213 protein-coding genes, 2 tRNA genes, 1 pseudogene and 2 riboswitches (2 of these 218 only partly in view) are annotated in these 230,686 nt (G+C 45.9%); of the genes and pseudogenes, 59 read left to right on the top strand and 157 right to left on the bottom strand.

Features of this window, described 5'->3' with window-relative positions:
- Positions 1-292 carry the 3' end of an FAD:protein FMN transferase gene (locus H027_RS0101595; protein WP_338064796.1) on the top strand. The gene continues 638 nt to the left of window position 1, outside the view, so only the last 292 of its 930 coding nucleotides appear in the window; the start codon falls outside the window, past its left edge; its stop codon occupies positions 290-292.
- Positions 293-306: 14 nt separating this feature from the next.
- Here H027_RS0101595 and dcuR read toward each other — a convergent pair whose 3' ends face one another.
- The 23 genes from dcuR to H027_RS0101710 form a co-directional block, all read right to left on the bottom strand.
- The gene (dcuR, locus tag H027_RS0101600; RefSeq protein WP_024870784.1) at positions 307-1,044 is read right to left on the bottom strand and encodes a two-component system response regulator DcuR; all 738 of its coding nucleotides are present in this window, start codon (positions 1,042-1,044) and stop codon (positions 307-309) included.
- A 251-nt stretch (positions 1,045-1,295) separates the two neighbouring features.
- The gene (locus H027_RS18215) at positions 1,296-2,180 is read right to left on the bottom strand and encodes a tetratricopeptide repeat protein (RefSeq protein ID WP_024870785.1); all 885 of its coding nucleotides are present in this window, start codon (positions 2,178-2,180) and stop codon (positions 1,296-1,298) included.
- Between the two features lie 2 nt (positions 2,181-2,182).
- Positions 2,183-4,657, bottom strand: a complete 2,475-nt coding sequence (locus tag H027_RS0101610) for a hypothetical protein (RefSeq protein WP_024870786.1) — start codon at positions 4,655-4,657, stop codon at positions 2,183-2,185.
- Positions 4,658-4,846: 189 nt separating this feature from the next.
- Positions 4,847-5,677, bottom strand: coding sequence for a dienelactone hydrolase family protein (locus tag H027_RS0101615; RefSeq protein ID WP_024870787.1), 831 nt, complete (start codon positions 5,675-5,677; stop codon positions 4,847-4,849).
- Positions 5,678-5,783: 106 nt separating this feature from the next.
- Positions 5,784-6,206 carry a molybdenum cofactor biosynthesis protein MoaE gene (locus H027_RS0101620; protein WP_024870788.1) on the bottom strand — a complete coding sequence of 141 codons (423 nt, stop codon included), beginning with the start codon at positions 6,204-6,206 and terminating at the stop codon, positions 5,784-5,786.
- Between the two features lies 1 nt (position 6,207).
- Positions 6,208-6,450 (bottom strand): molybdopterin synthase sulfur carrier subunit, encoded by a 243-nt coding sequence (gene moaD / locus H027_RS0101625; protein WP_024870789.1) that lies wholly within the window; start codon positions 6,448-6,450, stop codon positions 6,208-6,210.
- 78 nt (positions 6,451-6,528) lie between these two features.
- Positions 6,529-7,008: a cyclic pyranopterin monophosphate synthase MoaC gene (gene moaC, locus H027_RS0101630; RefSeq protein WP_024870790.1), complete on the bottom strand. Its 480-nt coding sequence runs from the start codon at positions 7,006-7,008 to the stop codon at positions 6,529-6,531.
- A 9-nt stretch (positions 7,009-7,017) separates the two neighbouring features.
- Complete coding sequence (gene moaB, locus H027_RS0101635) at positions 7,018-7,530, bottom strand: molybdenum cofactor biosynthesis protein B (RefSeq protein ID WP_024870791.1); 513 nt, start codon at positions 7,528-7,530, stop codon at positions 7,018-7,020.
- Positions 7,531-7,541: 11 nt separating this feature from the next.
- Positions 7,542-8,111 (bottom strand): molybdenum cofactor guanylyltransferase, encoded by a 570-nt coding sequence (mobA, locus tag H027_RS17375; protein ID WP_024870792.1) that lies wholly within the window; start codon positions 8,109-8,111, stop codon positions 7,542-7,544.
- Position 8,112: 1 nt separating this feature from the next.
- Positions 8,113-9,090, bottom strand: coding sequence for a GTP 3',8-cyclase MoaA (gene moaA / locus H027_RS0101645; protein ID WP_081741340.1), 978 nt, complete (start codon positions 9,088-9,090; stop codon positions 8,113-8,115).
- Positions 9,078-9,210: riboswitch (molybdenum cofactor riboswitch) on the bottom strand. Its footprint overlaps the gene before it by 13 nt.
- Positions 9,211-9,430: 220 nt before the next feature.
- Complete coding sequence (locus tag H027_RS0101650; protein ID WP_024870794.1) at positions 9,431-10,225, bottom strand: molybdopterin-synthase adenylyltransferase MoeB; 795 nt, start codon at positions 10,223-10,225, stop codon at positions 9,431-9,433.
- A gap of 8 nt (positions 10,226-10,233) precedes the next feature.
- A complete protein-coding gene (moeA, locus tag H027_RS0101655; protein ID WP_024870795.1) occupies positions 10,234-11,454 on the bottom strand; it encodes a molybdopterin molybdotransferase MoeA in 1,221 nt (406 codons plus the stop codon).
- 10 nt (positions 11,455-11,464) lie between these two features.
- Positions 11,465-11,794, bottom strand: a complete 330-nt coding sequence (gene nirD / locus H027_RS0101660; RefSeq protein WP_024870796.1) for a nitrite reductase small subunit NirD — start codon at positions 11,792-11,794, stop codon at positions 11,465-11,467.
- Complete coding sequence (nirB, locus tag H027_RS0101665; protein WP_024870797.1) at positions 11,791-14,310, bottom strand: nitrite reductase large subunit NirB; 2,520 nt, start codon at positions 14,308-14,310, stop codon at positions 11,791-11,793. The genes nirD and nirB overlap by 4 nt, the downstream gene beginning before the upstream one ends.
- 328 nt (positions 14,311-14,638) lie before the next feature.
- Positions 14,639-16,366, bottom strand: a complete 1,728-nt coding sequence (locus H027_RS0101670; protein ID WP_024870798.1) for a bifunctional protein-serine/threonine kinase/phosphatase — start codon at positions 16,364-16,366, stop codon at positions 14,639-14,641.
- Between the two features lie 74 nt (positions 16,367-16,440).
- Positions 16,441-17,910 carry a NarK family nitrate/nitrite MFS transporter gene (locus tag H027_RS0101675; protein ID WP_024870799.1) on the bottom strand — a complete coding sequence of 490 codons (1,470 nt, stop codon included), beginning with the start codon at positions 17,908-17,910 and terminating at the stop codon, positions 16,441-16,443.
- Positions 17,911-17,919: 9 nt separating this feature from the next.
- A complete protein-coding gene (locus tag H027_RS0101680; RefSeq protein WP_024870800.1) occupies positions 17,920-18,750 on the bottom strand; it encodes an ABC transporter ATP-binding protein in 831 nt (276 codons plus the stop codon).
- A gap of 18 nt (positions 18,751-18,768) precedes the next feature.
- The gene (locus H027_RS0101685) at positions 18,769-19,710 is read right to left on the bottom strand and encodes an ABC transporter permease (protein ID WP_024870801.1); all 942 of its coding nucleotides are present in this window, start codon (positions 19,708-19,710) and stop codon (positions 18,769-18,771) included.
- 25 nt (positions 19,711-19,735) lie between these two features.
- A complete protein-coding gene (locus H027_RS0101690; protein ID WP_024870802.1) occupies positions 19,736-21,100 on the bottom strand; it encodes a CmpA/NrtA family ABC transporter substrate-binding protein in 1,365 nt (454 codons plus the stop codon).
- Between the two features lie 219 nt (positions 21,101-21,319).
- Positions 21,320-21,880, bottom strand: coding sequence for an ANTAR domain-containing response regulator (locus tag H027_RS0101695; RefSeq protein WP_024870803.1), 561 nt, complete (start codon positions 21,878-21,880; stop codon positions 21,320-21,322).
- Between the two features lie 21 nt (positions 21,881-21,901).
- Positions 21,902-22,663, bottom strand: a complete 762-nt coding sequence (gene cobA, locus H027_RS0101700; protein WP_024870804.1) for a uroporphyrinogen-III C-methyltransferase — start codon at positions 22,661-22,663, stop codon at positions 21,902-21,904.
- 32 nt (positions 22,664-22,695) lie between these two features.
- The gene (locus tag H027_RS0101705; RefSeq protein ID WP_024870805.1) at positions 22,696-25,314 is read right to left on the bottom strand and encodes a nitrate reductase; all 2,619 of its coding nucleotides are present in this window, start codon (positions 25,312-25,314) and stop codon (positions 22,696-22,698) included.
- A 213-nt stretch (positions 25,315-25,527) separates the two neighbouring features.
- Complete coding sequence (locus tag H027_RS0101710) at positions 25,528-25,941, bottom strand: GFA family protein (RefSeq protein WP_024870806.1); 414 nt, start codon at positions 25,939-25,941, stop codon at positions 25,528-25,530.
- Between the two features lie 81 nt (positions 25,942-26,022).
- Here H027_RS0101710 and H027_RS0101715 point away from each other — a divergent pair, with 81 nt between their 5' ends.
- Together H027_RS0101715 and H027_RS19220 are read left to right on the top strand one after the other, a co-directional pair.
- Positions 26,023-26,613 (top strand): uracil-DNA glycosylase family protein, encoded by a 591-nt coding sequence (locus H027_RS0101715; RefSeq protein WP_038149134.1) that lies wholly within the window; start codon positions 26,023-26,025, stop codon positions 26,611-26,613.
- A gap of 1 nt (position 26,614) precedes the next feature.
- Positions 26,615-26,740, top strand: a complete 126-nt coding sequence (locus H027_RS19220) for a hypothetical protein (protein ID WP_272912506.1) — start codon at positions 26,615-26,617, stop codon at positions 26,738-26,740.
- On the opposite strand, the gene H027_RS0101725 is transcribed toward H027_RS19220, so the two are convergent.
- The gene (locus tag H027_RS0101725) at positions 26,724-27,644 is read right to left on the bottom strand and encodes a cation diffusion facilitator family transporter (RefSeq protein WP_024870808.1); all 921 of its coding nucleotides are present in this window, start codon (positions 27,642-27,644) and stop codon (positions 26,724-26,726) included. The genes H027_RS19220 and H027_RS0101725 overlap by 17 nt on opposite strands.
- Before the next feature lie 241 nt (positions 27,645-27,885).
- Positions 27,886-28,518 (bottom strand): DedA family protein, encoded by a 633-nt coding sequence (locus H027_RS0101730; RefSeq protein ID WP_051448943.1) that lies wholly within the window; start codon positions 28,516-28,518, stop codon positions 27,886-27,888.
- Between the two features lie 114 nt (positions 28,519-28,632).
- Between H027_RS0101730 and H027_RS0101735 the strand changes: the two genes are divergently transcribed.
- From H027_RS0101735 to H027_RS0101745, 3 genes are all read left to right on the top strand, one after another.
- Entirely contained in the window at positions 28,633-29,607 is a 975-nt protein-coding gene (locus H027_RS0101735; RefSeq protein WP_024870810.1) for an NAD(P)-dependent oxidoreductase, read from the top strand.
- A gap of 190 nt (positions 29,608-29,797) precedes the next feature.
- Positions 29,798-32,533: a cation-translocating P-type ATPase gene (locus tag H027_RS0101740; protein ID WP_038149135.1), complete on the top strand. Its 2,736-nt coding sequence runs from the start codon at positions 29,798-29,800 to the stop codon at positions 32,531-32,533.
- The gene (locus H027_RS0101745) at positions 32,530-33,726 is read left to right on the top strand and encodes an MFS transporter (protein WP_024870812.1); all 1,197 of its coding nucleotides are present in this window, start codon (positions 32,530-32,532) and stop codon (positions 33,724-33,726) included. Before H027_RS0101740 ends, H027_RS0101745 begins: the two co-directional genes overlap by 4 nt.
- Positions 33,727-33,761: 35 nt before the next feature.
- On the opposite strand, the gene H027_RS0101750 is transcribed toward H027_RS0101745, so the two are convergent.
- Positions 33,762-34,361 (bottom strand): TetR/AcrR family transcriptional regulator, encoded by a 600-nt coding sequence (locus tag H027_RS0101750; protein WP_024870813.1) that lies wholly within the window; start codon positions 34,359-34,361, stop codon positions 33,762-33,764.
- 212 nt (positions 34,362-34,573) lie between these two features.
- On the opposite strand from H027_RS0101750, the gene H027_RS0101755 reads away from it, so the two are divergent.
- The 3 genes from H027_RS0101755 (at position 34,574) to yegD (ending at position 37,974) form a co-directional block, all read left to right on the top strand.
- Positions 34,574-35,257 carry a type 1 glutamine amidotransferase domain-containing protein gene (locus H027_RS0101755; protein ID WP_024870814.1) on the top strand — a complete coding sequence of 228 codons (684 nt, stop codon included), beginning with the start codon at positions 34,574-34,576 and terminating at the stop codon, positions 35,255-35,257.
- Between the two features lie 271 nt (positions 35,258-35,528).
- Positions 35,529-36,614 (top strand): AbrB family transcriptional regulator, encoded by a 1,086-nt coding sequence (locus tag H027_RS0101760; protein WP_024870815.1) that lies wholly within the window; start codon positions 35,529-35,531, stop codon positions 36,612-36,614.
- Between the two features lie 70 nt (positions 36,615-36,684).
- On the top strand, positions 36,685-37,974 hold the full coding sequence (yegD, locus tag H027_RS0101765) for a molecular chaperone (protein WP_024870816.1): 1,290 nt from the start codon (positions 36,685-36,687) through the stop codon (positions 37,972-37,974).
- 52 nt (positions 37,975-38,026) lie between these two features.
- On the opposite strand, the gene H027_RS0101770 is transcribed toward yegD, so the two are convergent.
- A complete protein-coding gene (locus H027_RS0101770) occupies positions 38,027-38,350 on the bottom strand; it encodes a hypothetical protein (protein WP_024870817.1) in 324 nt (107 codons plus the stop codon).
- Between the two features lie 11 nt (positions 38,351-38,361).
- A complete protein-coding gene (locus tag H027_RS0101775; protein WP_024870818.1) occupies positions 38,362-39,072 on the bottom strand; it encodes an SDR family NAD(P)-dependent oxidoreductase in 711 nt (236 codons plus the stop codon).
- A 419-nt stretch (positions 39,073-39,491) separates the two neighbouring features.
- Between H027_RS0101775 and H027_RS0101780 the strand changes: the two genes are divergently transcribed.
- On the top strand, positions 39,492-39,956 hold the full coding sequence (locus H027_RS0101780; RefSeq protein WP_024870819.1) for an Rrf2 family transcriptional regulator: 465 nt from the start codon (positions 39,492-39,494) through the stop codon (positions 39,954-39,956).
- A 4-nt stretch (positions 39,957-39,960) separates the two neighbouring features.
- Here H027_RS0101780 and H027_RS0101785 read toward each other — a convergent pair whose 3' ends face one another.
- From H027_RS0101785 to H027_RS18220, 5 genes are all read right to left on the bottom strand, one after another.
- On the bottom strand, positions 39,961-40,704 hold the full coding sequence (locus H027_RS0101785) for a ferredoxin--NADP reductase (protein ID WP_024870820.1): 744 nt from the start codon (positions 40,702-40,704) through the stop codon (positions 39,961-39,963).
- A gap of 80 nt (positions 40,705-40,784) precedes the next feature.
- On the bottom strand, positions 40,785-41,930 hold the full coding sequence (norW, locus tag H027_RS0101790; RefSeq protein WP_024870821.1) for an NADH:flavorubredoxin reductase NorW: 1,146 nt from the start codon (positions 41,928-41,930) through the stop codon (positions 40,785-40,787).
- 12 nt (positions 41,931-41,942) lie between these two features.
- On the bottom strand, positions 41,943-43,355 hold the full coding sequence (gene norV, locus H027_RS0101795) for an anaerobic nitric oxide reductase flavorubredoxin (RefSeq protein WP_024870822.1): 1,413 nt from the start codon (positions 43,353-43,355) through the stop codon (positions 41,943-41,945).
- A gap of 261 nt (positions 43,356-43,616) precedes the next feature.
- Entirely contained in the window at positions 43,617-43,880 is a 264-nt protein-coding gene (locus H027_RS0101800; protein WP_024870823.1) for a PAAR domain-containing protein, read from the bottom strand.
- 106 nt (positions 43,881-43,986) lie between these two features.
- A complete protein-coding gene (locus H027_RS18220; RefSeq protein WP_081741342.1) occupies positions 43,987-45,153 on the bottom strand; it encodes a GGDEF domain-containing protein in 1,167 nt (388 codons plus the stop codon).
- Between the two features lie 460 nt (positions 45,154-45,613).
- Between H027_RS18220 and H027_RS0101810 the strand changes: the two genes are divergently transcribed.
- Positions 45,614-46,156 carry a DinB family protein gene (locus H027_RS0101810; RefSeq protein WP_024870825.1) on the top strand — a complete coding sequence of 181 codons (543 nt, stop codon included), beginning with the start codon at positions 45,614-45,616 and terminating at the stop codon, positions 46,154-46,156.
- 43 nt (positions 46,157-46,199) lie between these two features.
- Here the strand turns inward: H027_RS0101810 and H027_RS0101815 are convergent, their stop codons facing one another.
- Positions 46,200-46,601: an H-NS family histone-like protein gene (locus H027_RS0101815; RefSeq protein ID WP_024870826.1), complete on the bottom strand. Its 402-nt coding sequence runs from the start codon at positions 46,599-46,601 to the stop codon at positions 46,200-46,202.
- A gap of 605 nt (positions 46,602-47,206) precedes the next feature.
- On the opposite strand from H027_RS0101815, the gene H027_RS0101820 reads away from it, so the two are divergent.
- Positions 47,207-47,749, top strand: a complete 543-nt coding sequence (locus H027_RS0101820; RefSeq protein WP_024870827.1) for a winged helix-turn-helix transcriptional regulator — start codon at positions 47,207-47,209, stop codon at positions 47,747-47,749.
- Positions 47,746-49,023, top strand: coding sequence for a beta-ketoacyl-ACP synthase II (gene fabF, locus H027_RS0101825; RefSeq protein ID WP_024870828.1), 1,278 nt, complete (start codon positions 47,746-47,748; stop codon positions 49,021-49,023). Before H027_RS0101820 ends, fabF begins: the two co-directional genes overlap by 4 nt.
- A 36-nt stretch (positions 49,024-49,059) precedes the next feature.
- Here the strand turns inward: fabF and H027_RS0101830 are convergent, their stop codons facing one another.
- Positions 49,060-49,965, bottom strand: a complete 906-nt coding sequence (locus H027_RS0101830; RefSeq protein WP_024870829.1) for a LysR family transcriptional regulator — start codon at positions 49,963-49,965, stop codon at positions 49,060-49,062.
- A gap of 167 nt (positions 49,966-50,132) precedes the next feature.
- Between H027_RS0101830 and H027_RS0101835 the strand changes: the two genes are divergently transcribed.
- Positions 50,133-50,891, top strand: a complete 759-nt coding sequence (locus H027_RS0101835; protein WP_024870830.1) for an SDR family NAD(P)-dependent oxidoreductase — start codon at positions 50,133-50,135, stop codon at positions 50,889-50,891.
- Between the two features lie 45 nt (positions 50,892-50,936).
- Here the strand turns inward: H027_RS0101835 and H027_RS0101840 are convergent, their stop codons facing one another.
- Together H027_RS0101840 and norR are read right to left on the bottom strand one after the other, a co-directional pair.
- Positions 50,937-51,314: a VOC family protein gene (locus H027_RS0101840; RefSeq protein WP_024870831.1), complete on the bottom strand. Its 378-nt coding sequence runs from the start codon at positions 51,312-51,314 to the stop codon at positions 50,937-50,939.
- Positions 51,315-51,502: 188 nt separating this feature from the next.
- Positions 51,503-53,038 (bottom strand): nitric oxide reductase transcriptional regulator NorR, encoded by a 1,536-nt coding sequence (gene norR / locus H027_RS0101845; protein ID WP_024870832.1) that lies wholly within the window; start codon positions 53,036-53,038, stop codon positions 51,503-51,505.
- 173 nt (positions 53,039-53,211) lie between these two features.
- On the opposite strand from norR, the gene ytfE reads away from it, so the two are divergent.
- The 5 genes from ytfE (at position 53,212) to H027_RS0101870 (ending at position 58,026) form a co-directional block, all read left to right on the top strand.
- The gene (ytfE, locus tag H027_RS0101850) at positions 53,212-53,877 is read left to right on the top strand and encodes an iron-sulfur cluster repair protein YtfE (protein WP_024870833.1); all 666 of its coding nucleotides are present in this window, start codon (positions 53,212-53,214) and stop codon (positions 53,875-53,877) included.
- Between the two features lie 41 nt (positions 53,878-53,918).
- Entirely contained in the window at positions 53,919-55,109 is a 1,191-nt protein-coding gene (hmpA, locus tag H027_RS0101855; protein WP_202593431.1) for an NO-inducible flavohemoprotein, read from the top strand.
- Between the two features lie 119 nt (positions 55,110-55,228).
- The gene (gene tehA / locus H027_RS0101860) at positions 55,229-56,161 is read left to right on the top strand and encodes a dicarboxylate transporter/tellurite-resistance protein TehA (RefSeq protein WP_024870835.1); all 933 of its coding nucleotides are present in this window, start codon (positions 55,229-55,231) and stop codon (positions 56,159-56,161) included.
- Between the two features lie 93 nt (positions 56,162-56,254).
- Positions 56,255-56,668 (top strand): DUF2703 domain-containing protein, encoded by a 414-nt coding sequence (locus H027_RS0101865; RefSeq protein WP_024870836.1) that lies wholly within the window; start codon positions 56,255-56,257, stop codon positions 56,666-56,668.
- An 89-nt stretch (positions 56,669-56,757) separates the two neighbouring features.
- The gene (locus tag H027_RS0101870; RefSeq protein WP_024870837.1) at positions 56,758-58,026 is read left to right on the top strand and encodes an NAD(P)/FAD-dependent oxidoreductase; all 1,269 of its coding nucleotides are present in this window, start codon (positions 56,758-56,760) and stop codon (positions 58,024-58,026) included.
- 34 nt (positions 58,027-58,060) lie between these two features.
- Here the strand turns inward: H027_RS0101870 and H027_RS0101875 are convergent, their stop codons facing one another.
- Both H027_RS0101875 and H027_RS0101880 read right to left on the bottom strand, forming a co-directional pair.
- The gene (locus H027_RS0101875; RefSeq protein ID WP_152536745.1) at positions 58,061-58,804 is read right to left on the bottom strand and encodes an ABC transporter permease; all 744 of its coding nucleotides are present in this window, start codon (positions 58,802-58,804) and stop codon (positions 58,061-58,063) included.
- A gap of 32 nt (positions 58,805-58,836) precedes the next feature.
- Entirely contained in the window at positions 58,837-59,670 is an 834-nt protein-coding gene (locus H027_RS0101880; protein WP_024870839.1) for an ATP-binding cassette domain-containing protein, read from the bottom strand.
- Positions 59,671-60,030: 360 nt separating this feature from the next.
- On the opposite strand from H027_RS0101880, the gene H027_RS0101885 reads away from it, so the two are divergent.
- The 8 genes from H027_RS0101885 to H027_RS0101920 all read left to right on the top strand — a co-directional run bounded on the left by H027_RS0101885 (position 60,031) and on the right by H027_RS0101920 (position 66,870).
- Positions 60,031-61,248, top strand: coding sequence for a methyl-accepting chemotaxis protein (locus H027_RS0101885; RefSeq protein ID WP_024870840.1), 1,218 nt, complete (start codon positions 60,031-60,033; stop codon positions 61,246-61,248).
- Between the two features lie 77 nt (positions 61,249-61,325).
- The gene (locus H027_RS0101890) at positions 61,326-62,519 is read left to right on the top strand and encodes a class I SAM-dependent methyltransferase (RefSeq protein ID WP_024870841.1); all 1,194 of its coding nucleotides are present in this window, start codon (positions 61,326-61,328) and stop codon (positions 62,517-62,519) included.
- Positions 62,520-62,584: 65 nt separating this feature from the next.
- Positions 62,585-63,616 carry a nicotinate-nucleotide--dimethylbenzimidazole phosphoribosyltransferase gene (cobT, locus tag H027_RS0101895; protein ID WP_051448945.1) on the top strand — a complete coding sequence of 344 codons (1,032 nt, stop codon included), beginning with the start codon at positions 62,585-62,587 and terminating at the stop codon, positions 63,614-63,616.
- Positions 63,616-64,416 (top strand): adenosylcobinamide-GDP ribazoletransferase, encoded by an 801-nt coding sequence (locus tag H027_RS0101900; protein ID WP_024870843.1) that lies wholly within the window; start codon positions 63,616-63,618, stop codon positions 64,414-64,416. Before cobT ends, H027_RS0101900 begins: the two co-directional genes overlap by 1 nt.
- Positions 64,398-64,919: a bifunctional adenosylcobinamide kinase/adenosylcobinamide-phosphate guanylyltransferase gene (gene cobU / locus H027_RS0101905; RefSeq protein ID WP_024870844.1), complete on the top strand. Its 522-nt coding sequence runs from the start codon at positions 64,398-64,400 to the stop codon at positions 64,917-64,919. The genes H027_RS0101900 and cobU overlap by 19 nt, the downstream gene beginning before the upstream one ends.
- The gene (gene cobC, locus H027_RS0101910) at positions 64,919-65,548 is read left to right on the top strand and encodes an alpha-ribazole phosphatase family protein (protein ID WP_024870845.1); all 630 of its coding nucleotides are present in this window, start codon (positions 64,919-64,921) and stop codon (positions 65,546-65,548) included. The genes cobU and cobC overlap by 1 nt, the downstream gene beginning before the upstream one ends.
- 14 nt (positions 65,549-65,562) lie before the next feature.
- Positions 65,563-66,165 (top strand): cob(I)yrinic acid a,c-diamide adenosyltransferase, encoded by a 603-nt coding sequence (gene cobO / locus H027_RS0101915; RefSeq protein WP_024870846.1) that lies wholly within the window; start codon positions 65,563-65,565, stop codon positions 66,163-66,165.
- A 60-nt stretch (positions 66,166-66,225) separates the two neighbouring features.
- Positions 66,226-66,870, top strand: coding sequence for an MBL fold metallo-hydrolase (locus tag H027_RS0101920; protein WP_024870847.1), 645 nt, complete (start codon positions 66,226-66,228; stop codon positions 66,868-66,870).
- Positions 66,871-66,950: 80 nt separating this feature from the next.
- Here H027_RS0101920 and H027_RS0101925 read toward each other — a convergent pair whose 3' ends face one another.
- Positions 66,951-67,787, bottom strand: coding sequence for an MlaA family lipoprotein (locus H027_RS0101925; protein ID WP_024870848.1), 837 nt, complete (start codon positions 67,785-67,787; stop codon positions 66,951-66,953).
- A gap of 157 nt (positions 67,788-67,944) precedes the next feature.
- On the opposite strand from H027_RS0101925, the gene fliK reads away from it, so the two are divergent.
- Entirely contained in the window at positions 67,945-70,212 is a 2,268-nt protein-coding gene (gene fliK, locus H027_RS0101930) for a flagellar hook-length control protein FliK (RefSeq protein WP_024870849.1), read from the top strand.
- Positions 70,213-70,215: 3 nt separating this feature from the next.
- Positions 70,216-70,521, top strand: coding sequence for an EscU/YscU/HrcU family type III secretion system export apparatus switch protein (locus H027_RS0101935; protein ID WP_024870850.1), 306 nt, complete (start codon positions 70,216-70,218; stop codon positions 70,519-70,521).
- Position 70,522: 1 nt separating this feature from the next.
- Here the strand turns inward: H027_RS0101935 and H027_RS0101940 are convergent, their stop codons facing one another.
- The 44 genes from H027_RS0101940 to ubiT all read right to left on the bottom strand — a co-directional run bounded on the left by H027_RS0101940 (position 70,523) and on the right by ubiT (position 112,479).
- Positions 70,523-70,939, bottom strand: a complete 417-nt coding sequence (locus tag H027_RS0101940) for a DUF2802 domain-containing protein (RefSeq protein ID WP_024870851.1) — start codon at positions 70,937-70,939, stop codon at positions 70,523-70,525.
- 74 nt (positions 70,940-71,013) lie between these two features.
- The gene (locus tag H027_RS0101945; protein ID WP_024870852.1) at positions 71,014-71,502 is read right to left on the bottom strand and encodes a chemotaxis protein CheW; all 489 of its coding nucleotides are present in this window, start codon (positions 71,500-71,502) and stop codon (positions 71,014-71,016) included.
- Between the two features lie 68 nt (positions 71,503-71,570).
- The gene (locus tag H027_RS0101950) at positions 71,571-72,314 is read right to left on the bottom strand and encodes a chemotaxis protein CheW (RefSeq protein ID WP_024870853.1); all 744 of its coding nucleotides are present in this window, start codon (positions 72,312-72,314) and stop codon (positions 71,571-71,573) included.
- Positions 72,311-73,105, bottom strand: coding sequence for a ParA family protein (locus H027_RS0101955; RefSeq protein WP_024870854.1), 795 nt, complete (start codon positions 73,103-73,105; stop codon positions 72,311-72,313). Before H027_RS0101955 ends, H027_RS0101950 begins: the two co-directional genes overlap by 4 nt.
- Positions 73,106-73,114: 9 nt before the next feature.
- Complete coding sequence (locus H027_RS0101960) at positions 73,115-74,149, bottom strand: OmpA family protein (protein WP_024870855.1); 1,035 nt, start codon at positions 74,147-74,149, stop codon at positions 73,115-73,117.
- On the bottom strand, positions 74,149-74,889 hold the full coding sequence (locus H027_RS0101965; RefSeq protein ID WP_024870856.1) for a flagellar motor protein: 741 nt from the start codon (positions 74,887-74,889) through the stop codon (positions 74,149-74,151). Before H027_RS0101965 ends, H027_RS0101960 begins: the two co-directional genes overlap by 1 nt.
- 1 nt (position 74,890) lies before the next feature.
- Complete coding sequence (locus tag H027_RS0101970; protein ID WP_024870857.1) at positions 74,891-76,015, bottom strand: protein-glutamate methylesterase/protein-glutamine glutaminase; 1,125 nt, start codon at positions 76,013-76,015, stop codon at positions 74,891-74,893.
- A gap of 21 nt (positions 76,016-76,036) precedes the next feature.
- Positions 76,037-78,166, bottom strand: coding sequence for a chemotaxis protein CheA (locus tag H027_RS0101975; protein ID WP_024870858.1), 2,130 nt, complete (start codon positions 78,164-78,166; stop codon positions 76,037-76,039).
- A gap of 11 nt (positions 78,167-78,177) precedes the next feature.
- Complete coding sequence (locus tag H027_RS0101980; protein ID WP_024870859.1) at positions 78,178-78,924, bottom strand: protein phosphatase CheZ; 747 nt, start codon at positions 78,922-78,924, stop codon at positions 78,178-78,180.
- 13 nt (positions 78,925-78,937) lie between these two features.
- Positions 78,938-79,309, bottom strand: a complete 372-nt coding sequence (gene cheY / locus H027_RS0101985; RefSeq protein ID WP_476718422.1) for a chemotaxis response regulator CheY — start codon at positions 79,307-79,309, stop codon at positions 78,938-78,940.
- A 123-nt stretch (positions 79,310-79,432) separates the two neighbouring features.
- Positions 79,433-80,152: an RNA polymerase sigma factor FliA gene (locus H027_RS0101990; RefSeq protein WP_024870861.1), complete on the bottom strand. Its 720-nt coding sequence runs from the start codon at positions 80,150-80,152 to the stop codon at positions 79,433-79,435.
- Complete coding sequence (locus H027_RS0101995; RefSeq protein WP_152536683.1) at positions 80,152-81,015, bottom strand: MinD/ParA family ATP-binding protein; 864 nt, start codon at positions 81,013-81,015, stop codon at positions 80,152-80,154. The genes H027_RS0101990 and H027_RS0101995 overlap by 1 nt, the downstream gene beginning before the upstream one ends.
- Positions 81,016-81,028: 13 nt before the next feature.
- A complete protein-coding gene (gene flhF / locus H027_RS0102000; protein WP_024870863.1) occupies positions 81,029-82,399 on the bottom strand; it encodes a flagellar biosynthesis GTPase FlhF in 1,371 nt (456 codons plus the stop codon).
- A 15-nt stretch (positions 82,400-82,414) separates the two neighbouring features.
- The gene (gene flhA, locus H027_RS0102005) at positions 82,415-84,517 is read right to left on the bottom strand and encodes a flagellar biosynthesis protein FlhA (protein ID WP_024870864.1); all 2,103 of its coding nucleotides are present in this window, start codon (positions 84,515-84,517) and stop codon (positions 82,415-82,417) included.
- 94 nt (positions 84,518-84,611) lie between these two features.
- The gene (flhB, locus tag H027_RS0102010) at positions 84,612-85,742 is read right to left on the bottom strand and encodes a flagellar biosynthesis protein FlhB (protein WP_024870865.1); all 1,131 of its coding nucleotides are present in this window, start codon (positions 85,740-85,742) and stop codon (positions 84,612-84,614) included.
- 11 nt (positions 85,743-85,753) lie between these two features.
- Positions 85,754-86,542 (bottom strand): flagellar biosynthetic protein FliR, encoded by a 789-nt coding sequence (fliR, locus tag H027_RS0102015; RefSeq protein ID WP_024870866.1) that lies wholly within the window; start codon positions 86,540-86,542, stop codon positions 85,754-85,756.
- On the bottom strand, positions 86,539-86,808 hold the full coding sequence (fliQ, locus tag H027_RS0102020; protein WP_024870867.1) for a flagellar biosynthesis protein FliQ: 270 nt from the start codon (positions 86,806-86,808) through the stop codon (positions 86,539-86,541). The genes fliR and fliQ overlap by 4 nt, the downstream gene beginning before the upstream one ends.
- Complete coding sequence (gene fliP, locus H027_RS0102025) at positions 86,808-87,518, bottom strand: flagellar type III secretion system pore protein FliP (RefSeq protein WP_202593455.1); 711 nt, start codon at positions 87,516-87,518, stop codon at positions 86,808-86,810. Before fliP ends, fliQ begins: the two co-directional genes overlap by 1 nt.
- Before the next feature lie 44 nt (positions 87,519-87,562).
- Entirely contained in the window at positions 87,563-87,967 is a 405-nt protein-coding gene (gene fliO, locus H027_RS0102030; protein WP_024870869.1) for a flagellar biosynthetic protein FliO, read from the bottom strand.
- On the bottom strand, positions 87,964-88,350 hold the full coding sequence (gene fliN / locus H027_RS0102035; RefSeq protein WP_024870870.1) for a flagellar motor switch protein FliN: 387 nt from the start codon (positions 88,348-88,350) through the stop codon (positions 87,964-87,966). Before fliN ends, fliO begins: the two co-directional genes overlap by 4 nt.
- Positions 88,350-89,417: a flagellar motor switch protein FliM gene (gene fliM, locus H027_RS0102040; protein WP_024870871.1), complete on the bottom strand. Its 1,068-nt coding sequence runs from the start codon at positions 89,415-89,417 to the stop codon at positions 88,350-88,352. Before fliM ends, fliN begins: the two co-directional genes overlap by 1 nt.
- A gap of 25 nt (positions 89,418-89,442) precedes the next feature.
- Positions 89,443-89,967, bottom strand: coding sequence for a flagellar basal body-associated protein FliL (gene fliL, locus H027_RS0102045; RefSeq protein ID WP_024870872.1), 525 nt, complete (start codon positions 89,965-89,967; stop codon positions 89,443-89,445).
- A gap of 58 nt (positions 89,968-90,025) precedes the next feature.
- On the bottom strand, positions 90,026-91,933 hold the full coding sequence (locus H027_RS0102050) for a flagellar hook-length control protein FliK (RefSeq protein WP_081741345.1): 1,908 nt from the start codon (positions 91,931-91,933) through the stop codon (positions 90,026-90,028).
- A 107-nt stretch (positions 91,934-92,040) separates the two neighbouring features.
- A complete protein-coding gene (fliJ, locus tag H027_RS0102060; RefSeq protein ID WP_024870875.1) occupies positions 92,041-92,487 on the bottom strand; it encodes a flagellar export protein FliJ in 447 nt (148 codons plus the stop codon).
- 33 nt (positions 92,488-92,520) lie between these two features.
- Positions 92,521-93,861, bottom strand: coding sequence for a flagellar protein export ATPase FliI (gene fliI, locus H027_RS0102065; RefSeq protein ID WP_024870876.1), 1,341 nt, complete (start codon positions 93,859-93,861; stop codon positions 92,521-92,523).
- On the bottom strand, positions 93,858-94,658 hold the full coding sequence (gene fliH, locus H027_RS0102070; RefSeq protein ID WP_024870877.1) for a flagellar assembly protein FliH: 801 nt from the start codon (positions 94,656-94,658) through the stop codon (positions 93,858-93,860). Before fliH ends, fliI begins: the two co-directional genes overlap by 4 nt.
- A gap of 9 nt (positions 94,659-94,667) precedes the next feature.
- On the bottom strand, positions 94,668-95,729 hold the full coding sequence (fliG, locus tag H027_RS0102075) for a flagellar motor switch protein FliG (RefSeq protein WP_024870878.1): 1,062 nt from the start codon (positions 95,727-95,729) through the stop codon (positions 94,668-94,670).
- Positions 95,730-95,732: 3 nt separating this feature from the next.
- Positions 95,733-97,412, bottom strand: a complete 1,680-nt coding sequence (fliF, locus tag H027_RS0102080) for a flagellar basal-body MS-ring/collar protein FliF (protein ID WP_081741535.1) — start codon at positions 97,410-97,412, stop codon at positions 95,733-95,735.
- Between the two features lie 49 nt (positions 97,413-97,461).
- Positions 97,462-97,782, bottom strand: a complete 321-nt coding sequence (gene fliE / locus H027_RS0102085; protein WP_024870880.1) for a flagellar hook-basal body complex protein FliE — start codon at positions 97,780-97,782, stop codon at positions 97,462-97,464.
- A gap of 140 nt (positions 97,783-97,922) precedes the next feature.
- Positions 97,923-99,296, bottom strand: coding sequence for a sigma-54-dependent transcriptional regulator (locus tag H027_RS0102090; RefSeq protein WP_024870881.1), 1,374 nt, complete (start codon positions 99,294-99,296; stop codon positions 97,923-97,925).
- Entirely contained in the window at positions 99,293-100,339 is a 1,047-nt protein-coding gene (locus H027_RS0102095; protein ID WP_024870882.1) for a sensor histidine kinase, read from the bottom strand. The genes H027_RS0102090 and H027_RS0102095 overlap by 4 nt, the downstream gene beginning before the upstream one ends.
- 151 nt (positions 100,340-100,490) lie before the next feature.
- On the bottom strand, positions 100,491-102,101 hold the full coding sequence (locus H027_RS0102100) for a methyl-accepting chemotaxis protein (protein WP_024870883.1): 1,611 nt from the start codon (positions 102,099-102,101) through the stop codon (positions 100,491-100,493).
- A 107-nt stretch (positions 102,102-102,208) separates the two neighbouring features.
- Complete coding sequence (locus tag H027_RS0102105; protein WP_024870884.1) at positions 102,209-103,648, bottom strand: sigma-54 dependent transcriptional regulator; 1,440 nt, start codon at positions 103,646-103,648, stop codon at positions 102,209-102,211.
- A gap of 119 nt (positions 103,649-103,767) precedes the next feature.
- On the bottom strand, positions 103,768-104,199 hold the full coding sequence (ndk, locus tag H027_RS0102110) for a nucleoside-diphosphate kinase (RefSeq protein ID WP_024870885.1): 432 nt from the start codon (positions 104,197-104,199) through the stop codon (positions 103,768-103,770).
- Positions 104,200-104,385: 186 nt separating this feature from the next.
- Positions 104,386-105,681 carry an aminopeptidase PepB gene (pepB, locus tag H027_RS0102115; protein ID WP_024870886.1) on the bottom strand — a complete coding sequence of 432 codons (1,296 nt, stop codon included), beginning with the start codon at positions 105,679-105,681 and terminating at the stop codon, positions 104,386-104,388.
- A gap of 86 nt (positions 105,682-105,767) precedes the next feature.
- Positions 105,768-106,106: an ISC system 2Fe-2S type ferredoxin gene (fdx, locus tag H027_RS0102120; protein ID WP_024870887.1), complete on the bottom strand. Its 339-nt coding sequence runs from the start codon at positions 106,104-106,106 to the stop codon at positions 105,768-105,770.
- Positions 106,106-107,956: a Fe-S protein assembly chaperone HscA gene (gene hscA / locus H027_RS0102125; RefSeq protein ID WP_024870888.1), complete on the bottom strand. Its 1,851-nt coding sequence runs from the start codon at positions 107,954-107,956 to the stop codon at positions 106,106-106,108. Before hscA ends, fdx begins: the two co-directional genes overlap by 1 nt.
- A gap of 47 nt (positions 107,957-108,003) precedes the next feature.
- Positions 108,004-108,519 (bottom strand): co-chaperone HscB, encoded by a 516-nt coding sequence (gene hscB / locus H027_RS0102130; RefSeq protein ID WP_024870889.1) that lies wholly within the window; start codon positions 108,517-108,519, stop codon positions 108,004-108,006.
- 107 nt (positions 108,520-108,626) lie between these two features.
- Complete coding sequence (gene iscA / locus H027_RS0102135; RefSeq protein ID WP_024870890.1) at positions 108,627-108,950, bottom strand: iron-sulfur cluster assembly protein IscA; 324 nt, start codon at positions 108,948-108,950, stop codon at positions 108,627-108,629.
- A gap of 20 nt (positions 108,951-108,970) precedes the next feature.
- The gene (iscU, locus tag H027_RS0102140) at positions 108,971-109,357 is read right to left on the bottom strand and encodes a Fe-S cluster assembly scaffold IscU (RefSeq protein ID WP_024870891.1); all 387 of its coding nucleotides are present in this window, start codon (positions 109,355-109,357) and stop codon (positions 108,971-108,973) included.
- Positions 109,358-109,375: 18 nt separating this feature from the next.
- A complete protein-coding gene (locus H027_RS0102145; protein WP_024870892.1) occupies positions 109,376-110,590 on the bottom strand; it encodes an IscS subfamily cysteine desulfurase in 1,215 nt (404 codons plus the stop codon).
- A gap of 3 nt (positions 110,591-110,593) precedes the next feature.
- Positions 110,594-111,097, bottom strand: coding sequence for a Fe-S cluster assembly transcriptional regulator IscR (iscR, locus tag H027_RS0102150; RefSeq protein ID WP_024870893.1), 504 nt, complete (start codon positions 111,095-111,097; stop codon positions 110,594-110,596).
- A gap of 82 nt (positions 111,098-111,179) precedes the next feature.
- The gene (gene trmJ / locus H027_RS0102155; RefSeq protein WP_024870894.1) at positions 111,180-111,914 is read right to left on the bottom strand and encodes a tRNA (cytosine(32)/uridine(32)-2'-O)-methyltransferase TrmJ; all 735 of its coding nucleotides are present in this window, start codon (positions 111,912-111,914) and stop codon (positions 111,180-111,182) included.
- Between the two features lie 43 nt (positions 111,915-111,957).
- Positions 111,958-112,479, bottom strand: coding sequence for a ubiquinone anaerobic biosynthesis accessory factor UbiT (gene ubiT, locus H027_RS0102160; RefSeq protein WP_024870895.1), 522 nt, complete (start codon positions 112,477-112,479; stop codon positions 111,958-111,960).
- A gap of 186 nt (positions 112,480-112,665) precedes the next feature.
- On the opposite strand from ubiT, the gene ubiU reads away from it, so the two are divergent.
- Genes ubiU through H027_RS0102180 form a run of 4 tightly spaced genes read left to right on the top strand, consistent with a single transcriptional unit; the run spans position 112,666 to position 116,441 of the window.
- Positions 112,666-113,661 (top strand): ubiquinone anaerobic biosynthesis protein UbiU, encoded by a 996-nt coding sequence (ubiU, locus tag H027_RS0102165; RefSeq protein WP_024870896.1) that lies wholly within the window; start codon positions 112,666-112,668, stop codon positions 113,659-113,661.
- A 9-nt stretch (positions 113,662-113,670) separates the two neighbouring features.
- A complete protein-coding gene (locus H027_RS0102170) occupies positions 113,671-114,549 on the top strand; it encodes a U32 family peptidase (RefSeq protein WP_024870897.1) in 879 nt (292 codons plus the stop codon).
- A 13-nt stretch (positions 114,550-114,562) separates the two neighbouring features.
- Positions 114,563-115,618, top strand: a complete 1,056-nt coding sequence (locus tag H027_RS0102175) for an acyltransferase family protein (RefSeq protein WP_024870898.1) — start codon at positions 114,563-114,565, stop codon at positions 115,616-115,618.
- Positions 115,602-116,441: a sialate O-acetylesterase gene (locus tag H027_RS0102180; RefSeq protein WP_024870899.1), complete on the top strand. Its 840-nt coding sequence runs from the start codon at positions 115,602-115,604 to the stop codon at positions 116,439-116,441. The genes H027_RS0102175 and H027_RS0102180 overlap by 17 nt, the downstream gene beginning before the upstream one ends.
- 51 nt (positions 116,442-116,492) lie before the next feature.
- On the opposite strand, the gene nlpI is transcribed toward H027_RS0102180, so the two are convergent.
- The 7 genes from nlpI to queA form a co-directional block, all read right to left on the bottom strand.
- Positions 116,493-117,422 carry a lipoprotein NlpI gene (gene nlpI / locus H027_RS0102185; protein ID WP_024870900.1) on the bottom strand — a complete coding sequence of 310 codons (930 nt, stop codon included), beginning with the start codon at positions 117,420-117,422 and terminating at the stop codon, positions 116,493-116,495.
- Positions 117,423-117,511: 89 nt separating this feature from the next.
- A complete protein-coding gene (locus H027_RS0102190; protein WP_024870901.1) occupies positions 117,512-117,886 on the bottom strand; it encodes a rhodanese-like domain-containing protein in 375 nt (124 codons plus the stop codon).
- Between the two features lie 55 nt (positions 117,887-117,941).
- Positions 117,942-118,886 (bottom strand): protein translocase subunit SecF, encoded by a 945-nt coding sequence (gene secF / locus H027_RS0102195; protein ID WP_024870902.1) that lies wholly within the window; start codon positions 118,884-118,886, stop codon positions 117,942-117,944.
- An 11-nt stretch (positions 118,887-118,897) separates the two neighbouring features.
- Positions 118,898-120,751 carry a protein translocase subunit SecD gene (gene secD, locus H027_RS0102200; protein WP_024870903.1) on the bottom strand — a complete coding sequence of 618 codons (1,854 nt, stop codon included), beginning with the start codon at positions 120,749-120,751 and terminating at the stop codon, positions 118,898-118,900.
- Positions 120,752-120,781: 30 nt separating this feature from the next.
- Positions 120,782-121,123, bottom strand: coding sequence for a preprotein translocase subunit YajC (gene yajC, locus H027_RS0102205; protein WP_024870904.1), 342 nt, complete (start codon positions 121,121-121,123; stop codon positions 120,782-120,784).
- Positions 121,124-121,155: 32 nt separating this feature from the next.
- A complete protein-coding gene (gene tgt / locus H027_RS0102210) occupies positions 121,156-122,277 on the bottom strand; it encodes a tRNA guanosine(34) transglycosylase Tgt (protein ID WP_024870905.1) in 1,122 nt (373 codons plus the stop codon).
- A 184-nt stretch (positions 122,278-122,461) separates the two neighbouring features.
- Positions 122,462-123,505: a tRNA preQ1(34) S-adenosylmethionine ribosyltransferase-isomerase QueA gene (queA, locus tag H027_RS0102215; RefSeq protein ID WP_024870906.1), complete on the bottom strand. Its 1,044-nt coding sequence runs from the start codon at positions 123,503-123,505 to the stop codon at positions 122,462-122,464.
- A 143-nt stretch (positions 123,506-123,648) separates the two neighbouring features.
- On the opposite strand from queA, the gene rpiA reads away from it, so the two are divergent.
- Entirely contained in the window at positions 123,649-124,308 is a 660-nt protein-coding gene (gene rpiA, locus H027_RS0102220; RefSeq protein ID WP_024870907.1) for a ribose-5-phosphate isomerase RpiA, read from the top strand.
- 63 nt (positions 124,309-124,371) lie between these two features.
- Here the strand turns inward: rpiA and H027_RS0102225 are convergent, their stop codons facing one another.
- The 31 genes and pseudogenes from H027_RS0102225 to H027_RS0102390 form a co-directional block, all read right to left on the bottom strand.
- Positions 124,372-125,400 carry a glycosyltransferase family 4 protein gene (locus H027_RS0102225; protein ID WP_024870908.1) on the bottom strand — a complete coding sequence of 343 codons (1,029 nt, stop codon included), beginning with the start codon at positions 125,398-125,400 and terminating at the stop codon, positions 124,372-124,374.
- Positions 125,401-125,660: 260 nt separating this feature from the next.
- Entirely contained in the window at positions 125,661-126,218 is a 558-nt protein-coding gene (locus H027_RS0102230; RefSeq protein WP_024870909.1) for a hypothetical protein, read from the bottom strand.
- A gap of 131 nt (positions 126,219-126,349) precedes the next feature.
- Complete coding sequence (rfbB, locus tag H027_RS0102235; protein WP_024870910.1) at positions 126,350-127,414, bottom strand: dTDP-glucose 4,6-dehydratase; 1,065 nt, start codon at positions 127,412-127,414, stop codon at positions 126,350-126,352.
- Positions 127,415-127,429: 15 nt separating this feature from the next.
- Positions 127,430-127,978, bottom strand: coding sequence for a dTDP-4-dehydrorhamnose 3,5-epimerase (gene rfbC, locus H027_RS0102240; RefSeq protein ID WP_024870911.1), 549 nt, complete (start codon positions 127,976-127,978; stop codon positions 127,430-127,432).
- Between the two features lie 9 nt (positions 127,979-127,987).
- A complete protein-coding gene (gene rfbA, locus H027_RS0102245; RefSeq protein WP_024870912.1) occupies positions 127,988-128,869 on the bottom strand; it encodes a glucose-1-phosphate thymidylyltransferase RfbA in 882 nt (293 codons plus the stop codon).
- Between the two features lie 20 nt (positions 128,870-128,889).
- Positions 128,890-129,786, bottom strand: coding sequence for a dTDP-4-dehydrorhamnose reductase (gene rfbD, locus H027_RS0102250; RefSeq protein ID WP_202593432.1), 897 nt, complete (start codon positions 129,784-129,786; stop codon positions 128,890-128,892).
- The gene (locus H027_RS0102255) at positions 129,783-131,492 is read right to left on the bottom strand and encodes a PglL family O-oligosaccharyltransferase (protein WP_024870914.1); all 1,710 of its coding nucleotides are present in this window, start codon (positions 131,490-131,492) and stop codon (positions 129,783-129,785) included. The genes rfbD and H027_RS0102255 overlap by 4 nt, the downstream gene beginning before the upstream one ends.
- A gap of 87 nt (positions 131,493-131,579) precedes the next feature.
- Positions 131,580-133,046 carry an undecaprenyl-phosphate galactose phosphotransferase WbaP gene (wbaP, locus tag H027_RS0102260; RefSeq protein WP_024870915.1) on the bottom strand — a complete coding sequence of 489 codons (1,467 nt, stop codon included), beginning with the start codon at positions 133,044-133,046 and terminating at the stop codon, positions 131,580-131,582.
- 65 nt (positions 133,047-133,111) lie between these two features.
- Positions 133,112-134,485 (bottom strand): phosphomannomutase CpsG, encoded by a 1,374-nt coding sequence (cpsG, locus tag H027_RS0102265; protein WP_024870916.1) that lies wholly within the window; start codon positions 134,483-134,485, stop codon positions 133,112-133,114.
- 26 nt (positions 134,486-134,511) lie between these two features.
- Positions 134,512-135,927: a mannose-1-phosphate guanylyltransferase/mannose-6-phosphate isomerase gene (locus tag H027_RS0102270; protein WP_272912515.1), complete on the bottom strand. Its 1,416-nt coding sequence runs from the start codon at positions 135,925-135,927 to the stop codon at positions 134,512-134,514.
- 15 nt (positions 135,928-135,942) lie between these two features.
- Positions 135,943-136,863 carry a glycosyltransferase family 2 protein gene (locus tag H027_RS0102275; protein ID WP_024870918.1) on the bottom strand — a complete coding sequence of 307 codons (921 nt, stop codon included), beginning with the start codon at positions 136,861-136,863 and terminating at the stop codon, positions 135,943-135,945.
- Between the two features lie 3 nt (positions 136,864-136,866).
- Positions 136,867-137,937, bottom strand: a complete 1,071-nt coding sequence (locus H027_RS0102280; RefSeq protein ID WP_024870919.1) for a glycosyltransferase — start codon at positions 137,935-137,937, stop codon at positions 136,867-136,869.
- A gap of 74 nt (positions 137,938-138,011) precedes the next feature.
- The gene (locus H027_RS0102290) at positions 138,012-139,229 is read right to left on the bottom strand and encodes a hypothetical protein (RefSeq protein WP_024870920.1); all 1,218 of its coding nucleotides are present in this window, start codon (positions 139,227-139,229) and stop codon (positions 138,012-138,014) included.
- Positions 139,226-140,296, bottom strand: a complete 1,071-nt coding sequence (locus H027_RS0102295) for a glycosyltransferase WbsX family protein (protein ID WP_024870921.1) — start codon at positions 140,294-140,296, stop codon at positions 139,226-139,228. Before H027_RS0102295 ends, H027_RS0102290 begins: the two co-directional genes overlap by 4 nt.
- A gap of 101 nt (positions 140,297-140,397) precedes the next feature.
- The gene (locus H027_RS0102300; protein ID WP_024870922.1) at positions 140,398-140,994 is read right to left on the bottom strand and encodes an LbetaH domain-containing protein; all 597 of its coding nucleotides are present in this window, start codon (positions 140,992-140,994) and stop codon (positions 140,398-140,400) included.
- Between the two features lie 107 nt (positions 140,995-141,101).
- A complete protein-coding gene (locus tag H027_RS0102305; RefSeq protein WP_024870923.1) occupies positions 141,102-142,319 on the bottom strand; it encodes a glycosyltransferase in 1,218 nt (405 codons plus the stop codon).
- Positions 142,320-142,503: 184 nt separating this feature from the next.
- On the bottom strand, positions 142,504-143,604 hold the full coding sequence (glf, locus tag H027_RS0102310; RefSeq protein WP_024870924.1) for a UDP-galactopyranose mutase: 1,101 nt from the start codon (positions 143,602-143,604) through the stop codon (positions 142,504-142,506).
- A complete protein-coding gene (locus H027_RS0102315; protein ID WP_024870925.1) occupies positions 143,594-144,853 on the bottom strand; it encodes a flippase in 1,260 nt (419 codons plus the stop codon). Before H027_RS0102315 ends, glf begins: the two co-directional genes overlap by 11 nt.
- An 847-nt stretch (positions 144,854-145,700) precedes the next feature.
- Positions 145,701-146,663, bottom strand: a pseudogene (locus tag H027_RS19095) (IS30 family transposase).
- A gap of 214 nt (positions 146,664-146,877) precedes the next feature.
- Entirely contained in the window at positions 146,878-148,974 is a 2,097-nt protein-coding gene (locus H027_RS0102335) for a YjbH domain-containing protein (RefSeq protein WP_237657917.1), read from the bottom strand.
- A 2-nt stretch (positions 148,975-148,976) separates the two neighbouring features.
- The gene (locus H027_RS0102340) at positions 148,977-149,720 is read right to left on the bottom strand and encodes a capsule biosynthesis GfcC family protein (protein ID WP_024870928.1); all 744 of its coding nucleotides are present in this window, start codon (positions 149,718-149,720) and stop codon (positions 148,977-148,979) included.
- A gap of 2 nt (positions 149,721-149,722) precedes the next feature.
- The gene (locus tag H027_RS0102345; RefSeq protein WP_024870929.1) at positions 149,723-150,394 is read right to left on the bottom strand and encodes a YjbF family lipoprotein; all 672 of its coding nucleotides are present in this window, start codon (positions 150,392-150,394) and stop codon (positions 149,723-149,725) included.
- A 67-nt stretch (positions 150,395-150,461) separates the two neighbouring features.
- Entirely contained in the window at positions 150,462-150,794 is a 333-nt protein-coding gene (locus H027_RS18975) for a hypothetical protein (protein WP_081741349.1), read from the bottom strand.
- A gap of 81 nt (positions 150,795-150,875) precedes the next feature.
- Complete coding sequence (locus tag H027_RS0102355) at positions 150,876-151,868, bottom strand: Wzz/FepE/Etk N-terminal domain-containing protein (protein ID WP_024870930.1); 993 nt, start codon at positions 151,866-151,868, stop codon at positions 150,876-150,878.
- A gap of 40 nt (positions 151,869-151,908) precedes the next feature.
- The gene (locus H027_RS0102360) at positions 151,909-154,539 is read right to left on the bottom strand and encodes an SLBB domain-containing protein (RefSeq protein WP_024870931.1); all 2,631 of its coding nucleotides are present in this window, start codon (positions 154,537-154,539) and stop codon (positions 151,909-151,911) included.
- A 24-nt stretch (positions 154,540-154,563) separates the two neighbouring features.
- Positions 154,564-155,874 (bottom strand): capsule assembly Wzi family protein, encoded by a 1,311-nt coding sequence (locus H027_RS0102365; RefSeq protein ID WP_161632442.1) that lies wholly within the window; start codon positions 155,872-155,874, stop codon positions 154,564-154,566.
- A 141-nt stretch (positions 155,875-156,015) separates the two neighbouring features.
- Positions 156,016-157,032, bottom strand: coding sequence for a UDP-glucose 4-epimerase GalE (gene galE / locus H027_RS0102370; RefSeq protein ID WP_024870933.1), 1,017 nt, complete (start codon positions 157,030-157,032; stop codon positions 156,016-156,018).
- Positions 157,033-157,333: 301 nt separating this feature from the next.
- Positions 157,334-158,029, bottom strand: coding sequence for a phosphate signaling complex protein PhoU (phoU, locus tag H027_RS0102375; protein WP_024870934.1), 696 nt, complete (start codon positions 158,027-158,029; stop codon positions 157,334-157,336).
- 17 nt (positions 158,030-158,046) lie between these two features.
- The gene (gene pstB, locus H027_RS0102380) at positions 158,047-158,865 is read right to left on the bottom strand and encodes a phosphate ABC transporter ATP-binding protein PstB (RefSeq protein WP_024870935.1); all 819 of its coding nucleotides are present in this window, start codon (positions 158,863-158,865) and stop codon (positions 158,047-158,049) included.
- Positions 158,866-158,906: 41 nt separating this feature from the next.
- On the bottom strand, positions 158,907-160,553 hold the full coding sequence (gene pstA / locus H027_RS0102385; protein ID WP_024870936.1) for a phosphate ABC transporter permease PstA: 1,647 nt from the start codon (positions 160,551-160,553) through the stop codon (positions 158,907-158,909).
- 23 nt (positions 160,554-160,576) lie between these two features.
- A complete protein-coding gene (locus H027_RS0102390) occupies positions 160,577-162,814 on the bottom strand; it encodes an ABC transporter permease subunit (protein ID WP_024870937.1) in 2,238 nt (745 codons plus the stop codon).
- 230 nt (positions 162,815-163,044) lie between these two features.
- Here H027_RS0102390 and ppk1 point away from each other — a divergent pair, with 230 nt between their 5' ends.
- Both ppk1 and ppx read left to right on the top strand, forming a co-directional pair.
- The gene (gene ppk1 / locus H027_RS0102395) at positions 163,045-165,117 is read left to right on the top strand and encodes a polyphosphate kinase 1 (protein WP_024870938.1); all 2,073 of its coding nucleotides are present in this window, start codon (positions 163,045-163,047) and stop codon (positions 165,115-165,117) included.
- The gene (ppx, locus tag H027_RS0102400; RefSeq protein ID WP_024870939.1) at positions 165,107-166,594 is read left to right on the top strand and encodes an exopolyphosphatase; all 1,488 of its coding nucleotides are present in this window, start codon (positions 165,107-165,109) and stop codon (positions 166,592-166,594) included. Before ppk1 ends, ppx begins: the two co-directional genes overlap by 11 nt.
- 39 nt (positions 166,595-166,633) lie before the next feature.
- On the opposite strand, the gene tadA is transcribed toward ppx, so the two are convergent.
- From tadA to H027_RS18235, 7 genes are all read right to left on the bottom strand, one after another.
- The gene (tadA, locus tag H027_RS0102405; protein ID WP_024870940.1) at positions 166,634-167,146 is read right to left on the bottom strand and encodes a tRNA adenosine(34) deaminase TadA; all 513 of its coding nucleotides are present in this window, start codon (positions 167,144-167,146) and stop codon (positions 166,634-166,636) included.
- 100 nt (positions 167,147-167,246) lie between these two features.
- Positions 167,247-168,221 carry a PstS family phosphate ABC transporter substrate-binding protein gene (locus tag H027_RS0102410; protein WP_024870941.1) on the bottom strand — a complete coding sequence of 325 codons (975 nt, stop codon included), beginning with the start codon at positions 168,219-168,221 and terminating at the stop codon, positions 167,247-167,249.
- Between the two features lie 109 nt (positions 168,222-168,330).
- Entirely contained in the window at positions 168,331-169,656 is a 1,326-nt protein-coding gene (gene phoR, locus H027_RS0102415) for a phosphate regulon sensor histidine kinase PhoR (protein WP_024870942.1), read from the bottom strand.
- Between the two features lie 8 nt (positions 169,657-169,664).
- Positions 169,665-170,354 carry a phosphate regulon transcriptional regulator PhoB gene (phoB, locus tag H027_RS0102420; protein WP_024870943.1) on the bottom strand — a complete coding sequence of 230 codons (690 nt, stop codon included), beginning with the start codon at positions 170,352-170,354 and terminating at the stop codon, positions 169,665-169,667.
- A gap of 83 nt (positions 170,355-170,437) precedes the next feature.
- Positions 170,438-174,199, bottom strand: coding sequence for an AAA family ATPase (locus H027_RS0102425; RefSeq protein ID WP_024870944.1), 3,762 nt, complete (start codon positions 174,197-174,199; stop codon positions 170,438-170,440).
- Between the two features lies 1 nt (position 174,200).
- Entirely contained in the window at positions 174,201-175,433 is a 1,233-nt protein-coding gene (locus H027_RS17395; protein ID WP_038149383.1) for an exonuclease SbcCD subunit D, read from the bottom strand.
- A 60-nt stretch (positions 175,434-175,493) separates the two neighbouring features.
- Positions 175,494-175,925 carry a GNAT family N-acetyltransferase gene (locus tag H027_RS18235; RefSeq protein ID WP_024870945.1) on the bottom strand — a complete coding sequence of 144 codons (432 nt, stop codon included), beginning with the start codon at positions 175,923-175,925 and terminating at the stop codon, positions 175,494-175,496.
- A gap of 163 nt (positions 175,926-176,088) precedes the next feature.
- On the opposite strand from H027_RS18235, the gene rdgC reads away from it, so the two are divergent.
- From rdgC to suhB, 5 genes are all read left to right on the top strand, one after another.
- Positions 176,089-176,997 (top strand): recombination-associated protein RdgC, encoded by a 909-nt coding sequence (gene rdgC, locus H027_RS0102440; RefSeq protein WP_024870946.1) that lies wholly within the window; start codon positions 176,089-176,091, stop codon positions 176,995-176,997.
- Positions 176,998-177,195: 198 nt separating this feature from the next.
- A complete protein-coding gene (gene trhP, locus H027_RS0102445; RefSeq protein ID WP_024870947.1) occupies positions 177,196-178,560 on the top strand; it encodes a prephenate-dependent tRNA uridine(34) hydroxylase TrhP in 1,365 nt (454 codons plus the stop codon).
- Positions 178,561-178,562: 2 nt separating this feature from the next.
- Positions 178,563-178,817 (top strand): YfhL family 4Fe-4S dicluster ferredoxin, encoded by a 255-nt coding sequence (locus tag H027_RS0102450; protein ID WP_024870948.1) that lies wholly within the window; start codon positions 178,563-178,565, stop codon positions 178,815-178,817.
- The gene (locus H027_RS0102455) at positions 178,818-179,060 is read left to right on the top strand and encodes a GrxA family glutaredoxin (protein ID WP_024870949.1); all 243 of its coding nucleotides are present in this window, start codon (positions 178,818-178,820) and stop codon (positions 179,058-179,060) included. It abuts the gene before it with no gap.
- A gap of 154 nt (positions 179,061-179,214) precedes the next feature.
- Entirely contained in the window at positions 179,215-180,018 is an 804-nt protein-coding gene (gene suhB, locus H027_RS0102460; protein WP_024870950.1) for an inositol-1-monophosphatase, read from the top strand.
- A 14-nt stretch (positions 180,019-180,032) separates the two neighbouring features.
- Here suhB and H027_RS0102465 read toward each other — a convergent pair whose 3' ends face one another.
- Positions 180,033-181,184: a benzoate/H(+) symporter BenE family transporter gene (locus H027_RS0102465; RefSeq protein WP_024870951.1), complete on the bottom strand. Its 1,152-nt coding sequence runs from the start codon at positions 181,182-181,184 to the stop codon at positions 180,033-180,035.
- 143 nt (positions 181,185-181,327) lie between these two features.
- Here H027_RS0102465 and H027_RS0102470 point away from each other — a divergent pair, with 143 nt between their 5' ends.
- On the top strand, positions 181,328-181,873 hold the full coding sequence (locus H027_RS0102470; protein ID WP_024870952.1) for a helix-turn-helix domain-containing protein: 546 nt from the start codon (positions 181,328-181,330) through the stop codon (positions 181,871-181,873).
- Between the two features lie 180 nt (positions 181,874-182,053).
- The gene (locus H027_RS0102475; protein WP_024870953.1) at positions 182,054-184,420 is read left to right on the top strand and encodes a CHASE domain-containing protein; all 2,367 of its coding nucleotides are present in this window, start codon (positions 182,054-182,056) and stop codon (positions 184,418-184,420) included.
- A 23-nt stretch (positions 184,421-184,443) separates the two neighbouring features.
- On the opposite strand, the gene H027_RS0102480 is transcribed toward H027_RS0102475, so the two are convergent.
- The 7 genes from H027_RS0102480 to cyoA all read right to left on the bottom strand — a co-directional run bounded on the left by H027_RS0102480 (position 184,444) and on the right by cyoA (position 191,485).
- Positions 184,444-185,262, bottom strand: a complete 819-nt coding sequence (locus tag H027_RS0102480; protein WP_024870954.1) for a shikimate 5-dehydrogenase — start codon at positions 185,260-185,262, stop codon at positions 184,444-184,446.
- 73 nt (positions 185,263-185,335) lie between these two features.
- Complete coding sequence (locus H027_RS0102485) at positions 185,336-186,706, bottom strand: MFS transporter (RefSeq protein WP_024870955.1); 1,371 nt, start codon at positions 186,704-186,706, stop codon at positions 185,336-185,338.
- Positions 186,707-186,712: 6 nt separating this feature from the next.
- On the bottom strand, positions 186,713-187,600 hold the full coding sequence (cyoE, locus tag H027_RS0102490) for a heme o synthase (RefSeq protein ID WP_024870956.1): 888 nt from the start codon (positions 187,598-187,600) through the stop codon (positions 186,713-186,715).
- 15 nt (positions 187,601-187,615) lie between these two features.
- Positions 187,616-187,942, bottom strand: a complete 327-nt coding sequence (locus H027_RS0102495; protein WP_024870957.1) for a cytochrome o ubiquinol oxidase subunit IV — start codon at positions 187,940-187,942, stop codon at positions 187,616-187,618.
- Positions 187,942-188,556: a cytochrome o ubiquinol oxidase subunit III gene (locus H027_RS0102500; RefSeq protein WP_024870958.1), complete on the bottom strand. Its 615-nt coding sequence runs from the start codon at positions 188,554-188,556 to the stop codon at positions 187,942-187,944. The genes H027_RS0102495 and H027_RS0102500 overlap by 1 nt, the downstream gene beginning before the upstream one ends.
- The gene (cyoB, locus tag H027_RS0102505) at positions 188,546-190,537 is read right to left on the bottom strand and encodes a cytochrome o ubiquinol oxidase subunit I (protein ID WP_024870959.1); all 1,992 of its coding nucleotides are present in this window, start codon (positions 190,535-190,537) and stop codon (positions 188,546-188,548) included. Before cyoB ends, H027_RS0102500 begins: the two co-directional genes overlap by 11 nt.
- Before the next feature lie 9 nt (positions 190,538-190,546).
- Entirely contained in the window at positions 190,547-191,485 is a 939-nt protein-coding gene (gene cyoA, locus H027_RS0102510) for a ubiquinol oxidase subunit II (RefSeq protein ID WP_024870960.1), read from the bottom strand.
- Positions 191,486-191,841: 356 nt separating this feature from the next.
- Between cyoA and H027_RS0102515 the strand changes: the two genes are divergently transcribed.
- The gene (locus H027_RS0102515) at positions 191,842-192,972 is read left to right on the top strand and encodes an HD-GYP domain-containing protein (RefSeq protein ID WP_024870961.1); all 1,131 of its coding nucleotides are present in this window, start codon (positions 191,842-191,844) and stop codon (positions 192,970-192,972) included.
- Between the two features lie 25 nt (positions 192,973-192,997).
- On the opposite strand, the gene H027_RS0102520 is transcribed toward H027_RS0102515, so the two are convergent.
- Complete coding sequence (locus H027_RS0102520) at positions 192,998-194,314, bottom strand: hemolysin family protein (RefSeq protein WP_024870962.1); 1,317 nt, start codon at positions 194,312-194,314, stop codon at positions 192,998-193,000.
- A gap of 192 nt (positions 194,315-194,506) precedes the next feature.
- On the opposite strand from H027_RS0102520, the gene H027_RS0102525 reads away from it, so the two are divergent.
- From H027_RS0102525 to H027_RS0102540, 3 genes are all read left to right on the top strand, one after another.
- Positions 194,507-194,582, top strand: a tRNA-Thr gene (locus H027_RS0102525).
- Positions 194,583-194,592: 10 nt separating this feature from the next.
- Positions 194,593-194,668 (top strand) — tRNA-Phe (locus H027_RS0102530).
- A 99-nt stretch (positions 194,669-194,767) separates the two neighbouring features.
- A riboswitch (yybP-ykoY riboswitch) is annotated at positions 194,768-194,956 on the top strand.
- A gap of 2 nt (positions 194,957-194,958) precedes the next feature.
- A complete protein-coding gene (locus H027_RS0102540; RefSeq protein WP_024870963.1) occupies positions 194,959-195,534 on the top strand; it encodes a TMEM165/GDT1 family protein in 576 nt (191 codons plus the stop codon).
- Here H027_RS0102540 and H027_RS0102545 read toward each other — a convergent pair.
- The gene (locus H027_RS0102545; protein WP_024870964.1) at positions 195,531-196,364 is read right to left on the bottom strand and encodes a CHAD domain-containing protein; all 834 of its coding nucleotides are present in this window, start codon (positions 196,362-196,364) and stop codon (positions 195,531-195,533) included. The genes H027_RS0102540 and H027_RS0102545 overlap by 4 nt on opposite strands.
- A 285-nt stretch (positions 196,365-196,649) precedes the next feature.
- Here H027_RS0102545 and H027_RS0102550 point away from each other — a divergent pair, with 285 nt between their 5' ends.
- A complete protein-coding gene (locus H027_RS0102550; RefSeq protein ID WP_024870965.1) occupies positions 196,650-198,539 on the top strand; it encodes a PTS fructose transporter subunit IIABC in 1,890 nt (629 codons plus the stop codon).
- A 103-nt stretch (positions 198,540-198,642) separates the two neighbouring features.
- On the opposite strand, the gene amrS is transcribed toward H027_RS0102550, so the two are convergent.
- The gene (gene amrS / locus H027_RS0102555) at positions 198,643-199,719 is read right to left on the bottom strand and encodes an AmmeMemoRadiSam system radical SAM enzyme (RefSeq protein WP_024870966.1); all 1,077 of its coding nucleotides are present in this window, start codon (positions 199,717-199,719) and stop codon (positions 198,643-198,645) included.
- Positions 199,720-199,775: 56 nt separating this feature from the next.
- Here amrS and amrB point away from each other — a divergent pair, with 56 nt between their 5' ends.
- The 9 genes from amrB to H027_RS18245 all read left to right on the top strand — a co-directional run bounded on the left by amrB (position 199,776) and on the right by H027_RS18245 (position 210,428).
- On the top strand, positions 199,776-200,552 hold the full coding sequence (gene amrB / locus H027_RS0102560; protein ID WP_024870967.1) for an AmmeMemoRadiSam system protein B: 777 nt from the start codon (positions 199,776-199,778) through the stop codon (positions 200,550-200,552).
- A complete protein-coding gene (amrA, locus tag H027_RS17405; protein ID WP_024870968.1) occupies positions 200,530-201,117 on the top strand; it encodes an AmmeMemoRadiSam system protein A in 588 nt (195 codons plus the stop codon). The genes amrB and amrA overlap by 23 nt, the downstream gene beginning before the upstream one ends.
- 70 nt (positions 201,118-201,187) lie before the next feature.
- Complete coding sequence (locus tag H027_RS0102570) at positions 201,188-201,691, top strand: chemotaxis protein CheW (protein ID WP_024870969.1); 504 nt, start codon at positions 201,188-201,190, stop codon at positions 201,689-201,691.
- Positions 201,684-203,096: a CheR family methyltransferase gene (locus H027_RS18240; protein WP_024870970.1), complete on the top strand. Its 1,413-nt coding sequence runs from the start codon at positions 201,684-201,686 to the stop codon at positions 203,094-203,096. Before H027_RS0102570 ends, H027_RS18240 begins: the two co-directional genes overlap by 8 nt.
- Positions 203,097-203,099: 3 nt before the next feature.
- Positions 203,100-203,630, top strand: a complete 531-nt coding sequence (locus H027_RS0102580; protein ID WP_024870971.1) for a chemotaxis protein CheW — start codon at positions 203,100-203,102, stop codon at positions 203,628-203,630.
- 31 nt (positions 203,631-203,661) lie between these two features.
- Positions 203,662-205,392: a methyl-accepting chemotaxis protein gene (locus H027_RS0102585; protein WP_024870972.1), complete on the top strand. Its 1,731-nt coding sequence runs from the start codon at positions 203,662-203,664 to the stop codon at positions 205,390-205,392.
- Positions 205,392-207,734: a hybrid sensor histidine kinase/response regulator gene (locus H027_RS0102590; protein WP_024870973.1), complete on the top strand. Its 2,343-nt coding sequence runs from the start codon at positions 205,392-205,394 to the stop codon at positions 207,732-207,734. Before H027_RS0102585 ends, H027_RS0102590 begins: the two co-directional genes overlap by 1 nt.
- Before the next feature lie 23 nt (positions 207,735-207,757).
- Positions 207,758-208,813, top strand: coding sequence for a chemotaxis-specific protein-glutamate methyltransferase CheB (cheB, locus tag H027_RS0102595; RefSeq protein ID WP_024870974.1), 1,056 nt, complete (start codon positions 207,758-207,760; stop codon positions 208,811-208,813).
- A 13-nt stretch (positions 208,814-208,826) separates the two neighbouring features.
- Positions 208,827-210,428 (top strand): diguanylate cyclase, encoded by a 1,602-nt coding sequence (locus tag H027_RS18245; RefSeq protein ID WP_024870975.1) that lies wholly within the window; start codon positions 208,827-208,829, stop codon positions 210,426-210,428.
- A 46-nt stretch (positions 210,429-210,474) separates the two neighbouring features.
- On the opposite strand, the gene accA is transcribed toward H027_RS18245, so the two are convergent.
- The 17 genes from accA to rpsB form a co-directional block, all read right to left on the bottom strand.
- Positions 210,475-211,431 (bottom strand): acetyl-CoA carboxylase carboxyl transferase subunit alpha, encoded by a 957-nt coding sequence (gene accA / locus H027_RS0102605; protein ID WP_024870976.1) that lies wholly within the window; start codon positions 211,429-211,431, stop codon positions 210,475-210,477.
- A 17-nt stretch (positions 211,432-211,448) separates the two neighbouring features.
- A complete protein-coding gene (gene dnaE, locus H027_RS0102610; RefSeq protein ID WP_024870977.1) occupies positions 211,449-214,931 on the bottom strand; it encodes a DNA polymerase III subunit alpha in 3,483 nt (1,160 codons plus the stop codon).
- 18 nt (positions 214,932-214,949) lie between these two features.
- Positions 214,950-215,543, bottom strand: a complete 594-nt coding sequence (rnhB, locus tag H027_RS0102615) for a ribonuclease HII (RefSeq protein ID WP_024870978.1) — start codon at positions 215,541-215,543, stop codon at positions 214,950-214,952.
- Positions 215,540-216,721: a lipid-A-disaccharide synthase gene (gene lpxB, locus H027_RS0102620; protein ID WP_024870979.1), complete on the bottom strand. Its 1,182-nt coding sequence runs from the start codon at positions 216,719-216,721 to the stop codon at positions 215,540-215,542. The genes rnhB and lpxB overlap by 4 nt, the downstream gene beginning before the upstream one ends.
- Positions 216,696-217,487 (bottom strand): acyl-ACP--UDP-N-acetylglucosamine O-acyltransferase, encoded by a 792-nt coding sequence (gene lpxA / locus H027_RS0102625; protein ID WP_024870980.1) that lies wholly within the window; start codon positions 217,485-217,487, stop codon positions 216,696-216,698. The genes lpxB and lpxA overlap by 26 nt, the downstream gene beginning before the upstream one ends.
- 10 nt (positions 217,488-217,497) lie before the next feature.
- The gene (gene fabZ / locus H027_RS0102630) at positions 217,498-217,953 is read right to left on the bottom strand and encodes a 3-hydroxyacyl-ACP dehydratase FabZ (RefSeq protein ID WP_024870981.1); all 456 of its coding nucleotides are present in this window, start codon (positions 217,951-217,953) and stop codon (positions 217,498-217,500) included.
- A 12-nt stretch (positions 217,954-217,965) separates the two neighbouring features.
- A complete protein-coding gene (gene lpxD / locus H027_RS0102635) occupies positions 217,966-218,994 on the bottom strand; it encodes a UDP-3-O-(3-hydroxymyristoyl)glucosamine N-acyltransferase (protein WP_024870982.1) in 1,029 nt (342 codons plus the stop codon).
- A gap of 5 nt (positions 218,995-218,999) precedes the next feature.
- Positions 219,000-219,509 (bottom strand): OmpH/Skp family outer membrane protein, encoded by a 510-nt coding sequence (locus tag H027_RS0102640; RefSeq protein WP_237657966.1) that lies wholly within the window; start codon positions 219,507-219,509, stop codon positions 219,000-219,002.
- Positions 219,510-219,542: 33 nt separating this feature from the next.
- A complete protein-coding gene (gene bamA, locus H027_RS0102645) occupies positions 219,543-221,969 on the bottom strand; it encodes an outer membrane protein assembly factor BamA (protein WP_024870984.1) in 2,427 nt (808 codons plus the stop codon).
- A 26-nt stretch (positions 221,970-221,995) separates the two neighbouring features.
- Positions 221,996-223,345: a sigma E protease regulator RseP gene (gene rseP / locus H027_RS0102650; RefSeq protein WP_024870985.1), complete on the bottom strand. Its 1,350-nt coding sequence runs from the start codon at positions 223,343-223,345 to the stop codon at positions 221,996-221,998.
- Positions 223,342-224,538, bottom strand: coding sequence for a 1-deoxy-D-xylulose-5-phosphate reductoisomerase (ispC, locus tag H027_RS0102655; RefSeq protein ID WP_024870986.1), 1,197 nt, complete (start codon positions 224,536-224,538; stop codon positions 223,342-223,344). The genes rseP and ispC overlap by 4 nt, the downstream gene beginning before the upstream one ends.
- Before the next feature lies 1 nt (position 224,539).
- Complete coding sequence (locus tag H027_RS0102660) at positions 224,540-225,394, bottom strand: phosphatidate cytidylyltransferase (protein ID WP_024870987.1); 855 nt, start codon at positions 225,392-225,394, stop codon at positions 224,540-224,542.
- 18 nt (positions 225,395-225,412) lie between these two features.
- On the bottom strand, positions 225,413-226,192 hold the full coding sequence (gene uppS / locus H027_RS0102665) for a polyprenyl diphosphate synthase (protein ID WP_024870988.1): 780 nt from the start codon (positions 226,190-226,192) through the stop codon (positions 225,413-225,415).
- 69 nt (positions 226,193-226,261) lie between these two features.
- Positions 226,262-226,819, bottom strand: coding sequence for a ribosome recycling factor (gene frr, locus H027_RS0102670; protein WP_024870989.1), 558 nt, complete (start codon positions 226,817-226,819; stop codon positions 226,262-226,264).
- Between the two features lie 76 nt (positions 226,820-226,895).
- A complete protein-coding gene (gene pyrH / locus H027_RS0102675) occupies positions 226,896-227,630 on the bottom strand; it encodes a UMP kinase (RefSeq protein WP_024870990.1) in 735 nt (244 codons plus the stop codon).
- Positions 227,631-227,697: 67 nt separating this feature from the next.
- Positions 227,698-228,576 carry a translation elongation factor Ts gene (tsf, locus tag H027_RS0102680; protein WP_024870991.1) on the bottom strand — a complete coding sequence of 293 codons (879 nt, stop codon included), beginning with the start codon at positions 228,574-228,576 and terminating at the stop codon, positions 227,698-227,700.
- A 99-nt stretch (positions 228,577-228,675) separates the two neighbouring features.
- Positions 228,676-229,404: a 30S ribosomal protein S2 gene (rpsB, locus tag H027_RS0102685; protein WP_024870992.1), complete on the bottom strand. Its 729-nt coding sequence runs from the start codon at positions 229,402-229,404 to the stop codon at positions 228,676-228,678.
- Between the two features lie 309 nt (positions 229,405-229,713).
- Here rpsB and map point away from each other — a divergent pair, with 309 nt between their 5' ends.
- Both map and glnD read left to right on the top strand, forming a co-directional pair.
- Positions 229,714-230,505: a type I methionyl aminopeptidase gene (gene map, locus H027_RS0102690; protein ID WP_024870993.1), complete on the top strand. Its 792-nt coding sequence runs from the start codon at positions 229,714-229,716 to the stop codon at positions 230,503-230,505.
- A gap of 36 nt (positions 230,506-230,541) precedes the next feature.
- Positions 230,542-230,686 carry the beginning of a bifunctional uridylyltransferase/uridylyl-removing protein GlnD gene (glnD, locus tag H027_RS0102695; protein ID WP_237657919.1) on the top strand. Its footprint extends 2,498 nt past the window's final position, so the window shows 145 of its 2,643 coding nt (coding positions 1-145); the start codon lies at positions 230,542-230,544; its stop codon lies off the right edge, out of view.

The following is a 230,686-nucleotide window of genomic DNA, read 5'->3' on the forward strand; positions in this document are numbered from 1 at the left end:
GTATTTTGAGAAAGACGGCATGCTTTATCACCACATTCTCGACCCTAAAACCGGCTATCCGCTCGATAACGAACTGCTCAGTGTCACGGTGATCTCTGACAATTCAATCGATGGTGATATCTATACAACTCTGCTGTATGGCATGGGGGTAGAAAAAGCCCTGCATCATCTCACCACACAGCCACAACTTGAGGCCATCTTCGTGACGAAAGCCGGTCAGGTTATTTGTTCCTCGCAACGCCACTGCCAATTCACACTGACCGATAACGACTACCATCTGGTTTTGAAATAACCAGAATAGGCATCCTAATTCTGCGCGTACAGCTTCAGTTGTGCGTGCTGCGATGATTGTAAATGGTAACGATACATTGGCCGGCCGGTGACACCATAATGCACACAGGTATGCAAAATATGGCTTTCCTCCAGCCAGACCAGATATTTACGGCAAGATACCCTGGAAATCATGACCGCACTGGCCAGATCATCCGTGGAGAACTCCTGCGCTGAGTGGGCATCTATCCACTGACAAATTGTACGCATTGTTTGTGAAGTTAACCCCTTAGGTAACACGCGTTTAGTATCATTTGCCGGAATGGGAATTAGAGCACTCCCCCCATGAATAATTTGATCTAATTCAGATTGTTGGTAAAACTGCTGGTTATCAAGCAGTTCTCGTTTCCGTTTCCAGTTGGTCAGGGCTTCTTCAAATCGGGAGAACTGAAAGGGTTTGAGCAAATAATCGACGACACCATAATGCAGCGACTTTTTGATCGTCATCGCATCGGAAGCAGAAGAAATAATAATCACATCAATCGAACGGTGGGAATCATGCAGCACAGGCAGCAGATCCAGACCATTCTCGCGCTGCATGTAGATATCAAGCAGAATCAGATCGATTGGGTAGTCTGGGTTGAGCACAAACTCTTTTGCCTGCGCTAAAGTTAACGCCACACCACAACATTGAAAACCATCAAGTTGTGTCACATACCGATGGTTCAGTTCTGCCACCATTGCGTCATCATCGACGATTAAAACATTGATCACTTGGTCACCCCTTCCCTATTCCCGCAAAGTGTACAAAAAAATAGAGGGGACTGCTCGGGATCTGTTTCAAGGTTAACTTTATTGCTGATTTATCTCAGGAATACAATGAGCTACTTATATGTTTGAATTTATTAAATACAATATTGATAGGCGGTATTCTTGACACGAAAAACCCATTTGGATCTTAATTGTTTTGGCCACAGAAAATATCAGTCAGCACAAGGCTGACCGGATATGTTCGTCAATAAAGATCACTTAGAACGCTCAAAAACTATTGATGGTATCTTATTTTCTTTTCCTTCCTTTTTCATTAACTCAATGTATTTTTTATATTTTGTTCTTGCGCTATCAAAAGACTTAATATCCCAATATGCATCAGCCAAATTTAAATAAGCAACAACCCGCTCAGGGTCTCTGTTTATTATTCCATTCAAAATAATAATTGCAGGAATTGGCTGACCATATTTTTCAGCATAAAAAGCATAGTCATTAAGCATCCCGATATTTTCTTTTTTTATTATTTTTGTAAGCTCATAAGCAAAATCATAAGGTATCAATTTCGGATTTTCTGCATTTTTTGAAAATAAAACATCAAATTGCTTTTTCCTTAAAGCATTTGTTACAAACTTAAAATCTTCATTGATAGCATTCTTAGTGGTAACCTCATCATCAACTTTCATAGAAATCTGTTTATCATTAAAACTAGAGAGATATACACAACAACTATATCTTTTCACTGAAAAATTCATTGGCAAATCATTTGTTGACTTAGTCTCTCTAAACGGTTCTTCCCATGAAGAAACTTTACTTAAAAACCACGATTCTTTATTTTTATCCCAGTAAAAATCTAGTCTATTGATATAAGGGTTTGATGTAGATTCGAAATCAATACTTATCACCAAATGATTAGGTATATAACCGCTACCAACTCCACCACCTTGTAGACTAAATAACCCTGTTGATGTTCTCCCTGATACTCCATCAATTATAGTTATAGAGTCAAGGTCATCTGAGCTTCTTATTATTTTTACTTGTTCATCATTTCCATCACAATTAAAATCATGGTATGAGCATATTTCTGACGCAATGGTTTTTGTTATAAATAAAAAAAACAAGAAATAAATTTTAAATTTCATATTTAAAGTTCCTTTATTCTTTGCTCTGCAAACAATTTTGCTTGTGTGAATGTTTTCCCATAGAATTTTTTGAGTGTTGGAGAATATTCAACATATCCATTATCACATAACTCTATAAACCGTTGATAACCAGCTTTAGCATCGATTAAACTCTTTTCCTTTCCAATTTTATTGCCATGAGGGTCTGACCAAAGTCCCCACCCATAAGCTAGTTTTATTTTATTAAACACTTCACTTTCAGAAAAAACATATTTCCCCTTTTTGTTTTTTATTGCTTCATCCTCAATACCCAAGATTCTTATTGAATTATTCAAAAATCCCAATCGATCATCAAACCCATTAAAGCCACCGTTAACTATTGCTGTGCACATAATAAAATCATCAGCATTAGAATATTGAGTTAAATTTTTAAACTCACACCAAAACCAGCCAGCGGAGTTTATGTAATGAGGATCATTTTCCAGTTTAGCCATATTGCATTCCGAGCCAACAAATATCTCTCCAATAAAATCACCATAAGCTTTATAGTTATCATAATAAGTTACTTGTAAAGCCCCTCTTCCAATATATGGATAGTAATCAGGTATATTAGTGGATTTTATAGATTCTTTCTTACAACGAAATGATGCGCTTTCATGTAACATTTGTGCTAAAATGTGAGCCCTTGATATGGTTTTTTCCAATTTAAATTTTTTAGGTAATTCATTTATTGAACCTATGTATAGGTCACAATTACTTGAGGATATACTAGGAGCTATTAACTTTAACTGCTCTTTGTTTATCCAGTTTTGACAGCAATCTAAACTCTTTAAACTTAATATTGGATGAAAATGCCAAAACTGATGTGTTAATCCCTCAATCTGACTGGCAAACTCGCATTTAAGAAACCGGTCAATTTCAAACTGAATGGCATTTTTATATTCCTCTTCTGTATTTTTCGCTTTGATTTCTTCAAACAATTTTTTGATATTATCTTGCGAGGTGCGATGCCATTCGCTAGGGTGACAAGCGATAATTTTATACAGATCATTACGCAACGCATGATCTTGTTGCAACGTATCTTGTATTTCCTGACCGGTTAATATGCCATCGCCCACCCCTTTATTGTGAATACCATCAACCAGTTTGAAGATCGATTGAAACATTGGTGATGGTATTTTTTCCGGATCAATATAACCATTGGAATGCGTGTCGTTTTCTTCCAGCATGGTAAACCCCAGATCCTTCCAGTCGTATTGTGTGACCAGTTTTACATCGTCTTCCAGTTTGACATACGCTGTGTCGATCGGACCGCTGGCCATTTTGCCAATACGAATGCCTTTTATATTGTAAAACACAGTGCCCGCCTTATCTTTTACCTGCGGACAATTGCTTTCTTCAAATACATAATCCCGTGCTGCATTCAACAATGGATGCGGGTTTACAAATTCGCCATGACCGTCGCCGCTATACAGTTTGCTGCCTTGAGGGACTTTCAGATATTTTTTCCCACCGAGGAGTTTGGCATCATTATTGAGAAATTTATCGAGAGCCGTTTTGTCGTCAACCGTAAACAATTCGACATGCATTTGATATTTGGTTTTTGTGCTATCTGTTCCGACAGCGAGAAACGGGCTTTCCCAGATGCCCATAAAACCGATGGGATCGCCTGCTTTAATGGGAAAATGGCATTTAACAATGTCATCAAATTCTGAGGGTTCGGCGTGTTTCCAGCTCACTTGGCTTTCATCAACAATCATCCAGCCTTCGTGTAAACGGGAGTGATGCGCAAAAGTAGCCGCATCGTCGATTTTGCACAGTGCTATTTTTAACTTCCGCCCATGGATTGTAGCCCACTTAACTTTATCACTGTCAAACGTTACGGTTTGCTGTTCATTGAGTAAAGCATCATGGGGAGTCGTTCTTGTTTTACAGGCATGTTCGGTTCGATACACCTTCATGCGCTCTTTTGATTTACCAACAATGCTGGATTTCCAATAACCGGGGAAAGCCTTTTTTTCTGTACTCGTACTGTCTGCGCTATAGGTGTGATAATCAGCCAGATGCATGTAGAGGCTGTAAAAGGTGAGTTTGTTGGTTTTACCCTTATTCTCACCGTCTATGAGATTGGCAGGGCTTTCATATTCGTGTTTGATCAGACAAAAACCATTACTGAATTTTAAGTCTACTGACGGGCTGGAACTCTTTGCCTGCCATTGTTGGTTCGGATAGTTTTTATTAAGGCGATATGCGATGACAGTGCCATCCATCATGCAGCGGACGGGATGCGTGTTTTTATGATGAGCGAATTTTTCATCGGTGATGTGAATTCCCCCATGCCAGCAGTTATTGTTTCCTAACAGATAATAACCGCCCGATTGCTGACCTAAGGCATCCAGCAATTTTTCTGGATCCGTGAACTCTTTTCCTTCTGCCGTGACAAACGGCATTTTAACGGCAAGTGGAATTTTCGTTGCCGGTGACTGTGTTGCTGTCATTTTCCTGTGCTCTTTATATTTATAAGAATGACCAGTGACTACCGAATACCGAAGTAGTAGATAGCGCAAAATTATAAACTTAAGAGCTGCATATGGATATGAACCATACCCCGTCAGGAATGACGGGACGACGCGGATTACATGGCCATCCGCGTACAAATCCAACATCGATTGATCTTAAAACCCACGCTATTTAGATGACGCCAACGTCTGCTTGAGAAAAGTAATGGTGGTCGCCCATGCATTGCGGGCCGCTTTCAGGTTTGCGCCATTCATCCCATTTTGCTGACGTAAAAAAGCATGACCGGCACCAGGGTATATTTTTACCTCATAGCGTTTTCCCAGCCGGAGCATTTCTTGTTGTGCCGATGGAACGGTGGAGGTCACTCGGGCATCAGCACCACCGTACAGACCCAAAACAGGTGCATGCACAGCTTTCAAAGTTTCTGTCTTGGGAGACACCCCGTAGTACACAACCGCCGCACTCAGCGATGGTTGTTGCGTTGCCCAGTTAAATGCCACACCACCGCCCCAGCAAAAACCAACGACAGCATAGTGTTTGTCTGAGGCTGGTTGCTGTGATGCCCACATGGCGGCACCGTCCAGTCGTCGCTGCAGTTCTGCGACATCAAGCTGACTGATAGCTTTGCGCACATCATCACCGGTAAATGACGCGGTGCCTGCCCCAGCTTTACCTTTTCCACTGAGAAAATCAGGAGCAATCACCAGAAATCCTTCTGCCGCCAATTGGTCTGCGGTGGCTCTGGCCCAATCCGTGAGGCCAAAAATCTCGTGGATCAGGATGACAACCGGCGCCTTATCACTACGCTCAGGATAAACCACCCAGGCATCAACTTTATCACCATCGCCGGCATCATATTTTACCCACTCCCCATGACGAGGAGATGCCGTCAATGAGGCAATGGCACCCGCCTCCATCGGCGGTAATTTTAATGGCTGTGCATTTGCGGAAGCCAACGCCAGTATTAGCATGAGTATCGTGGATAGCAGGAATCGCATAAATACCTCACCAATCCGAAAACTGAAATCTGATTGAGTATGAGTATAGGCAATTTTGGCTATGGTACAGGTCTCGTGACTGCGACCGAGTCAATATACGATTCGCTTAGGAAGGAGTGACCCAACGCAGAGAACCGTCGCTCAAACGTTCTTTTTTCCAAAATGGCGCGCTGGTCTTCAACTCATCAATCAGAAATTCACACGCTGCGAATGCGGCTTTGCGATGTGCACTGGCCACCAGAATCAGCACGATTTGATCATTGATGGTGAGATCCCCCACTCGATGAATCAGCGTGCAGCCTTGGATTGGCCAACGTTCATGGGCCTCTGCCACCAGCTTTTCCAGACTTAGCTGCGTCATGGCCGGATAATGTTCCAGATGTAATCCGGTCACATCGCTGTTTTGGTTAAAATTCCGCACTTTACCAATGAAGCTGACGATGGCGCCGGTTTCCAGGTTATCACTCAGCCGGGCATATTCCGTTGCCACATCAAAATCTTCTTGCTGAACCAGAATTCGATCACTCATATCAGCCTCCGGTTACCGGTGGGAAAAAGGCCACTTCATCATTCGCTGATAAGGGGGTATTCCACGGCACCAGGCATTGATTCACCGCCACCAGCAACGCAGAATCCCGCAATGCCAGTTGCCATTTATCGCCCCGTTCTGCCAGTGCATCCCTGAGTTGTTGTGCCGTCACATCTTGTGCGTCGATGATCAGTTCATCAACGCCCACCAGTTCGCGGGTTTGAGCAAAAAATAATACTTTCATCTGTTCCTCCGACGTCCTTGTAGTAACACTTCCCGGCAAAGCCGGGAGAATACCGGCTGTATCAGGATGATCGGGCGGCTAAACCTGAAAATCGCCGGATTTACCGCCGGTTTTACTCAACAGCCGCACCGACTCAATCACCATGTCTTTTTGCAACGCCTTGCACATATCGTAGATGGTCAGTGCAGCAACTGAGGCAGCTGTCAGCGCTTCCATCTCCACACCGGTTTTGCCGTTGAGTTTGCACAATGTCTCGATACGCACCTGATTGCGCTGCGTGTCTGCGGTCAATTCCACCTCGACCTTGCTCAGGGCCAGTGGATGACACAGCGGGATCAGATCGGAGGTCTTTTTCGCTGCCATGATCCCAGCGATACGGGCGGTCGCAAACACATCGCCCTTATGATGATCGCCCGCCATCACGATGCGCAGCGTTTCGGCTGACATCGACACGATTGCTTCGGCACGTGCAGTGCGCGTGGTGATCTCTTTTTCGCTGACATCCACCATGTGCGCTTCGCCGCTGCTGTTGATATGCGTTAACTGATTTGACTGCATGGAGTTTCCTTAGCGGCGCAGGTGTGGCACGAAGTTACAGGGTTTATGACGGGAATCGAGCTGTGACTGAATGATGTGCTCCCATGCGGTCCGGCAGGCATTGGTTGAGCCTGGCATACAGAAAATCAGTGTCTTGTTGGCCATGCCCGCCAGTGCACGACTCTGAATAGTCGAAGTGCCAATTTCATTAAAGGAAACCTGACGAAACAACTCACCAAAGCCTTCGATGGTTTTATCAAACAACGGGGCTACTGCTTCCGGCGTGGTATCGCGACCGGTAAAACCGGTGCCGCCAGTGACCAGTACCACTTGCACGTTTTTATCGGCGATCCAGCGCGACAGAATGGCGCGGATGTCATATTTGTCATCGATGACAATCTGTTTTTCGACCAGATGATGACCAGCCGATTGCAGATTATCGACCAGTGAACGACCGGAGGTGTCGGTTTCTTCGTTGCGGGTGTCCGATACAGTGAGTACAGCAATATTGAGCGGCACAAAGTCAGTCGCAGCATGAGACATAGTGATATTCCTTAATAAGTTCCGTTTAACAGAAGCTGGCACTGTTGCCACTCTTCCGGGGTATTCGTATTGCTAAAACAGTGGTGATATTTCGGCGATACCGGTAATTCGGTGATATGGGCTCGCCGATAAAACTGAGTGATACTGCGCTGGTTGGCCGGAATTTCCGGCGCTAATAATTCAGCCAGAATTTCACGATTCGTCTCATTATTCAGCAGCAGTAATGGGAATTGTGCATCGGCATAGCTGACACCGTTACCTTCAAATCGAAAATGCATCAGCAGTTGTACCAACTCAATAGTCATATACGGCATATCGACCGGCAGGATCAGTAATCTCTCGGTTTGGCAGGCTTCCAGCCCAGCGGCGATGCCAGAAAGTGGCCCGAGTTGTTCGGTATCAATGACACAACGATAGCCATAATAATTACCGCTGATCAGCACCTGCCGACAACCGGCCAACTCCAGTAATTGCATGGCTCGATTTAACAAGGTTTCACCATTAATCTCGAGTAAGGCTTTGTTGGTCCCCATCCGGCTGGAACGGCCGCCAGCCAGCACTAATCCGGTTGTTTTGTGCATATCAGCCTCCGATTGATGCTAGATGTGGTGTCACGCCACTGTTCCCTTCATGCAAGAAATGGGTTTCCCGTTTCTGGGTTAAGCCTTGCAGAATGCGGCTTTGTAATTCGCTGTTTTGTTCATCGGTTTGCAACAGATCGCGCAGAGGCACGCCTTCTTCACCAAACAGACAAAGATGCAGTTTGCCGATGGATGAAACCCTCAGCCGATTACAGTTCGCACAGAAATCTTTGCTGTAAGGCATGATGAGGCCGATTTGCCCTTGATAATCCGGGTGCGAAAACACCTCCGCCGGGCCATCGGTCAGATCGCGGTTTTGCTGCACCCAACCCTCCCGCAGCAGACGCGCTTTCACCGGCAGACCACTCTGGTGGTGTTTCTGAAAACGGGCATCCATCTCACCAGTTTGCATCAGTTCGATTAAGCGTAGCTGGATCTGCTGGTTTTTCAGCCAGAACAGGAATTGCGAAAACTCGTGGTCGTTGAGGTTTTTCAGCAATACGGTGTTCACTTTGATTTTGCGAAACCCGGCTTGCTGCGCGGCATCCAGCCCGGCCAGGATCTCCGCCAGTTTGTTTTCACCAGTAATGAGTTGAAACTGACGTGGGTCGAGACTGTCGATGCTGACATTGAGGGAGCGTAACCCGGCATCAAACCATTGCTGCGCCCGCTCTTTCAGGCGATAACCGTTGGTGGTCATCGCCACATTTTCGATACCGGTGATGTTGGCCACGGTTTCAATAATCGCTGGCAGATCACGGCGCATAGAGGGTTCACCACCGGTGAGGCGGATCTTCTTCACGCCCAATTCGGCAAAGCTGGTCGCCACCCGTCGAATTTCGTCGACAGTGAGGAAAGATTTGCGTCCGTCGGGGCGATAGCCATCCGGCAGACAATAAGTGCAGCGAAAATTACAGGCTTCTGTCACGGACAGACGCAGGTAATGAAAGCGGCGGGAAAAACCGTCTTCTAATATCATAAACACCTTTCCAAATTCGGGAGGCCAGTGCATTTCTTTACTGACCCTCGCAGTGTTAACTGCTCGGCTGTATGACCTTATCGGAGACTTAGGTAATACAGCTCGGTGTGTGTTTTGTATTCCGGAAGACCCGGCTTCTATTCTGCGACCGACACGCGGTGAATCCATCCTTGGACGCTTGTACGCCGCATCCTTGCGGCGTACAGTCGTCTGCAGAACAAAAGCCGAATCTTCCTCCTCTTTGTTTGTTAACTAACCATATTTTCAGATTGGATGAACTCATACTCTGAAGGCGACTGTGTGCCGCAGGGATGCGGCACTCAAGCCCCCATGGATGGGTTTACGGCGTGTCGATCTCAGAGTATGAGTTCGTCCGAGCATCATCCCCGCATACAACACAACTACTATTTTTCTGTAATTTCATTGCCCGGAATTGCCCGTTTAAGCCATCAATCAACAACAACTGACTGCTTAACGGTGTTCCGGCCTTGGTCAGCAGTTTCAAGGCTTCCACCGCCTGTAAACTGCCGACCACCCCCACTATCGGGGCCAGCACGCCAGCTTCGACGCAGCTTTGGCCCACTTGGTTAGAAGAAAAAAACTGGCTGAAGCAGTGGTAGCAGGGTTCGTCTTGCAGCCAGCGAAAAACGGTAACCTGACCTTCAAAGCGGATCGCCGCACCGGACACCAGTGGGGTTTTCTGCATAAAACAGGTCAGATTTAATAAATTACGGGTATCCAGATTGTCACTGCAGTCGAGCACCAGATCGTGTGCCGCCACTAACGCCAGAGCGGATGACTCATCCAGATAGTGTGGTATAACTTCAAACTGACAATTCGGATTTAAAACTGTTAGGGTTTGACGCGCGGATTCCGCTTTGTTCATGCCTATGCGGGAATCGTGGTGCAGCACTTGCCGTTGCAGATTGCTGACATCAACCGTGTCGCCATCCACCAGCGTAAGTTGCCCGACACCGGCCACCGTCAGATATTGCGCGGCAGCACAGCCAAGACCACCAAGACCGACCACCAGTACACGTGCATTTTTCAGCGCCGTCTGACCATCGAGATCAACACTGCGCAGATTGATCTGACGGTGATAACGCAGCAATTCCTGATCAGTCAGCTCTTTCATTTGCCACCTCAGTTCACGATCTCGTTAAACAATTCCACGGTGACAGATGTGCCGACTGGTACATCGTTTTCCACAATAACGAAACAATTGGCAGCACACAGCGACGTGAACATGCCGGAGCCTTGTGCACCGGTCGAACGCACGGTGATCTGACCTTCGGTATTGACGCTCATGTAGCCACGCTGAAAATCAACACGGTTTTTCGCACTGCGGAAATTGTGTTCCGCAATGGCCGGAATACGTAATGGCGCAACAGAGATTTCACCCGCCAGTTTGCGTAATGCCGGTTGCACTAGCTGATAGAAAGTAACGAATGCAGACACCGGATTTCCTGGCAGACCAAAGAAGTGTTTATCGCGGATCTTGCCAAACGCAAACGGCTTGCCCGGTTTCATCGCCACCGACCAGAAGCCGACTTCGCCCAGCTCCAGCAGCAGATCTTTGGTGTAATCGGCTTCACCCACCGAAACGCCACCGGAAGTGATGATGGCATCGGCCGTTTGCGCGGCCTGAATAAAGGTGTCACGCAGTTGTGCCGGATCATCAGGAATAATGCCGAAATTCAGGCATTCGATGCCCATCCGGTTCAGCATGGCCTCGATGCCGTAACGGTTGGAATCGTAGATTTCACCCTCGTGCAGAGGCGTTCCCGGCAGTTTCAGTTCATCACCCGTGCTGAAAATCGCGACTTTCAGACGACGGTGAACCTTGACCTCTGGCAAGCCTAATGTCGCTAGCAACGGCAAAGCACGGGCATGTAACCGCGTACCCGCAGTCAGCACAACATCACCGATGCGGATCTCTTCGCCCAGATAACGGATATTGGCTTTGGCTTTTGGCTGCTGAGTAAACAACACGCCTTCCGAAGTCTGCGCCGTATGTTCTTGCATGATCACGGTGTCTAACCCCGCAGGCACTTGCGCACCGGTCATGATGCGCAGGCAGGCGCCAACTGGGATCTCACCGCTAAAGGGTTGTCCGGCTAAAGCGGTGCCAGCAACTGGCATGACTATGCCATCACGCCAGTCGGCAAAACGGAAGGCGTAGCCATCCATCGCGGAATTATCAAACGGAGGCATATTCAGCGGAGACAACACATTCTCCGCTAAGATATGCCCCTGTGCGGTTGTCAGTGGCACAGTGATGTGTGCGCTCACTGGCGTGATTTGCGCCAGCATGGTCGTTAACGCGTCCTGAACGCTCATAGCTCCTGCATCGCAACAACTCATAATGATTTCCTTATTCCGCTTTTAACCAGACTTCGTTATCACGCACTTCCACCGGCCAGCTTTTTACGGCGATCCCTGGCGCGTCTAAACAACGACCGTCGCTCAGTGCGAAATGCTGCTTATACAAGGGCGATGCGACACACAGTTCATCCTGAATATCGCCGATAATGCCGCGGGAGAGCACAAAGGCCTCACCCAGCGGATCCCAGTTATCCAGTGCATATACCGATGGAATTTCATTCGGTATATAAAACACCGCAACCTGTTTCCCATTTACTAATGCAGTACGGCCGGAATGTTCAATCAGGTCGTTCAACTCACAAATTTTTTGCCAGCTCATACCAACTCCTTGATTAAAATTAACTCTTCATCCGCCATAGGGATCGCCTGCTCACGCACGATCTGACGTGGTGGCATATATGCCTCATCGCTATTCACGAACGGTGCAAAGCGTTTCAGTTTTTCCTGATCTTCAATGGTGGTTTTCCATTCACACTGATAGGTCGCGATCAGGTGCTGCATCTGCGTATCCAGCTCAGTGGCAATCCCAAGTTTGTCGTCGATGACCACCGATTTCAGGTAATCCAGACCGCCTTCCATGTTTTCCATCCACACGGAGGTACGTTGCAGACGATCACCGGTGCGGATGTAGAACATCATCAGGCGATCGATATATTGGATCAGCAATTCATCGGTGAGATCGGTAGCGAACAGATCGGCATGCCGTGGACGCATCCCGCCGTTGCCACAAATGTAAAGGTTCCAGCCTTTATCGGTCGCGATCACGCCAAAGTCTTTGCTTTGTGCTTCGGCACATTCACGTGTGCAACCGGAAACAGCCATCTTGATCTTGTGCGGTGATCTGACGCCTTTGTAGCGATTTTCCAGCAGTACCGCCATGCCGACTGAATCTTGCACGCCATAACGACACCAGGTCGAACCGACGCAAGATTTCACAGTACGCAGCGATTTGCCATAGGCATGACCGGTTTCAAAACCGGCATCGACCAGTTCTTTCCAGATCGCCGGTAATTGATCCGCTCGCGCACCAAACATGTCGATACGCTGACCACCGGTCACTTTGGTATAAAGGTCATATTTCTTCGCCACCTGCCCCAACACAATCAGCTTGTCGGGAGTAATTTCCCCGCCGGCGATACGCGGTACGACCGAATAGGTACCGTCTTTTTGCAGGTTGCCGAGAAAAGCATCATTAGTGTCCTGCAATGGCTGATGCGGCTTTTCCAGGATGTGATCGTTCCACAGTGATGCCATGATAGAGCCGATCATCGGTTTGCAGATATCACAGCCGCGGCCTTTGCCGTGCTTGCTTAGCACCTGTTCAAACGTTTTCAGTTCGCCAACGCGGATCTGATGAAACAGTTCCTGACGGGTAAACGCAAAGTGTTCACAAACATGGTTGTTTGCTTCCATGCCCATTTCGGTCAGCGTCTGATCAACCACCTGTTTCAACAGGTTCGAGCAACCACCACAACCGGTGCCTGCCTTGGTGCAGGCTTTCACATCGGCAACGGTATGGTTACCCGCTTTCACCGCCGCAACCACATCACCTTTGGTGACGTTATGGCAGGAACAGATGGTGGCGGTATCCGGCAGCGCCAGTGAGGTCGGTTTCGCACTACCGCCTTCCGGCAGCAGCAGTGACAGCGCAGGATCAGGCAGTTCCATCTTGTTCAGATAGAATTGCAGCAGTTGATCGTAATCGCTGTTATCGCCAATCAGGATCGCACCCAGCAGGATTTTACCGGTTTCATCGGTCACCAATTTTTTGTAGATGCCGGACGGACGATCCAGCAGCAGTAATTCCTGCGCACCTTCACTGGCCGCATGGCTGTCACCGATAGCACCGACATCGACACCCATCAGTTTCAGCTTGGTGCTCATGTCGGCACCTTTAAAGCGGGTGTCACCACCCAGTAACGTACTGACTGCAGAGCGCGCCATCTGGTAGCCCGGTGCCACCAGACCAAAAATTTTGCCTGACCACAGTGCACATTCACCGATCGCCAGAATATCCGGATGCGAGGTTACGCACTGTTCATCAATCGTTATGCCGCCCCGTTCGCCCACAGCCAGACCGGCCTGACGCGCGAGACGATCTTCCGGGCGGATACCGGCAGAGAACAGGATCACGTCAGTTTCGAGATGGGTACCATCTTTGAACATCATGCGGTGCAGTGCGCCTTCACCATCGACGATTTTGTCAGTGGCAGTATCGACATGCACTTTCACACCCAGACTCTCAATTTTGTTTTTCAGCATGTCGCCAGCAACCGGGTCGAGCTGAACCGGCATCAGGCGTGGCGCAAACTCGATGACATGCGTTTCCAGACCGAGTAGGCGCAGCGCGTTAGCCGCTTCCAACCCCAGCAAACCGCCACCAACAACCACACCGGTACGGCCACCAGCACAGGCATCGCGGATTTCATCAAGGTCAGCCAGTGTGCGATAGACATAGCAGCCCTTACGCTCATGACCAGGAATAGGTGGAACGAACGGATAAGAACCGGTTGCCAGAACCATTTTGTCGAATGCATAGATATCACCATGTTCAGAAACAATCTGTTTTTTGTCCAGATCCAGCGCTTCGGCTTTACAGCTCAGGATCAGGGACACGCCTTTCGCGGCATACCATTCCGGATCGGCCATCTGCAGCTCTTTCGGCGCCCGTCCGCCAAAGACTTCCGACAGATGTACCCGGTCATAGGCGCTATCAGGCTCGGCACCCAATACCGTGACGTCGAATTGTTCCAGACCACCAGCGTTGACCAGTTGTTCCACGAAGTGATGGCCAACCATGCCGTTTCCGACGACTAACAAACGTTGTTTGCTCATGTTTATGTTCCTTAAACTACGGCACTATTTGCAATTAAATCCGTTTTAGTGGTGTTCGCACCCGTTGGTGTCCGGCTCAAAAAAAAACGCCTCACTGGATAATTCCAGTGAGGCGTCATTGCCTGAGTAACCAAATTCTTCGGTAGCCAGTTGGCTGATCCGTTAACAATTTAGATACATTCAGCTTTCATGCCAATTTTAAAAACCTCTTAAAACATAGCCTTTAGATGCATTTTTAGGTTTTTTGCCGGGTTTCCTGCGCTTTTCATGGTTCACGACGGTGCAACTGCACCAGATCAGTCAACCAGCATGGCGAAGGTTTTGCGATCTAACCCGAGTGAAAAATCCGGTAGAACAGTTGCATCAGATTGCCCAGTAGCAAAATCAAAGCAGTGAATTTCCAGAATAAAAGCGGGTTCTCTTCCAATATGGGTCGATGCTGTAAACCAGCTTCCAGTTCCCGGTTGGGTGCTGAAATATCCGTTAAAAATTCAGAGAACGCCTCATAACGGTTTTCCGGTACCGGCTGCAATGCCTTTTGCAAAGCAGCATCGACCCAGACCGGCAGATCCGGGCGAAAATATTTCGCCGGCGTATAGGTAAGCTCCGCGTAACTTTTCAGTTTCCCAGCACGCGGAGAACGTTCTTTATAGGGCAGCTTTCCGGTCAGCATTTCATAGACAATAACCGCCAGCGAGAACAGGTCGGAACGCATGGTGCCGCTAACCCCCATTAAATATTCCGGCGCAATGTAATTTACACTGCCCTGCGGGATCGATTTATCTAGCGGCGAATTCATCTCCTGACTACCAGCGACCAGCACCGTTCCAAAATCGAGGATTTTGACCTTGCCCTCGGGGGTGAGCATGATGTTTTCCGGTTTCAGATCCTGATGCACCATGTCGTTTCGCTGAAAGGCGCGCAGCCCGGCAATGATTTGCTTGGTGATATCCCGCACCGTCGTTAAATCAGGTGCCGGATGTTCATTCATCCAGGTTCGTAAATCACAGCCAACAATGTATTCCCCCAGATAATACATAAACTGTTTCGGCCGCAGCGGTTTATAGGTCTTCATCACATTGGGATGGTCAATGGTCTGCCCGACCCACTCTTCGCGGATAAAACCATCCAGATAGAGCAGATCTTCGGTGAAATATTCCGAAGGTGCCTTGAGCACAAACAGCGCACCGCTTTCAGTGTCTCTGACTTGATACATATGGCTGCGGGTGCCGTTGAAGATGATATCCAGCACTTCATACCCGTCGATTTTATTGCCGATCAGCAATACGGGCGGGATCGGTAATTGCGTCAGTCGTTGCTGCGTTTCATCCAGTGTCTCATTCGGCAGTGAATCGACCGCGAGTACCAGCACCGTCAGATTATCTTCACTGCCTTGATACAACGCGAGATCAACCAGCGCTTTAGCTTGTGCTTCTGGATCTTGTGCCCGAAAAAGGATTTCCTTCATCGTGGCGGATGTCAGCACACCGTGTACACCATCGGAGGTAAGAATGATGCGGTCGCCTTCATTGAGCACGCGTTTCAGATAATCGACTTCGAGGTGTGAATCCGCCCCCAGCGCACGGGTCAGGTGTGTGCGTTTACCGCTGGTGGCCACATGATCAGTAGTGAGTTTTTCGAGTTGTTGCTGGCTATATAGATAGATCCGGCTGTCACCCACATGAAAAATATGCAGCGTGGCCGATTTCACTACCGCCGCAGAAAAGGTCGTCAGCATGCTGTCTTTGATGCCGTGATTCTGCTGGTTTTTCTGATAGAGCCAACGGTTCAGGCTGGAAATGACCTTGGAGGCACTGGTACTGACACTCCAGCTCGGCGAGGTGCTGAGATAATCATTGATGAAACTGGTGACGGCGGTCTGACTGGCAATGTGTGAATCTTCACAGCTGCTGACACCATCAGCAATGACCGCAACCCCCCCTTTCTGCTCCAGCTCGCAGCCATCCGGGATCTTAACGGCAAAGGCATCCTGATTGATGGACTTTTGCCCGGCGATGGAATAGCCACCAACCCGAACCTTGAGGGATTTTGCCATGTGTTACCCCACAGCATGATTTCTGAAAAGAGAAAAACGGCTATTGAACAATAGCCGTTTGAATTACCTTAAGATTAACCGACTTTGATAAGTTCTACCGTGCCGTCATCGTTGATTTCGGCCATATGGCCGCGCGGTTCGTTCATAAACAGGATGGCGATGATCCCGAGAATCGCGGTGGCCGCAATCACCAGAAAGAAGGTTGAATAATCCACCAGCGACAGCACCGTCAGGAAAAATACCCCGCCGGTATTGCCATACGCCCCAGTCATGCCGGCGATTTGGCCGGTCAAGCGGCGTTTAATCAGCGGCACAACCGCAAACACGGCGCCACACCCCGCCTGCACACAAAAGGAACAGGACATGGCAACCAATACCGCGATCAACAATGGCCAGGCACTGTTGATCATCGACATGGCGCAGTAACCCATCGCCAGCCCGGCGATGACGAACATCAGGGTCTTTTTGCGACCGAAATGATCACTGAGCCAGCCCCCGCAAGGACGCGCCACCAGATTCATAAAGGCAAACATCGAGGCCATCAGACCGGCATAAACCATATCGAGTTTAAACACTTGGGCAAAGAACATCGGCAGCATGGAAACCACCGCCAGCTCAGAACCGAACGTCGTGAAATAGAGAATATTGACCGCAGCGACCTGTTTAAACTGGTAACGCTGAATGGCGGGTACTGGCGTATGGAAGATCTCTTTATTGACCTTATAAACGCAGGAACAGTCGTAAATCAGAATCGCCGCGAGAATGACATACACCACCGAAGCCATGGATTCGGAAATCAGCGCCACCCCGTGCGGCGACAATTTCCAGCCAACCAGCACCAGCGCGATATACATTGGCAGTTTCATCAGCAGCAGGAAGAAAAAATCGCCCTTACTGGTGACTTCCAGCCCGCCCATTTTTTTGGATTTAAAATAGGTGGAACCTTTCGGCGAATCAGAGACGTTGAAATACCAGATCACGCTGAACACCAGACAAATCAGACCAGACAACGCCACCGCATAACGCCAGCCATTGTCGCCCCCAAAGAAGAGCGCCAGCGTCGGCATAGAAATCGCTGCAGCAGCCGAGCCAAAATTGCCCCAGCCACCGTAGATACCTTCAGCGATTCCCAGTTCATTGGCCGGAAACCACTCGCTGACCATGCGGATACCGATGACGAAGCCGGCACCGACAAAACCGAGCAGTAAACGGGCCATTGCCAACTGAGTAAAATCGGTGGCAAACGCAAACCAGAAGCAGGGCAGACTGCCTACAAACAATAAAAACGCATAGGTCAGTCGCGGACCGAACTTATCGGTCAGCATACCGATAATAATGCGGGCCGGAATGGTTAACGCGACATTCAGGATCAGCAGTGTTTTCACCTGTGCCATGCTGATATCCAGTGACTTGGCGATCGCCCCCAGCAGCGGCGCATGGTTAAACCACACCACAAATGAAATGAAAAATGCCATCCAGCTCAGATGCAGGATCTTCATCTTGCCGCTAAAGGACAGCATATTAAATTTATTCTCTTGTCTCATCATGATGTCCTACGCTACCGCACTGCTTTTACTGTGCTTGCTACTTTTCAGCCGTGTTACTTTGCTGTGTTTTTCATACAAGAAACTCAGCACCTGTTGGCGTAAATGGTGGTAATGCGGGTTATCCGCCAGCTCAACCCGATCACGCGGACGCGGCAGATCAATATTCAAAATTTCACCTACCGTAGCCGATGGCCCGTTGGTCATCATCACTATGCGATCTGACAGCAACACGGCTTCATCGACATCATGGGTGATCATGATGACGGTGTTATTCAGTTCAGCTTGGATTTCCATCACCGAGTCTTGCAGATGCGCACGGGTCAGCGCATCGAGTGCGCCAAACGGTTCGTCCATCAGCAGCACCTTGGGTGACAGTGACAGTGCACGTGCGATACCGACACGCTGTTTCATCCCCCCGGAGATCTCATGCGGCTTCTTATCCAGCGCGTGATCCATCTGCACCAGCGACAGGTAATAACGCACTTTCTCGTCAATCTCTTTTTTGCTGGCCTCTTTCATTACCTGCCGGACTGCAATTTCGACGTTTTGGTACACCGTCAGCCAGGGTAATAACGCATGGTTCTGGAACACAACCGAACGTTCCGGGCCGGGGCCATCGACCTCACGACCATCGAGAATGATGCCGCCGGAAGTAGCTTCGGTCAGACCCGCAACCAGATTCAGCACGGTACTTTTGCCGCAACCGGAGTGACCGATCAGGGAGATAAACTCCCCTTTGGAGATCTTCAGATTGACGTCAACCAATGCCTCAAAGAAGCCTTTGTCGGTTTTGAAACGCATGCCTACGGCACTTAAATCGAGATAGGTTTTGCTCATTTTCAATATCCCTATTAATTAGCGCAGTTCACTGCGTTTATCCCAAGAGAACCATTTCTGTAATTGCAACATGCCGCGATCCAGCATGAAACCGATCACACCGATGGTGAACACCGCCACCATGATGCGCGCCAGAGACTGCGAGCTGCCGTTCTGGAACTCATCCCACACGAACTTGCCCAAGCCCGGATTCTGCGCCAGCATTTCAGCGGCAATCAGCACCATCCACGCCACCCCCAGCGACAGGCGCAAGCCGGTAAAGATCATCGGAATGGCCGATGGCAGCACGATTTTGCGAACATGCGTGATGGGGTCGAGTTTCAAGACTCGGCTGACGTTTTTTAAGTCCGGCTCGATGTTGGCGACCCCGACAATGGTATTCAGCAAGGTTGGCCACAGGCTGCACAACGTGACGGTGAAAGCCGAGTTGATGAATGATTTCGCCACCAGTGGGTTATCGGTCGAATACACCGCACTCACCACCATGGTCACCAGCGGCAGCCAGGCCAGTGGCGATACCGGCTTCAGGATCTGAATAACCGGGTTGAGTGCCTGATACATCCAACGGTTCAGCCCCAGAATGATGCCCATTGGAATGGCGATCAGGCTGGCGATGCCGAAACCGGTCGCAACGGTCAGCAGACTGGTTCCAATCTGGTCAAAGAAGGTGGGCCGCCCGGTATAAGGGCGGATCATCACTTTTGCATCCGGATTTTCTTTCAGCTTGTCAGCATTACGCTGCTCCTGACGCTGATAAAAGGCAGTTTTTTTTACCTGTTCGGCTTCATGTTCATGCACCAGCCCCATGAATTGCTGCGCGGTGGCCACCGGGCCCGGTAAAGCGCCCAATGTTGTTTTCACCTGACTGGCCGCGATCTGCCAAAAGAACAGGAATACAAGTAATCCAATCAGCGGGAACGCCATGTTCTTCCACTTAATTTGCTGCAGTAATGCTGACATGGTGGTATCTCCTCTTTACTGAAACTTACAGCTTCTGATCGCCTTTCAAGCCAATCGGGAATTGCTTCAGGTAATCGTTTGGCTTGTGCCCGTCATAGGTGATGCCATCGATGAAGTGGTTGTCCGGCGCTTTGTAGCCAGTTTCTTTGGCAAAATCGGGGAAGTCGCTGGCTTTCATTTTGCCTTCCGCAATCAGCTCTTGTGCCGCTGCACGATAGATGCCCGGTTGATACACTTTTTTCGCGATCTCGGCATACCAGCTATCCGGTTTGCCTTCCGGGATCTGGCCCCAGCGACGCATCTGGGTCAGATACCAAATTGCATCGGAGTAATAGGGATAGGTGGCGTTATGACGGAAGAAAATGTTGAAGTCAGAAGCCGGGCGTTTATCGCCTTTCTCAAACTCAAAGGTGCCGGTCATGGAGTTGGCGATCACTTTGGCATCGGCACCGACATATTCCGGTTTCGCCAGCAGGTTTACAGCTTCCTGACGATTGGCGTTGTTGTTCTGATCCAGCCAGTAAGCGGCACGAATCAGCGCCATGATCAGATGAATGTGCGTGTTCGGGTATTTATCCGCCCAAGCTTTTGAAACACCGAATACCTTTTCCGGGTTGTCATGCCAGACATCATCATCGGTCACCACCGGGACACCGATACCCTTGAATACCGCCGCCTGATTCCACGGCTCACCCACGCAATAGCCGGAGATCGTGCCCGCTTCCAGTGTGGCTGGCATTTGTGGTGGCGGAGTCACTGACAGCAACACATCAGCCTGTAATTGCCCGGCGTTATCGCCTTTCTTCGGCGCATAGTAGCCGGGGTTCAGACCACCCGCGGCTAACCAATAACGTAACTCGTAGTTATGCGTGGAAACCGGGAAGACCATGCCCATATTGAAGGGCTTACCCTGATCTTTGTAAGACTTGATTACCGGCTTCAGCGCATCTGCCTTGATCGGATGAACAATCTTACCGCTCGCATCTTTCGGCAGATTGGCCTTCATGGCATCCCAGACTGAGTTGGAAACAGTAATGGCATTGCCGTTCAGATCCATACTAAAGGCAGTCACCACATCGGCTTTGGTTCCAATGCCGATGGTTGCACCCAATGGCTGCCCTGCCAGCATATGCGCCCCATCCAGCTCACCATCAATGACACGATCCAGTAACACTTTCCAGTTAGCCTGCGCCTCCAACGTGACGTACAGCCCTTCGTCTTCAAAATAACCTTTCTCATAGGCGACGGCCAAAGGGGCCATGTCAGTCAATTTGATAAAGCCGAGTTTCAGTTCTTCCTTCTCTGGCGCCCCTACTTTGGCCTGTGCCGAAGTAGACAACAGCACCGCACTGACCATCCAAGCTACTGCATTGTGTTTTAATTTGATCATTCCATTGCTCCAAAAAAAACGCCTCACTGGTTAATTCCAGTGAGGCGTCATTGCCTGAGTTACCAAATTGTTGGAAAGCCGCCGTTGGCTGATCCGTTAACAAATTTGATACATTCAGCTTTCATGCCAATCTTCAAATTCATTAAAAGATGGCTTTTTTATGCATTTTTAACCAATTTTGTAAAACTTTATGAGTCAAATCGGTGCATTCGCACCGGATCAGTCAACCAGCGTGGCGAGAATTCTGCGTGCCAGATCGGCCATCGACTGGTTGTTTTTCATGGCGGTGGAACGCATGACTTTGTAGGCCGTTTCTTCATCCAGCCCCTGAACCTTCATCAGACGCGCCTTGGCTTGCTGGATCAGCTTATTTTCTTCCAGACGTAACGTCAGATCGTCAACAGCCAATTGCTGTTTCCGCATGACGTCTTGTTGCAGACGGGCCTGTTTCAGCCAGCTTTCTACCGGTTCTTTCTCTTCCACCCGATGTGGCACCAGGGTAACCCCTGCCTCTAACAAGAGTTGTTGTTGATTTTCAGGCAAGTTTTCCATAAACAGCACCACCGGCAGCCCCTGACTGGCCAGTGTGGTCGCAATTAATCGCCATTCTGCGGGTAAGCGCCGGCAGTCGAGCATCGCGCCATTGATGCCGCCCGGCGGATGCATTGGGTCGATCTGTTTCACCAGAAAAGGCTCATGACCATAGCGACTCAATAACAAACCCAGGCGGTTTGCCTGGGCAATGTCATCGCTATAAATCAGGATCTTCGAATAACTCATCCATGATTCCTAATAGAAGATCTAGGCGACCGATTGCAGCAGTGTTTCGGCCATGTCACCTAACTCGGCACGCAACTGAACGACCTCACCCATGATCATCAAAACCGGCGTTAACCCGGTTAAAGTATGGGCGGTTTGTTCCAGACACGCGAGTGTCGTGACTTCAACCCGTTGCTGACGTGTGGTGCCAGCTACCACCAGCGCCACCGGTAAATTTGCCGGTGCACCTGCCTGTAATAAGCCGCGACGCAATTCCGTTGCCCGCTCAAGCCCCATGTAAAAAACCAGTGTACCACCACTTTTGACCAGACCACTCCAGCCGTGGAACTCGCCACCATCCTGCACATGCCCGGTCACCAGCGTCACCGAACGAGACAGGCCACGGTGCGTCAGTGGAATACCAGTCGCCGCCGAGCAACCAATCGCGGCGGTAATACCCGGCACAACATCAAATGGCACACCATTGGCCACCAGCAGTAAAGCTTCTTCACCGCCGCGGCCAAAGACATACGGATCGCCCCCTTTAAGACGCACAATCCGCTGATATTTCCCGGCCAGCGTCACCAGTAACTCCGAGATGGCTTCCTGTTTCAGGCTAGGCTCGCCACAACGCTTGCCCACATCGTAACGGGCCGCTGAGGCCGGGATCAGCGCCAAAATGTCTTCACTGACCAAGCGGTCATACACCACTACGTCGGCTTGCTGAATACAACGCAATGCCTTGACGGTCAACAAATCCGGATCGCCGGGGCCCGCACCGACTAACGAAACAAATCCACTCATTTGCCACACTCCTCTGCTTCGTTCTTCGTCATTTAAGCGTCGTTACTGCGGGTATGTTTATGAAGTAATTTCTTCAGTTCAACCACACACGTACCGCAATTGGTGCCGCAACGCAGCAAGCTCTGCAAGCCACTCAATTCCCCAATGCCCTGCTCACTGATCGCATCGACAATCTGTTTTTCGCTGACACGGAAGCAGGAGCAGATCATCCTACTCTCGCCAGCCAAAGCCTGTTCTAGCGTGGTCGATAACGCCGTACTGTTCATCGGCAAGCCTAATAAACCAGCCAGTAAATCAATATTGACCTGCTGATGCGTAGTACTGACCATCAACAAACCAATGATGCGCCCCTGATTCAGTTTCACAGCCAGCCAGCCACCTTTCAGTGGTAGACGTAACCAGCGTCCCTGCTGGGCAATCTGGAACCAGACCTCTTCGGCCGTGCGGGTTTCATCGGTCAGACGACGACATTCGCCGGCATCCAGCGGACGACGCGCCCACCAGCTTACGTCCAGTTCCGGATCATGCTGGCCGACCCACAAGCCATGCCATTTAACATTCACCGCCTCCGGCATCACTTCGGTTTGCTTGAACTGTGGCTGCCCCGAAACCGCATCGGTCACCGGCGCCACCAGCCGGTTGACACCGGAGCAGGAGGAAAAATCATCCGACCAGTGCATCGGCATAAACGCTTCGCCATCCCGCAAGCCATCGTCGCGCCCCAACAACGTCATGACGGAACCCTGCAACGAGTTAATGCGGATCAGCGCACCTTCACTGAATCCGCTCGCCAGCAGAGTTTGCTGGTTCACATAGACCTTCGGCAGCGGTTCGGTTTCCATCAGTCGGGGTAAATGACCAGTACGGGTCATGGTATGCCACTGATCACGCAACCGACCGGTATTCAGTAACCAACTCCCCGCCTGCCGTTCTGCCTTGCGTTTCAGCACGGGTTCTTGTGGCACCACGGCCAGCAGATTGGCCTTGCCATTCGGGGTAGAAAAACGGCCATCAGCAAATAAGCGCTGACGGACACCACTTTCACCAGCCGGTAACGGCCATTGCCGTGGCGTGAACTGCTCGTATTCTTCATCGGTCATCGTCGCCAGCGAGGAAATATCAAATTGCCGACTGTAGTTTTCAAAACCGGAAAGTGCCGCATGTTCTCGGAAGATATCGACCGTATCGTGGTAGTTAAATGCCTCGGCGAAGCCCAGACGTTTACCCAGTTCCGCCATTGCCCACCAGTCGGGTTTGGCCTCACCGGGTGCCTGAGTAAATGCACGCTGGCGGGTGATGCAGCGTTCTGAGTTGGTCACCATGCCACCCCGCTCACCCCAACCCGCCGCAGGCAGCAATAGATCGGCAAACTGGGCAGTGTCGGTTTTCGGGGTCATTTCAGAAACCACCAGAAATTCGCATTTTTCCAGCGCTTCGCGCACCATCACCGAATCTGGTAATGAGACTGCCGGGTTGGTCGCTACCACCCACAACGCACGGATCTTGCCATTGCGCACCGCTTCAAACATATCCACCGCTTTTAAGCCCGGTTGACGGGCAATATTCGGCGCACTCCAGAAGCGGGCAACCCGATCGCAGTTTTCGTCGGTAAAGGTCATGTGCGAAGCCAGTTGTGTCGCCAGCCCCCCCACTTCGCGTCCGCCCATCGCATTCGGCTGGCCGGTCATCGAAAACGGAGACGCACCCGGTTTGCCAACCCGTCCGGTCAGCAGATGCGGATTAATTAGCGCATTGCCCTTGTCTGTCCCCTGATTGGACTGGTTGATCCCCTGACAAAACAGCGTCACCGCTTTTTCGTTCTCGCCAAACCAGCGATAGAATGTCTGTAACTCACTGACCGTGAGACCACATTTCTGCGCCACGTTCTCCAGCGTGTAGTCCGGTGTCATCACCAGCGCATGCAGCTCACTGAAGCCGTTGACGTGATCTTCGATATAGGCGTTATCCACCAGATCATGTTCCAGCAGATAGCGGCTTAAGCCGTTAAACAGCCAGACATCGCTGCCGGGGCGAACCGCCAGATGCAGATCGGCCTGCTCCGCCGTCATGGTCTTGCGAGGATCAATCACCACCATTTTCATGTCAGGACGCCGCGCCCGCGCCTGCTGGATCCGGCGGAAGATGACCGGATGCGTCCATGCGGTATTGGCACCGGCAATGACCAGCAGATCGGTGATTTCCAGATCTTCGTAACAGCCGGGCACCACGTCTTCACCGAAAGCGCGACTGTGCGCCATGACAGCAGATGACATACACAGGCGCGAGTTGGTATCGATATTGGCAGCACCAATGAAGCCCTTCATCAGCTTATTGGCAATATAGTAATCTTCGGTGAGCAACTGGCCGGAAACATAAAAGGCCACCGATCCCGGGCCGGTTTCCGCGATGATGCGGCTGAACTGAGCTGCCATTTCATCCAGCGCCTTATCCCAGCTCACCTGTTGCCGGTGCAAACGCGGGTACAGCAGACGATTCGGAAAAGCCAGCGTCTCCATCAAACTGCCGCCTTTGACACATAACGCCCCGCCATTCGCCGGGTGTTCCGTATCACCAGACAAGGTTTTGGCATCCTCTACGGTAATGCCGCAACCGACTCCACAATAAGCGCAACTGGTATGAACGCGACTCATCCTTGCCTCTCAAAAATAAAAAAACGTCCGGCCCCACGAGAGAGCACGGACGTCGATGTCCCAAATCTAATTTAATATTTTTGATACAAGTTTCATGCCCGATTTAAACAATCTGATAACACTCGATTTTTCGGGGAAAAGGCGGAGAAACGCACCATGATTGAACAACAAAAGAAACGAAGCGCACTAATAATGCTCATATTCGTGCACCGATCAACTCTTCACACTCAGCGGACTCCACAACGCCAGCCAGCGTTCTGTTTTTTCTTCAGGGCTTAAACGCTGAGGCGATACCGATACGGCCGGTTGCAGCAAAGCCTTGTCGTCGAGTCGGGTCGCATTGACCGTACCGACGCGCACACTGCCCTTGCTATAGGTCACGCACATGATCGTGGAACAGGTTGAGCAACTCAAAAAAGTCGCCTGATTGGAACCCTGCTGCAACGAATGCAGCGGCACCCGGCTCTTTATTTCAATCACACCCTGCGGGTCAGAGAGATAAGCGGTCTGATGACGGGTACAGAAATCACAATCACAGGCTCTGGGGGCGTAATGACTCAGCTCCATCGGTAAAGAAATTGCCACTTCTGTGGCACCACAGTCACATTTTCCCAAATATGTGTTCATCGAATTCCCACTGAAAGTAGAGGTTCATAACCGAATGCTCCACTATAGAATCAACACTACGATAAAAGAATCAAGAAAAGCATGGCCTCTCTCGAATCACTGCTGACCCGTGTCCGCGCCTGTACCATCTGCTCCGAACAGTTACCGCTTGGCCCGCACCCAGTATTGCAGATCCATGAATCAGCGCAGATCCTGATCGTCGGACAAGCTCCGGGGCGCAAGGTGCACGAAACCGGTATTCCCTTCAATGATGCCAGCGGTGACCGACTGCGCAGTTGGCTCGGCATTTCACGTGATGATTTTTACGATGAACAGAAAGTCGCCATTCTGCCGATGGGTTTCTGTTTTCCCGGAACCGGAAAATCGGGCGATCTGCCACCGCGCCCGGAATGTGCACAGGCCTGGCGCGCGGCTTTGTTGTCCTACCTCAAAAATATCAAGCTGACCCTGATTATTGGCCGCTATGCGATGGCTTATCACCTGCCGGATGAACAGAGCTCAGTGACAGAAGCCGTGCAATCCTGGCAGAAATACTGGCCACAGCAGGTTCCTTTACCGCATCCCAGCCCGCGGAATAATCTCTGGCTTAAACGTAATCCCTGGTTTGAACAAACGTTGCTGCCCAGCCTTCAACAACAGGTGGCGAACATTCTTAACGATAAAGAGGTTTGAAATGAAAGCAGCCGATTATGCACCGGCATGCCTGAGTCATAACTACCAGCAGGAAGAGAATAAATTACCGCAGCCACGCAATCTGACTGCGGTAATTAGCGGTTATCCAATCAGTTCGCTGATTTGATCTCGGCTGGGTCAACGTGCGTCATGACGTTTAATACTGGGTGCTGCGCTAAAACAGCCTTACGGGCCGCAACCGCAATATCGTGCCCTTCTTTGACTGACAATGTGCCATCAATTTCAAGATGCACATCGACAACGATCAGATCGCCCATTTTGCGGGTTTTCAAATCATGAATGCCTGACACCCCAGTCGTGTTCAGCAACGTCGTTTTGATCTTATCTTCAGTCTCGGTATCAGCCGCGCGATCCATCAGATCATGCAGCGAATCCCACATGAAGGAATAACCCATTTTCGCCACCATCAGGCCGACAATCAGTGCCGCCAGCGGGTCAAACAAGCCATAGCCCATCAGGTTACCAACGATACCGATTGCCACCACCAACGAAGATGCGGCATCAGAGCGAGCATGCCAGGCATTTGCCACCAGCATGCTGGAGCGGACACGTTTAGCGACTGCCAGCATGTAGCGGAACAGTAACTCCTTCATCACTAATGCCGTCAGCGCCACCCACAATGCGACAATCTGAACCTTGGCAATGGTTTCCGGATGCTGGATTTTATGAATCGCCGATCCCAGCATCCCCAATCCCACAGCCAGCAATAAGACACCTAATACCAGTGATGCGGCATTTTCATAACGATGATGGCCATAAGGATGATCGTCATCGGCTGCTTTTTTGCTTTTATGGTTTGCCAGCAAGACCACAAAGTCGGCCACCAAATCGGATAACGAGTGGATACCATCTGCAATCAGACCTTGAGAGCCGGAAATAAAACCAACAACGACTTGACCAGCCGTCAGCAGGCAGTTGACGAAAACGCTGACCCAGGTGCTTTTCTTTGCCGCTTGATAACGTTCCGATTGTTTATTGTCATGTTCATCAAACAGGATGTCTTTTTCCATACGAGTGACCCGCAAAAAAGTTGATATGACTAACGCGCATCGTTATTCACTTCGGAATTACTTCAGGATGGTGAGGGTTTAACGCAGAAATTACACCATTAGCCTCGGCCAGCGGTGCACTATCAGGGCAGGATGGCTAAGACTCTGAAGATAATCCAGTTTTAGGACTGGGATTTCTGTCCAAAGTAATAACCAATGATTTACATGACTATTTTCTTTGTTTACTCACCGCCTGTAAACCTTATTTATCATGGCTGAGGAAGTTACGACGGAAATGCCATATGGCCGGCAGCAGTGAAACCACAACGATACCGAACACCAGCAAAGAGAAGTGCGCTTTGATCCAGGCATTATGGCCCAACCAGACTCCAGCCAACAGAAACAAGCTGGTCCACAGCACGCCCCCTATCGCATTAAACAGAAAAAAACGCGAAGGGTTCATGCCGGTCATGCCCGCGACAAAGGGAGTACCAGCACGAACCACTGGAATAAAACGGCAAATGATAATCGCCTGCCCGCCATATTCATCGAAAAAATGATGTACCTTTTGAATATATTCCGGTTTCACCCAGCGGCGGTGTAACAGAAATTGTCCGAATCGCGAACGACCAATCGCGTAGTTCAGATTATCTCCCCCAATCGATGCCAGGGCGATGATAATGACGGGCACCACAGGCGAAATATTGGATAAACCAAGAAACGCCCCCGTCGTGAACAACAGTGAGTCGCCGGGTAAGAGCGGTAAAAACACCAGCCCGGTTTCAAGAAAGACGATCAAGGCGATCAGCAGCACACCCAACAACCAATTTTGCGCCAGAACCGAAGTCATTGCGTGGTCGTTCATGATCCAATAAAACAGCCATGTCGATATCATTCAGATTTCTCAATTAAATTTCTTTTATTAGCATAGGATGCTTTAAGCAAAATAAAGTACATTACCGGTAACATTCAACTCATTGTGATACTCATTGTAGATAAAGAGGTGAACATGCAACCCAATGTCGTGCTTTATCGGAACATCCCTGACGACCTCCTCGCCTTACTGGAACAGCATTGCCGGGTCACTTTTTTTGATGGGATCAATGCTGATAACCGTGCTGCTTTTACGCAGGCATTAGCTGAAGCAGAAGGTGTTATCGGTGTTGGTGTCAAATTTACGGATGAACTGCTTGCCGCAGCCCCCAGACTCAAGGCTGCCTCCACCATTTCGGTCGGTTATGACGATTTTGATGTAGCCGCCCTGACTGCGCGTCACATCGCCCTGATGCACACGCCCGGCGTATTAACCGAAACCACCGCCGATACCATATTTACGTTGGTGTTATGTATCGCCCGCCGCATCACCGAACTCGCCGATAACGTGAAAAAAGGGCAATGGCAGGCCAGTATCGGGCCGGATTGGTATGGTTCTAACGTGCATGGTAAAACCATCGGTATCCTGGGTATGGGGCGCATCGGCTATGCGGTTGCGCGCCGCGCCCGACTTGGCTTTAACATGAACGTGCTCTATTACAACCGCTCGGCTAAACCTGAAGCCGAATTGACTTTGCATGCTCGTCGTTGTGCATTGGATGAGCTGCTCGCTGAGGCCGATTTCGTCTGTAACGTACTGCCGCTGACACCTGAAACACGACACATCATTAACCATGAAACCTTGGCTAAAATGAAACCCTCGGCCTTTCTGGTGAATGGCGGACGTGGGGCCTCGGTTGACGAAGCCGCACTGATTGATGCATTAAAATCCGGTGTCATCAAAGGAGCCGGTTTAGATGTGTTTGAGAAAGAACCCTTACCAGTCACGTCGGAATTGTTGTCTCTGCCGAATGTCATTGCACTGCCCCATATCGGCTCGGCAACACACGAAACTCGTTATGAAATGTCAAAACTGGCGGTACTCAATCTGCTTGCCGCACTGAAGGGCGATGTGAGCAAAAACTGTGTGAACCCGACGGCATTCCGTTAATCTTGCGGGGCCATCAGACTTTACTGAGGCCCCGTCATTCCGCCCCATTCAGTCTCTTCCCCGATTGTTTTTCGCTATCTGGTGCAGCAATGTACTGAAAATTAAGCCTCAAATTTGTTATCAATCGTTTCCCATATGCCATGCTTAAGGAGGATACTTATCTGGCATACGTTTCAATATGGAGCGAGTGATGACAGACCCGGCCTTCTCTTTTGATGTCCATGCGCAACCCGCCGAACAGGTTTTCAATACGGTTGACTCTCAGCCTGATGGGCTTTCTCATGAACAAGTTCAGTTACGCCACCAGCAATATGGCGCAAACCGGCTGACCCCTGCGGTAGGCGAAAGCCCGTGGGTTAAGTTTTTCCGGCAATTTAACAATGTACTGATTTATGTCCTGCTGGTGGCGGCCACCATGAGCTGGCTGCTGGGGCGCTGGACAGACGGTACAGTTATCTTTGCGGTCGTCATCATCAACGGGATCTTTGGTTTTCTTCAGGAAGGCAAAGCCGAACAAGCGCTGGCCTCTATCCGCTCGATGTTACGGGTGCATACGCACGTCTTACGCGATGGTGTTCGTCAGCAGATCGATGCCGAAGAACTGACGCTGGGCGACGTTGTCTTACTGGAGTCAGGCGATCGGGTGCCTGCTGATTTACGTCTGTTTGAAGGGATCAATTTAGCCGTTCAGGAAAGTGCGCTGACGGGCGAATCGTTCAGTGTGCAAAAGCAAACTGATCCTGTCCGTGTCGATGCCCCGCTGGCAGAGCGTTTTTGTATGCTGTATGCCGGTACTTTAGTCACGCAAGGTCGTGCTCGAGGTATTACCGTCAATATTGGGGATAATACGGAAATCGGCAAAATCGGCAGTATGCTGCGCTCTGTTGAACCGCTCACAACTCCGTTGATGAAACAACTGGGCGATCTGGGCACCACCCTGACCAAAGCCATTTTAATACTGACCGGTTTAACCTTTTTCTTTGGTTGGATCTGGCGAGCCTACCCCATCGACGAACTCTTTATGGCCGCAGTCGGGTTAGCCGTCGCCGCCATTCCAGAAGGGCTGCCTGCGGTCATTACCATTACCCTGGCAATCGGTGTTCAGCGAATGGCGAACCATAATGCCATCATCCGCCGTTTACCTGCCGTTGAAACGCTGGGCTCCGTTTCCGTCATCTGTACTGATAAGACCGGCACATTGACCCGCAATGAAATGAGCGCCCAATCGGTACAAATTCATCAGGGTGAATTGGCCGTCAGCGGCGTGGGATATTCACCTCTCGGCGATATCACCTCTGCACAAAAAGCCCTGAATGACACACAACAATTAACCCTACAACGACTCGCCGTCGCCGCTGTTTTATGCAACGATGCCCGTTTCGATCAGAAAACGATCCCCTGGCAACTGCATGGAGACCCGACCGAAGGTGCCTTGCTGATCCTGGCGGCCAAGGCCGGACTAGACCCCGCTGCGATCCAGCAATCGATTCCCCGTTTAGCGGAAATTCCTTTTGAATCAACGCATGGCTATATGGCTACGCTGCATCCTTCGCCGGAAGGCAGCACACAACCGTATCAACTGCTGCTAAAAGGTGCGCCGGAAAAAATCCTGCAGTTCTGTACACAGGTATGGACACCGACCGGCTTTCTTCCCCTTGAACTGACCGAATGGCAGCAGGCGATTGATCATTTTGCAGCCCGAGGGCAACGCGTGCTGGCGCTGGCCGAAGCTGAAACTTCGAATCCTTTCATCTCGACCGCCCATCAGACACAGACGACACCAGATCTGACCTGTTACCCTTTCACGCTATTGGGGCTGGTCGGCATCATGGATCCACCGCGAGAAGAAGCGCACCTCGCCATCATGCAATGTCGTCAGGCAGGTATTCATGTGATTATGGTGACCGGTGATCACGCCAGCACCGCCACGGCCATCGGTTCACAACTCGGATTAAATGAACCGCTAACAGTGATCACCGGCAGTGAGCTGGAACAAATGCCCGCAGAGGAATTACAGGCAAAAGCGGCCCACATCGATATCGTGGCACGAGCAACCCCGACACATAAATTAAAGCTGGTCTCCGCATTGCAGGCCGACCACCATGTGGTCGCCATGACCGGCGATGGCGTCAATGATGCACCCGCCCTGAAGCGTGCGGACATCGGCGTCGCCATGGGCAAAAAAGGAACTGAAGCAGCAAAAGAAGCAGCCGAAATGGTGCTGGCGGATGACAATTTCGCGACCTTGCGAACCGCCGTGCTGGAAGGGCGTACCGTTTATGACAACCTGCGCAAGGCGCTGGTCTTTCTGTTGCCGACCAACGGCGGGCAAGCACTGGTGATGATTGCCGCGATCTTACTCGGCATCACGCTGCCCATCACCCCCGTGCAGATTTTATGGGTCAACATGGTCAGCGCCATCACGCTCTCCTTACCGTTGGTGTTTGATCAGGCCGCCCCGAACCTGATGCAACGTTCCCCTCGGCAAAGCCACGAAGCCTTGCTGGAGCCCGTGTTGTTATTCCGGATCGCGTTTGTCTCAGTATTACTGATGATCGCGACACTGGTGATCTACCATTGGAGCATGCTCCATCACGCTGATCTTGCCCGGGCCAGAACGGTAGCCATCAACTGTCTAGTGGGTGCGGAGATGGTTTATCTGATCAGTTGTCGCTCTTTGTTAAATTCGACCTTCTCTGTACGTGGCTGGCTGGATAATGGTTATGCTCTGCTGGCGATTTTCCTGTTATCCCTTCTGCAACTGGCACTGACTTATCTCCCGTTTATGCATCTGCTTTTTGGTACTGACGGGTTAGACCTGCAAGATTGGATCATGATTGTGAGCAGCTGTTTATTACTTTATTTGCTGATGGAAGTGGAAAAACAGCTTACCCCCCGCTTTCTTTTCCGGAGTAAAAAAGCATGAATTCAGAAACGAAACCTCATTCATGGCGAAACATTCCGACTGCAATCTGGATCTTGGGTTTTGTCAGTATGCTGATGGATATTTCCTCTGAGTTGATCCACAGTCTGTTACCTCTCTTTATGGTAACCACGCTGGGTGCCAGCACACTGATGGTGGGGATTATCGAAGGGATGGCGGAAGCCACCGCCCTGATCGTGAAAGTCTTTTCCGGCGTGATCAGCGACTACATTGGAAAACGGAAATGGCTGGCCGTCACAGGCTACGCACTCGGCGCGTTTACCAAACCGGTCTTTGCCCTTTCCAGCAGTCTAGGGCTGGTTTTGACTGCACGGCTGACCGATCGGGTGGGTAAAGGGTTACGTGGGGCACCAAGAGATGCACTGGTCGCCGATATTACTCCGCCGGAATTACGGGGCGCGGCTTTTGGCCTCCGTCAGTCACTGGATACCGTCGGCGCTTTTCTCGGCCCCCTGCTGGCGGTGGGATTGATGCTGTTGTGGGCCAATAATTTCCGCGCGGTCTTTTGGGTCGCCGTGATCCCGGGGTTTCTGGCCGTGTTATTGCTGGCTGTGGGAATTAAGGAGCCGGAAGTCGCCGCGACGACCCAACGTAAAAATCCGCTGGTCATGTCCAATCTGCGCCGATTAGACCATCGCTATTGGTGGATTGTCGCCATTGGCGGCATTTTTACGCTGGCCCGATTCAGTGAAGCCTTTTTGGTGCTGAGGGCCAAAGACAGCGGTGTACCGCTAGCTTATATTCCACTGGTCATGGTGCTGATGAATGTCATTTATGCTCTGTCGGCATATCCGTTCGGACACCTTTCTGACCATGTCAGCCGTTACAAACTATTAGGCTACGGCCTGCTCATGTTGTTCGCTGCCGATATTGCACTGGCCATCAATGATCACTGGAGCATGCTGTTGCTCGGTATTGTCCTCTGGGGGCTGCATATGGGTTTGACCCAAGGCATTCTGGCAGCATTAGTGGCCGATACCGCCCCTGCTGATTTGCGCGGCACCGCGTTTGGCTTTTTTAATTTAGCCAGCGGGATCGTGATGCTGCTGGCCAGTGTGATTGCGGGCTGGTTATGGGAGCAATTTGGGGCTTCGGCCACTTTTTTCGCTGGCGCCATGTTTTGTGCCACTGCATTAATGGGCCTGTTGATCAAAAACACAGCCGACAGCATCTAGATTCCGGCGCATAGCCGTGTTGTCATCACAGACAATCAAGCCACCACACTGAGCCCAAGCAGCTTCAGTGTGGTCTGCATGGCTTGATCCAATGCACTGCTGTCATGACGCAATTTCGTTAGCAATGAGGCACCGAGCCATAACTCATAGAGTGCCAGTGCACTTTGTTCCGGTATCAACGTCGTTGCTAAAGAACCATCCTGGACCCCTTCAGCAATACACGCGGTTAGTTGTGCCAACAGACCCTCTGTTCCTAGTCGCAGGGCATGGCGCATCATTTCTGAGAGATCAGAAACCTCCGCACTCAGTTTCACGACCAGACATTGACCGTCCGGATCGGTACTTTCCTGTGTCGTCTGCCAGCGTTGCAAGTAAGTCAGCAAACGTTCTGCCGCCGTCTTATTTTTATCTGATAACAAAACTTCCAGACGCTGGTTGTAACCGGCAAAGTAGTCTTCCAGCAACGCCTCACCGAATGCTTCCTTAGATTTGAAATAATGATAAAAGGAGCCTTTGGGTACCTCGGCCAGACTCAGGATCTCTGCCAGTCCCACCGCAGAAAAGCCTTTACCAACGATCACCTTCTTTCCGGTATCGAGGATATGTTTTCGGACATCTTTATGTTCAGTCGCCATGGCTCGTCTTCCCACTAACTAGACCGATCGTCTAATAATCTATGAGGGCATTTTCAACGCCTTTGCACCAAATTGCAAACATCAAACACAAACCACTAGACGACCGGTCTAATTGATGTTAGTTTTTTGTTATTCTCTGGATATGAACAGACTATATATCCACCGAAGATACAGATTTTCCACTTACGCACTTAAGTAAAAAGGAATACCGAATGAACGTACTGATTGTTTTAACCTCTCATGATCAACTGGGGAATACCAGTCACAAAACAGGTTTCTGGCTGGAAGAGTTTGCAGCTCCTTATTATGTATTTAAAGATGCGGGCGCCACGATCACATTAGCCTCCCCCAAAGGCGGCCTGCCACCGCTTGATCCGAAAAGTGATGAACCGGATTTTCAGACCGAAGCGACCAAACGTTTCAAAGCCGATCCTGAAAGTCAAGACTTGCTCGCGAACACCCACAAACTCAGTGATGTTCAAGCTGAAAACTACGATGCAGTGTTCTATCCAGGCGGACACGGCCCGCTATGGGATCTGGCTGAAGACCCAAGATCCATCGCTTTAATCGAAGGCATGCATCAGGCAGGTAAAGTGGTAGGTGCTGTTTGTCATGCCCCCGGAATCTTCCGTCATACCAAAGCAGAAAACGGAGAACCACTGGTCAAAGGCAAGAAAGTCACTGGCTTTACCAATACGGAAGAAGACGCCGTACAACTGACAAATGTAGTGCCATTCCTTGTTGAAGAGATGCTGATCGCCAATGGCGGTCAATACAACAAAGGGCCGGATTGGATGCCTTTTGCCCAGATTGATGGTCACCTGATCACCGGTCAAAATCCAGCCTCGTCAGAACTGGTTGCGCATGAAATGCTAAAAATAATGCAGGCAAAATAAACAGCTTACCATCAGCGACACTCAGCCTGACAGGCGTTGTTTTAAGATAGGTCTGTCAGGCTGCTGTTTATTTAAATAAATAAAAACTCCCTGCATGAGTACAGCATTGGCGTATGATTTATACCCTTCGTACTTGAAGTTGCATCTGCGTTGACTGCGCTCTCTCACTCCAATCACATAGTCTATCTATGCTATGAGGATTCATTCTCGTGTCGCCTGGCTGCAACTCCAATTACTTTGGGTATATGTGAATTTGCCAAGTGGAGTCATCATGTCTGAACAAACAGACAAAACACACCGACTGAAACACGTCATACAGTGGTCTGCGTTAATTATTCTGTCGGCCATGATTGCGTTGACGCTGCAATGGCTTCAATTACCCGGCGCCTTATTACTTGGCCCGATGCTGGCCGGTATTATCTGGAATTTACGCGGAGGCACGTTACAAGTGCCGCGTCCTTTTTTTGTTACCGCACAGGCGATTATCGGCTGTTTAGTAGCCCAATCCATCTCCTCCGGCATGCTCCCCACTTTCGCAAAACATTGGCCATTGTTCATGCTGATTGTGCTATCGACCATCGCCGCAAGCAGCTTCATGGGCTGGGTGATCAGTAAATTAAAAGTGCTGCCCGGCACCACGGCAATTTGGGGTTCATCTCCAGGTGCGGCTGCAGCGATGGTGCTGATGGCTGAGGAATTTGGCGCCGATGCCCGTTTGGTTGCTTTTATGCAATATCTGCGTGTCATTGTCGTCGCCAGTGCGGCATCCATTATTGCGCGACTCTGGGTCGATACATCTGTCGTACCACCGCCCATCATCTGGTTTCCCCCTTTACAGATACATACCGCAGAAACTGTGGAATTGGCTCTCGGCGGAATTTTTCTGGCCCGTATTGCCCGCATCCCTTCCGGTGCCATGCTGGTGCCAATGCTGCTGGGAATGGCCCTGCAAAGCGTTCATCTGCTCACGATTGATTTACCGGAATGGTTACTCAGCATGGCTTATGCGTTAATGGGGTGGCGCATTGGTCTTGGCTTTACGCGTTCTGTTTTACAACATGCCTTCCGGGCCTTGCCCCAGATCATTCTTTCTATTGTGCTGTTGGTCGGCTTTTGTGGTGGATTAGCCTGGTTATTAGTCCGGCAATTTCATCTTGATCCCCTGACGGCCTATCTCGCCACCAGCCCAGGTGGTATGGACTCCATCGCCGTCATTGCTGCTTCCAGCCATCATGTGGATCTTGAATTTGTCATGGCACTGCAGACTGTTCGTCTGTTTCTGGTGATCTTCCTTGGGCCCGCTCTGGCTCGCATCATCGCACGTAAAACGATCGGCAAATCCTCTGCGGTTAATTAGTCGCTGAGGCTGGAGATAGCAGAGCGGTTATGGTAACTTCGCCGGCCGCGATAAACGAGGACGATCTGCTATGTACGCTGGCCTGGACTTTGGAACATCAAACTCAGCATTAGGTATCTGGGAAGACAACCAGCCTAAACTGCTAACACTGGATAACGGCAGCCGTTTTATCTCCTCGACGGTTTATATCGGTAAATCGCAACAGTTCATGCAGCTGCGGCCACATGATCAGACACTGGCCCATGCCATCAGTGGTGACGGTGAAAAAATCTTCGGTAATAGTGCGATAGAAAAATTTCTGGAATCCCCAGAGGATGGTTTTTTCGTCAAATCACCGAAATCGTTTTTAGGCGCCCGGCTAAAACCCCAGCAACTGCTGACCTATGAAAAAATTGTTCATCTGATGATGAGTAATATCAAACGACTGGGGGAAACTCAGACTGTCAGCCCGATTGATTCGGTTGTTATCGGAAAACCAGTTAAATTTCATGGCACTCAGGGTGAAGTTGGTAACCAGCAAGCCATTCAGGTTCTGACTTCGGCAGCCACCGATGCCGGATTCAAACACATTGAATTTCAATTTGAACCGATTGCCGCGGCATTGGATTACGAGCGTTCGCTGAATGAAAACCTGACCGCACTGATCGTCGACATTGGAGGTGGTACGACTGACTGCTCCATGATCAAAGTTGGCCCAGCCTATCGTGAGTTGACCGACCGCAATGAATCGATCTTAGGTTATTCCGGCGATCGGATCGGTGGTTTAGACCTAGATATTAAACTCTCCTTCCGTCAGCTTGCCCCCCTGTTTGGCAAAGATGAATTGTTAAAAACAGGCTTACCAACACCAGCCAACATGTTCTGGAATGCGGTTTGTATCAATAATGTCGATGCACAAACAACCTTCTATTCTGCCGTAAATGGCCGTGAAATTCACAAGCTGTTACGCGATGCTCGCCCCGATACAGTGCTCGATCGTTTGCTGCATATTTATGAAAGCATGCTCAGTTACCACATCAGCCAGAGTGCAGAAGGGGCAAAAATTGCCTTATCATCCACCGAAGTGACTTCCGTTGATATGGCTTATCTCGAAGCAGGTTTACGCACTGACATTAACCGCGAGCAACTACAGACTGCGATCAGTAATGAATTGCATAAATTCATCAGTTTGATGAAGGAAGTTGAGCAGCAAGCCCAGGTTGCACCCGATGTTATCTACGTAACTGGCGGTACTGCGCGTTCACCCATCGTTGATGCCTATATTCGTGCGGCATATCCCGAGGCACGCATTATTTTCGGGGATCTGTTTGGTAGTGTGGCCTCAGGGTTAACGACTTGGGCACACCGCATCTTCAGTTAACAACCGCATCTTCAGTTAACATATGCGGATGATATCGGTCGTAGCGCCGATATCATCGGATAACCGCAATTCCCACCACAATCACTAAACACAACAGCCCGAACGCGAGCGCTCCGATTTTTTTCTGTTCTTCCGGCGTAAACGTCTGTGCCTGTTTCTGTTCTTTCACCCAGTTCAATAATTCATTATTTTGAATGCGTACTTGTTTTTTTATGACCAGATAATAGCCAGAATCTAACGGCGGTTTTTTGATGATGTGATAACGGATCGATTTGATAAACCGGATCGCCTCTTTTTTACTGTTGGTTTCGAAAACCTGATACGCCCCGGTGATCACATGCCGATAAATTACATATTTGCTGTTTGATTGCTGCATGGCTCACTAACTCAGCTAAATACGGCAATCCGCGTGCCGCTCGTTGCATCAGAATGTAATATTTTTACTACACCAATCGCAACCTGGTCTGGCGTTCTTAACTCACCCGATTCCTTCCGATGAATGAAATAATCCACTGCGGGGAAATCATCTTTATGCGAGCTGCGGATCAACGACTGCATGTCGGTATCCATCACGCCGGGGTCAATATTCAGCATCACAAACGGCGATGTCTCACTCTCCTGCTCTACGGCCACTGTACGCACATAACTTTCCAACCCCGCTTTGGCAGAACAATACAGTGACCAGCCGGAATAGGCCTTTAAAGCCGCCCCAGATGAAATACTGGCTAATACTTTCCGACATGGCTGTGACTGGAAATGTTTTATCACTTCACTCATGAACAAAATAGCGCTGGTGAAATTGATATTAATATTGGCCAAAACCGCCATCGAATTTTTCTTCGATGTTGGCCCAATCGGGCTCAATGAAGCAGCATTACTGACCACGACAATTTCATCCCATTGTTTTGCTGCCAACGTTTCCAAATTTGCCGACAATGCCGGCAACATAAGATCAGGCGCGGAGAAATCCAGTTTGACGGAGTATGCATGCGGCGCACTCCGTGAAAACTCCACTACCTGATAACCATCCACAATAAGCTTTTCGGCTATCGCATGACCTAGCCCCTTAGACCCGCCACTGATGATGGCTAATTTCATGGTTATTCCTTATGACCTGGGTAATTAATCGCTACCTGACTGGGTAAATTGTATATCACGATATAAAACCAGCCGTAAGAGGTTAGCGGGTAATAAAGAGAAGATAACTTGCTTAGGGGCTGTGGATCTCTGTTGATGTGATTTCATGCAAAATTGAAGAGAACTCCTTGTTTCGACAAACTTATTCCATTACGTTCAATCTGATTTTTACCTACTAAAACCGGAAAACACCAATGACCATCAGACTTATGACTCAACAAGACTTTCCTCAGTGCTGGCTGTAGACACGCTGCAATAACAGAGTCTGATGCCATTCGCACATTAAATATGCATTGGAAATATCTATTTTTAACTGATACAGCGCTCCAGTGAACGGGGTTGTGATATATTTTCAGGGTAAATTCTGATGAGCTAATGAAATGAAATTAACCACGTATACAGATTATGGTTTACGCACCCTGATGTTTATGGCCTGCCTGCCACCCGGTGCACGGAGTAGCGTGGTTGAAATCAGCAACTACTATGACATCTCGCGTAACCATATGGTGAAGGTCGTGGTGCAGTTGGTCAGTCTAGGTTATCTCCATTCGATACGAGGGAAAAACGGCGGTATTACGCTGGCACGATTACCGCGTGATATTCGCATCGGTCAGGTGATCCGGGATTTAGAAAATAATCTAGATGGCGTGGATTGCGGCTCACCCGGCTGCAAATTAGTGCCTGTTTGTCGTCTGACGCGAGCCTTAAAAGTGGGAATGGAAGCTTTTCTGACGGCGATGGATGATTTTACGTTGTCCGATCTGGTGAACAACGCCGATCAGATCATTGCGATATTGCAGATCGACGTTGATGCCATTCCCGTTCCCACGCAAAAAACGGCTTGATGGCTTACCAGTAATTTTCCATGGTGATGTGCCCCGGTTCCCGCCGGAGATTCTTTTTCAGCCCTTTTTGCTCTAAGGCATGAAAGGTATCTTTTACCATCGCCGGATTACCGCACAACATGGTTTGCGTACACGTTGGTGAAATCACCAAACCCGCCGATGCTTCCAGCAAGCCATTATCCAGTAACGCCGGAATGCGCCCTTGCAGAATATCCAGGCACTCTTCCCGGCTCACAATCGGAATATAGCGAAAGCGTGGTGACCATTGTGTCTTAAACGATTGTATTAGAGATTGATAGGTCAGATCTTCCCGCTCACGAACACCATGCACCAACACGACATTCTGAAAACGCTGAAACACCTGTTGTTCAGAAAGAATGGCCAGAAATGGCCCGATCGCTGTGCCAGTTGCCATCATCCAGAGATCACGCCCTTCTGGCACTTCGGCTAACGTCATAAACCCGCTGGCTTCATGCGAAATTTGTAATTCGTCGCCCGGTTGTAAATTAAAGAGATGTGGTGATAGCCGGCCTTCCGGAATTTTGATCAGATAAAACTCGTGATATTCCGCTTGCGGTGGGTTTACAAACGAATAGGCGCGGCCTACCCGTTCGCCATCAATGATCAGTGACAACTTACCAAATTGCCCCGCGACATACGGGGCTAAATCGGCTTTTACCTTGATCGAACAGAGCCGGTCATTCCAGCGAATGACCTCATGTACTCTTCCGTTTACCCAGTTAGTCATATACGCCCCTTACCCTAACGGAAATAAAAAGCATCAGAACTAAAATGCAACTGAATCGAGAACATACCTCATAGCTTAGGCTAATTTTCAGACAACTGCTTTATCAACGCCATACTACGCGTGATATGTTGCCCGCTGGTGACAAAACCAACTAAGGCATCTTGTCGGAATGCCTGCCCAGTCAGACCGCTGTCGTCTTCATCTAACTGCCAAATCAAATCATCGCTGCGTACTTCACCAGCCAGCTGTACCGGATAACTGCTGGTTTTCACATTGACCGGCATCACCGGCCACTGCACCTGCGTCTGTTCGCCAGCCAATGTTTTCGCTAACGCCTGCGCACTCACGGTGATCGGTTGTAAATAAGGTAATAACTGCCCGTCAATTTCGGCACAATCACCCAGCGCATAAATGTGCGCCGCGCTGGTTATCAGTTGCTTATCGACCACGATCCCCCGGTTTACATTCAGCCCGGCAGCTTGCGCCAACGCGATCCGCGGACGCAACCCGGCAGCACACACCACACTATCAATTACAATTGATGAACCATCACTAAATGTTGCCAGCAAACCATCACTTTGCTGATTTAATGATGCGAGGGTTGTATTGAAAGCAAACTCACAGCCAGCCTGAGCCAGCACGTTATGTAACCGCTCACTGACAAATTCGGGCGTTAACGAACACAACAGTCGGTCAGTCGGATCACACAAAGTTACCTGTTTTCCAGCCAGCAGAAAATCATTCGCCAGCTCACTGCCAATCAGACCACTGCCGACGATCAATACCCGTTGGCTGTTCGCCAATTGATTCTGATATTGCTGATAATGCTGCAAACTGTTCAGCGTGATGATCTCATCTATCGCATCGCCACCGATGGGCGGAACCCATGCCTCAGCCCCCACAGCCAACACCAGATCGCGATAAGGTAATTCCCGCTCCGCCAGTTGAATCACTTGTCGTTCAGGGTCAATCGCTTTCACTTGTTGCCCGGTTATCAATAATGCCTTTAATTCCAACGCAACTTCTTTCGCCGATTTTCGGATCAGATCGGTTGCTGACTGACGTTTACTGACTGCATGGCTCAATTGCGGTTTTGGGTAGTCCGCACCGTCATCGGCGCAGACAATAACCAGTGGCGTGGCGGGCGCTTGACGGCGAAATTGTCGCGCCAGTTGCAGACCGGCATAACCACTGCCGACGATCACGACCGGATGATGTGCTGCCATGATGGCCTCCTTTTACGCTGCTTTGGCGACAGATTCAGTTTTCGGGTCAAAATCATCTTTACCCATAAAACAGACCGGACAGAGGAAACTTTCCGGCACATCTTCCCACGCCGTTCCCGGTTCAACGCCCTGATTCACTTCGCCTTCCGCCGGGTCATAAACCCATGAGCAAGTACGACAAACCATAGATGGCAATTCAGTCGTCACCGTTTGTTTCGCTTCACAAGCAGATATGCCACCTAATTGCGCCACCAGATTTTTACCGTAGGCTTCGCATTCTTGCAGCGCTTCTTGTGTTGGACGCCACTCAACTTTGGTGCCTTCCAGTGTATTAAAACCACACTCTTTCAAACGCTGCGTAATACGATTCACCGCACCACCATTCCAGCCATGGCTACCAAATGCAGCAGCAGTTTTGCCGGTGAAACGTAAACCTTGGATCTCTTCCAGCAACGCAGCGACTTGCGGTAACATCACGTTATTGATGGTTGGTGAGCCGATCAAAATCGCTTTCGATTTAAAGATCTGCGTTAACACATCATTCTTGTCGGAATTCGCCAGATTGAATTGTTTAATTGTCACGCTCGGATCGGCTTTACGAATACCAAAGGCAATCGCTTCCGACATTTTGCGGGTACTTTCCCACATGGTGTCATAGACCAGCGTGATCTGATTTTCCTGATAGGAATCAGCCCATTTCAGATATTGCTCAACGATCTGCGCCGGATTATCACGCCAGATAATGCCGTGAGAAGTACAGATCATGTCCAGTGGCAGATTGAATGACAGCACTTCATGAATTTTCTGCGTCACCAGTTTGCTGAACGGGGTCAGGATATTCGCGTAATACTTGATGCATTCATTATGCAGTTCATTCTGATCGACCAGATCGTTATACAGTTGATCACTGGCATAGTGCTGACCGAACGCGTCATTACTGAATAACACCGCATCGTCGGTCATATAGGTCATCATGCTGTCCGGCCAGTGCAGCATCGGCGCTTCGACAAACACCAGCTTTTTACCATTCCCCAGATCAAGAGAATCACCGGTTTTAACAACCTGGAAATTCCAGTCTTGGTGAAAATGCCCTTTCAACGATTTCACACCATTGGCGGTGCAGTAAATCGGGGTATTTGGGATCTTCGCCAGTAACGCAGGCAATGCACCGCTATGATCAATTTCTGCATGGTTGGCAATGATGAAGTCGATTTTCTCCAACGGAATTTCATTCGCCAGATTCGTCACAAACTCATCGGCATATGGGCTCCACACCGTATCAATCAACGCCACCTTCTCTTCTTTGATCAGATAGCTGTTATAGCTGGAGCCTTTATGCGTGGAATATTCGCTGCCATGAAATTCGCGCAGTTCCCAATCTTGTTTGCCAACCCAGTAGATATTGTTCTTAACGTGCAAAGTCATGATTTCGTCCTCAACATAATGTGCATCTCATATGCAGTGTTTGTATCTTAGTTTAATGTTCATTTTAAATGCAAGTTATGTGTGAAGAATTTTTCCTGTTTGTGTAGAGAAAAATAAACAGTCATCCACCCAAACAACCACACCGCTGAAGTCGTTACATAAATGAAGCAAAGGAAGAAAAAGAAGAACAGATAATGCGCGGAAACGAGAAGTTGAGAGAACAGGAAAGATAAGCTCCATGATGAAGCTTATCTGTATTTTTTAACCAATTAATACATTACTGGCAGCGGAAACAATGACACCACCATGATTAGTCACGGAACCTAATACCGCCACTGGTTTACCGTTGATTGTGACTGTACTGCTTCCCGTCACGATGGAGCCACCACACCCGGTTGACGAACCCACTGTCGCCGCGGGCATGCCATTAATGATGACATCTGACGATCCGCTGACAACTGCATTCACTTCATGTCCTCGCTGCGGACAGGCATGTAAATCACCTACTCTGGCAATCGCCGGCATAATTATGCTCTCCCGTATATTTGAATTTATGGAATTCAAATTATATCGGTTATTGCAATAATTAATGGGCTTGCCTGACTGACAGCTTTAGCAGTGATTCAATGTCTTAAGAAAAGCAGCAGACTCTATTTCGTCCACTTTCTTTCGCCTGATATAAGGCTGTATCCGCTTTTTTAATAGCGTCGTCCAATGAGTATTTGGCTGTGGACAATATTTCAGCCAAACCAACACTGATAGTGACAGAGATCATGAGGCCATTAACATAAATAGGCTGTTGAGCAATTTCCTTACATACTCGTTCGGCCCAATTCAATGTATCTTGCTGACTCATCGCAGGTAAAACAACGATAAATTCTTCGCCACCATACCGAGCAAGAATATCGTTATGCCGGATATTTTCACGCAATTTGGCCGCAACCTCTTTGAGAACCAAATCACCGACATGATGCCCATGGTCATCATTCGTTTTTTTGAAATAATCAATATCGATCATAGCCACACAAAAATGACTGAACATTCTTTTTTTTCTGGGATCAAATAATGCGGTTGTTTGTTCATTCAAACCATGGCGATTATAAATCCCCGTCAGCGAATCATAGGCAGCAAACACAGCCAGCTTTTGTTGTAACCACTGTGAAGTAATCAACATGATGCTGAAACTTAAACCCAGGAAAACAATGATGGCATTAAAGATCAGCAAAAGATTGCTTATATTGGTCGTTAGCAGTGAATACGATTCGTCATATCGATAGGTCAGAAAGCGCAAGCACGACCCGATAATGACCAGAATACAGGTCAGACCAAACATCAGCCGCCCAGATTCATACTTTGCCCTATCCCGGAATGCTTCCCTTGCACACAAAATACCTTGCAGGTTAAAAACTACAGAGACCAACTCTGCTCGTTTTATTTCCGTTATCCCCATTTTAAGCATGAATAAGAGCACGACGACGGTCAGGACCGAAATGCCAATAACGCCATAATGGCGCGTTTTAATTCGCTGATTATATTTCAGTAACCCCAGCCATAATAAATTTGCGCCCAAAAAACTGAATAAATTACCGAATAACAGACTAACCCATAGCGGATAAAACGCCCGACCAACCGCGAAGAAAACACCCATCGTCAAAATGCAAAAACCACTGACCCAGTGGTGCATGCCGGGGCAGACATACCGATCCCGAAGCAGTGCAGCCAACCCGCCAGTGATTAATACGCCGATAAACACACACATCAGCATCATGCTCTTGATATCGAGATGAAGAATGTCCATATGAAATTTAAAATACTAAGTATTACAAAAATGTAACCGATATTTAGTTTGCATGTATAACAATTCGGCAATTTCTATGTATTCTTTTGTAACCCTTGCAAAATAAATCCCCAAATGAGACTTGGTTGCTTACTTCGCTGACTAAACATCGATGAGCAGTTGAAGAGTAAGATTCATATAAGCCTCCAAGCTATGACGGGACCGCCTGTCGAAATGCAGCTCTTCCGAAGAAGAGTAGCCATTGAATCCTTTAAAATCATTGCTATATGCTTATTCCTATTCAATAAATAATTTGCGTGATATGCGACAACGCGAATGTTACATTCGGAGAATATACTTGGTTCATACGATAAGCTGTTTCTGTTGATGATAATAACAAGAATCTAAGGAATAGATTTGACGTGGATAAGACAAAAAATAATGTTATCGCACTCATCTGGCAATAGATAAAGGATTCATATTGGACCGATTGAATCATATCTGCCTCAGAGCAACTTATAACGAATGGATGAATGGCAAAATTTATAATGTCTTGCTTTGCGAGTTCCCTTTTGGTGTTTCCCGTGATAACGGAGCCCCTATTGATTCTATTGTAGCCATGTTAAATCATCTCATTATTGTCGATACATTATGGTTGAAACGATTTACTCTACACCCTGCAAATTACTCAGCTCTTGCTCCTATTGTATCCAGCTCTATTCCTGAAGATCTCAATCAAATTGTTTCTGATGATCTGGCTACATTACATCACCACAGAGAGATGTTAGATTCACTCATTTGTGAACTCGTACATTCAATTTCGCGAATAGATCTGGACTATCTTCTTTGCTATAAAAGCAAACGAGGCGCCATCGTCAATGGTAAGTTTTTCAATATCATCATGTATTTTTTTAACTATCAGTCTCATATACGCGAAAAGATCTTAGATTTGATGCGCCAGGCTGATATCGATATAGATGCTACAGAGTTAATTGTCCCTGTGCCAAGTGGAATTGAATTATAAAAAATAACGCGCATATCCGGTTGTGATATGCGCGAAAAATATCTTATTTGATCAGGAAATCATCCAGTGATTGACCTGCTGCAATGCCTTCACGAATAGGCACAGGCTGACGGCCTTGGCCTGTCCATGTTCTGCGTTCGCCATCAGTATCAATATATTCATATTTAGCAGGGCGTGGTTCGCGTTTTGCTTTGCCTTCTGAAGCAACTTCGCCCTGAATTAAATCGTTCAGGTCAATTCCATCTGCACGAAGCTTTTCTTTATATTCGGCAATTTTGCGCAAACGTTCTTCTTGCTGCTTTCTTGATACTTCTTCAGACTCACGACGTTCTTCAACAATAACCTTTAACTTTTCGAAACCTTCGTTCAACTGTTCGAGGGTTAATTCACGAGTTACCGCACGCAAACTACGTGCATTTAAAAAAGTTCTTAAAAAGTCTGACATGATTTTTGCCTTACAAAACGAAGAATGTTAACCGGGAGATTACTTTCAAATATAATTTAGCATATTAAAATTATTTCACAATATATCTGCCATCTAATTTTAAACTTAATTAAAAGATTTTATATAAAAAGTCACAAAACCCAATTTAACCATTAAGTATCTCACCTGTTTTTTCATGAATATCATTCGGTACTATTGTTTTTATGCTGAAACAAGGCTGTCGTTACACCGAATACGCTCAGACACATAATAGCTAATATTTATATCCTTTCTAAACGCCGTGGAATAAAAAATTGGCTATCAAAATGACTGAATCGCAAACTAAAACTGAAATAAGCCTTAACCTTCTGGGAAAAATGTAAGACTCGCTTAATCATCAAAAAATAGATCTATTAATACTACCAATACTGAAAATCTAGTGTTCATCCGTTAATAAGGTCAACACATAAAAATGTCATATAGGCCTGTCACAATTGATGCAAATAATGAGTTATCAGGCACATAGAAACTTTTACTGACGGGCAGTGTTCTTAGCGCCTTGTATTATAAGGCTCTCTCGGATATAGTAACTATCATTATGCTAGTTACTGATTTAAGAAGTCATTATGCGTCGAAAAAATCTCAGTGCTACACAATGCCCTATTGCTCGTAGTCTGGAATCAGTTGGTGAATGGTGGAGTTTATTGATCATTCGGGATGCCTTTCACGGCTTAACACGATTTGATGAATTTCAGAAAAGCCTGGATATTGCCCCCAACATGCTGACACGGCGTTTAATGACTTTAGTGGATGGAGGCTTATTGGAAAAACGTCTCTATTCTGAACGCCCGCCCCGATATGAATATATACTCACTTCTCGGGGATACGATTTAAGCCCTGTACTGACAACATTACTAACTTGGGGAAATAAACACTTTGCGCCGGAAGGTCCCAGCATTCAGTTGGCTGACTTAGAAACAGGCCATATTGCCGAGCCTGTTGTCATCGATAAAGTAACGGGCCATGAAATTTCAGCGCTAACACACAAACTCGTTCCTGGCCCTGCCGCATCAGATGGTATGCGCCAGCGTCTTGAACATCATCAGCGTCAGCACCATAGTCATCTCACTATTACTGAAGTGCATTACCACGAGGAAAATTTATCATGACATTACGTCGGATTGTCGTCACCGGCATGGGAGCCGTAACACCTCTCGGTTGTGGTATCGAAACAGTTTGGCAACGCTTACTGGCCGGACAATCTGGATTACGCCGTCTGGCGGAATCCGTCACCGCAGACCTGCCCGCTAAAGTGGGTGGCGTTGTTCCTTCCCGGGAAGAAGACCCGCTTGCCGGATTCAACCCGGATGACGTGATCCCAGTGAAAGAGCAGAAAAAAATGGATCGCTTTATTATGTTTGCGATCGCCGCAGCAAAAGAAGCGCTAACACAAGCCGGTTGGATAGCCAAAACACCTGAAGAACAAGAGCGTACAGCCACCATTATTGCTTCCGGTATTGGTGGTTTTCCTGCTATTGCTGAAGCGGTTCGCATTACCGATACCAAAGGGCCACGTCGTTTATCACCGTTTACGATCCCTTCGTTTCTGGTCAATATGGCCGCGGGCCATGTGTCCATTAATTTTGGATTTAAAGGCCCATTAGGTGCACCAGTTACCGCTTGCGCAGCAGGTGTTCAGGCTATTGGCGATGCTGCACGCATGATCCGTAACGGGGAAGCTGAGATTGCCGTGTGCGGTGGTACAGAAGCAACGATTGATCGTGTCAGTTTAGGCGGATTTGCCGCTGCCCGTGCATTATCAACTTCGTTCAACGATACGCCAGAGCAGGCATCTCGCCCATTTGACCTCAATCGTGATGGTTTTGTCATGGGAGAAGGCGCCGGGATTCTGGTCATTGAATCGTTGGAACATGCTCTGGCACGTGGCGCTACCCCGATTGTGGAATTGGTGGGTTACGGTACTAGTGCTGATGCCTATCACCTGACTGCCGGGCCAGAGGATGGTGATGGTGCACGACGGGCCATGACGGCCGCAATCCGCCAGGCCGGCATTCAACCATCGCAAATTCAACATCTGAACGCTCATGCCACTTCAACACCGGTCGGGGATAAAGGCGAATTGGCTGCCATCAAAGCCGTATTTGGTACAGAAAATCACCCTGCTGTCACCTCGACCAAATCGGCAATCGGACATTTGCTAGGCGCAGCAGGCGGTATCGAGGCCATTTTTACTGCGCTGGCCATTCGCGATCAGATTGCACCTGCAACCCGAAATCTGGAGCAGATTGACCCATTTGCCGAAGGTGTCGACATCGTTCACGGTACGGCCCGCTCGATGCCCATTGAATATGCTATCTCCAACGGTTTCGGCTTTGGAGGCGTCAATGCCAGCGTATTGTTTAAACGTTGGAATGGTGTTTAATTAAAGCAAGCGGCTGTGTCTTAGCAAGGCCAGCCGCTAATCACGCAAATTATTGAGTTGCTCCTCAAGCCAATTCATAAATACATATACTCGTTTGGGCAAATGATGCCGATTGCCATATAACAATGAAATAGGCATAGGTTGTGCGCGATATTCGGGCAATATTTCCACTAAAGCGCCCCGGTTAATATGCGGCTGCATTCCAATTCGCGGAGCCTGAATAATCCCCAGCCCCGCCAGACAAGCTGCTTCATAGGCATCGGAATTATTCACGGTAACTCTTCCTGCCATTGCCACATGACGAATCGTTTTTGCAGGATATTCCACATACTCAAAACCACTGGGTTTGGTTCCTAATGTGGTTACATAATAAATCAGCTGATGCTTTGCCAAATCGTCCAGACACTGAGGTGTACCGCAGGTTGATAGATAATCAGGACTGGCACAGTTGAGTAATTCAAGTTGGCCAACATTCCGGGCAATCAGCGTTGAATCAGATAAGCTCCCGACTCGCAATACACAATCAAAACCTTCATGCACCACATCGACCAGCCGATCGGTACAACTCACTTCAATATCGATATTCGGATACAGCGCCATAAACTCACTCAAACGCGGCATGATGATAGTGCGGGCAATACCCATTGGCATATCGATACGCAAACGACCTTTTAAATCGGTCGAATCTTGCTGGAACAGGCTTTGTAAATCTTCCATATCCGCCAAGATATCTTTGCAACGCCGATAGAAAACCTGTCCATCCTGCGTCATCTGCACATGTCGAGTTGTGCGGTGTAATAGACGTGCCCCCAGCATATTTTCCAGCCGTTGGACGGCTGTCGATATTGACGATTTTGGTAAATTCAAACTCTGTGCCGCCAGCGTGAAGCTGCTTAGCTCGGCAACACTGACATAAATCTGCATCGCGTCTATCTGATTCATACTTATCTTACTTATTGTTCAACTATTACGAACAGTTTAATCATAAAAAGCATATTTATCCGACAATTAAAGCTTAATAAACTTTTCCCGTCTGTTATTTCCCATCCAATTAAACTTGAGGAATAACGAATACATGAATGACATATCTTGCATACACAGGAGTCGCTATGAGCCGTAAAATTGCATTAATCACTGGTGGTAGTCGCGGACTGGGTCGTAATGCGGCGCTGAAACTGGCCACACACAATGTTGATATTATTCTGACATACAGAAACCACGCCTCAGAAGCATTGGCCGTTGTTGCTGAAATTGAAAAATTAGGTGGTAAAGCGACCGCATTACCGTTGGATGTCGCCGACAGCCATGCATTCCCTGCTTTTGCTGAACAAGTGAAAGAACAGCTAGCTCAAGTCTGGCAAACCACGCAGTTTGATTACCTGTTGAATAATGCGGGTATTGGTATTCACGCCAGTTTTGCTGAAACCACGGAAGCGCAATTTGATCAGTTAATGAATATTCACTTTAAAGGGGTATTTTTCCTGACACAGGCATTGCTACCACTGATTGCTGATGGTGGCTCTATTTTGAATGTATCTTCGGGTTTGGCTCGTTTTGCTCTGCCGGGATATTCCGCCTATGGCGCCATGAAAGGTGCCATCGAGGTCTTAACAAAATATCTGGCGAAGGAACTGGGTTCCCGCAATATCAATGTCAATGTATTGGCCCCAGGTGCTATCGAAACAGATTTTGGTAACGGTCAGGTTCGCGATAATGCTCAATTGAATGCCTTTGTCGCATCCCAAACGGCGCTGGGCCGGGTCGGTTTGCCAGATGATATAGGCAATGTAATCGCCTGCTTGCTCTCAGATAAGACCCACTGGATCAATGCGCAACGTATTGAAGCATCTGGCGGCATGTTCCTGTAAAACCATCACCACCTCCGTCATTCGGAGGTGGTTTTGATTGCTGACTTATTGCATGGAGTGAAGCCCAATCATGTTGCCTTCAGTATCCACCACCAGCGAGATAAACCCATACTCGCCAATCGACGTTTTCTTGCTATGGATCTGCCCACCGAGCGCTTCTACCCGGCCTTCCTCCACGGCACAGTCTTCACAGCTGAAATAAACTAAGGTTCCCCCAGAGCCTGATGACACACCATCCATCTTGGTTAATGCACCTCCCGCTCCCCAGCGATCTATTTCCGCCGGAAAACTCAGCATTTCACATGGCGCGTCTGCCACCGTTAATGTTTCAAGCTGAACCTGAAAGAGCGATTCATAAAATGTTCGGGCCCGACCGAGATCCTGAACATAGATCTCGAACCAGCAGACCGGATTGTTTTTCATTCCTGACCCTCCTTACACAAGGCTGATTGCTGAATAAACATAGTCAGGAATAACTGCTACCGCCATAAAATCCCCCCCCAAAAACGATTATTTTCTAACCCGAGCTATGTCCTGCAACGCGTTGCACATACTCATGGTTCAGGCAATATCCGCCATGAAGCACATCTTTCACCAACATCAAGGGGGAATTACTTCAGGCCCAGGCGCTTCGCCAGTTTATGCAAATTACTCGGATCCAGTTCCAGCCGACGAGCCACTTCCGCCCAATTCCCCTGACACGTATCCAGCATTTGTCGGATCAAGTGTCGCTGATAACTATCGAGCGCCATTTTCAGAGGGATCGGTTGCAGGAGATCTACCGGAATGACTGTCCCCGTCGATTCCTCACGAGGAAGCATTCCAATATCCAGATCAAGATGGATCGGTTCCAGCGTTACGATATCTGTACGTAGTGCTCCATGACTCACCGCTCGCAAGGCGGCCCGACTGATCACATGTTCTAATTCGCGGATATTTCCCGGCCATTGGTAAGTGCGCAAAGCCATTTCGGCCGATGAAGACAATCTCAGGCTCCGAAAACCTAAGCGGGAGCGATTCAATTCAAGAAAATATCCGGCCAGCAGCAAAATATCATCACCACGCTCACGTAAAGGCGGGATCGGCACCGGATACACGGATAAGCGATGATAAAGATCAGCTCGGAATTCACCATTTCGCACCTGTTCAGCCAACTCACGATTGGTTGCCGCAATGATCCGCACATCGACCTTCAGCGGCTTGTCTGAACCCAGCCGTTGGATCTCGCCATTCTGCAACGCACGCAACAATTTGGCCTGTACCACCAGCGGCAATTCACCGACCTCATCAAGAAACAGTACCCCACCATTGGCCGCTTCAAACCGGCCAGCGCGATCAACCACTGCACCGGAAAATGCACCTTTGACGTGCCCGAACAATTCACTTTCCACCAGCGATTCCGGCAACGCGGCACAATTCACATGCACCATCGGTGCATTCCGGCGCGCAGATTTGCGATGAATTCGGCGGGCCATCAGCTCTTTACCAACGCCGGTTTCCCCCATTAACAAAACCGGCAACTCTGAATCAGCAACAATATCCAATTCGTGTAGCAATTTAAGCAATACCGGGCTACGTCCGATGATTTCCTGATTTTCGCCACCTTCATTGGCGGCTTCCGGTTGTTCCAGAATTCGACTGCTGACCCGCAAAGCCCGGATCTCATCCTCCAACCGACACATACGGATCACCGCCTCACAACAACTAGCAATATCTCGTAGTGTGTCTTTGATCCTGCCATCGAAAACTGAGCCCTCTACCGAGTCGAGCGTGAGCGCGCCCCAGCACTGGTCGTCCTGATATAGACTGATCCCCATGCAATCATGTACCGGCAACGGCGCACCCAGTTTCGATGCCAGCAAACCATCGTAGGGATCAGGCAGACGACTGCCCGGTTCAAAATGCACCGCATCCCGTTGCGATAAAATGGCTGATAAGCGCGGATGTTTGACGATCTCAAAACGTCGCCCCAGCGTTTCATGAGCCAGCCCCGCCACCGCTACTGGACAGAGAAAATCGCCATCCAGTCTGAGCAGCCCGACCGCCCCACAACCCAGATATTGCTGGATAGCTGTCACCAGCTTTTCTTGTCGCACCGCACGGGGATGCTCGATGGTGAGATCTTGAATCAGTAAATCAGCCAGCATGGTAAAAATCACCCTAAATGGTTTTATTTACCCTATCACTGAATGGTTGTTTTTACCATCAAATATATATATTTAATATAAATCAATAACTTAAAAGATGGCATACTCCGTGCAAACTTATTGATCGAAATCAAAATTTCTCTACTCGTCTACTTTTTGCTGCGGAGACATATATGAACTATTTAACAACAACCCTGGCTCAACTGGCTTGCGACATTCCTGGCGCTACCCGTGTATTTCATAAATACAAACTGGATTTTTGCTGCGGCGGCAAAAAGAGTCTGGCTGATGCCATTGAAGGACGGAACTTTACAGCGGAACAAATCATTGCAGATTTAGACTCGGTTACTCAGTTGCAAAGCGACACTCAAGACTGGCGCCAGAGTTCCCCCACCGATCTGATCGATCATATTCTGAACCGTTATCACAATGTGCACCGCATCCAACTGCCTGAATTAGTTCGCCTGGCTAAACGTGTTGAGCATGTGCATGGTGAGCGTACCGATTGCCCGAAAGGCTTGGCAGCTCATCTTGAAATGATGCTGGATGAATTAGAAAGCCACATGCAAAAAGAAGAACAGATCCTGTTCCCGTTACTGAAATCAGGTAACTATGAATTTGCCAGAGGTCCAATCATGGTAATGCAACAAGAACATGATGGGCATGGTAACCATCTCGAAACTATATTCCGTCTGACCGATGACATCACACCACCACCGTTTGCCTGCGTGACCTGGCGGGCGCTTTACACTGGGTTGACACAACTAAAAGAAGATCTGATGGCACACATTCATTTAGAAAATAATGTGTTGTTTCCTGCTGCCTTAATTGCGGCCTGAGTCAGACACGGTTATCAGGAAAACAGTGACGAGGAAAAATGATGAACGAACAACAAAAAGCACTGGTTCGAGCTACTGTACCAGTATTACGCAGTAGCGGTGTCGCGCTAACCAGTCATTTTTACAACCGGATGTTTACACATAATCCTGAGCTGAAAAATGTCTTCAATCAGGGGCATCAAAACTCAGGTCGCCAACAAGAAGCATTGGCTGGTGCCGTGCTGGCTTATGCTGAGAATATTGATGATCCGTCGGTCTTACTGCCAGTTGTGGAACGTATTGCGCATAAGCATGTCAGCCTGAATATTCGCGCAGAACATTATGCCATTGTCGGCAAACATCTTCTGGCCTCGATCCAAGAAGTGTTGGGTGATGCAGCAACACCTGAGCTGATTGATGCCTGGAGTGCGGCTTATACATCACTTGCCGATCTGTTTATCAATATAGAGTCGGATCTTTATCAGCAGGCTATTGACACCCAAGGCGGCTGGACAGGCTGGCGTCCGTTCCGTATTTGCCGGAAAGTCAAAGAAAGCAACGAGATCACCTCCTTCTATTTTGAGCCGTTGGATGGCGGTGAGGTGCCGGCATTTCGCCCCGGACAGTACATCAGTGTTCGTCTCTATGTCGCCGAATGGGATCTATTCCAGCCCCGGCAATACAGCCTTTCCGATGCACCAGAAAATAATTATCTGCGGATCTCGGTCAAGCGGGAAAGTGCCAATGATCTGAAGCCTGAAGGTAAAGTATCCAATTTACTGCATGAGCATTACGACGAAGGGCAGATCGTAGAGCTTTCTGCACCGTATGGTGATTTTTATCTGAACGAAACCAGCCAAGCGCCTGTTGTTTTGTTCAGTGGCGGTGTCGGTATCACACCGATGGTATCCATACTGAATCATATGGTGAAAAAACACAGCCAGCGGGAAATCCATTTCGTGCACTCCGCTCGCAGTCAGGAGGCTCATGCTTTCAGAGAACATGCTGAACAACTGGCAAATCAGCATAACGTTCGCGTGCGCTTTTTTTACGATCATCTGGCCGAAACAGCCGCGCACATTGCTCAGGCCCCCTGTGCGCTGGAAACGGTATTACCGCAGAACCCTACCGAAGCCGAATATTACTTGTGTGGCCCCATTTCGTTTATGCGTCATTACATCAGTGAACTGAAACGGTTAGGTGTCAGCGCTGACAATATCTATGCAGAAGCCTTCGGCTCAGGCGGTGTGTAATTTCCAGATGAAGGGTGGCTACATGGATGTAGTCATTCTTCATTGCATTCGCTGATTTGGAAAAATGCTAACATAACCGCCATGAAAAACATGGCTCACATAACGGTTCTAAAAACAAAATGAATCCCAAGCTCATTCCCGCTTCTTTTTTTGGCATGGTTTTAGGTCTGTCCGGTCTAGGACAGGCATGGCGTATTGCAACACATCTCTGGCAAATGCCTCCGCAGATTGGTGAAGGCCTATTAGTTCTGGCAACATTGATTTGGGGAGGATTGTTATTACGTTATATCACGCAAGCCATTCAGCATTTTAATCTGGTAAAAGCTGAATTTTTACATCCCATCCAGGGCAGCACTCCAGCCTTATTGGGAATATCAACATTATTGATCGTACTGGCTATCAACCCGTATTCCCATTTTTTGGCAACCGTGTTAGCCATTGCCGGGATCAGCTGGCATCTTTGCTTTGCCTTGTGGCATACCGGCTCCCTCTGGCAAGGTGGTCGCGATACACTCGATACGGCACCGACCTTATATCTGCCCACTGTCGCCGGTAATTTCACCAGTGCAGCCGCATTAGGCGCGTTGGGTCATGCTGATTGGGGATGGTTATTTTTAGGCGCTGGTGTATTTTCCTGGTTGGCGTTGGAATCGTTGATCATTCAGCGCTTATGGCACCGGCAAAGTATGCCTGTTGCACAACGCCCATTAGTGGGTATTCAATTTGCCCCACCCGTAGTCTGTTCTATGGCAAGTTTAATTCTGATGCCCGGTAGCACCGCCCCCTGGTTACTGATGCTATGGGGATATGGGTTATTTCAATTATTAGTGGGTATTCGCCTGACTCGATGGTTAGGTGCACAGGCTTTTGCCCCCTCTTATTGGGCTTATACTTTCGGCATTGCCGCAACCACGGTCAGCGGCCTTAAATTAGCACTGGCCGGTGTCGATTCAGCACAAAAATTGGCTATCCCTATCTTTATTATCGCAAATCTATTTATTGGCTATCTGACAATCAGAACTGTGATCGGATTCGCACGAAAAACAGGATAAATAAGCCTGTTATTGCCAATAAACAACTATGCTTAGTGAGGTCTTAGTCGTTATTAAACAAACTCTAATATAACATCCCAATGAGGCTTGCTAATGAAGACACTCCTGATCCGCTGGGAGCGGCTGGTAACACCCGATGGTGAAACGTGTGAGCGTTGTAGTAATACATACATTGAAATATGCCATGCCATTGCACAACTAAAGACGCAACTAAACCCATTAGGCATCCAGCCCATTTTGCAAACCAAAACAATTTCTGAACGTGAGTTTAAAACGAATCCTCAGGGGTCAAATCTGATATGGATTAACGATAAACCCCTCGATGAATGGCTCGAGGCCACAGTCGGACAAAGCCAGTGCTGTGCAGCTTGCGGTGATGCAAACTGCCGGACACTCCAAATCGACACCATCGTTTATGAAAGTATTCCACAAGCGCTCATCATTAAAGCCGGATTAAAAGCGGCACAACAGATGTTAAATGCACCGACACCATTATCAATTAACTGAACAACCTCCATTCCTGCCAGAAGAATGGATTTTAGCCTTTACTCCAGCAACAAGAATCTGGCTTGGATTCAACAAATTGGAGAGCAATCATGGCAACTATCATTGTGATTGGAGCAGGCTTAGGCGGTATGTCAGCCGCATATGAACTAAAAGCCGAACTAAAACAACATGACATCATATTGATTAACAATAAACCTGATTTTGAATTTACCCCTTCCAACCCATGGATTGCTGTTGAATGGCGTCAGCGCCAGCAAGTTTCTCTCCCCATTGAACCCTATGTCAGCAAGAAATCAATTCGCTTTATTGCTTCCGGATTACAACAACTGAATGCTGAACAAAAACAAATTGTTTTGGAAAATGGGCAAACGCTGAATTACGACTTTTTAGTGCTTTGTACTGGTCCGGAGTTAGCCTTTGATGAAATTCCAGGTGCAGGGCCTGAACTCGGTGGTTCATCCAGCGTTTGTACACTGACCCATGCTGAACATTGTCGTAATAGTGTTCATGAGTTGATAAACGAGCCGGGGCCAGTCATCATCGGAGCTATGCCCGGTGCATCTTGTTTTGGCCCGGCGTATGAATATGCGTTTATTCTTGATAAACATCTGCGTGACAATAAAGTCAGAAAATCGATTCCGATGACCTTTGTCACCTGTGAACCTTATATTGGACACCTTGGTCTAAACGGTGTCGGTGATTCAAAAGGTATGCTGGAAAGTGAATTACGCCAACGCGATATTCACTGGATATGCAATGCGAAAACGGTTGGCATCGCAGATGGAAAAATAGAAATTGACGAGCTGGACGAAGAGGGAAATGTCAAAAAGCACCATTCCCTGCCGTATAAACATGCCATGATGCTACCGGCATTCCGAGGCATTGCACCCCTACGTGCAGTCGAAGGATTAGTTAATCCACGAGGATTTGTATTCATTGACGAATACCAGCGTAACCCTAAATATCCCCACATCTATGCGGCGGGTGTATGCGTCGCTATTCCACCCGTCAACAAAACCCCCATTCCAACAGGCGTGCCCAAAACCGGTTACATGATTGAATCCATGGTGCGAGCGATCACCTTTAATATCAAGGCAGAGTTAGCGGGTGAGCTGCCGACAGCCAAAGCAACATGGAATGCCATTTGTTTGGCCGATATGGGAAATACGGGTGCCGCTTTTGTCGCTATGCCTCAAATTCCACCCAGAAATGTTGCTTGGTTTAAAAAAGGGAAATGGGTACATCTGGCCAAAATTGCTTTCGAGAAATATTTCCTTCATAAAATGCAAGTGGGTGAAACTGAACCCGTCTATGAACGATTGCTGCTGAAATATTTAGGAGTAGATAAGCTGGAATAATGGCTTGATGGCAAATATCACTTATAGCCCAGAGTTACTCGACGAGTGTGGGGTATAGCCTTGCCGCAATAATAATGAATGTAATAAATACGATACCTAAAACGGCGAAATTCAAAAACAGTGGGTGAGCCCCTTGGTCACCCCCTAACATTAATGTCCGCAATGCATCCACCAAATATGTCAGCGGATTAACCTTGGCGATAAATTTAAGCCAGTCAGGCATCAGTGATAGCGGATAAATTGCGTTACTGGCAAAAAACAGCGGCATGGTCAGAACTTGTCCAATGCCCATAAATCGTTCTCTGGTTTTTACCACACAGGCAATGATGAGTGAAAACGTAGAAAATACGGCAGAACCCAGCACCACACTCGCTAATACCCCCAATATCGCACCTACATCATAATGAATGTGGATGTTCATAATAAAAGCAAGAAGATAAATAATTCCCGCCTGAACCATGCCCCTAAAACCAGCAGAAATAGCCTTCCCAAGCACTAAGGCGCCACGGGGACTTGGACTAACCAACAATTTATGAACGACACCTAAATCGCGTTCCCAGATAACAGCAATACCATAAAAAATAGCTGCAAACAGTACACTTTGCGCCAGAATACCTGGCGTCATAAATGCGAGATAACTGACATTCCCGATCGGGATCCCGCGTACGCGACTGAAAACCTGCCCAAATACCGCTAGCCACAATGCCGGTTGAACGGCTCGGGAAAACAGTTCTGTCGGATCGCGTAGGAGTTTCCGCAACTCCATTTGCGCAATCATCAAACTGCATGAAACAAAATGAATAAGTGTTTTCATCCTAATCGCTTCGCTGTTATTCGAGTTTGTTTTGCATTCCGATATCCCCCTTCCTCTTCAATGCTTCCCTCACTGAAATGGGCAAATACATCGGTCATTGTTGCATTCTCACTAACTAAGCCTTTTAGCCCCTGCGGGCTATCACATGCCGCCAAACGCCCTTGGTGCAAGATGGCGACACGATCACAAAGCTCATCCACCTCATCCATGAAGTGTGTAGTCATTAAAATTGTCATGCCATATTCTTTATTTAATGCCTGCAGGCGTTCCCAGACATTGATACATGCCATGGGATCTAACCCAATGGTCGGTTCATCAAGGAATAATATTTCCGGCCGATGTAGCATCGCTTGTGCAATCTCCAGCCGCCGGATCATGCCACCTGAATATTTTTTTACTAATTGACCGGCATGTTCTGCCAGCCCCATATAATGCAGCGCTTCATCAACCCGATGGGGAATTTCACGACGGGGAATGCCATATAATCGCGCCGATAACGTTAAATTTTCCACACCATTTAGTGCCCCATCAGCAGAGAGTAACTGAGGAACATAGCCAATCCTTTTTCTGACTTCCTGAGGAAATTTAACGACATCAAATCCCGCCACCCAAGCCCGCCCATCAGAAGGTTTAAGTAGTGTGGTCAGCATTTTAATGAGCGTACTTTTCCCTGCCCCATTCGGCCCAAGCAAACCAAAAATGCCGCCATATGCCACAGCCAAATCAATCTGATCGACTGCAGTAAATGTATTAAATCTGCGCGTTAGTTTTATTGCCTCAATCGCATAACCGCGGGCATCGTCAATGACTGGATTGCTCAGTTCATCCATTTCGTAATTTCCAAGCATTTCGTACATTCATATTAGTTCACACTTCTGAATGAAATATCGAATAGAAAGATAAGGATGTGACAGAGCTGTCAGCTTCAACAAAAAGATAATGCCGTCAGAAAAATATCATTTTAAATTCACTGACATAACAGCATGAAATGTCTATGCTAGATGAAAAGGATGAGTCTGTTAGTTGTGCAGTTCCTGACTCAGGATTAGTTAGAACAGCATTGGTTTTCATTTAAGTCTCTATTGATGAGATTTTTTAATGCAGATCGCTATTTTTGACTAAGTGTGTTGGGATGCGTGGCAAAAACACTACAATCCGTACCGCTTTCTTTTTTCTGTGGATCTGTTGCTATGAAAAATGTGGATTATCTTCGCTTTTATCGGTTCCTGCTCAGCCTGACCATCAAAGAAAAATTCCAGATCATTTTCTGGTTACCTTTATTGATGATCATTGGAATCACCTGGTTTCTAGTCTCACACAGTCATGATTTGACACTTGCAGATCCTTATATTCTAACGATCTTAGTCGTATCGATTACCGTGTTTGCAGTTATCAGTTTTTATCTCAATAGTTTTTTCACTCATTCTATCGACATGCTCCGAAAAGGGATTCGTGCGGTTGCTGACGGTGATTTAACCACTCGGCTGAACATCCCTGTAAACCGCGATGAATTTGGTCAACTGGCCCGTGATGTAGATACGATGACAGATCGCCGACAAAGCGTTCTGAAATTAATTAATGAAAGCGCCGATGGTTTGGAGTTATTTGCGGAAGAATTCCGTTCTGCAGCAGAAGAAGGTGAAGAACTGGCGCGAAATCAACGCCAGTATATTGATTCTCTGGCCACAGCAATGGAAGAGATGACTGCGGCGATTCGTGAGGTTGCACATAACGCAAATGAAACCTCCACTCAGACCCGTCAGACCAGTGAAGAAGCCGCCCATGGTGCAAACCGGGTTCAGCGTACTATCAACTCGATTAATATTCTGACTGACGAAATTAGTCAGGCATCCACCGCTGTCGAACATCTGACTTCCCGTGCTAATAAAATCAGTGAAGTTGTAACCGTAATTAATGCGATTTCCGGACAAACCAACTTGCTGGCATTGAACGCCGCCATTGAAGCTGCACGTGCTGGCGAACAAGGCCGTGGCTTTGCGGTGGTGGCTGATGAAGTTCGTACGCTGGCAGGCCGAACCCAGCAAGCAACTGTTGAAATTCAAAAAATGATTGAAGAACTGCAAACCGGAACAAGTTCACTGAATGACATAATGGAAAAAACAGTTGTTCAGGCAGCCGATAGCCGCGAACTGATTGCTGGTGTCGGTTCCGATATTGACCGTATTGCCACTCACAGCGAATCTATTTTTGAAATGAGTGCCCACATCGCTACCTCTGCGGAACAACAAAGTGCAGTGGCAAGTGAAGTAGCACAAAGTATTGATGAAGTTCGCAATCAATCCGTCAACATCGAAGATAATTCAGCCAATACACTGGCTGGTACAGAAAATCTTCTGGTTACTGCAAAAGAGTTATCTCAGATGATGCAGGGAATGCGCTTTCAATAGTATTCCTGATGTGATCATTGGAGTTTCAAAACAGGGCCAGTTACAATACTGGCCCTGTTTTTTTACCAGAGCCTCCTATGAGCACTACCGTTTTTCTGCAAAAAGATCGGGAAAAATCCCTGCTTAGACGTCATCCCTGGATTTTTTCCAAAGCTATCGACAAAGTAAAAGGCAAACCACATGCAGGTGAGCCAGTAGATATCGTCGATCATCGCGGTAAATGGCTGGCTCGTGGGGCTTGGTCACCCGATTCACAGATCCGTTTGCGTGTCTGGACGTTTAACCAAGATGAGCAAATTGATACCGACTTTTTTGTCCGCCGCCTACAGCAAGCACAGCGTGGACGAGAACTACTGATTTCTCGTTTACAGCTTTCAGCCTATCGCTTAGTTGCGGCGGAATCGGATTTCTTACCAGGCATCACCATCGACCGTTATAACGATTATCTGGTCTGTCAGTTGCTTTCCAGCGGCGCGGAATATCATCGTCACGAATTAATCAGCGCGCTACAGCAACTCTATCCAACTTGTTCAATCTACGAACGCTCCGATGTCGCGGTTCGGAAAAAAGAAGGGTTAAGCGAACGAACCGGTCTACTGTATGGTGAAGTTCCTCCTGATGAAGTGATTATCGAAGAAAACAACGGCATTAAAATTAGTGTCGATATCAAAGGTGGCCACAAAACCGGATTTTATCTGGACCAACGAGATAACCGAGCCATTGCCGGAAAATACGCTCAGGGGCGTCGGGTATTGAACTGCTTCTGCTATACCGGTGGTTTCGGTGTTTATGCCTTACATGGCGGAGCAAAAGAAGTCATCAATGTGGATGTATCCGAGCCCGCCTTGGAATTGGCAAAGCATAATGCAACATTGAATCAACTCGATTTGTCAAAAGCCTGTTTTGAAAAACAGGACGTCTTTAAACTGCTGCGAACCTACCGCGAACGCGGCGAAAAATTCGACATGATTGTATTGGACCCGCCTAAATTTGCAGAAAGCAAAGCGCAACTTGAAGGCGCATGCCGTGGTTATAAAGACATCAATATGCTGGCCTTCCAGTTACTGAATCCCGAAGGTATTCTGTTGACCTTTTCCTGTTCAGGATTAATGACCGCTGATTTATTCCAAAAAATCGTGGCCGATGCCGCACTGGATGCAGGCAGAGAAGCTCAGATTCTTGAACGCATGACTCAGGCCGCCGATCATCCTATTTCGACCCCTTATCCTGAAGGTTTCTACCTGAAAGGATTGGTTGTTCGCGCTATTTAACGACACTAAAACAACGCAGGCGATGGCCTGCGTTGTTTATTCTTCTTCTGAATCAAAGGACAAACATGAGCATTTCTTGGAATATCCAACCTGTTTCCCGTCAGAACAGTGCCGCTATACAACACAAAATCGATATGAAAACTAAGCCGCTCGGCGCTTTAGGTATTCTTGAGCATATTGCCCATCAACTGGCATTGATCCAACAGTGCGATGAACTCGCCATCCAAAATCCTACACTGTTGGTTTTCGCCGGCGATCACGGTGTTGCGGAAGAAAAAATCAGTCTGACCACCAGTGATGTGACCCGACAGATGGTGCTCAACTTTCTGGCTGGCGGTGCCGCCATCAACTGTTTTTGCCGTGCCAACAATATGTCTCTGAAAGTCGTTGATGCGGGAATTAAGACACTGGTTGAAGATGATCGTTTAATTATCCAACGCGTAGGCGCAGGCACACGTAATTTAGCTAAAGAGCCAGCGATGAGTGAAACAGAAGTTCTGCAATCACTGGAATACGGTCGTCAGTTAGCCAAACAACAGGTCTCAGCAGGGTGTAATCTGCTGGCGTTTGGAGAAATGGGGATCGGTAATACCACCCCCGCTGCCGCTATCATGGCAACTTTACTCAACAAATCAGCGATCGACTGTGTCGGTCGAGGAACAGGTATCAATGATGCTCAACTTGAGCATAAAGTGCGTATCGTCACAACTGCGGTCAACCGGATTAGTGATAAAACACACCCTGTAAATATCCTTAGTGAAGTAGGTGGATTCGAAATTGCACAAATTACAGGCGCAATATTAGGTGCAGCAGAAGCCGGGATTTGTGTATTGATTGATGGCTTTATTATTACTGCAGCCGCGCTGCTGGCTACTAAGATTGTACCAGCCTGCCGTGATTATATGTTATTTGCGCATTGCTCAGGTGAACAAGGTCATCAAGCTATGCTTGATGACCTCGATGCGACACCCCTGCTTGAACTGGGCTTACGCTTAGGCGAAGGCACGGGCGCAGCCGTCGCATTACCGTTACTACGCTCTGCCGTTGAGTTCTATAACAACATGGCCAGTTTTGAAAGCGCAGGAGTTACACTGTAATGGCATGGATGAAACAGCAGATCGTCTGCTTTTTGCTGGCGGTCAGCTTTTTCACCCGGATCCCGATCCCAGCCAATACGCCTTTTAGCCCCGCCCTGTTGAACAAATCCAGTCGGTATTTTTCATTGGTCGGTTATTTGGTCGGGAGTATCGGAGCGGCAACATTCGGGACATGTCTTCATGTTTTTCCGATTTCCGTCAGCATTGTAATATCCATGATTGTGACCATCTTGCTAACAAGCGCTTTTCATGAAGATGGGCTCGCTGATACAGCCGACGGTTTAGGTGGCGGGATGACAGTGGAAAAAAAACTGCTGATCATGAAAGACTCTCGCTTAGGAACCTATGGTGCTATCGCGCTATGGGGCGGATTATTATTAAAATTCACAACACTTCAAGAAATTGGCGCTTTGTCTGCACCAACTATGATGTTGGCACTAATTGTATTACACCCCCTGTCCCGCGCGGTTGCTGGCAGCCTTATTTATGACATGAAATATGTCAGAGAACAGGATGCCAAAGCCAAACCAGTGGCGGAGCAACAGCAAACCTCCGATTTGTGTGTATTGTTGTTATTTGGCTTATTACCCTTATTCTGGCTACCTACTAATCTGGCAATACCTTTGTTGTTCATTCAATGCCTCCTGCGCTTTATTGCCAAACAGTATCTAAATAAACGACTAGGTGGGTATACCGGCGACTGTCTCGGTGCCGTACAGCAAGTCAGTGAAATCAGCGGATATTTAGTATTGTTAGCAGCTATGATTCATGGAGGTAGCCTATGGCCGCAGTTTCATTGATTCTCGGCGGAGCCCGTTCAGGTAAGTCTCGGTATGCAGAAAAATTAGCAACCGATAGTCACAAAGAAGTTATCTACGTTGCGACAGCTACAGCTTTTGACGAGGAGATGCAGGCGCGTATTACACACCATCGCCAGCAGCGCAATCCAGAATGGTTTTCAGTTGAAGAACCACTACACTTACCAGAAATCATTCATGAGTATGCCAGTGCATCACGCTGTCTGTTAGTAGATTGCCTCACTCTCTGGATGAATAACATCTTGTTCATGACGCCTGACATGTCTCCGTCACACTATGTTGACCGTTTGGTTCAAACTTGCCGTACTACACCAGGAGAGCTCATTTTCGTTGCCAATGAAGTGGGCTTGGGTGTTATACCTATGGGCAAAATATCCCGCCAATTTGTTGATGAATCTGGACGGTTAAATCAGCGAATGGCCGAAATAGCGGATCATGTAACCTTTATTGCTGCGGGCCTGCCTATGACGTTGAAGAGTAAATAATGAATTCCCCCTATCAAAGTGCAATTATTGATTTATTACGACATGGTTCTGTTGCGGGCGATGCCGGATTATATGGCCACAATGATATTGCGCTGAGTGAAGTGGGTTGGCAGCAAATGCAACAATCCGTAAATGTCGATCTGCAATATCAGCAAATATTCTCTTCACCGCTTCAACGATGTCAGCTCTTTGCTCAAGATTACAGTCAGCGCCATTCGATACACTTAACGATAGCACCCGAACTGAAAGAGATGAATTTTGGCAGTTGGGATGGTTTGTCATTTGAACAATTACAACATTGCTGGGCGGATCTGGAACAATTCTGGAAGAAACCGGCTGAAATTACGCCGCCAAATGGCGAATCATTGATGCATTTCAAAAATCGTATCACGCAACAATGGGAAGCCCTGCTGCAACAGTGTAAAGGGAGTCAGACTCTTGTCGTCACACATGCAGGTGTCATACGAATGATCCTGGCACAGCTTTTATGCGTAGATTGGAAATCGGCTGATTATTATCAGCATATGAGAATTGACTATGGTTCAATCACTCGCATCCAGGTGTTGTACACCGCCGAAGGAATTTACCCACAAATTCGCTTTATTGGTCGCCCATCGCCAACCATCTGACATGGAGTCCTTAAATGGAAGAAAATAACAACCAGCAACGACATCAAGCTCGCCAGCAACGCCTGAAAGAAAAAGTAGATGCCCGTATTGCCGCAGCACAAGATGAACGGGGTTTATTGATTGTTATTACCGGTGATGGAAAAGGTAAAAGTACCTCTGGTTTCGGTACTGTTGCCCGGGCTGTTGGCCATGACTTAACTGCTGGGGTTGCCCAATTCATCAAAGGAACCTGGGAATGTGGTGAACGAGCATTACTACAAAAAGCAGGCGTTGAATTTCACGTCATGGCAACTGGTTTTACCTGGGAAACACAAAACCGTGAACAAGATCAGCAGGCAGCACAGTCAATTTGGCAAGAAGCCAAGCGGATGCTTGCTTCTGAGCAATATGATGTTGTCTTATTAGATGAGCTAACCTATATGGTTGCATACCACTATCTGGATATTGACGAAGTCCTGAGTGCACTCACCCACCGGCCGTTAAAACAACACGTAATCATTACAGGTCGAGGTTGTCATCGCTCCATATTAGAAATTGCTGATACGGTTAGTGAAATCAAAAACGTTAAGCATGCATTTGATCATGGAATAAAAGCGCAAAAAGGAATCGACTGGTAATTCTGGTATTCAGACTCGTCCACCGTTACCATTTCAAAAAACGAATTACAGGATTTGGCCATGCTGCAGTATCAAATTATTCCCGTCACCGCCTTTCAGCAAAATTGCACCCTGCTTTGGTGTGATGAAACACATCAAGCAGCGCTCATTGATCCTGGTGGAGATGTCGAAAAATTGCTGCAGGCTATTGAGAAAAAACAACTCAAACTAACCAAGTTATTATTGACTCACGGCCATCTTGATCATGTAGGCGGTGCCGCAAAATTACGGGATAAAACAGGATGTCCGATCATCGGCCCCCATCAGGCTGATGCTTTTTGGTTAAATGCGTTACCCGCGCAATCAGAGATGTTTGGTTTTGCACATACTGATGTTTTTACACCTGATCAATGGCTAACCGAATCAGACACAGTCTCTGTCGGGAACCTCATTTTGCAAGTGTTGCACTGTCCGGGGCACACACCTGGCCACGTTGTTTTTTATCATGCTGAAAGCAAACTGGCGATTGTCGGCGATGTGTTATTTAACGGTTCAATCGGCCGAACCGATTTTCCGCAAGGCAATCATACTGATCTTATCAGTGCCATTACTCGAAAATTAATTCCGTTGGGCGATGACGTCAAATTCATTCCTGGCCATGGCCCTATGTCCACATTAGGTCATGAACGAGTCAGCAATCCTTATATCTGTCAGCCAGTCTGGTAGTAAATAACCCTCAATACTTATTCTGAGTTTTGAGGGCTATCTCAACTGGTAACATTGATGCGTAACGCGCGACAGTGCTTTTATTTATCTATTTCGTTCAGGTATTTTTCAACTTCTGCATCGGCAGCAGGATCTTTCTTACTAGCAGCTCCCATTCCAGCCGCTTTTTTACCCTGAACCTTTGCTTCCTCATATTGTAAATAGAAGTCGCGCGTAGTCAGATATGGATCGAGTGAATTATCAATGATGGCTTCCTGATCGATCACTTTAGACCGAGCATCCAGACCCGAAATTGCAAATTTAGCCAGCGTTACTGGCATTGACATGTAACTGTACGGCCAGTACAGATTATCAACTACTTTGCCAATACCACCCCGCAATGTCATTGGACCAACGACAGGCAGCATGAAATATGGACCTTGTGTCATTTTAGCTCGCCCTAATACGGTAGACATGCTCATTTCATGCTTATCAATCCCCATGTCTGACGCAATATCAAATAACCCCAACATACCCACGGTACTGTTCAAAGAAAAACGGGCCAAGCTTGCACCAGAGTTCTTCACATTTCCTAATAACAAGTTATTGACTACGTTATTCGGTTCTTCCAGGTTAAAGACAAAATTACTGACGCCAGTACGAAACGGTGCAGGAATCCATTTCACATAACCATGAGCCACCGGCCGAAGAACATTCTTATCAAGAATATCGTAATTCAACCACCACATTGCGCGGTTAAACGTCGGGAAAGAATCCGTAGATCCACCAGGGCCGGAAGGATAATCTTTTGAGATCTGAGGGGCTAAAATATCACTATTCTGAACTGGTACACTGTCTGTCGACATTGCAGCGTAGGCAACATGACTGGAAAGAAAACCACAGAGTAAAAATGATAACAGTTTTCTATTTAGTATCATGATATGTTTCGGACTCCTGTTATGCTGTCAGAAGACAGACCTCAATAGCATATTGATTGCTGAATAAAAAACTCAATCAAAAGCGCTAATTGCCGATATGATGAAGAAGTATGCCAGTACACATCCATTCATTCAAAAGAAATGACATTAAACCAATATGCCGGATGATAAATTCAACAACACAGATCGATTTAATCCAGAATTTCATCCTGCCAATGGAGGTATTGGTGTTTTATCCAATCCCGACATCTCAACAGCACAAATGCGAGATAGTAGCCTTACCGCATTAAGTGACCGTTACAAAGCGACACAAGAATTATTGACCCAAATAAGCCGCCTACAAGGTCGGCTGCCTCCTGAGATCGATCAGAAATTACAGTCTTTGTTACAGCAGTTAACTAAAGAATGGAATACGCTTGGCGAATCGCTATCAGCAAATAATACGCAGCAAGCACCGCAAACAGACACCAGTAGTAACAATGCAGCCTTAACAACCAATCAACAACTCCCTCTGCGTCAATTGGCTTCATTACTGAGTCAGCAATCCTTGACGACGTTACCTGCAGAGTTAAAAACGAATACAATTCAGCAAAGCTCTACTGATGTTCTTTTTACCAACTTAACCAAACTCATTCAGCTACAACCGAGTGAATGGCAGTTAAATAACCCTTTAGGGAAAAGTCTGCTGAACTGGTTATTACAATCACAATTAGCTATAAAATCAGATAATTGGTCAACATTGCCCCAGCAAACCAAGTCCCAGTTGCTTCAATCAGGGATCGTGCCCCCCTTGACTGTTGTTTCCGTATCTCAACGCCAATTTATTCAACAATTAACGTCACAAATCTTTGGGCTGCTGATACAACAAAAAAAACAGCAAGCAGCTATTACATCGTTGAATGCCAAACCGGACAACATACTCACAAACCAACTTCAAGAGGGAAATACCCTCCCGAGTTCACCAGACAGCGGGAAAAACGATATCAGTAACACTGTAAGAGCTTATGTTCAGCAATTATCAGACCTAAACAAAAGCCTGCCACCATCAGTAAAAGACCTCGTCAAACAAATAGCGCAGTCCTTGGATTCTTTACTCAATGAGAATTCAAAATCCACCGATATGCTGAAAACCCTACTGAAAAATCCACTCATTGATGTACTGAATCAACGCAGTACAAAAACAGAATTTATAGACTCCCCCCGTTTACAACAGTTTCTTGATAGTATTCTTTCTCAGACAGCGATAAAACCAACCACCAATGTACAAGCAAAACAAATCATTACCGACATAAATGCACTTCCCATTGCGGGGCAGCCTGTGGGAAGTGAAAACATTATCCCTGAGATGTCATCACTGAAAATTGAAAACACATGGGGACGTTTATTACTGCAACTGATTAGCCCACAAATATTTAAATCACCGGAAATCTCATCATCAATAAAAGATGCATTGGCTCAACAGAGCTGGACACCAAACAACGAAGACGAGCAATCTCAGTTCCAAACTGATATCTCCAAGTTGAAAAACATTACTGCAGATTTCGTTCAAGAGTTAAATACTGCGCTGACAAAATTTTCATCCCTCAATAGCAATACTATTGTTGTCTCAGGAAGCGAAAACATCACGGCCATTCAGGCAATGACTCGAGATAAAGGTTCTGTAAGTACAGAATCGCTACAACTCTTACTAACCACATTACGGCAAGCACAACTAGGTTCTGCTTTAGCAACAGACAACCATCTGCAAACGACGCTGTCACAGCTTATCGCACAATTATCCACTCCATTAACTAAAAGCGAAGATATCCATGCGTGGCTTCAGTTCTTGTTGAAACCTCTCGATAGTGACAGTACTTATACTAAATCACTACAAAAATTCATGTTTCAACTGCTTCAAGCCAGAGAAAATAATGGAGCTAGTACAGAACAAAACACGCTCTCTTCATTCGATATACTTCAATCAAAAGAACAGCTTACAGGGTTAGATAAACTCGTTGATCAAACATTGGGATTGTTCAAATTATCATCGCAACCAATGCCCCAAGATCAAATAGTCCAGACATCCGGTTTGCAGATCCCAATCCCTCCCAGAGCGGAACAAGAAGAGTTTGGTAGTTTAAATTTACAAAGAAATACCAAAGATGATCCTGAAAAAGGCTGGAACATATCTCTGTATCTAGAACCGGCAAAACTAGGTTCAATACGATTTCAAGCCCGTATTGCTTTACCTGAAGTCACATTGTCTATCGTTGCAGAAAAAGCCAGCACAGTTACCCTGATAAAACAAACCTATCCATTATTAGAACAGCGTTTCCAGCAATTAGGGTTGACACCTAAAACACTGCAAATTCGTCAAGGGAAAACACGGCCAGAAACATCCCCCGAATCTTCACTGCCTAATTCAGGCATTTCAATCACGGTTTGAGCAATGAATAAACCAAAAGATATCATCGGCCTAACGTATGATGGACAGACAACACCCTCAGTTAGCCACAAAGCAAGCGGTTCAGTAGCAGAACAAATCTTAAAATTGGCAGAAAAGCAGGGATTATATATTCACCAGGATCCTGAATTATTGGAAAGGTTGTCTGTTTTGCAGGATGGTGACCCAATACCTCCGGCATTATTTGTCATAATTGCGGAGATACTGGCTTATTCATATGTTTTACAAGGGAAAACGCCAGAACATTGGCGCCGTCCAGATGGTAGTACGGGGATAAATGTTCGCAGCTAATTTAAACAGCTCGGTGTTTGTGTAATGAGATAAGAAGCTCTGCTTCTGCTTTAGGCAACTCACATTCCGTCATGATCTCTTCTACACCAGCACCAAGCTCCACCATTTTCACAGCTCGGCTATATAGTTTGTTTTCTGGTGCTTGTATGCTCATTTCTTGTTGGACTTCGTCCAGAGCAACCAATCGCCGCTCCAATTCAATGAGCTTTTGACCAGCCCCAATGGACACGGATTGAAGTTCGCCAAATTTCTTTTTATTACTATCACGCGATTTAATCAGTTCTTTGACAATAAGCTCCATCGCATTTTGTACACGATAAAGCTTACGGATATGAACAGCCGCAATACCTAACGCTATAGCCATGACTAAAGTCACAGCAAGTAAAGAAATAAGCCAAGGTTGTGATAAATAATCCATTTTTAAATACCGTTACTGTTTCACAACCCGCTTTATACACAAAAAAAGTTAAATACTCATCCTAAAGATAGGAATTAAAGCATACTGAGTTCGCCCCACTCTTCATCGGTCAATAATTTATTCAAATCGACCAATATCAGCAGTTCACCATCACGATTGCTTACACCTTGAATAAACTTAGAGCTTTCCTCTGTTCCAACACTCGGTGCAGTATCAATTTCAGAAGAACGCAGATATACCACTTCCGCAACACTATCAACCAAAATACCGATGACTTGTTTTTCTGCCTCAATAATCACAATGCGTGAGTTATCAGTGATTTCAGCAGGCTCCAGACCGAAACGTGAACGGGTATCGATAACGGTAACAACATTGCCACGCAGATTAATAATGCCTAATACAAAGTCAGGAGCTCCTGGCACGGGTGCAATCTCGGTATAACGAAGCACTTCCTGCACCTGCATAACGTTAATACCGTAAGTTTCCCGGTCTAACTGAAAAGTGACCCACTGCAGGACTTCATCTTCGGCAATATTCTGAGCCAAATTTCTCTTTTGATTCATGGTGTTCTTCCTTTCTCGCTAATTCAGCTTACCCATTAAAACTAGCAATAATATGCCAATCTCGCGAGTTACTGGCCATCAATATTCACGCCATGTTGTAATAGTGTGAGCAACTCCTGAACATGCAATAACGCACACATTTTATCTTTTACCATTCCAGCCAGCCAAGGACGCTTACCGGGTTTATCACGCCATTTGATCTGGTCATAGTGTAAAGTCTCGGTACCAATCAGCCGATGACATTCAATGCCCCAACGACTTTCACCTAACATGATCAGATATTGGTAAGCCTCGTTATTCGTTTGTCCTGGCATAAACCACGTCGTACTATCAACCACATTGAGTTGTGACTCCCGATGAGTCATTACCCCAGCAAACCATTCTGGCTTACCAAAAAGCGGAGTTACCTTTTCTAGTTGATGAATCCCGCCTAGATCTGTTAATGGCACTGCAAACGTGATCCCTGAGACGACAAAAAACAGAGCCGGGAATTCTTTCTCGGGTGTAATATTTTTCCATTCTGGAACTGATTGCTCAGCTTTTTCTTCAACTGGGACTTCTACAGCCACAGGCTGCTGAACGGCGACATCAATTGTCTCACTGACTGTAGATAACAATTGATCTAACTGCTGAGTACGCTCTTTCGTTACTACAGCTGACTCAATAACTGGCAATTCCGGCTCAACAACTCTGGCTGGCTGAACCGCTAATGGCATGTCAATATGCTCCGGTTTGATATCCGAAGCACCAACATCATTCAGCAAGGACTGAAAGTAATCATGCATCGCTTTCGCTTGGGAAGCCTGACTCATATTTTGCTTTCTTCCTCACATTTTTTATCCAGTTGCTGAACATAACTCAGCAAACTGGCATAAGACTGAGCTCCACGGCTGTCGGGAGCATATAGAGATAATGGTATATGCTGCAAACTGGCATCGCGGAATTTAGTATCCACAGGAATAACCGCACTCCAGACACTAGTACCATATACTTCCTTGATTGCATCCAAAGTTTGAAGAGACGCCTTCGTCCTGCGATCAAACATTGTCGGAACAATCGTATATCTGAATCCACCCGGACGAGAGCGTTGCATTAATGTGAATGTTTTGATCATCCGCTCAAGGCCTTTTTGTGCCAAAAACTCTGTTTGCACAGGGACAATCACTCGATCACTCGCCGCCATGGCATTCACCATCATGACACCAAGGACTGGGGGACTATCAATTAATACATAATCATATAAATCTTTTACGCTTTGTAGTGCCCGACTCAGCACCAATCCCATTCCTTCTTTATCGCCCAGCGTCCGATCCAACGTCGCCAATGTAATAGAGCCAGGAATCAAAGAAATGTTTTCAAAACTGGTTTTCAACGTCAATCGACTAACGAGCCCTTTGCTTTGTCTGGGTGCTTTAAATAACTCGTACAATGTGCCAAACAACTCGTCTGAATCATAACCCATGTAACTGGTTAGTGAGGCATGCGGGTCTGTATCGATCAATAACACTCGCTTGCCTTGTTGAGACAACCAACCAGCCAGTGTTACCACCGTCGTGGTTTTACCAACCCCACCTTTTTGATTCGCAATTGCCCAAACAATCACAATAAGCCCCTATCGACGTTCAACTCTAAAGCGACCATCCGGCAATTGAATAACCTTCAGTTTATCCGTATCAACCGTTGGAGCCTGTGTAGAATTACCTGTTGTAGCGACAGGAGCAATAACCTCCAATGGCTTCACTTCCCGTACATAACGAGATATCGCAATAGCCACTTTTCGGTTTCGTTGTCGCCCTTCTTCTGTTGAATTAGAAACAAACGGTGAATATTCGCCATACGCTTCGATGGCCATTCGTTCTGGAATGATACCGTCATGCTGTAATGCCACCAAAACAGCCTCTGCCCGCTTGGCCGACAACTCCCAATTGGATGCATAAAGCTCGGGCGTCGTTGGTGTGTTATCAGTATAGCCACGGACTCGAACATAGTTGTTCATCGGTTTAAGAATAGAAGCTATTTTGTTAACAACAGGCAAAGAGCGTTTCAATAAAGTAGCACTCCCAGCAGGAAAAACTAAATCTGAATTCAGCTCTATCGTCAGCCATTCTTCACTTTCCTGAAAACTGACAGAACCTTGTGCTATTTGCTGTTGTAATGCACTACGTAATTCTTGGCGAACTTTATCAAAAGGAGCACCAGAGCTGTTATCGCCGACTTGGGCTGCAATCGATGTTTGTCGAGGATTAGTTGCGCCCGGGCTATTTTGTTCACCTTTCATTTTACTTGAAGGCTGGGGAACAGTAGTTGATGCACCAATATCCATGACGCCACCGCCCCCTTGTGTAGGAGCCTGAACGAGCATAGATGGTTTACTGGCTGGAATTGAGACCTCTTTCGAGGATTCTCCACTACTCATCACATTGGGGCTAGCATTCATCACAGCACTACCCGGGCTGGGAGAAATATATCCCATATCTGTGAATGATTGAATCAACCCCATAACCAATTGTTTAGATTCAGTTTGTTTGGCTGTTGCAAACGCATATAAGACGACAAAAAGCGCAAAAAGAAGCGTCAATAAATCAGCATAAGACACTAACCAACGCTCGTGGTTCTCATGCTCTGCATGCTTCTTCTTTCTGGCCATTAATGATGCGCCTCTGTGTAAACTTCCATTCTGCGTTTCAGTTGCAACGCATTCTCGCCACTAGCAATAGACAAAATACCTTCCAGAATCATATTCTTATAAAAGCCAACATCATGAGCGATACCTTTAAAGCGGTTACCCGTTGGAAGGAAAATGATGTTACAGGCACCTACACCATATACAGTTGCCACAAACGCAACAGCAATTGCCGGACCGAGCTTATCTGGTTGATCCAACAAGCCCATTGCATGGATCAGTCCTAATACCGCACCCAAAATCCCCATTGTAGGTGCATAACCACCTAACGCTTCAAAAACCTTAGCGGATTGTTCAAGTTCATGTTGTTCAAATTCAATCTCGTTTTCGAGAAGATGCACCACTTGTTCTTTATCGACCCCATCAACAACCATTTGAATCCCTTTACTCAAAAAAGGCTCATCTATCTTGCTGATTTCATTTTCCAAAGCTAATAGACCTTGCTGACGAGCTAAGGTCGCCATCCCCTCCAATAAAGCAACCTGAGCAGCAAGATCTTGCATTGGTGGTTTAACCAACCAGCCAAACCGTTTCAGAGCGCCAATAAAAATTTTAAGGGGATACTGAACCATTACACAGCCACAGGTACCAGCAATAACGATTAGAAATGCCGGGCCATTGACGAGAGCAGCGGGATGCCCTCCCTCCCAGATCATTGCGGCAAGAATACAGCCAATGGCCCAAAATATACCCAATAAATTCATGCTATAGCCCTATTTCAATAGAGAGTCGTTGAGCAACACGATCTAGTGGCAAAGATTCTGATGAAATACCGGCTTTTGCTACAGCCTGTGGCATTCCATAAACAACACAACTGGCTTCATCCTGCGCCCAAATAGTTGCGCCTTGATCCTTGAGTAACCGGGCACCATCACGGCCATCAGCCCCCATCCCTGTCAGCACAATAGCTAAAACTTTTTCACCATGAGACTTGGCCAGAGAGGCAAAAGTAATATCAACGCAAGGTTTGTAATTAACCTTATCATTGCCATCAATGATTCGTAATCGAGCTCCAGTTCCTCTGCCTTCAACCAGCATTTGTTTTCCTCCTGGAGCCAGATAAGCACACCCAGGTTTCAGTACGTCGCCATCGGCCGCCTCTTTGACTGAAATCTTGCATAAGCTATTCAATCGTGCAGCAAAAGCAGTGGTAAAGGTCGATGGCATATGCTGAATCAATAGGATGGGATAAGGAAAATGAGCAGGCAACTGTGTCAAAATAGTTTGTAATGCAACCGGCCCTCCTGTAGAAGTACCAATCGCTACCAACTGATATGATTTACCCGATTTTTTGTAATTAACCGGCGCGGCTGACGCTTTTTCTGGCACAACAGGCTGAGGTCGCAAAGAATTGGCACCACTGCCAATATTACGTGTCAGTGTTGTATTGCTTGTTGAAATAGTTGGTGTTCTTGCTGCCGTCATGAATACACGGCGACGAGAAAGAGCTTTGATCCGTTGTTGTAATAAGGTAATGGCTTCTTGCTTATCCCGTGCAATGTCTTCAAATTTTTTCGGTAAAAAATCCAAAGCTCCTGCATCCAGAGCATCTAATGTCGCTTTAGCCCCAGCCTGAGTTAATGACGAAAACATCAGAATAGGTGTAGGACATTTTGCCATTATCTCACGCACAGCAGAAATGCCATCTAATACAGGCATTTCAATATCCATCGTGATCACATCAGGTCGGAGACTTTGCGCTTTCTCAATTGCTTCTTTACCATTAACAGCAGTATCCACTACCTCAAGTAGTGGATCCTGGTTAACGATCTCTGTGACACGGCGCCGAAAGAAGCTGGAGTCGTCCACAACAAGTACTTTTACTGCCATCTTCTATTTATTATCTCTTTGTTATCTACGACGTGCGTAATGCTTGAGCAACCCAGGGATATCGAGTATCAATGCGATACCGCCATCACTTGTGATGGTAGCACCCGCCATGCCAGGTGTTCCGTGTAATAATTTATCCAGTGGTTTGATGACTACCTCTTCTTGTCCGATCAGGTTATCAACAACAAAACCAATTTGCTGAGCCCCGACCTGAACAATCACGACATGACCGCTTTCTGAACGATTGCCTCGACCACCGCGAATGAGCCATTCCTGCAGGAAAAATAAAGGAATTGCCTTATCTCGGACAATAATTGTAAGTTGGCCATCAACAACCTTAGAAGTTGCCAAGTCTAGATAGAAAATTTCATTTACACTGGTCAATGGCAGTGCGAAAGTTTGCTTGCCGACTTCAACCATTAATGTTGGAAGAATAGCTAAGGTTAATGGCACTTTGATTTCAATTCGGGTACCAGAACCTTTTTCAGAGAAAATATTGATAGTGCCATTAAGTTGGGCAATGCTGGTTTTCACCACATCCATACCCACGCCACGACCAGATATATCTGAAATTTGTTGTTTAGTTGAAAAACCTGGAGCAAATATCAAATTAAAGGCTTCGGTATTACTCATCCTAGCTGCTGTGTCAGGGTCAAGAACACCGCGATTAATTGCTATTTCCTTCAGTTTTTCAGGATCCATCCCTGCACCATCATCGCTGATGCTGAGTAGGATATGGTCACCTTCTTGAGAGGCCCGTAATGCAATTGTACCTTTTCTAGGTTTGCCTGCCGCTTCTCGTTTTTCCGGCAATTCAATACCGTGATCACACGAGTTGCGTACCAGATGCACCATCGGATCCGCTAATGCTTCAACGAGGTTTTTATCCAGATCGGTTTCTTCACCTTCCATCACCAGTTCGATTTCTTTTTTCAAGCTACGCGCTAAATCTCGAACAACACGAGGAAAACGACCAAAAACCTTTTTGATTGGCTGCATGCGGGTTTTCATCACCGCGCCCTGCAAATCAGCAGTTACAACATCAAGGTTTGATACTGCTTTACCCAACTCTTCATCGTTACTTGCAACACCAAGGCTAATCAGTCGGTTACGAACCAAGACCAATTCGCCCACCATATTCATGATGACATCCAATGTTTTGGTATCAACACGAACTGTTGTTTCAGCTTGCGCAGCTTGGACAGCAGGTGTCGGAGGAGCCGCAGAGGCTGGTGCAGGCGCTGCAGCAACCGGTTTTGCAACTGCAGCAATGGAGGGATCCTTAGGCTGAACAGGTTCAGATGATGGTGTTCCATCACTTACCAACGAAGGACCTTTACCTTTGCCATGCAGTTGATCAAGTAGTTTTTCAAAATCATCATCCGTGATGACATCATCACTGGCAACTGTATCTGTAGATGCCACTACTTCTGGTTCTTTTGCAGCAGTCGTCTTTTCCGGACGACCACCATGTTTACCCGCACCATGCAGTTGATCTAGCAGAGCCTCAAACTCATCATCGGTAATATCCCCTTCAGCATCTGGTGAAACGGGTATAGAACTAGCGATTGTAGGTGCCTTACCTGGACCATGTAATTCATCCAACAAGCGCTCAAATTCATCATCGGTTATTTCATCAATACTACCTTCCTCTGAAAATATTGAATCAGCGGTTGTCTGTACTGTAGGAATAACCGGTGCAGGGGCTGGCTTGCTTTTTTCAACAGGGACAGCCGCCACAGGGGCGGATTTCATTTCATAAGCTGGGTCAGCTAAATGATGAAGGGCATCCAACAATTCTGGAGAAGCAGCTTCCAATGGTTCACTATTCTGAACATGTCCAAACATTTCATTGACTGTATCTAATGCTTGGAGAATGACATCCATCAGCTCTGCACTGACTTGACGTTTTCCTGTTCGTAAAATATCGAATACGTTTTCAGCACCATGACAGACATCAACTAATTCAGTCAGCGATAAAAAGCCTGCCCCACCTTTTACGGTATGGAATCCACGAAATATGGCATTCAGTAATTCACGATCTTCAGGACGTTTTTCCAGTTCAACCAATTGTTCAGATAACTGCTCAAGAATCTCTGATGCTTCGACCAGAAAGTCTTGTAGGATATCTTCATCAACTTCGAAGCCCATGTCTTACTCCCTTAGAAACCTAAACTTGACAGCAAATCATCAACGTCGTCCTGGTTATTTACCACGTCGGTTCGCAACTCTTTGTTAATAATAGGACCTTCGGCTTCGATATTGCGCGTTTCCTGCTGGTTCTGTGAAGTTGTACCTGTAGTGATGTCTAAATCACCAAACACTGTCAGCATTTCGACCAGTTTACTTTCAACTTCTTGTACCAAGGAAATGACTTTGCGGATCATTTGTCCTGTTAAATCCTGAAAATCCTGAGCCATGAGTATTTCAGTCAGCAAATGACGAAGTTTGTCGGCATCTTGTTCGGATGCTTTGATGAAATCATCAAGCTGATGACACAATACTTTAAACTGCCCGATAGCGATTTTTCGCGTCATCAGTGCAGTCCAGTCTGGAAGTATCCGCTGGATATTGTCATTGAGTTTATCAGACAGAGGCAAACAAGCCTCAACCGCATCCATTGTCTTGTTTGCGGCTTTATCTGTCATCTCAATGACATAGTTGAGCCGATCTCTGGCATCAGGGATTTCTTTTTCAGCTAACGTTGCTAACCGAGGGTCTACCTGAAATTCCTGCAATGATGTATGAAGCTGTCGGGTCAGATGGCCTAATTGCTCAAAAAGTGCATGTGCATTCGGCTGACACACATCTGCCAGCATCAAATTTGCTTCATGCTGTAACCCTTGCTCCAGCAATTCCACCAGCTTTTTAGCCTGATCGAGGGTTATCAAAGGAACTTGCGCCTTCATGGACACCCCTGTATCAGCCAATGCGTTCGAAAATCTTATCCAGTTTTTCTTTCAATGTCGCAGCAGTAAAAGGCTTAACGATATAACCATTTACCCCTGCCTGAGCAGCTTCGATGATCTGTTCACGCTTAGCTTCTGCCGTCACCATCAGCACAGGCAAATGACGAAGTGATTCATCGGCACGTATCGCTTTCAGCAAATCGATACCCTGCATTCCTGGCATATTCCAGTCTGTTACAACAAAATCAAAATCACCATTCTTTAACATTGGCAATGCGGTATTGCCATCATCAGCTTCGTGGGTGTTATTCAGCCCCAAATCGCGGAGCAAATTTTTGATTATCCGGCGCATTGTTGAAAAATCATCAACAATGAGGATTTTCATGTTCTTATCCAAAGTGTCCTCCTAAACAACCACGCAATCAGACTTAAGGAAATAATAATTAACCTGTGATGCGCCGTATTATGCCTTATACGTCTCTTTCAGTGTAGCTAACTAATTGTGCTATCAATACCATTCTTTCATTCTGGCTCTAATTCTGTGAAGAGCTTGGCTATGAATCTGACTCACACGAGACTCACTAACATCCAATATTTGCCCGATCTCTTTTAAATTTAATTCCTCATCATAGTAAAGCGACAATATTAACGCTTCTCTTTCGGGTAAGAGCGAAATACAGTCAGATAATGCTTTTGAAAACTTTTCATTTGCCACGCTATCAAAAGAGCCATTGGTATCGGACAGTACATCCTCTCCACCAAGTACATCTTCTGTGACGCCAAGGTCTTCAATACCGACGATTCTGCCACAAGCCGTATCATTCAGCATGCTATGGTATTCAGAAAGTTCGACATCCAGTTTCGCAGCGACTTCACTATCTCGGGCATCTCGACCCAGCTCTTTTTCTACCTCATGTATCGCATCTGAAATTCGGCGTGTATTACGATGAACAGAACGAGGCACCCAATCACCTTGCCGGATCTCATCGATCATCGCGCCGCGAATACGGATCCCGGCATAGGTTTCAAAACTCGCGCCCTTGGTGCCGTCATAATTTCGTGACGCATCAAGTAAGCCAATCATGCCTGCTTGCAATAAATCATCCAGTTGAACACTACTGGGAAGACGAGCCAGCAAGTGCTGACCAATCCGCTTTACCAGCCCGGCATATCGTTCTACCAGCCGGTGAGGATCTTGTTGGCGATGATAGGCCTGAGCTTTGTTCATCATTGCTTGTCACCTACAACTTTTTTGGTTTGTAACAAGTTCTCAATGAAAAATTCTAAATGACCACCTGGCTGATTAGGTATTGGCCAAGTAGCGACTTTATTTGCTAACGCACGAAACGCCAAGGAGGCAGGCGATTTGGGGAAAGCATCGACAATGACTTTCTGTTTTTTTACAGCCTGTCGGACATTATTGTCATAAGGCACGCACGCAACCAACTCCAATGAGGCATCCAGAAAACGATCGGTTACCCGGGTCAGTTTGGTAAACAGATCTTGTCCTTCCCGTAAACTGCGCACCATATTTGCGACAATTCGGAAACGGAATACACCGTATTCACGGGATAACAGTTTGATAAGCGCATAAGCATCGGTAATTGACGTTGGTTCATCACAGACAACGACCATTACATCCTGAGCTGCACGGGCAAAACTCATCACCATGTCAGATATACCTGCCGCAGTATCGACCAACAGAATATCAATAGGTGTTTGTAATTCGCTGAATGCTCTGATAAGCCCAGCATGCTCAGAGGGAGATAGCTCGACCATGGATTGCGTACCAGATGTCGCAGGTATGATCATGAGCCCGTTGGGGCCTTCGACAATAATCTCATCCAGTGAGCACTGCCCAGACAAGACATGCGACAAGTTCTTATGGACTCGCAGGCCTAACATGACATCAATGTTAGCCAAACCTAAGTCAGCATCCAGTATTAGCACTCGCTTACCTTGTGCAGCCAAACTCATACCGACATTCAGTGTCACATTCGATTTGCCAACACCACCTTTGCCACCCGTTACAGCAACAACCTTAATGCGGTGATTTCGCTGCATATTACGCAGACCACTGGCTTGATTCATAGTTATATCCATTTTATTCATAAAACTCCGCGTGGTTTGGCTCCTGGGGATCACTGTTCCAGTAATAGGGCTGCCCGGATTGTGCATCCAACTGCTGCATGGTCAATGAAACCAATTCCGCCGCATTCGGCAGCTGTATATCCTCAGGCACGCGTTGTCCGTTGGTAACGTAACTGATAGGCAATGTATTTTGAATACAGACGTCGAGAACATCGCCCAGATTGAGACTTTCATCCAATTTGGTCAGAATACAGCCACTGAGTGGGATTCGACGAAAATGCTCGTAAGCCTCTTGTAGCACCCTGCGTTGTGCTGTCGCCGGTAACACCAAATAATGCCGAATTTTGACTTTACTGTTTTTCACCAAGGTATCGAGTTGTTCATTTAATCGAACATCACGCTGCCCCATTCCAGCAGTATCAATCAACACCAACCGACGATTACGTAGTTGATATAAAGCCGCACCAAGCTCTTCTACATTACTAACCGCACGCACCTGACACCCCATGATGCGACCATAGGTTTGCAGCTGATCCTGTGCACCGATTCGATAATGGTCGGTCGTGATCAGGGCAACCTGTTCTGCCCCGTGCTTCAGTGCAAAACGGGCAGCCAATTTGGCAATTGTCGTCGTTTTACCAACACCCGTAGGTCCCAGTAAGGCTACTGCTCCCCCTAATCGCATGATTTCATCATCGCCGGTTTGCAGTTGTTGTACCAAAATACGTTCAATTTTTTGCCAGGCTTCATGCAGTGGAATGTCCTCTGGCACCATCCCCGCCAATTGATCCGCCAATGTTTCAGTGAAACCACCCTTGATCATTTGTTTAATCAAAAGGGCTCGTAATGGTTCTCTGCGTTCAACTTCTTGCCACATCAGCCCGGATAGTTGGTGTTGCAATAATTTACGGATAGATGCCATTTCTGAGCGCATGGCTTCCATTTCTTTGTCCCGATGAACCGATGAGGCGGCAGACTGACGTGAATTGCTCAACGTTCTTGGTCTGACCGGTTCTGAAGACATTTTTGCCTGTTCTTCCAGTGTCGGAGGCAAACCATGGGCTTGCTGTTCACGGGCAAGACGGCTTTGTCTTGCCAATAAAGCACCCAGACTATCCGCAACCTTTTCATTGCTATCATCAAAGGCTGCACTCATTTGTGATTCTCGCAACTGCCCGGAAAATTCGACCCGATCATCTTTTAATGCCCGAGTCGGTGGTAAAGAAGGCGAACCTTGTGCAGCCTGATAATCGACTGCGGCGACGATCTCGATCCCGCCAGTCACTTTTTTATTGGACATGATGACCGCATCAGGCCCCAACAATTCTTTTACTTCCGCCAGGGCTGTTCGCATGTCCTTGGCAAATACGCGCTTAATTTTCACCTAAACCTCCCGGCGCTATTGTTGCCCAACAGAGCTGACAATGCGGATTTGCTTATCTTCCGGTATTTCCTGATAAGAGAGAATTCGCAGGTTCGGGATGGCATTTCTCACGAAGCGAGATAATGTATTGCGCAGTACACCCGATGTCAGCAACACCGGGGTTTGCCCTTCAATTTCCTGACGCTGAGCTGCTTCAGTGAGGGATTTCTGCATTCTTTCTGCCAATCCAGGTTCGATTCCTGCGCCTTCTGCACCACCAGCCTGCAGAGACTGGTGCAAAATTCTTTCTAAATCAGGTGCTAATGTAATAACTGGAATAATATTTTCGCCGCCTACAATACTTTGAACAATGAGTCGGCGCAAAGAAATCCGACATGCGGCGGTTAATACATCAGGATCCTGACTGCGAGGCGCATATTCAACCAATGTTTGCAGCAAAGTGCGCATATCACGAATGGTGACACCTTCCGCAAGCAGATTTTGTAATACCTTGACCAGAGTCCCCATCGCCACGACTCCAGGCACCAGACCTTCAGTAAGTTTAGGCTGATTCTTCCCAACCAGATCCAGTAAATTCTGAACTTCGTCATGACCTAATAACTGCGCTGCCTGTTGTGTCAGTAGCTGGCTGAGATGCGTTGCGATGACTGTCGATGCATCCACAACGGTATAACCTAGACTCTGGGCATAATCGACTTGGTCTTTGGTGATCCAGACTGCGTCTAAACCAAATGCAGGATCACGTCCTTCAATCCCATTCAATGTCCCGAATACTTGTCCTGGATTGATGGCCATCTCTCTATCGTAGTAAACCTCAGATTCACCACAGGTAACGCCCATCAGCGAAATACGGTATTGGTTTGGCTGTAAATCGAGGTTGTCACGAATATGAACTGGTGGCACCAGGAAACCCAGTTCCTGAGACAGCTTTTTACGCACCCCTTTGATTCGGTTCAGTAATTCACCACCTTGGGTGCGGTCAACCAATGGAATTAAACGGTAACCCACTTCCAAGCCGATGACATCAACCGGTGTAACATCATCCCAGCTTAACTCTTTCTGTTCAGGAGTACGCGCCGCATCAGCGCCAGTTGCAGGTCGGGCCGCCAATTCCTGACTCTTTTTCTTAGCACGATTTAGTTGTAACCAGGCACCACCCGCACAAACTGCCCCTAACAGTAAAAAAGCAAAATGCGGCATACCTGGAACAATCCCCATCACCAGTAAGACGCTCGCAGCAATAACTAGTGACTTAGGCTCATTAAACATCTGCCCTAATACTACAGAGCCCATGTCTTGTTCAGAGTTTTGGCGAGTAACAATCACTGCAGCCGCGATGGAAAGCATGAGCGATGGCAGCTGTGCAACCAAACCATCACCGATGGTCAACAGTGTATAAATTGATGTGGCATCAGCAAAACTCAAACCATGCTGCACCATACCGATAATGAAACCGCCGACGATGTTGATGAACAGGATCATAATCCCTGCCACCGCATCGCCCTTTACAAATTTAGAGGCACCGTCCATTGAACCATAAAAATCGGCTTCGGCAGTGACATCCGCGCGACGACGCTTGGCTTCATCTTGATTAATCAAACCTGCATTTAAATCCGCATCGATGGCCATCTGCTTACCAGGCATTGCATCCAGAGTAAAACGCGCACTTACTTCGGCGATACGACCAGCACCTTTGGTGACCACCACAAAGTTAATGATCATCAATATCGCAAAAACAATCAGACCGACGGCGTAGTTACCGCCGATAACGACGGAACCAAACGCTTCAATAACATGACCTGCAGCTGCTGGTCCATTATGGCCTTCAAGTAACACAACACGTGTTGAAGCAATGTTGAGTGCCAGTCTTAACAAGGTCGCGATAAGTAGTACGGTTGGAAATGAAGCGAAATCCAGAGGTCTGCGAGAGTAGATTGCAACCAGTAACACAAGCAACGCTAATGAAATGTTAAAGGTAAACAGGATATCCAGCATGAAAGCAGGCATGGGCAATATCACCATACCCAAGCTGGCAACGATCAAAACAGGCGTCCCGACGCCTTTAGTCAGAAGACTACGGTATGATCCAAATGAAAATAAGGTGGCTTTTAGTTCCATGGTATTTCGTCATCAGACTAATATTTACCAGATTAATGCAAATATCGAGCCATCAAAAAACCATGTTTTTTAATTAATTACCGCCAAATTTTTGTCAGTATCTAAGTTCATCCGGAATAGGCATCTCTTTGGGCAACTCGCGGGGCGGTGCGCCTCGCCCAGCCTTATACGCTTGCAGTTGAAAGACATAGGCCAAAATCAATGCAACGGCCTGGAACAGACCATCAGGAATTTCACGATCCAACTTCGTGGTGTGGTAAATAGCACGGGCTAAAGCAGGAGAAGCCAGAACAGGTACTTTATATTCATTCGCTATTTCACGAATTTTCATAGCAATTTCGTCGGTACCTTTCGCAATCACCATCGGTGCCGCGCCAGGTTTAAAACGATCATATTTTAGTGCAACAGCATAGTGCGTCGGGTTGGTCACGATGACATCGGCTTTAGGCACTTCAGCCATCATGCGGCGATTTGCCATTTCCCGCTGCATTTGGCGTAAACGCCCTTTAACTTCAGGTTTACCTTCTGAATCTTTATATTCGTCTTTAATTTCCTGTTTTGTCATTCGTAACTGTTTATGGTGGTTCCACCATTGGAACGGCACATCAATGAGAACAACAGGTAGTAACGCACAGCAAATACCGACTGCGGTATATAAAGAAATACGTAGCGCATCTGCAATAGCATTTGAAAGTTGTTCTGAGCTCAACTGCATCAATGCCGGCCATTGTTTTTTTATTAGCAGATAGCAAATCCAGGCTACAAACCCGACTTTGGCAATTGATTTGATCAGTTCCACCAATGCCATAACACCGATCATGCGTTTGATCCCATTCATCGGGTTCAGTTTGCTAAATTTCGGTGTCATCGCTTCTGTACTGAAATTAAAGCCACCCAGCGCGATATTGCCAATCAAGCTGGCTACCATGACAATGGCAAATAAAGCGATCACAGGCCAAATGACTTCGCCAATCGTGACGCCAACCATCCGATACATACTGGTCGGATCAAAAACCTCATTTCGCTGAAAATTAAAACAGCGAATAAAAACATTAACCACCGCAGAACTAAACGATGTCTGCAACAGAAGCAGCCCACAAATGCCAGCCAAGAGAACAGAAGCTGTGGCGGCTTCTTTTGATCGGGGAACCTGCCCTTTTTCTTTAGCTTGTTGAAGTCGCTTACCTGTGGGCTGTTCCGTACGTTCTTGATCATCATCTGCCATCTGCTTGTCTCCTACGGCTCACGACAAGATAAGGCCAGCACGTCACACATCAGACTTTGTGTGCGTTGCCATTGCATTTCAAAGTGGTCCATAAAACCACTTAATGATGCCCACATGATAAACAAACCGCCAATCATGGTGACAGCAAACCCCATACTGAAAATATTTAATTGAGGAGCGGCACGAGTCATGACGCCAAAAGTAAAATTAATCAGTAAAAGTGCGATAGTGGCAGATAAAGAAAAAGCTACTGCGGTTTGAAATAACACTGACACAAAATCAGCAATAGAACGCATGCTGCTTATGGTGATCCCATCTGCTGACACGGGTAAGGTAATAAAACTTTGGGCAATCATCTGAATCATTGTCAGATGTCCATCCATGGCAAAAAAGATCAAGGTTCCCAACATCAGATAAAACTGGCCAATGACCGGTGTTGATTCACCATTCAGCGGATCAACCATTGACGCAAACCCCAGACTGGTCTGCATCGAGATAATTTGCCCGGCCATGATAAATGCCTGTACCAGCATCTGCGAGATCAGCCCCATCGTGATGCCAATTAGAACCTGCTGTGACGTGATCAAAAAACCAGCCATGGAAAAAAGATCTGTCGTGGGCATTTTAGGCAACACTGGCGCAATCACTGCCGTCAGAGCCATGGCATAAAACATGCGGATCATGATAGGAACAGACTGAGAACCAATCACTATCATGGTCATCAACATAGAGGCCAGCCGCGTAAAAGGCCAAATGTATGCAGCCAGAACCGCCATGAGAAACGTCGTGGTGATGGTCATCCCAGAACCTCGGGGATTTCATGAACCAGCATCGTCATGAAATCCATTAACGTTTGCAGCCCCCAATGCGCACCTAATGAAAGCGCAGCCAACGTGACGAGTAAGCGCGGCAAGAAACTTAACGTTTGTTCGTTAATCGAGGTTGCAGCCTGAAAGATGGAGACTAATAAACCCACGATCAGACTTGGAATGATGGTGGCAGAAACAAGCAGACAGACAATCCCTAGCGCCTGACGGAAGACATCAACGAAGACTTCAGGTGTCATTAACCACCTCCACCGAGCCCGAAACTGTTCGCCAAGGAGCCCATAATCAGCCCCCAGCCATCCACCAACACAAATAACATGAGTTTAAATGGTAATGAGATGATCATTGGCGAAAGCATCATCATCCCCATTGCCATCAATACGCTGGCGATAACCAGATCGATGACCAAAAATGGCAGAAAAAGCATAAACCCGATCTGAAACGCGGTTTTTAATTCACTGGTAATGAAAGAAGGGATCAGCACGCGCATGGGGACGTCGGCGGGCTTATCTGCTTTGACATTCGCTATTTCAGAAAACGTATCCAGATCTTTAATGCGGGTCTGACCCAACATGAATTGTCTTAAGGGTAATTCAGCTTTATCAAGTGCTTCCTTAGCCGTAATTTTCTCATTCATATAAGGTTGCAAGGCGTCATTGTTGATGCGTTCCAACACAGGTGACATCACAAAAAATGACATGAAAAGCGCAATTCCAACCAAGATCTGGTTAGAAGGGCTCTGCTGCAAACCAATCGCCTGACGCAAAATAGATAAAACGACAATAATGCGAGTGAAAGAGGTCATCATGATGACGATCGACGGCAAAAACGTCAGCGCCGTCATCAAAGCCAGAACTTGTAAGGTCAGGCTATAATCTTGCCCCCCTGCTGCATTCGTTGAAACGGTGAGAGCTGGTAAAATCCCTCCCGCTGCGGCGTGAGCAAGCATGGGACAAAATCCTATACCAACGGATAGCCAGATGCGCCAGTTCATCATGACTTGTCATCCTCAACAGTGGAGGATTTATTCATCCAACGAGAAAGGTGATGCGCAAATGCAGAGTTTCCAGTGGAATTCACGCCTAAAGGCGGATCGATTTCGGTCAGGAAGGAAATCTGTTGTGCCGTTACCCCTAACAGTAACTGCTGATCACCCACAGTAACCACGATCAATTTTTCCTTATAACCCACAGGCAAGCTATGTAAGACTTTGAAATCCGGACGTCCAATCTGTGGTACCAGTCGACTTTTTTTCAATCCCCATGCCAGAACAACAATCAATCCTAAGACAAAAAGACTGCTGAGTAGCCACTGCAGCAGTCCTGTGGTTGCATTATTTTCCACCGCAGCGGAAACGGGCAGAGAAAGGAACAAAAGCAATAAATAATAACGTCTCATTTTAATTTCTTGATGCGTTCAGTTTGGCTAATGACATCGGTCAAACGAATACCAAATTTATCGTTAACCACAACAACTTCGCCGTGGGCAATCAATGTACCATTCACTAATACATCCAATGGCTCCCCAGCAACGCGATCCAATTCCACGACTGAACCTTGGTTCAGCTGCAGTAAATTACGAATGCTGATTTGGCTACGACCGACTTCCATTGATATGGTCACGGGAATGTCTAGGATCGTATCCAGTTTGCGACGTTCTTCAGCAGAAATCGGTGCATCAGAGTCAAATTCCTCTAACACAGCAGGCTGAGCCTCTGTTTTTGCTTGCTCTTCCAGTGCGGCAGCCCAGGCATCTGCCATCAAATCTTCTTCACTACTCATCATTCATCCTCAATGATACGTTCTAATTCTTCAAGCTCTGCCATACCGTCAATACGCATACCATGTCGGGTTACATGAGTCATTTCACCTTTCACTGTTTCTGGACGTTTGATTCTTTCGGTAATTTTCAAGGCAACATTATTTTTATTGCTACGCCCCATTTTAGCCCGGAATGAAGGCAATCCCTCAACATAAACCATTAAACTTTCTGGCATTTCGACGGGAATAATATCGCCGGCTTTCAGCTCCATGAGTTGACGCAGAGGCAAATCGATATCTAATAATTTTGCCTTCATACCCACACTGACATCCATAATTTCATCCCGGAGTGCTTTACTCCAGCGTAAGTCAGTATCGCCTTTATCACTCTGAACACCGGCATCCAATAATTCGCGGATTGGTTCCAACATGGAATATGGCATCGCGACATGAAAATCTCCGCCACCACCATCAAGTTCAATATGAAAGGAACTCACCACGATCACTTCCGTAGGGCTGACAATGTTAGCCATTGCCGGGTTTACTTCTGAATCGAGATATTCAAAGCTGACATCCATGACCGGAGCCCAGGCTTCTTTGTAATCCTCAAATACTAATTTAAGCAGCATTTGAATGATCCGGCGCTCTGTCGGCGTAAATTCGCGGCCTTCAATTTTGGCATGATAACGACCATCACCACCAAAAAAGTTCTCTACCAGAATGAAGACTAGTCGGGCTTCCATGGTAATTAATGCCGTTCCCTTCAAAGGACGAAAACGCACCATATTCAGACTGGTCGGCACGAACAGAGAATGAACATATTCGCCAAATTTCAGCATTTGCACCCCGTTAATGGAGACTTCTGCTGTTCGGCGCATCATGTTAAACAAACTGATGCGCATGTGTCGGGCAAAACGTTCATTCACCAATTCCAGTGTAGGCATGCGCCCACGAACGATGCGATCTTGCGATGAGAAATCGAAAGCCATCACCCCTTCTTGGGGGGATGAGGATAAGACCTCCTCTTCAACATCATCTACGCCATGAAGTAGGGCATCAATTTCATCTTGTGATAGTAAATCACTCATACCGCACCTGTGATTATTCCTTTGATTACTGCATTACAAATCCGATAAACAGCACTTGTTCTACAACGGGTTTCCCTATTAAGTCTTTCATTGCCTTAGCAACAGCATCCACCGCATCTTTCTTGAGTTTTGTCTTTCCTTCTACGGTGCTAAGTTGTTCAACCGTCGTTGCACTGAATACTTGTAGTAAAGTCCCTTCAATAAGGGGGGCATGTTGTTTTGCCAATGCCTCGTTTTCCGGCCCGCGAACCAGTAATTTCACTTTAATTTGAACTAATCGATCTCGTACTGTGCCATGTGCATTAAAAATAAAAGCGCGAGGAAACCCGACATAAAAAGCTTCTTTTTCTGCAGCAAGTTGCTCCGGTGTTTTGTCTGTCGCGGCACCGCCTTCTTTTCCATCCTGCTTACTGCCGTGTCCGGAAAAGAAGAAAAACCATGCAGCTCCACCACCACCGCCCAACAACAAAACGGCTGCCACAATGATAATGATAAGTTTCTTTTTGCCACCTTTAGGCTTAATTTCTAATTCCTGTTCATTATCAGCCATTTGACACCTTCAATTTTACACTGCTATACCTGTCATCTTAATTGGCTTCGCGAGAGCTTCAAGCATAGAAATCAATTCCTTCCGCTTGAGATGCCGAAACGGTCACGGTTTGCACAAAATTTTCATCATTATTTGCAAACGCCGAAGATTGCCCTGATGGCTGACCGCTACCTCGTTCGCTCTGTTGGCCCATAAACTGATTGCCTGCCATTTGCTGACTCCATGACTGACTACCATTGTTCATGTTTTGTTGTTGTACTTGTGTCTGTCCCGGCTGTAAGCCGTGTTGTGTGAGCAACTCTCTTAAGCGGGGCATACTTTGTTCAAGCGCCTCTTTCGTTTGAGCATGCTGCACCATAAATTGCACGCTGGCTTGTTGTTCTTGGTCGATGGTCAACTTGATTTGAACTTTGCCCATATTCTGTGGTTCAAGTTGTAATTCCGCCTCTTGCCATTTTTGCCCGACCATCAACATGACGCGGGCTGAGAGTTCATGTTCATCTATCTGGCCATTTTTCGTATACATTGCAGGTAGTTGTTCATGAATGCCATGCAGGCTCTGCCCTGCGTCTGCCAGAGTATTATTCGTTGAGCTTAGCCCATTATTGCCAGTCAAACTAATTTCATGCCCACCATGTGCAGACAATGTGTGTATTGCTGTGTTTTCATTGAGCACTTGAGTGTTGTTCAACGTTTGAATGTCTGATTTACCCGAGGCGTCAGCCAATACATGTGCCGTTGAAGACCCTTTTTCATCTTCACCTTTAACCGTACTACCATCATCCAAATCACCTGTGGCTGTTGGTGTGTTGGTAACATTGTTATCATCAGAATCACCTTGTGGCTTCTGTTGACCTGCCGTTAAAACGGATGATGCCACCGCACTGGAATTTTTGTTGTTTTGAATACCCGCAATTTCTGCGGGCATAGCCGTTTCGTCTGATGGTGATCCACTTTTTTCCCCAGACACATCAACCGGTTTGGCTGCTGCAACATTCTGAGCATTACCTGCGAGCTGAACGCCCATCAGATTCGACATTGCATCTCCCACCGGAGTCTTGTCATTTGATGATGAAAGTGGTTTTGATTTTTTCTCTGTTTTAGATTGTGACGTCTTTTCTGTTTCTACCGAGGCGGCGCCTTTCGTATCTTGCGTAGATGCAACGGTATCCTGCATTTCTTCTGCTGTCTGCGACGCAGTCTGTGCTGTACCGGTAGCAGCTACTTTGCCTTTTGCTGCTGGCAGTGGCTGCTTGTTTTCGGATGATAACGGCGCATTATTCACCGCAGACGATGTTTCAGTTTGCACGTCAGCCTGTTCATCTGTTGTTGCAACTGATTCCACCTTAGCCGTCTCGGTAGTGGCCGATGTGGAAGCAAGTGTCGCCGATGTGGACGTCAAAGATGCAGAAACCCCGTCGGATGACGATGTCTGAGCTGCAAGTGTCTTTTGTTCAGCATTTTGGGTTTGTCCATCCTTGTTCGGCACGGTTGTTTTAGCCGTCGCAGTGCTGAACGAAGCAACGTCTTGCGCCAGGGAGGTTAAACCACTCTGGGTTGCATCCTTCTCGGCTTCACTCGTTGTTTCATTCGTGGTGGTTTCAGAAGCAGTGTCTGAGACGGTAGTCGCTGCAGTTGAATTGTTGACTTGCAATGAGGTATCCAACTGCCGAGAGGCTTGTAACGTGTTCAGCATCGTAGCGGCAGAATCTGTCGCTGCTGCCGATGCATCTGCCGCAGGTGCAGAAGACGTCTTATTATCTGTAGCACTGACTGTTTTTGGGGAACTTGGAGTATTTGTTGCAGCAGTGGGTGTATCGGAAGAATTTGCCGGTTGTTCGACGGCATGCATTACTGTAGAAAATTTATTTGAAGATGAAGGAGTTACACATTCATTATTACCCTTAACAGACGTTAAGACTGCTGCCAGGTGAGTATCGGAACCGGAAAGTGAATGTGTAGCCATGTTATTACTCCTGCCGTAAATTCCTCTGCCGGATGATGGTATATGGCAAAGGCATGACACTTGTCGTGTGTAATAACATTATTAAGCAATTAACAAGCCAGTTTTATCTAACCTGCTGATTCTTGTCGATGAAAAAAGCGAAAGGTAGCAAATTCATCCAGTAATTTTTGCTCTTGCTTCAATTGCTTCAACGCTTCTTTTTGCGCTTTGCGTTCCAACAACATCTCGATGGCTTTACGTCGTTGCTGTAATGCCAACCACTCTTCCCGCTTTTCTTCTGCTTGTTGTCTGGCTCGCTGAAAACCTTGCTGTTGCTGGGTAGAAGCATGGTCCAACTTGCCGATAAAGGAGTGATAATGATTAAAGTGGCTCGCTTCCAGACCCGCAACGCCTTTGTCAGTCATTTGTGTAGAGTAAATCTGCCGGTATTCGTTCAGCGCATCCAGTTGTCGCTTAAAATTAGCCTGCTCCATCTGCGCCTGCGCCAACATTTTGGCGGCTCGATCTTCCGCTTCCTGCAACCGTGAAGTTAATAATTCCAGCGCCTTACTCATACGTCACCCCTTGCCAGTACTGCAATTTGGCTATTAACGGCGTTGACCATTATTAATCAACGTCATAGCAACATTGCGTAGCCCCTCAAGACATTGATCATAGGGAACTACCTCTTTCATTCTCTGTTGCAAGAATTGCTCCAATACAGGACGAATGGCAATCGCCTGATCGATGCGAGGGTCTGCACCTTTCTGATAGGCACCGATGGTGATGAGATCCCGGTTTTGTTGGTATAAGGAATAGTATTGTTTCAGCGTTCGCGCCATCAGCATATGTTCGTCGGAGGTGACCATCGGCATAACACGGCTGATCGATTTCTCGATATCTACGGCTGGATAATGGCCACTGTCTGCGAGCTCACGAGACAACACGATATGACCATCCAGAATGGCTCTGGATGCATCTGCAATCGGGTCTTGCAAATCATCACCTTCTGTCAGAACCGTGAAAAAAGCAGTGATAGAACCTTGCCCTTCTCCACCATTCCCAGCGCGTTCTACCAACGCCGGTAATTTTGCAAAAACAGAGGGTGGATAACCTTTCGTGGCCGGAGGTTCACCAACCGCCAGCGCAATTTCACGTTGCGCCTGCGCATAACGCGTTAATGAATCCATCAGCAACAGGACATTCAGCCCCTGATCCCGGAAATATTCTGCAATGGTCAGTGCGGTTTCACAGCCTTTCAGTCGCATTAAGGGGGATGCATCCGCAGGCGCTGCCACCACCACAGAGCGTGCTCGCCCTTCTTCGCCTAAAATCTCTTCGATAAATTCTTTAACTTCTCGGCCACGCTCGCCAATCAGCCCCACCACGACGACATCCGCCGTGGTACCGCGGGTCATCATGCCCAGCAATACAGACTTCCCGACCCCGGAACCGGCAAATAACCCCATACGCTGACCCTGTCCGACTGTCAGCATGGCATTGATAGCCCGGACGCCCACATCCATCGGTTGCGTAATAGCCCGACGAGCCAGAGGATTTAATCGTTGCGTGGTATATCTTGCCGTATCTGCAGTCAGTATTTCGCCCAGCCCATCCAGGGGAGTTCCCACCCCATCGATCACACGTCCCAATAATGACATGCCCACCGGGATACCGTGTTCTTCACTGAGCGGAGTGACTTTTGCACCGGGAATAACGCCTTTCAGTTGTTCACTCGGCATCAGGTAGAGTTTTTCTCCTGCAAAACCGACAACTTCAGCTTCAAGCACACCATCCAGCGTTTCAATATGACAGAGAGAACCTACCGCAGCACGACAGCCAACGGCTTCTAATGTCAGCCCGACCACACGAGTCAATTTTCCGGCTACCGCAACACGTCCGGTTAAATTATCAGTCCGATATTGCTGCAGACGTTTCAACAACGTCATGACGTTTTATCCAGATTCTGGCGCAAAAACTGACGGAACAATTGTTCAATCCGTTTTTCCAAAAACATATCGATGCTGGAGGTTTGACTAGCGATCACTAAATCGCCTCGTTGCAGGCTAGGTTCAGCATTCAGTTGCCAACCGCGTTTACGGCATTCTTCCTCACCGTAAATTTCTTTTATCATATCCAGATCTTCAGGGTGCAGCTCGATAGAGATCCCTTCTTCGGCCGCCGGTAATTGCTTTACGCCCTCTTTCAGACTGTTGAGGATCAAATCAGGAGCCAGATGCACATCTGTCTTGATCAATGATTTAGCCAGCTGCATAGCTAACCAGACCAGTTGCTGCTCGACCATTTTGTCGACTTGCATCAGTGGGTGGGACAATTTATCCAATAAGTCCTGCCATTGTTGAGCCCGAACCCCAATCCATTCCCGGCCCAATTCCAGACCTTCTTCACGCCCTTTTTCCACGCCGTCGGCATGCCCTGCCAATTCACCTTTGGCCATACCTTCGGCATAGCCTTGCTGAAAGCCAGCTTCCTTACCTTCAGAAAAACCGTCTTCATAAGCAGCCTGACGAATGGCTTCTATTTCTTCCAGTGTCAGTGGTGGTTGCTCTTCCTCAACATCTGACGATTCTGTCGGTAATTCTTCTTCCTGATACCAATTCGGCTCATAACCCAGTGCATTTGAACCCTTCAGCTTTTCATCCGGATCGATCATTTCCGGCAGTTGCCATTTGTCCGCTTCCGGAACTTGTTCTCCAGGGATGATCAGTTTATCCAACGGTTCCATAATGACTCACTATAAGAAATCTTCACCACCGCCCGCGCCCAGCATGATTTCACCGGCATCAGCCAAACGGCGGGCAACAGATAATATCTCTTTTTGTGCGGCTTCTACATCACTGACACGGATCGGACCCATTGATGACAGATCTTCCTGTAGCATTTCTGCTGCACGTTTAGACATATTTTTCAGTATCTTATCTTTAAGTTGATCATCAGCACCCTTCAGTGCTTTCTGCAATTGATCACCCGGTACTTCACGCAGAATAGTCTGGATCGCACGATCATCCACATCAATTAAGTTTTCAAAGACAAACATCAGATCCTGGATCTGTTGACTCATTTCTTCATCGTTTTCACGGATTGCATCCATCAACTGACCTTCAACATTAGTATCGAGGTAGTTCATGATGCTGGCTGCGGCTTTGAGACCACCCATTTTCGCCGCCTGAGCACCCGCAGAACCCGCAAATTGTTTTTCCATGATGTCGTTCAATTCCTGCAAGGCGGCAGGTTGAACTTCTTCCAGATTGGCAATACGCATGATCAAATCAAGTCGTACCGCTTCAGGGAATTGCCCCAGAATTTCAGCCGACTGTTCCGGGTCAAGATAGGAAAGCACAATGGTCTGGATCTGCGGATGTTCGTTCTGAATGATGCTGGCAACCTGACGAGCATCCATCCATTTCAGTGAATCCAGGCCACGAGCACCTGACCCCATGATAATTTGTTCAACCAAATTACCCGCTTTATCTTCACCCAATGCAGCGACCAATGCTTTACGCACAAAGTCTTCGCTACCGATCCCGATATTGGAGAAGGTCTGAATGTCTTCGATAAATTTCCGGTGTACCGCTGTGACGCGTTCCTGACCGAAGTCTTTCATCGATGCCATTGCCATACCCAAACGCTGTACCTGTTTTGGCTCCAGATGACGGAAAATCTGGGCAGCATCTTCCTCACTGAGACTCAGCATCAACACGGCGGCCATATCCATACCGCTCATTTTATCAAGGATCTGTTTCTGTTCCGGTGTTAACTCGGTTGGGTTAGCGGGAACTGCAGGTGTTGGTGGCATAAATTAATCCTTCGTACTAACCCATTCTTTGATGACTTGCGCAGCCAAATCAGGTTCATTAGAAACCAACGCTCGAACTGCACGCAACAAGTCTTCATCACGATGTAAATCAGGCAACACTAACTGGCCATTTCGCATACCGAATACAGGTTCTTCGCTGTCGGCCTGCGAAGCCAACAAGCTTAATTCGTCATTTCCTTCCAGTGCCATTCTCGAATCCAGATCCACATTCAGACTGTCTTCCTGTGGTTCTGCATTCATCAGTTTCTTCATGACCGGACGCACCACAGTTACTAACAAGATTAGGATCAGGATAATCGATGCGCCAATCCGAACTGCAGGCCAGAACCAATCTTTTTCCCAAAGTTTTGTATCTGGTATTGACGCAACATCTGGGCGATGGAAAGGAATACTGACCACTTCAATTTGATCACCACGGCTCACATCAAAACCTAAACCACCTTGCAACAGACGACGAATCGTATCCAATTCCGCCTGAGTGCGCGCTTGACGAGTGACTTTGCCATCTGCGCCGGTCTGCGCTTTATAATCCACCGCAACGGAGACCGTCAGACGACGCAGAGATCCTGTCTGGCGCTGCACATGGCTAATGGTAGTATCTAATTCATAATTGCGGGTCGCTTCTTTCCGACTCCGACCGCTAGTTGCACTGCTGGAGCCTTGAGACGTGCTTTCAGGAATCTGCGCATTCGCTGGCGGTTGATTACTGAGTGCTCCCGGAACCCCAGTGGCACCATTTCCAACATTGTTTTCTTCCATCGTGACTTCAGAACGCACGGCTGGAAGATCAGGATTATACATACGACGCGTCTGTTCTTCCTGAGAAAAATCCAGGGTAGCATCTACTTCGGCGGTATAATTATCTAACCCTAAAACTGGACTCAGAATATCGTCAATTTTTTGTTTATATTCCGCTTCCTGCTTTTGCTGCATTTCAAATTCTTTTCGACTGCGCGCACTCAGTAGATCTTGAGAACCTGAGTTCAGTAAACGTCCATTTTGATCAGTTACTGTCACGCGAGATGGTTCCAGCCCATGTACCGCTGAGGCAACAGTATCCACAATCGAATCCACCGCTTCCTGTTTTAAAGCAGCACTTTTTAATACCAAAACCACGGTGGCACTGGGTTGACGATCATTACGGGCAAATACGTTATCTTTCGGAATTGCCAGCAATACCGTGGCCTTATCGATACCTTGAAATTGTTCAATCGCCCGGGCCAATTGTTGTTCACGACTTAATTTTAAACGCTCACTTTCCATGCGCTGACTGACCCCGAAGCCTGGATCCTTCATCAGCAACGCATCGCCACTGTTTTCATCCGCAGAAGGAGCAAACCCCTGACGCTGCAATTGCAGACGGATAGTACTGTAATCAGTGGCTCTGACCAGAATCGTATTATCCTGGACTTTATAAGGGATTTTTTGTTGATCCATGTAGTCGAGCGTCTTGATCATATCTGCCGTACTATAGTGACCAACAGGTCGCATATCCGGCTCGTTGCCCCACATAAAGATAAACACGGCGATCGCGATACAAATCAACAGCCCCAGAATCAAGGTAACCTGACGCAGCAAATCAAGATTTGAAAGAAATTTGAACGAGGAAGATTTGGGTGCTTGAGAATCCAATGCTTTATCCAAAGGATCACTGTTCACCATCAGATCGGTACGTTTTTCACTTGCTGCTTCGGCCACGATCTACCCCCTGTTACACTGGCATATTCATGATGGTTTTATAGGCATCGACGACTTTATTGCGAACTTGTACTGTCGCTTCAAAGGCGATAGATGCTTTCTGACCAGCAATCATGACATCAGATAAATTGACACTGCGATCCCCTGAATCAAAGCGAGTTTTAAGCTGATCACTTTGTCCTTGTAGATCATTGACATTATTCAGGGCCTGCGACAGCAATTGACTGAAGTCTTGAGTTGCATTTCCTTCACTGACAGGTTTGGCAGAAGCCCCTGAAGCTTCAAAGCGCAATGCTTCCAGTTGTTTCATCAGGGATGTTGCTTGCACGTCCATCACTGTTCCTCACTTCGACAAATAATTGACTCTACTGCGTTATAACCAGATAAAAGCAATTACAGTGCCAAAGTGTAAATAAATGATAAACGAGGAAATTTAATGATATCAGCCACCTAATGGTGGCTGACAAAGATGGATCAGTCTGGAACGTCGATACCCACATCGCGCATACGGGCCAGCTTATAGCGTAATGTCCGTGGGCTGATACCCAGACGCTCAGCTACTGCTTTTCTGCTACCCTCACATGCAATCAGCGTATCAAGGATAATTTGGTGTTCTTGCTGGCGTAATTCATTCCCCAGCTTTTCAATGCCAGGAACCCGATCATTGAATGCATCATCCGGTTCATCGTCCCAACCCAGATCATCATCAATCGCATAGACAGCCTCGGTATCAAACAAGATCTCATCCGCTGTAATTTGCTGATCTTTCGCCAGAATCAACGCCCGCTGCATGACATTTTCCAGTTCACGAACATTACCAGGCCAGGAATATGACAGAAGCTTATGACTCGCAGCCGTGGTTAATTCAGGCACCGCCAGTTTTTGTTCAAGAGCATGCCGACGAAGTAAATGCTCCGCCAACGGCAGAATATCCCCGACACGAGAGCACAACGGCAGCCAACGCAATGGAAATACATTCAGTCGATAAAACAAATCTTCACGGAACTGATGCTCAGTAACGGCTTTGCGCAGATCCCGATTGGTTGTCGCGATCACTCTGACATCCAGGCTGATGGTTTTCCGGCTACCTAATCGCTCTACTTCCCGCTCTTGCAATACACGCAATAATTTAGCCTGCAGTGCTGGATCCATTTCCGTGATCTCATCCAGCAACAACGTTCCGCCTTGTGCCTGTTCAAATTTACCCGGACACCCTTGCACCGCACCGGTAAAAGCCCCTTTTTCATAACCAAATAGGGTCGCTTCCAGCATATTTTCGGGAATTGCCGCACAGTTAATTGCGACAAAAGGCTGCTCCGCGCGAGCAGACTGGTCATGAATATAACGGGCCAGCACCTCTTTCCCGGCACCACTAGGCCCACTGATCATGACCGAGGCATCTGAACGCGCCACTTTCACAGCCAGTTGCAGGAGTTCTGCTGTCTTAGGATCGCCATATATCGGGATCCGTCGCTCTACGATTTGCGCAGGGACATAACGGCTGACCTGATTAAGTAAGACTTCTGGCGCAAAAGGTTTAACCAGATAATCAACAGCCCCATCCCGCATGGCCCGGACTGCGCCTTCAATATTGCCAAAGGCGGTCATCAATAACATCGGGATCTGTGGATACAACGACTGCACATTCTGCAACAGACTTAATCCGTCCATGCCCGGCATTTGCACGTCAGAAATGATCATATCGACTTTTTGACGCTGTAACACCACCAGCGCAGCTTCGCCACAATTGGCTGTCAGGCAGTGATAATCGGATAACTGCAAGGTGTCGACGATCGCTTCTTGTAATCCCGGATCGTCTTCGACTACCAGAAGTGTTCTTCTGCTCATGCCGCCCCCTCGTTAACCTGTCGGAGCTGCACATGTTGATAAGGCAACCGGATGCTAAAACAACTGCCTTCACCCAGCAGCGAAGAAACTTGTATTGAACCCTGATGGGCATGCACCACCGCTTGAACAACCGCCAGCCCCAAACCGGTTCCACGGCTACGCGTGGTATAAAACGGTTCAAAAATCCGAGATATCTGATCAGCAGGAATACCTTTCCCATTATCGACAATGCGGAGCATCACCTGTTCTGATTCAGGCTCAACCGTGAGCAATAATTGGTTAGCCCCCGCTTGTAAGGCGTTTTCACACAGATTCATCAGCGCGCTAATCAGGGCCTCCTGATTTGCCAGCAAGGTGATGGGTTGTTCCGGAATATTAATTGTCAGAGTCGCCGCACCATTACTCATGGCCGCATCGGCCCGTTGCTGCAATTGAGTCAATAATGATTGTAATTCAATCAATTCTACTTTTTGTTGCTCGCCATTGCGTGCAAAAAGCAGCACGTCACTCACTTGGCGTTCCAGCTCTTTCAACCGCGCCATCAACTTTTGTTGAAATTGATGACGGGATTCTACACTCAGCGTCCGATTAGCCAGATTAGCACCGTATAACATGGCTGCCGACAACGGTGTTCGGATCTGATGAGCCAGCGATGCCGCCATTTTACCCAGCGCTGATAATCGCTGCATGTGGCTGACCTGTTCTTGTAAACGACGTGTTTCCGTCAGGTCTGTAATTTGCACCATTTGTCCTGGCTGTTGTTGAAGTGGCAATGTCGACACCTGTACGCGCCGTCCATCGCGCAATGAAACTTCATGCCCATCATCATCTTTAATACAGAATGAACGCTGAATAACGGATAACCAGGCATTACCGACCAGCTGTTGTCCCAGCAAGGCATGTGCAGCCGGATTAGCGCGAAATATCTTCCCTGCGCTATCCACTAAAATTAATCCGGAAGGAATATGATCAAAAATCTCAGCCAACAACAATGAGTCATCAGAGGATGAAGAAGGTTTGGTGAATTTTGCTATCTGGCTCATCTGTCATTTTCCCGTCACTATCTTGACTAATACCCAGATAAGACAAAAATTGTGCCAGTTAATATACACAGCGATATTTTATGAAAAAATTTTTGATAATAAAAAGGCAGCCGCCGCTGCCTTCATATATTTCTGCACCACGCCCTGCTGACTACAAACGGTATGCCGAGACAACCTGTTTCATTTCGTCTGATATTTTAGTCAGCGTATTAGCCAAATCAGCAGTTTCATTTGCGACCTGTGTATTTTCGTCCACCATTTGTGCCACATTTTCTACCTGCTGCGCGATGGAGTTGGTTGCCGCCCCTTGTTCACGAATAGCATGAGAAATATCGGCAACTAACGACACGCTTTCAGACGCTACACGACAAATCTCTTCCATTGTAATATTCGCCTGGCCGGCACCTTCAACCCCTTGTTCTACTTTGGCGGTGGCTTCCTGCATGCGTTTGACTGCAGAGGCGGATACATTCTGAATCGAAGTAATAATATCGCCAATCTCTTTGGTCGATGTCGCTGTTCTTGCTGCCAGACTGCGTACTTCATCCGCCACAACCGCAAATCCACGCCCCTGTTCACCGGCACGAGCCGCTTCAATAGCTGCATTTAACGCCAGCAGGTTGGTTTGATCTGCAACAGCACGAATGATATTGATCACCGATTCAATTTCACGGCCTTTCTCTTCCAGTTGCTTAATATCTTCTGCTGCTTTATTTACGGCTTCGGCAATTGCATGGATATTATCCACCGTATGCGCGATGACGTTCTGCCCGGCAACTGCTTTACTTCCCACTTCATTGGATTGCTCACTGGTGGTTCTGGCCTGATCCGCTACATGGTTAATACTGACGGTCATCTCCTCTACAGAAGCAGCCATATGTGATGTTGACGAATTCTGAGAACCGGAACCTTCCGATACCCGAATTGCGGATTGCTGTAGCTGTGTGGCGCTGACAGAAACCTGTTCAGCCCCTTTAAGTAACTCACGCAGGTTACTCTGCATATGACTGATCAACTGGTTAAACGCCCGCAACATTACACTGATCTCGTCACTACCACTGACCTCAGCTCGCAGAGTAAAATCCAGACTATCTTCAATACGGGAAATGGTTGTCTGCGCGGTGCGCAAACCGCCGCTGATCTGACGATAAATAAACCAGCCGACCAACGCCAGGAAACCGGTTATCGCAACGGTTGATATCATCAGCACCCATTTGGCATTGCTATAGGTTTGCTGATTTTGTCTGTCAGTATCCTGGGCTAACTTTTCGTTGTATTTAAGATCATCTGCAATGGCAGTCGAAACCTCATTAGCTATATCCGCCAATCTAGCCAGTTCTTTGACTGCATTTTCTGTCTGATTTTGCTGAGAATAATTCAGCACAGTTGCTGATTGTTTTTCATATGACTCAGCCGCTGTTTTGGCTTTATAAAACAATTGTCTGTCATTTTCATCGGAGATTAACGGTTCATACGCCTGAAAAGCTTTTTTCATTTGCCCGAGCTTATCTAAAAACTGCTGTTCAATAACTTGCTTCTTTTCTGGCGTAGTTTCCACAACATGCGACCGGATAAGTATTCTAGCCTCAAGAAAACGGATATTCGCTTCATTCAGCTTGTTGAAACTGGGCAACGTATTATCCATGACCTCGCGCATCCCTGCATTGACCGATGAGACACTGGAAAATCCTGCCCAACTGATTAAACCGCAGCCGAAAAAGCCAATAAAAATCAGCAAAATAAGTTTATGTACTATTTTCATTATTATTCACCCCAACATTAAAGGTGCTTGTTGCAAACGTATGGTTGTTTTTTTTAGTTATTCAGCTTAAGAATAGTAGGCTTTTGAAAGAAAACATTTTCGAACAATCAAATATCTTTGACTGTCATACCATATTTCTTCATCTTTTCGACCAACGTTGTCCGGCGCATACCCAACAGCTCAGCAGCTCTGGCTACCACGCCATCCTGCATTTCCAACGCCTGACGAATAAGATCCATCTCCAGTTCGGAGATCATCTCTTTCAAATTGACTCCTTCCTCAGGCAATACCGATGCAAACGGTTCGGCCGTTAATGCGGCTGACTCTTCTGGTGTGTCGATGAAAACAGACGTCAGAGCTTCCCGCTCGGCCCATTCCGTTGCCATTTCATCCAGCGGAGCCGATTCACTCCAATCGCCATACCGGTATTTCGCAGGCAAATCGTGAACATCCACAATCCGGTTGGGATACAGAATGAGCAGACGCTCCACCAGATTCGATAATTCCCGCACATTGCCCGGCCAGTTATGCTGCATCAACGATTCCATGGCGCGCTGGGTAAACCGGACAAACGCATGATGCTGAACCTGATGGCGGTTGACCATTTCCTGCAACAGTAACGGAATATCATCTGTACGCTCACGTAACGGCGGCGTTTCAATAGGAAAAACGTTCAAACGGTAATACAGATCTTCACGGAATTTATTTTCGCTGATCATGCTATCAAGATTGCGATGCGTGGCAGCAATGATACGAACGTTGGCTTCAATCGGTTTTGTTCCGCCCACGCGTTCATAGACCCGCTCTTGCAACACACGCAGTAATTTGACCTGCATCGGCATTGGCATATCGCCAATTTCATCGAGGAACAAGGTACCGCCTTCAGCTAATTCAAAGCGGCCACGCCGTGATGAGATAGCTCCTGTGAAAGCCCCTTTTTCATGACCAAACAGCTCACTTTCCAGCAATTCGCCAGGGATCGCGCCACAGTTTACCGGTACAAACGGGCCGCTGGCTCGCGCTGACATTTCATGAATAGCCCGAGCAACCACCTCTTTGCCGGTTCCAGATTCACCTAAAATCAGAACATTGGCATCTTTACTGGCCACCTGTTCAATCAGTTTGCGTACACTTTGAATAGCACTGCCTTTACCAATCAGCAGTTTCAACAGCGCCGGAGTCTGACGACTGGATTGCAAGGTCGGATGGAGTGAACGAAACGACTGACAAAAATGCAAATGCTGAGTCAGCGATTCATAAGAATAGGGTAAAGATAAACACCCGATGAGGTTACTATTGCTCAGTTCTGATGGTTCACAGCTAATAAAAGGAATGGCTGGATATTGAGCAGAAATCTCGGCCAAAGACATCTTTTTCAGCTCACCGACCACCACGGCAGAGATACCTTCTGCGGCGGACAAATAAGCCAAGCAATCTTCTTCAGCCCCACTCTGCCACTGAATGCCCATAAACGACAACACCGTCTCTAACTGCTGACGACGTTCTTCATTAGCATCAATCAGAAGCAGATTTTCCATTTGCTCCATTACTGCATCCTCAACCACCTGATATAACGCGAATTATATCAGGCGATTCCACGAGATGCAGAAATAAAGTCAATTTTCTGACCCTCAGTCAAAAAATCAACCTTAGTGAAGAACAGATCTTAGCGAGTTCGAGGGCAGATTTCGTTTTCAGTGAAGAAAAATTCAATTTCCCGAGCGGCTGATTCTGGAGAATCAGAGCCGTGAACTGCATTTTGTGTTACCGATATTGCATGATCTGCACGGATAGTGCCTGCCTGCGCTTTCTCCGGATCAGTGCTTCCCAGCAATTCACGATGACGACGGATCGCATCCTGCCCTTCCAGCACTTGTACGACAATCGGGCCTGAAGTCATAAATTTCATCAGATTATCGTAAAACGGTTTTCCTTTATGTTCAGCATAGAATCCGGCCGCTTGTTCCTGGGACAAATGCAGCATTTTCGCAGCAATGATATGCAAGCCTGCGCACTCAAAACGGTGATAGATTTCACCAATAATATTTTTTGCCACTGCATCAGGCTTGATGATTGAGAAAGTGCGTTCGATTGTCATGCTATGTCCTTGTATCATCATACATATTTCTATTCATGTCATACGGTATGACGAAACGAGTTGTGCTGCAATTGAAAAAATTGTGTTAATGAGAAGTTGATTGGATTTTAGAACATTTGTAGTGATTTGAATGAATATTAGACATCCGTGGCGCCGCAATACTGATAATTACGACGCCACAGCAGATCAACGCAGTGAACGTAACCAGCGGGCAATCGTTCTCACGCCATGCCCTTTCCCACCCGGAGCCCATAGATCATTCGCATTTTTCTGAAACGATGCGGACAAATCCATATGCACCCAGCCTTTGATATCTTCACGTACAAATTTTGACAGAAACGCAGCGGCTGTCGTTGCCCCGGCAGTGCCTTCTGCCGAAGAGACGTTACCCATATCCGCATACGAAGAAGTTAATTGTGCGGTATGCCAAGGTTCTAATGGTAATGGCCAGGCTTTTTCATTTTCAGCTTTGGCACACGCCACCACATCAGATAACTGTTCGTCTTGTAAGCTAAACACGGCATGGTAGTCACGCCCCAACGCTACCTTTGCAGCCCCAGTCAGGGTAGCGGCATCGAGAATATAGGGTGCCCCCGTTGCACTGGCATCCAACAAGCCATCCGCTAATACCAGACGCCCTTCCGCATCCGTATTCAATATTTCAACACTGACGCCGTTACGATACGTCAATATATCGCCAAGCTTAAACGCATTACCACTGACCAGATTTTCCGCACAGCAAAGCATCAGTTGAACACGATGATTCAAGCCCTGCCGGATAGCCAGCGCCAAGGCGCCTGCCAGCATGGCCGCACCGCCCATATCGGATTTCATCGGCAACATCATGTCAGATTCTTTCAGGCTATAGCCACCGGAGTCAAAGGTAATGCCTTTGCCGACCAGACATGCAGTGACTGGGGCATCGAGATCCCCGGTGGGGTTGAAATCCAGTTTCAGAAAAGCGGGTTCATGAGCACTACCGCGACCCACATTATAAATGCCGGTATAGCCCAGCTCTTTTAACGCTTCGCCGGAAAGAATGTGATAATTCACCCGATCCGGTGCCTGTTTCGCTACAAATTTGGCAGCCTCGGTTGCTAATGCCGTGGGATAGAGCACCTCTGGTGTCGCATTGGTAATTTCTCGGATCCAGCGGGTCGTTTCCAGTAGTACGTCCAGCTGTTGCTGTTCGTCCGCCGCTATATCACCAAAATCTATCTGTTGACCGCCTTTGGGATTATAAAAACCCTGACAAAATGCATAACGTCGTTCCAGATCCCATTCATCACCGATCAAAGAGAGTTGCTTAATGCCTTGTCCGTCCAGTCGACGCGCAGCACGCTGAATGAGACGCAACCACTCAGAGGATGCGCCAGTGAGATGAATGAATGCAGAGCCCTGATTAAAACTGATCAGCGCGTTTTCACCCCAGCAGGCATCAGCAGGTGTCTCTACCAGAATCACAGCCATGGATGTTGTCATGATTTTTCCCGATATTCTGAAAATACAAATGGAGCAACAGGTTACCACTTCAGGTGGCTCTGTTGCTCCATTTTCATCTAACAAAATTAGTGTTGTTCTGAAGCCAGATTGATCGTGTACTTCGGAATTTCGATCGTCAAATCTTCATCAGCCACTCGTGCCTGACAACTCAGACGCGATTCAGGTTCAAGCCCCCAGGCTTTATCCAGCATGTCATCTTCCAGCTCATCACTTGGTTCCAGCGAGTCGAACCCTTCACGTACGATGCAATGGCAAGTCGTGCATGCGCAGGATTTCTCACAAGCATGCTCGATGTTAATCCCATTCGCCAGTGCAACATCAAGGATGCTTTCGCCTTCTGCTGCATCGACAACCATGCCATCTGGACACAGTTTTTCATGGGGTAAAAATACGATTTTTGGCATCAATTCACCTCGTCAATCTTATGTCCCTGCAAAGCCAGACGGATAGAAGCATCCATACGTCTGGCTGCAAATTCACTGGTTGCCTCATCAAGTGCCTGGATCGCTGCCTTGATGGTGTCGGCGTTCTCTCCCTGCTGCACAGTGAGTAAATTCAATATGGCTGCATCAATGACTTGTCTTTCTTCCAGCGACAGTAATGCTTCGCCATCTTTGCTTAATGCCTGGCGTAAGCTTTCCAACACCCGATCCGCTTCGACTTTTTGTTCTGCCAGCATGCGCGCCTGAATGTCTTTTTCCGCAAACTCTACCGATTCACGCAACATGCGCAGCATGTCTTCTTCTTGTAATCCGTAGGAAGGTTTCACTTCGATGGCCGACTGTACGCCAGTACTCTTTTCCATCGCACTGACGGATAACAACCCATCGGCATCGACCTGGAAGGTAACCCGAATATGCGCAGCCCCCGCCGCCATCGGTGGAATACCTTTCAGAACAAACCGAGCCAGAGAACGACAATCACTGACCAGCTCACGTTCACCTTGTAGCACATGGATCATCATGGCCGTCTGACCATCTTTAAAGGTCGTAAAATCTTGTGCTCGCGCAGCCGGGATCGTCGTATTGCGCGGAATGATTTTCTCGACCAATCCACCCATAGTTTCCAATCCCAGCGAAAGCGGGATCACATCCAGCAGCAGCATCTCAGATTCTGGTTTGTTGCCGACCAGAATATCCGCCTGGATCGCAGCGCCGATAGCCACTACCTTATCCGGATCGATACTCGTCAGCGGCGTACGGCCAAAGAAATCGCCAACCATTTGACGAACCAGCGGCACACGGGTCGAACCACCCACCATGACCACTTGCAAGACTTCTTCTGTATCGACACCAGCATCTTTAATCGCTCGACGACAAGACATCAGCGTCCGTTTCACCAACGGGGTGATCAGCTCTTCAAATACTGAACGTGAAATGTTTCCTGACCAGCCGGCATAGGAGACGCTGACGGCATCCTGTGAACTGAGCTGTTGCTTGATATCACAGGCCAGATCGAGTAACTGGCGTTGCACCTGTGGCGTAAACGGAGCCACCAGATTGGCTTGTGCCGCGATCCAGTCTGCCAGCAAATGATCAAAATCATCGCCCCCCAGCGCCGAGTCACCACCGGTGGCCATGACCTCAAAGACACCCTGATGTAACCGCAGGATAGAAATATCAAACGTACCGCCGCCCAGGTCATAAACCGCGATAACCCCTTCCTGACCGGAGTCTAAACCATAGGCAACGGCGGCGGCAGTTGGTTCGTTCAGCAGACGCAGAACATGCATTCCCGCCAAGCGGGCTGCATCTTTGGTTGCCTGACGTTGTGCATCATTAAAATAGGCAGGAACGGTGATAACGACGCCATCCACTTCAGAACCCAAGGCATCCGTGGCTCGTTGGGCCAGCGATTTCAGGATCTCAGCAGACACCTGCACCGGATTCACATCCCCCTGACAGGTGGTGATATGCACCAGGCCTTTATCGGCGCCGGTGAATTGATATGGCAGGTTGGCCTGGGTGACATCGGCCAGCGCTTTACCCATAAAACGTTTGACTGATTGAATGGTATTCAGCGGATCTTCTGCAGCCGCCTGTTTAGCCTCAACGCCCACTTGCAGCCCTTCCGGCAGATAGCGCACGACCGAAGGCAGAATATCTCCTCCCTGCGTATCACGCAGTGTTTCAGCAGCACCACTACGAACAACAGCTACCAGGGAGTTCGTGGTTCCCAGATCGATACCTACCGCCCACTTCTGTTGATGCGGGGCTGCACTAAGCCCGGGTTCCGCAATATGCAATAACGCCATAACGTATCTCTAGACCTCATCGGTATGTATCAAACATACCTTGTTCATTATAAATCAAAGAGCGACTCTTCCAGTTTATCCAGTTCATCCTTCATCTTCTGGATAAATTTTAGCTTGCGTAGCGTATCAGCCGCCTCATTGAACTGAGCATCGGCAAGCTGCCGTTCCAGTGACTGAAAATAACGCTGATAATGTTGTTTCACTCGCGACTGAAACTGACTGATGGCTGATTCATCCGGTTTATTCTGCAGATCATCCAGCTCTTCACGCCACTCCAGTTGTTCCATCAGAAAGGCCGTATCTTTTACTGTATGTTGCTCACTGCGCAGATCGATCCCTTGCAACATCAGCAGATATTCAGCGCATGCCAGAGGATTTTTCAGCGTGTTATAGGCATTGTTGATTTCTACCGTTTTCTGCATAGATGCCAGTTTGATGGCATCAGACTGAGCGGCCACGTTGTCTGGATGAAATTGTCGTTGCAGGTCCCGGTAGCGGACAGACAACTCAGCCGTATCAACCGTCAGCGAAACAGGGATCTGAAATAACTCAAAATAATTCACAAGCTATTCCCTCTGGGGACATAAATGAAAAAGGCGCTTAAATGCGCCTTTTATCATGTAACAGTGTCGTAAGCGAGTCGAATTCGCATTACGCCGTTAGCGGATAATTAAACGGTGAAACTTTCACCGCATCCACAGGCGTCTTTTACATTCGGGTTATTAAACTTAAAACCTTCGTTTAAACCTTCTTTGACAAAATCCAGCTCGGTGCCATCCAGATAAGCCAGGCTCTTCGCGTCAATAATGACCTTCACGCCCTTATCATCAAAGACTTGATCTTCTTCGCTTATTTCATCAACAAACTCAAGGACATAGGCCATACCGGAGCAACCAGAAGTTTTCACGCCCAGCCGTAATCCCACACCTTTACCACGATTGGTGAGAAAGCGTTTCACGCGTTCTGCTGCTGAATCCGATAATGTAATAGCCATACGTCCCTACCTTACTAAACTTAATTCAAACCTTTTTTATGCTTATAGTCAGCAATAGCCGCCTTGATAGCATCTTCAGCCAATATAGAACAGTGAATTTTCACCGGTGGCAATGCTAACTCTTCAGCAATATCCGTATTTTTAATGGCAGCCGCTTCATCCAGTGTCTTTCCTTTTACCCATTCGGTCACTAGGGAACTGGACGCAATCGCTGAACCACAACCATATGTTTTGAATTTGGCATCTTCAATCACGCCGTCTTCATTCACTTTCAATTGCAGTTTCATCACGTCACCACAAGCTGGTGCACCGACCATACCTGTTGCAACACTTGGATCATCCTTATCGAAGGAACCAACGTTGCGCGGGTGTTCGTAATGATCAATAACCTTTTCACTGTAAGCCATAATATGTTCCCCTAACTATCAGTGACTAACCCACTCGACCTTGCTGAGGTCAATCCCTTCTTTAAACATATCCCACAATGGCGACAGATCACGCAGTTTCCCAATGGAATTACGGATCAGACCAATTGCGTAATCAATTTCTTCTTCCGTCGTGAAACGACCGACACTGAAACGGATAGAACTGTGTGCCAGTTCGTCATTCAAACCCAATGCTCGCAGCACGTAGGAAGGTTCAAGACTTGCTGACGTACAGGCTGAACCGGAAGAAACCGCTAAATCTTTCAGCGCCATCATCAGTGACTCACCTTCGACATAAGCAAAACTGATATTCAGATTGCCATCCACACGATGCGTCATCGAACCGTTAACAAAAACCTGTTCAATGTCTTTCAGGCCATTGTACAGACGATCACGTAAGGCTTTGACACGCACGGCTTCTTCAGCCATTTCAATTTTAGCGATACGGAAAGCTTCACCCATCCCGACGATCTGATGTGTTGGCAACGTACCGGAACGCATGCCACGTTCATGACCACCGCCATGCATTTGAGCTTCCAGACGTACACGCGGTTTACGACGGACGTACAAGGCACCGATCCCTTTCGGACCATAGACTTTGTGCGCAGACAATGACAGCAGGTCGATTTTCATGGCATCGACATCGATAGCCACTTTGCCTGCACTTTGCGCTGCATCGACATGGAACAGAATTTTACGGGCGCGGCATAACTCGCCAATCGCGGCCAGATCCTGAATCACACCAATTTCATTGTTTACATGCATGATGCTGACCAGAATGGTATCGGGGCGCATTGCTGTTTCGATTTGCTGTAATGTAAACAACCCATCAGACTGCGGCTCGAGATAGGTCACTTCGTAGCCTTCAGACTCCAGATGACGGCACGTATCCAGCACAGCTTTATGCTCGGTTTTGCTGGTAATGATGTGCTTACCCTGTTTCTGATAGAAATGAGCAGCGCCTTTGATAGCCAGATTATTGGATTCAGTCGCACCAGAGGTAAATACGATCTCACGCGGATCGGCGCCAATCAAATCAGCAACATGATTACGCGCTTCATCTACCGCCTCTTCAGCCTGCCAGCCGAAACGGTGCGAACGCGATGCCGGATTGCCAAAATTGCCATCGATGGTTAAACATTGCATCATTTTTTCAGCAACACGCGGATCGACGGGACAAGTTGCTGAATAATCAAGATAAATCGGGAGTTTCATTATTTACTCCATTAAACTTTCGATAATTGAATCTGCATTCATCATTTTACGCGATGACTGAGCAGCATTCTGATGTTTGTTCTGCTGTTCTGCCACACTCTTCACTTCAGCCTGACGCACCAGTTCGCCCAGTGTAATTTCATTCAGGAAATCGCTGATACGTGCGCTCAGGTCACGCCAAAGTGAATGAGTCAGGCATTGAACCCCGCCCTGACAACCACTTTCGCCATGACAGCGGGTAGCATCGACCGATTCGTTCACGGCCGCAATAATTTTTCCGACAGCAATCTTATCGGCATCGTCACCCAGGCGATAACCGCCACCGGGTCCACGTACGCTGGAAACCAGACCTTGCTTACGCAAACGCGCGAAAAGCTGTTCCAGATAGGAAAGAGAAATCCCCTGCCGTTCTGAAATATCCGCCAGAGGAACCGGCCCCAGCTCAGCATGTAAGGCAACATCCAGCATTGCTGTTACCGCATAGCGTCCTTTTGAAGTCAGTCTCATGGCTTGCATACCTGTCTGTTTATGATAGGCTCATGCTGTCATAACCTACTTTTTCAGTCAAGTATTATTCCTACTAAAAGACTCAACTATTCCGCGATGTTTTCTGCACTGACGTTAAAATCCCACGCAAAATATTTAACTCATTATTGTCAGGCCGTAATCGAGTAAACATCCGGCGCAGGCGCATCATGACATGCCCAGGGTGATCCGAGTGTAAAAACTGTGTTTGACGCAGTGTCTCTTCAAGATGGGTATAGAACAGCTCCATAGAGGCTTGAGGCGGATATTCATTTGCATCGTCGTCAGCAGGCAATTCCACCGTCTCCTGTTGCGCCAGCCAAGACATCCGGATTTCATAACACAGTGTTTGTACTGCCATAGCGACATTGAGCGAACTGTATTCAGGATTAGCCGGAATATTGACGTGATAGTGACATTGCTGAAGTTCTTCGTTCGTCAGTCCGGTTCGCTCCCGACCAAAAACCAGCGCCACCGTACCTGAAACTGCACCCGCTGTTAATTTTTGCCCAGCCTGGCGCGGATCCAGCATCGGCCAGCTCAATGTCCGGGATCGGGCACTGGTACCAATCACTAATGCGCAATCGGCTATGGCATCGGCCAGTGTTGGAACAATTCGTAAATTTGCCAGAATATCAACGGCACCCGCAGCCAGCGCCGTCGATTTGCCATCAGGGGCTTGCACAGGATCAACCAATACCAGTTGTGACAATCCCATGGTTTTCATTGCTCTGGCGGCAGAACCAATATTGCCGGTATGAGACGTATTCACCAGAATAATGCGTATATTTTCCAGCATCATGACTACCTGTTATGCGTTATCAGCCCGCATGCTATCACAATCAGCTGGTTGCAGCGCATTCTCGGGTTATTTCTGGTGTTTCAATGCCTTTTTGAACAAACAACGCCAGATCATTCAACGCCAGACGAATAATCTTGGGTAATTCGTCCAGATCCAGACTATCAATCAGATTTTTCACTTCCAGACCTAACTCAGTATCCCCTTCAATGCGCAAGCGACGCTGGAAAAAAAGACTGTCCGGATCTTCTTTCCGCCCTGCAATCAGGATCAAATCATTCAATCCAGCCGCAAAGCTGACATCACAGACATCGCTGTGTTCCTGAACTAACAATTTTCCTTGTTGTAACGAAATAAAGCAGCTCAGTTGCAAATCATCGACTGAAACCTTCAGAAATCGCGATTCCAGAAAATCAAAATCTCCGTCACTGAGGGCTTCTTTGAATATTCGTTGCAGAATAAAAACCAAAGCTGCCTTTTTAATTGAAAATGGGATAAATGAAACCGGTAATCGTAAAAACTGCGGTGCTTGCAGAACCAGCTTGTGGTGTAAATTTTTCAGCAACATAAATGCTCCTTTAATCAATGCACCGGATCTAATCACAGCCCAGATCCCAACATCCTGCCCCATATCAAACTTAAAGCAAATTGTCGGAATTAAGACAGAGTGCATAAGGATCTGGGGTTAAGTCAAAAAGTCATCCCGTCTGAATGTTTACAATAATGCTATTCACATAATAAGAGTAAAGTCATGGAGCTATTGTGTCCGGCGGGAAATCTGCCAGCCCTCAAGACAGCCATCGATAATGGCGCAGATGCGGTTTACATCGGTTTTAAAGATGATACCAATGCCCGTCATTTTGCCGGGCTGAATTTTGATGATAAGAAACTGCAACGCGCTGTCGATTATGTCCACCAGCATCAGCGAAAGCTGCATATTGCCATCAATACCTTCGCACATCCCGGCAGCGCCCAACGCTGGCAATTGGCGGTAGACCGTGCAGTGGATCTTGGTGCTGATGCATTGATCATCGCGGATATTGCTGTGCTCAATTATACGCACCAACACTACCCAGATCAGGAAATTCACCTGTCGGTGCAGGCATCAGCCACCAATAGTGCCGCCGTCCGCTTTTATAAAGAGAATTTCAACATTCAGCGGGTTGTTTTGCCTCGTGTATTATCCATGCATCAGGTTCGCCAGCTTTCCCGAGAGACCGATGTTCCCTTGGAAGTATTTGCTTTCGGTAGCCTCTGTATCATGGCTGAAGGCCGTTGCTACCTTTCATCGTATCTGACGGGAGAAAGCCCAAATACTGTTGGTGCCTGTTCACCAGCAAAATATGTGCGTTGGGAAGAAACAGCCAAAGGACTCGAATCACGCTTAAACGGTGTTCTGATTGACCGCTATCAGCAAGGTGAAAATGCAGGTTACCCCACCCTTTGCAAGGGACGGTATGAAGTGGAAGGCCATACCTACCATACGCTGGAAGAGCCCACGAGTCTGAATACGTTATCACTGCTTCCCGAGTTGTTTGAAACCGGTGTGACTTCAGTAAAAATCGAAGGCCGCCAGCGAAGCCCTGCCTATGTTGAGCAAGTGACGAAAGTCTGGCGCGCAGCCATTGATGCGTATCAGAAAAATCCGGCTCAATATCAGGTCAGCAGCGAATGGGATAAACAGCTTGCTGCGGTTTCTGAAGGTAGCCAGACAACATTGGGTGCCTATCATCGGCAGTGGCAATAAGGAATGAACATGAATTTCTCCCTTGGTCCCTTACTGTATTACTGGACAAAAACGGACGTTGAAAATTTTTATCAGCAGGCAAGCCAAAGTTCCGCGACAGATATTTACCTCGGCGAAACGGTCTGTAGTAAACGCCGGGAAATGAAATTAACCGACTGGCTCGATCTTGCCCGTGAACTGCAAAATAAAGGAAAACGCGTCATTCTCTCAACGCTTGCCTTGATTCAAAGCCCATCAGAGCTAAAGGAAATGCAGCGCTGGATCAATAACGGCAGTTGTATGATTGAAGCCAATGATCTCGGCGCTGTTCAATTAGCTTATGAGCAGAACGTGCCCTTTGTCTGTGGTCCTGCCATCAATTGTTATAACACGGATGTAATTGAGCTACTGGTTGCGAAAGGCATGCAGCGTTGGGTGATGCCTGTCGAACTTTCGCGCGATTGGCTCTCAGAGTTATTGCAGGAATGTACGGAGCGCGGATTACGCGAAAAATTTGAGGTTGAAGTATTTGCGTACGGCCACCTGCCATTGGCCTATTCAGCACGTTGTTTTACTGCCCGAGCCTTAAACAGGGCAAAAGACGATTGTCAGTTGGCGTGTCTACAATATCCGCAAGGATTAGCCGCTGAAAGTCAGGAAGGTGAGCAAGTCTTCACGCTGAATGGTATTCAAACGCAATCTGGTCATTGCTATAATCTAATCAACCAATTATCTGAAATGGAGGAGTTAGTCGATGTAGTACGTCTCAGCCCTGAGCCCAATACACTTGACTGGCTAGATATATTTCAGAAAAAGTCAAAAGATTCAAATCCGGAAAAATTACCAACAAACCACTCAAATGGATATTGGTTAAATATTGCCGGGATGAATTTACTAACGGATAATTAATAAAGAAAAGATGATGAAAGAATACAAGTACAACATTGAATTCATGCGAGCAGTAGCAATACTGCTTGTTGTTTTCACACACATTCCTATGCAAAATTTTTTCACTCAAGTGGATAATAACACCTTTTCGCTACAGCGATTATTTTTTGTTTTATTCCAGAACGGAACAGTCGTTTTTGTCTTTATCTCCGGATATCTATTTAACCTATTAAATAAGAATCTAAAATACAAAGATTATATTTTAAAAAAAATAAAATACGTAATATCCCCCTATATTATCATATTCACTTGTTGTCTTTTTTTAAGATGGCAGATAAATCCCGATAACATCCCTTTATTTTTAAGGCACGCAAACCCAACAACAACCATATTATTAAGCTATGTTTTTAATGGTTGGGTGCTTGTGCCTCTATGGTATATACCAATGATTACTCTTTTTTTTATCGCAGCACCCATCATAAAATGGATAACAAACTCGAGGCATTGCTTGTTATTTGTCTTAATAAGCTTAGCAATAAGCTTTGTAACTTTGCGCCCATGGGAAAATTACAACCCGACCTTATCTTTTATTCATTTTTTTGGGATTTATTTACTTGGCTGCTTTCTAGCCAAAGAAAACTCAAAAATAACATTTACATCAAACAAGACAACACTAACTCTTTTTCTTTTATTTTTTCTATCCATAATAGGATCTTACAGGTCACTTGAAAAAATCAACCTGACATCTTACTTTGAATTGCAAGTTATATACAAAGAAATAGTTATAGACTGGATGACAATTCAAAAAACAATATTATGCCTCATTCTTTACAGTATCTCACAAAAAAAATACACCAAGAGTCATTGGTTAATAAAATTAATAGCAGATTATAGTTTTGGTGTTTTTTTTATTCACGAAATTTTAATCATTCTCCTTTTCAAAGCATGGAAGTTAATGACAGGTGTGTCATCTACTAATAGTATCACATTCATACCAACAGGTTTTTTTGTTTTCACAATAAGTATATTGATGGTTCACATTGCAAAAATGATTCTGAAAGGGAAAAGCAGATATGTCATCGGGTGTTAAACTTTTATTAGTGCTATCGTTATTAATTTGTGGCTGTGATAGTTCCAATAATGATGTTTTGTCTAGCGGTGAAACTAAAACTCTACACTCCATGGTTGATGTACCTATATTGTGTAATGGTAAACCACTAAATAAGGCGGTTGTGATATTTTCTTTTGGTCAATCGATTGCATCTAATTTTAATGAATTCAAGTACCCATCGAATAACCATATATTCACCATTAAAAATGGGGAGTGTGTCGTTGCGCAAGATCCACTGCCCATTGCAGATGGTATCAATGGGAGTATGTGGATGCCGCTGGGTAGAAAAATAATTGAAAATGGACTGTCAAAAAATGTTCTTTTAATATCAATAGGAGTAGGTGGTAGCTCTATAGACAGATGGAAATCCGGAGGAAATTTATCTCAGCATTTGAAAAATAATCTTGAGTTTATAAACAGGTTAAAAATCCCAGTAAGTCTTTTTCTATGGCATCAAGGTTCATCGGATATAGGCACCTCTGGTGATAATTATATAAATAAGTTTATGGATATTACAAAGCTGATTCGATCTCTTGGTTTCAATGCCCCTATTCTGGTTGCTATACATTCTCAATGTTTTAATATATATGATAAAAACATTGAGAATGCGCAAAGAATGTTAGGCATCTTCCACGACAGAGGTCTTTATGAAGGTGCCAATACGAACATTTTAGATAGTTCATTTCGTTTTGATAATTGTCATCTAAACAAAATGGGACAAGAAAAGGCTGCGGATCTATGGCTTAATGCCATTAAAAATCAAGATAAGCTGCTCTCATGGTTAAGTTTAAATCTAAAATAACCATTTTAGAAAGGCATCCGATGGATGCCTTTCTTCATAGTCTAACCAGTCTCATTCAGCTTCAAAATCAACATCGGCCGGATAGCTATTCGGTGCCTGATTAGCCAATTGCAATTCCAACAAGGCATAGCGATGTTCTATAAAGTCGAAAACATTGTTGGAGAGCGATAATTTAAAATACGCCTCCGCAGCACTGTTGTTACCTTGCAGTTGAGATAATTTAGCCAGATAAAAATAAGCCTCACACAGGTGTTCAGCTAACTGACGATTGCTACTTGTACTTTCCGGTATTCTACGAATGAAATCAGCTGCACTCTGCTTCCCAGCATATACTTTAACAATATTCCAGCCCCACTCATCGGTATGATTTTTATCATATTGTTTGATCAGCATCTGCATCGCTTTATTACGATCCAGTTCCACCTCGGTTAGAAATAACCATAACGTCCGATAGGGATCATCCACTTTACGCTGCTGAAATACTTCCATATCTTTCACAGCCAGTTCTGGACGATGAGCATAATACAAAGCGATACCGCGATTAAGATAGGCATAATCATATCCTGGTGCCAGTTCAATCGCAGAATCAAAAGCATCATATGCATTATCAAAGTCTTGCTGCTGAGTCAGATAAACACCAATAAAATTATATGCTTCAGCAAAATCAGGTTTCTCTCGTAATGCTCTGGCAAAGTCGATACGAGCCATCGTCCGTAATCCGACCTTATCAAACATCAGCCCTCGTTCATAAAATAACGCGGCACGTTGTTCACTATTCAGATTATTCGTCGCCAATAACTGCCCTAACCGGGCTAAAGCCAATTCATTTTGATAAGTCACCTGTAAGGGTGTGGCAAGAACAACAGGAGGAGGTTGCATATTTGCATTTGCAGACAAAACATCACTGCGACTGCTGCATCCAGCCAAAGCACATACAATAAAGACACTACTCAAGCGTCCAATTCGATTCCATAATTCCAACGACGACTCCACACCTGCTCGGCTTTATATTTTAATGTTATGCCTGTAACGCTACTTTGTCATGCAATCTTATTGATAACTACTGACTTTCAGAATTCCTCTTCCACTGGGTATCCAGCCTCTAGCCATGCACGAAAACCCCCATCCATGCTGATAACATCACGATATCCCATTTTCTGCAAATTATCGGCAGCCAAAACAGAGCGGAATCCGCCTCCACAATAAAGTACTAACGGAGTATCCAATTCTGGAAATCGGGTTTCGATATCGCGTTCCAATATGCCTCGACCGAGATATTGTGCTGAAGGCAAATGACCTTTATTCCATTCGCTCTCTTCTCTGACATCCAACAAAACAAAAGGTTTGCTTTGCTCCATCCAACGCTGTACCTGATGAATATCGACCTCATTAATCCGTTGCCGAGTTTCACTAACTAATGCTAAAAAGCGAGGATTATGTTGCATATCTGTACCTATCAAGAAAAAAAGAGCGCTTAAGCGCTCTTTACATTAGAAACGATTACGGTTCGTAATGCTCTTCCGTAGTTTCTTTCTCCACCATTTTAGGCATCAAATCTTCGCGGCTCATTTTCAGATACATGGCCCATGCACTCGCCACATAAATGGAAGAATAAGTACCAAAGCCAATACCTATTAACAGTGCCGTCGAAAACCCATGAATCATCGGGCCGCCCTTCCAGAACAGGGCTATAACTGTCACCAATGTACTGCCTGATGTGATCAACGTACGACTCAGCGTTTCAGTCATCGAGATATCAATGATGTGCCGCATGGTGTCATTACGAATGCGACGTGCGTTTTCTCGAACCCGGTCAAATACCACGATGGTATCATTCAACGAATACCCCACCACAGTTAATACGGCAGCCAGCACGGTCAAATCAAACTCCATCTGCGTCCACGAGAAAATACCTAACGTGATCAGCACATCGTGACCCAGAGAAAGTACGGCGCCGGTTGCCATACGCCATTCAAAACGCAATGCGACATAAATCAGGATACAGCCCAGCGCCGACAGAATTGCCAGAAAGCCCTGGCTAGCCAGTTCTGCCCCTACTGTCGGCCCCACGTATTCAATACGCGTCATGCTGACATTGCCATCAAGCTGAAGAGCACCTTTCTGCACATCATCAGAAATCTTCTGCTGCGTAAGGTCACCCTTCGGTGCAATGCGGATCACAATGTCTTTCGTTGAACCATAATACTGAACAACGGCACCTTCCAGACCTTGTTTAGCCAAGGCTGAGCGCACATCATCCAGTACGGTCGGTTTGCTGAATTTGAGTTCAGCGATTGTCCCACCAGTAAAATCCAACCCCCAGTTAAATCCCTTTGTGGCAATGGTAATGGCAGACATAACAATCAACACCAGAGAAAAAATAGTCGCTGGTAACGCTGCGCGCATAAAGGGAATGGTGTGACCCGGTTTTAACAACTGAAACATGGTATCTCCCTTTAAATCGACAAATCTTTGATTTTACGACCGCCCCAGCACAGGTTCACGATCGCCCGGCTGCCGGTAATTGCGGTAAACATAGAACACAGAATACCGATCATCAGCACCAGCGCAAAACCACGGATAGCGCCAGTACCTACCGCAAACAGGATCAATGCCGTGATAAATGTTGTCGTATTCGAGTCAGCAATGGTCGCGAATGCGCGTTCATAACCAAGATGAATCGCCTGCTGTACACCTCGTCCAGCCCGCAATTCCTCACGGATACGTTCGTATATCAACACGTTTGCATCCACTGCCATACCGAGTGTCAGAACGATACCGGCGATACCAGGCAATGTCATTGTGGCGCCTGGAATCATAGACATGACACCGACCAGCAATACGACGTTAAACATCAGGGCGATATCGGCAACCACACCAAACAGTTTGTAGTACACCGCCATGAAGATAACCAGTATAAGTGTGCCTACGCCCAGTGCTTCTAAACCACTATTGATGTTCGCTTGTCCCATGCTCGGGCCAATAGTACGTTCTTCGACAATTTGAATGGGCGCGGTCAACGCGCCAGAGCGTAACAGCAATGACAGGTTATGAGCTTCTTGCGTGGTATCGATTCCGGTAATGCGGAAGTCGCTTCCTAGACGGGATTGAATGGTCGCAACGTTGATAACTTCCGAATGTTTTTCAATTCGACGTTTGCCATCAGGCCCTGGTTCACCAACAGGTTTATATTCGCTCAGCACAGAGGCCATTGCTTTACCGATGCTGTCTTTGGTCGCCGTAGACATACGGTTACCACCCACACCATCCAGCTTGATACTCACCTGTGGTAGACTGTACTCATCGGCACCAGAGGACGAACCTGTTATGTGATCACCCGTCAGAATAACGCGCTTTTGCAAAACAACAGGACGACCATTACGATCGTGAAACAATTCAGAATTTGGCGGAACCTGACCATTTTCAGCCGCCATCGGGTCAGCATTTTCATCCACCAGACGGAATTCTAACGTCGCCGTGGCACCCAAAATTTCTTTGGCGCGGGCAGTATCTTGGATACCTGGTAATTCCACCACAATTCGAGCAGTGCCCTGACGCTGAACTAAAGGTTCTGCGACCCCTAATTCGTTCACACGGTTACGAATGATAGTGATATTTTGCTCTAACGCATCTTCACTGATGGATTTCAGTTTTTTATCAGACATGGATGCTTTAACCATATACTGACCTTTGTCTTCGTAGTCAGTAAATGTTAAATCTGCATGCGTTTTACGCAAATGCGCCAAACCTTTCTGCTGAGCATCGCTGTCACGGAAAGTAACAAGAACGTCCCCACTGGCACGGCGAACACCCGCATAGCGAATGTTGTCTTCGCGTAATGAAGTTCGGAAGTCTTGGACTAATTGTTCCTGCGCTTTATTGATCGCTTCATCCATATCCACTTCCATCAGGAAGTGAACACCACCACGTAAATCCAACCCTAACTTGAGCGGACTAGCACCGATGTCACTCATCCATTTCGGTGTAGAAGGAGCCAGATTCAATGCAGTAACAAACTGGTCGCCCAGAGCCTGACTCACCACTTCTTTTGCATGAAGTTGATCATCAGTATTCTTAAAGCGAACTAGGATCTGGTTATTTTCCAGCACTGCACTTTTAATCGAAATTTTGGCGTTATCCAGAGATTTTTTAACCAAATCCATAGTATCAGCTTTCACGTCATGGCCGCGAATTGCCGAAACCTGTAGCGCTGGATCTTCACCATATATATTAGGCGCGGAATAGAGTGTACCGATGATGACCACAAAGGCCACCATCAGATACTTCCACAAAGGATACCGGTTTAACACGGTTTAACTCCCAGGAAAGTGAATTGAAGACTACAGGGACTGAATAGTGCCTTTAGGCAGAACTGCAGTAATGAAATCTTTCTTGATTGTGATGTTGTTGTTATCGTTCAGAGCCAGAACGACATAGTCACTATCAGCGCTGATCTTTGCAATTTTTCCGACCAAGCCGCCAGTAGTTAACACTTCATCCCCTTTACCCAACGAGTTCATCAGGTTTTTCTGTTCTTTCGCACGTTTTGATTGAGGGCGGAAAATAAAGAAATAGAAAAACAGCAGAAAAATACCGACGATAGCGATCTGTTCAATACCACCAGTCACAGACGCTGCTGCTGCACCACCATCAGCCGCATAGGCTTTAGCCAAAAGACTCATATTTTTTCCTCGTTATTAGTTCAAATCGTACATTAATCAAGCGATGGTACTGATTTTCCCTGTCGCTGATAAAAATCCGCTACAAAGGCATCTAATGTACCTGCATCAATGGCATCCCGCAAACCCTGCATGAGGCGTTGATAATAGCGCAAGTTATGAATCGTATTCAGACGAGCACCTAGCATCTCATTACAACGATCCAAATGATGCAAATATGACTTTGTATAATTTTTGCAGGTATAACAATCACATTCGGCATCTAATGATGTCACATCATCTTTATACTTTGCGTTGCGGATTTTGACGACACCGTCTGTTGTAAACAAGTGACCATTCCGCGCATTGCGGGTTGGCATCACACAATCAAACATATCTATGCCGCGGCGAACACCTTCAACTAAATCTTCCGGCTTACCAACCCCCATCAGATAACGGGGTTTATCTTCAGGAATTTGTGGGCACACATGTTTCAGAATGCGATGCATGTCTTCTTTAGGTTCACCAACAGCCAATCCACCCACGGCATAACCGTCAAAACCAATCTCCAACAGACCGGTTAGCGAAACATCACGCAGATCTTCATATATGCTTCCCTGAATGATCCCGAACAGCGCATTTTTATTTTCCAATTCATTAAAGCGCTGACGGGAACGGGCCGCCCAACGTAATGACATCTCCATCGATTTCTTAGCTACGTCATAAGTTGCCGGATATGGTGTACATTCATCAAAAATCATGACGATGTCTGAACCCAGATCATGCTGAATTTCCATTGATTTTTCTGGTGATAAAAATATTTTTTCACCGTTGATAGGGTTACGGAAATGAACCCCCTCTTCTTTGATTTTGCGGATATCGCCCAGACTAAATACCTGGAAACCACCCGAGTCCGTCAGGATCGGACCATGCCAGTTCATGAAATCATGCAGGTCACCGTGCTTACGCATGATGTCCTGTCCAGGACGCAGCCATAAATGGAACGTATTCCCCAACAGGATCTGAGCGCCAGTCTCTTTTACTTCTTCCGGAGTCATCCCCTTGACAGTGCCATAGGTACCGACAGGCATAAATGCTGGCGTTTCCACTACACCACGATCAAATACCAGACGCCCACGACGAGCTCGTCCTTCGGTTTTTTTTAATTCAAATTTCATGATTTTCCTTTATTGTCAGAGAAACAGTCTGACTCTTTATGATTAATATCCGCTACAGACGACACAAGTTCCCTTCTGATGACTCGTCGTAAACCCATCCATGGGGACTCCGCTGCGCCATCCGTGGTGCAGAGGGTCATCAGAAGAATCTTGTATAAGCTGTCTGGAATTAATCTGGTTTGATCTAGCGCTGCCGTGTAATAAACATGGCATCGCCATAACTGAAGAAACGATAACCAGATGTTACCGCTTCCTGATAGGCATTCATCACATGCTCATAACCAGCAAACGCCGATACCAGCATGATCAATGTAGAACCAGGCAAATGGAAGTTAGTGATCAATGCATCAACCAACTGATATTGATATCCGGGATAGATGAAGATACTGGTATCACCAAAGAAAGGCGATAAGGGTTCACCCGCCTTCAAGGAAACCTGTGCCGCCGTTTCCAATGAACGGACTGAGGTTGTGCCAACCGCCACAACACGCCCTCCTCGTTCACGGGTAGCATTGATTTTAGCAATGACCTCAGCCGAAACCTCAGCATACTCACTGTGCATCTGATGATCTTCCAGACGTTCAACACGAACTGGCTGAAATGTTCCAGCCCCTACATGCAAGGTCACAAAAGCGAAATCGACCCCTTTCTCTCTTAAAGCGGCTAATAATTTTTCATCAAAATGCAAGCCAGCCGTAGGCGCTGCTACAGCACCCGGCCGTTGGTTGTACACGGTCTGGTAACGCTCTTTATCTGAGTTTTCGTCAGGCCGATCAATGTAGGGCGGCAATGGCATATGCCCGATCTGATTTAATATATCCAACACAGGCACATCACCAGCAAAGTGCAACTCGAACAGTGCATCGTGACGCGCAACCATTTCGGCAGAAAACCCTTTATCGAGTAGGATCAATGTTCCCGGCTTAGGTGCTTTAGAAGCACGTACATGTGCCAGTACCGAATGTTCATCGAGTATGCGTTCAACCAGAATCTCTAACTTGCCACCACTGGCTTTCTGTCCAAACATACGGGCAGGAATAACTCGAGTGTTATTAAACACCAGCAAATCACCGGGTTGTAATAAATCAAGCACATCAATGAAATGCCCATGACGTGTTTCACCCGTATTTCCATTAAGCATCAATAAGCGGCTGGCACTACGTTCCGGCATAGGATAGCGAGCAATAAGTTCGTCTGGTAATTCAAACTGAAAGTCAGATACAAGCATGAAAGAAATCTCTAGAAAAAACGCGGCTAGTCTATTGGTTAGAAAAAAGTGAATCAAGTTGTTCCAACGCGATTACTATTCAGAACAACATTCATTTTCATATATAATCACCCAGCCTTGAATGACGAGAGAGAATAATCAGGATGACCCAGGATGAAATGAAGAAAGCAGTAGGACAAGCTGCTTTAGCTTACGTTCAACCCAATACCATTATTGGCGTAGGTACCGGTTCAACAGTTAACTGCTTTATTGATGCATTAGCCAGCATCAAAGATCAAATCAAAGCAGCCGTATCCAGCTCAGAGGCATCTACGACCCGCTTAAAAGCACTCGGCATCCCGGTAGTTGATCTCAATGAGGTCACTGAGTTTGATATTTATGTCGATGGGGCCGATGAAATTAACGCCCAAATGGAAATGATCAAGGGTGGTGGCGCAGCACTTACCCGTGAAAAAATTGTTGCCGCCGTTGCCAAACGCTTTGTCTGTATTGCAGATTCGACCAAACAAGTGAATGTGCTTGGTAAGTTTCCACTGCCAGTTGAAGTCATACCTTTGGCACGCGAGTATGTTGCTCGTGAACTAAAAAAGCTGGGTGGCAATCCTATCTATCGTGACGGAGTGATTACCGATAATCACTGCCATATTCTCGATGTTCACGGTCTGGCAATTCATGATGCTAAAGCGTTAGAGCAACAAATAAATCAAATCGCGGGTGTGGTAACTGTAGGGCTATTCGCTCATCGTGGCGCAGATGTGGCGCTCATTGGTTCTGCCGATGGAATTATCACTATTAGTAAATGATCTATAAACTGGTAATCCCAATATCCAGATAAAGAAAAGGCGCTTTACAGCGCCTTTTTTGTTTTATACCGGTTCCCCGGGGTCGTTATTCACCGATTCCCCCGCCTTTAATATCCAACACATAATACATAAAGGCGTATAGGCAATAATGATTAATGGAATACCCCAGCGTTCATTATTCATGGCGACATATGCCAGAGGAAACAACCATAGCCAATTGACTAGCCACAGTGTCAATGTCACATAAAAATGGTTTTCCCAACGACGAGCCAAGATCTGATAGGCATGCATACGGTGACTTCGATGCCAGTCATTGCCATGCATGATACGAACGGTTAAAGACCAACCGCTATCAACAATGAACCAGCCCATCATGATCAACCAGCACCACAGATTAACCGAGGTATCTGTTGCTAACAGCAATCCTAACGTGGCAATAAATACGCCGAGGAAACTGCTACCGGCATCACCCATGAAAATTTTGGCAGGAGGCCAATTCCATGCAAGAAAACCCAGCACAGGCGCACACATCAATATCAGTGGCAAACTCCATTGTGACTCATCATTGAAAGCCAACAATACAGAAGATGCAAACATCATGATGAATGCCTGACTACCAGCAAAACCGTCAACACCATCCATGAAATTAAAAATGTTAACGAAGGCCATAATGCCGAAAACGATCACTGGCAACCAGAATCCAGAAAAATAGAGATAATCTTGCCAGAACAGCACCACCAGATCCCGACTATACCAAGTGAGAACTGCAATGGCAGATAACACTTGAATACCTAACCTAACCTTAACTGAAAGTGGAAACAGGTCATGGATCAAGTTACCAATCACCAGAATCAAACCAGAAAAGCAGAGCGCACGCGTTGCAGCCAGATCAATCAATCGATAATGATAGAGCATTAAAAATACGCCTAGCATTGCCAAAAATAATGCGTATCCACCACCTCGAGGAACTGGTAATAAAGGGCCATGTTTGAAATGAGGCATTGCCAGTGCATGACGCCACAAGGCAATACGGCGGACAAACCCGGTCAGCAAAAAGCTACCGACAAAGATGGTAAGGAAATGTGTCATCATAATTGGGTGACCACTACTGCACACTGCTACTGTTTTATGAGAGTCAGATAAAGACTAACCCTGTTCTTGTCCGATTATTATATACATTTCCAGAAAAACAGCCTCTTTAACTCTCTTTCATTATTAAGTTTTTTTAGTTACAGCGTGAAAGTCAACAAAACAGACATTTTTGTCATTTTAATGGTTAAATTTAATACATTCCAAAATGAAAAACCCTGCTCAATATGGCAGGGCTAATTACGTGGTGGTTGTCGACCAGACTACAATGCACCGCGCGTTTCACGCTTTGCTGTTGTAATGCTATTCAATGCATCATTCCAGCTTATCTGATTAAATCCAGACTGAAAATCCTTCAGTGATTCATAAACAGTGACTATTTTTTCTCCTGCTGACTGCCCTTTAAAATCGCTCTTTTCCAACCCGAGGAGATCGCTCAGTTCCGCCCACACGAGGCCTTCAGGTAGTGGAATGATATCTGAGGTGATACCATTAACGGTTACTTTCATTTCTTTTGCTGCGTTGACCACAAAAAATAAAGGAACAATGCCTTCAGCTATATCTTCAGCATAAGCCGTAAAGAAATGTTCCAATTCAGACAACTCATGCACTAACCCACTGACCATCCGGATCTTATTCTCATCAGCCAGCATTACAACTTGTTCAATTACTGCTACTGGTGGCTTACGACGACCCGCAGAATCAGCCACTTCACCTTCTACCAACACGAGTTCACCTCGATAGCCGGAGAAACCAGCAGCATCCTCAATGAAATTCATGTTGAACAAACGTCCATTCTGCTCGTAAGTATTCAATAACATCGGTAGCAACCTCCAAGTCGATTAATAAAGCTCCCGGGTTGTATTCATCAAAATGTGTGCCATAAAAGCAGAAACAAAAAAAGCCCTGGTCAGTAAACTGAGCCAGGGCTTTCTCATGCAATGAAACTGAATTATTTTTTCAGCGGACGCCACCATTTTTCATTGGCTAAATACCATTTGATGGTTTTTGCAATCCCCGTCTGAAATGTTTCTTTCGGTTGATAACCCAGTTCATGCTGAATTTTCTCTGTACCAACGGCATACCGACGATCGTGTCCTGCCCGGTCTGTCACATAACTGATCAATGATTTGGCTGGTTCACCTTTTGCGCAAGGAGAAAGCGGATAGCGAGCGGCTAAAGAATGATCAGCAGCAAACTCTGCGTCAACCAATTCACATATCAGATTGACGATATCAATGTTTTGCCATTCATTAACACCCCCAATATTGTAAGTTTCCCCTACTACGCCTTTATTTAGTACCAGTTCGATACCACGGCAGTGATCCTCAACAAACAGCCAATCACGGATTTGCTTGCCATCGCCATAGATTGGTAATGGCTTATTGTCCAAAATGTTGGTTAAACATAACGGGATCAGTTTTTCCGGAAAGTGATAATAGCCATAATTGTTAGAACAATTACTGGTCGTCACTTGCAGACCATAAGTGTGATGATAAGCACGTACCAGATGATCTGAAGCAGCCTTGGACGCAGAGTACGGTGAATTTGGCGCATACGCAGTTGACTCAGTGAACGCAGGATCAGTCAGCGCCAGCGTACCGTATACCTCATCAGTCGATACATGATGAAAACGATGAGGTAATGGATTGCTTGGATCAGCCAACCATACAGCTCGGGCTGCTTTCAACAAACTATGTGTACCAATAATATTGGTCTCAATAAACGCATCCGGACCGGTAATAGAACGATCAACATGCGATTCAGCAGCAAAATGAACCAGCGTGTCGATCTGTTCATCCCGCAACAGCATTTCAACCAGTTCAGTATTACAAATATTACCCTTCACAAAACGGAAATTCGGATTGTCCATCAACGAATGCAATGTTTCGATATTACCGGCATAGGTCAGCGCATCCAGTACGACTACACGGTCTGAAGGGTGAGTTTTCAGCCAGTAATGAACAAAATTGGCTCCAATAAAACCAGCACCGCCAGTAATCAGTAATTTCTTCATGTAAGAATTTCTCAGCTAATCAAAATAAACGGCATCTTTAAACCATTTGCCTTCAGCATCCTTTGCAGAAAGCAAAGGAGATTTGCCTTCAATTAAAGGCCACTGAATGTTCAAATCCGGGTCATCCCAGCGAATGGATTGCTCAACCGAAGGGTTATAATAATCTGTGCATTTATAAACAAATTCAGCTGTTTCAGAGGTAACATAAAACCCATGAGCAAATCCTTCTGGCACCCACAGCTGGCGTTTATTTTCGGAAGATAACAGTACACCAATCCACTGACCAAAGGTTGGTGATGACCGGCGAATATCGACAGCAACATCAAAGACCTCCCCTGCAATCACTCTTACCAGTTTGCCTTGGGTATTTTCAGTCTGATAATGCAGTCCACGCAAAATGCCTTGACGAGATTTCGAATGATTGTCCTGTACAAAACGATGTTCACCAACCAGCTCGTTGAATTTTTGCTCTTGCCAGGTTTCCATAAAAAAACCACGTGCATCACCAAACACTGTTGGCTCAATAATTTTTACAGCGGGAATGGTTGTATCAATAATTTTCATGAAAAAACCTTATTTAACCCAATTCTCTTCGTCAGCAACGCGCAGCAGGTATGCACCATAGCCACTTTTGACCAGCGGTTTTGCTAATTCGCGTAATTGAGCCGCCGTAATGAAACCCATGCGATATGCAGTCTCTTCTGGGCAAGCGACTTTTTGTCCCTGTCGTTTTTCTAATACTCTCATGAAAACAGCCGCATCAAGCAATGAATCATGCGTGCCGGTATCCAACCAAGCACAGCCCCGGCCCATTCGTTCCACCCGAAGTAGCTGACGCTGCAGATAAATATTGTTCACATCCGTGATTTCCAGCTCTCCACGGGCGGATGGTTTAACATTTTTAGCTATATCCACGACTTGATTGTCATAGAAATAAAGGCCTGTGACAGCATAGTTAGAACGGGGTTTAGTTGGTTTTTCCTCAATAGAAATAGCTTGACCTTCTGCATTAAACTCAACCACACCATAACGTTCAGGATCCTGAACATAATAGCCAAATACGGTTGCCCCATCTTTACAAGCTGCAGCTTGCTGTAATGTTTCAGCCAAACCATGACCGTGGAAAATGTTATCCCCCAAGATCAGACACACCGAATCATCACCAATAAACTCTTCGCCGATAATAAATGCCTGAGCAAGACCGTCAGGGCTTGGCTGAATCGCATATTCAATATGAATGCCCCATTGATGGCCATCACCGAGGAGCCATTGATAACTTTCCTGATCACGAGGGGTACTGATCAACAAAATCTCTTTAATTCCTGCAAGCATCAATGTGCTTAACGGATAATAGATCATTGGCTTATCATAAACGGGTAAGAGTTGTTTATTTAGTGCCAGCGTAGCCGGATGCAAACGAGTGCCACTGCCACCGGCCAGAATAATACCTTTCATGGTTTGATTTCCTTTATCATTTACTGCGGCATATAAGCCGAAATATTATCCAGTGCTTTGAGCCAATCACTCGGCTGGATAGCAAATTCATTGAAAATTTTGCGGCAATCAAGTCGAGAGTTTACTGGTCGTTTTGCGGGCGTTGGGTATTCTTCTGTAGTGAGAGCCTTCAATACAGGTATTTTTGTTAATAATTGTTGTTCAACAGCCTTACTAAAAATAGTTTGTGCAAACTGATACCAGCTGACATGAGGTTCACCAGCAAAATGATATATACCCCATTTGACAGCTTCTTGCCCACTAACAGCTTTTTCAGCAATAATCATCAGAGCAGCAGCAATATCACCCGCATAGGTTGGACCACCAAACTGATCAGCTACGACCCCTAGCTGTTCTCGTTGAGAGCCTAATCGCAGCATGGTCTTAACAAAATTGTTTCCATGTTCACCGAAAACCCAGGCTGTTCTTAGAATAATATGTTTTGAATTAGCAGTAGATACTGCTTGTTCGCCCGCTAGCTTGCTGGCACCGTATACACCTTTTGGTGCGACAGGATCAATTTCGGTATAAACACCTTCTTTATCGCCAGCAAATACATAGTCTGTGGATATATGTAGTATTGGGATACCAATACCTGCAGCAGCTTCAGCCAAGTATCGAGGACCATCGCGGTTAATAGCGTAAGATGCATCAACTTCTATTTCGGCTCTGTCAACTGCCGTATGTGCTGCTGCATTGATAATAACGCTTGGTTGATATTCATTAATCAATGTGTAGATTGCTTGTTGATTCGTAATATCCAATTTATCTCGGTCAATCGCCAATACATCCCAGCCATTTAGTGTAGCTTGTTGTGTCAAGCAAAAGCCGACTTGACCATAGGCACCTGTTATCAATATCTTTTTCAATAGAATCACCTTTCTTTATTTATACCCGTCATCACAGCATTGGATGTCAGGTATATTCTTTGCAGAAAATCAGCATGAGGAAACAGTCGCTTTCCTTCATCCAACCAAAATTGAGCCTGAGTCTTTTCATTTAATTGCTGCAGAGCATAAACCAATTGCCCATATACAACAGCTCGCGGTGTGTTACGCAAAAACTGTTTTGCCCAAGAAACATAGCTCTCCAATCCTGCCTTATCATGCATAGCTGCTGAGAAGGTTAGTTGTACATTACGCATCTCAAATTCGTACGCCATCATCCATGGCAATGGATTAATGATCTGTTCCAGCATTTGCGGGTTTTTATCTTTCATCCGCACATACTTGGTTAATAAATAAGCTTCCTGTAATCCCGTCAACATGAACGGAACCACAACCAGTGGGATTAAAATAGCTATGAAACGGGCAAGAAACCAATAATTGCAGACAACCGTCTTTTGCTGTCCACTCTCAGCATCAGCCAACCAGAGAAAAACGACAAAGAAGAAGAAATGAGCCACCGAATGGTAAAATGGGTATTCAACCATCGAATGAAAAAGTAGCGGTAATACTAAAGCCACTAATGAAATCCGCTTTGCCCACCCAGTGCAATTGACTAATGAACTAATATACCCTATAGCAAAAAGCACCAAGCCTATAACAGCGACGATACCACCTTCATACAGCCAGAATATTATTTCATTATGTGGATGGTCGAGATTTTCTTCCATCAGAACCATGCCTGGCTTTATATTCTCTGGTGCATAAAAACCATGTAAGAAAGTGTATTCAAAACTACCATAACCATAGCCAAACCACGGGTGCTTTAGCCACATTGATAACGAATGAGACCAATAAAGTTTGCGAAAATTAGTTGTCACCATGTAGCTATTTGCATCGCGCATAGGATGATACAGCCCCATACCGAGACCCAATCCTATGAGAAGCAAACAGATTATGCTACCGGAATAACGACGATTAAATGACCACATTATTGGTAGCATAAATATAGTGACCAATACAGCACCATATATACCAGCCCGAGATTGAATTTGGACCAATAATAATGGGACTGAAATAAATATAAAACCCAATAGAATCTTTCGCCAACGAGAAAAAGACAAAGATTCATCCCATCTTGTTTGATAAAAGGCAATTGCCAATCCTACGGCTAGAAAACTGGAAAAAACACTATCTTTTTGAAAAATACCATATGGTCTGTTAATCTTTGTATTGTATCCAATCCAATTCCCATCTTTTAAAACAAAAAACTGAACCAAACCAAGCAAAGACTCAATAGCAACAGCAAGCAACAAAAAATAAAGAATCACATTCCTTTCATTTTTATCAAATTGAAACTGTGAAAAAGATAAAAAAAGGAAAATACCCGCCATCAAACCATAAAACCTAAGCTGTCCAATTTGACTCCAGTCAGCCAAAGGATTTAAAAAAGGGATTAAAAGGACTAAAAAACCAGCTACATAAAATTTAAAACCATGTGAATATGATATTTTCTTTACGGAGGTAATATGCCACACACCAATGGATATCAACACTGAAACAAATGCCCAGCCAACCATATTAAATGGCAAATATAATCCAGCACCACCTTGGTTATGCATGAAAACATGCAAGCCAAAAACCAAGTATAAAAAAAGGAAAGCATAAAACAATCGAACGGTTTTATAAGTATTTGCCATATATATTTTTGTACTCTGTAATATTAGGTATTCTCGCGCCAGACATATCCATAACTACTGAATATGTCTGGGAAAGTATAAGCTTATTTAATAAGCTCCATCACGTTTTAAAACAACATTGATAGTTTTAAACATAATAGCAATGTCATACCACAGCGACCAATTTTTGACATACCATGCGTCAAGATAAACACGAGTAGCATAATCCGTGTCATTACGACCACTAACCTGCCAAAGCCCTGTCATACCAGGATTAGTCATAAGATAATATTCTGCATTTTCTCCATAGCGCTCAAGTTCTTGTTGTACAATAGGCCGAGGACCAACAAGACTCATTTCTCCTTTTAATACATTCCATAATTGTGGTAATTCATCAAGGCTAGTCTTTCGGAGAAAATGTCCTATTGCAGTAATTCTAGGATCATTTTTTAGTTTAAAGTCTTTATCCCATTCAGCTTTTGCTGAAGGATCTGTTTCTAATAATTTTTCTAAAACCTCTTTAGAATTAATGATCATTGAGCGAAATTTAAGACATTTAAATTTTCGTCCTCCGCGCCCTATTCTTTCATGACCATAAATAGGTGAACCACCATCTCTTGATATTTTCCATCCAATATATAATAAAATGGGTGAGAAGACTAAAAGTAACATTGACGAACCAACGACATCGAAAATCCTTTTCAATATCCGGGCAGAGAATCTAGCTAGGTTATTTCTAACTCGCAGCATTAAAACTTCATGACTAAAAAAATGCGATATATCAGTACCATACAAAGGAACACCACGTAATGTAGGAATAACAGATATATTTCTAATCCCCAACTGAGTCAAGCAACGCAACCAATTATCTCTTAAATCTCGCTGTTCATATTCAACCGCAATAAAAATTTTAGCGTTACGAAAACCTGCAGCAAGAGCATTCATGCCATCATGAAATAAAGGTACATTTTTGATTGGACTTTCTAAACAACTTTTATCCGGCGCGATAAATCCAACGATCTGGAAGCCCATTTGCTTTTCACTTTGAAGTGCATAATAGGCTTCTTTAGCATTTTCCCCACAACCAATAATAACACTAGGCCATTGCCAGACACCTATTTTTGCTAAATAACCCTTCATTAAATATCGCATTAGTGGAACAGAGATCAATGATAACGACCAAACCAATACCCAATGTGTACGAGAAAGTTCCCATTTTGATAATGCAACAAGAGCCAAATCAGCGACAGACAACGCCAATATAACAGTTATAATTTCACGTAATTCATTCCAGAATGGTTTACGGTAAGTGTAATGACGAAGATTTGTCCAAAACCAGAATACAGCACCGCAAACCAAAATGCTAAAGCTCCAAATTCCAGCCTTTCCCGACATGCTTTCTGCCCATGCCATAAAATTTGGATTACCGCCTTCTAGAAAATTCAAAAAAATCTGGCTGATGCCAAAAGCTAGCATAAAACCAAATATATCAGCAAAAATTAACCCACATCGATTCATCCAAGCTGAAAATCGAATGACTTGCTGAGCCGGAGCAGCCTGATATGGCATATCCATAAACACCCCTTAGTTCTTAAGCTACTCAGTGATACTAAAGTATTTAGCAGCACCAATGATGTATTTTATGACCGCAGCAAATTCAATATCTCATCAGTTTTTTCATTCATTAACATTGTTTTTCCTCGTGACTCAACATTTAAACGTACTACCGGTTCAGTATTTGAACTCCGTAAATTAAACCGCCAATCCGCAAATTCGATACTAATACCATCCGTTTGATCATAAACTAAAGCATCTTTCTCATAGGCAGCTAAAACACGGGCAATAGCAGCTTCGGGGTTGGTCAACTTACTGTTAATTTCTCCAGATGCAGGATATGCAGCCATACGATCACTGACTAGTTCGCTCAATGTTTTCCCTTTTACACATAGTAATTCGGCAACCAATAACCACGGTATCATCCCTGAATCACAATAGGCAAAGTCACGGAAATAGTGGTGCGCACTCATTTCACCACCATAAATAGCATCTTCCGCACGCATACGCTCTTTGATAAACGCATGGCCAGTTTTCGACATGACTGGAATTCCACCTGCATTATTTACTACATCAATCGTATTCCAAGATAATCTCGGATCATGAATGATTTTCGCGCCCGGCTGCTTTTGAAGAAAGGCTTCAGCCAGCAGGCCTACAATGTAGTAACCTTCAATGAAACCACCCGTTTCATCAAATAGAAAACACCGGTCAAAATCGCCATCAAAAGCAATCCCCATATCAGCACCATGCGCCTTTACTGCATCAGCAGTATCTTGACGACATTCAGGTAATAATGGATTAGGAATACCATTTGGAAAGTTTCCATCAGCCGTATGATGAACCTTGATAAACTCTATCGGCACAGCCAATGTTTTAAAACGATGCTCTATTTCATCAATAACATGACCAGCCGCACCATTGCCGCTATTTACCACTAATTTCAGTGATTTAAAGTTAGCTGGATTAATATAGCCCATCAGATGATCAACATAAGCGTCAATGATTGATACTTTCTGATAATCGCCTCTGCATGTCGAATCAACTTGTGCAAATTGGTTTTCTTCAGCTAAGCGCTGAATATCACGTAAACCGGTATCACCACTGATTGGTTTAGCACCTTCGCGTACCAGTTTCATACCGTTATAGTCCATAGGATTATGACTAGCTGTTACTTCAATTCCGCCATCGACACCAAGATGGAACGTTGCAAAATAGATTTCTTCTGTACCAGATAAGCCAATATCAAGCACATCCGTGCCAGCATCTCGCAGACCGTCACTTAAAGCCAATTTTAAACTTTCACTTGTCAGACGCACATCACCACCGACTACAACCACTTTCGGTTTAGCAAATTCACCGTAAGCTCGGCCAATACGGTAAGCAATATCTTCATTTAATTCATCGCCAAGACGACCGCGGATATCATAAGCTTTAAAACAGGCTAATCGTTTTTCCATGTTTATATTCCGATAATTCTTAATTATTAGACTCTGCCGTATTTATCCTGAAAACGTTGAATATCATCATCATTCAGATAACTTCCTGTTCTGACCTCAATAACTTCAAGCGGTATCTTTCCTGGATTTTCCAACGAATGTTTAATTCCAAGCGGAATGTAAAAAGACTGGTTTTCAGTAAGTAAGCGAGTTTCATCACCACATACAACTTTTGCGGTACCTTGCACAACAATCCAATGTTCAGCTCGATGATGATGCATCTGCAGTGAAAGTTGTTCACCAGGGCGAATGAAAATTCGTTTAACCTGATAACGAGATCCTTGATCAACCGAATCATATTTACCCCAAGGGCGATACACCTCACGGTGCACCTGATGCTCGCTGCGACCAGCAGCCTTGAGCCGCTCAACTATTTTCTTAACATCCTGCACCTGAGCCTGATCAACCACCAGAACCGCATCCTTGGTCTGCACCACTACCAGATTCTGTACCCCGACCAAACTCACAAGCCCATTCTCAGCAAAGACATAGTTATTCTGGCTATTATGTTGCAATACATCACCTTGAAACACATTACCAGACTCATCTTTATCAGAAATCTCCCATAAAGATGACCAAGAACCAACATCCGACCATTCTGCATCCATTGGCACTACGACAGCATCAGTAGTTTTTTCCATCACAGCATAATCAATGGAATCACTCGGACAAGCTAGAAAAGCATCTTTGTTAATCCGAATAAAATCCAAATCGGTATCAATTTCACCGACTGCTCGTTCACAAGCTGCATAAATGTCAGGACGGAATTCTTTCAATGCAGCAAGAAAGCGACTGGCACGGAATAAAAACATGCCACTATTCCAATAATATTCGCCACTTTGCAGATAGCCTTCAGCCGTTTGCATATTTGGTTTTTCAACAAACTGAGCGACAGTATATGCTGCACCTATCTCTGCGCCCCGTCGAATATAACCATACCCCGTTTCGGCATGTGTCGGAACAATCCCAAATGTCACGAATTTGCCAGCTTCAGCATGAGGTATCGCTTGTTTTACCGATGCAGTAAATGCTGCCTCATCGCGGATTACATGATCAGCAGCCAATACAAGTAACAAAGGATCTTCATTTCGCCCAGCAGTCTGTTTCGCGATTAATGCTGCCAACGCAATTGCAGGTGCTGTATTTCGCCCTACCGGCTCAAGAATGATGTTATGTGCTAGCTTATCCAGATAACGCAGCTGTTCAGCTACCAAAAATCGATGTTCTTCGTTACAAATCACTAACGGCTGCGGACAATCAAGCTCGCCAAGGCGTTGCACCGTTGCCTGTAACATGGTGTATTCACCATCGAGTTTTAGAAACTGTTTGGGGTAAATCTCTCGCGAAAGTGGCCACAAACGGCTACCAGAACCTCCGGCCATAATGACAGGTAAAATAACCAATTTTTATCCCTCCTATCAGTCTTGCTGTAACCAATAACTCTTATACATGCTGAAATGTGGCCGCCAAGATTTCGGCAGTTTGTGATAATTTTTACCCAATTTGTAACCCAACAATTTACAGGCTGTTGTCAGCAAGGATCTAGGAATCCAGAGCGGTGCATTTTTCCACAAATAGCACAACTCAGATTTAACAAAACGTAATCCCTCACCTGAAGCACCACCTAATTGTGCCTGAATCCACGGTTCACAAGCATGAAAGACCCCCGTATCAAAATAGCGACGAAACTCTTCCCATGGGGTGTAATTATGGGAATGACGCACTGCCGCTTCGGCACAATATGCCACTTTATAGCCAGCCAGAATCATCTTGCTTGCCATATACATATCTTCAGCCAATATCGTGTTTTCAGGGAAGCCACCTAGTTTTTCAAAAACATCTCGACGATAAGCAGCAAATGAGTTAGACATAAACGCAATTTTTAAGCCCAGCTCAGGAATATCAGCTGCCGACTTTATCCGGCTTTCGTCGGGATAATTAAATAGTCGTGCATGAGTTGATAATGGATTAGCATCATCATGCGGAAGCTGGCGGCCACAAACGGCTGCCACGTCAGGATTAGAAAAGCTAGATAGTAAATTTGACAGTTCTAATGGTGAGTTAAAAATCGCATCTTGAGTCAAAAAAACAAGAATATCGCATTCACATGCCAATGAAGCGGCTAGATTTCTTGTCCCACCATGATTGAATTCAGATTTATCAATGATATGAGCATTGATACCCATACTCATTGCTTCAGATACAGTATTATCTTCAGATGATGAGTCCACCATTACAATGAGCGAAGGTGTAACTGACTGAAATTTTAGTGCATCTAGCCATATTTGCCATTGGGAGCCCGCATTTCTGGTGGGTACTATAAGAGAAAATGTAAACATCAATTATGAATTCCAGTATCGATACAAGGCGTTATATAAATATTTAGGGTCGACGATGATTAGCCTTTTATTTGAGTCAACACCTTCGGCACCAACAGGAGTAGCCATTACGGTTGCACCGGAATCTAACATCTGAATAACTTTAATTTTAACCCCAGCGCCGAATAGTAATGGCGCAATGCATAGTTCAGCCTTCTGAAAAGCTAACGAGGGATCATCAACAGCACCCACCACATGCACATTTGGAATTAATTTAGAAAATAGCCGTAAAGAAAGACGAGGACAAATCCCCATAACCCATAAATGAATACGGCGGTTTTTATAAAATAACCTTAAAAAAACAAATAAAATAAACCACATAATAGACCAGTGATTTTCAGACCGCCGCATATTGCCAAAGAAAATAATATTGGTCTTACCACAAAAATCATTAACTATCGTTTCAACACTCACAGCATCATCAACCACACCAACTTTCTGTGAGCCCAGTATAATAATAGATGTATTACCACAGAATCCCATATCTTTTATTAAATCAAGATCTTTATTTGACAACACAGAAATGTGACTCAATTTTTTAAACAAACTTGCTTCAATTTTACGAACGTAACCACTTATCCATTTTTTAACAACTGATCTTTCCATACGCTGAGCAACTACATCATGCGCACAATATCTGATATCTGGGTGCTCAATTAATGCCGCAAAACCAAGGCTGGAAGGAAAATCCAACCAGATAAAATCATAATGATTGCGTTCAATCATTGCGTTAATATATTGAAGAGCATCCTTTTGAACACGAGTAAAAAACCATGGTGCAACCAACGCCCCCTTGAATAAATTATGGACAACAGATAAGAGCATATTAAAAAAAACAACAGAATAAGTTATATAACTATTGCATTTCCCAACTATAGCTTCATTAGCACGTTGGCGTTTTGGCGATATTACGCAAACATCAACATTATAGCCATTATTTAAAAATGCATCTAGACTTTCACCGCATATTGCCTCGCCTGCGCCTATTTCACCTGCGGCATAAGGATGAAATGAAGATATGAATAAAACTTTCATATTATCTATTCTCTATAAAACAACATTATTGAAAAACACACTGAACAACATCTACACTGAAGAATTACAATTCATCAGTTAGACTCCGATGCTTTCGTGTTCTTATAATTGACCCTATTAAAATTATGCTCGACATATTTTATCCCGCCGATATTTATACCTATAAACAGGAATAACAATTGAGAAACAGGACTTAACTCAAATATATTTGCGGTCATTGCATAAAGTAACATACCGATAGGAAGAATTTTATCACGAGATAGGATGAAAGTTAAAACAACAAAAATGACAAATGGTATCAATGAGAAAAAACCCATACTAGCATACAAGGCAAGAAAGGTATTATCAGCGACAAAACCAGCATCCTGATTTGACAAGACAGCTTGAGCAGTAACTAGTCCAAAACGGCCACCATAAACAAAGTCATCAAATCCAGCACTATCGAAAAAGCTTGTTATTATCGATATTCTACCATTTAATGATTCGAAAACCGCATCTCCTCGCCCACTAAGCTGAGCTGCATATAGGAAAAAAACCGAAATAGATATAATTAATAATGAAAACGATACTATTGATTTTACTAGTACATTGCGGCCAAATAACCGATCAGACACAGTATATGAGTACGCAACGACTAGAGATAATAACCCAATAGTGCTAGTTGATAAAACCAATGAAAGAAGAGATATGAAAAACAGCCACCACTTTTCGCAGTGTTTAAAATAAAAAATTGCCAATAAAGAAAAAAGGCCAGATGTAGCGGGAACGATAAATATTCCAGGGGATCGCATCTCACCAAAAACAGGAAGCCCTACTGCCATGAGATACTGTACAATTTGCAGAGTTAAATGGATAAGGAAAACGATGATGAAAGCCGTGCTTATCCTCTTATAATCAAAATAATAAGAAACAGATATACCAACTAGTAGATAAACCAAACACAAATATGAGCGCAACCCGGAAATCGCACTAAAATAATCCCCGCTTCTGAGCGAAAAAAAGAATGAAAGAATTACAACAAACAAGAAAAAAAGTATTGGAAATACAAATGGAATATTAAATTGATGGCGACAATCTTTATACTTCAAGAAGCCAATAAATAATAATATAAAGAATAAAACAAAAAAGACATCCTTATATAACTTCAAAGATGTAGGTGTTAACTGAATACTCCACCCGCGATAGGGAAGAAGACCATTCATCATTGCCACAACTTCAAATGAATTATTAACAGGCAAAAGAAAAATAAACAACGTTAACAAGACATAAAAAATATGTCCACGGCTATTCAAATCTCACCCCCTACATCGAAGCTAGATTTAATTTTATTCTTTATAACACTCAGCAACGAATATCCAAACTCTGAGTCAGGCTCAAGAACGTTCCCTTCCGCCCACTCGTTCCAAGATTTTATTGCTAAAAAATCAACCTGATAAATAATAGCATGTTGAAAAACATTATCCAGATGACTCGAAAATGTTTCGTTGTTGAAATTTTCTAGATAAGTACCTCTGTTACCATGTCTTGGTGTTGTATCCCAACCAGAAAAAATAGCCGGAGATTCACTGGATTCAAAACTATCTTTTGAGGAAACTAATTTTCTGTAGTCATAACATATCGGCCCCATAAAATTCCAGTTGAACCTCTTTATTAATTGCTCCCGAATAAAAAAAAGAGGGTGCTTCCACTTTCTAACCGAAAAATATTTTGAACTACTAATGACTGCATTAAAGCTATTAGCAAAAACATCTTCATTTGAGCTATTTTCAGCTACCCAGTAAATACCGCTAAATCCATTATTGATCGCAACAAACTCAAATGTCTCAATGAATAACTGAAGATCTGGTACTGCTGAAGGCATGAATATTCCAAAAACAGGAGCATTATTGATTTTTATGTAATTATCTGTAACGAAATGAGATAAGCAGTCCATAGCATATGTATAATAATCTTTCTTCCCAAGATATTGCTGCTCCATCAATAGTATGTTTTTCCCTTTATTATACCAACTATGATTGGCCCAAATTAATGCATACGGGAAATCAATACCATGGTCACGAACATACTCTTTAGGTTTAGAAAGCAATCGCTTCCCATTACCAAACCAATAGTCCCAAACAAAAAATCCATCAATGTGGTGATCTCTAGCAATTTTTGCCTGCCACTCCATAACATCCTTTGATGGCAATTCATATTGGTAATAAGGTGAAATAGGTTTTCTGATATTCTGACTTTTAAAGTAGGATTTAGCACTATTCAATGCAGTCCACTCGGTAAAACCTTCCCCCCACCATTCATTATTTTCTTGAATTTCATGAAACTGAGGAAGGTAATAAGCTAAAATTTTAGGCTTTTTCATTTTTTAACCAAATATTATCAAGGTCTACTATTAACAATTAGAAATCATATAGACAAAATAAGAAAAACAAAACCTGACTATAAATATATATTGTGATAATCCTATTTAGTTTCATAATAGCGAATAACTCTAGCAGGAACTCCTGCAACAATGGTGTATGCAGGAATATCTTTTGTAACAACAGCATTAGCACCTACAATAGCACCATCTCCGATTTTTACATTAGGTAAAACAACAACACCATCGCCAAGCCAAACATTACGGCCAATGACTATTGGGCCTTTAGAGTACAATTTCCGCTCATTTGGTCCTGAAAAAGCATCAATGTGCTCTGTATTTCCATGATAATGATCCGATATATATACCTTACTACCTAACAAGCACCCTGATGAGATAACTATGGAATCTAAAGCACCAATATGCACCCAGTCAGCAATAGTTACATCATCACCAAAAGTGATTGTGGAATTTGAATTCACTGCTTCAAGCCAACATCCCTGACCAGCTTGGAATCTATGGCCAAAGAGGATGTTGCCATGATTGATTAGTTTAATGTTATTCCAATTGAATGAAACATCAGTTTTGTAAATAAAGTTATATGCAAGATTAAATAATTTACTTATAACGCGCCGTTTTAGGTTAAATAAAAATATAACCATTCCTTCTTTTTTAAAATGTATAACCACTGATCGTAACACAAGACAACCTCATTAGATATGATTTTAAAAAAAGAGAATTGACATCAATAAATAATAAATATATAAAACATTAAAATTGAGGCCACACTTAAAAACAAAAAAGATAATTATAGCTCATTATAAATATCAATTAACTCTTGAGAATGTTCATCAACCGTTTTTAACCTTTTAATATTTCCACTTAAATTATATACATCATCGATAGTTATAGAGTTCAGCCAAGAGATCGTATTTTCGATTTCAATTAAAGAATCCGGATGGAATAAATAACCTGTTTTTAAATGCTGAATAAAATCAGGGATACCTCCAACTTGAGTACCAACTACAGGAACGCCATTGTTTAAAAGTTCCATTACAACTTGTGGACCATTGTCTTCCCATATAGGAAGTACAAAACCGAGGTCTATATCGCAAAGAATTTTGCTTAGATTACTGGGAGAATAAGGGCCATTGTTTTTTATGTTATTTACTGCCAATAATGAAGAATAATATTTATCCGCCCGTCCATAAAAACAAAAATTTATTAATTCATTCTTAACCTTAGATGCAATATCAATAAAAAGCTCAGCACCTTTATGTTTATTTAAGGTACCGAGAAATGCAACCTCAATACTCCCCTTCAATGATTTTTCTTTCTTTGCAAAATTATCCGCACTAGCGTTACCTATATTTAAAGTCAAATAATTAGGTGATGGCAAAAAATCAGAAAATATTTTTTCAACACCTTTCGATACGGGTAATATCTTTTTCGATCTTGAAAAAAAATCAGATATGAGATTAGCACGTCTATTTAAATATTGATTCTCCATTTTAGGTGCTTTTATTTTCAATTTTCCTAGTAACTTTCTAATAAAATCAATATTTTCAAAAGAACTTATACATTTTTTACATTTTGTTAAGTCTATCCTTCTACAAGGACTACCATTACAATCCATCATAAATATTCTTGGACACACCAAATAATAGTCATGAAGGCTTATAACATATTTAAACTTAGAATTGATAATAAAATTAATAAACCTTTCAGACACACCATATATTGAATGAAAATGAATCACATCTGGGTTTTCTTGCAATATATAAGCCTCTAAAGCATCATCATCCTTATTCGCCTTACAAAACTTATATGAAAACCGCCTATATTTGTCCACATAAAACTCAAAATCAGGTTTAATGGATGTACTAAAAACACCTTCCATTTGGGCAGAAATTATTTTAGAGTCAATCGATTTATTTATCAAATTTAAATGCAGATCTCTAACGTAATTAGTAATACCACCCGGGTAATTTATATCAAATCCAGACGTGAAATTTATAACTTTCATTTTAACCTCAGTCAATTCAGTTTAATCTAAATGGCTTTATCATGAAATCAACAGAAAACAATCCAATTTTCATATACTATATAAGTCAAAAAATATATTATCGAACTAGGGCATTTAGAATTAATATAGTAAGAAAAATAACTTTCAACTTTTCAACTTTTCAACTTTTCAACTTTTCAACTTTTCAACTTTTCAACTTTTCAACAAAATATAATGCAGATTTAATAACTTGATGCATATCATAATACTTATACTCAGCTAAACGACCACCAAAGAAAATGTTTTTTTCATTCTTTGCCAAGAGGCAGTATTTTTTAAATAATTCCATATTCTTATCGTCATTCACAGGGTAGTAAGGTTCATCGCCTTCTTTCCATTCAGAGGGGTACTCTTTTGTAATAATTGTGTGATCAGTTTCAACTTGGTCGAAATGTTTATGCTCAATAATTCGAGTGAAAGGAATATTTTCTTCAGTATAATTTACTACAGCATTACCTTGATAATTATCAATAGCTAATTCTTCTGTCTCAAATCGTAAAGAGCGGTATTCAAGTTTTCCAAAACAATATTGATAGTACTCATCAATAGGACCAGTATAAATAATTTTATCTGCTAACTTATCTAATTCAGTACGTTTAGCCATGAAATCGATACCCAATTTAACTTCTATACCAGCTAGTATATGTTCAACTAACTTTGTATATCCACCAATAGGAACACCTTGGTATTTATCAGAAAAATAGTTGTTATCATAAGTGAATCTGACCGGCAAGCGCCGAATAATAAAAGCTGGTAATTCAGTTGCCTTTCTTCCCCATTGTTTTTCTGTATAACCTTTAATCAAGGCTTCATAAATATCTCGACCAACTAATGATATTGCTTGTTCCTCTAAATTTTGCGGTTCTTTGCCATCCATTTCTTTTCGCTGTTCAGCAATTTTAGCTGCCGCTTCGCTAGGTGTTTTGGTACCCCATAATTGATAGAATGTATTCATATTGAAAGGCAAATTATATAATCTACCTAAATAATTCGCCAATGGTGAATTTGTAAAACGATTGAACTCAACAAAAGAGTTAACATAGTCCCAAATTTCTTTATCATTAGTATGAAATATGTGAGCGCCATATTTATGAACTTGAATACCATTATAGTTTTCTGTATAAACATTCCCACCAATGTGCTCTCTTTTCTCTATAACAAGAACTTTTTTACCCATCTTATTCAATTCATGAGCACTCACTGCACCAAAAAGACCTGCACCAACAATCAGATAATCATATTTCATGTATTTTCTTCCTAAAAATCGGAATTTTCCGCTTCAAAATTACTATTAACATAACTGCTGTGACAAATATTTCTGTGATAAATATCGTTACAGCTGCTCCATTCTGAGCATAACGATCTGTGAGTGGAAAAATAAAAACAAGACTAACAATTCCTGAAATTATCAATATCCGACTAAAAATGAAATTCAACCCAAGAGTGAGCAAAGTTTGAATTCCGAAAACATTACTTAACCCAATAATAAATGGTAACCAGGCAAGCCATTTCAAAACAATAATAGAGGGAATATAACTCGAATGATAGGCAATCAAGATGATAGGTTTGGCCAACAAGAAAAGACTCAGACTCAATAAAAATGTACCTCCACCTTGAATTATTAATAATTTTCTAATTAAAAAATATGCTTTAATTGGTTCGGAAGCCATTAATGCATTTATTCTTGGATATATTGCTTGGGATATTGGTGTTATTAATCCTTGCGCGGCCTGACGAATTTTATCTGCCGCAACAAAATAACCTACTGCCACTGGGCCTGCGATAACACCTAAAATGACTGTTGTAGTTACTGTATATAAACTAATCGCAGCGGTAGATAAAAAAATATGCCATCCAAGCTTAAATTCTTGCTTTACGCCTAAAAAGGAAGGTTGAACCCATTCAATCCATCCATATTTTTTTATAGCAAGTAATGCTATTACTCCTGAAAGGACAAATGTGCATCCACTAATCAATGCGGCTATATTTGCATCTGTATTACTTTTAACAAGAAAAAAGATGAGAGGGATGGCTAACATTTTAGCTGAAATATTAGCGATTGCTATCATACCCATCTTTTCTTTTCCCTGAAAAAGCCATATGGGAAATAATACATTACCTAACACCATAAAATATGCGTAAAACAAAATATCCCTGTATCCGTTAATTTTATCAAAAACTCCAGAAACGAAAATAAGCAGAAGAAAACCAAAGGCCAACAAAATGCACCGACATGTCATTACATTCCAAAATAGCTTACTAACTTTATATTTTTCATTTTTAATTACTGCTATCTGTTTTGTTGCAGATAAATTAAAACCATAATCAGATAGCAAGACAAAATATTGTATGAATGCTAAAGAAAAACTTAACCCTCCATAACCAACTGGACCTAACACTCTGACTAAATATGGTAATGTCATAAGAGGAATTATATAATTTGCACCTTGAACACTAATCAATGACAAGATATTTTTTATAAGGTTTTTATTCAAAACAAATCTCTTCAGTATAAGTTTTTGTTTATAAAGACTTCAAATATTGTAGACATTCGACATTTAAATCATGCCAACCACTAATCAGTTCAAAACCAGTAAACATTCATTTTATTTTATGAATGTGGTATATAGTTTCTAATTGTTTTTTCAAAATTGTTCATTATGCGCAACCGCATGTAATCTTCGGTCAGCTATAATCTACGCACCACATTTAAATACATGAAAAAACTAAAGTAACTTATCTGGATGATACAGAACGCGTTAAGGCACTTATTGGGTTAAGCAACTATTATTCTCTTTATCTTGTTCACTTTAGACTCAATTTTCACAACCATCATCGAACAAAACCTGCAAAGACTAAATCGGCTTACCGTACCACCGTGTCATTTTATCAGAAAATGGTAGATCTAGTAGATGTTATTTTTTGCCGTTACTACCAATGTCAATCAAGTAAAATCATAAAGCTCCACAGTCTGAAAGAATTTGCAATCGAACTCCATATCCGTCTGTCGATTTTACTTTTTATTACTCCTGCTTCAAAACCTTTCTACGCCGTTAATACGTTCATATCTAGAAGCCTACATACAAATGCTAAATTTCCTGCCACTGCATCTTTGGTTATTTGGATTTTATTTTCTCACATCGATTTGACAGCTCAGTAAGTATCATCTAATGGGACGAAGCTTGAGTATTAATATTCATCATTACGAGTTTTCATTGCTTGCATGATTTTATGCTTCAAGCACCAAGTAGTATTGACGAAATGACTAGTTGACGCGATAACTCCGGTGTTGAAATCCCATTTTTTCCTAAGAAGGATCCTAATATCATGAGACTGCAACATTCATAGTGTGCGTTCATGGTAACTTCGCTCTGGGGTTATAAAGCCTAATCTTTTCCTCGGCCGCGAGTTTTATCTTTTGGCTATCGCATCGCAATCCGCCAGTTTTAGCCATGACATACTTCTCTTTTTCGGCAAGTATTATCTGATCAAGCCATTGGTGTTTTCATTGATTCCTCGCTCCCACAAATGATATGGAGTCGCAAAGTAAAACGCCACTCCGAGGCTTGCTCTATGACTTCATATTGGTGAAATTCAGTACCGTTATCTGCGGTGATGGTCTTAAATTCTTTGCCTGAGTACTGTATCAGTTCTATTACGCGTCGATTCAGACTTTCCGTTGTCCGGTCATTCAATTGACCTATCAATGTATAATCAGTGATTCGTTCTACTAGCGTGACGATACAGTGTTTACTGCCACAACCCATGACCGTATCGATTTCCCAATGGCCTATCTCTGTACGGTGTTCCACTTCTGGTGGTCGTTCACTGATACGCCTTTTATTACGCAAACGTCCGCGGCTGTCCTTGCTCCGGTAGCATTTCCGTCTTTGTTTTCTGCATAGCGCAGCTTTTTCCATAGGCCACCACCATTCAATTTATCGGCCCAGATATATTGATAAATCGATTCATGGCTGACGATTTTGTAATGATGTCTCTTGAAAAATCCGACGATTTGTTCTGGACTCCATTCCAGATTGAGCAACATTTCAACGATGATGAAATCTTCAGGTTTAAGCCTTTTATTTCGTCTTAAGTGCCTTCGTCTGGTTTGGTTCTACATTGTGCTTTGCTGGGTCGGTAACAGCCAGCGGTCCCCAGCAGGCATTTCTTCGGGACAGTTCCCGACCGATAGTACTACGGTGACGACCTAACGCTTTGGCTATCTAGGCATTACTCAGCACTTGCTTTCTTTAAGGCTGAAAGCATATATCTTTCAACCTCGGTGAGTTCTTGATATTTCATTGTTCTTCACTTCTTGGTCGGAGCGAAGAAACCATTATCACAGCTAGCCGTTTCTAGCTTCTGCTGTGTTGCATTTAGTATATGAATCCGCCAAAAATAACAAGCATTAATCAGGGACACATTAAATAATTAACACTAATGAAGAATTTACTTGTAACACACTACGTTTCAACAATTTATTGCATTTCCCCAAAACCCTGATTTGTAGCCGTATTTAGTTAGTTAAGTTATATAGGTCATACCGACGACCCAACATCTGTCCTCCATCTCGCGTCAAAGGAACCCACGATACTGTTGTATAATCATTGGTACGGCGTACAGACATGATGTCAAACGGAATTGAAATATAGAAACCTTTTGTGAAGCTACCCTCGCCATATTGTGCTGCACTTACATTCGTTATGGTCATGAAAGCACCAGCAACAATACCACTGTCAAATTTTCGAGATAAATCTATTGTAACACCTTTATCTCCTGCCAAATATTGACCAGCACTGATTCGAGCAAGACCACCCTGAATATAAGGTAGCTCCCAATAAGTAGTCACGTGCCCGGTAAATACATCATAATGAGCTAATTTCATGATGTCATTCCAGTCACGTTGTCTCACATAATTACCATCGACACCAATAGCCCAGGATCTACCATATGGACGATATAGCACTTCTGATCCCACTCCAGCATACATCATTTCAAGATAGCCACCATAAATCTGGCTGTACCAGTCATTTGCCGGATGGTCTAAACGTGTTAATTGCAAATTCGTGACCAGAACATCTGATGAGGTCACATATTCACGGATCCACGTTCTAACTCGCGGCAGTGAACTATCTTGTGGAGGTGTCTTAAAATTAAATTTATTATAATCGTTAATTACATTGAAATTAACCGTACTTCCAGCCAACCAGTTATCAGTAATGTTAATATCAGCATCGGCATTGACACCGAGTTTATACATATAAAATGATTCAGCCCCGCCGAATGACTGATCCAAATGAGGTGACAAACCAAAAGAATATTTTTCAGGAATTGAACAATAAACACATTTTGTTTTTGGCTGTTCTATTTCTGATGGGCCGGCAACATTTTTAGATACTGACTGACCTAGTATTTGCGTATCTTCATTAGTTCTGACAGCATCCAGATCGTATTTCGTTGCGCTAATTGTTAGATTTTTTCGCTGGTCAATAACTTCGACTGATTTAGTATCTTTAGGAAAATGATTAGCAAGAACCACAGATGTTCGATTCTCTATGTCAGATTTTTCCCGATACTTATATTGTTCTGCAACAATCGTTGTCTGATCTTTATCTTTATACACAGAAACGTCTTTATAACCAGCCACATCATCAAGGTCTTTGGCTAACTGAGCTAGATTCTGATTATCCGATTGTGCTTGTGGATGATATATCACAGGTTTGTCATCAAGCGCTGCCAGCGGCTTTTGCTTACTAAAATTAGTTCTTAGTGTGAATCCCCACATCAGCTGATTACCTCGTTCATAAGATAACGAAGTATCAAGATAATCTGTTACTCTGTAGATGAGACCTGCATTAATAGGTGATGATCTAACCACAGATCCAGCAGCTTCATGGCTGTAATCATTAGCATCATATTCAACTTTTATCCGTAATGGATTCCAGGGTGTTTGATACTCTACCCCTCCGAAGAGAGCTGCCGGTCCATGAAAAAAAGCCTGTGTATTAAATTGTCCTGTTGTCGTACTACCAGGTCTGATGCAAAAGCTATTTTTAAGTTTACAGAATGGATTACTGATATTACCGCTTTCGGCCATATTCCCCCAACCGATACCTAGCGAAACATCGAATGGGCCAACATGTTTTGACGATACCAGATATTCACTGTCAAATAATCCTGTTCCAGCAATATCTCTTGCTCCCAAAGAGATTGCTGGTATCCAATAATCTTCATCTATGATATTGGCTTTAAATGCAAATGATTTATCTTTGTAAGTTTGATTTCCACTAAATGCAGGGTCATTACTGTATAGTCTTGTTCTGATATCAGTATATGTGAGTGTTGCTTCAAGCCAAGATAATGCCTGCAGTGATAATGAATAACGACGATAAGGGTTATTATCCCGATAGTTTAAATTAAATTCACCATCTTCAGCCATTCGAGCTGTTGGTGTCTGCAACAAACCAGTTCCGCCAAAATCCGATTGAGAAACTCCTGGAGTATCAAAATATTTATTGCTTAATACATCATTTTCTTGAGCCCGGAGCGAAGAACTCATTGCAAAAAAAATGCTAATAAATAAATAATTAAATTTAATCAGTTTACTATTCATAGTCATTCCTGAACTTTATTAGCAAGTAAAGTGGCTACATCATTGTTTATTGATTCAAAACCAGGCGGTAATATGCTTTTATCAAAACCGACAAAAAGCGTCGAGCCAGGAGCAGGCTCTATATGATGACTATTCCAATATGCCAAAGGCACTTTATTTATTAAGCCATTCCCTTCAATCAAAAAGCCCATATTTTTATCAGCGCCGTCTAGATGGGAGTAATCTTTTACATACTCATCAATTGAGGCTCCTGATTCTATATTAAGAGTGTAAGGCGCATTAATCAGGCCCAGCACGTGCAGTTTATAATCCTTTTTTACTAAATAAAGATTATAGGAGCCATTTAATTTATCATTATTCTCGGGATGAACCATTAGAAAATCAGGATCAAGATGTGCAACTAGCCTGCCTGCGACATTCACACTTGAAATTTCACGCATCAACTCAGATGCAGAGGCGGACAAGTCTAGCTTCTCATCTAGCGACCATTTATCTCGCAATTGTTGCAGTTTATTCAATAAATTATTTTTCTTTTCTTCAATTAATTGGTCAGAACTATTATTACTAATTAAGCTCATGTCCCAGTCGACATCATAACCTATTGGAATACCAACAACGAAATCGCGTAATAATGTCCCGTCTGGTTTATTGATGGTAGCTTTTTGGTCTAAAAATATTACATTAAGTGATGCGGCATAACTCTGTACTGAGCCAAGAACAAAAAACAAAAGGCATAATATTTTCATTCTCAACTCCCTGATGAATATTGCTTTAAGGTTGTTATTTTTAAGACGGGTAATCCGGGTCCCATATACTGTTCAGATTTAACAACCTTATTTGTTATTGGATCTAACCAAAAATGATTCGTATATTTATAATTTAATTCTGCAACTTCACAATGCTCATCATAGCGGATCAATTTCTTTTCTTGATCTAAAATCTTTATCTGCTCAACACCTTCAGGTTCAAATTCTGATGTTATCTTATAACCACTCTTAAACACTTTACTCCAGAATACCGTCGACTCCCATTTGGGATGGGTGTTCAGCATGGTAATACCCTGAGCAAGAGGATCATTGTCTGTATTAGATGTATGAGTGATATCTTCAGAAAACCCAATAGTTTTTATAACACGACCATTTTTTGTAGTGAGCAGATAATGATCTGCTGTCACCCATTTCAGCTCTTTATTATTTTCAACTTCAGCTAATACAGAAAAAACCTTTGCCGCATCATCAACCTGTATATATACAGAAGCATAAGGCAATTTCTTTATGTAATCAGGAGATATATTTGCATCAGGTAGCCCTGTTGTAGCCAATTTTACCGTATCTGCGACATCTCGAGCATAGTTAGAGCAAGCACTTAGCCCTGATGCGATCAGACATAATAAAAGCGCGTTTTTACCCAGGTTCACCATGTAATATAGTCCTTAAATAAGCTGACCTTACGGCCAGCTTTAATTAACTCAACTAAAACAACACCAATTAAGTACGCGTAGTTGTAGAAGTAGAAGTAGAAGTAGAAGGATTACTGTTGCTAGATGAAGAAGCTACAGCTACAGCAGCACCAATTGCAGCTGCAGCCGCAACACCAGCAGCAACCGCACCCGCTGTAATGCCACCAACACCAAGACCGATACCAGCAGCACCAGCTGCACCAGCACCAGCACCAGCACCAACAGCGCCTGCGCCTGCACCAACACCTGCAGTACTTGTAGTACCGCCAGCACCAGCACCAGCACCAGCAACGCCCGCAGCTGCCATTGCATTGGTTGATAACAACAATGCTGCAACTATCGCAATTAAACCATTTTTCATGAGAACAACCTCTCTGTTTATGTTGTAAGTACAACAGGTTGAAACATCGCTTTAAAAACAAGCCATATTTCGCCCTTCATTTTACGCTGCAACGGATTTATTGCGGCGATTTGCAGCATATTTGATTAAGGCAATGATTACGCCAAACATCCCCCCTAATATGCCGCCCAAAATAACAATCAATGCTCGTTTTGGTTTTGTTTTTTCTTCTGCAACAACTGCAGGATCCAACGTTTTGAAAACATACTCTGGATTCACTTCTGACAGCATTAATGTCTTAGTCTGCTCTTCAATTAATTGATAAAACACGGTTTGCATATCAGCTACAGATGTTTTTTCTAATTGTTGCTTTAAATATGCAATATTCCGTTTAGCTTCCACTTGGTCGCGATTTTTCATGTACTGATTGAGATCGGCAATAAACCAATCGGTCCACTGTTTTGCCAATTGTGGAGAATAAAAATCGACAGACACAGTAACAAAACCACTCTTCTTATCTTGAGTAATAGTGATTAATTTATTAATAACTTTGAATAGCTCCCAATCTGTCGGTACAGCAGCTCTCCCTTCACTAACATGCCGCACCCATCTTTGTTGCTGAACATCATAAATCTTACTGTCGATTTTCAATTCGCCTGTTTTTTTGTTGACACCATTTGATGCCATCAATGCCACCTCTAAATGATGCTCATGTACAAAACGAACTCTAAATTGCCGTGAATTAGCAATTTCTATCGCTACAGATGCTTTATCATTCGTCGCCCCGCCACCAATATTGACTCCAGCCAATGAAGCTAATCCACCAAATTGATTAGCTAAGGCCGACAATCCGCTCCCTTTTTGCTCTTCTGAAGGGACTAAGGTTGCTGTAGAGGTATAGACATTAGGCAACCAAAGTGCGATACCGATGGAAACAGCCACACCCAAAGTAAAAACAAATAAAATCAAAAACTTACGAATAAGAAGTGCATTCCATAATTCAAGCAAATCGATTTCATCATCTCCCGACATCGGCGACATATAATAAGCCGGTATAGTGGTCGTAGTCGGTGAAGAATGGTTATTCTGACTCATCTATTCATCCTAGAAGGCCGGAATAACCGGCCCGTTATGGTTACTGAATCGCTTTCCATGCAACACCAATCTGATACATCATTTGTGTTGCCATTGACCATGTTGTCATACTGTCCATGTAATCCGTATCCAATGGCACAACGATTGTATCGCCAGGCTCTAATGTACGACTTTTCCGACTAAACCAGTAACCAGATGACGGCATCATAACCGAGCCATCAGCCTTAATCACATAGGTTCTATCTGTATCAGCCTGCTTTTTGCTTCCACCTGCTCGCTCGATATAATCTTTAATACTAAATGAAGCATCAAATGCTTGTGTTGAAGGATATTGAACCTGTCCAAGAATAGAGATGATATTTTGGAACGATGGGATATAGACTCTATCGCCATTTTCGAGTTGGATATCGGCTTGTTTATTACCCTCTAGTATCGCCGGCATATTAATTGATAAACGACCAATAGCTTGGGTATTTTCAAGTTGATTGACAAGACTCATAGCTTCTGTCGGTGGAACCGTATAAGCAGCAGCGGCAGTTTGGCGTCGGAGAGCAAGCGTCGATATTTCCTGCCGCATTTGGTTGCGTAAAAATTCAAGACGTTGATTTTCTAGATTCCGTAATTCTTCGCGGGCAAATACTGTAGCTTTCGGATTTGCGAATGCCGTTAATCCACCCACTCGATTTATTAACTGAGATAATGATTCACCACGTTTTACGGTATATGTACCAGGATATTTCACTTCGCCATATACTTTTACTGTTGCCTCTTCACGCCATTCGGGCTTCGTTAAGACATTCAAACTATCTTTTGATTTAATCTGAATATCATTGTTAGCTGATATAGCATCATGCACGCTAATTCGAGAATGAATTATATTGATATTTTTTCCTTGTTCATTTATACGCGATAATTCAATCACACCTGCAGGCTCTCTCATTCCTCCAGCTGCAATTAACAGATCTTTCGTCTTCATTCCCGTAGTAATAGGATAGAACCCTGGATATTTTACTTCACCTCTGACTTCAGCTAGCTGCAATGGTTCAGCCTGATTTGCCTGAAATTTTAATTGTTCAATAATTGGAGCAAGGAGGCTTTGTCTGGAAGCCGAAATAGCAACATTTGTATTAGTGATCGAATCACTGGTCTCCAAGCCAAGCGGTTTGGAAGAATCCGTAATGCTTTGCCCTGTATCTTTATTGGCAATAGCTCCATTAGTTGTATTTAATTGAGCCTTGCCTTTAACAATTTGTTTTTCTGCAATGCTTGATTGTATGGTATTTTCAACCGGAGCATTTGTTTCCTCATTAGAAGAAAAAATCAGAATTTGATCTTTAGCTTGTAAAACCAGATCATTTGCACTGCTAGGTTCGGCAATTGCTTTTCCAATACTGAATTGTTCAACATGGATATCGTGATGGTCATTAACTTCCCGAACAAGTAGTGAATAATCAAGATCAGCATTCTCTTGTAAATCTCGGGCTTTGTTTTGAATTAACTGACTAACCCTAATACCTGGACGGTAATTATAAATACCACCATGAATAACAGCACCTTTCACACTAATCGCATTAGGCGTTTCTGTTGATGTCGCTTTAACTGTTACAACATCCCCATCTTGAATTTTAAAATTACGACCATTAGCTGTTGTTGTGTCAAGGTCATATACTTTTTTACCTTGTTGTGTAGGCCTCAACACTGAAACTTCTTTTAATGCAGCCGCCTTTACTCCGCCAGCTAGTGATAATACCTCTGTCAATGGTGTCTGATGTGACAATTCATAAATAGCCGGACGTTTTACTAAGCCAGTAACGGTAACTTCTTTTCCTTTAGGAGCAATAAAAACTGTATCGCCAGCGGTTAGCCGAATGTCCTGACTGCTGTCTCCCGATAACAACATATTGTATAGATCAATATGTTGTACAACTTTATTGCCTCGTTTTACTTGAACATTACGTAATGAACCTACCGTATCGATGCCTCCCGCTATAAGCAGTGCTTGAGTGACAGTCGTTAAAGCATTTACATTATAAGCGCCAGGTTTATATGCATCACCCATAACGAAGATTTGCATAGTACGCAATGAACCAAAACTAATCGATGATTCAACTCCGATGAACTGTTTAGCAATATGTTCTTGTAAATTAGTTTTTACTTCTTGAAAAGTTAATCCAGCAACATTAATTGGCCCTAATTTGGGGAAGTTAATATTACCTTCTCGACCAACCTTTAATGTATAACTTGAATTTTCTTTTCCAAATAATTGAACTTTAAGCTCATCACCTGGCCCAACAATATAATCATCAGGAACAGGAATATCACTTAATGGAGTTTGTGAGGTCGGTTGCCCAGCAAAAATATTATAACCAAACGGTTGTAATTCATTTTTGCCAGCATTCGTCTGGATATTCTGGCGTTGGCTTACTCGCGATGCATCAATTTCTCGAGGTTGAATTGTAGGCACAGCCTCGGAGGCAATTGAGTTTTCATTAGAACTCCCTACAGATAAACTATTCAAATCAATACCATATTGTGCTGCCAATGCTTGCTGTTGGGCTGCAGGCAATTGCTTGAATTTTGCCATCATCTCAGGAGAAACAGTCGCCGCAAATGATGATACTGACATCACACCAGCCAATAATAAGGAAAACGGTAACGATTTGATCTTCATCGGGTACATATCCTGTGAAATCTTTTAATTAAAACGATATTCGTAGTTGATGCCAAAATTATTACGATCTTGACCTATAATGGGTTTATTTAAAAATGATGTATTAAATGTGAGTAATCCAGCAAGTATTGGTTGTTTAAATTGTCCTGTAATTCGATTCACTGACTTATTTTCATCTAATACGGTGTTATGCCAAAATAAAGAAACTTGTTGATCTGTCGATAATTGCCAATAACTTCCTACACTTAACTCATGATCTGCCGGAATACTTATAATCGATGCCCGTCTATGTTCTAACGTTTGCATATAATAGTTATCACTGCTTTCTTTTTGTAGTGCATATTCAATTACCCAACGAACAGACTGATTCGAGATCAACCACTGGGCATCGGTACCGATCATTTTATATTTCAACGTATTCTGACGAGTCTGGCCTTCTTCCGCATAGATGCCCCCTGCGCCCTGTAAGGGTAACGCCGATGACAATCGAGCATCCATTGAATACAATCCATTGCTATTCCCTGCCGTTATCGCCTTTGCCCATTCAGTTGTTTTATTCTCGGATTCATCTCCCCCAAACCAACTCTTATAGGTAGCACCAAGTTGTAAGTGTGAAGTAGGCTTCAATGCCAGACGTGAAGCAGATAAATAACTATCTGCCGCATCATTGTTTTGTTTAGCAATGAGAGTTTCGAGCCATAGAGTGCCAACAACGGGAATTTTAGGTTTCAGATAACTCACAGAAAATGATGGGAGTGGATAAGATTGTTCTGCGATACCACTACTATGAATCCATCCAGGGCCCCACCAGCGAGGCAACCAGCCAAAAGACATACTGAAATCATGAATGGCAACCGCAAAATAACTATTATCAAAATTCCAACGTTCATTTTTGTCATCAGCCTGACGCAGACCTGATGCAATTCTGAATGCAAATTGATCTTCCATGATTTCATGACTGATACTCATGCCCGCTTTGGTTTTCTGGTATCCACCAAAACCGTTATTTCCTGCTTGAGCGTCACTGGCACCGCTTAGTATCAAATGATTACGACCTCGACCTAAACGCTCACTATCCAGCCGATAGTCAACACTGTGATAGGCCAATTCTTCGGCTGGCGACAGATGTTCAATATCCATTCGGCTGAACTGATCATTGAATAAAGACCATCGCACTGGATATGTGTTGGTTGGCATCGACAACAAACCACGGTCAGCCAAAAATTGCACGTCAGAACGCAAAAAGGGATCATCAGCCTCCACCCATGGCGACGCCCAGCTTTGAGTGCATACAACAATGCTAATTAGTAACGAGAACCCTTGTGTTTTCTTCATGATGAAATTCAGGAGTGTAATCATAGTTATTGTTGAGACAGGCTACCGCCCCTGGCTTACCGCTGCCACACTGCGGATGAAATACTAAATTGGATAACGCCGCACCAATATAATGCAACGCTGGATAATTTTGAAATCTAACTAGTTTGTTTGATATCCGTTAGGATTCTTTGATTGCCAGCACCATGTATCTTGCATCATGTCATCTAGCGATCGTTTTGCTTCCCAACCTAAATCTTTCGCTGCGTAAGCAGGATCGGACCAGCATTCAGCAATATCACCGGGGCGACGATCTACAATTTTATATGCAATTTTTATACCAGATGCTTTTTCAAAAGCATGGATCATATCCAGCACTGAATAACCTTTTCCTGTACCCAGGTTATAGGTCAAAACGCCACGCTCGCGTTTTATTCGCTCGATGGCTTTGATATGCCCGACAGCCAAATCAACAACATGGATATAATCACGAACCCCCGTACCATCGGGTGTAGGATAATCATTACCAAATACGGAGAGCTCAGAACGACGGCCAATGGCGACCTGACTAATAAACGGGAGAAGATTATTAGGGATACCATTGGGATCTTCCCCCATTAAACCTGAAGCATGGGCCCCGACCGGATTAAAGTATCGCAGTAATACAATCCCCCAGCGAGGCTCTGCTTTGGCAACATCACGCAAAATTTCTTCAACCATCAATTTAGAACGGCCATAAGGATTAGTTGCCGATAATGGAAACTTTTCGTTGATTGGAACTGATAGAGGATCACCATAGACGGTTGCAGACGAACTGAAGACTAAATCAAATACTTCTGCTTGCTGCATGACATCGCAGAGTGTCAATGTTGCAGCAATATTGTTTTGATAATATTTCAAAGGAAGGCGAGTCGACTCACCAACGGCTTTTAAGCCAGCAAAGTGAATGACCGATTTTATATTATGCTTTTCGAATATATTCTGTAACGCCAGTGCATCACGGATATCAACTTCATAAAACGCAGGTTTCTTGCCTGTTAATTCAGCTATCCGCTCTAGTACTTTCGGATGCGAATTACAGAAGTTATCCGCAATCACGACGTCGTAGCCCGAATTTAATAGCTCAACGACAGTATGACTGCCGATATAACCCGTACCGCCAGTTACAAGAATTGTCATATAGTGTGCTCTTTAGTTAATCCTTAACTATTTTTTTGTGATGTGCTTCAAACCATCTGAACCCATTGTAATCAGATGTATAAACGCAAGCTATTAATTTCGTATTCTTTTGTTTCAGGCTTGGCATATATCATCAAAAATAAATAATCAATTTTCTTCTGAATATGTATACATCTGAACGAATCTAATTTAACACACAATCAACATGCAATTAACAATCGCCACCATATAAATTTTGAAAAATCCCTTTCTTTTCATATGGATTATAACCAAAGAGCCCCAAAGGAGCTCTTTGAATATTTTATCTATCAAGTGAGTCGACGTTTTCAATCTTGGTATGACGAACGTCTTTTCCTTTTACGCAGTAGATAATGTAGTCACTGATGTGTTGGCAACGATCACCGATACGTTCAATTGAACGGGCACACCAGAGCACATCCAATACTTGAGGAATTGTGCGCGGATCTTCCATCATATAAGTCATCAATTCACGAATAATAGACTCATATTGACGATCAATTTTGTCATCGTCATGGTATAAACGAACAGCGGCTTCCACATCCATCCGGGCAAAGGCATCTAATGCATCATGCAACATTTTGATAGCCAAGCGCCCCATGCTATCGAGCGAAACCAATGGCGCCTGGGTACGGCCTGTGCTTTTCAGTACCATGCGCGCCAGTTTATCTGCCACATCACCCATGCGTTCCAAATCAGTCACCGTTTTGGAAATCATCAGAATCAATCGCAGATCACTTGCTGCTGGCTGACGTTTCGCAATGATGCGAGTACACTCTTCATCAATCGCAATCTCCATGGCGTTAACCTTGAGATCGGTTTCGACAATATTACGAGCCAGTTCAACATCTTGTGAATGTATTGCTTCCAGCGCATTACTAAGCTGCTGTTCTACCATACCGCCCATAGCTAAAACACTGCTACGAATGGTTTCCAGTTCGGTATTAAACTGACCGGATATGTGTTTGTTTACTTCCACGTTAACCTCCCGTGTTGTTAACCGTAACGACCCGTAATGTAGTCTTCGGTTTTTTTCATCTTCGGTTTAGTGAAGATGGTGTTGGTGTCAGAATATTCGATCAGCTCACCCATATACATAAAAGCCGTCTGGTCAGAGACACGCGCGGCTTGTTGCATATTGTGTGTTACGATCACCACGGTATATTTGCTTTTCAGCTCATTAATCAATTCTTCAATTGTTAATGTTGATATTGGATCCAACGCTGAGGTCGGTTCATCCAACAGTAAAACTTCGGGTTCTATTGCGATAGCACGCGCAATCACTAAACGTTGTTGCTGCCCTCCTGATAATCCGAAGGCATTTTCATTCAGTCGATCCTTAACTTCATCCCATAACGCCGCGCCGCGTAAACTACGTTCGACAGCGACATCCAGTTCACGACGCATGTTGATCCCCTGCAGACGCAAACCATACACGACATTTTCGTAGATCGATTTGGGAAATGGGTTAGGTCGCTGGAAAACCATGCCAACACGACGACGCAATGCGGCAACATCAACACTGCGATCGTAGATATTTTTTCCATGCAATAAAATTTCACCCTCAACACGGCAGGTTTCAACCAGATCGTTCATCCGGTTAATACAGCGTAACAATGTCGATTTACCACAGCCTGACGGTCCGATAAACGCAGTCACCTGCCCTTTCGGTATTTTCATGCCGATATTGAATAATGCCTGTTTATTGCTGTAATAAAGATTCAGCCCCTTCACTTCTAATGCTGTTCTATCCGCCGCTAAATTCACCAAATCAATGGCTTCACTGCTACTAATAGTCGGAGTTACATTAATCATATTTTCCTCAACTCTGGAAACTTACATTCCGGGGCAATTTATTAGTTATCCAGCGCACGGTATTTTTCACGCAAATGATTACGAATACTGATGGCAGTTAGGTTCAACCCAACAATAACGGTGACCAACAAAAACGAGGTGGCATAAACCAGTGGTCGCGCCGCTTCCACATTCGGACTTTGGAAACCAACATCAAAAATATGGAAACCAAGGTGCATAAATTTTCGTTCCACATGTATATATGGAAAGTTGCCATCAACCGGTAATGTTGGAGCCAATTTCACAGCACCTACCAGCATCAAAGGAGCAACCTCACCAGCCGCACGAGCTATAGCCAGAATAAGCCCAGTCATAATGGCGGGGCTTGCCATTGGCAGCACAATTCGCCATAACGTTTCTGCTTTCGTCGCCCCCAACGCTAATGAACCGTATCGAACCGAACTTGGAATCCGAGACAATCCCTCCTCGGTCGATACGATAACAATGGGCAATGTCAAAATAGCCAGCGTCAAGGCAGACCAAAGAATGCCGGGGGAACCAAACACCGGATTAGGAAAAGATTCCGGATAAAAAACGCGGTCCAATGTACCGCCGACCATATAAACAAAAAATCCCAACCCAAACACACCGTAGACAATTGACGGGACCCCGGCAAGGTTAATCACAGCAATCCGAATCAACTTAGTCATGGCATTTTTCCCTGCGTATTCATGCAGATAAACCGCAGCTATAACCCCCAAAGGCGTCACAATGACAGTCATCAGCAGCACCATAAATACGGTACCAAAAATAGCAGGGAAAACACCGCCTTCTGTGTTAGCTTCGCGCGGTTCGTCACTAACAAATTTACCGATCTGATGAAACCAATGACCTGTTTTCTGTAGCAGATTCATTTGGTTTGGCCAGGTGACATCCAAGACTTGCGTTAACGGTATACTGACATCAATTCCGCGCATATCTTTAATGACTAAGGTGTCATGGCTGGCCTGATCGCGCAGATCAAACAAGCGCTTTTCCAAAACCTGGTATTGCTGACTCAATTGCGAGCGTTGCACCGCAAATTCTTTCTGCGCCGGCTCGTTCCATTCGTTATTCAGCTGTAATTTGCGCTCTTTCAGGCGCAGTTTTTCCAACTGATAGTTAATCGAACCAATCTTACCTTTCTGCAAGTCATTCGCTTCTGTATTTAGTGCACGCACTCGCTTTAAGTGAGCAGGTAAGATCTGATGGATATTCTCAGCTAATGCTTTACCATCCACGACCAGATGTTGGATATAGCCATAGAAATTGCCATTGGTACTTCGTTCCAGTACAGCCAGTTCTTTCGGTTGGGAACGCTTTTTAATATTGGTTTCCAGCAACCAGCGAAAATCGAGAGGCACAAACTCCCGATTCCCGGTTTTTACCAGATAACGCGTCAGCTCTTCGCCTACATTATTGGGTAATGCCACACCAGTTGCGCGAATTCGGGCACTGGGAACAAGCTCTTCATCATAGAGTTCCCCAATAACCACTTCTGATTTGCCGTTTTCCGTCACTTGCCATTCATAAATGGTATGCGGCCAGAAATAAACCAAACCGCGCCAGCCAATCAGCATCAACAAACCAATTACAGCCACCAGACTGAGGCTAACCGCTCCGCCTGTCAGCCAGATCCAAGGCGAGCCTGATTTAAACCACGTTTTCATGCTACTTTCATCCTTTGACCTGACTACATAGAACTGTATTTATCACGCAGACGTTGCCGGATATATTCAGCAATGCTGTTAAAAATAAAGGTAAATACGAATAAAACAAACGCAGCTAAGAAAAGCACACGGTAATGGGAGCTGCCCACTTCAGACTCAGGCATTTCTACCGCAATGTTGGCTGCTAATGTGCGCAGCCCTTCAAAAATACTCATGTTCATGATGGGCGTATTCCCTGTCGCCATCAGAACAATCATGGTCTCTCCCACCGCACGCCCCAGCCCCATCATCACAGCGGAAAAAATACCGGGGCTGGCAGTCAGAATGACGACTCGACTTAACGTTTGCCAAGGTGTAGCACCTAACGCCAAAGAACCTTGCGTCAGATGTGCTGGCACTGAAAACACGGCATCTTCAGCAATGGAGAAAATTGTCGGAATAACTGCAAATCCCATCGCGATGCCGACAACCAGCGCGTTACGCTGATCGAAACGGATACCAATATCATTCGTGATGAAGCTGCGAACATTACCACCGAAGAAATGCATCTCAATGAACGGGCTCAATTCAATGCATCCCCAGCCAATCAACACAATCACAGGGATCAGAATGAGGGCATGCCAGCCATCAGGTAATGCTTCTTTGATGTAACGAGGCAAAGCCCCCCAGCCCAGACCAGCCAATAATACGCCTAATGGCAAGGAGAACAGCATCAATACAATGCCAGGCAGATTGGCTTCTATTGCCGGTGCAAGCCACAATCCGGCAAGAAAACCGAGAATCACCGTCGGCAATGCAGCCATGATTTCCACGGTCGGTTTCACGAATGTGCGCATCCCCGCCGACATGAAATAACCCGCATAAATGGCGCCAGCCAGTGCAATCGGGACAGCAAACAACATGGCATAAAAGGCCGCTTTCATGGTACCAAATGCTAATGGCACCAGGCTGAGTTTGGGTTCAAAATCATCAGAAGCCGACGTGGACTGCCATACATATTGCGGTTCTGGATAACCTTCGTACCAAACCTTTGTCCACAACGAGCTCCAACTCACTTCCGGATGTTCATTCGATACATGATAAAGCTGAAATTTATCGGCCTGTTCTGTCAGCAAAGCAGAGTTACGCGGAGATAATGAAATAGCGTCTAATTTGCCGGGACCCAGATTATCGGCATACAAACGTGCATGGCTGGTTGTATAAAAAAGTTCGATATGATTATTACCCGATAAGGTCGCAAACCCTTTCCGACTATGCTCAGGAGCCAGATCCCGAATCGATTGCTTCGCCTGAAACTCGCGGATCTGCATAAAATTCCGCACACCACTCTTGAGTACCTCAAACCACTGGGATATCACGCCATTGTCATTGGCAACCAACAGTGACGATGCACCACTCAAGAGCGAAATATTGGTTACATTGGCCTGTTGCGCATTGACAGGTAATGAAGCTTTTAGCGTAATATTTTCCGGGGTGGCAATATTATAAATAGACAATAAATTGCCGACGCGGACCAGTAATACGTCCAGATTTGGCGTCAGCAATAGCTGATCAATTTTACCGGTGATTTCAGGTAACCGGTAATGCTGGCTATTCCATTCGACCTCACCGGAAAGAAAGTTCTCTTCCCCGCTTTGTACCAACAGTTGCACACCACTATCGGTAGCAAAAGCAAATATTCGTTTATCTGATTTAGCCTCAAATGCTAACTTGTTAATAGCATGACCTTCGGGATCTAATACAACCGGAGTCTCACCTAACGGATATTTGAGTTCGGCTTGAGTAACCCGGTCTTTACCTTTCGGATAGGTAGCAATGAATTCCGGCTGGATCACCTTTGCCTGACCGTTTGCCAGACCATAAATGACCAGAGTTTTCCCCATTGAGGTGCTAGCAACTGCTGTCACATCTGATGCGATATCCTGATGTAACAACACATTGCCGATGGGATAACCCGATGCTTTATTCAGAGAAAAGAAATCGACCGTACCCTGATGACTGAAACGATAACCAATTTGATTCTGATCATCCGTGCCTAGGATAGCCGTTTCACCCTTAACAGGCACTTGCAATGACGCAACAGGCTGAAGTGATGCACCGACAAAGAGAGGTTTTACGACATACAGCAGATAGAAAAAAATCAGCAGCAAAGCAACCAGTACCAAAATGCCACCGGCTGTAATTCCAATGCTTGCCAGACGATCTTTCACTCGTCGTTTACGGCTGCCTGCCATCGTCAAATTGATTGATTCAGTTGACATTAAAACCTCAACTCCACATAGAGTGGCGTATTTTAGGGATTGAAGATGACACTTTTGTTACATGGCATCTATTTCTGTATCTATCCAGCATTTGCTACAGTCTCTGTCAGGTATAAAGTTCTGATTTACAAGCAGTGACACAAGTTTGTCATATAGTTGACATATACTATAGCTGCAATGCGTTGTGAACTAAGCAACTGCAGCAATAATAAAGTGCGGTGAGGATTGGCATGAGTAGTGACAAATTGTGGATTGAAAAAGAGTTGAGCTGGCTCTCATTTAATGGCCGCGTATTGCAAGAAGCCATGGATAAATCAGTGCCTCTTATTGAACGAGTTCGGTTTCTCGGCATTTTTTCCAACAACCAGGATGAATTTTTCAAAGTTCGCGTTGCTGATGTCAAACGTCGGGTGTTGATTCATAAAGAACACGGCGGAGACCCGAAAGCTGAAGATCTGCTGCATACCATCCAAGACCGTGTTATGGAACTGGGTCAGGTTTTTGATAACACCTACCACGAGCTGATGATGGCATTGGCGCGCCATAATATCTTTCTTATCAATGAAGAACAAACCAGCGCAGAACAAAAAAGCTGGTTACGCACCTACTTTAAAGAAAAGGTTCTGCGTCATATCAGCCCGATTTTATTGACCAGTGATAGTGATCCAGTCAGTTTCCTCAAAGACCAATACACCTATCTTGCCGTCAAGATGAAAAAAGAGGGGTTGCATAGTCAATATGCACTGATTGAAGTACCGACTGAGCATGTTCCGCGTTTTGTTCCTGTTCCCAGCGACGGCAATCGCGGCAAAAAAGTATTAATCATTTTGGATAATGTCATCCGCTTGTGTCTGGACGATATTTTCCGAGGTTTCTTTGAATACGACTCGATCGCTGCCTATTCTGTAAAAATGACCCGAGATGCCGAATTTGATTTGTCATCACAAATGGATCTCACGTTGCTGGAAAAAACCAGTGAAGGGTTAAAGCAGCGTTTGAAAGCCTTACCGGTCCGGTTTGCTTATGACAGAGAAATGCCGCAAGCCATGGTGCAATTTCTCACCAGCAAATTGGAAATGAGCCACTACGACTCCATTATGCCCGGTGGCCGTTATCACAATTTTAAAGACTTCATTGGATTTCCCAATGTAGGTCGCACCTATCTGGAAAACTACAAATTACCGGCATTAGAGTGTCAGGATTTTGAACGGCACCGAACCGTATTTAAAGCCATCACAGAACAAGACATTTTATTGCACTACCCTTATCACAAGTTCGTATACCTGACCGAAATGCTACGTCAGGCATCCTTTGATCCGGCTGTCAGCTCTATCAAGATGAATATCTACCGTGTTGCCAGCCAGTCACGGGTTATTGATTCGCTTATTGATGCTGCTAACAACGGGAAACGGGTGACCGTTGTGGTCGAATTACAGGCGCGCTTCGATGAGGCTGCCAACATCATCTGGGCAAATCGCCTGAAAGATGCCGGTGTTAAAGTACTCTTTGGCCTTGATAGTTTGAAAGTTCATTCCAAACTCTGTCTGATAACTCGTCGCGAAGGGAATGAGCAGGTTCGCTATGCCCACATTGGCACAGGAAACTTCAACGAAAAAACGGCGAAGATCTATACCGATTTCTCACTCTTTACCCGTAATCAGGAAATAGCTGCAGAAGTCGATTCCGTATTTGAGTTCATTGAGCATCCCTACCGCCGTATCAAATTTAATCACCTGCTCGTTTCACCCATCAATTCAAGACGTTATATCTATCGCCTGATTGATAATGAATTAGCGAACGCTAAAAACGGTCTCCCGGCAGAAATCACAATTAAAATAAACAACTTAGTTGATGTCGGAATGGTTCAGCGCTTATATGCAGCCAGCCAGGCCGGCGTGAAGATCAGAATGATCATTCGCGGGATGTGTTCGCTGGTTCCCGGAATTCCAGAGGTGAGTGACAATATTCAAATTATCAGTATTGTCGATCGTTTTCTGGAGCACCCTCGAGTCATGGTGTTCCATAATAATGGCAATTCGAAGGTGTTTATTTCCTCCGCAGATTGGATGACGCGTAATTTGGATCATCGAGTAGAGGTTGGCACCCCCATTTACGATGAGCGCTTAAAACAACGCATCATTGACTTATTGGAAATACAGTTCAATGACACGACGAAAGCGCGCGTAATTGATGCGGATCAACGGAACAACTATGTTCCGCGTGGAAATCGTCGTAAAATCCGTTCTCAAATATCAATTTACGAATATCTGCAACGACTGGAGTTACCGTCTTATGCCGAATAACATGCTTGCCGCGATCGATTTGGGTTCAAACAGTTTTCATATGATGGTAGCCCGGGTCGTTGATGGTCGCTTGCAGGTTGTTGATCGGTTAAAAGAACGTGTTCGTCTGGCGGAAGGCATGGACGAATATAAAAATCTCTCTGAAGAAGCCATGAAGCGAGGCCTCGATTGCCTCGCTTTATTTGCGGAACGAATGCAGAGTATCCATCCTGATGACATTCGGATCACAGGAACTTACACCTTGCGCGTAGCGCACAATGCGCAACATTTTATAGAACGTGCCAAACAACTGCTTGGCCACCCGATTGAGATCATTTCCGGATTAGAAGAGGCTCGCCTGATTTATCAGGGTGTTTCGCACACTCAGCATACGCAAGGCCGGATGCTGGTGATTGATATTGGCGGCGGCAGTACGGAATTAATCATTGGTGAAAAATACCTGCCAATGGCACTAACCAGTCGGAAAATGGGTTGTGTGACGTTTAGCAAGCAGTTTTTCAGCAATGGTAAGGCGTCAGAAAAGAACTTCAATGCCGCTATTTTTGAAGCATTGCATCAGCTCGAACCTATTCTGACCCAGTTCACAACCTTACATTGGCATCAATGTTTAGGCAGCTCAGGGACGATAAAGACCGTAAAAGAATTGCTGTTGGCTGCAGGCGGTGATGGGCAAATTACACTTGCCGGTCTTGAACACCTCAAGCAACAGATCATTCAGCAGAAATATATAACAGAGCTGGATTTACCCGGCCTGACAGACGACCGACGCCCTGTGATCGCTGCCGGAGTGGCTATCATGATTGCATTATTTCAGGGGCTAGGGATTGAACATATGGAATATTCCGACGGCGCATTACGTGAAGGGATCCTTTACGAGTTTGCCTCGCGTCAGGAACAGCATGACATCCGAGAACAAACCGCTAAAGGTTTGGCCGATATGTATCATCTCGATACCCATCAGGCCTCACGGGTAAAAACGACCGCTCTCTCATTGTTTGATTTAGTGGCCACCGATTGGCAATTACCACCGGATCAGATGCGCCCCCTGTTAAGCTGGGCTGCCGCCTTACATGAAGTCGGGCTGGTGATCAATTTTTCAGCAATTCAGCGCCACTCATCTTATATTTTACAAAACTCAGATCTACCCGGTTTTAACCAGGAAGAACAGCAAGCCCTCGCGACATTGGTTCGGTTCCATCGTAAAGCGATTAAGGCCTATGAATTCAGCCCGATCCCTAACTACGACGATCACGCGCTCTGGCGTTGTATCCGTCTGTTGCGTATTGCGGTCGCTTTACACCATCGCCGGATGGATGAGATCCTGCCTCATATCGGGATCCGGGTCATTGGTGATACCATGACATTAGTATTGCCACACCGCTGGACTGAAAATAATAAGTTATTAATGCAAAACCTTGAGCGCGAACAAAAATATATGAAAGCAATGCTATGGGAACTGGTGTTGGAAGTCGTCTGATCAATATCAGTGTCTTTATGTGCAGCGATGTCTATCCCGTTATTCGGGTTTTATAGACATCGCTTTTACTTGTAATTTCAGCGCTTTTTTCTCTGCCCGACGACGGCGGAAAAAATCACTTAACTGCTGACCACAAATGTCGGCACACACACCCGCAGTAACCTCGACCACATGATTATGACGCGGGTCGTTTAATATATTAAACACCGAACCCGCGGCCCCCGTCTTTAAATCACTGGCACCATAAACTAATCGTGCAATACGGCTATGGATCATTGCCCCCGCACACATTACGCAGGGTTCTAGGGTGACATAAAGCGTAGAATTCAATAGTCGGTAATTACCCACTTTTTCCCCTGCCGCACGGATCGCCATAATTTCGGCGTGTGCACAGGGATCATGGGTCGAAATGGATAAATTCCACCCTTCTCCGATGATTTGATTGTCTAACACCAATACTGCACCCACCGGCACCTCCCCGGCTTCTTCTGCACGACGGGCCAGTTGTATTGCGTGGTTGATCCAATAACTATCTTGTTCTGGTTGTGACATGCTGCATCCTCTGAGAGGTGCTCATTATGCCTGATGAGGTAACTGGAAGACAGATAACAAAACGGAGCCCTGAGAGCTCCGTTGACAGTCTGATACGCTGTTATTTATCGAGTGCAGCTAATTGCTTTTCGACAACCTTGGCAGGTAACGGGATATAGCCATCTTTGATGACGATGCTCTGACCTGTTTTCGACAGCACCATTTTCAGGAACTCTTTCTGCATTGGATCCAATGGTTTATTCGGTGCTTTGTTTACATAGATGAACAGGTAACGGGACAACGGATAGGTGCCGGAAACCGCATTCGCTTCGGTGGCTTCGATGAATGTTTTCCCGCCATCTTTTGACAATGGAACAGCTCTGACACCTGAAGTTCTATAACCAATGCCTGAATATCCCAGCCCGTTCAGCGAGGCGGCCACTGATTGGACGACCGAAGCTGACCCCGGTTGTTCATTGACGGTATTTCTGAAATCCCCTTTACACAGGGCGTGTTCTTTGAAATAGCCATAGGTACCAGAAACAGAATTACGACCGAATAGCTGAATATCTTTCGCAGCCCATTCCCCCGTTAACCCCAATTCGCCCCATTTATTGGTGGATTGAGTACCGCCACATTTCAGCGTAGATGAGAAAATATTATCTAACTGCTGCATGGTCAGCCCTTTGATTGGGTTATCTTTATGAGCAAATACGGCTAACGCATCAATCGCAACCGGAACAGGCGTTGGCTTATAGCCATAACGTTTTTCGAACGCCTCGATCTCGCCTTCTTTCATCGTGCGGCTCATAGGACCAAACTGAGAGGTGCCTTCGGTCAATGCCGGTGGTGCTGTCGATGAGCCGGCGGCTTGGATCTGAATATTCACATTCGGATAAACATGTTTGTATTCTTCAGCCCACAACGTCATCAGGTTCGCCAGCGTATCTGAACCGACTGACGACAAATTACCAGAAATGCCACTGACCTTCTGATAATCAGGGATCGCTGCATCGACGCCCGTCGCCCAGCTTTGTGCGGAGATAAAAGCGGCTGCAGCAAAACCCACCGCACTCACTACTTTGTTCAGTTTCATCCATTCTCTCCAGTTGAGAATATTTTCTTTATTAATGCGTCATGCGGACGAGCATCGACAGTCAGTAAGGCTAATCTAATAAGCATAGATGACACTTTTGTGACTGTTATTAATCTGCCTTCGCTTCCAAGGCAACTTCATCTTTAACGACTAAATTCGCCGGAATACGGAAGCTGAAACGACTGCCTTTACCTAATGTACTTTCCACGTTCAACATGCTGTCATGATGACTCAAAGCATGTTTCACAATAGCAAGACCCAAGCCTGAGCCACCGGTTTGCCGTGAACGCGCCTTATCAACCCGATAGAAGCGATCGGTCAACCGCCCCAGGTGTTCCAATGCAATGCCTTCGCCTTCGTCAGTGACAGAAAAGAGAGCGCTTGAACCCTCACGACACCAATCCACCGTAATTTTTCGCCCTGCCGGGGTATATTTGATCGCATTATTGACCAGATTTGTCATCGCGCTACGTAACTGATCTTCATCACCAAACACTTTCAGTTGCGGGTCAATCTGGAAAATAAGCTCATGTCGTAATGAACCACTCAGCGCTTTGGCCTCATGCTGCAACATGAGCAGCATCTTAGGTACATCCACCACTTTTGAGCGATCAATATCCGTGGCAACCTCAATGCGCGACAGCGTCAATAACTGATCGACTAAACTGTCCATCCGCATGGTCTGTTCCAGCATGACCTGTTGCATTTTTTTCCAGCGAACTGGCGGCGGCAACTCATCTTCCAGCATTTCCAGATACCCCTTCAGTACGGTCAAAGGGGTACGCAATTCATGAGAAACGTTGGCAACAAAGTTTTTCCGCATGTTCTCTACGCTTTTTAGATGCGTCACATCACGCACCACCAGCATGAATTGATCATCCGAATAGGGCATAACCCGGGCTTCCAGGATCTTGTCATCATTCACGGGAGATGGCATGACCAAAGGTTCACTGAATTTGCGTTGTTGCAAAAAACTGACAAACGACGGATGACGGATCAAGTTACTGATATTTTGCCCGGAATCTTCTGGCCAGCGAAAACCCAGACACTGCCAGGCCAACTTATTACACCAGATAATTGCGCCATCATTGCGACACACCACGGCAGCATCCGGTAAGGCTTCGGCACCCTCCCGAAAGCGACGGATCACGCTGGCCAGCTCTCTGCGCCGCGCCCGGTGACGTTGTTGTAAACGATAAATACCGTTGAAAATCAACTCCCAGGTGCCGGGCCCCTGAGGTGGAATGAGGCTGCGATCATTCCATAGCCAATCTTGTAACCGCTTTTGGTACCGATAAAACCAGAAGATATGGTAAGTGAGGGCAAGGATCAGACCTAATCGCCAATCCCCCATTAATGCGCCAATGATTATAAGTGGTGTGTATAACACAAACACTTTTTTAATTATCGATGACCAGTAATCAGGTTGTTGCATACAATCCCTTAAATGCGGGAGGAGAAACGATATCCGGATCCACGAACGGTCTGAATCAATACTTCATGGCCTGTCACCGCCATGGCTTTACGTAAACGCCGAATATGCACATCGACGGTACGATCTTCCACGTAAACGTTCGTTCCCCATACGTTATTTAATAGCTGTTCACGGCTATAAACACGCTCTGGATGTGTCATAAAGAAATGCAACAAGCGAAATTCGGTAGGCCCCATGTCCAACGGTAAATCATTGGCGGTGACGCGATGAGAAACAGGGTCGAGACGCAATCCCTGCACATCAATAACCTCTTCCGTTGCCGTAGGCACGGAGCGGCGCATCACGGCTTTAATCCGCGCGGTCAGCTCTTTTGGTGAAAACGGCTTGGTGATGTAATCGTCAGCGCCAACCTCAAGACCCCGGACTTTATCTTCTTCTTCGCCGCGGGCGGTGAGCATGACAATCGGAATATTGCGGGTCAGCTCTTCCTGTTTCATCAGTTTGATAAACTGAATACCACTACCACCAGGGATCATCCAATCCAACAAAATCAATTCAGGATAGGGTTCTTTCACCAGAGAAACCGCTTCTGAAAAATCGGCAGCCTCTATGGGTTCAAACCCTTTCTGTTCCAGCATGAAGCACAACATCTCTCGGATGGGGGCTTCGTCTTCAACGACTAATACGCGCATTGACATAATGCAAACCCTTTTATGACAAATATGATGTCATTATCGGAAGGTTTTGTGACAGTTTTATGATAGGCGTAATTCCTGTCATATCAAGGCAATATGATTCTGCTTTCGCCTCCGCCTAAACTTTGTACTTTAATTTGCACGCCGATGCGCTCCACCAGCGTCTGCACATGGGAAATGACCCCCACCTGCCGCCCGGCGGCCTGTAGTGCATCGAGACTGGCGATGGCCGTATCTAGACTTTCTGGATCTAACGTGCCGAAACCTTCGTCAATGAACAGTGACTCAATTTTGGTGTCATGCGATGACAAAGATGACAACCCTAACGCCAATGCTAAGGAAACCAGAAAACTCTCGCCACCAGACAGAGATTCAACAGCGCGAATATCATCGCCCATATCCCGGTCAATAACCTGCAGGGCTAAATCGGTGCCCGGCACACGCTGTAACTGATAACGCGGAGCCAACTCGGCCAGATGATGATTTGCCAGTCCGAGCAATTGCTCCAGCGTCAGACTTTGGGCAAACGTACGAAACTTGGCCCCATTCGCTGAACCAATCAGATCACTCAATTGCTGCCAGCGATCACTGATCTGTTGTTGGGCCTGATACGCCTGTTGTAACTGGCCTTGCGCGACGGAAGCCTCTTCTGCCTGCATTTGCAGACGTCGGATATCAAATAGCAGTTGTTCCAGATCCTGCGAATAAAGAGCGCATTCCTGCTGCATGGCTGACAGTTGTTCGGCAGATAAGCCTTGCCACTGGGGTTGCGCGGTGTATAAGGCATCACAACGTTTCTGCTGCAATGCCGTCTGTTGCTCTCGTTCCTGCAGACGTGTTTTGGCTTGCGTTAATAATTCGTCTTGATGTGCCAGTTGTTCGCGTTGCAAACGGACCTGCTCAATAGGCACCAATAGCAACTGCCGGATATCATATTCATTAATCCCTAATTTCTGTTGCTGTTGCATGGTGCTGCGTAATAACGTGCGCAGCTGCGTCTGCAACTGTTCCAGATGATGTTGTTGGCTGGTAACCTGTGATTGCAAGGCAATCCGTTGTTCCTGCCAGTGTTGCAGTTTTTGCTGTTGCTGCTCGGCAAACTGACGATTTTGTTGCAAACGCTGTTGCCATTGCTGTTCCAATAATTCGACTGATTGTCCGCCCAGACATTGTTGTCGCTGCTGCAATAGTTGCTGATAATCGCCTTGAATACGGCTATGTTCTTGCTCTCGTAGCAACAATTGTTCACGCAATGTCTGTAACCGGCTGGAATGGGCCGAAACTTCCGTTTGCAGTTGCTGATATTGCTGATCGGTTTGAATCCAGCGCTGATCGGCCAACTGATACTCCCGGCAGCCTTTCTGCCAGCCATGCAGCCAGGCCGCGCCCTGTTCCAGATTCAGATAAGTGCGCCACTCCAGCGGAGCCAACTGTTCATCCAGTGATTGCGCATTCTGCTGCATCCGCTGTAACAAAGAGGCTTGCTGTTGCTGTAACAATTCAAATGCACTCTGCAACTCGCCGCTTTGACTACGCAGTGTCATCAAATCACGTTCATATTCCTGAACTTTGACCATCACCTGTTTCTGTTGTGCCTGCAGGTATTGCTGACGTTCGAATTGCCCCCGACACCGTTCAAATTGCTGATGTAACTCGCCCGCCTGAATTGATTGCTGGTGCTGAACCTGCGTCAACTGAGTCATCACCGGTAACCATTGTGACTCGACTTCCGGCCAAGCTGGGATCAGCAGGGTATATTCCTGGCGGATGTCCTTCCATTGCCCTTCCAGTGCTTGCAGAGAATTGGTCAGATGAGCCAACTGATGTTCCAGCTCAGTGTCTGCTCGCACTGTTTGTTGTTCGGCTTCCTGTAACTGGGCGCTTTCAATCTGGCCACGATCCAGTTGTTGTTGCAGGAACAAATGCTGGCGCTCCAACTGTAACAACACATTGTCGGAAAGCGTTTCATGTTGATAAGGATGATGCTCTGACCCACACAAAGGACAAGGCTGATTTTCCTGCAGATAAACCCGATAGTCGTGTAACTGGCTACGCAACTGTGCTTGTTTCAGTGTTTGATGCACTTGATGATATTGTTCGCGGATCGCGCCCAGTTCCGGCAACAGCACCTGACGACGCAAGGCAATTTGTTGCAAGCTCAGGCGCAACTGATTCTGTCTTTGTAATAATTCGGCTCGCTGACGATGAAACTGTACGGCCTGTTCAGCCACTGCCTTTAAGTGATAACAACGCTCCGCAATTCCCTGCACTTCCTGCCAACGGTTTTGCAATTGCTGCAATGCCTGCCATTCCTGAGATTCACCTTCCTGTTGCAGGCGATCCTTCAGACGCTGTAAGACTTCCTGTTGATCCTGATATTGATGGGTAACCGCAATCTGGGCTCGCTCCAGCTCTTTTAGCTGCTGTTGAAAGGTTGCAATTTGCTGATTTTGTTGCAGCCAGCGTTGTTGCTCGCCTAGGTAATCCTGCATTGCCGCTAATAGCGGCTGTTGTTGCTGCGCTTGTCGCTGCCAGTGCTGGTTTTCTTCCAGCCATTGCTTGAGTTCGGTCCGTTGTTGTTGTAGCTGCAGCAATAGATAGTGCTGTTGTTGCTGTAACTGATGTTGTTGTGCGGTCTCAGTCTGCAATGTCGATAATTGCAGCGTTGATTGTTGCAGTTGTTGCTGGCGCTCTTTTAAGGAATTATCCAGTTCTCTGGCCTGATGCATTTCACGCTGTAACAAGGCGAATGCCGCATCGTCCTGATCCCGTTGTTCTACAGCCTGCTGATATTGTTGATTGAGCGGCTGTTCATGCTCATGATGTTGTGCCAGTTGTGACTGCCGTTGTTGTAATGTCTCGGTGACTTGCTGCAACTCAAGCTGGGTACGATCCAATTGTTCATGTTCTGAACGGGCGACCTGCACTTTTTCCAGCAACGTCAGTCTCTGACGGGCCTGCTCCTGAGCCAACCACGCCGCTGTTGTGACTTGTAACGCCTCTTTCGATTCTGCCGTGGCATTCTGTAACTCATGCAGACGCCGTTGCATCTCCTGCCATTCCTGCAGCAGGCTGAGTTGTTGTGCATTTTGTTTTTGCTGCAAGGACAGGGTCTGTAACTGCCATTGCAGATTGTCACGATCTTCCTGACTAAACTGTGGTTGTTCCGCCAACTTGCTTTCTAACATCGCCAACCGCTGACGTTCTTCTTTGCTGCGCTCGTAAGCGGCAATCGATAGTGCGGAATAATGCTCCGTGCCGGTCATGCGTTCTAATAAAGAGGATCGTTCATCCATACTGGCTTTCAGAAAGGCCGCAAAATCCCCTTGCGGTAAAATCACCGCCCGACGAAACTGCTCCCAATTTAACCCGATTTTGTCATCAATCTGACCTTGTACATCGCGCTGGCTGCCAGCATAGGTGACACCCTCTGCCGAGAGCTGATGCAACGAACGCTCCTGTTTCTGACATTTGCCATCTGGCCGATTACGCGCCCGGCGCACTGACCAGCGGGCGCAATATTTTTCCCCATCACGTGCGGTGAAATCGACTTCGGCATAACCGGACACCGCCCCACGGCTTAAAATCAGTCGAACATCGTTCGCTTTCAAGCGCTCGTTATCATCCGCACGACCAATCTCTGCCATGTTTTTTTTATTGCTGGGGAAGCGGGCGATCTGATCATAAAGAGCCAGACAGATGGCATCCAGGATCGTGCTTTTACCCGCGCCGGTGTTACCAGTGATGGCAAACAAGCCACTATCCCCCAGGCGTCCATTAGTAAAATCAATATCAAAGGCATGTGTCAGACTGGCCAGATTCTCGCCACGAACCGCTAATATTTTCATTTCAAACGTTCTCCAGCGCGGTTTCTAATTCCTGAAAGCAACCGAGTAATTGTTCATCTGGCTTAGCCGCATATTGTCGCTGATAACATAGCTCAAACACTTCTTGCGGCGATAATGAATCTAAAGGAATGCTGGTCATTTGGTCGGCGATACCTAAACCATGACCACTGTATTCGGTGTGTATCCGCGCCAGTCTGACCGGCTTATCAGCCAAGGCCGCCAAGATTCGTTCCCTTAGCCGGGCCTCGGGTTTTTCCAGGCGAACCCGCACCTCCAGAAACGGTTGCTGATGATGCGGCAGATCGGTCAGAGCAAGTGCCGTCAGTGCTTTCAGCACTTCATCAAGTGGTGCCGGTGTTGCCGGGATCCGCAAGATTTCGACGATTTGCGGTATCCGAACTTTATCGCTGACTGTAATTTGATGGTCGGTGATTGTGAGTTCAAGCAACTGGTGTGGATAATGTTGTTCGGCCAGTGAGAGTGGCAACGGAGAGCCCGCATAACAGACCCGCGCACTCAATGACTGGGCCAAATGCAGATGCCCCAAAGCGACATAGTCAGCCCCGTTGAATACCGACAATGGTAAGGCATGCTGGTTACCGCCTAAGATCTTTCTTTCCGATAATTCGGAAAGTTCGCCACTTTGCAGATAAGCGTGCCCCATTGCGATTAACGGTTGATCGGCTGTGCGTTGTGCATTGATATAACTGAAAACCTGCTGATACACCTCGGCTACCCCGATTATCAGTCGATCATCCTGATCATCTTGTCGCTCATCATTAAGACGCAAATCGGCACTACGCAGGAAAGGCACAGCCGCACACCAGGCCTGTATCTGGCCCGTTTTATCTTTTAATGGGATAGCGAGTTTCTGACAGTCCAGCAGACCATTAGAATCACGTTCGATAGCACCAATCAGATGTAAATCAAAGGATTTCAGCAATTCATGCGGCGCATCCAGTTTCGAGGGCGAATCGTGATTACCAGCGATGATGATGACATTCAGGTGTGGACGTTGCTGACGAAGGGTTGCTAAAAACTGGTAAAACAACTGCCAACTGGTTGCCGACGGATTGGCAGTATCAAACACATCGCCCGCCACCAGCAAGCCATCAATATCTCGCGCAGCAATTTCATTCATTAACCAATCGAGAAAGGTACGGTGCTCGAAATAACGCTCATGACCGTGTAAACGATGTCCCAGATGCCAGTCGGCGGTATGCAGTAATTTCACAGTTTTCAACTACAGATCAGGAAGTAATTACCCGTAACATGATGGCAAAGCCATGCTTTTTCAAGCGTCACGACACTCCATCCAATATTCATCCAATTGCCATACCGGATGTTTATGCGCTTCTTTGATCTTAAAACCCTGCTTCTGATAGAACTCAATTTCGTCAACATGGTCTGCACAGGCACGGTGGTATAATATCGGATGGTGCCGCTTGACCAGCCCCAGCAACTCCTCGGCCAATTGCTGCCGTGGGCACGTCGGTTCGACATAAAGCTCCAGCAACTCATCGGCCTTTAATGCGACAAAACCCACCAGATGATCCTCATCATCCGCGACCCAAACTTCGGTTCCGCACTCCAGTTGCTTACGCATCGATTCCTGTCTGTGCCACCAGGTTGCCGCCGGCAAAAACTCATCGGCGTGCAACGACGCCTGCAGCCAGATGGCTGTCAATTGCGGCATATCTTGTGGTTCGCTGCGTCGAATCACCATGGCTTACTCCAAAACAAGCTTATTTTTAGTTTACCCAGCGCAGCAGAATAGGTAGTCAGGTGGTTATCAGGTTGTGAAACAGCTCCGCTTTTTATCTGGGGAATGCCGAAGCGATCACAATGCTGTTAGAATGCGTTTTCTTTGAAACATGCCAGAGGTCGCCATGTGGTTTAAAAACCTGCAACTGTATCGTTTTACTCGTCCGTTTGAACACGATGCTGACAGCTTGGAGAAAATGCTGCAGAGCCATCTGTTTACGCCTTGTGGTAATCAGGATATGAGCAAATTCGGTTGGGTTTCCCCGCTGGGAAGACATGCAGAAGTACTGGTGCACGAAGCGCAGGGACAACTGTTGTTGTGTGCCAGAAAGGAAGAAAAAATGCTGCCAGCATCGGTCATCAAAGACACGCTGCAGGAAAAAATCGATGAAATGGAAGCTGCTCAGGGCCGCGCACTGAAGAAAAAAGAAAAAGAGGCCCTGAAGGAAGAGATCCTGCATACCCTGCTGCCCCGCGCCTTTACCCGCTCCAGCCAGACTTTCCTTTGGATCAATCCGGCTGAAAAATATCTGGTCGTTGATGCCAGTTCCGCCAAAAAAGCCGATGACGTGCTCTCGCTGTTGCGCAAATGCACCGGTAGCTTGCCTGTCGTGCCGTTTGCGTTACAGAATCCACCGGAAATCACCATGACCGAGTGGCTGAATGACGGAGCCGCCCCCGGTGGTTTTGTGTTGGAAGATGAAGCCGAACTGCGTTCAGCATTGGAACACGGTGGCATCATCCGCTGTAAAGAACAGGATCTGGTAACTGAAGAAATCAAAGCGCATCTGCTGGCCGATAAACTGGTGACTAAATTGGCACTGAATTGGTCAGACACCGTCAGTTTTGTATTAGCGGATGATTTATCTATTAAGCGCCTGAAATTCAGTGAAGAACTGCGCGAGCAGAATGATGATGTGCTCTCGGAAGATCACACAGCCCGTCTGGATGCCGACTTCGCCCTGATGACCGGTGAACTGGCGAAATTCGTTCCTGAACTGATTGCCGCACTGGGCGGAGAAAAAGCGGAATAGTCGCATCCGTTCAGAGCCAAACCAGAGAAAAACACTGGATAAAACAGCGGTTATGAGAATTTCATTCCGCTGTTTTTTCAGATATATCCTTCATACTCGTTCCAGAGTACAATCCGCGCGCACAATGCCATTAGGCCGCGTGCACGGTGCCATCAGGTGGCATCTTACTGACCTGTGATCAGACCAAGAGAGAACAATATGTTTAAACCCGAATTACTGTCTCCAGCGGGAACGCTGAAGAACATGCGTTATGCCTATGCTTACGGTGCCGATGCCGTTTATGCCGGTCAGCCTCGTTACAGTCTGCGTGTGCGCAATAACGAATTTGATCACGCCAATCTGCAATTGGGGATCAACGAAGCGCATGACTTAGGTAAAAAGCTGTACGTCGTTGCCAATATTCAGCCACATAACTCCAAGCTGAAGACCTTCGTACGTGACATGAAACCTGTAGTCGATATGGGACCGGACGCCTTAATCATGTCCGATCCGGGCCTGATCATGATGGTGCGTGAACACTTCCCTGAAATGCCGGTACACCTGTCAGTACAAGCCAACGCGGTTAACTGGGCAACCGTCAAATTCTGGGAAAAAATGGGGCTGGAGCGTGTCATTCTGTCTCGTGAACTCTCTATCGAAGAAATTGAAGAGATCCGCCAACAGTGCCCGGATATCGAACTGGAAGTGTTCGTACATGGCGCACTCTGCATGGCCTATTCCGGCCGTTGCCTGCTGTCTGGTTATCTGAACAAGCGCGACCCGAATCAGGGCACCTGTACCAATGCCTGCCGCTGGGAATACAACGTGCATGAAGGCAAGCAGGATGATGTTGGCCAGATCGTGCATAAGCAAGAACCCATCCCAGTGAAAGTCGAGCCGACTTTGGGTGTGGGTGCCCCCAGCGATGCGCTGGTGCTCTTGGAAGAGAAAAATCGTCCGGGTGAGTTCATGACCGCGTTTGAAGATGAACACGGTACTTACATCATGAACTCACGCGATCTGCGCGCCATCCAGCATGTTGAACGACTAAGCAAACTGGGCGTACATTCGCTGAAAATTGAAGGCCGCACAAAATCGTTCTACTACTGTGCCCGTACAGCTCAGGTATATCGTCAGGCGATTGATGATGCGGCTGCTGGTAAGCTATTTAACCCGGATCTGATGAAAACTTTGGAAAATCTGGCTCACCGTGGTTACACCGAAGGTTTCCTGCGTCGCCATGTGCATTCTGATTATCAGAACTATGATTACGGTTATTCCGTTTCTGACAGTCAGCAATTTGTCGGCGAAGTGCTGGAACGTACCGCTAATGGCATGGCGAAGATTGCCGTAAAAAACAAATTCATGCTGGGCAACAGTCTGGAGCTGATGACGCCACAAGGAAATGTGAGCTTTGCGTTGTCACATCTGGAAAACAAAAAAGGTGAACAGATTGAAGTAGCACCCGGTGATGGCCATATCGTGCAGATCCCGGTACCGGACAATATTGACCTGAATTTCGCTATTTTGCTGCGGAATTTGAACGAAACGGAAACCACTCGCCAGCCACACGCGGTGGTTTAATAATGGCTTTATTGATCACCGAGGCTTGCACTAATTGCGATATGTGCGAGCCGGAATGTCCGAATCAGGCCATTACCATGGGCGATCAGGTTTATGAAATTAGCCCTGATCGTTGTACCGAATGTGTGGGTTTCTATGAGGAACCCACCTGTGTGCGGGTGTGTCCGATCAACTGTATTATCAGTGATCCGGCACATCCGGAATCTGAACTGGAATTGTTAAACAAATTTATATCGCTCTACGAAAAAGGAGACTAAATGGAACCAGTAATTATTTATGGCAAACCCGACTGCCCTTACTGTGAAATGGCCGTGAAGTTTTGTGAAGAACGTGACTTTGCGTTTACCTACATTGATCTGTTCGCAACCGGGATGACTGTTGCCGATCTGCAGAAAAAAGTCGGTCAGCCTGTGCGTACCGTACCGCAGATTTTTGTCGGTAAAAAACATGTAGGCGGCTACACCGACTTCTACAAAGCCGTTACCGAAAACCAGATCTAACCTGCTTAAACTCCATCTGGAGCTCAGTGGCACGGATGCCGCTATCAACAATTTTACGTTCCCCGCCAAAAGAACATTGCCTGTTTCCTCCCCTCACCCTATAATCGCGCGGTTTTCTTAACCCCGTTCTTTAACATCCAGTGGTGAATCCATTATGCATCCCATGCTGAATATTGCTGTTCGCGCAGCCCGTAGTGCAGGTCAAGTTATTGTTAAGAATTTTGCTGATCCAAGCAAAGTTGAAACCATGCAAAAGGCTATGAACGATTTAGTGACCAACGTTGATCGTGAAGCGGAAAACGTAATCATTCAGACTATCAAAAAATCCTATCCAGACCACGCCATTGTGGCAGAAGAAAGCGGTCTGACTAACGGCAAAGATGCTGATTACCAATGGATCATCGACCCACTGGATGGCACGACCAATTTTGTAAAAGGCATTCCTCATTTCGCAGTCTCTATTGCACTGCGTATCAAAGGCCGTACCGAAGTGGGTGTCGTCTATGACCCTATCCGTGATGAATTATTTACTGCCTCTCGTGGCGCTGGCGCGCAACTGAACGGCTATCGTATCCGTTGTGCTAATGCCAAAGATCTGGGCGGCTGTGTGTTAGCTACCGCATTCCCACATCGTCACCGTCACCACTACCAATCTTTCCTGACCATGTTCAACAACATTTTCCAGGAATGTGCCGACATCCGTCGTGCAGGCGCAGCCAGTCTGGATCTGGCCTACGTTGCTGCCGGCCGCATGGATGGTTATTGGGAACTGGGCCTGAAACCTTGGGATCTGGCGGCCGGTGAACTGATCGCACGTGAAGCTGGCGCTATTGCCACCGATTTTGCTGGTGGTCATAACTATGACAACAGCGGTAACATCGTGTGCGGTAACCCACGTGTCGTAAAAGCACTGCTGGCTAAAATTCGGGAAGAATTACCTGAGTCACTGGCTAAATAAGTGATGTTGATGTGCTACCACTTCCGGTAGCACATCACGACTAAAACCCCTACCACCAACCCCCAAAACGCTGAACCAATCCCGCACAGAGTTAATCCGCTCGCCGTGACCAGAAAGGTCAGTAACGCAGCTTCGCGTTGGCTTTCATTCTGTAATGCTGCATGCAAACTCGCCCCAATCGTACCGAACAAAGCAATTCCAGCGACGCCCATGACCAATGCCGAGGGCAAAATGGCAAACAGTGTCACGATACTGGCACCAAATATCCCCGCAATCAGATAGCCAACACCTGCAAAGACAGCCGCCTTGTAGCGTTGTTTAGGTTCTTCATGTGCTTCCGGCCCCATGCAAATTGCCGCCGTAATTGCCGCCAAATTAATCGCAAAACACCCCAGTGGTGCCAACACCAGATTGATCACCCCAGTCACCGTCAATGCTGCCGATACCGGCGCCTGATAACCATTTGCGCGCATGACTGCAATACCCGGTAAGTTCTGTGAAGCCATGGTCACAATAAACAATGGCAACCCCACCCCCAGCAGGGTCGCAATATCAAAAGACGGCCATGTCAGCACCGGAGATACAAACGTCAATGACTGAATATTGGTATGTAATAGCCCCTGCTGTCTGGCAACCACACCGCCGATCAGCAAGACCAACAAGATCGCATAACGGGGATAAAACCGCTTCGCCAACAGATACACCAGCAACATGCTTAGAATTAGCATGGGCTGAACGGGCATCTGTTCAAACACTTTCATACCAAAATGCACCAATACCCCTGCCAGCATTGCCGATGCCAATGCAGTCGGGATCTTATGCATCAATCGGGCAAATAGCCCGGTCATACCGCACAGCGTGATCATCAATGCAGAAAACAGAAAAGCACCGGTGGCCAATGCTGGTGAAACGCCCTGCAGGCTCCCAATCAACAAAGCAGCACCTGGTGTTGACCAAGCTGTTAAAACGGGTTGTCGATAATACAAAGAAAGGATCAAGGTACTGACCCCGGAACCAATACAAAGCGCAAACAGCCATGAACTGGTCAACTGTGCAGTGGCGCCCGTCATACTGTTCGCCGCCTGAAAGATCAATGCCACCGAGCTGCTGAAACCGACCAGATTCGCGACGATTCCCGCCACTGGCAAACTCAAAGCAAAGCGCATGCATACTCCCTCAATTTAATGCCCAACATGACAAAATCACCGCGTCCGTCTAGGCTAGATCCTGTTTGTGCGTTATAACGACCAAACTAGCACACCTTTCTCGCGTGCGCTATAACGCACAACAAAAACAAACCGGAACGCATATGCAAGACATTAATCAGCACATCGCCTCAACCCTTCACTTGCTACGTACCCAAAAAGGCTGGAGTCTGGATAAAACGGCAACCTCAACCGGTGTCAGTAAAGCCATGCTGGGTCAAATCGAACGCGGGGAATCCAGCCCGACCATTGCAACGCTCTGGAAAATAGCAACGGGTTTTGAAACCTCATTCTCGACCTTTCTGGAACCGACTACGCCAATACAAGACATCTGGCGTCATGCTGATTCGCCAGAAATTCGACATGATATTGCCGCCAAAGCGATCATTCCGTTTGATCCAACTTTCAGATTTGAGCTGCTGCAAGTCACCTTACCGGCCGGTGTCGAACATCTTTCAGCCGCCCATGCCACTGGGGTGATTGAGCATGTGATCCCATTAGATGGTGATTTAGACATCATGAGCCATGGTCAATGGCACTCACTCTCCGCTGGAGATGCCATGCGTTTTGATGCTGCACAACCGCATGGTTACCGCAATAACAGTCAAAAGCCGGTGAATTTTCATAACCTGATTTGCTATCCCGCCTAGCCGAGATTGATAAATAGGAGGCCGCCTGCAGACAAAAGGCATTTCTGTTTGATAAATAGAGAAAATATGAAATTATCGAAGCTATACTTGAGTTCAATAACGCTGAATATGGCGATCTACCATGGACGATACAACTGACGCAGCAGGTCAACAAAGACAGACGCTCACAAGGAGTTTTAATTGCCTCATTCTGCCTCTGGCTTTGTGATCAAACCGCGAATTTTCACCTTTATTCCGGCATTGGTTCTAATTCTGTGCCTGCTGCTAACCTGGAGTGAGGTCGCGAATCTTCGTCAGCAAGAAACCAATCAAATCCAATCTGAGTTCAATATCCGAGCGAATGAGCTGGCCACCAGTCTGATGCGGCGGGTTGTTTTTCATGCCGATATATTGCGTGGTGTGGCAGGATTATTCTCAAGTAGCAATGACGTATCACGGGACGAGTTTCATCACTACGTTGATGCACTACAGTTGCCTGTCTATCACCACGGTATTCAGGGGATCGGTTATAGCCCTCTGATCCCCAAAGCAGAAATAACACAGCATATTGCGGCAGTGAGAGCTGAAGGTTTTCCAGACTATAGGATAGTTCCTCCTGGCGATCGCCCGATATATTCATCCATTCTGTATATTGAACCGCTAAATTGGCGCAGCCGCCGCGTCATGGGCTTTGATATGTTAGTTGAGCCCATTCGGAGACAGGCCGCAGAACAAGCGAGGGATACAGCTTCTGCAGTAATGACCGATAAAATTCTACTGAAACCGGAAAATAATGAATTACCCCAACCCGGCGTGATCATTTTCCTTCCAGTTTATCATCACAACATGCCGACTTCGACGATACAGCAACGCAGAGGTGCTTTGGTTGGTTGGGTTTATGGTGCTATAGAGCTCAATGAACTACTCAGTCATTTTCTCACCCATGAATATTCTAATTTTTCGCAAAAAATAGCACTCCGGCTCTATTCTGGTAACAAGGCAGATCCTGCTGAACTCATGATTGATACCACCCCGGCTAATTTATCGCTTTCCGGTCAAACTGGAATGACTCGTAACCTGCAAGTTTTAGGTACGAATTGGACATTGCAAGTCACCCCACTCCCTGCTTATTGGGATGTTGTTAGCTCGAGCAGAAGTAGCAATATCGTCATGAGTGCAGGCGTGATCTTGAGTTTACTGAGTGCATTTCTGAGTTATGTCGTCGTCAATGCGCATTTACGGATCACAAAAGCATTGACGAACACGGAACAAGCCAATATCAACCTCGCGGAGCGAGAAGCCTTGCTACGTGCGATATATGATACTTCCAGTGTGGCAGTGCTATTGATTGGAACCGATGGTGAAATCATTTATACCAATCAACGTGTTGCTGAGTTATTTAAGCAGCCTTTCTCCACGTTGCAACACCAGAATTTTTACCAGTTATTAACGATGGAACAAAAAGATGAATTCATTCGGGCTATCGATCAATTATTAACCAATGAACATCCCGCTTTTTCGCTGGAACAACGCTTTAAACTGAACGATCACAACGAGTTCATCGCTCTTTCCAACGGCCAGCCCTTCCGCAACAAAACAGGTCAAATCATTGGGATTGTGATTGTGATCGACGATATAACTGAACAACGAAAAAACGAAGAGGCAATGCAGCTGGCAAGCATCGTTCTGGATGCCAGCCCAGGAGGCATCATGGTGACTGATGCCGATAAACGGATCATTACGGTTAATCCGGCTTTCACACGGATCACCGGTTATTCTCTGGATGAAGTCTTGTATCAAAGCCCTAGCATTCTCTCATCGGGCCAACAGAATAAGGATTTTTACAAAACCATGTGGCACGCGATAGAGCAAAACGGCCATTGGGAAGGTGAAATCGTTAATCGTAAAAAAGATGGACAGCTACTTCCTGAATTACTCTCCATCAGCCGTGTATTAGATCGGAAAGGCAATGTCGTTAACTATGTCGGCCTGTTTCTGGATATATCAGAACGCTGGGAAGCGGAAACACGCATTCAATATCTCGCCCACCATGATTATCTGACAGGGTTACCTAATCGACTGCTATTGGTTGAAAGAGCAACTCAGGCCCTTAATCTCGCTCGTCGCTACAAAAGACGTTTAGCGATTTTGTTCATTGATCTCGACCGGTTTAAACCCATCAATGATGAGTATGGACACAGTATTGGGGACGATATTTTAAAAATCGTGGCACAGCGTTTATTAAAAAATGTGCGGGGATCCGATACGGTTTGCCGCCAAGGCGGTGATGAATTCGTCATCTTGTTACCGGAATTCAATGATGCAGAAAGTTTAGAAAATCTGGCTATCAAACTGCGCGATGAAATTCGACAACCCTGCCAGGTGAATGGCTATCAGCTGACTGTCTCAGCCAGTATCGGCATCGCGAGCTATCCTGACAATGGGGATAGTGTAGATGCCATCATTCAGAGTGCTGACACGGCCATGTATCGGGCAAAAGCAAACTGTGATACCCATATCTGTTTTGCCCGTTATCTGAGTGCTATGCGGCCAACGCAAGAAATCTAGAAAATTTAAAGCACCAACATCGCTCAACCCCGAGCATATTTTGCCGCCAGTTGGAACAACTCATCACTGGGTCGGATCCCGGTGTAGAGCACAAACTGTTCTACCGCTTGAATAGCAAAGACCTCTGCACCGGTTATTACTTTTTTGCCTTGCGACTTGGCATAACGGATCAACGGAGTTTCTGCGGGTAATGCCACTACATCGAAGACAACTTGTGCAGCCTGAATGGTTTCTTCAGAAAAGGACAGTGTTTCCGCATCCACGCTCCCCGCCATGCCGATAGGCGTCACATTAATGATCACGTCAGCTTGTAATCCATTCAGATCAGGATGCCACTCGAAACCATACAATTCAGCCAGATGTTTACCCGCATTCTCGTTACGCGCGACAATATGCCCCTGTGTAAAACCCGCGTCTTTCAAGGCACAGGCTACGGCTTTAGCCATCCCGCCGCTACCACGCAAAATGAATGAAAATCGGTTTGAAACCTGGTGTTCCACCAGCAATTTTGCAATGGCAATGTAATCGGTGTTATAGGCTTTCAAATAGCCGTTGGTATTGACTATGGTGTTGACAGAATCAATGGCTTTGGCGGATGCATCCAGTTCATCCAGCATTGGAATACAGGCTTCTTTGAATGGCATTGAAATAGCACATCCCCGAATACCTAAGGCGCGGACACCGCCAATCGCCGCTGCAAGATCGGTGGTCGTAAATGCTTTGTAGAGGTAATCGAGATCTAATGCATCATAAAGAAAATTGTGGAAACGCGTGCCAAAGTTACTCGGCCGCGCCGCCAACGACATACAAACCGTCGTGTCTTTATTCAGGTGTCGGGTCATGCTGCAGACTCCTCATGAAAATGAAATGAACAAAAGAATGCAGCATTACGTTACCAGTAACTAAACTAATTACCTACCCTGCGCTGGCAACAATCTGTTCAAGATCACGACGGGATGTCTGTTTAGTATCCACTTTCACATACGCGGCCATTTCATCGACCACCAACACCACATCGGCAACGCCGGGTTGTGCTTTGATATTATTGGCGAGTTGATCCGCTTGGGTAATGGCCGTTTTCGACAAGACAATCCGTAAGCTGCTGACATAAGGCGGTTCGCGCATCGTCAAACTCAGACCGAACCAAAGCATTGCAACGCATGCGCCCCCGATAAAGACCATCGAGGTTCCACCCGATTGCAATAACCAGCCACCGAAACTACCACCTACAGCAACGCCAATGAACTGACTGGTGGAATAAATGCCCATTGCAGTTCCTTTATAACCCACTGGTGCTTCTTTGCTGATCAACGAAGGTAATATGGCTTCCATCACATTGAATGCGATAAAGAATAACTGAATACCTGCAAATAAAACCCACAGATGTAATCCGGCTTGCCAAAGCGTTAACTCAGCCGCTAACAGCGTCAGCACACAGCCGACAAACACACGTTTCATTTGTCGTTTTTTTTCTGCGTAAATCACAAATGGAATCACTGCAACAAATGACACCGTCATTGTCACCAGATACACCATCCATTGTTGCTGGCGCAAAAAGCCAGCATGTTCCATTGCGATCGGGAGTGCAACAAAACTGGACATCAGCAGAACGTGTAAGCTCATGATTCCCAAATTCAATTTGAGCAAGCGGCTGTTGCGTAAGACCAGCCAGAAGTGATCTTTCACAATACCCGATTCGCGGTTCATCAGATGATGTGACGGTTTCGGCACTATCGTTAACGTAATGACTATGCCACTCAATGCGAAGATTGCAATTCCCCAAAAGAGTGCTGATAGCCCTAACGCATGTGTAATTATTGGCCCCAGTACCATTGCAACGGCAAATGTGATGCCGAAACTGACACCGATAAATGCCATGGCTTTCGTGCGGTGTTGTTCGCGGGTTAAATCAGACAGCAACGCCATAACTGCCGCCGAGATAGCCCCAGCCCCCTGCAGCCCGCGACCGAAGATAACGCCCCAGATTGAATCACTCAGCGCGGCAACAACACTACCCGCTACAAAAATAAGTAACCCGCCGACAATCAGCGGTGTACGCCCTACTTTGTCGGATAATAATCCAAAGGGGATCTGAAAAATCGCTTGAGCTAACCCATAAATACCGATGGCAAAACCAATCAGGGTTTCATTAGCGCCCTGCAATTGCATACCATAAGTGGTAAGGACAGGTAACACCATAAACATGCCAAGCATACGCAAAGAAAAAACAGCACCGAGCCCCCAAGTGGCCCGGCGTTCTTCAACGGTCATCAGATGGTCATGCATGAACTACTAACCCAGAAACGTCAGAAATTGAGCCGGATTTGGTGTGGTGAAATCAACAGACATCATCACACTCAACAGGGTGATAGCAACTATCGAAAAAATGAACAATTTTTTTGCCCAGATCCGATCATCAACCGCTTTGAAACCAGCAAATGCCATTGCCGTCCAACCAATGCCAATCAACGCTGCCACGATAAAATAGGTATAACCAGCATAACCGCTCAGCGTCAGCATCAAGGTTGCAACAGCAAAAGCCAAAATATAACGCAATATATGATTTTTGGTCACAGAAATACCGTATTTAACCGGCAAAACAGGAATAGATGCCGATTGGTAATCTTTAAACCGAAAGATGGCAATGGCATAAGAATGCGGCATTTGCCAGAGGCTGAATATCAAGAGCAGCAGAAAGGCAGCAATATCAAACCGGTTGCTGACGGCGCAATAACCGATAACTGGGGGAGCCGCACCAGAAAGGCTGCCGATCAAAGTGCCGTAAACCGAGGTGCGCTTTAACCAGAGACTGTATAACCCGACATAAACGACAAACCCCATGAAAGCCAGAGCCGTCGCCAGCGGATTTGTCATCAGCCACAACAATCCAAAACCCGCAATTCCCAGGATGGCGGCATAGATCAAGGTTGTTTTTGGTGAAATGAGCCCTTTAACCAATACCCGGTTTCGGGTTCTTTCCATCAGACCGTCAATATCCTGATCAATGTAGTTATTGAACGCACAGCCAGAAGCAATCACCAGCGAAACGCCGGTGATTGTTGCCAGAAACAGCGGAAAATCCAGGCTTCCTTTGGAAGCCAGGAAAAAACCACCAATCACTGAAACCAAATTACCAAAAATGATCCCAGGTTTGGTTACGAGCAGGTACTGCTTGATCATGTCATCCGCTCTTTATTAACCCATCATATTGGTATTGAGGTGGAACATGATCCATAAGGAACCCACCACAACAATAGCAATGATAAGCACCGTAAATACAAAGGAAATCATATTCCAACCTTCGTCAGATTTAGTATTCATATGCAGGAAATAACCCAGCTGCACCAAAATCTGAACCAGTGCAAAACCGACAATGATCATCAGAATGGTCGGTTTCGGCAAAGATGGAGACATGACTAACCAGAATGGAATCACAGTCAAAATCACTGACAGGATAAAGCCAGTGATATAAGACTTTGTTGTTCCGTGGCTGGCACCGGAATGATTAACTGGATGACTCATTACAGTACCCCCGTCAGATAAACCACAGTAAACACACAGATCCACACGATATCCAGGAAGTGCCAGAACAGACTCAGACACATCAGACGCGTGTTATTGGTGGCAGTCAGTCCATTTTGTGCCACCTGGATCATCAGCACAATCATCCACACCAGACCAGAAAACACGTGCAGACCGTGAGTACCAATCAGCGCAAAGAAACCGGATAAAAATGCACTGCGATCAGGGCCGAAACCCTCTGATATCAAATGATGGAATTCATTGAGTTCCATGCCAATGAAGGCAGCACCAAACAGAAATGTCACCATCAACCATCTGATCACACCTGACTGGTTGCCTTTATTCATCGCCAAAATAGCAAACCCATAGGTCACACTACTGATCAACAGGCAAAAGGTTTCGACCAGCACATAAGGTAATTCAAAAATATCTTTGCCGGTTGGCCCCCCGGCAAAGTTTTTAGATAGCACTGCATAGGTTGCGAAAATACTCGCAAACAAAATGCAGTCACTCATCAGGTAAATCCAGAATCCGAATACTGAATTACCACCTGTATCATGGTGCTCATGCTCGGCGGCATGCGCAGACTGGTGATTTAAAATTTCAGCCGACATGCTTCACCCCTGCCTGTTTAACTTGTTTAAAGTGTTCATTTTCAATTTTTGTGACTACATCAACTGGCACGTAGTAATCCACATCCTTATTGAAGGAATAGATAATCCAGGTTGCAATCACACCCACAAAGCCGAGGATAGCCATCCACCAGATATACCATATCAAGGCAAAGCCCATGACCAGGCTGAACATCCCGATGAAAACACCTGCGCTGGTATTTTTAGGCATGTGAATTTCACTGTACTTTGCTGGTTGCTGATAAGCCGTACCTTGCTCTTTCATATCCCAAAACGCATCGCGATCATGGATATGCGGGATTTGCGCAAAGTTATAAAACGGTGGTGGCGATGAAGTAGCCCATTCCAAGGTACGACCACCCCATGGATCACCTGTTTCATCACGCAATTGGTGACGATCCTTAATACTGACCGCTAATTGCAACAACTGAGTCAGGATACCGCAGAAGATCAATACCGCACCAAATACCGCCACCATCAATAACGGATGATAGGCCGGATCAATGTTGTGGCTCAGACGACGGGTCATCCCCATGAAGCCCAGAATATAAAGCGGTACGAAAGCAAAGAAGAAACCGGTGATCCACAACCAAAATGCGGTCTTACCCAGTTTTTCGTTCAGTTTGAAGCCCATTGCTTTCGGGAACCAGTAGTTAAACCCAGCCAGATAACCGAACACCACACCACCAATAATGGTGTTATGGAAATGTGCAATCAGGAACACACTGTTGTGTAATACGAAATCTGCACCCGGCACGGATAACAAGACACCGGTCATCCCACCGATTGAGAATGTCACCAAAAAGCCCAGCGTCCAGAGAATTGGTGTACTGAACTCAACACGACCTCGGTACATCGTAAACAACCAGTTGAAAATCTTAACCCCGGTCGGGATCGAGATAATCATAGTGGCAATACCGAAGAAGGCGTTGACGTTAGCGCCTGCCCCCATGGTGAAGAAATGGTGCAACCAAACAATGAAGGACAACACGGTAATGGCAGCGGTTGCCCATACTAATGAAGTATACCCAAACAGGCGTTTCTTACAGTAAGTCGCAACGACCTCAGAAAAAATACCAAATGCAGGCAGAACCAGAATATAGACTTCAGGATGTCCCCAAGCCCAGATGAGATTGACATACATCATCTGGTTGCCACCGAAATCGTTAGTGAAGAAATGAGTACCGATATAACGATCCAGCGTCAATAAGGCGATGGTGACGGTCAGAATTGGGAACGCAATGATGATCAGTACGTTAGAGCACAACGCCGTCCAGGTAAACACCGGCATTTTCATCAACGTCATTCCCGGAGCACGCATTTTCAACACGGTGACAAAGAAATTCACCCCAGTCAGCAACGTGCCGATCCCCGAGATTTGCAAGCTCCAGATCCAATAGTCCACCCCGACCCCAGGGCTGTATTGATGCCCGGATAATGGCGGATAAGCCAGCCAACCCGTCTGCGCAAACTCACCCACACCAAGCGAGATATTGATCAACGCCACACCGACCACAAACAACCAGAAGCTCAGGGAGTTCAGGAACGGAAATGCCACGTCACGAGCCCCAATCTGCAAGGGCACCACAATATTCATCAGGCCCACCATGAACGGCATCGCCATGAAGAAAATCATGATCACACCATGTGCAGTGAAGATCTGATCATAATGATGAGAATTCAGAAATCCTTCTGAACCTCCCGACGCCAACGCCATCTGCGCACGCATCATGATGGCATCGGCAAAACCGCGCAGTAACATCAACATTGCAACCGCGATATACATGATGCCAATTTTCTTGTGGTCGACTGATGTCAACCACTCATTCCACAACCAAGCCCATTTTTTGAAATAGGTCATGGCGGCAACCACCAGAATACCGCCCAGAATGATCGCACTCACAGTCACCATAATGATCGGTTCATGGAATGGGATCGCATCAAGAGTTAACTTACCAAACATTGACATTGCTTATTCCCCGGAGCCAGATTGAGATGGCATGTGCATACCTTGCTCCATGTCGTGATTCATTTCTTTCTTCATGGTTTCAGTCGGCATTGCAGCATGCTGCATACCTGACCCCATGAATTGATTAATGATGTCGTCGTATAATCCAGCTTTGACTGATGAATAATATTCAACAGGATTATTCTGAGTTGGCTTAGACAACGCCTTATAATCCGCCCATTGCAGACTCTTTGGCGCTTGCTTCACTTTCGCAACCCAGTCGGTGAACTTATCCTGCGATGTGGCATACGCCATGAATTTCATGCCTGAAAAACCAGCACCGCTGTAGTTGGCGGAAATCCCCTTAAAGGCACCTTCTTCATTCGCAATCAAGTGAACCTGGTTTCTCATTCCAGCCATAGCGTAGATCTGGCTACCCAACTGCGGAATAAAGAACGAATTCATGACCGAGTCAGAGGTGACCTTGAACTGCACAGGGACATTAGCAGGGAAATAGATCTCATTGACGGTTGCAATGCCTTGTTCCGGGTAAATGAATAACCATTTCCAATCCATCGAGACCGCTTCGATAACCAGCGGTTTCTTCTCTGAGTAGATCGGCTCACGGGGATCTAACGCATGGGTTGAACGCCAAGTGATGGTTCCCAGAATCAAAATGATGATGAGGGGAATAGTCCACACGACAAATTCAATTTTATTGGAATGCGACCAGTCAGGCGCATATGTCGCGTTCTTATTGGAAGCCCGATATTTCCAGGCAAACAGAAAGGTCATGATAATTACTGGAACAACGACGATGAGCATCAGCCCAATAGCCGTCAGGATCAATGATTTCTGTTCCATCCCGATTGCCCCTTTCGGATCAAGCAGGGCCATATTACAACCACTTAACAACAAAGGCATTGACGATGGCAACAGCCACCAAAACCTATTTTTTATCATTTAACAGCTCCGTCGAACGGGAATATCACATATCCTATGTGGATCGGTCTATTGTAAAAACCGACCTAAAGCCTGTTAATAAAATGTTGTGTTTTATTTATATTTTTATGATCTAAGTATGAAAAAAATGATCTAAGACAAATTATGGAATCACTTTTACTGCTGATTCCACGAACTTCAGTATAGCCTGCTTTTTTATCTCATGTTCCAACCAGCTCCACACACTGCTCCAATTTTGTCGCTGTTATACGCACGCATTCACACATTAACGTATTTATATTACTGATTGACTCACAAACAGAATATGCGAGATAAACTACGCTGTAGAAAAGAAAGGGGTAAACTGGAGACTGAGCATGCAGCAGCAGACGAATCAAATCATGGACGCACTCCCCATGACCAAGCAGGATTTATCACAACGCCTTGCTAATTTGCATGAGTTGATTCGTGGGCGTTATCACTTTATTGATAGAATCGCTATTGCGATTTATGACCCCCAAACCGATTTACTCAAAACTTTCGTCAGTAGTACCCCACACGGCATACCATTACAACATTACGAAGCCCGTATCTCTGACATTCCCTCTCTTCAGGCATTGATTCATGACCGCAAAAGCCGGATCGTGCATGACATTGATAACTCATTTCACGCAAAGACGACACATACAAACTGGCTGCATCAGCAACGCTATCTCAGTAGCTACACCATCCCGATTTTTCAGGGAAATACGTTTGTCGCCTTCCTGTTTTTCGATTCTTGCCAAGCCAATGCTTTTCAGAAAAATACCGTGCACTTTTTGGACGTCTTTGCCGATCTGGCTGCCCATCTCTATTTGCTGGAACTGGCCGCGGTGAAATCACTCATCAATACCGTTCATCTGGCCACTGATTTTGCGAAGATCAGAGATCTGGAAACTGGAAACCATCTGGACAGAATGGCAAAGTATTCGCGTTTAATCGCCCAAGGTGTGGCTGAAAAATTTAATCTGAGTGATGAATTTATCGAGTACCTGCATCTTTTCGCCCCGTTGCATGACATTGGCAAAGTGGGTATCCCTGATAAAATCCTTCTCAAACCAGGCAGGCTGGATGCTGATGAATGGCAAATCATGCAACAGCATGTACAACTGGGAACAGCGATGATTGATCAGATGGTCGAAGATCTAGGCCTCAATCTGGATAACGCCTCTTCTATCATGCGAAATGTTGTTGCCGGTCATCACGAACGTGGAGATGGCCGGGGTTATCCGTTGGGGTTAACGATGGAGCAGATCCCTGTCGAAGCACGGATTGTGGCTATTGCGGATGTTTATGATGCCCTATCCACGAAACGGCCTTACAAAACAGCCTGGACCGAACAAGATGTCATCGCTGAACTGGAAAAAGAAGTGGCAGCGGGACGCCTGGATGCCGATTGTGTGGCGGCACTTTTAAATGCCAAAGAGGAACGCCTGACAATACAGACTCAGTTTGCAGATCCTCTCTGATCAGGAAACTATGCTGCTCAGGAGACTATGCGCCGGTATCCGGATTATCGTCCAGATTGTCAACATTGATCCGGCTGGCGAGGACTTTATCGATCCTCATTCCGTCCATGTCTACCACTTCCAGTTTCCACGAATCAAGAACCAAGGTATCTCCCGTGGCCGGCACCCGACCAAGCAACAGCATCACCAATCCACTCAAGGTGTGATAGCTATTTCGCTCTTCTTCCGGTAAATGCTCCAATTGCAAAAAATCCTTTAGCTCCATAACCGGAATCAAACCATCGAATAGCCAAGAGCCATCCTCACGTTGTACCGCCCAGGCATCATCAATATCCTCCTGATAAAACTCACCCGTGAGTGACTCCAATACATCCTGTACAGTCACAATGCCCTGTAATTCGCTGTATTCATCTACCACAAACACCATGTGTGAACCGGAAGATCGAAAGTATTCCAGCAGATCCATACCACTCAACGTTTCGGGCACAAAAATACAAGGATGCGACAATGCTGCAAAATCAAGTTTCAGATCATACGCAGTCTGCACCATCACCTGATGCGCCGTGATGACACCGATTAGTTCATTCAAACCGCCGCGACAGACCGGAAAACTCGAATGTTCAGACGTGGTGATCCGTTTTAAATTAACATCAAATGAATCATTCAAATCAATAAATACAATATCGGCTTTAGGCACCATTAAGGACGCCAAGGTCCGATCATCCAGTCGGAATACATTACGTACCATTTCGTGTTCACTGCGTTCAATCACACCCGATTCCGACCCCTCCTCCAGCATGGCATGGATCTCTTCTTCTGTGACATTGGCAGTATGATCCTGCTGAATGCCGCTCCAACGGATCATATGGCGGGTGGATGCCGATAAAAGCAGTACAAACGGATGGGTTATCAATGCCAGAAATTGCATGGGCCGGGCGACCCGGCAGGCAATCCATTCCGCTCGCAACTGCCCCATGCGTTTGGGAACTAATTCGCCAATGACAATAGAGAGATAGGTAACTCCGATGACGACGACAACAATTGAAAACGGATTTGCAGTCGCCGCTGACAGCCCCAGATGTTGCAGCCATTCCGATAATGGCTTAGCTAAAATCGACTCGCCAAAAATCCCATTCAACAGGCCGATGGAGGTCATGCCTATTTGCACGGTCGATAAGAAATTGGTCGGATCTCCCGCCAACTGTAACGCTGCTTTGGCACCTTTATTTCCATCTGCGGCCTGTTTTGCTAACCGGACTTTACGCGCTGTCAGCAAAGCAACCTCTGACATTGCAAAGACACCATTTACCATGATCAAGCCGATAAGAATAAAAATGTCCATAACCGCCAAATCAACGACATATCTAAATTTGATGTTAGTTGATGTTATTCCCTTCCGCTATAAATCAGAAAAAACCTAAAAATCTGACTTTCGTCGAAAATATCAGCAAACGAACCAGAAAATGCGAAAAATTCACGTTCAGATATAGACGCCGCGATCAATTTCATTATAATCCCGCCTCGTTGAATACGTGCCGGCTTAGCTCAGTTGGTAGAGCAACTGACTTGTAATCAGTAGGTCATCAGTTCGATTCCGATAGCCGGCACCATTCAACCAAAGCCCAGATAGCTCAGTCGGTAGAGCAGCGGATTGAAAATCCGCGTGTCCGTGGTTCGATTCCGCGTCTGGGCACCATCATTCTAAAGCCTCGCATTTATGCGGGGCTTTGTTGTTTCTAGCCTTTCCTTTTGCCCTTTGCGTTAGTTTTGACACATTCAATTTAATCATTATACTGCGCAGGTCATTGGGGAGTAGCCGCCTTTTCCCTAAAGGGTTTGCATCAACAAACTTGACCCTCATGGTCATGGTGCAAACAGTGATTCATCATCTGACGATGGATACACCTGGCAAGACCATTGACCATACCCTGTGCAAGGCCGGACAGGTGTGTGGTCATTGGTGAATTTCCGGCCATGGAGTATCAAGTGTCTGCTTTTTTCATTTCAACCGGTATTGTTGCCCTAGCCGAAATCGGTGATAAAACCCAGTTACTCGCTTTTATTCTTGCCGCAAAATTCAAAAAGCCGCTTCCTATTATTCTGGGAATTCTGGTTTCAACCTTAATCAACCATGGTTTTGCCGGTGCCGTAGGCGAATGGTTAAGTCTGATGATTGAACCGAAAACGATGGGGATCGTCCTTGGTATATCATTTATAGCGATGGCCGTGTGGACGCTGATCCCGGATAAATTTGACGAAAAAGATGCCAAGCTGGCGCACTTCGGTGTTTTTACTACCACCATCATTGCTTTCTTTCTGGCTGAAATGGGTGATAAAACCCAAATTGCTACCATTGCGCTGGCGGCAAAATACCATGCGTTGTTGCCTGTAGTAGCAGGAACAACCTGCGGCATGATGCTGGCCAATGTTCCCGCTGTGTTATTAGGCCATAAAATCGCACACAAGATGCCGATTAAATTAGTACATGGTATTGCGGCAGTACTGTTTGCGATCTTGGGATGCATGACGTTGCTGGCGCTGTTAAAACCGGGGCTGTTTTAACTATTCCAGGTCATTTTAATCTGCTGCAACAAGTTGGCAGCCTCATACAAGGTATGTCGTTGCCACTTGTCCAGTGTTTCCTGCCATTCGACGGGTAATGGAATACGCTGATCTGAGGGGGTTGCCAGCAGATAATAATCATGTAACAGCCCCAATCTCTGCTGTAGTTGGATCAACAAGGGTAATCGTCCTGCCTGGTGGGATGTCAGCACAGCAGAGAACCCTTCACACCAGTATCTGAGTTTTTTGACTAACAGACGTAATGCATGCCACTCGTCTATCGGTGAAGTCAGCTGAACGTTTTCTGCTGCCATCGTCAGTTGTCTTTCCAGATTTTTTAATCTTGTTCGTGCAGCCGATTGCAAGATGCATTTTTGTTTATGCCCGATCTGTTTAGTCCACGCCTGAGCGACGTCGGCCAACTGGACCTTTAAATCAACTCGTTGTAATTCACTCTGTAATTTTGTCTGGGACTGCAGTAAATGTTCCGTCAAAAATACAATTTGCTCGGTACCCTTTCCGGTTTCAGCCAATAGTGATTCGGCTAATCTCAAGACCACTTCCAGATCCCGCTCATCCCCGGTTAATTTCGCAATCACTCCAAGCTGTTTTCTATATTTGCTTAATGCTTTATGACAGGCAGAAAGCTGAAGCAAGACACGCATACTCCGTAAACTGACGCGTAAATCATGTAAAGCCTCCGGTTCATCCGGATCAGTCAAATGCATTAATGCCTGTGAAGCCCACTCTGACAGCTCACAGAAGTGATGCGATAACTTCTGAGCGAAAGAATTGATATGTACTTTTTTTTTCTTATTTCGCTTTTTCATTATGATCTGAAGGTAATAAGCATCGTGGTACTTAAAGTATTGTTCAAATCCCCATTCCTAGGGATTAAAAACGCCTTTCTATGGAATGAGAGCTGCATCACAATCCATGCTTTATGTTACAAAAATCCAGTTCATGTGTTTTCTTTCCGATTTTTTACCCGCGCTCATGTTCCGATAATGACTTCGCTTAATGGGGAACAGCAACCACAGAACATGGATGTCTCTGCGTTGCATAATTCAGAAATATTGGCGACGAATAGTCACCAGCAATTATTGGAAATCACTATGATTACTAACCTCATCAATGAAAAACTGATATGCCTCGATTTGCAGGCAACCAGTAAGGACGCCGTATTTCGTGAAATGATCGAATTGTTGGCCGCCCAAGGTAAAGTGCAGGACAAATTGCAATTCCTGCAAGATGTGCAAGCTCGCGAAGCCATTGGTAATACAGGCTTTGAGGAAGGCATCGCCCTGCCTCACGCCAAAAGTTCCGCGGTCATTGAACCTGCTGTTGTAATTGGTATTAGCCGGAAAGGCATCGAATATGGTGCTGAAGATGGTAAGCCATCTAAACTGTTTTTTATGATTGCTTCTCCTGCCGGAGGTGCGGATCATCATATTAATGTGCTCGCCGAACTCTCATCCAAATTAATTGAACCAGGCTTTTTTAATGCCATTATGGCGGCTAAATCCAGCCGTGATGCACTTGCATTATTAACGGCCAAAGCAGCGCCGGTCGCGGTTTCTGCTGAAAATAAAGGCTTCCTCATTGGTGTTACTGGTTGCCCTGCCGGTATCGCGCATACCTATTTGGCGGCTGAAGCATTAGAAAAAGCAGCCAAAGAATTAGGTTACAAAATTAAAGTTGAAACCAATGGTTCCATCGGGGTTAAAAACGCACCTACCGCAGAAGAAATAGCTCAGGCCGATGCGATTATTGTCGGCTGCGATAAACAGGTGGATATGCATCGGTTTGCAGGGAAAAAAGTTGTCAAAACCGGTGTTAAAGCGCCAATCAAAGATGCCAAGGGGTTGATTAAACAAGCCTTAGCGGCCGTTCCCTATAAACCAGAGGGCAATGCCATGTCGGCAGAAGGTTCTAAATCTACTCAAGCGCGTTCCGATCTCTACCGCTTTTTGATGAATGGTGTCTCTCACATGATTCCATTTGTTGTCACTGGTGGTTTGTTAATTGCGCTATCACTCGCAATTGGTGGCAATCCAACATCAGGTGGAATGGTGATCCCGCAAGGTAGTATGTGGAATTCAGTTCTGAATGTCGGTGTCGTCGCGTTCAAACTGATGATCCCAATCCTGGCCGGTTATATCGCCTATGCCATTGGTGATCGTCCGGCACTGGCACCGGGTTTTATCGGTGGCTGGATTGCGAATGATGGTTCGTTCTATGGTGCAACTGCCGGTACGGGGTTCATTGGTGCTATCGTCGCCGGGTTATTGGTCGGTTATGTCGTGCGCTGGATTGCCACCCGTGACTACAACAAGATGATCCGTCCTCTGGTGCCCATTTTAATTGCACCACTGTTTGGTACGTTATTTATCGCGGCCTTGTTTATCTTCATCATCGGCGCCCCCATTGCCAGTCTGATGAGTGGTCTGAACACCATGCTGGTTTCCATGAGTGGCGGCAGTCTGGTTCTGCTCGGCATCGTCATTGGCGGTATGGCTGGCTTTGATATGGGCGGCCCGGTGAACAAAGTGGCGTTCCTGTTCTCTGTCGGCATGATCGCATCAGGTCAGACCCAATTTATGGGAGCAATGGCGTGCGCCATTCCGGTTGCGCCATTGGGAATGGGCTTAGCCACCTTTTTGGGTCGTAACATGGATCTGTTCGATGAAGATGAAATCGAAGCCGGTAAAGCGGCTGGTGCGATGGGTCTTGTCGGTATTTCTGAAGGAGCCATTCCATTTGCAGCGCAAGATCCGTTGGCTGTGATCCCCGCTAACATGCTGGGTAGCATCGTGGCCGCCGTCATGGCCTTTGTATTCGGTGTGACCAACTCTGTTGCCCATGGTGGTCCGATTGTGGCGCTGCTGGGTGCCATGAATAAACCGCTGTTGGCGCTGGCTGCAATGGTTGCCGGTGCTCTCACAACCGCTATCGTGGCAATCACCATGAAAAAAATCAAAGCGGCAAGAGTCGCGATTGCTTAAACATCCTGAAAATTAAGGTATAACTAAATTGGTCTGGCAGCCCCCCTGTCAGGCCAATTTCTTATAGAAGTAGAAGCCAACAACCACACAGTTCATACAATGGTTATTTAATTTCAACCGGTAATCGTCTCGGCCCCCATGTTCCCGGCTGATTTTCAAAGACACCGGGAATTTGAGTGCCACAATGCTGGCAATGGCCGTCATGCAACGCCCATTTACCCAGCCGGTAATAATCCCGTTCTATGAGTAATTTGCCACAGGAAGGACACCAGGTACTGCCATCCGCCACATCGTGAACATTGCCGACATACACATAATTAAGACCATGCGCTTTGGCGATTTTACGCGCCTGCAACAGGGTTGTCAGAGGTGTCGGCGGTTTATCCAGCATGTGAAAATCAGGGTGAAAAGCCGTAAAGTGCAAAGGGACATCCGGCCCGAGTTCATCCGCGATCCACTGACACATGGCTTCTAATTCTGCGACAGAATCATTCTCTCCGGGGATCAGCAACGTGGTGATCTCAAACCAAACCGGTGTTTCGTGTTTGAGATAACGCAACGTATCCAATACCGGTGCTAAATGTCCGCCACAAATTTTGTGATAAAACGACTCACTAAACCCCTTTAAATCTACATTCGCGGCATCCATTGCAGCAAAAAACTCACGCCTTGGTTCCGGATTAATATATCCCGCCGTGACAGCTATCGTTTTGATATCCCGAGCGTGACAGGCCGCTGCGACATCAATGGCATACTCCATAAAAATAACGGGGTCGTTATAGGTAAAGGCAACCGAACGACTGCCTGTTTGCTCGGCCATTTTGGCTAATTGCTCTGGGGAGGCCGAAGCACTCAGCGTTTCCATGTGGCGTGATTTACTGATATCCCAATTCTGACAAAAGGCACAAGTCAGATTGCACCCCGCCGTCCCAAACGACAGTACGGGCGTGCCCGGCAGGAAATGATGTAGCGGTTTTTTTTCTATCGGATCGATACAAAATCCGCTGGAACGACCATAGCTGGTCAACACAATTTCGCCACCTTGCGCCATACGAACATAGCAAACGCCCCGCTTCCCATCGCGTAACTCACACTCTCGCGGACAGAGCGTACAAACCACATGATCATTATCTAAATGGCGCCAGTAGCAGGTCGAAACCGTATTGTCTGAATTATCCATACAACCTCCAGGGTGACACTATAATTGTAGATGACATCTATCACACTGGAGATGGTATGCAGGTTATCCATCAACCCGCCGTTGCAGATATGTTTTATCCCGCAGACCCAGACACGCTTCAAAGCTGGCTGCAACATCATCTGCCGTCGGAACAAAAAAGTAATCGCGCTCCGCGTATGCTGATCCTCCCGCATGCCGGTTATCGCTTTTCTGGCGAGATTGCTGCACAAGGCTACAAGCTGTTGCAGCCGGGAGAATTTAAGCGGGTCGTGATCATGTGTCCGGCACACCGTGTCTATGTTCGTGGAATTGCCGTACCAACCAGATGGGATGCTGAAGCGACCCCGCTCGGCAAAATTCCACTGGATAAAGAAGCCCTGCAGTTACTGCTGACCCAGCCCGGTTTTATCGCAGCCACGGAAGCGCATCAACAGGAACATGCAATTGAGGTGCAGCTCCCGTTTTTACAATATCAGCTTGGTGAGTTTCAGCTCATTCCGCTCGTTGTCGGCGATTGTCCGCCGGAAACTGTCTGCCGCGCATTGGATCTGCTCATGAATGACGACACGCTGGCCATTGTCAGTACAGATCTGAGTCATTACCTCACTCAGGATCTTGCCCGGCAATATGACGATGCCACCATCCAGCAGATCTTGCAGTTCAATGGTTCACTGAGAGGTGATCAGGCCTGCGGCAGTTACGCCCTGAACGGTGCTTTACGCTGGGCACAACAGCAACAGCTGGATATCACACTGCTGGCGAAATGTACCTCGGGGGACACATCATCAGACAAACAACGGGTGGTGGGATATGCCGCTTTTGCCCTCTATTGAATTATCCGAACGCCAAGCCATGTTAAGCCTAGCGCGACAGCATATTTTGTCGCACTGGATACCCAATGCAGATACGCCGGTTACATTACCCAGTGGAAATCTCAAATTGGGTTGTTTTGTCACGCTGCATCGTCATGGCGAGCTAAGGGGGTGTATTGGGACACTGGAGCAGGACATGCCTTTGCAGCAAGCCATCCCCTACTTTGCCAGTGCAGCCGCATTCCAAGACCCCCGATTTTCGCCTTTAACTGCCGAAGAACTACCGAAGTGCACAATTAGTATTTCACTCTTAAGTGAGCGAGAACCGCTTCCGGCCACCAGCAGAGAAGCCTTATTAGCAGCATTGGTGCCGTTTAGTGACGGATTATGGTTAAGCGACGGCTATCATCGCGCCACTTTTTTACCGGCTGTCTGGCGTCAACTGCCTGATAAAGAGGCGTTCCTGCATCATCTGTTGTTAAAGGGCGGATGGTCTGCACAGGGGTGGCCTTCCCATATGCAAGCATGGCGTTATCATAGCCTTGAATTTTCTGAACCTGATGGTGAACTGGTCAGCGAAAGCTGATAAAGATGATTGTTTAGCAAGCACTAAATTTGTAATAATGAAGAATTAGGATCTGTTTTCATCGCTTGCTGTGTATCAAGAAAAGGAGTTTCTTCTGGAGTCTGCAGTTACGCCACTGTTTGTCTTTCGTCTGGATAACCACCTCTATGCATTGCCACTAGCCGATGTTGAGCGAGTTACACGATCTGCAGCCATAACCCCTGTCGCACAATCTTCACCTGTGCTACAGGGTGTTGTTAATGTGCAGGGCGAATTATTGCCAGTTGTGAACACCCGACGCTTATTGTCTTTGCCAGAACGAGATCTGGACATCGACGATATCTTTATTCTGACCAGAAATAACGAACAACGCGTCATCTTGATTGCCGATGCGGTACATCAGGTCATTCAGGCAAATTCAGCAGATATTCTTGTGGCAAGCAGCCTCTTAGGTCGTCATTCTCCCTGGCAAGGGCTTCTGGCGCTGGAAGATGGCATGGTCATGATTCAGGATCTGCCTTCGTGTCTGCGCTATTTTGAGCAACAACCACAGGCTGATTTAACATTAGCAATGGATGGCGCTCAGCATGGATAGCCGGCTTCTGATAGATAGTCTGCTTCTGGATGACATTTACCAAGTCAGGGATTTTATATCTCAGCATTATGGCATTCATCACGGCAGAGACCGACTTCCTGATCTGGATCGGAAATTAAATCAGATCACGCAACAGTTAGGTTACCAACAACGAAGCCTGCTGTGCGGTAATTTGCTCTCCGGTAAGCTTTCTGCCTCTGAGCTACAACTCTTCATTGAAGCATTGACGGTGGGTGAAACCTACTTCTTTCGCGAACCTGATGCGCTTGATGCACTGATTAATACGATTATTCCCGTTATCCGGCAACAACAAGGCCGAAAACTGAAGATCTGGAGCGCAGGGTGTGCCTCTGGTGAAGAACCTTATTCCTTAGCCATGACATTGGATGCACAGTTACCTGATGCCGAGCATTGGGATATCTCTATTCTTGCTACCGACATCAATCAGCAATCATTGCAAAAGGCCATTCAAGGAAATTATAAAACCTGGTCTTTCCGGGCCACCCCCACCCACTATAAACAGCGCTATTTTGATCAGCAAAGCGATGGCTCGTTTCAACTGCATAGCCACATTCGCAATATGGTGCAGTTCAATCCGCTTAATTTGGCACAGCAGGATTATCCGTCACCAAGTAATGGTACTCATCAGGTCGATGTTCTGTTCTGCCGCAATGTGTTGATGTATTTCTCGGCTGAAACGATTCGTGAAATTGTCAGCCGTTTCTCCCGCGCACTAACTCCTGGAGGGTGGTTAGTCGTCAGCCAGACCGAGTGTTCACACTACTTCCAACCGGAATTTGAAACCATTCAATGCGGTAATGCCTTTCTATTTCGCAAAAAAGACGTCAGGCATCCCCGAAAAATGAGCTTGATACCCGATAATCCGGCCTTCACTCCCCCGGCACACTATCTCATTCAACCTCAGGGTCACTCTGATGCGTGGTCTTTTCCGGTAAAACCTGATTTATACCCTGCAATCAATCAGCTGATTCCACAGAAAAAACAGATCTCCAGCGCCGAACATCTGGTGCTCGCCCAAGAGCTGGCTAATCAGGGCCTGCTTGACGAAGCTCATGAACACTGTGTGACTTATCTGTCTCAACATAAGTTGGATACGCAAGCCCATTATCTGCATGCGATGATCCTCCAGGAACTGGACAAACCCAATGAAGCCAGAGAAGCATTGCGCAGAGTGCTATACCTTCAGCCAGATATGATCATGGCGATTTATACTCTGGGCAATCTGGAAAAGCAGCAAGGACACGCACGTGAAGCCTTACGACATTTCGATAATGCACTTCGCTTCCTGACTATGCACGAGAATGATGACCTGTTACCTCATTCCGAAGGACTTTCAGTCGGGCAATTAAGAGAACTCCTGATACAACTACGAATGGAAGCCTAAGCCATGAAACTCTCTGCAGAGCAAAAACAGCAGATTTTATTGGAACGGGCAAAGCAGCTGGCCGTGCGCCCGCCCGCCTCGCAGGATGATATTCGTTGTATCGATATCACCTGTTTCAGATTACAAAATGAGAATTATGCGTTTGAATCACGCTATATTCGCGAAATAGTGCCCGTTAATCATGTGACGCCACTGCCCTGTGTGCCTGATTTTGTCGCTGGCATTATGAATTTGCGTGGCCGCATCCTATCGTTGCTGCATTTGGATAAAATATTAGGCTTAATGTCAGCCACGCCGAACCCTAAACATCAGGTCATTATTCTCAGTAATGGCACGATGGAATTTGGGCTGTTAGTTGAAGAAATTCTGGGTGTTGCAGAGATACCTTTAGACAAAATTCAGGATCAACTGGCAACATTAAGCGAACAGGCTCAACGCTATCTGCGCGGTATTACACCCGACCGCCAAATATTACTTGATGCACATTTACTGCTGTCTGATCCGACATTGTGTGTTAACGAAGACATTCATTAATAGAGAATAAACAATAAAAGAGGTATTGCCCATGAAATGGACTATTGGCAAAAAACTGGCATTACTTGGCTGCCTGATGTTGGCTGCATTCGGGATCATGGGCGTCGTGACTTACAACAATATCGGCCGAGTCATTGAAAACTCAGCAGCCCTGTCTCGAACCTTTAGCGTTATTGATGCAAACAATGCTATTGCCCCGAGCCTCTTCTCTGCGGAATCGGCACAACGCTCTTACTTACTCAGTGGCAGTGCGGCTTACCTGCAGCTTTATCGTGAATCAGTCGAAAAAACCCGCGCCAATTTTAATCATCTGAAAGAGCTGACCACCAATGCCGACTCTGTTCGGTTGGTGAATTCACTGGAAGAGATGCTGAACTCACGTCTGAACAGTCTGGATATGGGTATCAGCATGTATGACCGCCAAATGCTGGATGAATATAACAAACTCATCAAAGATGGTGTCGGCATCGAGTTAATGAAAAAGGTTTCTCAAAATAGAGACGAGCTGGAAGCTTTAGAACGTAAACAGGCACAACAACGTTCAGATGAATTAATGGCCAGTAATCAATATGCCCAGGCATTCATTCTGTGGGGAACCTTACTGACGATTGTCATTATGGCCAGTGCCGCATTCTATCTGGTGCGCAGTATCAGCAATCCATTGCATGAACTGACAAACGTTGCGAATCGGATATCTAAAGGCGATCTGTCTCAGCGCCCAACCATGGCTGCCAGCCGAAGCGATGAGATCGGCATCTTATTTGGCGCTTTTGGTGAGATGAATGATTACCTGCAACGCATGTCCAACGTGGCCCGAGCACTCGCTGAAAACAATCTACGTGTTAATACCACACCGCTTTCAGATAACGATGCATTAGGGCTCTCTTTTGCCGCGATGACCTCCAATCTGCGTCGCATGATTGCTGAAGTACAAGACGCCGCCAAACAGATCAGTGGCTCATCATCTCAGATCGCCGCCTTAACTTCGCAACTGGCTGCCAGCTCAACCGAAACTGCCGCCGCCGTAAGCGAAACATCCACTACATTAGAAGAGATTAAGGTTACCGCCAATCAGGTAAATCAAAAATCAGCGTTTGTCTCTGAATCCGCCCGTAGCACCGCCCAAATGACTCAGAACGGGCAGAAAAGTGTCAACGAAACGATCACAGGCATGAACAAAATTCGTGAACAGATGAATTTCATCGCGGAAAGTATCGTCCGCCTCAGCGAACAAAGTATGGCCATCGGCGAAATCATCACGTCGGTAGGCGACTTAGCCAGCCAGTCCAATCTGTTGGCGGTTAATGCCTCCATTGAAGCCGCCAAAGCCGGTGAGCACGGTAAAGGGTTTGCCGTGGTTGCTCAGGAAGTACGTAGTTTGGCTGAACAATCTAAGGAATCAACAGAACAAATCCGCCGGATTCTGAACGATATTCAGAAGGCAATCAGCTCGGCAGTCATGGCCACAGAGCAAGGTGGAAAAACCGTGGAAGTCAGTGTTCTACAATCAGCCGAAACCGATAATGCCATTCAGGTGATCGGACAAGGCGCTGGTGGCACGGTACAAGCAGCCGCCCAGATCTTGGCTTCGACGAATGAACAGGTAGCAGGTCTGAACCAGGTCGCCATTGCGATGGATAACATCCGCAGTGCCAGTGACCAGATCGTCATCAGCATGCGGCAAGCCGAAGATGCCACCAGTTCACTGAATCAGATGAGTGGCAAACTCTGGAGCCTGATCGAACGCTTTAAGGTGAATTGATGGATAGTCTGGATAACGAGCTGAGGATCCGACTACTCGAAACGTTTCTAGTGGAGGCGAGTGAACATGTGGTTGCGATCAACCATGCACTCACCGCCCTGGAACAGGTTCAATCACCGGCAGAACAGCTTGAGATCATCTATCGTTGCGCCCACAGTCTGAAAGGCGGAGCTCGGATCGTCAATTTGCAATTGATTGAATATCTGTGCCAATCGCTGGAAAGCCTGCTTGCCCGCTTGCGGCAAAACCCTGGTACTCTGGATCCGGTTGTATTTCATTTACTACATGAATCAGTTGATACCATTGAGGCCATCCTAAGTAGCGGGACACCAGAGTCGCCACCTATCGCCATCAAGAGCACCACTCTGAAATTGCGTCAGCAACTTGATGCCACCTCCTTGATTGAACAGGCCCCACCCGTCATCGAAGCGATGACACACTCGAGCGGGCACGATGCCACACAGACCAAAGTTTCTACACAGGCCAAAACTGACACAGCCGAACCAGTGCAGAGCCAGACCGTTCATCCAGAACAGGAAACTGTCACCAGCGTAGCCGCAAAGGAAGACCTTGTATCACCTACGTCCGAGAAGCCAAATGTAGCGCCATCCAACAAGAAAATAAAAAAGCAGTATCAACAGGATACGGTCCGCATTCCGGCTTCTCGTCTGGACAATTTATTAGTCCAGTCGGAAGAGATGCTGGCATTAAAACTGGCACTCCGACAACAGATTTTGGGGCTGAAAACCCTTCAGGAAAATCTGAACCAACTTCGCCGGGAACACACCAGCAAAACCGAACTGACTAAGGATCATATCCAACAACTTGATCGCGCGCTGATTGGGTTTGGTAAACAAGTGCAAACCCTGAAACAACACAGTGAAGAAGGGTTCCGCCAAGCTAACGGCATGATTGAACATTTGATCATGGATGCCAAATCATTGCTGATGTTTCCATTTTCTTATGTCACGGAAGGTTTTGCGCGTTCTGTTCGCGACATCGCGCGTGAGCAAAACAAAGAGGTCTCATTCCTGCTGAGTGGTGAGACGTTGGAATTAGATCGCCGGATCTTGCAGGAACTCAAAGACCCGCTTGTTCATTTATTGCGCAACAGTATCGACCACGGCGTAGAAACCGCCATTGAACGCAGCCAACAGGGTAAATCCCCACAGGCCACCATTTCACTGACAGTCGGCTATACCGATAATGGCAAAGCGGAAATCATTCTGTCTGATGATGGTCGCGGCTTGAACTTCCAACAAATTCGGGAAGCGGCACTCGAAAAAGGATTCATCACGCCGGAACAAAATAGCCAAATGGATGACCCGTCATTAGTGCCATTGCTCTTCCGCTCGGGTTTCTCATCACGACGTGAAGTCAGCCATTTGTCTGGGCGCGGCTTAGGGCTTGCTATTGTACAAGAGAAAGTAGAAAAACTCGGCGGCACTATTGATGTTCACTCTCAGCCAGGAAAAAGCACCACCTTCCGACTGATCCTCCCCTTATCACTAGCATCGTTTCGTGGAATACAAATTCGCTTGGGTGAATCTCTTTTTGCGGTTCCCACTCTGAATGTCATCCGGGTATTGCGCATTCCGATACATGAGGTGCATACGGTTGAAGGCCATGAAACACTGCAACTGGACGATCGTATCATTCCGATTGTAGCCATGTCCGGCATCTTAGGAGTATCGTCTGATCCGTACAATATGCACGATTATCGCATGTTGTTGTTGCTGGGTAATGAGCTTGAACAAATCGCGTTTGCAGTAGACGAAATCATTGGTGAAGATGACCTACTCTTAAAACCACTCGGGCCACAGTTAATTCGTGTTCGTAATATTGCCGGCGCGACCCTATTGGGAAATGGTAATGTATTACCTATCCTCAATGTCCGGGACTTGCTGAAATCAGCGCAAGGCGGACATGCGCAACCCATCAAGAGAAATGAGACTCCGCTTGGTAAAACTGAGCCCACTCGTCATCGTATTTTGGTGGTTGATGACTCGATTACCTCGCGTACGTTGCTTAAAAACGTGCTCGAATCTTATGGTTATGAGGTCAAAACTGCCTGCGACGGAACGGATGCGCTGACACTGCTACAAACCGAAAACTTTGATTTAGTGAGTTCCGACGTTGAAATGCCACAAATGGATGGCTTTGAATTAACTGCACACTTACGCGCCGATGAACGTTTCGCTCGTTTACCTATTGTGCTGGTAACCAGTCTGGAATCACAAGATGATCGTCAACGGGGCGTGGAAGTGGGCGCGGATGCTTATATTGTTAAATCCAGTTTCGATCAGAGCAATTTACTGGAAATAATCCGTAAATTCATATAATTACCAATGCGGGAAAGATAGGTATGATACGAGTGCTCATTGTCGACGATTCTGCCACGGCGGCACATCTGTTAACGAGTTTATTCGCAACAGATCCTGATTTCTCCGTTATTGGAATTGCAACTAATGGCCATGAAGCCATACAGATGGCAAGTCATCTGAAGCCAGACATCATTAGCATGGATGTGGCGATGCCCGATATGGATGGGTTTGAAGCGACCCGGCAAATTATGTCTACTCAACCGACACCGATTGTTATTGTCAGTGCAGAACAAAATCCTGGACAAGTCAGCATGTCTTTTCGGGCATTGGAAGCCGGAGCATTGGCCGCCATCTCTAAACCCCGAGTGGCAAGTCAAGATGAGCTGGAACGCCTGCGGACCGAATTGCTGTTTACCTTCCGAGCAATGGCTGAAGTCAAGCTGGTGCGGCGGACGCAGCGTAAAACATCATCGTCATCTCAAGTAGTATCAAGTAGCAGGCTTGCACCATCGTCAGCAAAATTAGTGGTCATTGGTGCGTCAACCGGTGGGCCTCAAGCACTACAACAAATTCTGGCAAAACTGCCCCCCACATTTCCATTACCCATCGTCATTGTTCAACATATTTCTCTTGGTTTTACCGAGGGATTAGTCCGATGGTTGAGTCTCAGTTGTCGTTTACCGATTCATATGGTGACCGATCAGCTGGTGTTGTCTGCCGGGCATGTCTATATTGCGCCGGAAGCAAAACATCTGGAGATCGCCCCAGACAAGCGGCTAAGACTCAGTACCGGAGACAAGGAACACGGTGTTTGCCCTTCTGTCTCTCACTTTTTCCGTTCCGTAGCTCAGACATATCATTCATCTGTCATCGGAATATTGTTAAGTGGGATGGGACGGGATGGCGCCGCCGAATTAAAACTATTACATGATTTAGGCGCGACTACCATCGCACAAGACCAGGAGAGTTCGGTCGTGCATGGCATGCCCGGTGAAGCCATTAGACTCAATGGTGCCAGTTACATACTACCGGCATCTGCGATTGCTTCCATGCTTTGTGAACTTATTACCTTACCCGATACACCAATCGGATGTTAGTTGGACTTTTCCTATGTTAAACAAACACCGGGGCACCTCTATCTTAATTGTTGAAGACAGTGCCACCCAAGCGGATCAGCTAAAATTCTTCCTTGAAAAACAAGGATTTATAGCAACAATAACCAGTAATGGTCAAGAGGCACTCTCGTTTTTAGCCGAGCAATTACCCGCCATGGTGATCAGTGACATCATCATGCCGCAACTGAATGGATATGAGCTGTGTACAGCCATTCGCAGCAACCCCCGAACTGCACATTTACCGGTCGTATTGTTGACGGCTCTTTCCAGCCCTCGGGATATTTTGCTGGCACTGGAATGCAAAGCCGATCATTTCATCACCAAGCCTTATAGCGAAGCCTATCTCCTCTCCCGGATGGATAGCATTCTTGAAATGATCCAACTGCGTAAAAATGGGCAACTCCCGGAAGCTTCTGAATCTGACATTTATTTTCAGGGGGAATGGTTTCATATCTCCACCGATCGACAACGCATCCTCGATTTGTTGATTTCAACTTATGAATCAATGGTATTGCGTAATTTTGAACTATTAACCGCACAAAACGAATTAAGAGAAAGTAATCTGAAACTTGAACTGGCTGTCGATGAAGCAACAACAGCCAAGCAGCAGGCACATTCCATGCTGGAAACGCTTTCTCGACGCGACAGTGAAATTCGCAAAACAAATGAAGAATTACATCTGATACACACCATCGAATCGCTCATCAACCAAAATACCGATTGGTCTTCTTTATTCAGATTAGTCAGCGAAAAATTGTGCAATGCACAGCTTTTTGGTATTCGTGATTTTGTACAAATCCATCTGACTCAGTCCGACTTATCCGGCTTAGCAATCCCCAACTGCCAGCAAAATGATTGTCAGCTACGCCACAGCTGTTGCCAGCATGCCGAATTGCCTTCCGTGGTGACAGAACACCCAGGCCCTGTTCTGATGCAATGCAATCCAGACGCAGCCCCATCGGGACATCTCACCATTCCCCTGTTGGCAAAAAATAAAACGGTCGGTGTACTTTGTTGCCAAACAGAACTCGGTAATCAATTAAGCGGACGTCAAAGAGAATTATTAGGCTCATTGGGGCGGCAACTCGGCATGGCTCTGGAAAATATCCGCTTATATGAAGAAGCCCGGACGTTGTCACTCCATGACCCGTTAACCGGATTGGCTAACCGCCGCTATCTGGACATCAGTTATGACAATTTAGTGGCACGCTCAAAACGGCATTCGCAGCCATTTTCATTGATGTTGTTGGATATCGACCATTTCAAACTGTACAACGATACCCATGGCCACAACCAGGGCGATCGAATTTTGATGCAGGTGGCCGATATTTTGCGTAGCTCAATTCGCTGTACGGATCTGGCCGTCCGTTATGGTGGTGAAGAATTTCTATTACTGATCAGTGATAGTAAAGCTGATGCAACTTATGAGCTGGCACAGCGTATTCGGCAGCAAGTGATCAGAGAAATCGGGATCACTATTAGCATTGGGATCTCTGACTATCATACTGATGATTTGCTGGAAACATTGATCCAAAAAGCAGATACAGCCCTGTACTATGCAAAATCACAGGGCCGAGATCGGGTAGAGATGGCATAGCATAAAAAACGGCGCATTTAGCGCCGTTTAAATTTAAGCCACCGAATTAACAGTAACCATTCGACATTAAGCGCTGGTACCGTTGTCTGAGCAACTCATCGGTATGCAGTGAATGCAGCTCGTTCAGATCGGTCAAAATGCGCTGTTTCAGCAAATAGGCCATTTCATCAAGATTACGATGCGCGCCACCCAGTGGCTCCGGCACTATTCCATCAATCAGCTTCAATTCTTTCAGACGTGCAGCCGTGATCCCCATTGCTTCCGCAGCAACACTCGCTTTGTCAGCGCTCTTCCACAGGATTGATGCACATCCTTCAGGAGATATCACCGAATAGGTAGAATATTGCAGCATGTTGACACGATCGCCAACCCCAATGGCCAAGGCACCACCAGAACCGCCTTCCCCGATCACCGTACAGATCACCGGGACTTTCAAACTAGACATCACCTTCAGGTTACGGGCAATGGCTTCCGACTGACCGCGTTCTTCCGCACCCACGCCAGGATACGCACCTGGTGTATCAATAAAGGTAATAATTGGCATTTTAAACCGTTCAGCCATCTGCATCAGACGCAGCGCCTTACGATAGCCTTCCGGTCTTGGCATACCAAAATTGCGTTTGATTTTTTCCTGAGTGTCCCGCCCTTTCTGATGACCAATCACCATCACTGGCTGTCCATCCAGACGGGCCGTACCACCAATAATCGCTTTGTCATCAGCAAAAGCACGATCACCGGCCATTTCGTCAAATTCCGTGAAGATACGGGAAATGTAATCTGCGGTATAAGGACGTTGCGGATGACGGGCTAATTGCGATATCTGCCAAGCACCCAGATCAGAAAACAGCTTTCTGGTCAGTTCTTCATTTTTCTTTTCCAGATGTTTAATTTCATCGGTCAGATCTACACTGCTACCCACATTCTCACTGACATGTCTCAGCTCTTCAATCTGCGCCAGCAATTCAGCGATAGGTTGTTCAAATTCCAGAAAGTTCATATTCATAGTTGTATCCGAAATCGCTACTCAAATATCAGTTCAACGCCTTGCTTACCCAAATGGGTTCGCAGCTCGTTCAGTAGTTGATCGGTTGGCGTTACTCGCCATTCGGTCCCCAACGTCAGCTGCCCCTGTACACCCGGTCTGCGATAGCAGATATGCACAGGACAAATCCCTGCACGATGAGGCGTTAATATATTGGCTAGATCCTGGATAAAACGATCTGCCATTTCAGATTGCGTGATTTTTACCCGCAATCCCCGTGCGTGACGACCACGCGCATCCTCAATATCTAACACTTCGCGGGCCGACATTTTAATGCCCCCCGCATACTCGTCAAAGCTGATTTGACCCGTAACCACTAAAATACGGTCTTTTTGCAGCAAAGACTCATATTTTTCCAACGCTTCACTAAACAAAGTGATGTCTAAACGACCGGAACGATCATCTAAAGTCAAAATACCCATCTTGGTGCCACGCTTGGTCATCATGACGCGAGCATTCAGTACCAATCCTGCCGCCACTGCCGGTTTATCCCGCTCAGTAGGCTGCAAATCGCATAAACGGCCGGAAGTATAATGCTTTAATTCTGTTAAGTATTGATTTATTGGATGACCAGTTAAATATAACCCGAGTGTTTCACGTTCACCATCCAGCCATTTCTGATCGGACCACTCAGGCACATCAGAGAATGTTGGCGTGGGTAATACGCCATCCGTCGCAAATAGATCACCAAACAGATCATTTTGTCCCAGCGCGGCATCTTTTGCCTTTTGTTCAGCGGCCTTCATGGCTTCTTCCAGCGATGCCATGATGGCAGCCCGGTGCGGCCCAAGTCGATCTAAAGCGCCAGAATAGATGAGCTTCTCCATCACCCGCTTGTTCAGACGTTTGATATCGACCCGATTACAAAAATCAAACAGATCACGGAATGGCCCGCCTTCATTACGGGCTGCAATGATTGCCTCAACCGGGCCTTCACCAACTCCTTTGACGGCACCAATGCCATACACAACTTCACCGCGCTCGTTGACAGTGAAGCGGTATTGCCCCGTATTGACATCGGGCGGGATCAGTTTTAATCCCATGCGCTGACATTCATCCACCAGCGTCACAATCTTATCAGTATTATCCATATCAGCCGTCATGACTGCTGCCATGAACTCTGCCGGGAAATGTGTCTTCAGCCAAAGCGTCTGATAAGAAACCAATGCATAAGCGGCAGAATGCGATTTATTGAATCCATATCCGGCAAATTTCTCTACCAGATCGAAAATATGCATCGCCAGTTCACCATCGACGCCGTTTTTCACGGAGCCCGCTTCAAAACCAGAACGCTGTTTGGCCATTTCTTCCGGTTTTTTCTTACCCATTGCACGACGCAGCATGTCCGCACCGCCCAGTGTATAGCCGGCTAGTGTCTGGGCAATCTGCATGACCTGTTCCTGATACAGGATAATGCCGTAGGTTGGTTCTAAGATTGGTTTCAGAGATTCATGCTGCCACTGTATATCAGGATAAGAAATTGCTTCCCGGCCATGTTTACGGTCGATGAAGTTATCTACCATCCCCGACTGCAACGGCCCCGGACGAAACAAGGCAACTAACGCGATCATGTCTTCAAAACAATCGGGCTGCAGGCGCTTGATCAGATCCTTCATCCCACGCGATTCCAACTGGAATACCGCTGTCGTTTCTGAGTTTTTCAGGATCTTGAACGACTCGGGGTCATCGAGAGGGATCGCCGCAATATCTACCGGAGATTTACCTTCTTTGTGTAAGCGCGGATTGATCATATCCAGCGCCCACTTGATGATGGTCAGTGTACGCAAACCCAGGAAGTCAAACTTCACTAACCCGGCATACTCAACGTCATTTTTATCAAATTGAGTAACCGGTTGTAGCCCCTGATCATCACAATATAAAGGCGCAAAATCCGTGATTTTAGTCGGAGCGATCACCACCCCACCGGCATGTTTACCTGCGTTACGAGTGACCCCTTCCAGCTTACGCGCCATGTCGATCAGCGCTTTGACTTCCTCATCCTGTTCATACAATTCAACCAGCTTCGGCTCGACGTCAAATGCTTTAGCCAGTGTCATACCGGGATCAGGTGGAATTAATTTGGAGATTCGATCCACAAAACCGTACGGATGACCCAATACGCGACCGACATCACGCACGACCGCTTTGGCCGCCATGGTACCGAAGGTAATGATCTGCGATACGGCTTCACGACCATACATCTGGGCGACGTGATCAATCACCTCGTCACGCCGATCCATACAGAAGTCGACATCAAAGTCGGGCATCGATACACGTTCAGGGTTCAGGAAACGTTCGAACAGCAAATCCAGCGCCAACGGATCAAGATCGGTAATTTTTAAGGCATAGGCCACCAAACTACCCGCACCTGAACCACGCCCCGGCCCTACCGGAATATCGTTATCTTTCGACCATTGGATAAACTCCATCACGATCAAAAAGTAACCAGGGAACCCCATCTGGTTGATAACTTTGAGTTCAATTTCCAGCCGGTCATCATACGCGCCCCGCTTTTCTGCACGAACCACCGGATCAGGGAAAAGAAATGCCAGACGCTCTTCCAATCCTTCCTTTGATTTCATGACCAAGAAGTCTTCGGTGCTCATCTCTCCGGTCGGAAATTGTGGGAGAAAATACTCCCCCAGCCGAACTGTCACATTACAGCGTTTCGCGATTTCAACACTGTTAATCAGTGCTTCAGGAATATCCTTGAACAGCTCGCACATCTCATCCTGTGTGCGCATATATTGCTGATTACTGAAACGCTTGGGCCGACGTGCATCATCCAGCGTATAGCCATCGTGAATGGCCACCCGAATTTCGTGCGCGTCAAAATCATCTTTATTCAGAAAAACAACATCATTGGTTGCAACGACAGGTAGCTGCTGCTGGATGGCAAGTTCAACCGCCATATGCAGATAGGTTTCTTCATCCAACCGCCCAGTGCGGATTAATTCCAGATAAAAACGATCGGCAAAGTGTTGCTGGTAAAACGCGGTACAGCGCTCCACCATCGCCTGATTGCCCTTCAGCAGAAATTTTCCTATATCCCCTTCACGCGCACCAGACAGCAGTATGACCCCTTGCGCATGTTCAGCTAACCAGGATTTATCAATGACCGCCCGTCCCTGAACATGTCCGCGCAGATAACCCCGCGAGATCAGCTGAATCAGATTTTGCTGCCCTTGGTTATCCATCGCCAAACCAACCAGACGAAATAATTCATCGCCCAGTTCTTCGCTTTGAACCCAAAAGTCCACACCTATGATTGGTTTTATGCCCTTCCCGTGCGCATCACCATAAAAACGGACCAAGCCGCATTGATTCATCTGATCAGTAATAGCCATTGCCACCATTTTGTCTTCGGCAGCCCGAGCAACCAATGGCTTGATCTTTTGCAGACCATCCACCATCGAAAAATCAGAATGAATATGAAGATGAACAAAACGCGGTTCGGCCATGATGTTTCCTGTGTCTGTTTAAGCGAGGCCCAGAGCCAGTTTTACCGGTTTAAAACTACGGCGATGCATATCCAAGGCGCCATGTGCCGTCAGTGCAGCTAAATGTTGTGCTGTCGGGTAGCCCTTATGCTGCGCAAAGCCATATTGTGGATATTGCAAATCCAGCTCGGCCATTTCCCGATCGCGGGTGACTTTTGCCAGAATTGAGGCCGCGCTGATTTCAGCCACCAGACTATCGCCCTTGACCACCGCCATCGACAGCATCGGTAATGCCGGACAACGATTACCATCAATCAGAACATACTCCGGTTGGATGTTGAGCCCAGCGACTGCCCGTTGCATGGCTTTCATGGTTGCTTGCAAAATGTTGAGTTCATCAATTTCAGCCGCAGAACAACGCCCGATCGCATAGGCCAACGCATTTTCCCGGATGAGGTCAAACAACGCCTCTCGTTTTTTTTCTGAGAGCTTTTTGGAATCATTCAGACCCAGAATAGGCCGATTAGGGTCTAAAATGACGGCAGCCGTAACAACATCACCAACCAGCGGGCCACGCCCAACTTCATCCACACCAGCAATCAACTGATATGGTGGATAGACAAATGAACTCATAGATGGCCTTGTAATACATCAACGACGGCTTGTGCAGCCTGTTTATCTGCATCGCACCGAATCATCAGATGCAGACGAGTAAATTCATCAAGCAACGCCTGATTATCCTGTTGCAGAAATTGACTGACGGCAGCCGCCAGCTTGGATGGTTCACAGTCAGACTGAATCAACTCCGGTACTAACATCTTCCCGGAAAGCAGGTTGGGTAATGAAAAAGTACGGATCTTAACCAGCTTTTGCCCCAACCAGAACGTGAACGGTTTGACTTTGTAAGCAACAACCATGGGCCGTTTAACCAACATAGCCTCAAGCGTCGCTGTGCCCGATGCCAGCAAAATGACATCCGCAGCGGCCATTACTACTCGGGCCTGTCCATCCACTAGCGTCATTGGCAATTCAGGTGCAATTTGCTGTTTTAGTCGTTCAAATTGCTGTCGGCGGCGCAGGTTGACCAAAGGAACCGCAAACTGGATATTCGGGTATTGCTCTTGAAGCAACTGACAGGCCATAAGAAATGGCGGAGTTAGCATTTCTACTTCGGCACTACGACTACCCGGCAATATTGCAACTACGGGGGAATCATTATTCAACCCTAATAAATCTCTGGCCGGTAATGCAGGTGATTCCAACGGAATAGCGTCTGCCATCGTATGACCAATGAAGCGACAAGGAGCATCATGTTGATCATAAAATGCTTTTTCAAACGGTAAAAAAGCCAGCACCATATTGGTAGCAGCCTTAATTTTGTGAATACGACTCTGTCGCCATGCCCAGACTGAGGGGCTGACATAATGAATCGTTTTAATACCGGCTTGTTTGAGCTTCAGTTCGACACCAATATTAAAATCTGGGGCATCGACACCAATAAAGATATCCGGAGGATTTTCTTTAAAATACCGGATCACTTGTTTCCGAATATGCAACAGTCTCGGCAAGCGGCCAAGCACCTCAACCAAGCCCATCACCGATAACTCTTCCATCTCAAACAGGGTCTCTATCCCCTGCTCTTGCATCCGGGGACCAGCAATGCCCACAAATTCACAGTCGGGATAACGTTGTTTGAGATGGAACATCAGACCCGCAGCAAGAATATCGCCGGATACTTCTCCGGCGACAATTCCTATACGCAACGGCCGCTTGGCAGCGGATGAATCAGGGACGAATGATGCCACGCTCATTCTTTTTCAGGAAATCAACAAACAGTGCCACCGCAGTTTCTTCCTGTGCCATTATTTCCAGGACAGGAATGACTTCCTCAATGGTTTTACCACTGCGATAAAGCTCTTTATAGGCCCGTTTAACTGCTGAAATGGCTTCTGCAGAAAAACCGCGACGACGCAAACCTTCGCTGTTGATACCAAAAGGGGTTGCATAATGACCCGCAGCCATCACATACGGAGGTACATCTTTGTTTAGTGCAGCCATACCCGCGATGAAGGCGTGGGAACCGACTCGGCCAAACTGGTGAATAGCAGCCAGACCACCAAAGATAACCCAGTCACCAATATGCACATGACCAGCCAGAGTTGCATTATTAGCAAAGATACAATCATCACCAATGATACAGTCATGTGCCACGTGGACATTAACCATAAACAGATTACGACTGCCCACCTTGGTCAGGCTCTGATCTTGCACAGTACCACGGTGGAATGTGCAATGCTCACGGATCACGTTGGCATCACCGATTTCCAGGAAAGTACGCTCACCCGCATACTTTTTATCCTGGCAATCCTCGCCGATAGATGCGAATTGGAAAATCTTGTTATTACGGCCAATTTTAGTCGGCCCTTTCACGACGACATGAGAACCAACCCATGTGCCATCGCCAATTTCAACTTCATCTTCGATACAGGTAAAGGCGCCAATCTCAACATTGGCACCAATCACAGCGTTTGGATGAATGATGGCTGAAGGATGAATTTTAGCGCTAGGATCGATCACAGGCATTCTCTCAACGTTTAGCGCACATCAATTCAGCAGAGCATACAAGCTCGCCATCAACGGTCGCGACACCAGTAAACTTCGCAATACCACGGCGCTCTTTCAGATATTCAACATCCAGTACCAGTTGATCCCCCGGTACAACAGGACGTTTAAAACGCGCATTATCGATAGAAGCAAAATAATACAGCTCACCTGGATTTGGTTTACCAACCATACGGAATGCCAGGATGCCGGTCGCTTGCGCCATTGCTTCCAGAATTAATACGCCAGGAAATACTGGGCGTTCAGGAAAATGGCCCTGGAAGAACGGCTCATTGAAAGAGACATTCTTTATTGCACGCAGCACCTTTCGCTCTTCTGACATTTCATAATGAACAACACGATCTACCAACAAAAAGGGATAACGGTGAGGCAGCAGCTGTAAAATATCTTGAATATCAAGCTGATTGAGTTCGTTATTCAAACCAGGATCCTTTTACTTTTCTTCTTGCTTATCGAGCAATTTCTCAATATTGGACAGACGCTTATACATGTCATCGATATGTAAGGTACGCGCTGCGGTTTTTCGCCATTCTTTATTGGTTTGTGCCGGAATACCTGAAGAGTATATTCCTGGTTCTGTAATAGAACGCATGACCATAGCCATACCAGTGATCGTCACCTGATCAGCGATTTCGATATGACCATTAAAGACAGAAGCTCCGCCTATGATACAATACTTGCCTATCTTCGTACTACCAGCAAATGTAGTGCAACCGGCAACTGCCGTGCCATAACCAATTTCAACGTTATGCGCAATTTGGGTAAGATTATCGATGATCACATTATCCGCTATACGGGTATCATCAATAGCACCTCGGTCAATGCAGGTATTTGCACCGATCTCGACACGATTTCCGATCACAACACCACCTAGCTGAGGAATTTTTATCCATTCGCCACGTTCGTTTGCATATCCAAAACCATCAGCACCGATCACCGTTCCAGATTGAACCAGACAATCATCACCAATACGCACATTGTGGTAAATTGTCACATTGGCCCAGAGTTTACTTCTGGAACCTAATTTACTGTTTTTACCAACAAAACATCCGGCACCGATAACAGCACCATCCCCCAGAACAACACCAGACTCAATGACAGCATGAGCGCCTATTGCAACACCTTGCCCCAACTGAACATCCGCCGCAATGACTGCCGCAGGATGAATATCGAGTGCAGGTGCGGGTGTCGTATCCAATAGTTGGGCCACACGGGCAAAACCAATGTAGGGATCTTTCACTACCAGAGCATTAGTCTGACACGCAGCTAAATCTGCAGCCCTGAGTAAAACAGCACTTGCGCCTGTTTTTGTCAGATATTGCTGATATTTGCTATCAGATAAAAAACTAATTTCCCCGGCCTGCGCAGTTTCAAGATTTGCTATCCGCTGGATAACCACACTAGCATCGCCGTGCAGCTCAGCATTTAAATGCTGAGCTAGTTGTCCCAGGGTGATGGTCATATTACTTAATTGCCTTTGCTTACTTGTTGGATCACTTTCGCTGAAATATCATTTTTATCATTGGTATACACCACTGCCTGACGATTCAGCACTAAGTCATAACCATCTGCTTTCGCAATGCTATCGACTGTTGTTTGAATTTTTTCAAATACCTTTTGCTGTTCTTCATTGAAACGACGACGTTGATCTTCCTGCAACGCCTGGCCCTTCAGATTGAAATCAGCTTGCAATTCCGCCAATTTACGCTGTGATTTTGTACGTTCATCCGCACTCATGAAAGATTCATCTTTCTTCAATTTAGCGGCCAAAGCCTGACCATCACTTTCCATTTTCTGCATTTCGCGAATACGGGAATCAAACTCGGTCTTTAATTTGCTTTCGATTGCTTTGCGTTGTGGAATTTCGCGTAAAACTTTGCCGATATCGACCACAGCAATATGTGTATCAGCAGCTTGAACAGAAGCTGCAGAGCCTAAAGACAGCATGGCAATAGATAAAGCGGCAGCGCGCATCATGGTTTTCACTTATATAACTCCCTTTTTGACGCGTTAGAAGGTGCGTCCGATATTAAAGTTAAACACTTCCGTTTGATCACCTGGCATTTTCTTCACCGGTTTAGCAAACGAGAACACCAGAGGACCCATAGGGGACAGCCATTGTAACGACATCCCCACTGACATACGAATATTAGATGGGCTCGCATAATCATAATAACGATCGCATGCGTAACCACAGGTGTACAAGTCCTGATTGAAAGTCGTATCCCAGACGGTGCCTACATCGTAGAAGAAGGTAGTGCGCAACTGCCCTCGGTAGGTATCACTAATAAATGGCGTAGGTACCACCAATTCCGCCGAGGCTACCGCCATAGCATTACCGCCCAGAGATTTATTTTCTGGATAGACGGCTGGACCACTGATATCAGAACGATCTAACTGCAATGCTCTCGGGCCGATAGCATTTGAACGGAAACCACGCATCCATTGACTACCACCGGCATAATAGTTCTCGAAGAATGGAAGCGTCTGGTCATAGCCATTTTTCTGCCCATACCCATTGCCATACGCTGTTTTAAAGCGCCCAGATACAACCCAGAGATGATCTCTGTCAAATGGGTAGTAATGATCGTCTTCAAAGCTGACTTTATAGAATTGTAAATCTGAACCCGGTACGGTGATTTTACCGGCCACTTGCTGCCGATTCCCCTGGGTCGGGAATATCCCTTTATTCAGATTATTACGCGTCCAAGTCAAGGAAACATCATAATCGTCGAATACCGCATGGCCATCATCCGTTAAATCAATCGAGTTGATATACCAGAATTTATTGATCTGGGCATAGTTGGTCGTTTTGGACAGTCGGTTGTGTTCATAACCCAACCCGTATTCCAAACTATTCAACTCATCGAGTGGATAGCCTAATGTGGCACGCGTACCAATCGTCTCATTGTCATAGTCGATAAGGTTAGCATCGCCCGCCGTAAATTTGTTGTAGTAAACCTTGCCGCCCAAACTTACACCGTCAACGGTGAAATAAGGGTCAGTAAAACTTAACTCAACGTTTTTGCTGTATTTGTTGGTTTCAAAATTGATAGCCCCTTTATTGCCAGAACCAAAGAAGTTATCTTGTGAAATACCGGCCTGGAAACTTATACCCGATTCCGTACCATAACCAACACCACCGTTGATAGAGCCAACAGAGCGCTCTTTAACATCCACATCCAGATCTGCCTGATCTTCATGTCCCGCAATGCGATGCGGTTGAACGTCAACTTTTTCAAAATATCCCAATTTGTCTAATCGTGATTTTGAATTTTCAATTTTATCGCCTGACAGCCACGTTCCTTCCATCTGACGCATTTCACGGCGCAAGACTTCGTCTTTTGTCACCTGATTACCTGAGATGTTAATACGACGGACATACACACGCGGGCCCGGTTCAACGTTAATCGTTAAATCAACTTGCTTGGTTTCATCATTCATGGATGGATAGGTGGTGACCTTCGGATAGGCATAACCGAAACGTCCCAGATATTTGGATAACACTTCTTCGGTGTGTGTAACATCAGCCGCCGAATACATTGCCCCTTTTTCCAGAGCAATCAGGTTACGCATTTCCGCGCCATGATTTTCCAGGTTACCCTTTAAATCAACATGGTTGATCGTATATTGGTCACCTTCATGGATGTTCAACGTGACGTACAGACCTTTCCGATCGGGTGTCATCGAAACTTGCGTTGAATTCACTTTAAACCGCGCATAGCCGCGGTTCATGTAGTATGAACGCAATGTTTCAATATCAGCTTCCAGTTTTTGTTTCTGATATTTCTGGTCAGCCATGAAATTCCACCACGGAACATCATCGCGCAGTGATAATTGAGCTACCAATTTTTCTTCAGGAAATTTGGTGTTACCCACGATATTGATCTGCTGAATCTTGGCGGATACGCCTTCAATAAATTTGAATTTCAGATCAACGCGATTGCGGGGTAATGGCGTCACAATCGCCTGTACCTTAGCGGAATATTTACCTACACCGTAATAAAAATCTTCCAATGATTTTTCGAGTGTACGCAACATAGTTCGATCCAAGGCTTCACCAACGCGAACCCCACTGGACTCTAACGTCTGTTTTAACTGCTCTTCTTTGATGTCTTTGTTGCCTTCAAATTCGATTTGGCTGATTGTTGGCCGCTCTTTAACTTGCACGACCAGTGCATCACCATCACGCATTAATTTCACATCATCAAAGTTGCCTGATGAATAAAGGCGTTTAACTGCGTTGGCACTCGCATTGCTATCCAGCTTGTCACCAACACGAACAGGGAGATTTAGCAAAGCTGCGCCTAGTGTGACACGTTGCAAACCTTCAATACGAATGTCTTTTACAATGAAAGGCTCTGTCGCTGCCTGAGCTTGTCCAATCAAACTGCACGCCATCAGGCATGATACAGCCAAAACTTTTTTTAACGCCATGTTGTATTGAGATCCTTGTTTATCCGTTAAAAACGGGTGAAATCATTAAACAGCGCAATAGCCATTAGGCACATTAATAGTGCAGCACCAATACGATAAGCAATATCCTGCACTTTAGCGGGAACCGGACGACGTAAAAGTGCTTCAATGCCAAAAAACAATAAATGACCGCCATCCAAGACTGGTAGAGGCAATAGGTTCATAATACCAAGGTTTACACTGATTAGCCCCAGAAACCCCAGGAAATAAACCAAACCAAATCCAGCACTGTCGCCTGCACCTTTCGCAATTGAGATTGGTCCGCTCAAATTGTCGACTGAAATTGTGCCTGTCAGTAATTTCCCAACCACATCTAGTGTTAATTTTGTTACTTCACCAGTGCGTTTTAAAGCATGGAAAACCGATTCAACAGGCCCATAACGCGTTTCTGTCAGGTATTTTGCTGGCAGTGGTTTCACTTTCGGCATCAGCCCGGCAAAACCGATAAACCGATTTTTGGTTTCTTTACGCGCGGGAATCAATGTCACATTGATATTCTGACTGTCTCTCAGAACAACCAACTGCAATGGCACCTCTGGTGACTGTTGTACTATATGTGCGAAACTCTGCCAATCCGTCACAGTCTGTTGATTAACAGAGATAATTTTATCACCAATTTTAAGTCCGGCTTTTTCACCAGCCCCACCCGGAGTCAGTTGCGCCAACTCCAATAATATCTCTGGTGATAATGGGCTAAAACCCAGTTTGCGAAATGGTAATGGTTCTTCGGGACTGATCTGCCAATCCTTCAGTGGCAAATTAATTTGCTGCACACCGTCTGAATCAGATTCAACAGTTAATGCTATTGCTGTCTGCCCTGCTGCACCGACAAATCCATAACTCACCTCTTCCCAGTCCGTCACAGACTGCTGATTGACCTTCACAATTTGCATGCCGCTGCGCAGACCAGCTTGATATGCAATTGAAGAGGGAACTATTTCACCGATGACAGGTTTAACACTTGACACACCAATTAAATACACGGCCCAAAAAGCCACCACAGCAAATACAAAATTTGCCAATGGACCAGCCGCTACGATAGCGGCTCGCTTGATGACGGGTTGAGTATTAAATGCTTGAGATTTTAATGCTGAAGGAACTGGTTCAACCCGCTCATCCAGCATCTTCACATATCCCCCCAAAGGGATGAGTGATAGCGAATATTCCGTTCCATCTTTGCCTGTACGATTCCAGAGAATTTTCCCAAACCCCAAGGAGAATCGTAACACCTTCACGCCACAGCGACGCGCAACCCAAAAGTGTCCCCATTCGTGCACCGCAATTAAGATGATCAGTGCTACCAGAAATGAAGCTAAATTCCATAACCCCGACGTCATGCAGTTAACTCCATAATTTTCTGATGGGCTAAATGTCTGGCCTCAGTATCAATGGCCAAAATCGTTTCTAATTCATTAGCCGGGTCAAGATTCAATGCTGAAAGCACATCAGCGACAACATGGTGTATTTGCGTAAAGCCAATACGTGTATTCAAAAACGCTTCAACTGCAACCTCATTTGCCGCATTTAATGCAGTTGTTGCACTCTGCCCTGCCCAGCAGGCTTCAATTGCCAATTTAAGACACGGATAACGATCAAAATCCACAGGCAAAAAGGAAAGCTCACCGAGACGAGAAAAATCCAGAGGGTTTACCCCTGAAGTTACCCGCTCAGGAAACCCCATGGCATGGGCAATTGGCGTTCTCATGTCAGGTTGTCCCATTTGGGCCAACACAGAGCCATCCCGATACTGCACCATTGAATGAATAACGGATTGTGGATGGATAATCACTTGGATTTGATCTGGTTGGGCATTGAACAACCATTTTGCCTCAATGAACTCCAAACCTTTGTTCATCATGCTGGCTGAATCGACGGAAATTTTTCGTCCCATAGACCAATTAGGATGAGCAACTGCTTGTTCCGGCGTCACGGAGTTCAACTCTGACACAGGAGTATAACGAAATGGTCCGCCCGACCCTGTCAGTAGAATTTTTTCCACACCGACAGAGTGCAGATCGCAAAAACCTAATGTCGCTTGAGCGTCTGCAGGCAAACACTGAAAAATGGCATTATGTTCACTATCAACAGGAAGTATTTTGGCGCCGGATTGTTGTGCAGTTTCAATGAATAGACGCCCAGACATGACCAATGCTTCTTTATTCGCAAGCAGGACTGTTTTGCCTTTTTTTATTGCCGCCAGTGCTGGTAACAAACCCGCAGCACCAACAATAGCCGCCATGACGACATCAACCGAAGGATACGAGGCCACCAGACATAGCGCATCTACGCCAGCAAGAACTTCTGTTTTAAGTTTATGGGAAGCCAGCGCCTCGCGTAAAACCAAAGCAGACTTTTCATCAGCCATAACAGCAAATGATGGTTGAAACTCCAGACAATCAGCAATCATCTGTTCAACATCACTATTGGCAGTCAACGCAGTGACTGTAAATTTATCCCGATGTCTTCGGACAATATCAAGTGTACTGCGACCTATCGACCCAGTAGATCCAAGGATCGTCATATACTGCATGTTATAAACCTTTACTAATTAACTGGTAACTTACAACAAAAATAGGTAAAGCAGCAGTGAGGCTATCAATTCGATCTAATATACCACCATGTCCCGGCAGTAATGAGCCTGAATCTTTAATACCTGCCACTCGCTTAAACAAGCTCTCAGTTAAATCACCCAATACGGAAGCCAGCACAGCCAGAATAGAACTGATAATAATCGCAGCGCTTTGTAACATAGAACTGTGAACCTTGAAGGTCACAATGACCGCTAACAGCGTCGCTGCTCCAACACCACCTAATAGGCCTTCCACCGTTTTATTTGGACTAACCGCAGGTAGCAATTTACGTGACCCGAATGCCCGCCCCGTAAAATAGGCGCCCGTGTCAGCAATCCATACCAGTGACATCACAAACAACAAAGTCCAACTGCCCACTTTCGTATCTTGTTGAAATTGATGACCCCGTAAAATCAGCAATGACCAGAAAAATGGTAACAAGACGCAGAGACCGAAAAACCATTGGACTAATATGCGCTTTTGCCACCATTTTTCACTACCTGGATAACAAATGATCATGCGTAATGCCAAGCACCACCAGCCAACAGCTATCAGTAAAATCCCCCATAACAAAGGTGAGATGTGTCCATTCAGGATTTGGGGCAAAGGAACAAAATAGTAGCTGGCGAACAATATCACTGAATAACTGACAGCAAACAAAGTGGGTAAATGCGGCGCTGAAAAACGCCCCCATTCCCTTCCGGCAAGGAAAAACAACATTGCAGCCAATAAGGCAAAATATTCAACTGAAAGACAAAACACCCAGCCAAGGGCCAGTGGTATCAAAATAGAAGCCGTTATAATTCTTTGTTTCAATGAAAATTATCCCTTTTATTATGTGTTTTTGACTGAAGAAACCAGCCATTCTTTTATTTGATCACCAGTACATCCAAACCGGCGCTCACGGGAAACAAAAGAAGCTATCGCTTCCATAAATTTGTCTTCACCAAAATCAGGCCAAAGCACAGGGGTGAAAAACAGTTCTGCATAGGCGATTTGCCACAGCAAAAAATTACTGACCCGATGGTCGCCGCCCGTTCTAATCAGCAAATCGACCTCGGGAATATCGGCCATCGAGATATGATGCGATAACAGCGATTCATCAATCTGTTCAGGCAATAGATGACCTTGCGCGACCTGTGTTGCAATTTGCTGGCAGGCCTGAACAATGTCCCATCTGCCGCCATAGTTTGCCGCTATATTCAGAATCATGCCGTCGTTATTTGCAGTCAATGCTTCTGCATCATGGATCTTCTTTTGCAAACGGTCACTGAATCCACGAATATCGCCGATCACACGCAGACGGATATTACCATCATGTAATTTTCGAACCTCGCGCCCCAGCACAAACATGAACAATTCCATCAATGCAGATACTTCTGATTCTGGACGTCGCCAATTTTCACTAGAAAACGCAAATAAAGTTAGCGCCTTTATTCCTAAGCGAGAAGCAACGGATACCACCTGACGAACAGAGGTTACACCAGCTTTATGGCCAGCTATGCGGATCTTTCCCCGTTGTTGAGCCCAGCGCCCATTACCATCCATGATAATAGCAACATGCTTTGGCATAGATTGATTGGCAATGTCCGCGATGGCATCAGGTAATGTCATTGATTCCTCCATATAAAAAGGCGCCGTGCAGCATGCCGCACGGCGCCCGTACTATACCTGATTAACAGCTTAGATTTCCATTAGCTCTTTTTCTTTAGCGGCTAACAAGTCATCAACCAGCTTCACAAAACCGTCAGTCAGTTTCTGGATCTCTTCTTGAGCACGACGATCATCGTCTTCTGTAATTTCTTTGTCTTTCAACAAAGCTTTCAGATCCGCATTACAATCACGACGGATATTGCGGACTGAAACACGAGATTGTTCTGCTTCTGCACGTACCAGTTTAATCAAATCTTTACGACGTTCTTCGGTCAATGGTGGCAATGGCACACGAATAGTCGTACCTGCAGATGAAGGATTTAATCCTAAATCTGAAGTCATAATTGCTTTCTCAACAGCCTGAATCATACTGCGATCAAACACGGTAACGGCCAGCGTACGGGCATCTTCGGCAACAACGTTGGCAACCTGACGCAGCGGAGTCGCAGAACCGTAATATTCAACACTGATTCCATCCAGTAATGCAGGTTGAGCACGACCAGTACGGATCTTAGACATCTGAGATTTTAGTGAGTCAACACTTTTGGTCATGCGATCTTTTGCATCAGTTTTAATTTCATTGATCACAATCTGTATCCTTATTTCGCTAGATTTGGCAGACGCTTCATATTAAAGACTTTATATAGCCAAAACGAAAGTCTGATTATTTATTTTTGTGATAAATCAAAGTGCCTTCGCGCTCACCCATGATCACACGACGTAATGATCCTGGTTTATTCATATTGAAGACACGAATAGGCAAGTTATGGTCGCGGGCCAGCGTAAACGCAGCCAAATCCATAACTTTTAATTCTTTGTCCAGAACTTCACTGTAGTCGAGTTCTGAATACAACTCAGCATCAGGATATTTCACTGGATCTGCCGAGAAAACCCCGTCAACTTTTGTTGCCTTTAAGACAACTTCCGCTTCAATCTCAATCCCGCGCAGACAAGCCGCAGAATCTGTAGTAAAAAACGGATTACCTGTACCTGCAGCAAAAATAACTACACGACCGTTGCGCAGCAGGCTAATCGCTTCTGCCCAGTTGTAGTCATTACAGATACCTTGCAAATTAATAGCTGACATCAGACGGGCATTTACATAGGCGCGGTGCAGAGCATCACGCATAGCCAGACCATTCATCACGGTCGCCAGCATACCCATGTGATCACCTACTACACGGTTCATGCCAGCTTTTGCCAGACCAGCGCCACGGAACAGGTTGCCGCCACCAATAACAAGACCAACTTCAACGCCCAATTCGATCAATTCCTTGATCTCTTGCGCCATACGATCCAATACAGTAGGGTCGATACCAAAACCTTCGGCACCCTGCAGGGCTTCGCCACTCAGTTTCAGCAGAACACGTTTATATGCAGTTTTCGGATGAGTGCTCATTGCTCTATTTCCCGCTCATAGAAAGACCGCGACATATGTCGCGGTCTGTATTTAGCCGATGGTTTGATTAACCTTTCATGGCAGCAATTTGTGCCTGAACTTCAGCAGCGAAATCAGTTTCCTGTTTTTCGATACCTTCGCCTACTTCGAAACGGATGAAGTCCTGAACATCAGCACCTTTCTGTTTCAGCAGGTCAGCAACGATTACTGAAGGATCTTTAACGAATGGCTGACCAGTCAGAGAAATTTCACCAGTGAATTTCTTCATGCGGCCTTCAACCATTTTCTCTGCAATTTCTTTTGGCTTGCCAGAGTTAACAGCGATTTCAACCTGAATTTCGCGTTCTTTAGCTACAACTTCTGCAGAAACGTCTTCAGGTTTAACGAATTGTGGGCTGTTTGCCGCAACGTGCATTGCCAGATCTTTAGCCAGATCAGCATCGCCACCAACCAGTTTGGTCACAACACCGATGCGTGAACCGTGGATATAAGTACCCAGGTTGTCACCTTCAACGATGATGATACGACGCAGGTTCATGTTTTCACCGATCTTAGCGATCAGGTTGTTCAGAGTAACCTGAACGCTTTCGCCGTTACCGAAGTCTGCATTTTTCAGCACTTCCAGATCAGCGATTTTGCCAGCCAGTGCGATTTCAGCTACTTTGTCACCGAATGCACGGAAGCTAACGTCTTTAGCAACGAAGTCAGTTTCACAGTTCAGTTCGATCATGACAGCAGTGTTGCCAGAAGAACGAGCAACAATCACACCTTCCGCTGCGATACGGCCTGCTTTTTTAGCCGCTTTAGCCTGACCTGATTTACGCATGTTTTCGATGGCTAATTCGATGTCGCCATTTGCTTCGGTCAGTGCTTTTTTACAATCCATCATGCCTGCGCCAGTACGTTCGCGCAGTTCTTTTACCATTGCAGCAGTAATATCTGCCATGTCATCCATCCTCAAATTAGGTAAATGCCAGTTACAGCAAAAAGGGGCCACAGGGGCCCCTTCAAACCTGTACGATTCGTGTCAGGGCCTAACTACAAATTAGTTAGCTTCAACAAAACCGTCTTGTTCAGCTTGAACAACGATATCCAGCTCGCGAGCAGTTTTGATTGCATCAGCAGCAGCATTCAGATACAGCTGTACAGCACGGATCGCGTCATCGTTACCTGGGATGATGTAATCCACGCCGTCTGGGTTTGAGTTGGTATCAACGATAGATACAACTGGAATACCCAGGTTGTTAGCTTCTTTGATAGCGATATGTTCGTGATCAGCATCGATTACGAACAGAACATCAGGCAGGCCGCCCATGTCTTTGATACCGCCCAGGCTCTTCTCCAGCTTTTCCATTTCACGAGTACGCATCAGCGCTTCTTTCTTGGTCAGCTTTTCGAAAGTGCCGTCTTGTGACTGAGTTTCCAGATCTTTCAGACGTTTGATTGACTGACGAACAGTTTTCCAGTTAGTCAGCATACCGCCCAACCAGCGATGGTTCACATAGAACTGGTCGCAGTTAGCCGCTGCGTCTTTAACAGCTTCTGTTGCAGCACGTTTAGTACCAACAAACAGAATTTTACCTTTTTTGGAAGCAACGCTAGACAGGTAGTTCAGCGCGTCATCAAACATTGGAACTGTTTTTTCCAGGTTGATGATATGTACATTGTTGCGGGCACCGAAGATGTACTGCTTCATTTTTGGGTTCCAGAAACGAGTCTGGTGACCGAAGTGAACACCTGCCTGCAGCATGTCGCGCATAGAAACTTTAGCCATTTTATTCCTCTTTGGGGTTGGGCCTCCACACATCCCTCACTCCGACCATGTTAGGCACCCCGGAGCGGGTTATAGATGTGTGTGTGGTTTAAGATTTAAGTGATGAAATCGGAGAGCTCTCCGTTCGGGCGGCTTTATACCATAAAGACGCTCTGAGCGCCACTTTAAATAGGTTAATGCCGAGTCTTTTAATATGAAGAATAGCTGGCATTACTGTTGTTGAGACTAGCACTCATTTTCTATTGTCTATAAAATCAATGAAACGTTATACCTGCCGTAAGGTTGCAGGTTTCAGCTCAGAGAAATCATATGTCCATCATTATTAAAACCGCTGAAGAAATTGAAAAGATGCGCGTGGCTGGTCGTCTGGCTGCTGAAGTGCTTGAGATGATCGCACCGTATATGAAAGCGGGTATTACGACTGAGGAACTGGATAACATCTGTCACGATTATATCGTCAATGAACAGAAAGCCATTCCCGCCCCGTTGAACTATCACGGTTTCCCGAAATCAACCTGTATTTCGATTAATCATGTTGTTTGCCATGGCATTCCCTCTGCAGATAAGAAGCTGAAAGACGGCGACATTGTGAATATGGACATCACTGTGATCAAGGATGGCTATCATGGCGATACATCGCAGATGTTTATTATCGGAAAAGGCAGCATCATGGCAGAACGCTTATGTCGTGTTGCGCAGGAATCGCTTTATCTGGCTATCAAAATGGTAAAACCCGGTGCCCGTTTGGGTGATTTGGGTGCGGCCATTCAAAAACATGCGGAAGGTCATGGCTATTCCGTAGTACGCGAATATTGTGGCCACGGTATCGGTAAGGGTTTTCATGAAGAACCCCAGGTTTTACATTATGGTAAAGCCGGTACAGGCGAAATCCTGCGGCCGGGCATGTGTTTTACCATTGAACCCATGATCAACGCAGGAAAACCACAATGTAGCGTGTTAAAAGATGACTGGACGGTGGTGACCAAAGATCGCAGTTTATCAGCTCAATGGGAACACACTTTGCTTGTTACGGAAGATGGATGTGAAGTCCTGACCTTACGTAAAGATGAAACATTGGATCGTATTTTTCATCATAGCTGATTTATCCCGGCTCCACAGTGACGTGGAGCCTAACCCATGGAATTGCTTATGCTTCCGGAACAACTGAACCCGGGTGCCATACCCGATGATCGACTGACTATCCCGCACTGCAAAGAACTACTATCACAACTTCAAACCTGGCTACAGGCGCAATTTGAAGCACAAGAAGATGTTTTACCGC

The sequence above is a fragment of the Tolumonas lignilytica genome, from assembly GCF_000527035.1.
GTDB lineage: Bacteria > Pseudomonadota > Gammaproteobacteria > Enterobacterales > Aeromonadaceae > Tolumonas > Tolumonas lignilytica.

Bases quoted from the DNA above. Each gene is read 5' to 3' on its own strand.
- H027_RS0101740 (WP_038149135.1), top strand. From the start codon at position 29,798: ATGACAGACCCGGCCTTCTCTTTTGATGTCCATGCGCAACCCGCCGAA.
- moaC (WP_024870790.1), bottom strand. From the start codon at position 7,008: ATGCAGTCAAATCAGTTAACGCATATCAACAGCAGCGGCGAAGCGCAC.
- H027_RS0102365 (WP_161632442.1), bottom strand. From the start codon at position 155,874: ATGAAGAAAACACAAGGGTTCTCGTTACTAATTAGCATTGTTGTATGC.
- H027_RS0102500 (WP_024870958.1), bottom strand. From the start codon at position 188,556: ATGTCGGCTGAAATTTTAAATCACCAGTCTGCGCATGCCGCCGAGCAT.
- flhA (WP_024870864.1), bottom strand. From the start codon at position 84,517: ATGGAACTAAAAGCCACCTTATTTTCATTTGGATCATACCGTAGTCTT.
- H027_RS0101710 (WP_024870806.1), bottom strand. From the start codon at position 25,941: ATGAACACATATTTGGGAAAATGTGACTGTGGTGCCACAGAAGTGGCA.
- cobU (WP_024870844.1), top strand. From the start codon at position 64,398: ATGGCCGCAGTTTCATTGATTCTCGGCGGAGCCCGTTCAGGTAAGTCT.
- H027_RS0102390 (WP_024870937.1), bottom strand. From the start codon at position 162,814: ATGTCAACTGAATCAATCAATTTGACGATGGCAGGCAGCCGTAAACGA.
- H027_RS0101975 (WP_024870858.1), bottom strand. From the start codon at position 78,166: ATGGGCTTCGAAGTTGATGAAGATATCCTACAAGACTTTCTGGTCGAA.
- H027_RS0101685 (WP_024870801.1), bottom strand. From the start codon at position 19,710: ATGTCAGCATTACTGCAGCAAATTAAGTGGAAGAACATGGCGTTCCCG.
- norV (WP_024870822.1), bottom strand. From the start codon at position 43,355: ATGACTTTGCACGTTAAGAACAATATCTACTGGGTTGGCAAACAAGAT.
- H027_RS0102355 (WP_024870930.1), bottom strand. From the start codon at position 151,868: ATGAGTCAGAATAACCATTCTTCACCGACTACGACCACTATACCGGCT.
- H027_RS0102425 (WP_024870944.1), bottom strand. From the start codon at position 174,199: ATGAAAATATTAGCGGTTCGTGGCGAGAATCTGGCCAGTCTGACACAT.
- fliK (WP_024870849.1), top strand. From the start codon at position 67,945: ATGCCGGATGATAAATTCAACAACACAGATCGATTTAATCCAGAATTT.
- H027_RS0102495 (WP_024870957.1), bottom strand. From the start codon at position 187,942: ATGAGTCATCCAGTTAATCATTCCGGTGCCAGCCACGGAACAACAAAG.
- cpsG (WP_024870916.1), bottom strand. From the start codon at position 134,485: ATGGAAAAACGATTAGCCTGTTTTAAAGCTTATGATATCCGCGGTCGT.
- H027_RS18975 (WP_081741349.1), bottom strand. From the start codon at position 150,794: ATGAAAAATGGTTTAATTGCGATAGTTGCAGCATTGTTGTTATCAACC.
- iscR (WP_024870893.1), bottom strand. From the start codon at position 111,097: ATGAGACTGACTTCAAAAGGACGCTATGCGGTAACAGCAATGCTGGAT.
- H027_RS0101735 (WP_024870810.1), top strand. From the start codon at position 28,633: ATGCAACCCAATGTCGTGCTTTATCGGAACATCCCTGACGACCTCCTC.
- H027_RS0101945 (WP_024870852.1), bottom strand. From the start codon at position 71,502: ATGAATCAAAAGAGAAATTTGGCTCAGAATATTGCCGAAGATGAAGTC.
- H027_RS0101750 (WP_024870813.1), bottom strand. From the start codon at position 34,361: ATGGCGACTGAACATAAAGATGTCCGAAAACATATCCTCGATACCGGA.
- H027_RS0102520 (WP_024870962.1), bottom strand. From the start codon at position 194,314: ATGGACATTTTTATTCTTATCGGCTTGATCATGGTAAATGGTGTCTTT.
- tadA (WP_024870940.1), bottom strand. From the start codon at position 167,146: ATGTCACAACCAGAACAAGATAGTTATTGGATCAACCACGCAATACAA.
- H027_RS0101900 (WP_024870843.1), top strand. From the start codon at position 63,616: ATGGCATGGATGAAACAGCAGATCGTCTGCTTTTTGCTGGCGGTCAGC.
- norW (WP_024870821.1), bottom strand. From the start codon at position 41,930: ATGGCAGCACATCATCCGGTCGTGATCGTCGGCAGTGGTTATGCCGGT.
- H027_RS18215 (WP_024870785.1), bottom strand. From the start codon at position 2,180: ATGAAATTTAAAATTTATTTCTTGTTTTTTTTATTTATAACAAAAACC.
- uppS (WP_024870988.1), bottom strand. From the start codon at position 226,192: ATGACATTACCTGATGCCATCGCGGACATTGCCAATCAATCTATGCCA.
- H027_RS0102345 (WP_024870929.1), bottom strand. From the start codon at position 150,394: ATGGTGAACCTGGGTAAAAACGCGCTTTTATTATGTCTGATCGCATCA.
- H027_RS0101935 (WP_024870850.1), top strand. From the start codon at position 70,216: ATGAATAAACCAAAAGATATCATCGGCCTAACGTATGATGGACAGACA.
- cobO (WP_024870846.1), top strand. From the start codon at position 65,563: ATGGAAGAAAATAACAACCAGCAACGACATCAAGCTCGCCAGCAACGC.
- tgt (WP_024870905.1), bottom strand. From the start codon at position 122,277: ATGAAATTTGAATTAAAAAAAACCGAAGGACGAGCTCGTCGTGGGCGT.
- lpxD (WP_024870982.1), bottom strand. From the start codon at position 218,994: ATGACCATCACCCTGGGACAACTAGCTCAGCATTTAAATGCTGAGCTG.
- hmpA (WP_202593431.1), top strand. From the start codon at position 53,919: ATGAACGAACAACAAAAAGCACTGGTTCGAGCTACTGTACCAGTATTA.
- H027_RS0101960 (WP_024870855.1), bottom strand. From the start codon at position 74,149: ATGGCCAGAAAGAAGAAGCATGCAGAGCATGAGAACCACGAGCGTTGG.
- H027_RS0101925 (WP_024870848.1), bottom strand. From the start codon at position 67,787: ATGATACTAAATAGAAAACTGTTATCATTTTTACTCTGTGGTTTTCTT.
- H027_RS0102590 (WP_024870973.1), top strand. From the start codon at position 205,392: ATGGATAGTCTGGATAACGAGCTGAGGATCCGACTACTCGAAACGTTT.
- fliM (WP_024870871.1), bottom strand. From the start codon at position 89,417: ATGAGTGATTTACTATCACAAGATGAAATTGATGCCCTACTTCATGGC.
- H027_RS0102545 (WP_024870964.1), bottom strand. From the start codon at position 196,364: ATGAAAAAGCGAAATAAGAAAAAAAAAGTACATATCAATTCTTTCGCT.
- H027_RS0102485 (WP_024870955.1), bottom strand. From the start codon at position 186,706: ATGCATGACCATCTGATGACCGTTGAAGAACGCCGGGCCACTTGGGGG.
- cobT (WP_051448945.1), top strand. From the start codon at position 62,585: ATGAGCATTTCTTGGAATATCCAACCTGTTTCCCGTCAGAACAGTGCC.
- H027_RS0101800 (WP_024870823.1), bottom strand. From the start codon at position 43,880: ATGCCGGCGATTGCCAGAGTAGGTGATTTACATGCCTGTCCGCAGCGA.
- H027_RS0101940 (WP_024870851.1), bottom strand. From the start codon at position 70,939: ATGGATTATTTATCACAACCTTGGCTTATTTCTTTACTTGCTGTGACT.
- H027_RS0101755 (WP_024870814.1), top strand. From the start codon at position 34,574: ATGAACGTACTGATTGTTTTAACCTCTCATGATCAACTGGGGAATACC.
- galE (WP_024870933.1), bottom strand. From the start codon at position 157,032: ATGACAATTCTTGTAACTGGCGGTACGGGTTATATCGGCAGTCATACT.
- hscA (WP_024870888.1), bottom strand. From the start codon at position 107,956: ATGGCGTTATTGCATATTGCGGAACCCGGGCTTAGTGCAGCCCCGCAT.
- H027_RS0102095 (WP_024870882.1), bottom strand. From the start codon at position 100,339: ATGAGCCAGATAGCAAAATTCACCAAACCTTCTTCATCCTCTGATGAC.
- amrS (WP_024870966.1), bottom strand. From the start codon at position 199,719: ATGGATAATTCAGACAATACGGTTTCGACCTGCTACTGGCGCCATTTA.
- moeA (WP_024870795.1), bottom strand. From the start codon at position 11,454: ATGAGTTGTTGCGATGCAGGAGCTATGAGCGTTCAGGACGCGTTAACG.
- moaD (WP_024870789.1), bottom strand. From the start codon at position 6,450: ATGAAAGTATTATTTTTTGCTCAAACCCGCGAACTGGTGGGCGTTGAT.
- H027_RS0101870 (WP_024870837.1), top strand. From the start codon at position 56,758: ATGGCAACTATCATTGTGATTGGAGCAGGCTTAGGCGGTATGTCAGCC.
- H027_RS0101675 (WP_024870799.1), bottom strand. From the start codon at position 17,910: ATGAGACAAGAGAATAAATTTAATATGCTGTCCTTTAGCGGCAAGATG.
- trhP (WP_024870947.1), top strand. From the start codon at position 177,196: ATGTTTAAACCCGAATTACTGTCTCCAGCGGGAACGCTGAAGAACATG.
- accA (WP_024870976.1), bottom strand. From the start codon at position 211,431: ATGAATATGAACTTTCTGGAATTTGAACAACCTATCGCTGAATTGCTG.
- cyoB (WP_024870959.1), bottom strand. From the start codon at position 190,537: ATGTTTGGTAAGTTAACTCTTGATGCGATCCCATTCCATGAACCGATC.
- rpiA (WP_024870907.1), top strand. From the start codon at position 123,649: ATGACCCAGGATGAAATGAAGAAAGCAGTAGGACAAGCTGCTTTAGCT.
- H027_RS0102090 (WP_024870881.1), bottom strand. From the start codon at position 99,296: ATGAGCAGAAGAACACTTCTGGTAGTCGAAGACGATCCGGGATTACAA.
- H027_RS0101840 (WP_024870831.1), bottom strand. From the start codon at position 51,314: ATGAAAAACAATCCGGTCTGCTGGTTCGAGATCTATGTTCAGGATCTC.
- map (WP_024870993.1), top strand. From the start codon at position 229,714: ATGTCCATCATTATTAAAACCGCTGAAGAAATTGAAAAGATGCGCGTG.
- H027_RS0102455 (WP_024870949.1), top strand. From the start codon at position 178,818: ATGGAACCAGTAATTATTTATGGCAAACCCGACTGCCCTTACTGTGAA.
- fliO (WP_024870869.1), bottom strand. From the start codon at position 87,967: ATGAGACGTTATTATTTATTGCTTTTGTTCCTTTCTCTGCCCGTTTCC.
- H027_RS0101730 (WP_051448943.1), bottom strand. From the start codon at position 28,518: ATGATATCGACATGGCTGTTTTATTGGATCATGAACGACCACGCAATG.
- H027_RS0101715 (WP_038149134.1), top strand. From the start codon at position 26,023: ATGGCCTCTCTCGAATCACTGCTGACCCGTGTCCGCGCCTGTACCATC.
- fliE (WP_024870880.1), bottom strand. From the start codon at position 97,782: ATGGACGTGCAAGCAACATCCCTGATGAAACAACTGGAAGCATTGCGC.
- H027_RS0101970 (WP_024870857.1), bottom strand. From the start codon at position 76,015: ATGGCAGTAAAAGTACTTGTTGTGGACGACTCCAGCTTCTTTCGGCGC.
- H027_RS0102410 (WP_024870941.1), bottom strand. From the start codon at position 168,221: ATGAAACTGAACAAAGTAGTGAGTGCGGTGGGTTTTGCTGCAGCCGCT.
- H027_RS0101995 (WP_152536683.1), bottom strand. From the start codon at position 81,015: ATGAATCAAGCCAGTGGTCTGCGTAATATGCAGCGAAATCACCGCATT.
- H027_RS0102050 (WP_081741345.1), bottom strand. From the start codon at position 91,933: ATGGCTACACATTCACTTTCCGGTTCCGATACTCACCTGGCAGCAGTC.
- cheY (WP_476718422.1), bottom strand. From the start codon at position 79,309: ATGAAAATCCTCATTGTTGATGATTTTTCAACAATGCGCCGGATAATC.
- norR (WP_024870832.1), bottom strand. From the start codon at position 53,038: ATGCTGGCTGATTTACTGATTCAAGATCTCACCATCGAGCATCCCCGT.
- fliN (WP_024870870.1), bottom strand. From the start codon at position 88,350: ATGAGTAGTGAAGAAGATTTGATGGCAGATGCCTGGGCTGCCGCACTG.
- fliF (WP_081741535.1), bottom strand. From the start codon at position 97,412: ATGGTGAACAGTGATCCTTTGGATAAAGCATTGGATTCTCAAGCACCC.
- H027_RS0101760 (WP_024870815.1), top strand. From the start codon at position 35,529: ATGTCTGAACAAACAGACAAAACACACCGACTGAAACACGTCATACAG.
- tsf (WP_024870991.1), bottom strand. From the start codon at position 228,576: ATGGCAGATATTACTGCTGCAATGGTAAAAGAACTGCGCGAACGTACT.
- ispC (WP_024870986.1), bottom strand. From the start codon at position 224,538: ATGCAGTATATGACGATCCTTGGATCTACTGGGTCGATAGGTCGCAGT.
- H027_RS0101705 (WP_024870805.1), bottom strand. From the start codon at position 25,314: ATGAGTCGCGTTCATACCAGTTGCGCTTATTGTGGAGTCGGTTGCGGC.
- H027_RS0102360 (WP_024870931.1), bottom strand. From the start codon at position 154,539: ATGAAGATCAAATCGTTACCGTTTTCCTTATTATTGGCTGGTGTGATG.
- H027_RS0101865 (WP_024870836.1), top strand. From the start codon at position 56,255: ATGAAGACACTCCTGATCCGCTGGGAGCGGCTGGTAACACCCGATGGT.
- H027_RS18245 (WP_024870975.1), top strand. From the start codon at position 208,827: ATGTTAAACAAACACCGGGGCACCTCTATCTTAATTGTTGAAGACAGT.
- yajC (WP_024870904.1), bottom strand. From the start codon at position 121,123: ATGAGTCTTTTGGCTAAAGCCTATGCGGCTGATGGTGGTGCAGCAGCA.
- flhB (WP_024870865.1), bottom strand. From the start codon at position 85,742: ATGGCAGATGATGATCAAGAACGTACGGAACAGCCCACAGGTAAGCGA.
- H027_RS18220 (WP_081741342.1), bottom strand. From the start codon at position 45,153: ATGGACATTCTTCATCTCGATATCAAGAGCATGATGCTGATGTGTGTG.
- H027_RS0101890 (WP_024870841.1), top strand. From the start codon at position 61,326: ATGAGCACTACCGTTTTTCTGCAAAAAGATCGGGAAAAATCCCTGCTT.
- H027_RS0101815 (WP_024870826.1), bottom strand. From the start codon at position 46,601: ATGTCAGACTTTTTAAGAACTTTTTTAAATGCACGTAGTTTGCGTGCG.
- cobA (WP_024870804.1), bottom strand. From the start codon at position 22,663: ATGAGTGGATTTGTTTCGTTAGTCGGTGCGGGCCCCGGCGATCCGGAT.
- pepB (WP_024870886.1), bottom strand. From the start codon at position 105,681: ATGACAACATCCATGGCTGTGATTCTGGTAGAGACACCTGCTGATGCC.
- fliH (WP_024870877.1), bottom strand. From the start codon at position 94,658: ATGGAACCGTTGGATAAACTGATCATCCCTGGAGAACAAGTTCCGGAA.
- H027_RS0102470 (WP_024870952.1), top strand. From the start codon at position 181,328: ATGCAAGACATTAATCAGCACATCGCCTCAACCCTTCACTTGCTACGT.
- trmJ (WP_024870894.1), bottom strand. From the start codon at position 111,914: ATGCTGGAAAATATACGCATTATTCTGGTGAATACGTCTCATACCGGC.
- nirD (WP_024870796.1), bottom strand. From the start codon at position 11,794: ATGAGCTGGCAAAAAATTTGTGAGTTGAACGACCTGATTGAACATTCC.
- lpxB (WP_024870979.1), bottom strand. From the start codon at position 216,721: ATGAGCGTGGCATCATTCGTCCCTGATTCATCCGCTGCCAAGCGGCCG.
- ppx (WP_024870939.1), top strand. From the start codon at position 165,107: ATGCCGAATAACATGCTTGCCGCGATCGATTTGGGTTCAAACAGTTTT.
- nirB (WP_024870797.1), bottom strand. From the start codon at position 14,310: ATGAGCAAACAACGTTTGTTAGTCGTCGGAAACGGCATGGTTGGCCAT.
- H027_RS0101745 (WP_024870812.1), top strand. From the start codon at position 32,530: ATGAATTCAGAAACGAAACCTCATTCATGGCGAAACATTCCGACTGCA.
- H027_RS18235 (WP_024870945.1), bottom strand. From the start codon at position 175,925: ATGGTGATTCGACGCAGCGAACCACAAGATATGCCGCAATTGACAGCC.
- cyoE (WP_024870956.1), bottom strand. From the start codon at position 187,600: ATGATCAAGCAGTACCTGCTCGTAACCAAACCTGGGATCATTTTTGGT.
- fliR (WP_024870866.1), bottom strand. From the start codon at position 86,542: ATGACCATCACCACGACGTTTCTCATGGCGGTTCTGGCTGCATACATT.
- tehA (WP_024870835.1), top strand. From the start codon at position 55,229: ATGAATCCCAAGCTCATTCCCGCTTCTTTTTTTGGCATGGTTTTAGGT.
- phoB (WP_024870943.1), bottom strand. From the start codon at position 170,354: ATGTCAATGCGCGTATTAGTCGTTGAAGACGAAGCCCCCATCCGAGAG.
- secF (WP_024870902.1), bottom strand. From the start codon at position 118,886: ATGTTTCAGTTGTTAAAACCGGGTCACACCATTCCCTTTATGCGCGCA.
- H027_RS0102225 (WP_024870908.1), bottom strand. From the start codon at position 125,400: ATGATGACACATTTCCTTACCATCTTTGTCGGTAGCTTTTTGCTGACC.
- cobC (WP_024870845.1), top strand. From the start codon at position 64,919: ATGAATTCCCCCTATCAAAGTGCAATTATTGATTTATTACGACATGGT.
- fliQ (WP_024870867.1), bottom strand. From the start codon at position 86,808: ATGACACCTGAAGTCTTCGTTGATGTCTTCCGTCAGGCGCTAGGGATT.
- dnaE (WP_024870977.1), bottom strand. From the start codon at position 214,931: ATGGCCGAACCGCGTTTTGTTCATCTTCATATTCATTCTGATTTTTCG.
- H027_RS0101680 (WP_024870800.1), bottom strand. From the start codon at position 18,750: ATGAGCAAAACCTATCTCGATTTAAGTGCCGTAGGCATGCGTTTCAAA.
- H027_RS0102465 (WP_024870951.1), bottom strand. From the start codon at position 181,184: ATGCGCTTTGCTTTGAGTTTGCCAGTGGCGGGAATCGTCGCGAATCTG.
- moaB (WP_024870791.1), bottom strand. From the start codon at position 7,530: ATGTCTCATGCTGCGACTGACTTTGTGCCGCTCAATATTGCTGTACTC.
- H027_RS0102335 (WP_237657917.1), bottom strand. From the start codon at position 148,974: ATGAATAGTAAACTGATTAAATTTAATTATTTATTTATTAGCATTTTT.
- pstB (WP_024870935.1), bottom strand. From the start codon at position 158,865: ATGATTAATGTAACTCCGACTATTAGTAGCAGTGAAGCCATTGATTTG.
- amrA (WP_024870968.1), top strand. From the start codon at position 200,530: ATGCCGCTTTTGCCCTCTATTGAATTATCCGAACGCCAAGCCATGTTA.
- ppk1 (WP_024870938.1), top strand. From the start codon at position 163,045: ATGAGTAGTGACAAATTGTGGATTGAAAAAGAGTTGAGCTGGCTCTCA.
- fliJ (WP_024870875.1), bottom strand. From the start codon at position 92,487: ATGAGTAAGGCGCTGGAATTATTAACTTCACGGTTGCAGGAAGCGGAA.
- H027_RS0101620 (WP_024870788.1), bottom strand. From the start codon at position 6,206: ATGAGTGATCGAATTCTGGTTCAGCAAGAAGATTTTGATGTGGCAACG.
- H027_RS0102275 (WP_024870918.1), bottom strand. From the start codon at position 136,863: ATGTTTACATTTTCTCTTATAGTACCCACCAGAAATGCGGGCTCCCAA.
- iscU (WP_024870891.1), bottom strand. From the start codon at position 109,357: ATGGCTTACAGTGAAAAGGTTATTGATCATTACGAACACCCGCGCAAC.
- H027_RS18240 (WP_024870970.1), top strand. From the start codon at position 201,684: ATGGATAGCCGGCTTCTGATAGATAGTCTGCTTCTGGATGACATTTAC.
- rfbB (WP_024870910.1), bottom strand. From the start codon at position 127,414: ATGAAGAAATTACTGATTACTGGCGGTGCTGGTTTTATTGGAGCCAAT.
- bamA (WP_024870984.1), bottom strand. From the start codon at position 221,969: ATGGCGTTAAAAAAAGTTTTGGCTGTATCATGCCTGATGGCGTGCAGT.
- H027_RS0102585 (WP_024870972.1), top strand. From the start codon at position 203,662: ATGAAATGGACTATTGGCAAAAAACTGGCATTACTTGGCTGCCTGATG.
- yegD (WP_024870816.1), top strand. From the start codon at position 36,685: ATGTACGCTGGCCTGGACTTTGGAACATCAAACTCAGCATTAGGTATC.
- pstA (WP_024870936.1), bottom strand. From the start codon at position 160,553: ATGAAAACGTGGTTTAAATCAGGCTCGCCTTGGATCTGGCTGACAGGC.
- H027_RS0101830 (WP_024870829.1), bottom strand. From the start codon at position 49,965: ATGAATCAGATAGACGCGATGCAGATTTATGTCAGTGTTGCCGAGCTA.
- phoR (WP_024870942.1), bottom strand. From the start codon at position 169,656: ATGCAACAACCTGATTACTGGTCATCGATAATTAAAAAAGTGTTTGTG.
- H027_RS0101690 (WP_024870802.1), bottom strand. From the start codon at position 21,100: ATGATCAAATTAAAACACAATGCAGTAGCTTGGATGGTCAGTGCGGTG.
- rpsB (WP_024870992.1), bottom strand. From the start codon at position 229,404: ATGGCTAAAGTTTCTATGCGCGACATGCTGCAGGCAGGTGTTCACTTC.
- H027_RS0102640 (WP_237657966.1), bottom strand. From the start codon at position 219,509: ATGATGCGCGCTGCCGCTTTATCTATTGCCATGCTGTCTTTAGGCTCT.
- H027_RS0101670 (WP_024870798.1), bottom strand. From the start codon at position 16,366: ATGGCAAAATCCCTCAAGGTTCGGGTTGGTGGCTATTCCATCGCCGGG.
- H027_RS0102295 (WP_024870921.1), bottom strand. From the start codon at position 140,296: ATGAAAAAGCCTAAAATTTTAGCTTATTACCTTCCTCAGTTTCATGAA.
- fliG (WP_024870878.1), bottom strand. From the start codon at position 95,729: ATGCCACCAACACCTGCAGTTCCCGCTAACCCAACCGAGTTAACACCG.
- queA (WP_024870906.1), bottom strand. From the start codon at position 123,505: ATGCTTGTATCTGACTTTCAGTTTGAATTACCAGACGAACTTATTGCT.
- H027_RS0102180 (WP_024870899.1), top strand. From the start codon at position 115,602: ATGTCATCGGGTGTTAAACTTTTATTAGTGCTATCGTTATTAATTTGT.
- H027_RS0101950 (WP_024870853.1), bottom strand. From the start codon at position 72,314: ATGAGTCAGGCTTCCCAAGCGAAAGCGATGCATGATTACTTTCAGTCC.
- H027_RS0102105 (WP_024870884.1), bottom strand. From the start codon at position 103,648: ATGGAGCAAATGGAAAATCTGCTTCTGATTGATGCTAATGAAGAACGT.
- rfbA (WP_024870912.1), bottom strand. From the start codon at position 128,869: ATGAAAGGTATTATTCTGGCCGGTGGCAGTGGCACTCGTTTGCATCCG.
- fliI (WP_024870876.1), bottom strand. From the start codon at position 93,861: ATGACGTTGTTGAAACGTCTGCAGCAATATCGGACTGATAATTTAACC.
- iscA (WP_024870890.1), bottom strand. From the start codon at position 108,950: ATGGCTATTACATTATCGGATTCAGCAGCAGAACGCGTGAAACGCTTT.
- H027_RS0101990 (WP_024870861.1), bottom strand. From the start codon at position 80,152: ATGAACAAAGCTCAGGCCTATCATCGCCAACAAGATCCTCACCGGCTG.
- H027_RS0101780 (WP_024870819.1), top strand. From the start codon at position 39,492: ATGAAATTAACCACGTATACAGATTATGGTTTACGCACCCTGATGTTT.
- H027_RS0102480 (WP_024870954.1), bottom strand. From the start codon at position 185,262: ATGACCCGACACCTGAATAAAGACACGACGGTTTGTATGTCGTTGGCG.
- H027_RS0101650 (WP_024870794.1), bottom strand. From the start codon at position 10,225: ATGAAAGAGCTGACTGATCAGGAATTGCTGCGTTATCACCGTCAGATC.
- H027_RS0102450 (WP_024870948.1), top strand. From the start codon at position 178,563: ATGGCTTTATTGATCACCGAGGCTTGCACTAATTGCGATATGTGCGAG.
- H027_RS0101835 (WP_024870830.1), top strand. From the start codon at position 50,133: ATGAGCCGTAAAATTGCATTAATCACTGGTGGTAGTCGCGGACTGGGT.
- fabF (WP_024870828.1), top strand. From the start codon at position 47,746: ATGACATTACGTCGGATTGTCGTCACCGGCATGGGAGCCGTAACACCT.
- fliL (WP_024870872.1), bottom strand. From the start codon at position 89,967: ATGGCTGATAATGAACAGGAATTAGAAATTAAGCCTAAAGGTGGCAAA.
- H027_RS0101785 (WP_024870820.1), bottom strand. From the start codon at position 40,704: ATGACTAACTGGGTAAACGGAAGAGTACATGAGGTCATTCGCTGGAAT.
- ytfE (WP_024870833.1), top strand. From the start codon at position 53,212: ATGAACTATTTAACAACAACCCTGGCTCAACTGGCTTGCGACATTCCT.
- fdx (WP_024870887.1), bottom strand. From the start codon at position 106,106: ATGCCAAAAATCGTATTTTTACCCCATGAAAAACTGTGTCCAGATGGC.
- ubiU (WP_024870896.1), top strand. From the start codon at position 112,666: ATGGAGCTATTGTGTCCGGCGGGAAATCTGCCAGCCCTCAAGACAGCC.
- H027_RS0101820 (WP_024870827.1), top strand. From the start codon at position 47,207: ATGCGTCGAAAAAATCTCAGTGCTACACAATGCCCTATTGCTCGTAGT.
- rfbC (WP_024870911.1), bottom strand. From the start codon at position 127,978: ATGAAAATTATTGATACAACCATTCCCGCTGTAAAAATTATTGAGCCA.
- H027_RS0101695 (WP_024870803.1), bottom strand. From the start codon at position 21,880: ATGAGTTATTCGAAGATCCTGATTTATAGCGATGACATTGCCCAGGCA.
- wbaP (WP_024870915.1), bottom strand. From the start codon at position 133,046: ATGGATATGCCATATCAGGCTGCTCCGGCTCAGCAAGTCATTCGATTT.
- H027_RS19220 (WP_272912506.1), top strand. From the start codon at position 26,615: ATGAAAGCAGCCGATTATGCACCGGCATGCCTGAGTCATAACTACCAG.
- H027_RS0101775 (WP_024870818.1), bottom strand. From the start codon at position 39,072: ATGAAATTAGCCATCATCAGTGGCGGGTCTAAGGGGCTAGGTCATGCG.
- H027_RS0102145 (WP_024870892.1), bottom strand. From the start codon at position 110,590: ATGAAACTCCCGATTTATCTTGATTATTCAGCAACTTGTCCCGTCGAT.
- H027_RS0102550 (WP_024870965.1), top strand. From the start codon at position 196,650: ATGATTACTAACCTCATCAATGAAAAACTGATATGCCTCGATTTGCAG.
- H027_RS0102580 (WP_024870971.1), top strand. From the start codon at position 203,100: ATGAAACTCTCTGCAGAGCAAAAACAGCAGATTTTATTGGAACGGGCA.
- H027_RS0101725 (WP_024870808.1), bottom strand. From the start codon at position 27,644: ATGGAAAAAGACATCCTGTTTGATGAACATGACAATAAACAATCGGAA.
- pyrH (WP_024870990.1), bottom strand. From the start codon at position 227,630: ATGAGCACTCATCCGAAAACTGCATATAAACGTGTTCTGCTGAAACTG.
- H027_RS0102515 (WP_024870961.1), top strand. From the start codon at position 191,842: ATGCAGCAGCAGACGAATCAAATCATGGACGCACTCCCCATGACCAAG.
- H027_RS0102280 (WP_024870919.1), bottom strand. From the start codon at position 137,937: ATGAAAGTTTTATTCATATCTTCATTTCATCCTTATGCCGCAGGTGAA.
- ndk (WP_024870885.1), bottom strand. From the start codon at position 104,199: ATGACAATCGAACGCACTTTCTCAATCATCAAGCCTGATGCAGTGGCA.
- rdgC (WP_024870946.1), top strand. From the start codon at position 176,089: ATGTGGTTTAAAAACCTGCAACTGTATCGTTTTACTCGTCCGTTTGAA.
- cheB (WP_024870974.1), top strand. From the start codon at position 207,758: ATGATACGAGTGCTCATTGTCGACGATTCTGCCACGGCGGCACATCTG.
- H027_RS0101610 (WP_024870786.1), bottom strand. From the start codon at position 4,657: ATGACAGCAACACAGTCACCGGCAACGAAAATTCCACTTGCCGTTAAA.
- H027_RS0102305 (WP_024870923.1), bottom strand. From the start codon at position 142,319: ATGAAAGTTATAAATTTCACGTCTGGATTTGATATAAATTACCCGGGT.
- H027_RS0102100 (WP_024870883.1), bottom strand. From the start codon at position 102,101: ATGAAAATAGTACATAAACTTATTTTGCTGATTTTTATTGGCTTTTTC.
- H027_RS0101885 (WP_024870840.1), top strand. From the start codon at position 60,031: ATGAAAAATGTGGATTATCTTCGCTTTTATCGGTTCCTGCTCAGCCTG.
- glf (WP_024870924.1), bottom strand. From the start codon at position 143,604: ATGAAATATGATTATCTGATTGTTGGTGCAGGTCTTTTTGGTGCAGTG.
- H027_RS0102175 (WP_024870898.1), top strand. From the start codon at position 114,563: ATGAAAGAATACAAGTACAACATTGAATTCATGCGAGCAGTAGCAATA.
- H027_RS0101875 (WP_152536745.1), bottom strand. From the start codon at position 58,804: ATGATTGCGCAAATGGAGTTGCGGAAACTCCTACGCGATCCGACAGAA.
- cyoA (WP_024870960.1), bottom strand. From the start codon at position 191,485: ATGATAAAAAATAGGTTTTGGTGGCTGTTGCCATCGTCAATGCCTTTG.
- H027_RS0102170 (WP_024870897.1), top strand. From the start codon at position 113,671: ATGAATTTCTCCCTTGGTCCCTTACTGTATTACTGGACAAAAACGGAC.
- H027_RS0102230 (WP_024870909.1), bottom strand. From the start codon at position 126,218: ATGTTATTGAATACTTACGAGCAGAATGGACGTTTGTTCAACATGAAT.
- H027_RS0102340 (WP_024870928.1), bottom strand. From the start codon at position 149,720: ATGAAAATATTATGCCTTTTGTTTTTTGTTCTTGGCTCAGTACAGAGT.
- rnhB (WP_024870978.1), bottom strand. From the start codon at position 215,543: ATGAGTTCATTTGTCTATCCACCATATCAGTTGATTGCTGGTGTGGAT.
- fliP (WP_202593455.1), bottom strand. From the start codon at position 87,518: ATGCTTGCTCACGCCGCAGCGGGAGGGATTTTACCAGCTCTCACCGTT.
- H027_RS0101965 (WP_024870856.1), bottom strand. From the start codon at position 74,889: ATGAATTTATTGGGTATATTTTGGGCCATTGGCTGTATTCTTGCCGCA.
- H027_RS0101770 (WP_024870817.1), bottom strand. From the start codon at position 38,350: ATGCAGCAATCAAACAGCAAATATGTAATTTATCGGCATGTGATCACC.
- H027_RS0101615 (WP_024870787.1), bottom strand. From the start codon at position 5,677: ATGCGATTCCTGCTATCCACGATACTCATGCTAATACTGGCGTTGGCT.
- H027_RS0101980 (WP_024870859.1), bottom strand. From the start codon at position 78,924: ATGAAGGCGCAAGTTCCTTTGATAACCCTCGATCAGGCTAAAAAGCTG.
- H027_RS0101880 (WP_024870839.1), bottom strand. From the start codon at position 59,670: ATGGATGAACTGAGCAATCCAGTCATTGACGATGCCCGCGGTTATGCG.
- H027_RS0101920 (WP_024870847.1), top strand. From the start codon at position 66,226: ATGCTGCAGTATCAAATTATTCCCGTCACCGCCTTTCAGCAAAATTGC.
- mobA (WP_024870792.1), bottom strand. From the start codon at position 8,111: ATGCACAAAACAACCGGATTAGTGCTGGCTGGCGGCCGTTCCAGCCGG.
- rseP (WP_024870985.1), bottom strand. From the start codon at position 223,345: ATGACGTCGGGGTTATGGAATTTAGCTTCATTTCTGGTAGCACTGATC.
- H027_RS0102255 (WP_024870914.1), bottom strand. From the start codon at position 131,492: ATGGCAAATACTTATAAAACCGTTCGATTGTTTTATGCTTTCCTTTTT.
- moaA (WP_081741340.1), bottom strand. From the start codon at position 9,090: ATGATATTAGAAGACGGTTTTTCCCGCCGCTTTCATTACCTGCGTCTG.
- suhB (WP_024870950.1), top strand. From the start codon at position 179,215: ATGCATCCCATGCTGAATATTGCTGTTCGCGCAGCCCGTAGTGCAGGT.
- H027_RS0102190 (WP_024870901.1), bottom strand. From the start codon at position 117,886: ATGCAACATAATCCTCGCTTTTTAGCATTAGTTAGTGAAACTCGGCAA.
- amrB (WP_024870967.1), top strand. From the start codon at position 199,776: ATGCAGGTTATCCATCAACCCGCCGTTGCAGATATGTTTTATCCCGCA.